This is a genomic window from bacterium, assembly GCA_036504735.1.
Taxonomy (GTDB): domain Bacteria; phylum Electryoneota; class RPQS01; order RPQS01; family RPQS01; genus DASXUQ01.
Window position 1 is genome coordinate 230,686 of the sequence record DASXUQ010000017.1, and the last position, 183,811, is coordinate 414,496.

Here is a 183,811-nt window from a genome sequence, read left to right on the forward strand (position 1 = left end):
CAACCAGTGTCACGGCGAGATTCAGGACAAGCTTGCCACGTCGGCGTCGGGGCATGCTCCGGTGAAGGACGGCAAGTGCACCGCCTGCCACAGCCCGCATCAGTCACCGAATAAGGGTCTGCTGCTGGCCACGCAGGGCACGCTGTGCGTGACCTGCCACAAAGATGTGGACACCGCGATTCACTCATCTTCGCCGCATCCGCCGGCCGCGACGGGCGAATGCAATACCTGTCATACGCCGCACTCCAGCACGCAGAAGAACCTGCTGACGCAGGCAGAATCGGCTCTGTGCCTGACGTGCCACAACGGAACGGACGATAAGTTTTCCAAAGCGCATTTGGGGCAGGCGGCGGCCAACCTCAAGTGCGGTGAGTGCCATGACCCCCACGGGTCGTCGAGCAAAGGAATGTTTATGAGCACGGAACACGTGCCCTTTAAGGAAGGTCAGTGCGATGTCTGCCATGAACCGGCAGCCGTCGGAGGAGGCTCGAAATGAAAAGCCAAAAAGCCCAAAAGCCAACAGGCCAAAATCGTTTCGGAGCCATTTCTTTCATCCTTCATCCTTCATCCCTCATCCTGGGGGCGTTGCTTGCTGCCGCCGTAGCGTGGGGACAGAGCCCGATGCCGCCGGTGAATCAGAAGAAGGCGTGTTTGCAGTGCCACAGCGATATGGAAGCGACCATGGCCCTGCCGCACGTGCATAATCCGCTGGTGCAGGGCAAGTGCAGCGCGTGCCATAATCCGCATGCGTCCAAGCACATGAAACTGCTGGATGAAAATCAGGTGACGCTCTGCGCGAAGTGCCACAACGACGTTTCGGCGTGGGTAACCAAGGCCGACAAACATCCGCCGGTGGTGGAAGGCAAGTGCGTCTCCTGCCACGATCCTCACGGCTCGAAAAATGACAAGCTGCTGAAGAAGAGCGTCGAAGAGACCTGCGCCACCTGCCACCCTGCGGTGAACGAATGGCGCAAGCGGGCGCATGTGCATAGTCCGGTGCGCAACGGCCAGTGCGTGCGCTGCCATGCGGTACACGGGTCGGACGTGGATGGATTGTTGGTCGCCGATCAGAAGACCATCTGTCTCGGCTGCCACTCGGAAACTCCGGCTTTCGACGCCGCACACAAGGGATTCGATCCCAAGACCGCCAAGTGTTCGGCCTGTCACGATCCGCACTCCAGCGGCACGGAAACGCTGCTGATGGAGAATGTCCATCCGCCGTTCAAGGATGGCAGTTGCGACGTCTGTCATAAGCCGTCGAAGAACGGTCAGGGCTATCCGCTGAAGGGCGCCACGCTGACGGTGTGCGCGACCTGTCACGAAAAGAACGCGGAGACGGTGCAGAAGTATTCGGCGCATGGCTCCAACCAGAATGCCTCCTGCGAACTGTGCCACAATGCGCATGCCTCCCACGAGAGCAACCTGTTGGCCGCCTCGCAGAAGACGCTCTGCGTCAAGTGCCACGATCCGGCCAAGGGTGCCACCAACGCGGTGAAGAATCCGCACGCGGACATCGCCTGTACGTCCTGCCACGCAGCGCACGGCAGCGACAAGCCCTTCTACTTCAAGGATGAGCCGGCGCAGGTTTGCGGGCAGTGCCACTCCCACGAGCACCACGTCACGCACCCGATGGGCGCCAACGTGAAGGACCCCCGCAGCGGCGGTTCTTTAAGCTGCACCAGTTGCCACAAGCTGCATGGCGGAGAGTTCAGCAAGCTCCTCGTAGCCAACGGCGACCGCGATCTTTGCGTTCGATGTCACACGAATAAGTAAGGGCTAAGGGCTAAGGGATAAGGGATAAGTGAAGAGGGCATGGCGCGGGCTGTGCCCTCTTGCTTTGGGGGGGGGAGTCGAATTGTTCCGATGAGTGACGGCGCGAATTGCAGGTCATTCGATAGCCAAAATAGAAGCGCGGGGCTTCGGAATTTCCCCGACGCCCCGCGCTTGCGTTATTGCGGAAAGTAGATCAGTGGCTTTGGTGCGGGGTGTGGCAGTCAGCGCATGTTTGCCGGGTGCGGGAGCCGTTGCTGTGCTGTGGGATGGCCCGCGCCGTGGTACTGCTCATGTTGTGGCATTCGCAACCGGCATTGAAGTCCGTGCCCCAGTAGCCCCACTGCACCTGCCGCTGATCGAGATGGCAGGCCACGTTGCTGCACGTTTTTGTTTGCGGATCATAGGATGAACCCGTGGTCAGCGAGGCCTCATCGTGGGTGCCGTGGCGTGTCCAACCGAGCGGGGCTGTCGAAAGCTGCGCCGCGCTGCGGAAGGTCAGCGGCGAGAAGGAAATCTCCGGCGAGCCGGAAACGTGCCGTGCGTAATTGGTAATCGTACCGCGGTTGTTCATCGGCGGAATCGTGTTGGCCGTGTGGCACTGGCCGCAATCGGCCTGGCCTTCATTCAGACCCGTGTTGAGATTGGAGGTTGTGGTGCCGTAGTGGCAGGTGTTGCAGTTGATCACTGTGGCGCTGCTGTCGGCTTCGGTGGAGGCGTCATGGTACCAGTGAATGCCCTGCACATGGCCGATGTCCTCATAGCCCCAGTAAAGATTGAACTGATAATGGGAATTGGCGCCCGCGCCGCCGATACTGTGGCTGTCGTAGCGCGGCGGTTCGCCGTGGCAATCGTTGCAGCCGTAGTGCTCGGTGCGACCCCAGTTGGCCGTGGCATAGGTGCGGAACTGCGCCGCGCCGCCCGAAGAGTGGCAATACACATTGCTGCATGTGCCGTCGGTGTAGGTCATGCCGCGCGCGTCGGTGTATTGATGGGTGCCGCGAGTGTAGGCCGCGCCCGCAGGATTCTTCGCCTTAAGCGTCGTATCCGGTGCGGACGCGTTGTAGAGTTCGACATCCACCACGCCGTTGTTGTGGCGGGACATGTCTCCCGGGTGGCAGTTGCCGCAGCCGAAGTTGTAGGCAATGGCCGGATCGCCGAAGTCGGAGGTCTTGCGCAGATCGCCGTAGCCCACGCCCGCCCCTGCATTGCCCACGTGAGCAAGGTGAGCAGGAGTGGCAGGGGGGCTTTCATGACACGCGTTGCAGGACCCGCCGCCCGCCGGCATAAAGCCGCTCAGGTGCTTGTGGCAGTCAAGGCAGTTGGTGTTGGCATTGTGGCCGTGGTCGCCGCTGGAGTTGTTACGCCAGTGCGAGGTCGTGGTATGGCAGACTTCGCAGATGCCGTCATAATTGGGAGCGCCGTGCACAAAATCGGTCGCGTTGTTGAACGACATCGCGCGCGTACCGCTGTGGGGTGTAACAATTGCCGTGCGCAAGAAGCCGTGCGGGTACTGCGCCTGCTGGAAGTGCGGACTGTGGCAGGTGGTGCAGTACAGGGTGTCGGACGAACTGGCGTGATTTTGCTCAGGCTGGGCCTTGCCGGTCTCGACGTGGCAGGTCTTACAGAGCTGGTCGGCCAGCCATTCGGTGCTGACCGGATTCGGATACGCGAAATTCGAGAAATGGCAGCTCGTGCAGTTGACGCCGTAGTCAATCGTGTGCGGGCTATCGTGGTTCGTGTCGAGGGAACCGTTGCGCAATGCTTCGAGATCCGGCATGTCGCCACGGGATTGGTTGTCTGTGCCGTCCATCGGAATGACCTGATAGAAGCGCCGGTCCAGATGCGCCGGGCCGGATGCATCCACCATGAAGCTGTCCGCTGTGGAGCCAAGATTCTGCATCGCATCGGGAGAGAAGCCGGCGTCACTCGAGCAGATCACCTGATAGCGATTAACGCCGGGAACGCGGTTCCAGCGCAGCACGATGCCCTGCGGCGTGGCAGCGATGGTAAGGTTCAGCGGCAGCGCGCGCGCGAGCGTGACACTGGTCGTGGATTCGGAGATGCGATAGACCAGCACGCAATGAGAACTCTGTGCGGTCAGGTACAGCTTATCGCCCAGAATTTCGATATCCACGCCGGTGCGGATCAGGGCATTGGTGACGTGAATATTCGCCAGCGACGCGCCGTCCGGGCCGAAGACCTGCAAGGAACTCAGCACGTCGTCATACGCCCAGATGCGGTTCAGACTGTCCGCAGCCAGACCCCACAACCGCAGAAACCGCGAGGGCGCGCCGTTACCGTTGCCGAGCGCGCCCCACGCGCGCAGATAAGTGCCGTTTAAATTGAACACGCTGATGCGGCTGTTGTTCTGGTCGGCCACATACAGTTCGCCCAGACTGTTATTGATCAGCAGGGACACCGGATCATCCAGCCGTCCCGCAAAATAGCCATGCCCGCCAAAGGCCGAGAGGAAATTTCCCGCCGCATCGAAGACTTTGATGGAATCATTGACGTCCGCGACAAACAGCCGCCCGTCCCGTGCCACGGCGAGGTCGTGGGGATTCACCAGCCGGGCGGGAGTCTCGCCGATGCTGGAGAGCAGCGTACCGTCTGCCGATAGCTTGCGCACCGCGCCGTGGTCCGCCACGAACAGATGCCCGGCGCTGTCCACGGCAATGGCCGAAGGATGCGCCACGGTGTTGATGGTGTTCTGCAGCACGCCCGCTTCCGTAAACACGCTGATCGAGCCCGCGCGCGGATCGGAGACATACAGCAGATGCGTCGCGGGATGAGCCGCAATGCGGGTCGGGGAGTGCAGGTCGGCGCACCAGGAGTCCAGTGCGGTCAAGCCGGCTGCGAATGCGGGCAACGCAAGACAGAGCAGCCCCATCAGCAGAGCCCCGGCGGGCAAGATGCGGAGGAATTTCTTCGGTGTCATGTGATTCCAAACCCTCAGTATCGGATTAAGTTTGCGCATGTTAGATTGACAATAAGGTAGGCAGAGATAGCGCGAAAACCAAGCCGTAAATACTCTTGAATCAAAAGACCTGTATATCTATTTGTGCGGATAATCACAATTGAAATACGGCATTAGCAAGCGGCGGGTCAGCACATATGAAACGGCGGACAAGCGGAGGAGGCGTGAGCCTGACGCGGCACAAACAGCACGGGCTGCGGGAGGAATCCGCAGCCCGTGGTGTGGTCACACGAAAACGGCAATCTTCGGTGCTCGCCGGGAGCATCGCATCGACAAGGATTGTGTCCGTAACGGGATCCCAAGTGTTCCACCGCCTGAACGCATTCTAAATATAACAATCGCCATAGAAAGAGAATAGTGTTTCACCACTGTGCCACGACATTCTTCTGGTGCCAACCGCATCAACTTCCTTAAGAAGTTCCACGATCTGCACCGGGCTCGTTGCATTGGGAGGAATTTGTCCCTATATTCTTGACCTGAGGGAAGTATCTGCTTGCTCACACGGCCATTTGGTACCAACAAGAAGGGATAAGCTATGGCATGGACGAGAGTTATTCTTGCGACTTTGATGCTGGCATCGGTGATCTCCTGCAAGAACTTAGAGCAAAAGGTGGTCGGGCGCTGGCAGAGTGAAGACGAGGTGCAAGCGGTCACGTTCCACGACAACGGCACGGCCACGTTTGAATCCTATGGCCGCACCGTTGACGCCCAATACAAATTCACGGACCAGGCGCACGCCAAGTTCATCTTCGATTCGCCCCTCGGCGAGTTTGAGGGGACGCAGATTGCCCTGCTGACGCTGGACAAAGAGGAATTGACGCTGGAATTCGAAAGCGGGTTGACTCGGAGCTATCTGCGAGTGAAAGCGTGAGATGATGGGGCGACTTACCCGCGCGGAGTGGACGGCGCTGACTTGCATCCTGCTGGCGGTGGCCGTAACGCGCCTGATTTCGATCTACTGTTTTTACCTTTACGACGATGCCTTTATCACGTTCCGCTACACGGCCAATCTCGTGCAGGGGAACGGATTCGTCTACACTATCGGCCAGCGCGTGCAGGGCACAACATGTCCTCTGTGGGCGCTGGCTCTTGGTATTCCCCACAGCCTTGGACTCAGCCTCGAACTGTCTTCGCGGGTGCTCGGCCTGCTCTTCGAACTTGCCGTGGCGGCGACGGTCTATTTTGCGCTGATCCGCGAGAAGCTGCAGCGCGCGGCGCTGATCGGCGGCTTTCTGTTTGCCGTAGACCTTTACTTAGCCAAGGTGTCGGTCAGCGGGATGGAGAGTTCGCTGCTGCTGCTCGGCACCGCAGGAGCCACGGCGCTGGCGGTGCGGGGACGAAGCATGAGTGCGGCAGCCATTGCGGCGCTGTGCGTGTTTCTGCGGCCTGAGGCTCTGCTCTTTGCCGTGGCACTAACCGGCTATCTGTGGTATGAAGACCGGCGGCTGCCGGTCAAGCCGCTGCTGCTCGGCGCGGCAATTATCCTTGCCGGAGTCGCCGTGCAGACGTGGTACTTCGGAGACCTGATCCCGCAGTCGGTGCGGGGGAAGATGGCCCTGCCGCGCAGCGACAGCATGCTCTTTTCCGTGGCGCTGTTTCCTTACAAAAATCCGCTGCAGGCCCTGATGACGGTTACGGCGCTGCTCTCGGTGAGGGTTGCCTGGAGGGTCTCCCGTTTTGCGCGGATCTACATGCTTTGGGCTCTGTTGCTGGTGCTCTCGTGGGCATTGACCGGCGCGCACCTCTGGATGTGGTACTGCATTCCGGTGTTCTTTGCCAAGGCTCTGCTGACCGGAATCGGCGCGGCGGAATATTTCAAATCAACCGCCCTTTCCCGCATGCTGAATCCGCTGCTCCTGCTCGGTGTTACTGTGCTTTTGTGGTCGGGACTGGCTATGGCTGTTGGACCGGACCGCATGGAAAAGAATGTCTATTCCCGCATCCGCAGATGGAGTGCCGAGCAGGACTTCGGTCAGAACGGGGCACATCCCAAAGCTTACGGCATGGATTTCGGCGCGTTCGGTTTTTACACCGGACTGCCGGTCATCGATGAGCCCGGCTTAGTCTATCCGCCGTCGCTTAGCCGCTACCACACCGATCCGGTGGCTATGCTGTTGGGGGAACAGCCGGAGTGGGCCTTTGTGACCTGTTATGACGGCAACATTGCCATGATGCGCAGCGGGGAACTGGCGCGGATGTATGCGCCGCTGATCCGCTTTTCCATTGACGGTGACACCACCATCAGTCCCGATTTGAAGGATGTGTCCCCGATTTGGAAGCCGGATTTCATTTTGTACCGAAAACTCCCGGGCGGCTCATAACCGGCGAGATCATTCAGGCACCGAATCGCGACAGGCTCCCTATTGGGAGCCTGTTTTCTATTCCTCAGGAGGCCACAATTCATCTATATGTATCATGTGGTTGGGTCATATGGATCAGCGATTTGCGACAGATTCGGGAACAGTGTGGCCACTTTCGGAGAGGCATATCCCTACTTAATATAGTGTCAGTAGCATTGGTCGACGTCGTGGCTATTTGTGCCGAATGGTGCAAGGAAGTAAGCACATATAAATCAATCTGCTGATGAATTCTAACGACCAACCGTCACGGGAAATTCGATTTTCGACTATTTTGTCGAGCTTGAAAAATCCCTTGACCTTCACAAGCACTTACTATATTTTTTGATAGGCTTGCAGTATAAGCTGGACTGAACAAGACTATTTCGAACCTGCATAAGCGAATGGATGGGGAAGGACCTTAACCAGACGGAGGAAATTGGACATGCGAAAAGTACTAAGTGTGTTTATGGTGTGTTTAGTGGTGTGCGTGGCGATGGCGTTCGCCGACAATGATCCGGGACAGGAACAGAACATGAATCGCTTCAGCGGCACCGTGCGTCAGGCTCCGACGCATGCCGAGCGTTCCGGCTCGTGCCTGCTGTATTACGTTCCGGGCGATTCGTCGCGTTACTTCTTCGGTTGGGCTCCGACCGAAGCCTTTAAGACGTGGATTGATCCTGCGACCAACCCGTTCAACACCGGTTGCTCCGCGCCGTTTTATCCGTTCCATATCGACACCCTCTGGTTTGATTTCTATCTTCACGATGCCGCCAATCAGGTGGGCTACACGTTTGTGTTCAATGCAGACGTGGAATGCCCGTCCAACGTCGGCACCACCTATGCCGACAAGTGCAACGGTCCCGGCGCTGCGACGTACTCGATGCAGATCAGCCATCTGGTGACGGCCGATGACGCCACCGCCGGCGAGATCCTGATTCCGGTTGCGATCAATGCCTGCGTCAATGGCGGATTCTTCTACGGCGTAGAATTGGTCTCCTGGGATGGTATGCCCTACGTTCCGGGTGCCACAGTGACTCACGGTGCGCCCTCGATCCTCAGCGGCGCCACCCCGCAGCCGAGCGTTGCGGCCCAGACCTGCGCCATCTGGTATAAGTCCATCCGTAATATCGGCACGGCCCAGAATCCCATTTGGACACCGGCCTGCTGGCTGGATGTCGTGACCGGATTCACCGCCCCCTGGGGTCCGTGGATCATGTACGCGCAGGGCACCGCCGGCGCCGATTGCACGCCGACGACCTGTAATCCATGCCCGGCTACCCGCCTCGGCGACACCGCGGAAAACCCACTGCCCATCACCACGGCGAGCTGGACGCGGACGATTCCCCTTTGCGACTATTGCGGCAACTATGATGGCCGCGACTTTATCGGCAACTTCACCGCCAGCGGTCCGGATGTGGTCCTCGAACTGGCCTTCACGGATCCCAGCCAGGCATGCTTTAGCCTGACTATCGCCCCGGAATGCGCGGAGCCGACCTTCTTCCGCATCCGCTCGTGGATGATGGATGTCAGCGACCCGAGCGCCCCGTATCTGACCTACGTGGGTACCCCCAACTTCCCGGCGTTCGGCCAGTCCCAGACTTACAATTTCACCGCCGCCGGACCTAACGGCTGCTACCTTGGTGACGGCATCAACCCGATCCGCCTCCATCTTTACATCGACACCCGTGGCTGCTGCTGCCCGGTGACCGTTACCTATAACGGCGACACCCCGCTGCCCGTCGAAATGTCGGCCTTCAACGCCGTCGGTCTCGATGGACGCGTGAACCTCACGTGGCAGACCCGCTCCGAGAGCAGTGTGGATCACTATGTGGTGACCCGCAACGACAACGTGACCATGAATGTGCAGGGCCTGGGCGACAACCCCGCCGGACACATGTACAATCTGGTGGACAACAACGTCGTCAACGGCACGTCCTACACCTACCGCCTCGCCAGTGTAGACGTGAACGGCACGGTCAATCGCTTCCCCAACGTGGCCTCCGCGACCCCGATGGCCGACGTGGTGACCGAATACACGTTGAACCAGAACTACCCGAACCCCTTCAACCCGAGCACGATGATCAGCTATGCCGTCAAAGAAGCCGGCAATGTCACGCTGAAGGTCTACTCGGTGGATGGCCGTCTGGTCTCCACGCTGGTCAATGCAAAGCAGGAAGCGGGCAAGTACACGATCAGCTTCGATGGCAGCAAGCTGGCCAGCGGCGTGTATCTGTATCAGCTCGAAGCGAATGGCTTTACCGCCACGCATAAAATGGTGCTCATGAAGTAAACGGATCGGCAGGTGTGCCCTCAGCGCCGCTGCTCCGACGTCCGGGCGGCGTTGAAGATTCCGTTTTTTCGATCAGGGGATGTGGACCCGTGATCCTCTCCCCCCGAATATGAAGAGAAACGGGCACGAGACTACTCCATCGTGCCCGTTTCTCAGCTTCTCTCACATTTTGCTATAACACTTTATTCCTAACTGCACAGGAGGGCGTAATGAGAAAACTGCTTTCCCTTATGGTCCTGGTGGCACTGGCGGTTCCATGCCTGTTGCTGGCAAATAGTCCGGTCACGCAGCAGCACGCCGTGGCTGCCCCCGAAAACGCGATGTCGGTTTCGAGGTTCGAAATCAACGACGGTGTTGTAAGCAGCATGCCAGCGGCCCACCGCCGCGACGGCAGCCTCGATGCGTTCGACAGCACGATCTGGTTCGATGATTTCGAAGGTTCGCGTCCGGCGTGGACCCCGGAAGATTTGACCTTATCGCCGTTGTATTGGCATCTGGATTCCCGCCGCGCCTTGGGCGGAACGGGCTTTGCCTGGGCTTGCTGGGATTCGGCCACCAACCACTATGCCGATCACTGGCTCCAGTATCTCGTGACTCCGACGCTGGACCTGTCCGCCACCTCCAATCCGACGCTGGCCTTTAAGGCCCGCTGGAAGACAGAGCAGCCTGTCGGCGCGACGGCTCCTTATGATTCCTGGGACGGGTGGAATATGTGGGTCTCCACCGACAACGGCACCAACTGGAGCATTCTCCAGCCCACGAGCCCATCGTACACGGCCTTGCATGCGTTTTCATGGGGCGACATTTGGGGCATGGGTCCCGATATTCCGGTGTTCAGCTACACCGAAGGCTCGAACTGTGACACGGTCTATCAGCCGATGGTTTTCGACCTGTCGGCCTACCGCACCGCCAATGTGAAGATCCGCTGGGGATTTGCTTCTGATGATGGCTTCAGCGGCACCGATGATCCCACCTATTTTGGTTTGGCAGTGGACAGCATTCGTCTGGTAGACGGCGCGAATACCGTCTTCAGTAATGACGGCACGCTGGATTCCTTCACCCGTGATCACAACACTCCCATCGGTCAGAACTGGGTCTACGATCAAGTGAGCAATCACTCGCCGACCCACGAGTGGCGTTGCACACCGACGAACAATTTGCTGTGTGGTGTGACCTCTTCCGACATCGCCCTGCCGGCGCTCGGGGCTAACCAGACTTTGAGCCTTCGCTACTGGGTGTGGGCCGATCAACCCGGATTCCAGGGAGCGGGCAATACGCTGGCGGACTTCTACGATGTCTGGGTGGTGACGCCGGACTCGACGGTCCGCGTGGCGTATGACTATGCGTACAATGATGGCGCTCCGGCGCCGGGCGGCAACTCGCTGAACGGCTGGGTCTTCCGCACCCGCGGTCTGACCACCGGCGGCACGCAGCTCGCCACCATTGATCTGAGCGCCTATGCGGGCCGGACGATCAAACTCATGTATCGCGTCCGCTATGACGGACAGGACACGACGGGTGTGGGCACAGGTGTACATATCGATGACATCGCCGTGATTTTCACCCGGGCCTTCAGCAACGATCTTTCCTGCAACAGCGTGGTAGTCAAGTTCCCCACGACGGTCGGTCTGCCGCAGAAGTATCAGTTCACCGTCAAGAACGAAGGCCTGGCCAATCAGGGCCCCGCGATTCGCAGCCGCGTGAAATTCGTCAAACCGGACGGAACTATTCAGGGTATCGACTCTCTGGTGGTATTGACGGCTCCACTCATTCCGGGTCAGGACACGACCTCCACGCGCGTTTGGACTCCGGCCGTGACCGGCAGCTATCGCGTACGCGTGGCTTCGGCACAGACGGTGGATGAAGACCGTACCAATGACACAACGTACACGGCAATCAACGTGCCGCTCAATTCCGATTCCAACTTCGCCGTAACGGTGCGTCCGGCGGGACAGTATGAACTGGCCTATCACCTGCGTGATATGACCAGCGCTCTGTTGAATCCGCGGTATGTCCGCTACACTCCGCTGGCAGACGGAGTTCCGTCGGCCACGGTGAATGCTCATGACATCACCACCGTGCGGATCATGTGGCAGTTTGACGCCAACATTTTCACTCTGCCGGGGCATGTGGCCCATGCCTGGGTGGAATTCTGGCAACCGGGCGCGGACACGGCTCATCCGGGCGCGCTCATCAACCGCATCGAAGTGGCGATTGACACCAATGCCACCATCGGCGCGGCCAGCAAGCCTCACTGGTGGACGCTGAACACGGCAGGTGTGCCGGGATTGCAAAACCGCTCCGGAGATTTCTGGGTGTCGATCACTCCGAAGGACTCGATTGCCGGCGAAGCGCTGCCGCACATCATGGGCAAGTCGTCCTTGCCGGCTTCCTATGACGGCCACAATTACACGCTCCGCATCGACACGGTCGGTACGCCGCTCAATCCGTCGCCCAGCCGCTTCTGCGTGCAGACGACCATTGTGCCGACGACCACATCCACGCCGGCGGCGGTGAGTGACCTGACGGCTATCCGCGTCGGTTACACCGATGACGTGCAGCTCAACTGGGACCCGGCGGCCCGTGCCACCGGCTACCATGTTTACCGCATGACCTCCATCGGCCAGAATTACCTGACCGGCACGAGGCTCACGGCGCTTCCGACCACGGCCACATCCTTCATCGATACCGGGGTGCTGGCCAGCGGCCTCAAATTCTTCTACGTGGTGGTGGCCATCAACTGACCGCACCGCCCACGGCTTGCAGACAGCCCGCGGGGATCTTCTCCGCGGGCTGTCGCGTCTGTCACACCGGAATTTGACAAATCGCTTTTTTGGATTATATTGCACGCCGGATCGCTTGCCGTCTCCTCGTATACTGAAACCCGGTCTTGCCTATGATCTCCAAATATTTGGATGTGGTCACGCTCAGCGACATCTTTATCGCCCTCAGTTTTGTGCTGGGCGGGATCGCGCTGGGATGGATTGCCGAGCGGATTCTTTTGCGGCGGCTGTCCAAGCTGGCTGAGCGCACGCCGACGAAAATCGATGACGTGGTCATTGCCTCGCTGCGCGGCATGCCTCTGTTCTGGTTCATTCTTGCCGGCATTTACGGCGCGCTGCGTTATCTGGCCATCTCCGGGCCTGTTCTGGCCAATATCCATAAGGCTCTGCTGATTGTCGGACTGTTCTCGCTCACCGTGGTCGCGGCGCGCATTGCCGGCAGCTTCGCAGGCGCGTACAGCCGCAAGGCCATCGGCGCGGAACGCTCGGTCTCGATCTTTATCAATGCGGTGCGGTTGAGTGTCTACCTGCTGGGTCTCTTGATGATCCTGCAGTCTGTGGGCATCTCCATCGCTCCGATTCTCACCGCCTTGGGCGTCGGCGGCTTGGCCGTTGCTTTGGCCTTGCAAGACACGCTCTCCAATCTCTTCGCCGGGCTGCAAATTATTGCCGTCCGCAAGGTCAAAATCGGCGAGTACATCCGCCTGGATACCGGACAGGATGGCTACGTCACCGACATCACGTGGCGTTACACAGAAATCCTGTCTCCCGCGGGTAATACGATTCTGGTCCCCAATGCCAAGCTGGTGAACGCCATTGTCACCAACTACTATCAGCCCAAAAAAGACCTCGGCGCATCCCTTGAAGTGACGGTCAAATTCGGGTCGGACCTGCAAAAGGTCGAGCAGATCAGTCTTGACGTTGCCAAAGACGTGGCGGCCACCGTTCCCGGCATGGTCCCCGGGGCCCAGCCCGCTGTGATGTATGTGTCTTTCACCGACCTCGGTGTGCGCTACTCCATCGGCTTTCAGGTCAAGGAATTCAATGATCAAGGGGCAATCAAACACGCTCTGATCAAGCGTTTGCAGCAGCGATTCGAAAAGGAAGGCATCCAGTTTGCCTCGCCGGTTGCTCCGGCGGATATCCCCAAATCTGCCTGAACCGTTTTTTATTCCGAATCACAGCTTTGCCAGTGCCCGCGCACTGGCTTTCTTTTTGATTGGGAAAGAGCTGTTTATTAAAAGAATGCATGCGACGTTGCAGCAAACTCAGTTCGATCAACATCTTAGCTATTCGGCGAGCTTGGGCGGCGCGAGTCTTCTTCCGAATAAGGGACGACTTGGTCAGGAAAGGTTGACTGATACTATGCTGTTGCAGTATTCAGAATTGTTCCCTATATTCCTTGGTTACGAAAATGCCATACTATGTACGTTCCACCCCGATTACTTACCAACGGAGGTTGACTGTGGGACGCGGGATAACCGTTTTGATTTGTTTGCTGTGTGTAACGTTAAGCGCCATGGCCGCCGCTCCGGACAGCTTGTGGTCTGTGCGGCTGGGCCATTCCAGCCATGACGTGTGCAATGCCGTCGCGCCGACCACTGATGGAGGCACTGTCCTCGCGGGCTGGGCGCGGAGCACCGACACGTTTGGCGCCGGTTGGTATGATTTCTGGCTGGTGAAGACCGATGCGGCCGGCCAGGTCGTCTGGGATCGCCGTTACGGCGGCCCCGAAGGTGAAGGCTGCTTTGCCGTTCAGCCTACCCCCGATGGTGGCTTCATTCTCGCCGGCATGACCGGCTCCTTCGGTGAAGGCCATGATGGCCCGTCCGATGCCTGGGTCATCAAGACCAACGCGAATGGTGACAGCCTCTGGAGCCGCAAGTTCGGCGGTCCCCTGAGCGATGGCTTTTACGCCGTTCAGATCGCCGCGGATGGCGGCTACGTGTTTGCCGGGTTCACCGATTCCTACGGCATCGGTGGCCGCGATTTCTGGCTGGTGAAGACAACTGCCGATGGCGCGGACGTCTGGAGCCATACGTACGGCGGCGGCGGATTCGATGAATGCCGCGCCATGGCCAAGACCTCTACCGGGTTTGCCCTGGCGGGTGTTACGAATTCCTGGCGCGAGCGCGACCAGAATTTCTACCTGTTTAACGTGGACGAAGACGGTCAGTCGCTCTGGACCACCAGCACCGGCAACGGCAAGGTGTACGGCACAACCGTCGCCGATTATTGCAATGCCGTTGCTCAAACACTGGACGGTGGTTTTGTAATGGCCGGCTCGACCTACAATGTCAATGCCGACGCTGAAGACTTCTGGATGGTGCGGACCCGTGCCAACGGCGACAGCTTGCTGGCGCGTCCGTACGGCAACAGCGCGCTGGGCCGGGACATCTGCTACTCAATTCAGGCCACGCAGGACAGCAGCTACGTGCTGGCGGGAATCACCAACGGCGCGGGTTCGGGTCTGTGGGATGCCTTCATGCTGAAGGCCGATCCCCGCGGCAATGTAGTCTACCGGCGCACCTTCGGCGGTCCGGAACGGGACAACTGCTATGCCATGATGAAGACCACCGACGGCGGCTTTACCCTCGCCGGTTCCACCCGCTCCTTCGGTGCGGCGTATGAAGACTTCTGGCAGGTAAAGACGGGCACAGATGTGTTGATCACCCCTCCGGGCAACTTCACTCTGATCACTCCGTCCACCGACACGACATTCTCCTCTGCCGCGTACACCTTTCCTTTCCGCTGGCACACGGCGGCGAACCTCGATGCCTACGATACTCTGAACTACCGGCTTTTCATCAGCGAGACCCCGTCCTTTGACCCGAGCCGCACTGACACGACCGATCCGCTACGCTCTGGTCTGACGGACACCATGATGACCTTTGTGTGGTCGCGCACGGTAGTTGCCAATATTCCTCACTACTGGAAGGTTCAGGCGATGGATATGGGCGGCTGGTCGACGTGGTCAAGTGAAACCCGCACCTTCACGGTACAGGGTACGGCGCCCACCGCTTTCGATCTGGCCTATCCTGCCGACGGCGCGGTGATTGCTGATTCGTTCTCGGTCAAGCTGGGATGGTTCAAGGCGACCGATGTTGACCCATCGGACACGCGTCAGTATTGTGTGTTTGTTTCGGCGGATCCGGCGTTCGCCGGCGCCGACAGCATCTGCGGTCCCGACTCATCGGCGCTTTGGTCCGATCTTATTGTGGCCAATCAGCCGACATATTGGAAGGTTCGGGTGACGGACCGTCATGGTCTGGTGACCTGGTCTTCTCACACGTGGAGCTTCACGATCTCCGCACATGCGCCCGAGCCGTTCGAACTCGTCTCGCCCGCCGATAGTGCGCAGATCCCCGATAATTCCTCAGTTCTGTTGAAGTGGCGCGCGTCGCTGGATGCCGACTCGGTCACTGGCGACACCGTCAAATATATCGTCTGCGTTTCCCGACCGGATTCCTTCACCGTTCTTGACAGTGTCGATGTCGGTGTGGACACATCCAGGCTCTGGGTCAATACGCTCCCGGCCCCGCACCGCTACGCGTGGAAGGTTATCGCCTACGATATGCACGGCCTCACAACGGTCAGCAATACCTGGTACTTCGACCGCTATGTTCACGGAAGCACGGGACAGCCGCCGCAGATCCAGGCTCCTACGGTCTTCAAGGTCCACCAAAACTATCCCAATCCCTTTAATGCCAGCACGCAGATTTCGTATGATCTGCCGAACGCCGGCTGGGTAACGGTGAAAGTCTTCAACGTTCTGGGACGTGAAGTCGAAACCCTCGTGAATCAGAACATGCCCGCAGGGGCGTGGCGCACGACGTTCGACGCGACGGATCTCCCGTCCGGCATTTACATTCTGCGTGTCGAAGCCCCCGGCGTCTCCGACCTGAAGAAGATGATTCTGCTCAAGTAACGAGCGACTTTTAGTCTGCAATCTGAAGCCCCGGCGCGCACGTGCCGGGGCTTTTCTTTAGGCAGACGCGGGAACCAAAAAAATCGTTTGATGTTTAACGATATACCGACGGGTTAAGTCGGCGGTAGCGAAGATATCAACTGGGTTTTCAAACGTACCGCAAGGTAACGAACTTATAACATCCGGAAAGGATTAAAGATGAATCGTACTTTTTGGCTGGCAGCACTGATTTTGACCGCCTTTGCGAGCACCAATCTGTCGGCAGCTACCTGGTCTGTGGACCCGGCCCACACGAACGTTGGCTTCAGTGTCAAGCACATGATGGTATCCACGGTGCATGGAAGTTTCAACACCTTTTCCGGCACCGCGACCTTCGATGAGAAGGCTCCTGCCACAGTGGCTATGGAAGGCACCATTGACGCGACCTCGATCACCACCAACAATGAGCGTCGCGACGGACATTTGAAAAGTCCCGATTTCTTCGATGTCGCCAACTTCCCGACCATTACCTTTAAGTCCACCAAGAGCGAAATGTCGGCTCCCGGCAAGTACAAGGTGACCGGTGATCTGACCATGCATGGCATCACGAAGCCCATCGTGATGGATATGGAAGGCTTTACGGATTTTGTCGCCGGACCCAAGGGCGGATCGCGCACCGGAGCGTCGCTGACCGCTACGATCAACCGCCACGATTTCGGTTTGAACTGGAACAAAGCTTTGGAAGCCGGCGGTGTGATGGTGAGTGACTCGGTGAAGATCACCCTCGATCTCGAACTTGAAAAAGCGGGGGATGTGTCCACCAAGTAGGCCGCTGCGGCTGAACTGAATACGGAAGATGGAACAGGAGGCGATTATGGCTGACCATAAGAATGAACCTATTCTCGTGACCGGAGCGACCGGCCAGCAGGGTGGAGCGGTGGTGAGAGCGCTGCTCAAAGAAAAGTATCCGGTGGTGGCGCTGACCCGGCATCCGGACAAGGCCGCCGATTTGCGCAAACAGGGCGCCACGGTCGTTTTGGGAGATCTGACCAACCGCGATTCGCTGGACCGCGCGCTGCAAGGTATCCGCAGAGCGTTTCTGGTGACCACGCCCTTTGAGCACGGCGAGGCCTATGAGACCGAACAGGGCGTGAAGTTCGCCGACGCCTGCATGGTGGCGGGGGTGCAGCATCTGGTCTTCAGTTCCGTGGCCAGCGCGCAGCGCAACACGGGCATTCCGCATTTTGACAGCAAGTGGAAAGTGGAAGAGCACCTCCGCCGCAACGGCATTCCACACACCATCCTTCGCCCGGTGTTCTTTATGGAGAACTTCGGCGCGCCGTGGCTGTTGGGACAGGTGCGCGGCGGCCGCGTCTCCACTCCGGTGCGGGCCGACCGTCCGCTGCAGATGATTGCCGTGGAAGATATTCCCAAGTTCGTCGTGGCGGCCTTCGAGCATCCCGATATCTACCTCGGCAAGGAGATCGATATTGCCGGCGATGAACTACGCTTCTCCGAAGCCGTGCAGATGATTTCCAAGGAGGCGGACCGCACGGTGCTCTATGAGCCCATGCCGGAGAGCGAGGCCGAGAAGGCGTACGGCCATGACTTCGCCGTGATGTTCAGGTGGTTCAATGATGTCGGCTACAACGTGGACATCGACCGCCTTGAAAAGCTGTACAACATCAAGTTGATGCGCTTCAAGGACTGGATCAAAAAGGCCCCCTTCATCCGCGAACTGAAGGAAGAGACCGCCTACCACTGAGCGTCTCTCGCACCCACTGAAAAAGGCGAACCGCAAGGCTCGCCTTTTTGTTTTCTGCTTTCCGTTTTCGACTTTACTTGATGAGCACCATCTTCTTGGCGTCGGTGAAGTTTCCGGCCTTCAGTTGATAGATGTACATGCCCGCTGCCACGTCTTTGCCGTCCCACATCGCGGTGTAGGATCCTGCCGGACGGGTCTCGCTGACCAGCGTGGTCACCAACTGACCAAGGGTGTTAAACACCTTCAACTCCACCCGCGCCGCTTCAGGCAGATCGAAGCGGATTTCCGTCACAGGGTTAAAGGGATTCGGGTAGTTCTGGTAGAGAGTATAATCGGTTGGGATGTCGGAGACCCGCTGGCCAGTGTGCAGACCCAGCAACGATTCCATCGCGCGATTGACCATGCTTAACCCCTGTTCGCGGGATGTCACGGTCAGGCGGGGCGGGAGCGACCCTTGAACGGCATCCAGCCCGTTGCCGGAACCTTCTCCAGCCAGCAACTGCACATGGGCAATATCCATCACCGTTAGCAGCGAGTCCTCCGGTTCAAGGTTTCGTTCCAGCAGTGCCGCGTGGCCCTGAATCGCTTGTGCATACTCTGCCCGGTCTGTCAGGAAGCAGAGCCGGGTCCGTTCCAGCATCACGGAGTCTCTTAGCGAGGTTGCCCCCGCGAGAATCGCATCGGTCAAATTCGCCGTTTCCGCTTCGGTCATGCTCTGCGTCTTGCGGTCCATCATCACGGCTCGCGCTGCGGCTCGGGCACGGGCGGAAAACTCGGCGGATTCATCTGCGGCAATCGACAGATACGCGCTTTGCGCTTCGGTCCACGCCTCCGTCTGCTCCAAATACAATGCCGAATCCAGCGCAACCTCCTCGTCAAGCGGGCTTCCCTGCGGGCAGAGACCGGGGTCGGTTAAACGATAACTATTGAAGTTCCAGAAGCGGGGATCGGTGGGTTCGAAATTGCTCGTCTGCGGAACGACACCACCCCAATAGGTGACCTTAGCGCCATACTGCGTGCCGCTGACATAGTTTTCCCAAGCGATGAACTTTGTGCCGTTCGCGGTCTCAAGCTGCTCCAGCCGGTTCAACCGCCCGTCGATCACCGGACGCCCGCCAATGCCTGTGAAGCGAATCAGGAAAGCCGTCTTGTCCACGATCGTGTTGTTTACCGCCGTTGGAAGCGGAAGATCGCCAAACACCGGAGCGGCAGAAAGCATGCACCACACGGAAGCGCTGGGATAACCGGACGGACCGATATGGTCAATGGTGCTGCAGCGGAAGAGCATTCCCGTGGTCGCGCCGCTGAACGCCAGCCCATAGTTGGCCGCTGTTCCGTTGAAGAAACCGCGCGTGCACGTTCCGGTCGTGTTGACGATGTAGCCGGTGCGATAGCCGCAATTGGTCACCGTCAAATCGGTGGCGGTCACATTCGTGTTCAGGAAATACAGCCCGGCGTGACTGGCGAGGTTCGGCACGTCCTGCACGATGACCCGCTCCACCACATGGTTGCGGGTGGAACTGCCCCAGATGCGCAGGCCGGTTATGCCGCCGATAATCCGGCTGTCCCGCAGTTCCAGCGGCGTCGCCAGCCCCGCCGCGTTCTCGGAAAAGAACGGAACCGTGGCCCCCTTGATCACCGCGTAGGCCACATGCGCCTCCCCGCCGTTCACATGAATCCCCTGCCAGGGCTGCGCCGGATTCGCCGCTTCAAAGCGCACGGTATCCGTGGTGGTGCCAAGGACGCTCAATTTGCCCTGCACCTCGATATAGGCGTTTGGCCCAAATGTCAGCCGGGCACCCGGTTGCAGCGTCAAAGTTTTTCCCGCCGGGACAATCAAGCCGCCTTCCACGTAGTAGGGGCTATAAGCATCGTAGATGTGCTTGCGCACCGTCAAGCTCGACGTCAGCGTCTTCACTCCGGGTGCGCGCAGCAAGGCTTTGAAGGCGTTGACGCGGCCATAACCCACGGTATCATTCCGGACGCCTTGCAGCGTGTCCCCGTAAACGCGGTCCGCAGACTGTTGGATTATCTCCTTGACCTCCACTGCAGTGAGGGTTGAGTCGTAAGATTTCAACAGACCTGCAATACCGGCAACGGCAGGTGTTGCCATCGAGGTTCCGTTTTTATACCATACCGCCTCGGCAGGATTTTCGGTACACATCCATCTATCCATATCGTAGATAGGGTGGATGGGACGATCTGAGACGATGTCCATACAATCGTCAGGTCCAATCGCGTCTCCTAATCCCCCCGCAGGAGCCGCCACGGTAACGCTTTGCCCGCGAATAGACATCAAGCGAGTCGTATCGATGTCAAATGGACTGTACATCACGGTGTCTAACGATCTCCAGCGGCGATCATTCGGATTCGTCCCAGCTATGGCCATCACTTGGGGATGCGACCGCGACAGCTTAGCTGGATATAGGCAATCGGAATTTTGATCGGTACCATTTCCGGAAGGAAAAGTGAACAGGACGCCATGGCTGATTGCCTCTTCGATGGCCATTGTGCAATTCGGAATATCCGTCGAATTCCGCCCATAACTCATGCTGATAATCGGGGCATGAAAGGCCGAGTCAGCATGGTAGATGCCATCAATACAATTCTGAAAGGAGGGAAGGCTGGAATTCCAATGAACAATTTTCTCAATCACGCCGGTGCACTGTGGACAAACCCCCACCACTCCATAGTTGTTTTCCTCAGCCAGCGCAATACCCGCGACATGAGTTCCGTGTCCAAACACGTCGTCGAAATTCCAATCGTTTGAGTCGACACCAAGGGAATCCAGACAGAGTCTGCCGAGAAGGATTCGTGTCGAATCGTCGAGATCCGGGTGCGACAAACGATGGTTGGCGGTATCATACGGAACGCCGGAATCCAGAATAGCAATCTTTGCTGTACGGGAGCCTCGAGTGATAGCGAAGGCTTCCTCGATCATCATGTCCGCGCCAGCCCTTCCGGAATCCTGACCACTCCCCGTTTGGCCGGTGTTCTTGAAACTCCATTGCCACTGCCAGCAGGAGTCAGCGGTCTGCGGATATAAGATCAGATCTGGGTTGCAGTGATTCGTGTTTGGGTTGGCTTCAAAGGCTTCGCAAATTGGTACTACGGCCAGGGATTCGGGGAAGCTCAGGTAGTACATGCGCAAACTTGGATGCTGGCCATGGACGGTGATTGAATACTGTTTACACAGATCGCTCAAGGCCGCAAAACTGCCGTCAGCCTTCACTGTAAGGATTGCTCTTCCCTTGACTAACTCTACGTTCTGTCCGTCCCATTCTTCCGTAGTAATCGGCTGTGCCAAACTCGCGACCACAATCATAAGAACCAATCCGGCTGCACATAGGCATACCCCAAGGCGTTTGAAGAACTCATTACCGTTCACGCAACCTCCATGTTCATTTGATAAGAGTTATTTTCACAGCCGGACTACTTTTCCGGCTGTCTGTTGTGTTTGTCGCTTTCAGAAAGTAGATGCCGGATGACAGCCCCGGCAGATCCAGCCAGATTGAGCCGGGACGTTCGACGGTTTGCGAATAAACCTCCTGCCCAAGAATATCATAGACACGAAGCCACGCTGGACGATCATAGGAGACCACAAAACCGCCGTTGCTCGGGTTGGGGTAGACTGAAAGGGTTGGTGTCAGCAGGGACGGGCGCGGGGGAGATACCGCATTCGGAGAAGCGGATATGTAGATCCGCCCGGCAGCACTCGATAAACACCGATCCGGTGACGCGTAAAGGAATTGGGCGGGACCCGTGTTCAGCGAGTCGTCCAACAACTGCCAATCGGTTAGGTCATCGGATACGTGGTAGAGCCCTTGGTAGGTCCTCACCAGCAGGCCATCCTCGGCATAGGCGATCTTGTAGACATGGGTTACCCCAGAGGGCAAGTTAACCATCATCGTGTCGCCTGTGATTTCGTCATAGCGGCCGACGTGGTACGCACCGCCAATGTAGATCCACGGCTGCTGCGGATGACCTGCGAGTCCTACTACCTCTTGTGGGAACGGCAAGACCATGCTGGTGATAGTATCGGGAGTCATGTCGGCGCGGTAAAGACCGTAGTCTCGTTCATAATAAAAGGTGCGGTCAGACACGCTCGACCATTGCAGGTTACCGATGTCACCCGCTTCGACCACATAGATCCACCGATTTCCGCTATTGCGGGAAAGACGGAGATATCCGCCAAAATCGGTATCACGAAGAGAGTACAGCCACACCGACGTATCAAAGGGGCAGATCAGGAATTCTGAGCCATAGACCCAGGGAAAGCCACCACCGACCGGCAGTCTCGTCCATGTGGTATCTCCGATCCGCATATACAATCCGATATCCGTTCCCGCGAAGACATTGGGCCGGCAATAGGGGTAACAGGCAAGACTAAAAATGCGGCGTCCACGCAATCCTGCATATTGCCATACCGTGTCGCTGTCGGCGCACCAGTAAACACCACCACTGGTTGGGTCCTGCCAATTCGCATACGTTCCGGCGAGGATCTGCGTTTGGTCTACCGGATCCGGCAGCGCGCACACGATACTCGATGCTGGCCGCCCCAAGCACCGCCACGGACCTTCGCAAGCCTTGGCCTCTCCCAAGAAGAGGCATAAACCCATCAAAGCAAGCCAAATCAGAGTTTTCATAGCTTTATATCTCCAAAGCCCAACAAAAAAGCGAACTTGTTTGCTTTACAATAAGTTCGCTTCATCCGGTGTGTCACAGTCTGAATTCCCCCGCGCCATTTGCCCGCCGCCCATGCCGCTTTGAATAGAACATAGAAAAACCATTGCACATTGTCAAGGCTTCGGATCAAAATGCCGTGCTTGGTGAAGGCATCCAAGGTCCCTCTAATCTATTTTTACCACCCGCTCTCCTATTCTCTATCCTCCCTGATTATGCCGATTTACGGCTATGGATAATCGTGAATAAGTTATCATGAGCGCTTGACAGTTTTGACAAAGGATCGTATCTTTCTGTATAGGAGGAGGAAGTCCGTTTTGCCATCGGGACTTCCTCGTCATGTGAATTTCTTCCCACATTTTGTGAAAATCTTCCCATCCTGGCTCCCTAAACGAGGTAAGGGCATGAGTAACATCGGTTCCTATGAAACGCGCCTGGAGAACTTCGACTGGTCCATCGCCGAAGAAGAACTGGGCTTCCAGACCGGCGATTCGATCAATATCGGCTGGCATTGCAGCGACCGCATCTGCAACAACGGCTTTGCGGACAAGCTCGCCCTCATCTGGGAAGATCACTCCGGCACGGAAAAACGCTTCACCTATGACGACGTGCGGATCCTCTCCAACACCATCGCCACCTATCTGGGCAAGCTGGGGATTCACCCCGGCGAACGCGTCTGCCTGTTTATGGACCGCGTCCCGGAACTGTATATCGGCTTCTTAGGTGTGTTAAAAATGGGCGCCATCGTGCAGCCCCTGTTCTCGGCCTTCGGCGATGAATCGCTTTGGACGCGCCTCAACAACGCCGGCACCACCGCCATCATCACCCAGAAGAAGCATGTCACCAAGGTGCGCAAGATCCTCGGCACGCTGCCCAATTTGCGGCACATCATCGTTGTGGATGCCGCCGACATGCCCTTAAAAGAGCGCGAAGTGGCGATGGATATGGAAGGCATGGAGCGCGTCACGGATTATGACTGCTTCCCCTCCAGCGCGGAAACTCCCTCGGTGCTGCATTACACCTCCGGCACCACCGGCCAGCCCAAGGGCGCGCAGCATGTCCACTATTCCCTGATCTCCCAGTACCTCACCTCCAAGTGGGTGCTCGACCTTAAGCCCGATGACATCTACTGGTGCAATGCCGATCCGGGCTGGGTCACCGGCACCTCTTATGGAATCATCGGCCCGTGGTCCAACGGCATCACGCAGGTGGTGCTCGATTCCGGCTTCAACACTGAGCGCTGGTACCGCCTGATCGAGAAGCACAAGATTTCGGTCTGGTATTCCGCACCTACGGCTATCCGCCTGCTGATGCGTGAAGGCACCGACGTCGTCCGCAAGTTCGATCTTTCCTGCCTGCGCCATCTGGCCAGCGTCGGCGAGCCACTGAATGCCGAAGCCGTACTCTGGTCCATTGAAGCCTTCGGCAAGCCGTTCCATGACACCTTCTGGCAGACCGAGACCGGCAGCATCATGATCACCAATTTCCCCGGCATGAAGGTTAAGCCCGGCTCTATGGGCAAGCCGTTCCCCGGCATCACAGGCACGGTGCTCAATCCCCAGACCTATGAACCCTATGACCATCCCGGCAATGTGGGCCTCATCGCCCTCAAGCCCGGCTGGCCGTCCATGATTCGCGGCTACTACAACAATCCTACCGGTTATGCAGGCAAGTTCAAGAACGGCTGGTTCCTCTGCGGTGACCGCGCCAGCATCGATTCCGAAGGCTACTTCTGGTTTGTGGGACGCGATGACGATGTGATTAACACCGGCGGCCATTTGGTCGGCCCGTTTGAAATTGAATCGGCGCTGCTTGAGCATCCCGCCGTGGCCGAATCCGCCGCGGTGGCCAAGCCGGACAAGGTGAACATGGAAGTGGTCAAGGCCTTTGTGGCCCTGAAGCCCGGCTATGAAGCGGGGGACGATCTCGAACTGGAGATCATGAACCACATCCGCAAGCGCCTGTCCCCGCTGGCCATGCCGCAGGAAATCGAATTCGTCGAGTCGCTGCCCAAAACCCGCAGCGGCAAAATCATCCGCCGCATCCTCCGCTGCCAGGAGTTCGGCGAGCCCGTGGGAGATATTTCCACGCTGATGAATGAATAGATTGAGAAGAGTACCCCCCTTAGTCCCCCCTTATTCTAAGGGGGGAGACCCGACCCCCTTAGTCCCCCCGCTAAAGCGGGGGAGACTCGGAGCCTTCCCCCTTTGAAAAAGGGGGAATAAGAAGGGGGTTCTGCTTCTTAGGGAGATCAGTGCCATGCGGACTCTCAATCGTAATCCAGTGACCGAAGAAACTCGTGAGCGAGCCCGGGTCCTCCGCAAGGGCTCGACAAAGCCCGAGAAGATTCTTTGGAGAACGCTGCGGGCTTACCAGACAGGTGTTAAGTTTCGCAGGCAATACCCCATTGGATCGTACATTGCAGATTTCTATTCGCCAGATCTGGCCTTGGTCATTGAGGTGGATGGAGGCTCGCACGACACGGACGACGCTCGCTCGCATGACCTCGTGCGTGACGATTATCTGCGAACATGTGGGTTGACCGTAAGGCGATTCACGAATTATCAAGTGTGCCATAATCTCGAGGAGATCTGTTCCGAACTCGCCGCGATTATCGAGAGTCAACGTAAATAAGCAGTTCCCGATACCCCCTTTTATCCCCCCTTATTCTAAGGGGGGAGATCCGAGCCCCCTTGATCCCCCGTAACCGGGGGAGACTCTGATCCTTCCCCCTTTGAAAAAGGGGGAATAAGAAGGGGGTTCCTTCAAGTCATTGGAGTGACCAAGACCAATGCCCACATTACCTCAAAACGCCTTCCCCGATAAAACGAAGAAGCCCTCCGAAAAGGACTTGGCAGGTGCCCTCGGCCCCGCCGCGGCGCTGTGGACGGATTTCCTGAATCACATCCGCGAGCACTGTGCGCCGCTCTCTGAAGAGTGGAAACACGGCAAGACCGGCTGGATGATGGTGTCCAAGAAGAAGACGCGCACGGTCTGTTATCTCTTTCCGGGGAATGACCACTTCACCGTGGCCTTCGTGCTGGGGGAGAAGGCGGTGGAGGTGATGCGGCAGAGCAAACTTCCCAAACGTATTATGGATTCCATGGAAGCCGCGCGGCCTTATGCCGAAGGCCGCGGCTTCTATGTGGAATGTTCCAAGCCCGCCGATTTGAAACATTTGCTGACACTTGTCACGATCAAGATGGATTCCTAACCTTGGGGGACAGCCGATGAAGACTTCCCTGGCGGCTCTGACGCTCGCGCTGAGTATCTGCTTTGTACTGTCCGGTTGCGGCAAGAAAATTACCGATCAGAAATTCGCCGATGTGGCCGCTACGATCTATGAGAATGTACAGGCGAACTGGGATCATCAGTCCAATGAGACCTGGGCCACCTACTATGAACGCCGCATCGCCGAAGCCTGCGCCAAAAACGGCACCTCACTGGCCGAGTGGGACCAGAAGATGAAGGACGTCAAGGCTCACCCGGAACAGTTCGAGAAGGTGGTGGATAAAGATGTGCTTCATTCCCTCCTCGAGTGGGAAGCGCAGCGGGAAGCGGCGAAGAACGGGTAGCTGCTCTATGGGTCTGCTGCGGGTGGACGGGCACGACATGTCCGGCGAAGCCGAGATCTCGCTCTGCGGATCGTGCCCCTACGGCCGATTCCATGCCCACTTCAGGGACCGCGCGGTATTCCCGCGCTGTCCCTCCGCCGCAGGCGGCTTTGTGATCCAACGCACAGCGTTGGGGGTTTGGAGATGGTCTGTCAAATTGCTAAATTCAGGCAGTCTCCATACCTTCCTACAGGATTTTTGAATGATGATGACCGTAGTAACTCGCCGGGCTTTAGGGCAATTTGGCGAACCGGTGAGCCGTTTGATGGGTGCTCGCTGTTTGATTTTCGTATTCCTGCTGGCGTTGCTGCTGCCGTTGCTGGCGGTGGCCAAGCCGTGTGATTCCTGCAAAGTGGCTCCGGATTCGGTTCGCCGCGCGGCTATGATGGTCTACCATGTCAAGCCGGGTGTCGATTTTCTGTATGAGCAGCCTCCCAAGTCCCGCTACTATACCTTTCCGGTGAAGGATTTCGGCGGTTATTTCAAGACCACGTTCACCAAGCAGAATATTCCGTACATCGGCGCGATGGTCATCGCCACGGCGTTTTTGGTGGACCGTGACCAGCAGATTACCGATTATGCCAAGCATCTCGGTGACATGTGGGGCCTTAAGCACACCAACAAGCAGAAGCCGGTAATCAAGTGGAGTCTGAAGCTCGGCGGCAGGCCGGTGGATACTCCGCTGAACTTCCCGCAGGATCTTGAATCCGGGATGTATTTTTTGGGTGACGGCATCGTGCACAGCGGCATTGCCGTCGGCCTGTGGGGTTATGGCAAGATTGCCAAAGATGACCGCGCCCTTCAAACCGGAACCCAGTGCATCGAAGCGATTCTCTGCACGGGCGCGGCGATCCAGATTCTCAAGCACAGTTTTGGCCGGGAGAGCGCGCAGGTGGCGACGGCTCCCGGCGGCAAGTGGCGGCTGTTTCCCAGTCCCGCCAAGTATCAACGGCACGTTCCCAATTATGACGCCATGCCCAGCGGCCACATTGCCACGGCCATGGCCACGGTGACGGTGCTTGCCGACAACTATCCCGAAAAAAAATGGATTCGCCCCGTCGGCTACACCCTGATGAGCGCGCTGATGTACGCCATGCTGAATAATGGTGTGCACTGGGCCAGTGATTATCCGCTGGGAATTTCCGTCGGCTACACTCTGGCCAAGGTGATTGATGCCCGCTCCCGCACCGTGTTGGTTGACCCCAACGGCCAGCACCACGCCGCCTTTATCAAGTCCACCGATCTTGCCCCCTACACCGCCGAAAACGGCGCGGGGCTGAGTATGAATTTCCATTTCTGATTTCTCTGCCCCCCTTTCTCCATTCTATGGGGAAAGGGGCCGGGGATAGAGGTCTGCCCCTCAACAAATACCTGCCGGCACGCTTCGCGTGCTGAACACCCGGTGTCTTCTGCCCTCCGGGCTGACGGCCAGAGGCCGCCGCTAGGGATCAGAGTCCGGTCGTCGCAGCCCTTTCCTTTGCTATTTCAAAATTTCCAATTCTCACTTCCGCATTTTCAACCCCCTCAGGAGTCCCTTTCCATGGATGAAGTCAAGAAGATGATCCGCGAATACGTCACCCGTGAATACCTCGAAGATGGTGATGACCGGGTGATCACCGATACCACTCCGTTGATTACCGGCGGCATCGTGGATTCGTTCTCGATGGTCTCCCTCAAGCGCTTTCTCGAAAAGAAGTACAGCATTCAGATTCCCGACACCGATGCCAGCCCCGAAGCTTTCGACAGTGTGAACAGCATTGCCGTCGTCGTCGCCAAATTCCGCAAACCCGCCTAAGCCCCATGCGTAAGCACATTCTGATAGCCGCTGCGGCAACCCTGTCGCTTGCGGCTGCACTTCTGGCGGCGGATCCGGCCACCGTCACGCTGCCTAAACCCGTCACCGACGGCGGCAAGCCGCTCATGCAGGTGCTGAAAGAACGGCACACGGCGCGCGAATTCAAAAGTGATGCGCTGCCGCAGGCCGCCCTCTCCAATTTGCTCTGGGCCGCATGGGGTATTAGCCGTGCGGACAACGATCACCGCACCGCGCCCTCCGCGATGAACCAGCAGGAAATCGACATCTATGTGTTCACCGCCGAAGGCGTCTTTCTCTACGATGCCAAACCCCACGCGCTGAAACCGGTGCTGTCCGGTGATCATCGTGCTGCCGCCGGAAAACAGGACTTCGTGGCCACCGCGCCGCTAAGTCTTGTCTATGTGGCCGATCAATCCAAAATGGGCAAAACATCCTCCGACGCCGACAAGGCCTTCTACGCCGCGGCAGACTGCGGGTTTATTGCCGAAAATGTCTACCTGTTTTGCGCGTCCGAAGGTTTGAACTGCGTGGTTCGCGGTTATGTGGACCGCGATGCCATTGCCAAGACGCTGAATCTGCACCCGGAGCAGAAAGTGCTGCTCGGGCAAACTGTAGGTTATCCCAAGTAGGAGACTCCTCGCGGTCTCCAAGGTCATTGCAACAAGGAATTCTTCCTATGGCATACGCTGGTAACGTTCGCGAAACCTATCAAAAAGAACTGGCCGGGATGAAAGACGCCGGTCTGTTCAAAGAAGAACGCTTCATCCACGCGCCGCAGGGCGCCGAGATCGAAGTGGAATTCCCGTCCGGCGCGTCTCCCAAGCACGTCATCAATCTCTGCGCCAATAACTACCTCGGCCTGTCCAGTCATCCCGAGGTCATCAAGGCCGCCCACGCGGGCCTCGATTATCGCGGCTACGGCATGTCGTCCGTGCGCTTTATCTGCGGCACGCAGGACATTCACCGTCAGCTCGAAAACAAGATCACCGAATTTCTCGGCACCGAAGACACCATTCTGTTCCCGTCCTGCATGGATGCCAACGCCGGCGTGTTCGAAGCCGTGCTTACCGATCAGGACGTGATGATCTCCGACCGCCTTGTCCATGCGTCCATCGTCGACGGCATGCGTCTCTGCAAGGCCATGCAGGATACCTACAAGCATTCCGACATGGGCCACCTCGAAGAGAAGCTGCAGGAGCATCAGGACAAGCGCAATCGCCTGATCATCACCGACGGCGTGTTCTCCATGGACGGCGACCTTGCCAAGATGGATAAGATCGTCGAACTGGGTGAAAAGTACAATGCCATGGTGTTCACCGACGAATCGCATTCCTCGGGCTTCATCGGCAAGACCGGACGCGGCGTGCATGAGCACTGCGGTGTGTTCGGCAAAATCGACATCATCACCACCACCTTCGGCAAGGCGCTGGGCGGCGCATCCGGCGGCTGCGTTTCCGGCCGTAAAGAGATCGTGGCCATGTGCCGTCAGAAGGCGCGTCCCTATCTGTTCTCCAACACCGTCGCGCCGGTCATCGTCTCCGGCACGCTCAAGGTAATGGATCTGATCTTCACCGATACCGCCCGCCGCGACAAGCTGGAGTGGAACACCAACTACTGGCGCAAACTGCTCACCGATGCCGGTTTCGACATCAAGCAGGGTGAAAGCCCCATTGTCCCTGTGATGCTCTACAATGCCAAGCTGGCGCAGGATGTGGCCCGCGATCTGTTCGCCGAAGGCATCTACGTCGTCGGTTTCTTCTTCCCCGTGGTGGCCAAGGGCCAGGCGCGCATTCGCACTCAGCTCTCCGCCGCCCATGACAAGGCTCATCTGGACAAAGCCATCGCCGCCTTCACCAAGATCGGCGCCAAGTACGACATCCTCGGCAAAAACAAAAACCAGATCATCGAAAAGTACGGCCTGTAGCGAGCGCCTCGCCGCGCGGGGTGTCCTTACCCCGCGCGCTGCCTGCGGATGATGTTGTCGCTATCTCACTTCATGTGAAAGGTTTCCCATCATGGCCACCGCAAACACTATCGAAATCCCCTTGCCCGACGGGATGATGCCGACGGGCCTCGACCTCGAACTGATCAAGGCTACCTTTCAAGCCATCGCTTCGCTGCGCTGTGAGTGTGGCCGCGAATGGGAGAATATCGTTCACGATCTGGAGAGCAAAGGCTGGGATGTGAAGTGGAAACTGACATGGATCGCCGAAGCCAAACGCGGCGAACATTTCGAATGTGTCAGCGGTGCCACCCTCGATGAAGCCTTCGCCGAACTCCACGAGCACACCCACATGGCCACTATCCCTGTGTGCCCGTAGGTTACCCGCTCGAAAATCAACGACAAGAAAAGGGTCAGACATCCGTCCGACCCTTTTCGCTTTTTGGATTTTTGAGATTTTGGCTTTTAGACGAGCGCTTTCCTTGCCGCATCCACCGTCTTCTGCACCGCATGCTCATCGTGTGCCAGTGACACAAACCATGCTTCATAGCCGCTGGGCGGCAGGTGTACGCCGCTCTTCAGCATCCGCGTGAAGAACTGGGCGAACCGCGCGTGATCCGCGTCTGAAGCATCATCCGCATTCACCACCGGTTGTGGCGAGAAGAACAGCGTCAGCATCGAGCCGACTCGCTGAATCGCGGCGGGAATACCCGCCTCGCGGCAAACCCGGCGCAGTCCATCTTCGAGCAGGGCGGAGGTGCGCTCCAGCCGGACATAGGCGTCATCATCCAGCAGTTCCAGCGTTGCCAGTCCCGCCGCCATCGCCAGCGGATTTCCCGACAGTGTGCCCGCCTGATAGACGGGACCTTCCGGCGCAATCATGCTCATCAGGTCCGCGCGACCGCCGTACGCTCCCACCGGAAGCCCGCCTCCAATCACCTTGCCGAAGGTCGAGAGGTCGGGCCGAATGCCGTACAGCCCCTGTGCTCCCGCCTTGTGCACCCGAAATCCCGTCATCACCTCGTCGAACACCAGCAGCGCGCCGTGCGCATCGCACAGCGTGCGCAAGCCCTCAAGAAATCCTTTCGCCGGCGGCACGACGCCCATGTTTCCCGCCACCGGTTCCACAATCACCGCGGCTATCTTGCCCGGTTCAGCCTTGAAGATGGCTTCCACCGACGCCAGGTCATTGTAGCGCGCATTGCGCGTGTCCGCTGCCGCGCCCCTGGTCACGCCGGGACTGTTGGGCAAACCCAGCGTTGCCACGCCGCTTCCGGCCTTGATCAAAAAATAGTCCGCATGCCCGTGATAATCTCCGGCGAACTTGATAATCACATCCCGCTTCGTCGCCGCGCGCGCCAGCCGGATCGCACTCATCGTGGCCTCGGTGCCCGAGTTCACCATCCGCACCTTCTCCACGGACGGCACGCGGCGAATGATCTCTTCGGCCAGTTCCACTTCCGCCGGTGACGGAGTTCCGAAACTCGTTCCGCGCCGTGCGGCGCGCTCGATGGCTTTTGTCACGTGCGGATGCGCGTGACCGGCAATCATCGGTCCCCACGATCCGATGTAGTCGATATAATGCTCGCCGTCCGCGCCGGTCAGCGTACAGCCTTCGGCGGAGGTGATGAAGACCGGCGTGCCACCCACGCCCTTAAAGGCGCGTACCGGGGAATTGACACCGCCGGGAAGAACGCGCTTGGCGCGTTCGAAGAGGGATTCGGATTGGTTCATAGGAGAAAAAGTCTGTTGCGTGAGGGCAAGTTACGGATGAGTGCGCTGGCTGAGCAAAATGCTCGACCTGCTGCCGGCGAATTGGCCGAAAAAAAACGCGCCGATCATGATCGGAAAGGTGTACAACTGAAATCCCAGCCCGCTGTACATCCGCAGGGCAATGATCATCGGCACCGGCAGATGAATCGCCAGAATCCATTGCAGAGAGAACTTGCGGACCTTGGACCGCCACACGCCGAATGGAATATTCAGAAAGAAAACGATGGTTGCGACCAGCCAGAGCGGCATAAGTTATCCCTTAAGCCACGTCGCCACTTCGGACGCGTGATACGTCAATATGAAATCCGCGCCCGCGCGCTTGAATGACAAGAGTGTTTCCAGAATAATCCGCTGGCGGTCGATCCAACCCCGCTGCGCCGCGGCCTCGATCATCGCATATTCGCCCGATACCTGGTATGCCGCCGTCACACGGTTGAAGGTCTTCTTCACCAGCGACAGCACGTCGAGGTAGGCAATACCCGGCTTGACCATGATCATGTCCGCGCCCTCGGCCAGGTCCAGTTCCGCCTCGCGCAACGCTTCCAGCACATTGGCCGGATCCATCTGGTAGCCGCGCCGGTCGCCGAACTGCGGCGCGCTGTCCGCCGCCGCGCGGAACGGCCCGTAATACGCCGATGCATACTTTACGGCATATGAAAGAATCGCAATCTCGTCAAAGCCTTCCGAGTCCAGTGCCTCTCGAATGGCGCGCACCCGTCCATCCATCATGTCCGATGGAGCCACGATATCCGCGCCCGCGCGCGCATGACTGAGCGCCGTTTTGCCCAGCAAATCCAGTGTCGGGTCATTGGCTACGGTCTGGTGCGAAATCACTCCGCAGTGTCCGTGGCTCGTATATTCGCACAGGCAGACGTCCGTCATCACCAGCAAATCCGGCGCGGCGTGCTTGATGGCGCGCACGGCCCGCTGCACTTCGCCGTTGTCGTCGTAGGCCGTGCTGCCGATCTCATCCTTGTACTGCGGCAGACCGAACAGAATAATCCCCGGCACTCCGGCATCGCGAATCCGCAGCGCCTCTTCCGCGGCCTGATCCACCGACAGATGGTACTGCCCCGGCATGCTGCTGATTTCGGTCTTGACTTTCTCGCCGGGAACAACAAACAACGGCTGCACCAGGTCGTCCGCATGTAAATGCGTCTCCTGCACAAGCCGCCTCAGGGTTTCGGTGCGCCGCAATCTGCGTGGGCGGTCAGTGGGAAAGCTCATGGTCCAGTTTCTCTAAAACGTCGTTCACATCACTCTTCGGCGAGGCAAAGGCCTGCGCCACGGCCCGGGCCAGGCTCAAATCATTCTTGTCCATGCTGGCCCGTTTCATATTCGCGATAATCAGGCTCGTTACCTTGCGCATCAGGCTCTTGGAAAACTCGTCTACCTGCGCGTGATTCTCCGGCGTGAAGCGCTTCACACTGTTCTGCACTTCGCTGCTGCGGATGCTCTCCAGCACCTCCTGAAGCTGCTGAATCGTCGGCGCCACGCGGTTCTCGCGGTACCATTCGACGAAGCGCTCCACTTCTTTCTCCACCAGCTTCTCCGCCCGCTGCGCTTCCTTTTCACGCGCCTTCAGGTTCGCCGCTACGATTTCTTTGAAATCGTCTACCGTATACAGGTAAACGTTGTCAAGATTCTTCAGGCTCGCCTCGATGTCGCACGGCATGGCCAGATCCAGGAGCAGCGAAGGATCACGCCGCTGTTCCAGCGCCTTCTTCGCCGTGGCCGCCGTCACCACCGGTACCGGAGAACTGGTCGCCGAGACCACCACATCCGCCCAGGCAATATCATCCGCGCTCGGCGGAAAATCCACCACCTGCGCGCCCACTTCATCGGCCAGAACCTTTGCGTTCGCTTTGGTCCGGTTGCTGATCCGCCATTGCACAGCGCCGCCGTCGGCAAGGTATTTCGACGCCAGCCGGATTGTATCTCCCGCGCCCACCAGCAAAATCTTGTGCTTCGTCAGATTGCCGAACACCCGCTGCGCCACATCCACCGCCGCGTACGCCACCGATACCGCGCCCTGCGAAATCGCCGTGCGATGCCGCACCAGTTTACCGCATTCAATCGCGCGCAGAAACAGCGTATTCAGCACCGAGTTGGTACAGGCCAGTTCCAGCGCGTCGTGATAGGACGTCTTCACCTGCCCCAGAATCTGCACTTCCCCCAGCATCTGCGAATCCAATCCCGACGCCACGCGAAACAGATGCATCACCGCCGCATGGTCGCGGTGGTAATAGGTTGCCGCCGCCTCTTCCGCCGTCAGATTGCATATTCGCTGGAAAACATCCCGCAGTGCCGAGGGCGGAGTGTGCACTTGCGGTGAAAGGTAAAGCTCGACGCGATTGCAGGTGGACACGATCACCACGCCTTCCATGTGGTCCATTGCCAGCAACTCCTCGGCCACGCGGGCGATCCGCTCCGGACCGATCGCCGCCCGCTGCCGTGTCTCCACCGTCGACGTCTTATGACTGAGGCCGATCATTTCCAGTTTCATGACGCGGCCCTCGTATACATGGCAATCATAGTCCAGATAATCAGGATAAACGCCACCGTCGCAAATCCTACGGTCGTCATCGCCAATTTACGTTGACTGAGCAGCCGCCGCTTCTCCAGAATTGCCAGCGCCGACACCACCAGCCACAGAAACGTCATTTCCGCGAGGTGCGAGCGGATGATCCCCTGCGGCGTGCGATTGAGCGCCATCCAGATCGCGGAGGATGCGAGACTCGCCGTAATCAGCATCCATCCCAGGTACACAGCCATCGAGCGCAGCCGGTTGATCTCTTCCATCGAAGGCAGCCGCGAGAACACGTGCCCGAACTGCCGCTGCTTCATCTGCTTGTGCAGAATCAAATATCCCGCGCCGTACACTCCGCTTCCCAGCAGCATCGCCACTCCGGCCAGCGACAGCGTCACATGAAAGGCCATCCACGGCCCCAGCGCCACCTTCGGCATCACCTGCGGACGCACGCCCGAGACAATCGCCACCAGAATCAACCCTGCTACCGCGGCAATCGGCAGCAGTGTGAGCATGCGCTGCCGGATGCGAATCTGCACGTAGGTCTGATCCGCCCAAATCAAAAAGCCCAGAAACGCCGCCATCTGCCCGCCGTTGGCAATCGGAAGCTGCCTCTGGTCAATCGTAATCAGCGCCATCCACGCCGCATACACCGCAAGTGCCGCCATCCCCGTGTGCGATGCTCCGGTCTCGATCTTGCGGTCGGGCGCGTAGGCCATGTGAATATAGGTGGAGAGCAGCCCGCCGTATACCAGCAGCATCAGCGCCGGAAGCAGGGCATAGGCCAGCAAGATCATGCTTGGGGTCTCCAGTTGTCCCAGAAGTTCCGCGCCACACGGAAGGCATCTTTCACACAGCCGTTAATCGACACGCCGCGATAAGACGCGCCGGTAAAATACAATCCGCGCGTCTCGCGCTCCAAGGCATCAATCGCCGCCACCCGCGCCGGATGTCCAATCGTATACTGCGCGATTCCCTTTTCGTGGCGGATCACCTTGCGGAATACCGGCGGATTCTTCACGTGGTACAGCGTCTGATGATCCTGCTCCGCCGTGCGCTCGATCTCTGATGTGGACATTTGGGTCACGCCCGGGTCATGCGCGCCGCCGATCAAGGTCCGCAGCAGCTTGACACCTTTGGGCGCCTGACCGGGAAAGATCGAATCGCTCCACAGTGTCCCCAGTGACCGCACGCCTTCCGAGCGCGGAATCAGCACGCCGAATCCATGCAGCGAGTGCCCCAGATCTTCTGCGCGATGTCCGTGGCAAACCACCTCCACCGGCGCAAACGGAATCTGCCCAATTGCATCGGCGGCCTTCGGCGACAGACCGCGAATCATGTCCGCCGCCGCATAGGAAGGGCAGGCCATAATCACCGCATCGGCTTCCAGAACCTCGCCGCTAACCTTCACGGTCCACACGTTATTCTTGAGTTCGATGGCCTCAGCGGGTGTGGATGTTCGAATCGTCGCGTTCAGCGCTCGCAACAGCGTCTCCGTCAATTCGCCCATTCCCCGTTTGAACGTATGCAGCACCGCATTTGCTCCCGCCGGGCCACCGGACACTTTGCCGGTTTTCTTTGCTTCACGCCCCTTGGCAATCATCGCGCGGAACAGGCCGCCATAGTCGCGTTCCATCTCCACCATCTTGGGAAACACCGCCGGAAGCGACAGCTCTTTGGTGTTCCCCGCAAAAATGCCCGACACCATGGGGTCGAGCAGAAAATCCGCAAATGTCCGCCCCAGGCGGCGCACGCCGAAGGAATGCACCGTCTCCTCGTGCCCGTTGCGCTTGGCGGGAACAAACAGCTCCATCGCAATCCGCAGCTTCGCGCCGAAGGGCAGAATGTTCGACGTTAGAAACGCGGGCGGCTTGACCGGCACTTCGCGCATCTTACCGCCGTAATAGATGAAGCGCTTGCTCGCGCTCTCATCGGCGCGCACCAGATCATCGGTCAGGTTCAGCCTCTTCACCAGCTCCAGCGTTGCCGGTTCGTTGTCCAGAAATCCGTTCGGGCCCCATTCGCACGTAAAACCGGAATCAAGATCGGTGCGTGTCGAGCCGCCGGCAACATCCAGCGCCTCCAGCACCGTAATCTGCACGCTCTTGCCGTTTTCGCGTCCCAGTTCCTGCAGCAGATAGGCCGTCGCCAGTCCGGCAATCCCTCCGCCGATCACAATAATCCGTGGTGCCGATTTCGCGTCAGCCGACATGGTACTCCTCCGTCACCAGCTTCGCCAGAATGCGCGCAAAAGAAGGATCGTCATTGAAGACACGCACCCTGACCACACTCTCCACTCCCGCTGCCCGCGCCCGCTCCATGGCAATATGATCCAGATCATACAGCGTCTCGAGGCAGTCCGCCGCAAAGCTGAGCGGCATCAGCACCAGCGGCGCGGGAGACGCTGCCAGCCGTTCAATCTCATGCTCGATATACGGTCCCGTCCATTCCACGGGGCCGACTTTGCTCTGATAGGCCAGCGACCATTCCGTGCCGTCCGGCAGCGTGGCCGCCAGTTTCTTCGCCGTCTCCGCCACGTGATCGGGATATTCGTCACCGCGCCGCACGCTGCGCAGCGGAATTCCGTGCGCCACAAACAGCACCCTCGCGCCGTCCCCCGCAATGTCCAGTGACCGTGCCAGATACCGCGCCCACAAATCCAAGACGTCGTCCTGCAGGCCCCACGCGTCCACCGCGTTCCATGTCATCGAGTACTTTTCCGCCGCGCGTTTGGCTTCCGTCAAAACGGAACCGCTCATCGCTCCCGTATAATGGGGGAACAACGGCAGCACGGTGACATGTTCCACCCCGTCACGCTTGAGTGCCGCAAACGCCTCACCAATCAGCGGCGCGGCATAGCGGAAGGCATAGGCCACGGCGGGACGCGACCCGTTGCCCGGCAACACCGACGCGATCTCCGTACGCAGTCTCTCCGTCCAGTGGAGCAGGGGAGAGTGGCCGCCGATCAGCCGGTAGCGCTCTTCCACCGCGCCCGTTCGCCGCGAGGAAATCAGCGACGCCAGCGGCGCGCGCAGCAGTGAAGGCACGGGCAGAATCGCCGGATCGCGGAAGATCGCCCGCAAATACCCGCGCACCTGATCGAGGCTGTTCGGTCCACCCATGTTGACCAGTAAGAGCGCCGCTTTCACTATCTACACCGTCCGTGAGAATTTGACATCGGTCTGGCCTTCCAGATAGCGGTCGAAGGGCATCGCCAGATTGCGCACAAAAAGCTGACCCAGATCCGTAATCGTAAATCCGCCGTTGCGGCTCACCAGCAGCCCGTCTGCCTCGTACTGTTTGAGAGACTCCAGCGCGCCTTCCAGCGACTGCACCAGTCCGTTGCCCGTCGCATGTGCTTCGTCCGGAACGTCAATCTCGAGGTTGCACATCAGATGATTGATAATCTGCTTGCGCAGCCGGTCCTCTTCATCCAGCTTGTGCCCGCGCTGCACCGCCCACGTGCCGATGGCAATCGCGTCGGCGTACGCTTCGGGCTGCGACAGGTTCTGCACAAACAGATCGCGGAATTCACTGATGGCTGAGCACCCAAACCCCAGCAATTCCATGCCGCGGCTTGTGGTGTAGCCCATGAAGTTTCTCCACAGCCGCGACCCGCGCCGCGCCATGGCCAGTTCGTCGCCGGGCAGCGCGAAGTGGTCCATCCCCACCGCTTCATAGCCATGATCGGTGAAGAAATGATTGGCATCGAGCAGCATCCCGAGGCGGTCACGCGCCGGCGGCAGATCTTCATCCTTAATCGCCCGCTGGTGCTTAATCTTCTCCGGAAGATGCGCATACCCGAAGGACGCAATGCGGTCGGGCCGCAGCTTCACCACCTCTTCGAGGGTCTTGATCCAGCTCGCGCGCGTTTGCAGCGGCAGGCCGTAAATCAGATCGATGTTGACGCTGGTGAAGCCCGCCCTGCGCGAGCGCGCGATAAACTCCTTGAGCTGATCGAGCGTATACTCGCGCCGGATGGCAAACTGCACGTCGGCATTCAGATCCTGCAAGCCCACCGAGATTCTGCGGAAGCCGCGCTCGGCCAGGAGGTCCAGATGCTCATCCGTGGTCACGCGTGGATCCACCTCCACCGAATGCTCCGCATGGGCCGTCGCCGGAATCCGTTCAATCAAATAGTCCAGCACCCAGGCCAGCAGGGTGGGAGGGATGTGCGTCGGCGTCCCACCGCCCAGATGCAGTTGCCCGTGCTTGACCTTTCCCTGAAAGAAACCGCTCACGCGCTCGATCTCGGTGGTCAGCGCGGTTACGTAGCGGCGGATGCGCGGTTCATCGCTCGAGATGCACGAGTTACAGCCGCAGTACAGGCAGCGGCTTTTGCAGAACGGCAGATGCACATACACGGCAATCGGGTCCTTCTCCGCCGCCATGCGCCGCAGCGATTCCACAAACGGCTTTACCGGGAAATCGCTCTTCCACACCGGCACCGTGGGATAGGACGTATAGCGCGGTCCGCGCACGTCCAGCCGTTCCACCAGTTCGAATATTTTCTCTTCGGGAAGTTCCCGCAGCAGTCGTTTCGTATCCATATCAGGCTTTGCGCAGTTCATCCAGCATGATCTCCACGGAAGCAATCGGGGTGATCGGCAAAATGCCGTGCCCGAGATTGAAAATGTGCCCGCCCGTGCTGCCTTCCTGCTTCACGCGGCGTGTCTCGCGGCGGATCGTCGCCTCATCGGCCAGCAGAACCGTCGCATCCAGGTTTCCCTGCAAGGCGATCTTGTCTCCCAGAATCCGCCGCGCCTCAGGCAGTGAGACTCTCCAGTCGAGGCTCGCCACCGTGCAGCCGGTGTCCTTCATTGCTCCCACCAAATGCGCGCCGCCGTGAACGAAATAGGTCAGCGGCACATTCAGCGGCTTCAATGCGGAAAATATCTTTTGCAGCACCGGCAGGTTCACGGCGCGGAATTCCCACTGGGGCAGAATGCCCGACCACGTATCGAAGAGCTGAATCGCATCCGCGCCCGCTTCCACCATCGCCGTCAGATAAGATGCTACCATCGTCGCCAGCTTGTCCAGCAGCAGATCGAAACTCGAACGGTCGGCGTACATCATCCGTTTCAGATTGGCGAATGGATCCGGCTTGCCGCCTTCAATCATATAGGCGCTGAGCGTGAACGGCGCGCCGCAGAAGCCGATCAGCGCAACCTCTTTGGGCAGCGCCGCGCGGATCATCCGAATCGCCTCCAGCACATTGTCGAGACTCTCCTGCGGTTCGATCTCCCGCAGCTTCAGGATATCGTCTCGCGAGCGCATCGGGTTGGCAATCTGCGGCCCATGCCCTTTGCCGAAGGAAAGATCCACACCCATCGGCACCAGCGGCACCAGAATATCGCTGAACAGAATCGCCGCATCGAAATGGAATCTGCGAATCGGCTGCAGCGTGGCTTCGGCGGCCAGCTCGGGCACATTGCACACCTCAAGGAACTCGTGCTTGGCCCGCAGTTCAAGGTACTCCGGCAAATAGCGGCCGGCCTGGCGCATCAGCCACACAGGCGGCACCGCCAATTTCTCTCCCCGGGCCGCGCGCAGGTAAGACGATGCAGTCAAGGAGGAATTCTGCATAGACGAGGGATTCACGGGGGAAGAGAAGGTCTGCGCGCGGTCGGGGGTCGAACTCATGATGGCTATCTCAAGTTAATGGATTCTAAAATCGCATCGCGCAAGTCAGCCGCCTGAGGAGTCGGACTGACGCGCACATTCTTTGCGCCGGCTTTGTGCAGCGCCTTGGCAGTCACCTGTCCAATGGCCACGCAGGGAAAATCCCACGGCGTCGGCCAGGCACTCGCAAACGCGGCCACGGCGCTGGGTGCGGCAAACACCGCCACCGCCCACGGCCACAGCCGGATCAACCGTTCCAGCAATTCTTCCTGCGGCACCGGCTCGGTCACATACACCGGCCACGGCACCACATTCGCGCCCGCGTCTTTCAAACGCAGCGCCAGTTCAAAACCCGCATGAGCCGCGCACGGCCAGAGCACCGCGTGCTGCGCCATTTCCGTATCTTCTTCCAGCAGTTCCGCTGCCAGGCTTACCGCGTCATTCTGCTTCGCCACAAAATCGGGCTCGCGGAAGAGTTTCGCCACCATCTGCGCCGTTCCCGGTCCCACCACCGCGGTCTTCAGCGTCGCCGGCAGCGCGTTGAAGGTAAAACAATTGTTGAAACCCTTCACCCCGTTGGCGCTGGTGAATACCAGCCAGTCGAAGCTCTCCAGTGCGGGCAGCTCCTCATCGTCGTGCGGCAGAAACACCGTGCGCGTCACCGGCTCGACATGGGCGTCCATTCCCGCTTCTTCCAGCAGGCGCACCAATTCCGCCGCGCGTTCGGCTTCGCGGGTGATAAGGGCTCGGGGCTTCATTTTAACCTGTTGTAAAGTTGCTCGGCCAGACCCGCCGGATATTCTCCGCTGACGTCCGCTGCCAGAGCTTCGTGGTTTTCTTTTTCCCAGAATCCCGAGGCCTGCCAGAAACCGTCTTCCATCCGCGCAAACACTCCCAGCGGCAGACTGCATCCGCCGCCGAACATCCGCTGCACGTCGCGTTCAATCGTCGTGGCAATCTCGGTCATCTTCTCGTTCAGCGCCTTGTGCACGGCGGGCAAATGCGCATCGTTCACGCGCATCTGAATCGCCAGTGCGCCCTGTCCCGGTGACGGCACAAACCGTCCCGGATCCAGCCGGCACACCACAAACTTGGTAAGGTCGAGGCCGAGTCTGCGCACGCCCGCCGACGCCAGGAAAATCGCGTCGTATTGCCCATTCTCGAGTTTCAAAACGCGCGTCGGCACATTGCCGCGCAAATCCTTGTTGGAAACATCGGGACGCAGCGCGCGCAATTGCGCTGCGCGCCGCACTGCGCTGGTGCCCACCACCGCGTCTGTACGCAGCGGAATCTCTCCCGCGTGTTCATCGTATGCGTCGCGGCGCATAATCAGCAGATCCGCCGGATCTTCGCGCTCCGTCACCGCCGCCACCGCCAGCCCGTCCGGCGCTTTCGACGGCATATCCTTAAAGGAGTGCACCGCCACGTCCACCGCACGGCTTAAGAGCGCTTCTTCGATCTCCTTGGTGAAATAGCCACGGCCTTCCAGTTCCCGCAAGGGCCGGTCGGTCACGCGGTCGCCCTGCGTGGAAATAATCCGCACTTCCGGCGTGATCCCCAGCTTCTCTTTGATCTGTCCGGCAACCCAATTGGCCTGAAATCTGGCCAGGTCGCTGCCGCGCGTTCCGATAACCATGTTCTGCATCCCTTTGTCAACTTGGACTAAAGTATACGCAAGTCAATAGACTCGATTGTCATGAAATTGTGAAGCGCTGCCCACCAAGAGGTTATATAATATGATATGCCTTGTCAACATCTAAATTCATGCCGCATTTAGGCTTTGATCCGATAACAGAAATAGACATCAATCGGTGCAATTAGCTCTCAACAGCCGCAATCCCCCAGCATCCCTATCCGGTGCCTCTGTCCGGCCACCCAACACCCGCCCAAGAATGACCGCCGCACAACCCGCCCGCAACCCCGCCCCCAATGATTTGTCATTCTGGACCCCGCAGGGTGTCCAGAATCCCCAACCTCATCGGCCCTGAGGCGCTTGCCGAGTCGGGTTGAGCCGAATCACAAACTAACCTGCACCGAGCCCACAACCCGACCGACACCCACCCCCATCGGCACGTCTTCTTCTCCCTTTCCCTACTTTAGTGGGGAAAGGGCCGGGGATAGGGGTGGCTTTTTACCCTTTTGGCATTTAGCCTTGACTTTCTCTTCCCCCCGCCTATATTACCAGCATCCCCATCTGCTGAACCGTCTGCCCACAAGCCGAGGTCCCCATGTTTCAGCGCACACATCACCACTCCCATCACCTCCGAGCCTCGCGACCCTTCCTGCCGCTGGCTCTTTTTGTTGTCTTGCTGTTGCTGATGGTCAGCACGGCCTTTGCGCAGGAATGGCAGTCTTTTCAATTGACACATTTTCTACCGACAGGTGAGGTTCGCCAGTGTGGCTCCGTCGCCGATTCTCTGGGGAACCTACATCACTATGTCATCGGTTGCTTTGGGAACAACGGCGAATATTGTCCTCTGTATTATCTGCGCACCGATTTCTACGGCCACATTCTGACGGACACGGTGCGGGTGAACAGCTTTGCCGGACCGGGTGCCTTTCCGATTTACACCAGTGTGCTGGGGGACGGCGCGCACTCATGGTGCGTGTTCGGTGATTGGATCTACGCTCATGCCCCCAATAGGGCTTTGTATTTGACCGAGCGGGGCACGCAAGGGGAGGAGATTCTTCCTCCGGCAATGCTTGGACCCGACGGCGGCTATGCAGGCGTACCCAGTTGGGACATGGATGCGGCCCTGCGGATGCAGGACAGCACGATCCACGTGGTCGGCAATGTGCTTCCATTCTACTACTATCGCTTCACCACCGATGCGGAAACCCTGCAATGGCATCGTCCGATAGACGGCCGTACACTGGGAGTAGACCCCAAAGTTGCCGTCGGCCCCGACGGCGCGATGTGGGCGGCGATGCGCAACGGGTATAGCAGCGTCTCCACGGAAATTCTGCTGGTACGGTTCGGCGAGGACACCTCCCAGACCGTGTTTCACCCCTTCGCGGGTACCGTTAACCACTGGGGCATGGGCGGCATGTCAATTGATAGCCATTACAATTTTCACTTCCTGGTGGCATGTGACACGGCAACTCTGGCCTATGCGCGCTTGGACTCGAATCTCGTGCTTCAGGAGTGGCGCACGTTGGAGCACACTTCCGGTAACTATCCGATCCTGAAAGCGGATTCGGCAGGAAATTGCCTCATGGTGTGGGATCGAGACCCGGGACTGTATTGGGCATACATAAACGCTGATGGCTCGTGGAGACAAGAGCCCACATGCATTGACCCAAACCTCGGCGGATCTAGCTTCTCCATAGTTCATATGGACAGCAATCGTTTCGCCTTTACGTTTCAGGGTGCCGAACGAGGCGAAGCCTTCATGCAACTCCGCCTCTACACCTACGGCTTCCCACCCTACAACGCCACACCTGAACCCCATGCCACCGCACGCACCGCAACGTCTCTTTCCATTTCTCCCAACCCCTTTAACAGCACCACCCGCATTTCCTTTTCGCTTTCCCATGCCGCCGAGGTGCGCCTGTGCGTTTTTGACCTCACCGGGCGTCTCGTCACCACCCTTGCCGAACATCGCTTTGATGCCGGAGAGCATGCTGTCACCTTCGATGGCAAGTCTTTGGCTTCCGGTGTCTACTTTGTCCGTGCCCAGACCGCTGGCACCTCTACCATCCGCAAACTGGTGCTGTTGAAATAGGTCCCGGTAGATGCGCGATTCATCGCGCGGTTTTGTCTTCCCGAGGCTCAGCCTCCCGCCCACACCATTTCCCCCCAAATCTCACATCCTCTCCCATCCGCAAAATCAACAATTCCGCCCATCCCGATCCGGATCCAAGACCCCATGTCTGCGGGAATTGCGCATTAGTTCAAATATCTCTTGTAAACCCCTACCACCCCGGTGTATATTAGGGCGAGCGGACAGAACCCTGCTTCTGCCCCCCCCCCACACCCACTCGGCACCACGCTCCCGCGTGGTGCGGGTACGAAATCCAGCACGCGGGAGGGTGCTGGCTAGTGGGCGTGGGAGCAGAAAAGCGCCCCGCATCCTCCTGCCGTAGCCGGGCATGCGAACTCCCCAGACGCATGCCGCGGCGACGCATAGGTCCGCCGAGACGCACAACTCTTCTGCTCCCCTTTCCCTATTTCATGGGGAAAGGTCCCGGACCTCGACGAAGGCGGGGGCCGGGGGATAGAGGTCTGCCACGCTACCAAGAACAAAATGCTTAGGAAATCACCCTGTTTTCCCCCACTTTTTCACCCTTCCATCCTTTCAGATTTTCAGCATTTTCCTAAGGTAACGGGGTTCGTTTGGTACAAAAACATTTTCCTGTTAAGACAATCCCTAAATACAAAAGCGAGCCGCAGTTGACTCGCTTTTGAAAGGCCTTTCACTGGCAAAAACGCTACACTTCTTCCTTCCGCAGTTCTCGTTTGAAGCGTTCTTCGAAGGTGGTATACAGCGCCGGCACAAAGAACAGCGTCAGCACCGTGGATACGCTCAAGCCGCCAATCACCGCAATCGCCAACGGCTGTTGGTTGGCTTCACCGCCTAAGGCCAAGGCCATCGGCAGCAAGCCGAACACCGTAGCAAGCGACGTCATCAGAATCGGTTTCAACCGTGTGCGGCCTGCCTGAGTGACCGCGTCGCGCAGAGCAATATCCGGATTGCGTAATCGCAGATGGTTGGTATAGTCCACCAGCAGAATGCCGTTGGAGACCACAATGCCCACCATCACGATGATCCCCTGAAAAGATGTGACCGAGAGCGTCGTGTGTGTCAGGAACAACATCCACAGCACTCCCACAAGTCCCAGCGGCACGGTGAACATGATAATGAATGGGTCGATCAGCGACTGGAATTGTGAGGCCATCACCACATACACCAGCAGAATCGCCAGCGCGAAGGCCATCGTCAGCGCCTTGAAGGTGCTCTTCTGCTGCTCTACATTCCCGGTCTGCACCACTTGAAATCCCGGCGGCAGATCCAGCTTGTCAATCTTTGCCTGAATGTCTTTCGCCACGCTTCCCAAGTCGCGCCCCGACACATTGGCGGTCACTTCCACCAGCCGCTGCTGATACTTGCGGTCGATCTGCACCGGCGACGACGCCAACTCTACAACGGCCACATTTCCCAGCCGCACGGGCTGCCCGCTGGTCGTGCTGAGCACGATGTTCTCCAGATCCGCGACGTGCGAGCGGAAATCTTCACCGAAGCGCACCAGAATATTATATTGATTACCCGTTACCGGATCCGTGTAAAGCGATGCCACCGCGCCCGCAATGCTGGTGTTGACCGTGTTGGCGATTTGCGAGGCATTAATGCCCAGAATGCCCGCCTTGTCGCGGTCGATCCGCACGCGCAGTTCCGGAAGATTGTCCTCACGGGAAATCTGCACGTCCGTCGCGCCGGGCACCGATCGCACAAGGTCCTGAATCTGCTTTGCCAGCCGCGAGCCTGTGGCCAGATCGAAGCCGCGGACTTCGACGTCAATCGGGGCACTCGACCCGAAGTTCATCAGGAATTTGAGAAATCCGCCCGTTGCAATGTAAATGCTTGCACCGGGAATGGTGCTGATCTTGGGACGTACGACATTGACGATCTGCCACACCGAACGCTTGCGCTTGTTTTCGGGAATCAGCCCCACGCGGATGTTCGCGGCATGGGTTCCGGAATTGCGGCTGAAGAGACTGCCGCTCCGCGCCTGCGGCACGCCAATGTCCGAAATGACCGATTGCACTTCCGGGATATTGTCCTGCAAAATCTTCTCGATCTGCTGCACGGTTTGAATGGTCACATCCGACCGCGTGCCGACCGGAAGCTTGACCGTAACCGTAAACTGGCCCTCATCCTGCTCGGGGAAGAACTCGGTTCCGATGAACGGCGCCAGTCCGAACGAGAGCGCTCCCAGAATCGCGACCGCCAGAATGACGAATCCCTTATGCCGCAGCACGCCCTGGAGCTGACGCTCATAGAACGAGTCGATCCCTTCCAGAGCATCATGCGCTCGGACTCGAATCCGGTCGGAAAGACGCCGCGACTCCCGGTTCAACTCCTTCTCGGGCCGGAGAAATTGCAGGCACATGAGGGGCGTCACGGTTCGTGAGACAAAGAACGATCCGAACAACGCCACGGCAATCGTCATCGTGAGCGGCACAAACAACATTTTGGCGATGCCGGTCAGGAAGACAATCGGCAGAAAGACGATCACCGTCGTCAGCGTCGAGACAAAGATCGGCGAAGCCACTTCCTGCGCGGCTCCCAGCGTCGCCTGCAATCGCGTCTCGTTGGGACGGCGCAGATTGTAGTGCCGGGTGATCGCTTCCAGTTCCACAATCGAGTCATCCACCAAACGCCCTACAGCCAGCGCCAGCCCGCCGAAGGTCATGATGTTCAGCGTCACATTGCTGAAGCGGAAGAAGATGAACGTCACAAGGATCGACAGCGGAATCGCCACCAGAATGATCGTCGTGGCGCGAATGTTCCGCAGGAAAAGCAGGATCAGAATAATCGCCAGCGCCGCCCCCATCATCGCCTCGCGCTGCAAACCGGAAATGGTCTGGCGGATGTACTGGGACTGATCGAAGGAAATCGTCATCTTCACCTGCTGCGGCACGTCGGCCAGATGCGGCAGCGCCTTCATCACATTGTCCACCACATTCACGGTGTTCGCATTGGCCAGCTTCTGCACACTGAGCGTCAGCCCCGGAGTGCCGTTGATGCGGATCAGCTCGGTCTGCTCCTGATAGCTGTCTTCGACCCTGGCGACGTCCTTGATGCGGATCGGAACGTTGTTCACGTTCTTGATGATGATTTCGCTCATCGGCGCAACCACATTGAAGCGGCTCTCCGTCTTCAGCGAATAGTCGAACGGTCCGGTCTTCAAATCTCCCGACGGAATGGTCACATTGGCATTCGCCACCGCCGTCAGCACATCCGCCACCGGAAGCTGCAGGGCTTCGAGACGGTCGCGATCGAGGGTGATGTGGATCTCGCGGATACGGCCGCCTGTGACCGACGCCGATGCCACGCCGGAAAGATGCTCGATCTGCGGTTCGATGGTGTTGAAGGCCAGATCATACAGGTCCCGCTCATCCATCCCGCCGCCGGACACCGCAATAACGCATACCGGCACGCTCGTGATGTCAAACCGCAGAGCAATCGGCGTGGAGACGCCCGCCGGGAGCTGATTGAAGATCCGGTTCACCCGCTGAATCACATCCACCAGAGCCACATCAAGATTCGCTCCCCAGTCGAAGTTGATGCGAACTTGCGAGATTCCTTCCTTGGTGGATGACTGGACATAGGTGACGTTGTTGGTCGAACTGACGCCACGCTCGATGAACGTGGTAACCGTCTGCTCCATATCCAGCGGACCGGCGCCGGTATAAAACGTAATAACCGACACCACCGGTATGGTAATGTCGGGTAGAAGATCAATCCGCAACTGTGTGAACGACACCAAACCGAGCACCATTATCGTGCAGGCGAGCAGAAAGGTAGTGATCGGGTAGCGGAGGGCGAGCCTTGTTAGCCACATATCGAATTACGATTGAACGTTGACCGGAGCGCCATCTTTGACATACTGCTGCCCGACCACAATAATTCTTTCCTGACCGGTCAACCCGGTCGTAATCTCCGTGCGATTGTTCTGCTCGATGCCGGTCTGGACCGGAATCCGCCGCGCGACATTGTTCTCGGCGACCGTGAACACCCAGTGCCCGGATGAATCGCCCAGCACGGCCTGAGTCGGAACGGTCAAAGCATTCGGGCGCTCGCCGATTACCAGGATCACCCGGGAAAACATTCCCGCTTTCAATGTGTGGTCCCGGTTCGGCACGTCAATTTCCACCATCATCGTCCGCGTGGATGGGTCAAGGGCCTGACTGCTGCGCGTAACCACGCCGTCGAACGGCTTGCCCGGATAAGCGTCCACCGTGGTGGAAGCCTTCCTTCCCGGCGTGACCGCGGGAATATCTCTCTCCAATACATTGATGAACACTCGCATGGAATCGAGGTCCATCAAGGTAAACAGCGTGGCGTTGTTAGCGGTCACTACAGCGCCCGGATCGAGAAATCTCTGCGTGATGATGCCTGTGAAAGGCGCTGTGACGCGGGCATAGCTCAGTTGTGTGGCGGCGCTGTTGGCGTTTGCCTGGGCTACGGACATGGCAGCCTGTGCATTATCCACATCCTGCTTGGGGCCAAGGTCTTTCGAGAACAGATCCTGTACGCGCTGGAACTGAAGCCTGGTATTCTGATACGTCGCGGATGCCTGAGCATATTGTTGTGCCAGCAGAGTGGTGTCGATCATGGCGAGCAATTGCCCCTGCCGCACGGTCTGGCCAATATTGACATACACGGCTTCGAGATTGCCGGTCACTTTGGAGTACACGCCTGCCTGCTGAATCGCCATCATGTTTCCTGTATACTCCAATGTGCTTGTCAGCGTGGTTATGGACGGCGTTGCTGTTCGGACGGCAGGCACAGGCTGCTGCCTCTTTGCACTGGCCGGGTCGTCACGATGCATCATGCGAAATCCAATGATCCCCAGGATGATCACTACGACGAGCCCGAACGATGTGAATCTTAGGCTTTTCTTCATGTGTGGAAAGTTGTGTGCTAATGCCCTTTTATCCCATTGGGGCATGGAAAGTTCCCAATGAATTTGGGCCGGGTTGAGCTTCTCTCGGTCAAGTCATGTGCAAAAGCACGCTTGGATGCAAGTTTTAACCTGCCCATGCAGGATTTGACAGTGTATTGCTGAATCAAATCGGCGATTCAAGGGGCATTTCAACAGAAAGCGGGCACCTGATTGGGTGCCCGCTTTGTCACGAGATGCTCTAAACATATCTTTACTTGAGAAGCACGACTTTGCGGACGGCTCCTGCACCGGAGGCTTCGAGGCGGATCCAGTACGGACCGCTGGGCAGGCCGTGCGCGTCCCAGACGATCTGATGCTCGCCGGACCCTTGGCGACCTTCAAACAGCGTGGCTGCCTCTCGCCCCAATGCGTCAAAGGCGCGCAGGGCAACCGATGCATCCTTGGGCAGGGTATAACGAACCGTCACTGCGGGATTGAAGGGATTCGGATATGCGGCGCTGATGGCGAAACTCAATGCGGGAGATATGGTGCGTGCATGTGCCGCATTCGGCGTGCCGTAATCGACCAGTGTGACAAAATCCGGCCCGGGCATGGCTACGGCGGCCAGTTGTCCGGTGGTTCCCAAGGTAAAGGAGGCAGGAGTCGCGGGCAATTCCGTATGATCGATGCCACGGTGAAGCTGCGAGGCAACGTTGCCGCTTCCTGCCGTGAGCACGACTTCGTTGCCGAGAGCATCGTAGGCGACGCCCGCGACGTTGCCGTATTGCGCGAAGTTGTGCGTTGCCATCGTCGCGCCGGTGTGCGGGTTGATCTTCTTCACCTGCATCGCCGTATAGAGCCCGATGCCTACCTGATCGGTTGCCGGGTCGTAGGCAAGGCGCAGCGGACCGTTGCCCACCGCATAGGTGCCGGTGACTGAAGAAGCTGCGCCGTCAATATGGAGACACGAAACGGAATTGCCGAAGTAGTTGGTCACCACAGCAAGGCTGTCATCGCCGCAGAAGGCGATATTCAGCGGGAAGTCACCGACGGCCAGCAGCGCGACTTCGGAATTGGTCTCGGTGTCGATCACGTGCACGAAGTCGTCGAAGGACGCCGCAACGAGTACCCAGCGTCCGCTGGGGCTGACTTCCACGTCGCTGCTCACGCCATAGGAGGCCCACACCGCGCCGATTTCGCCGCAGGGAATTTGGGTGACTTCCGCGCTGCTGGCGCCATCGAGGGCAATCACCGATACCGTGTTGCCGAGCACATTGCCCACATAGGCAAAATCGCCATTGGGCGAGATGCTGACCACTGCGGGGCGTCCGCCGGCGGGAACATCCGCAACCACGCTATCGGAGGCGAGATCGACGATCTGCACCGAGTTGGTGTTGAAACCGCAGAGCACGGCATAACGCGAATCCGGAGTGATAGCCACTTCCCACGGAGTATCACCGGCATCCACCACGGCTTCGGTCTGCTGAGTGGACAGGTTCATGATGGACAGATTGTTCGAGAGGAAGTTGCTGCAGACGGCCTTCGAACCGTCGGGTGCAATCGCGGCGAAGCGGGGAGCGTCACCTTCGGGAAAAAGTCCGGACGGAGTCTTGCCCAGATACTGCGCGTTGGACGGCGTGGTGACGTCGTAGAAATACGGCCCTTCATAATTAAAGGGGTCATAGGCCACCACGCGATTACCGGAAGGCGCAACCACGCCGTGATACTGGCCGTGCCCGGTCAGATGGGAGACGACGGACTCCGTCTCGAAATCCACCATGCAGAAGTTGAACTGGCCGCTGATGGCATACCGGTGATCCGGCGTGGTGCCGATCCAGAAGGCGGTGTAGCAGGCATTCAATGTAACGAAATCATGCGTGGCGAAGCGGACAATGGCGCTCTGATTGTCGCTGATACCCAGATAGCACTTGGAGCCGTCCTGATTGACGCCGACCTGATAGGTCATCAGCATCGTCGTACCGCTGAAGGACACACTGTCGAGAATTGTGCGCGTGGCCATGTCGATCTGATAGGCCACCGGTGGAGTGATGGGACTGACGGCGATGAGCTTGGTGCTGTCACCCGAAAGTCCGAGTACCGCGCAATGGCGGATGCCGAGGATGGAATCATCGACTTCGCCGGTTGCGGAGTTGATGAAGAGCAGCACACTGTCGCACCGGCTGGCAATGAGATGAGCGCCATCGGGCGTGATGACGAAATCCGTAAAGACTGCGTCACTGCGTCCGCTGGCGCTGTTAAAGGAAAAGGTGGTCAGCGAGATGGGAAAGTTCTGAATGGAACGCACGTGCTGCCGCGTGGTCAAATCATACACTTCGCAGACATTGGGAATGTCACAGGCCACGTAGACATAGTGGCTGTCGGGGCTGATGTGCACGACCCACGGCTGCTCGGCGGCATCGAGGGAATCCAGCACCGAGTAGTCGTTCAGATCAATGAAGTAGACCTTGTTGCCGAAGGCGCAGGCGACCACGGCGATGTTGTTGGTAGCCGCGACGGCTGCCGGATAGCGTCCGACGGAGACATTGGCCAGCGGCTGCATGCTCTGCCAGTCGAAGATCGTGATATTGTCCGTCATCCGGTTGCAGAGCAGCATGCGGCTGCCATCGGGGGTGAAGGCGGAGCCGCCGATATAGTCCCCTTCCGGCGCAACACCCGGGTCCATGTGTGCCCAGGTTTCATCCAGTGATCCGGCGGCGCGCGGCGTGACAACCTGCATGTCACGCGCGTGGTCGATGATCAGGTCTCCAGTGCGATCCACGGCCTGGGCAAAGGCCAGAACGGGGAGGGACACCAGCAACGCGCAAAGCACTGTCCATTTGCTCATGGCAGAACTCCTCTTGAAGTGGCGCAACGTCTTACTGGTCTACCTTGATCAGCATATTCGGATCCCGCACGGTGCGGTTAAATTCGAGCGCAATCTTTGTCTGTTTTCCGGCGGCCATATCGAACCAGCGGAAGGTAACCGGAGCGGAGCCGTCTTTGCTGCGGACACCGGAACTCAGACAGTAAAGCCCGGCGGGCAGGTCCTGCGGCCATTGGAGTTTATTAAACGGCTCATGATAGCCGAAATCCTGCTCGGCCAGATGATCGGTTTCCCACTTGCCGACGCCCCAATCCTTGAAGTATTGGGCGTTCTGCACGGTGGTATCCGCCGCCGCTTCGATGACAAGCGAGCCGGTGCTGACGGGTTTGGATTTGCCTTTGGCTTTGAGCTTGAGGTCGACCACAGTCCATGCGTTGTTCTCCCAGCGCTCGAGGCGGCCTGTGACCGAATTGAAGCGGGCGGGAATGCCACGCACGCGGCATAAACCGATGTAGAGCCGCTCGATGTCGCCTTGCGAACCGCGCAGCACCTCAAGGGTCTGCCACGGCGTAAGCGGCGGGCCGAGACGGTCCTTCTCATTGTCGAGCACGATACTCTGCTTGATCCAGCCGATGAGCTTTTCATCGTGACGGGCGGAAGGCAGCAGGTCGAGATGCGTCTTGAAGAAGCGGTAGACCGCGCCGCGCCACGGAACGGCAGGCTCCTGATCGATGCGGGGGGCCATGACGTATTCTTCGTACCGCTGACGGTCGGCACTATCCAGAGATGAGATGGTCTCCCAGACTCCCGGGCCGGAAAGCGGCATCTCGACGGAATTGCGCTCGTAATGATCGCTGAGTACGTCGAGATTGAAATCGCGAAGGTCTTTTTCGGTCAGATTGTCAAGCAGGGCAAGGCGCGCATCCATGTCCGGCAGCTCCGTGCCGGTGTGCAGACTGATGTCTGTCATGGGATACTGGCCGATGAGGAAACGGAAGAGCACGCCCCAGTTGCCGCGCGCGTTGCGGAAAATGTCGAGCAACTTTTTTGCATCGATCTTATGCGCTGTGGCAAATTCGGTGACCCATGCGGAGTCGGGCTTGAGCTGCAAGGGAGCCGTCTGATTGGCATGCCCCATGATGTTGCCCAGTTCGAGGGACCAGACGCGCCAGAAGCTCTCGCGTAGACTGTCTTCGGTGGTCAGGCGGCACTTGAACAGGCTGTCCTGTTGGGCAAGATTCTTGGCGGGCATTTCGGGCGGAGGAGTGTACAGCGCCTGGGTGAGGGTACGCAGATTTTCGAGCTTGTCGAGCTTCAGCGTGACATGGGATTCGGAGCCCTTGACATGCAGCAGCGCGGCAACGTCATCTTTTCCCGCGCTGACAAACCAGTCACCGAGACCGCAGGCAAGGGTGACGGTGCCATCGGCGCCGGTTTCAAGAGCCATGGCGGGCATCAGGCTGCCGTAGTTGTAGAGATTGAAAATGACTTTAGCGCCGGACACGGGCTTGCCGGTTTGGTCGAGCACGGTGACCAGCAGGTCACGCGTCGTGCCGTAAACGGCGGTGGAGTTGATGAGCGTGGAGCGGCCATAGCGGCGGAGTACGGGCTCGGTGCCGCGATAATCGCCGTAAGACGTGCTAACCACCAGCATCGCGCGGGCGGCGGCGTCACTGAACCAGCCTTTGTCGAGCACGGGTTCAGGTTCACAGGCGCCGAAGTAGTGCCATTTGCCGTCGGCCCAGACTTCAGTCCACGCATGATTGTCATCGGTGTGCGCCCAGAAGGGAGTATAGCACTGGCGCGCGGGGATTCCCACCGAGCGCAACGCATCGATGGCGAAGATCATCTCTTCTTCACAGCGGCCAAGGCCGGCACGGATGGTGGTCAGAGGATCCTGATCACGGGAATCGGAGGGCTTGTAGGTGACCTTTTCATGGCACCAGTGATTGACTTCCAGCGCAGCCTGCGTCATGCTCATGTTCTTCAGCCGGGGCTGGAGTTCATAGAGGAACTGATCGCGCCATCCGGTGACGTAGGGTTCCTGCGAGACGCGGTGGGGGAGCACGAAACTGCGGAACAGATTATCGTCAATCTGCGAGCCCCAGGGAAATTCCCGGCGGGCCTGGCGGGCGAGGCGCACGTTATCGAGCAGCGCCTGCCCATCCATCGCGGCCAGATCGGCCAGCGGCAGATAGGCAATCAGAAAACGCAGATCAGCCTTTTCTTCAGCAGTGATACCGCTCTCGGGCTGGTCGAGCAGATTGAAGATGAGCGGCCCGCGCGCGCCGGCGCGAATGCGCTGCACATTGAGCAGGGAATCCAGGCCGTCAGTGGCAAAAGCCGCGGCGGCAAGGAGCAGGATACAAAACGCTGTAAGAGTCTTCATAAAAAGTGCCTGTATGAAACGAGGAACGATGAACGAGGAACGATGACGAGACGGGCACGGCATGGCCTTTGGGCCATCCACATCCACAGGAAGACGGGCACGACATGTCGTGCCCCTACGGCAGATTCGGATCATGGTTTGTTTGTGGCGGCAGACCTCTATTCCCCGGCCCCCCGCCTTCGTCGAGGTCTAAGGACTTTTCCCATAGAATGGAGAAAGGGGAGCCGAAGGAAAAGATTGTTACCACTGCAGAGAGCGCCACGAGGGATCCCAGACGGGGAGGGGGGTGGGCTTCTGCTGGGTCAGGGCGACGATGTCGGCGGGGAGATAGCGCTTGGGGACGACGACGTTCAGGACGTACTCATCGAACCACTCATCGGACATGGTGAAGAAACCGCCGTCGCCGCGATCTTTGCCCCAACTGTTTTCGACACGCCATTTGCGCGGCTTGCCATTGACCACATCGACGCCCACGAGCACCATCGCGTGATTGTTGGAACTGATGCGATAGTCAAGGCGCTCTGCCTTCGGCAGATCCAGTTTCACGCCGAGAAGTTCTTCATAGTTGTAGAGGCCCTTGATCATCAGACCCTTCTTGCCGCTGACATCCGGTCCCATATCACAGCCGAACCAGACGCGATTGCTGTCGGTCAGAGCTTTGAGGGCAAGGCTCTTCATCTGATCATTGGGGATGTTGATGAAGGTGATGTCCGATTTGTCGGCCATGGAGCGCGTGAGATTGATCGAGTAGTTTTTGCCGTAGGGATGATCGGGATAGTTGCCGAGGCAGACATAGTCGGAAAGATCGACGCCGATGACCTGCTTGTAGAACTCCTGCGGAGTGTACGTGACGGGATCGCTGACCACGTGGGTGCTGTCATCGGTGGTGCGCCATTCGAACTTTGTGGGCGGCACGCCGTAATTGATGACGAGGATGCGGGTGACATCCTTGAGCATGTTCATCTTTTCTTCACGTAAATCGGCAACAGACTTACCCTGCGCGCTCATCTTGCGCAGCGTGGATGCATCGCGCACCATCAGCTTGGTAATCAGGCCACTCAGGCGGTCGGTATTGGCGGAACTGTGGGACTCGGACATAAACTGCTTGGGAACCACGCCGTATTTCTGGACAAGGTTAATGACATAGCCCCAATAGCCGCCGTCGCCCACGGGCTCTTCGAGCATCTTGTCCACTTCGCGGTCCAAGAGATCGCGCTGGCGGGTGTCGATGATAAATTCGAGGAAGACGTTGGCCTTTTCGAGTTTATCCCAGAAGGCAAGATAGCTCTGGGAGAGTTCGAATTCATCGAGTTTGAATTTTTTGGCGACGTTCTGGCGCATCAGGTTCAGACCGGCGAACATCCAGCAGCGGCCGGAACTCTCCTGATCGGTCATGCCTTTGGTGGGAAGCTTAAACGAGAAAATGTCGTCATTGGTCATAAGAACATCGCGGTTCATCACCAGATCGCGCATGTCATTATTGGTGACGGCATTGGTGGCGGCGCGGGTGGCCGCGTCCATTTGCACGGACTTGATCAACTCCTGAAGCTGATCCTGAGAAAGGCCAGTGGCCGGCTCCGCGCAAAAGGCCGTGACGGCAAGCAGACCGGCAAACATAAGGGAAACGCCAAAACGGAACATCGGAACTCCAAAACAACTGAAGAAGAACATGCAGGGAATGAAGGCGGGCAAAAGTCCAACTGTATTCATATAATGTATTAAACTCCTCCCGAATAGTCCACTCCGCGCCGCAGACCCCCGGATTCGGGGCGGAGTGCTGTAAGATCAATATTAATATAGTTCAAGCAGGATAATTCGACGGGTAATCCGGTGCAGATCAGGTTAGGGGTCCGGGAAGGAACAGAAGTTTGCGACGGCTCCTCTTGGGATGGAGTATAAGAGAGACGGAAGAGGGATTTGCCGAGAAGGAGAATTCTGTATGAATAGACTACTCAATTCAGCGAAGATCGGGCGCCATTTGGCCATTGGGGTGGGAATTCTGGCTGTGGTGTTGGCGATGAGCTGCAAGGAGAACAAGTCAAACCCCGCACAGGCACCGGGAGGAGATGGCACACCGCCGGCCAATGAAATCTGGATGCAGAATATGGCGTTCACCCCGGCCAGCCTGACGGTGAATGCCGGGACAACGGTGAGGTGGGTGAACAAGGACGGCATCACGCACACGGTGACGAGCGGGATTCCGGGTAACCCGGATGGAGCGTTCAACAGTGGGAACGTTGCCGCCGGAGACACGTTTCGTTTCACGTTCACCTCGTCGCGGACAACGTACCACTATTTCTGCCAGATACATCCGGTGCAGATGCAGGGGACGGTGGCGGTGCAGTAGAAAAGGCTGGAGATACCCTTTGCGAGAAGGTGGGCACGGATGGCCCTTCGGCCACCCCGTATCACAGAAGACGGGCACGACATGTCGTGCCCCTACGGCAGAGGCCATACTCTTGCTCTGACCGGTGTAGGGGAGGGTTAAGGTCTTCCGCAACCCTCCCGTGTTAGCGATTGCAGGATGTGGCACGGGCGGGTTGCGCGTGAGGCATCCTCTGATGAGTTGCTTCCTTCTGCTTAACCCGCCCCTACACGGGAATGGGTTTGTGGGCGGGCAGACCTCTATCCTCCCGGCCCCCCGCCTTCGTCGGGTCTAAGGACATTCCCCATGAAATAGGGAAAGGAGGAGCAGAAGAGCCATCCTTAGCATCTTCCTTTTTGTTGCATCGCAGACCTCTATCCCCCGGCTTGTGCGTTACCCCCATCTAACTTCCCCCACCCCCGTCCCGGCCTTCCCCCACCGAAGTAGGGGAAGGGGACCAGTGCAGAACCCCCTTCTGATTCCCCCTTTTTCAAAGGGGGAAAAGGGCAGAGTAAGGCGCACGGCCGTGCGCGGCTACAGTGCGGGGTAGGTTAGGGTGGTGCCGTGGGCGTGGGCGAAGGAGGTCAGGAAGTGGAGTTTGTGGCTGGTTTGGCTCATGATGTGCTCGACGGGGATGCCGCGCACCGTCAGCGCATCGGCAAGCAGGGAACGGTGGCAGCGCCAGGGGAGGGCTTCGGCGCACATGAGTACAATGCGCTCCTGGCCGGCCAAGTTGATCAGCGGCTGGAGAGCGGCTTCGAACTTGGGAGTCAGCATGTAATCGGCATAGCCGCGGAAACCGGCGTGCCGCCAGCCCTGGTTAATCGAATCCGGACGCGGTTTGCGCAGGCCGCCGAGCTGCGGCATGTGGATGTAGGCGATGCTGGCTTCAGCGAGAGGTTCAGGCAGCACGTCCTTGTTGTAGAGGGGATTGTACTCGGAGCGCGGCATGGTGCGCACATCCACGAGGCAGGTAATTTCATTCATCCAGAGCATGGGAATGAACTCTTCCAAGCTGCGGTTGGAATGGCCGATGGAAAAAATCACTTAGTCCCTCGCATAGTATAAAAGAAGTAGCCGGTGGTAACACCGGCTACTCTGTTTCTTATCTTTGAATGACGCTTACTTTATGTGAGCGCCTGTCGACTTGGTCGCGATGACCTGACCGTCGAGGTTTCTGCCGCCTTCTTCAGCCATCGTAACCGCGGCTGGCAAAGCATGGTTGTTGGCAAAGTCATCAATCCAGAAACGCTGGTTGCCGGTGGCCGTGCCCTTGTCGAACTGCCATTCCTGATAGACCTGATAGTTGCCGTCGAGCACGTTGGGGATGTCGCCATTCCAAACGCGTGTGCCGTCGATATAAAAGTCCCAGTGACCGGCGCTGTGGAAGAAGCGAACCGTATGCCACGCGTTGTCCGACAGAAGCGGGAGAGTGGGATTCGTGGCCAAGCGGCGAAGCGTATCGGACGTGACCGTATACGCGAGGACGGTGCTGTCCGCGCTGAAGAAAACGCCCACGACGCCCTGCGTCGGATCGTTCGGGTTGCGCTCGATAAAGAAGCTGGCGTAGCTGGCGTCCGCGCCCGTGCCGTGCCACTGCTCGACCTTAATCTTCGACTCAAGCCAGCCGTCGTGCGGCATCAGGTTGCTGCTAGTCGTGACGATGCGGGCGAGACGCTGCGTATCCTGCGGCGACGTAAAGGTAAACAGACCGGCGCCGTTGGTGCCTTCATTTTGATCCCACGTCCACGTCGAATACGTCGAGCCGCCGTTCAGCTCTTCAAGATTGAAGTTGCTGAGCTGGCTGCTGCTGGAAAAATCCCAGACACCGGGCAGCGTCCAAAGGCTGGTGTATGAGTAATCGCTCGTGCCGTTGGCGTTCGAGCCTTTCACGCGGTAATACAACCGGCGGTTGGCCGCATTGGTCGAGTCATTGTAAGAGGTTGTGGATGTCGAGGCCAAGGCTGCCCATGACGTGCTGTCCGGCGAGCGTTGAATCTGGAATGAATCTGCGCCGGCAGCGCCCCATGTTAGGTTCACCGCACGACGCGATGCCTGAGATGCGGTGAAATTAGTCGGGCTGGTGGGAGGATTATTGTTGTTCGTGCTGGTGCTGTCCTTGGAACAGCCGGCGAGAATGGCGACTGCCAGAAGCAAAAGAAATAGCGAAACCGGGAAAAGGGCTTTCTTCATTTTGTCCTCATAAGTTATGTGGATGCAGACACTTGAAGGGTATGTACCGCGAATCAGGAATGCAGGCAACACCGAGGTGTGCCGCAAGCACAGATTCGAATGTAGCGGTTTTTATCGTGGAAATCAAATGGAGTCGGCGAGATCTCAGGATGTCCAGATTTGTCTTACCCAGACTCATCTGAGACCGCAGTGAATTCAAAAAGTTCCGGCAAAGCCGCTCAAACTATGCCACGCTCAGGATCGGTTAAGAAAGAACAATGCCTTAGCGGATTGAGAACCGGCCTTGGGCGGGCAGGTCCTCTTCTCAGACAGACATCGCAGGTGCTCACCAACACCCCGGTGTTGGTGAGCAAATCGGAAGGTCTGGCTATCGAATCAGCATAGCCTTTTGAACATAGCGTGTTCCATTGGCAGACAGCACAAACAGGTAGATACCGCTGCCACAGGACGGACAAGACCATTGCAGGCTATGGTGTCCTGGGTTCATTGTACCGTTCAGCGGAGTGTCGATGGCCTGACCGAGAATGTCATAGACGGTGAGCGTGACACGCGCACTGCGCGGGACGTCAAACGTCATGACCGTAGAAGGATTAAAGGGATTGGGAAAGGCTTGCGACAGGGCAAACTGCGTAGGCATGGCCGAGGGCAGATCGATGACGCCGAGAGTTGTTCCGGTTCCGCTGAGGGAAAGAAGGCCCATGCCTTCGATGGCGTTGCTGGTGACGCGCAGCGTATCCCGATAGAGCAGGGCACTGTCTGGCGTAAAACTGATCCGCACGGGAGTCCAGTGGGCGGGGAGAATGGTTACGGGACCGGAAAAGTCGGAAACGAAAGGCGGATTGATAGAGATAGACGTTACCCGCAGATCGGCCGTCCCGTTGTTGCGAATGACGACCGTGCGATTGACCGTGCTGTCAACCCTGACCGAACCGAAAGAGATGACGCCCGGCTGAAAGAGAATGTGGGCCGCTGTAGCCGTGAGGGAACCGCTGACAGGGTCAGGCGACGGAGATCCCTGATTGAATAGGAGGCGGGTGAATTGCAGCGCTCCGGCAGTGCCTTCGGCAACATCGGAGTCCACACGGAATGTCAGCGAGAGCAGGGGGCCGGGACCAACGATGGGAGTTGCGCCCGAGGCGACCAGAGAAAGCAATCCTGCGGAGTGCGTCTCGGTGACGGTCCAGTCGGCGGGGATCAGAGCGCCGGTACGGTCAAAGTAAGGGGCGACAGGGGCGGACATGGAGGAGTCACAGGCTACGGTCAACTCGACGGAGGTGATGCTCCAGCCGGTGGTGCTGTCGAGGACCACCGGCACAGACGCGGTATCGCCCGCAGGGGTCTGGGCATCGGGCAACTGCGCGACCAGTACATTGCCGGGACCACTGTGTATGGCGAGGTCGGCGGTCATGGTATCGGCGGAGGCGCTGATGTTACGAATGGCAACGCGGGTGAGGTCTCCGGTATAGCGGCGGCTGCTGGGTAGGGTGCTGCTGGTGAAGGAGGCGCTGTCCCAACTGGGGTAAGGATCACCGGAGTCTCCCTGGCCCTGATTGCGATCCAGTTCGAACAGACCGTCGGCTTGCTGAAGAGCCACTTCATAATGGCCACTGCCGGTGTGACCGGGGTACCACGGATTATCATTGCCGTTGGCGGTCTCGTCGATATGATAGATGAGCAGACCATTGCCGGGAAGCCGCAAATCATAGCCGCGCTGCTGGCGATTTTCAACAAGAAAGTACTCGTTGGTCTGTGCACTGGTGGGCCAGAGGCGGTAGATGACCGGGGACGTCTCGATATTGGGAATGGATGCGTTGATCAAATTGCCGGTGACGACGGAGGGACTTACAAAGCCCATGCGGATTCTGCACCATGCATCGGGCGCGGCAGGAGAATTGCCGTTGGTGCCGTTCCACGAGCCGCCTGCCATCAGGCTCCATCTGCCAAGTCCGGCGGAATGATACCCCGTATCATACAGATCGGGCAGGCCGAAGACGGCATGGCCCATTTCATGAGCAAAGACACCGCACGTCATGTCGTTGGCGCGCTGCCAATACTCGGGTTCCATGGAATAGCGCTGGGCAATAACACCGTCCACGTGCTGCGCGGTTGGAGTTGCCCAGGCGTGCGACCAGATGTCCGTATTGTGTCCGGTGAACTCCGCGCCGGGGCCGGAATGCAGAATGAAGAGCGCATCCACATAGCCGTCGCCATCATTGTCATACTGCGAGAAATCGACGAATGAATCAACGAGCTGGATGCAGTCTTCGGTGAGGCGCTGGGCGTTCTGCGGATAGGAGCCCTGACCATTCTGATTGTCTACGTAATAGGCATAGGTCTGCGGAGCCCGCTGCCAGCCAAGGGCACTGGGCATATTGACGGTGACCAGAGAGAGATTGCCGTAGGAGACCTGCTGATAGTAGTTGTCCAGAGTTCCCGTATGATTGCCGTAGATCAGGCTGTCGAAATAGACGGGCTGCACCTGAGCGACATGATCGCTGAAATCCACGAGGATGACGAGGATGTTGATATTCTCATCAAGGGCACGGCGCCGGAGCAGATCGATGGTGCGCACGGGGGATGCGGCGTCCACGCCCGCACTGTGCAGCTCATCGAAGTGCTGTAAATAATAGGGCGCGGCGATCTCCCGGCGTTCGATGCGCGCCAGAAGGTCCGGATGCGGAGGCATAGCCAAAAGCGAGGACGAGGAGAGCACGAGCAGCAGCGCGCACAGCGAGGCGGCGGAGAATTTCATAGCGGGGACCCGAAACGAAACGGAAAGTTTGCGAGAAGGAGGCCGTCAGAGGTGGGGAGAAGTGCAAGGGAAGCAGCACCATTAAATATACGGCTTTTGGTTGTGCAGATCAAGGACAGAGAGACATGAAGAAAAATAAGATGGAGTGAAAAGCCGCGTCAGCTTATATCAATAGGCGATGTATGTTCCTGTTTTTACATGACAGCAAAAGGGACGGGCGCTTTGGTTAGGGCTTGCTTTGATGATTGCGGAAGGGGCAGGGGGCAAGCATGGCTCTGGGGGCAGAGCCATATCCATAGAAGTCGGGCACGGCATGGCCCTTCGGCCACCCCCCTGAATCCCACCACAAAAGTGGGGGGAACAAAGAACCCCTATCCCCTACGGCGGAGGCGATACCCTTGCAATTGCCGTGTAGGGGAGGGTTAAGGTCGTCCGCAACCCTCCCATCTTAGTGATTGCAGGATGTGGCACGGGCGGGTTGCGCGTGGTGCATCCTCTGATGAGTTGCTTCCTTCTGCTTAACCCGCCCCTACACGGGATGTACACGCCGGGATCACAGTCGGCAGACCCCCATCCCTCCGGCCCCCTTTCTCCATAAAATGGAGAAAGGAGAAAGACCAAGACGCATGCCGCGGCGACGGGGTGGGTGACCTTCTGGTCAAGGGTTTGTCAGAGGGGGGTAAGTTCGGCGATGGTGGCGCCCCAACTGCTGGCATCTCCCGCGAGGTAGAAGGTTTTTACCTCGGGCAGCTTTCTCAAAATAGAATGGACGGTCTCGCGGAGAGCGCCGGTGCCTTTGCCGTGGATAATGCGGACGAGATAGATCCCGCGAGTGCGGCACTCGGTGAGGTACTCGGGCACGAGAGATCCAACATCACGCGGCGAAAAGGTGTGCAGATCGAGGGTACCGTCTATCGGCAATTCAACAGGGTCTGGTTCATCGGTCATCGGGCAGACAACGCTCCTCGCTGGGGAAATTTCGCAATAGGATTTTTCTAATTTACACCGTAAACAGGCGGAATGCAAGATTGAGCCGATACCGGTGTCTTATGCCGTCAGGGAGGCGGATCGGTGGATGTTAGCTGGAGTGCACCTGAGCGAATCATCGGTATGAATGGACGCTCTTAACATGCAAAGCGGACTCCTGTCACAGGAGCCCGCTTTGCCGAAAATCGATCACGGCAGAACTATTTGGGTGGACTGATGCGATTGCTGTGGATCAGGCTGTTGGCGGTTTGGTAGAAGGCGTGGAGTTCACGGCGCAAGCTGTCCGCCATGAGGGGCTCGGTTTGGAGCAGGTTGGCTTCGCCGTCACGGGGATCCTGGGGATCGTAGAGGGTGATGTCTTTGCGCAGGTCATTGACCAGTGTGCGGTCGGGACGGCGCCAATGCAGGAGGCTGCCCTGCACAGAGACGTTGTAGCGGCTGGCGGTATCGGCATCCACAGCGCTCCGGCCGAAGGCCGCATGCGGAGCATCCACTCCGGCAAGATCAAGAATGGTGGGCAATACATCCAACTGACTGGTGAGGCGCGTGTCCACCGCGGGTGCGATGCGGCCGGGGGCATAGTAGATGTTGGCGATGCGGTAGAGTTCCTGCTCGGAAAGCGCGTGGCTGGTGTGGTCACCGATAATCACATACAGCGTGCGCTTGAAGCGATCCTTTTGGGATTCGCGGGCGAAGAAATCGCGGAAGGACGCATCGAGGTAGGCGAAGGAATTGAGAATCTCCGCATTGGGTACCGTGGGAGCGAAGGACGGTTTGAAGCCGTCGGGAAGTTTCCACGGTGCATGGGTGCAGAGGGTGAACATGCCGTAGTGATAGGGCTCGGGGGTGGTGTCCAGCTCTTCGGAGATGCGCTCGAGGGCCAGATGATCCCACACGCCCCACGAGCCGTTTTGCGCGCTGGAGGGAAAGTCGGCGGAACTCTCGAAGTGTTCATAGCCGGCCATATGCGCGATGGCTTCAATGCCCATCGACCCCGGAGAGGCTCCATGGAGGAAGCTTACGTGGTAGTTCTGGTCATGCAGAATCTCGCCGAGGCCGCGCAGTTTAGGCAGGGCGAAGGTGATACCGAGGGCATCATCGCCCAGATCGGGAACGGACGTCAGACAGGCACAGACACCGCGAAAGCTGCGGGTGGCGACGGAATTGCAGTTGGTAAAGATCAGGCTCTGGTGGGCCAGCGAATCGAGAAACGGCATCACCGGCAGAGGCCCGCCGAACGATGGCAGGTAGGTGGCGTTGAGGGACTCGACGATGATCAGCACGACATTTAGCTGAGCGTCCTTGCCTGCAATCGACGCCGTGGGATAGGTGCGGCGAAGCAGCGGGTAGCGCGGCGACTCGAAGTGATCGCGGGGGCCGGCGATGATCTTCTGAGTGAGGGCGACGGCCTTGTCATCGGGTACAGCCAGAGGACGGTCCCGGTGATCGGCAATCATGGTGGCCGTGAAGCTGTACCAGCCATTCAGCGCCAGATTGGCGGCGGTATAGTATTGTGAGATGATGGCATCGGTAACCTTCAGCGGTTCCTTTTGCAGGCCACCGCGCACACCGATCAACGTCACGGCAGCAACAAGGACCAGGCGCAGCGGATAGCCCCACCAGCGGGTTGGCGCGTCAGAAGCGTGCCGGAACTGCTTACGGATGGCCCATACAAAGCCCCAGCACAGCAGGCAGAGCCCAATGAGCTGCAACGGGTATTCAGTGAAGGCGGTATTCACCATCGGCCACACGGCATGAGTGGTATCGGCGGGCTCGCTGGTGAGGTGATGGCCATTCTCTTCGAAGAAGAGCAGGTCTCCCCACATGAAACCGACCGATACAATCACAAAGGCACAGGTGAGCCAGAGTGAGACGCGGTTTACCCAGCGCCGCCACACGCGCGGCCAAGGGAGCCAGAGAAGGAGCATCGGCGCGGCGATGGTGCCGAGCGCCGTCGCCAGATCGAAGCGGAGCCCGACCAGATAGACCATCCACAGGTCTTTTCCGGGCACCGCGGCGAAGTACGAAGGATAGACGAAGCGATAGAGCGCACGCCAGAAGAGGAGAAAAACCATCATCACGAGGAGCGTCCGCACCCATACCTGGAGAGAGGATGCGGTCAATTCTCCGGTGAGGGCGGCGATCCAGTTCTGGGTGGCGGCGGTTCTACGGCGATTGAATGCGGTTTTGTCGGCGTGTTCAGGCAACGGAGCGAAAATCCATCAGAAAATTCTGGAGGGAAAGCGATTCAAGGGCTCGAAGCGGTGGCGCTTCGAGCAAGAAAACAGGAGGCAAGAGGCTAATTTACTAATAAGATGAAAACTACGGCCAGAAGCAATGAGTAGGTAAAGCTAAGGCGCAGACGGCACTTTCTGTTTAACATTAATATGTACATCTATTTAGAAGCCCCGAGCGGGATTTGACCGTTCGGGGCTTCGATAGGGAGAGGGCAGATGGCCCAGGTGGAATGCAGCGGAAGTTACGCCGCCACGTGTTGCTGGACTTCCCGGCCGTTTGATTCGATAGCTACCGCTTCGGCTGAGGTGCCGTGGCGGTGCTTGCGGCTGAAGCGGTCGAGGAAGGTGTACATCACCGGGACCAGAATCAGCGTCAGGAACAGGGATGAAAGCAGACCGCCGACGATGACCGCACCCATACCGGCGCGCATTTCCGAACCTTCACCGAGCGCCAGTGCGAGCGGCATCATGCCGACGACCATGGTGGCGGTAGTCATGAGAATCGGACGCAGACGCAACGGCCCGGCGGTCAGCAGGGCTTCGCGGCGGTCCATACCACGGGACCGCAGCAGATTTGTGAAGTCCACCAGCAGAATACCGTTTTTGGTGACCAGTCCGACGAGGATCAGAATGCCGATCATCGAGAACATGGACAGCGAGTTGCCGGTGATGGCGAGACTAAGAAACGCACCGACAATGGCCACAGGCACGGAGAACATGACCACGAAGGGGTGGATGTAGCTCTCGTAGAGCGAGACCAGAATCATGTAGACGAAGAGAATCGACAGGAAGATGGCCTTGACCATGTCCGACATCATGTCGCGCATGTTCTGGACGTCGCCCGCCGCGCTGAAGGTGACACCCGTGGGAGGCGTGTATTTCTTCATTTCCTTGTCCAGCGCACCCTGCACTTCACCGAGGGAGCGGCCTTCGATGTTGGCCGTGACGGTGATGACACGCTCGCGGTCTTTGTGGCTGATGGTGGAGGGGCCGCTGGTGCGTTCGACTCGCGCTACATCGGCCAGTTTCACCATCTGGCCGACATGGTTCCTGATTTCGATTTGCGTGACCAGAGAGGGATCGGTGCGATAGCGCGGCGTGAGGATGGAGCGGACGTCCACGTCCACGTCGCCGGCGCTGAAGCGCGTCACGACATTGCCGTTGACCGCATTGCGCAGCGCCATGGCAATTTCGCCGGGAGTCAGGTTACTGTTGGCGGCCTTTTCGCGGTCAATGATGACCTGCAGTTCGGGCGAACCCAGCTCATAGCTGGTCTGCACATCGCGGGCGCCGGGGGTACTGCGCAAAATGTCCACCGCATGGTTGGCGGCGACGTTGACCGAGTCCAGATTCTGCCCACGGACTTCATACTGGATCGGCGCTTCATTGGCCGAGCCGAACATGCCGATGTCGCTGATGACCAGATCCAGACCGGGAATCGTGCGGGCAAAGCGGGCGATGTCGTTCTCCGTCTTGCGAAGCGGCTGCACCCGGTCCTTGCGGGGGCGGAGCTTGACCTGCACGCTGGCCAGACGCGGGTTGTCTTCGATACCCATGCCGGTCTCCTGCTGGCCGACGGTGGTGAAGACGCGCTCCACATCCTTCAGTCCCAGACAGTAGCCTTCGATCTTCTCGACGGCATTGTTGGTCTCGTCAAGGGTTGTCCCGAGGGGCATTTTGGCGGAGACCTGAAACTGGCCGCTATCAGTCTGGGGGATGAAATCGGTGCCGATGAAGCCGAGCGGAATCAGGGCAATGGAACCGATCATCAACAAGCTGGCTACGAGGACTACGCGCCAGCGATGACTAAGAGCCCAGTTCAGAAGGTGGCGGTACTGCTCTTCGAGGGAGTGGAACCAGCGTTCGAAACGGCGGGCAAAACCGCGCATCCACTTTTCGCCTTCAAGGTGATCCTTGTCATTCAGGCGGCTGGCGAGCAGCGGCGTGACCGTGAAAGACACGAGCAGCGACATCAGCACGGCGGTGACGAAGGCGATGGAAAACTCGCGGAAGATGTTTCCCACGATGCCAGTGAGCAGCGCCACGGGAAGGAAGATCACGACGTCCACCAGGGAGATGGAGATCGCGGCGAGGCCGATTTCATTTCGTCCCTGAATGGCGGCGGTAGTGGGATCGGCTCCCTTTTTCAGCCAGCGATGAATATTTTCAAGGACGACGACCGAGTCGTCGACGAGTACACCGACCACGAGGCCCAGCGCCATCATCGTCATGAGGTTCACCGAGAAGCCGAAGAGGGCCATGGTGATGAAAGTAGAGATCAGCGAGATCGGAATGGCGATGAGCACGATCAGCGAGTTGCGCAGGGAGTGGAGGAACACCAGCAGCACGAGCGCCACCGTGATGAGCGCCTCGAGCACGTTGCGCTGCACCTCGGAAATCGAATCCTTGGTGAAGGTGGTGATGTCCTGCGCCACATCGATTTTGATGAGGCCCTGATACTGCTTTTCGAGACCGGCAAGTTCGGCACGGACCAGCGCGGCCGTTTTGACGCTGTTGGCCTGCGACTGTTTGACGATCTGGATACCGAGGGCTCGCTCCGTGTTCAAGCGGTCCATGGAGCGGTCGGCCTTGATGGTATCTGTGACCGTGGCGATGTCGCGGAGGAAGATGGCCGAGCCGTTGGGAAGCGGAATACGGGTGCGCTCGATTTCGCCCAGCGTGGCGTACTTGCCCGCCATTCGCACGGTGAAGTCCTGGGAACGCCCGTAAATCTTGCCGGCGGGCAGGTCGAGGTTATCGCTGGCCAGCACGCGGTTAATGTCGTCCAGAGAAAGGCCGTGTGTCTTGAGCTTGTCCGGATCGATGGCGATCTGGATTTCACGTTCCTCGGCACCGGAGATGTTGATCTGCCCGACGCCGTCAATCTGTTCGAGGCGCGGGCGGATTTTCTGATCCACGAGAGTAAACAGCTCGGGGCCGGGCAACTGGCTGCTGACGGCGACACGCAGAATCGGGAGCGCGGCAAGGTCGGCTTTAAAGAGCAGCGGCTCTTTGATGTCTTCGGGGAGCTGCGAACGGGCCGCGTTGACGATCCGCTGAGTCTCCTGCAGTACGACATCGGGATCCGCCGACATGTCGAACTCGAGGATGATAACGGAGACATTTTCGCGGTTATAGGTGCGGATATGCTTGAGCTTGTTCAGGGAGATCAGACCGTCTTCGAGGGGCTTGGAGACCATGGTCTCGACTTCCCGGGGACCGGCGCCCGGCCAAGTGGTGATGACGCCTGCCATCGGCCAGTCCATGGCCGGCAGGAGATTCACCGCCAGCCGCTGGTAGAGGATGATGCCCATCACGACGACGGCGAGGAAGAACATCGCCAGCGCCGCCGGGCGTTTGATGGAGAGTTCGGTCAATGTCATTGCAGGCTACTCCGGCTGTCGAGGGTCGGGGCGATCAGGGTGCCCTGCGAGAGGGTCTGATTTCCGGTGGTGACGATGGTGTCACCGCGGGTGATGCCGTCGACGGCGACGCGGTCACCCTGCGTACCGATGACGCGCACCGAGACCTTTTCGGCAGCGCCCTGACGGGCGCGGAAAATGATGGTGCGTCCCGCGTCGGGAAGCAGTGCGGCGCGGGGGAGGAGCAGACCGTCTTCGCTTTGGCGGGAGGCGATGATCGCGCGGGCGAACATGCCGCTGCGCAGCGCCTTATCGCCGGGCAGACGGATTTCCACGGGGAAGGTGCGGGATCCGGTGTTGGCGCGGCTGCCGATGGCCGCCACCTTGCCCTGAATGGTGTCGCCGACGGCGTCCACAATGATAGTGGCGGGAGCGCCGATGGATACGGATTCAAGATCACCTTCGGAGACCTGCACGGTCAATTTGAGGGCGCTGACATCCACAAGCTGGGCGATAGCCATGCCGCGCTCTACCATCTGTCCGACCTCGGTCATTTTGGCGGCGACGGTGCCGTTAAAGGGCGCGCGGATGGTGGCGTTATTATAGGTCTTGAGAGCCATGCGGTACTGCACTTCGGCGCTTTTGGCGCCGAGGCGGGCGTTTTCAATATCAGCGTCGGAGATACTTTTCTCCGTATACAGTTTTTCGGCGCGGTCGAGATCGAGTTTCGCCTTGTCATAGGCGATTTTGGCGCGGTCGGAGTCGAGCTTGTACAGTTCGTCGTCGAGGCGCACCAGCGGCTGGCCTTCGCGGACGACATCGCCGACATCGACTTTGACTTCGAGTACGCGGCCACCGGTTTCTGCGGCGACGGTAGCTTCCTTGTTGCCGGTGAGCACGCCGGTCTCTTCGATGCGGCGGACGAACGGTTCGGGTTGGGCGACCATGGCACTCACGGAGACCACATTGGAATGAGCATCGGTGAGATTGGCGTTCTTGGCTTGCCGTTGGATGCGGCCCACGACCATGATGACGATGATCAGCAGAATGCCGCCGTAGAGAAAGAGTCTGGGTTTATTCATGAGGAGGATTCCTTATTTCGCGTACGGGGGAAGTCCAGCCGCCACGCGGGCCTGCGCCGCGGCTACGAGCCGGTCGTATTTGGCCTGCGCCAGCGATACCCGGGCGACGAGTTCGTCGAGTTGCGCAGCATTCATTTCAAGGGTGGTAATCTGGCCCTGGGCCAGTTTGGTCTGGGCGATGCGGCGGGCCTGCTCGGCCTGCTGCACGGCCAATTCGGCGGCGCTTTCACTGGCATTGGCCGCCTGATAGGAGGTCACGGCATTTTGAAATTGCAGCAGCGCGCCGCGTTCCGCTTTGGAGAGAGTAAGTTCGGCTCCTTCCCAATCGGCATGAGCCTGCTGAGCCAGTCCGAGCGATTTGCCGCTGGGAATGGGAATGGTGAGGGCGAGACCGCCGTACAGCGAAACGGGAGTATTGGTGGAGTTCATCTTCCAGTTGCTGCCGGCGAACTGGCGGGCATACTGAATTTGGCCGCCGAGGATCGGCATCCAGGAATTGCGGTTAATGATGTACAGGTTGCGGTACATGGTTGCGAGGTCGCGCAGGGCTTCGATATCGTCGCGCTGCAAGACCTTGGCGGAATCTTCGGCGGCGATGGGAATGGTGTAGCCGGTGAGATCTCCCTCGACCGTGAGGGTTGTGTCCATGGGCACACCGAGAAGTTCCTTGAGAGAAAGTTCAGACAGATGAAGGGCGTTTTCGGCCTGACGCAGGGCGGGGATCTGGTTACCGGCCTGAACTTCGGCCCGCAGGACATCGTAATCGCTCATGAGGCCGACGGCGCGCATCTGTTGAATGCGTTTGAGGGCACTGTCGCTGACGGCAAGGCTGGTCTGACGGGCGTTGACGACCTCGCGCATGAGGAGCACGGTCCAGAAGCGCTGCATGACATCGAGTGAGACCGAGCGGTCGGTGCTGCTGATGAGATGGGCGTTGGAACGGCGCGCGGCGTAGGCGGCTTTCAGCCCGGACGAGACGCGCCCGAAGGTGTAGAGTGGCTGATTGAGCGTGGCCGAGGCGAGGGCATTGTCTTTCTGGTTCAGTTGGAGCAGGACGGTTTGTCCGCCGAACTTGACGGGAACCGTGGGGATTCTCCAATACTGCTGGGCGGCAACCTGAGCGGAAACGTCGGGCAGAGCGTTGGCCCACGCTTCTTTGATGCGGCCACCGATGCGTTCGCGGTCAATTTGCGGATCCTGCATCTGCAGGGACCGCTGGTGGCCAAGTTCGATGGCCTGTTCGAGAGTCAGGGCCGATGCGCCGCCTGCGAAGAGCAGAGTGAGAAGCAGGGCGGCGACGGCAAAGCGAAGGTCCTTCATCCTTTGTCCTCGACGGAGGCTGTTTCGTCCTGGGTGACGATCAGAGCGTCGTAAAAAAGTTTAGTAGCAGTTTCGAGAACGGCGATCATATCAATTTCGGGATCAATCTGTTTACGGATATGCAGCCCGTTGTAGAGCGCGGAAATGGCCTGGCCGAGCCGCATGGCGTCTACGGGCCGGAACTGACCTTTGTTTACCGCATCCTCAAAGAGCCGGGTGGTGGTGGCGTCCCAGCGGCGGTGATATTCCTTGAGACGTTCATTGATTTCGGGGTAGCGCGGCGCGAGGGCGTATAATTGACTGTAAAGCATCTCGCGGTCGGGATACTGCAGATCGAGCTGATAGAGATCGCGATGCGACTTATAGAGGGCTTCGAGCCCGTATTTGTCGATGGAGGCGAGGCGCACGATTTCGCGCTGACTCTCTTCGACGCAGCGGTCGGTCAGTTCAAAGAGAATTTCCAGTTTGCTGCGGAAGTACCAGTAGATTGAACCCTTGGAAAGTCCGGCAAGTTTGGCGATGTCATCGACGGAGCTGTTTTCGTAGCCCTGTGCGATAAACATCTTGGAGGCCGCATCGAGGATCTGTTCGCGGCGGGTGTCGCGGTCTAAATGTTCTGTCATTTTAGCTCCAAACTGACTGGTCAGTACGTAAGCCCACACTTTTCAGCGCCTTACCAAGTTCTATGAGCCCACTTGATGACAGCGCAAACTGACTACGAAATTGACTGACCGGTTGGTTTAAATATAAAATGGCTGATCGGAAAAGTCAAGCCAAAAACTGACCATTTGGAATGTTTTCCCGAAAATGCGGTCAGGTAGGCCTCTCCGCGATATTGGAGACGAATAGGTGGGGGGAATACTTTAGGGACTAAGGCAACTCCCGCGATGTGGAGCGGTGACTGGGTGGGACGGGGTTTAAGCGAGGCGGGCCGATGCAATCGGCCCCTACCCCGAGGGCATGAGACAGGGCGATCCGTGCGGGTCGCCCTGTTCTGTATCGCACTTGATCAGCGGGCGGATCTAAGATCCGCCCCTCCGACAAATGCCGAAGCTACTCCCAGTTTTGGCAATATTGTAGACCTAACCGGGAATAGTGTGCAAGGCGCAAAGGAAGCCTCTTGGCGAAACCGTCCCAATTCCGTTGAACTTGGGGCGACCAGACCACTTCAGCCAAGGCAGCGATGCGGGGGAGGACCATGTACTGGCCGTGAGCAGTGGTGGGAACGTACTCGGTCCAGAGATTGGCCTGGGCACCGAGGATATGCTGAGCCTCGGACGCGGACAGTTCTGCGGGGATGGGTTCGAAGGCATAGACTTTGGAGAGGGGTGAGAAGCCGCCGAAGGCTTTGGGCTGGGTAGCGGGGTCGGCCTGATAGTGGTCGAAATAGAGATGGGAGGCGGGGCACATGACGACATCATGGCCTTGACGGGCCGCAGCAATACCGCCTTCGGTGCCGCGCCATGACATGACGGCAGCACTCGCGGGCAGACCGCCTTCGAGGATTTCATCCCAGCCGATGAGCCGCTTGTTCAGTTTCTGGAGAATGCGGCCCACGCGAGTAATGAAGTAGCTCTGCAAACCGGCGAGGCTCTCGATGCCCTGCTCGCGCATGCGCTGCCGGCATTTGGGGCACTTTTCCCACTCGCGCTTGTCAGCTTCATCGCCGCCGATGTGGATGAACTCGCCCGGAAAGAGCGCGGCGACTTCGGTGAGGATGTTCTCGAGGAAGACAAAGGTCTCATCGTTGCCAGCGCAGAAGAGATCGGTGTCGGGCCAGTATTGACCGGACGCGACGGTAAAGGGGCCGCCGGTGCAGGAGAATTCGGAATAGGCCGCGAGAGCGGCAAGCGCATGGGCGGGCATCTCGATTTCGGGCACGACGGTGATTGAGCGATCCGCCGCATAGGTGACGATGTCGGCGATCTGCTCTTGGGTATAGAAGCCACCGTAATCGGCTATCTCGTTGGGATCTTGCGGAGGGCGCTCATTCCACGGCATGTCTTCGCGATTGACACGCCACGCGCCGATGCCGGTGAGACGGGGATAGCGCTTGATTTCGATGCGCCAGCCCTGATCATCGGTGAGGTGCCAGTGGAAGGTGTTGAGCTTGTGAAGGGCGAGGATGTCGAGGTAGCGCTTGATGAATTCGACGGGGAAGAAATGGCGGCTGACATCGAGGTGCATGCCGCGCCACGAAAAGCGCGGGTAGTCGCGGATGGTGAGGCACGGAATGTGGGATTCTTCATTTACCAGTTGCCGCAGAGTCTGCTCGGCATAAAAATGCCCGGCAGGCGTGGGTGCATGGATGTGCACGGCCTCCGGGCTGACCACCAGTTCATAGCCTTCTGCGCCGAGTTCCGTATCGTGGACCATGTGCAGGGTGGCGATGGCTTCAATGCCGTCACTCTGCCAGCGTTCCAGCATGTGCGGGGAGAGCGCGAAACTACCGGGCTGCGGTTGAATGCTGACGGGCTGGGGGATGATAGAGATCATCAGGCCATCCGCGCGTCGGAGAGCAGTTCTTCGATAGTGGTTACAGCCAGCCCCACGGCTGTGTCCGCCGCGCCGTAGTAGACGAGGACTTCGCTCGAAGGATCAGCGAAACCTTCAGTGTCTGCGTGTTTGACGATGGCACCGGAAGGGAAGACGACATTGGGAACCTGGCCGGTGAGTTCATAAGGTTCGCGTGGCTCGAGGATGTTGTAACGGCTGCGCGCCAGCAGCTTGGAAGGGTCGTGCAGGTCGAGCAGGAAGACTCCGGCCTGATAGATGTTGGAACTGGCAAAATGAGTAGCGACACCGTGATAGATGCAGAGCCAGCCCTCGCGGGTCTTGATGGGCGGAGGGCCCGCGCCGATGAGTTCATCCCAGTAATGAAAGCGACCATCGAGCAGCGGTGCGACGGGTTTCCAGTGGAGCAGATCATCGGACTCGGAAAGACAGATGGCGCTGCCGGAGACCGGGCCGCCGGCAAGTTGTACGCGGTTGGGGCGGTCGAGACGCAAAAATCTGCCGCCGATTTGCTCCGGGAAGAGCACGCCATTGCGGTTGTCATTTTCGGAGCAGATACCAAGGAAATCGAAACTCTCGAAGTCCACCGTTTTGGCAAGACCGAGGCGGCAGCCGTCCTCCATATCCATGGCGAAGAGGATGAAGTAATCGTCACCGAGGCGCGTGATGCGGGCATCGTAGCAGTGGAAGATAGTCTCTTTGACCTGTTCAAGTCCGCGAAAATGAACCATGCGCGGCGAGACGGTGAAGTCATGGCCATTGGTGCTGCGGGCGGTGAGGAAGAAGGTCTCACGCCCCCGGTTCTGCACACGGAGCATGAGCAGCACCTGTCCATTGAAAAGTACCGCGCCGGGATTGAAGACCGAACTGACATCCACGAGGTGCGGCGAAAGGGAAGGGATGCTATTTCGGGTTAAGATCGGATTCTTGGGCCAGCGTCGCATGGGCCGGAGCTTCCTTTGCTGAAGTGCGTTCGACAAAGCCGTCGTCGTGATGATCGCGGACCATGGTTTTGAGGCGGTGGAGCATGTCCTTGAGGTCACGCAGACCGCCGATGGAAAACCAGATAATGACCGCGATGGAGGCCACGACATTGATGAGAATAAAGACGCGCCAGAAGCTCATCCACGCGGAATCGGCGACAGTGGCGGAGAGATTGTAGAAGGTGCCGACGAGGAAGACGATGCTCCAGACGAGGGTCCATGCATAGGCGACGACGTAAGTGATTTTGTCGCCGCGGGTGAACTCCTTGCCCATGCCGAGCATCCGCAGGCCGCGCACGGGAACCTCGTCAACGATCTGGTTTTCCCCGCGAATGGCATAGGCGCCGCGATGCAGCATCTTGTCCATGTCAAAGGCGTGGCGCTTGTCGAGCAACGACACCACAATGTAGATGATGGAGGAACCCGCCATGGCGATGCCCCAGAACATCTGGCCATTGATGGGAAAGTCAGGGTTGATCTGGTGAATGATGATGCCGCCGACGGCGATCACCGAGCCGGTAATCAATGCGCTCCAGGCCGCGGCGGTGGTGCCGCGCTTCCAATAGAGACCGCCGATGATGACCGCGCCGCTGCCGCCGGTGAAAATGGCCCCGGTGATGGCAAAGAAGAGGAAGATGTATTCACTCTGCTGGAAGATCATGCTGAAGAGGAAGATGAAAATGCAGACACCGAGAATCGAGAGTCTGAGCACTTTCAGATGCTGTTCCGGCGCGAAGGGCTTGCGGCGGAAGGGCATGATCACATCCTGAATGAAGATGCTGCCCCAGGAATGCAGATAGCTGTCGTGCGTGCCGATGGTGGCCATGAGCATCACGGTGGTGAGCGCGCCCATCAGACCCAAGGGCAGAAGCTTGCTGAGGACGAGCGGCACGGTAAGCTGGCTCTTGAGGGCTTTGGAGGCTACGCCGCTGAGGATGTTGTTCACGCCGTCGGCATGGACCGAGAAGCCGGGGTGATGCATGACCGTGTAGGCGATGATGGGGACAAAGATCAGCATCAGCCACTTGGGGATGTCGCGCAGATTGCCGAGGACTTCACCCATCTTGGCCTCATGGGCGCTCTTGGCCGACGAATTGTAGCCTTGAGTGCCCTGCCAGGACATCTTGCCATAGATGACGCCGGCGACGCCGATCAGGAAATACCACAGGTTGAAGTCCTTGACATTGCTGGTGTGGTAAGGATTGATGAGCGAGGCGTCGGCGGGAGCGGTGATGAGCGCGGCGAAAATCTGCTGCCAGTCCACGGTCAGCAGAAAATAGATGACGATGACGATGAAGACGCTGTTGACGAAGATGCCCTGCACGAACTCGGTGATGATGACGGCAATCTGCCCGCCGGCGAAGAGGAAGTAAAGGGCAATGGAGAGAAACAGCGCCATGACCAGCGGAAACATGGGAATGTAGAGCCCGGCGATTTCAAGCTCGGACGGCAAACCGCAGAAGTAGATGAAGAAGCGCGCACCGACGGCGGGAAAGATACCGAAGTTAACGATGCCCGAGGTGAAGGCGAGCAGCCCCGCGAAGATGCGGAAGCGGCGGCTGTAGCGGATCTCGAAGAACTGCGCGACGGTGAGGGCGCGCGTCTGACGGAAGCGGTAGATGACCCAACCGGAGACGGTGATGGCCAGCAGCACCACACCCATAGTGAATTCCCACCAGCGCAGAGAGAAGCCCGCGATGTAATTCATCTCCCACATGCCGACAATGGTAATGGATCCCAGCGCGGACATGCCCTGCGAGACGCTGATCATGTAGCGTCCGGCGGTGCGCCCCGCGCTGAGGAAGTCGGCGACGCTCTGCATGTAGCGCTTGCTGAGACGCACAAGGGCGATCAGGCCGGAGATGCAGACGATAACAATCAGCCAATCAAGAAACTTCAGATTCAAGGCTATTTCTCCGCTTCCCGTTCCGTGCCCCAGCTCTTGTTGGGCACCGGGCCCATGATGAAGGCCAGCGTACCGCCGCTGATAATGTCGTTGTGCGTGATGAAAGTTGAGGTCAGCGGCTTGCCGTTGAGCGATACCGACTGCACATAGATGTTCTTGTCGGAGACGTTCTTTGCGGTAACGGTAAAGGTTTTGTCTTTGCCTACGTGGATGGAGACCTTGTCGAGCAATGGCGTTCCGAGCTGGTAGGTGCCGTCGGCGGGATTGACCGGATAGAAGCCCATGGCGCTGAGGACATACCACGCGCTCATCTGGCCGCAGTCTTCATTGCCGCAGAGGCCGTCGGGTTTGTCGGTGTAGTAGTCGCGGCAGATGCGGTGCACGATTTCCTGCGTCTTCCACGGCTGCCCGGCGAAATTATAAAGATAGGCGATGTGGTGGCTGGGCTCATTGCCCTGAGCGTAGAGGCCGACGAGGCCGGTGACATCCGGCGGCGCGCCTTCGTCTTCGGCGACCGGACTCTGGTGGAACAGCGAATCGAGTTTTTGCGAGAACTTCTGTTTGCCGCCCATGAGGGAGATCAGTCCGGGAACATCCTGTGGCACATACCAACTGTACTGCCAGGCATTGCCTTCGGTGTACTGCGGCTGCTTTTCGGTGCCGAAGCGGGGATTGAAGGGGGAAACCCAACTGCCGTCGGAATTGCGGCCACGCATGAAGCCGCTGGTGGAATCGTAGAGGTTGCGGTAGTAGAGGGCGCGCTTGGAAAAGAGGTCGTAGTCGCCGGTCTTGCCGAGAGACTTGGCCATTTGGGCGATGCACCAGTCATCATAGGCATATTCGAGAGCCTTGGAGACGGACTCGCGCTCTTTGTCGGCGGGGATGTAGCCGTAGGGCTTGACGGGGGGTACGGTCACGTCCTTCTCGACGATATTCCCCGCCGCGTTCACCGCCACCTTCATTTGGGTGGATGATGCGACGGCTTCAATGGGCAGTTCGAAGGTGTTGAGGCCGGTTTTCAGGTTGACTTGCTGCATGCTCTTGCCGTTCAGAGAGACGGTTGCCGCGACAGGTGGAGCGGAATGCTCGACCATCACCTTGAGAAACTGGTATGGCTTACCGCTCTCTTCTGCGAGCGCGTACTCCGGCTCAACCCGGACTTCTTGGGTGACCGAATGCTCGAACGTCATGTACCAGTCGGGACTGTTTCCCTTTTCGCCGACTACAACCAGCGTCACAGGCTTGCCGGGAGTGAAACTTCGGGAATTGGCGGTCAGGAACATGTTGCCAAAGAGGTCATCGTACCGATCCCGGCGTTGCGGCACAAACGTTAGCTCGGCGCCATTATCACCACGCACCGTCCATTGAGTTCGGGAAGTGTCTTGTGCCGTGCCGAAGCTCAGCCAGTACTTGTTGTTGACGTATACCCGGAACTCGTGCCCGCCCTTTCCGGTTGCCACCCCGGCAGCCCACATGAAGGTGACGGGTGTGGCTTGCTTGAATACGGGCACGGGTTCCGTTTCCCACTTCACCTCCATCCCGCCGGTGGTGGCGCGGGAAATGCGAGCCTGTGTAACGTAAGGATAGGAGGAATGATAGGAGATCTCCTCACCGGATAGGGTCTTTGCCCAGCCCTTGAGGATGTGAGTGCCTGCGGGCAGGGAGCTTTCCCCGGCGGCGAGAGTGTTGACCTGCTCGCGCTGAAGCTGCGTCAATTTCTCGCTCAGCGATGCCGGGGTGACGAGGTTATAATATTCCAATCCGCGCTTGTTTTGCGTGGCGCTCTTCTTCATGGCGTCGAAGGCCTCCTTGGGATCGAAACCCTTGAAGCCTTTGAAAAAAGCATCGGCGATAACGGGGATGGAATGGTAGCCGATCATGCACCAGGTTTCATTGCCGGTGAGGGGCCAGACGGGAAGCAGGCCGCCGTCCCGGTAGAAGGCGAGCATGGAGTTGACGAAATCGGCGACGCGGTCCGGTTGGAAGATAGTGTAGAGCGGGTGCGCGGCGCGATAGGTGTCCCACAAGGAGAATGTGCAGTAATTATCGAAGCCTTTAGCCTGATGGACCTTGCCGTCGCCGCCGCGATATTGGCCGTCCACGTCATCGAAGAGCGTAGGGGCGAGCATGGTGTGGTAGAGGGCGGTATAGAAGGTCGCCTTGTCCGCCTGACTCTTGCTCTCGACATCGAGGGTGCCGAGTTCCTTCTGCCAGGCGTCATTTGCTGCCAGTTTCACGCCGTCAAAGTCCCAGTTCGGAATTTCCGCCGCAAGATTCTTGCGCGCACCTTCCACCGACACGGCGGAAATGCCCACCTTCACCAAAAGGGGAGCGCCGTCGCGTGTGGAGAAGTAGAGGGCCTCGCGAGTCGGCCTGCTGGGCTCTCCCTTCCCCGGAGCGAACCTACCCAACATCCATGAGCCGAAGAACGGCTTGGAGAACTTCGCCACAAAATAGACGTGCTGTTCCCGCGCCCAGCCTGCAGAAGTGCGGTAGCCCGAAACTGTGACCGAATCCTCGAGAGTGATGCCGCGTTCCAGCGGGGTGTCATCATTGCCGTAGTTCACGTCCACCACCACGCAGGCGGAATCACTTTTGGGGAAGGTGTAACGATGAAAGCCCGCGCGCTTGGTAGCCGTCAGATCAACATCAATGTTGTGATCAAGCAGCTTCACCGCATAGAAACCCGGCTTGGCATGCTCCTGGTCATGGGAGAACCTGCAGCGGATCAGCGAATCCATGCGGGGCTCGCCAAGGGTAGGCGTGAGGAGAATGTCCCCCAGATCGGCGCAACCTGTGCCGCTGAGGTGTGTGTGGCTGAAGCCGACGAGGGTGGTGTCGGAATAGTGATAGCCGCTGCACCAGTCCCAGCCGAAGGTGCCACCGTCGGGACTGAGTTGCACCATGCCGAAGGGCAAGGACGCGCCGGGGTAGGTGTGACCGTGGCCATTGGTGCCGATCATGGGATTGACATAATCTACGGGCCGCAGATCATCTCGGGCTGCGGCCATGAAGGCGCAGCAGCAAACAAGGAAAAGAAGGGTAATGAGTTTCATGGGCGAAGTTATCCTCGTTCAGGCGGCCACAGTTTCGGAGACGGTAGCGGGTTCCGTGGCGGAACGTTGCACATGCCGGGAACCTTTGACCGCATAGTAGATGATGTACAGGTAGCAGAGGGCGGGAAGAATGAAGGCATGATGGATGCCGATACTGTCCGCGAGAGCGCCCTGCAACACGGGAATGATGGCGCCGCCGACAATGGCCATGACCAGAATGCTCGAACCCTGGCTGGTAAGGTTGCCGAGGTCCTCAATGCCCAAGGTGAAGATGATGGGGAACATCACGGAATTGAAGAAGCCCACAGCCAGAATGGTGAACATGGCCGCGGAGCCGGAGATGAAAATAGTGGTGAACACCAAAAGCGAAGCAACCGTAGCAGCAACGGCAAGGACTTGACGGGGCTTCAGTTTTTGCAGGAGGGCCGAACCGATGAAGCGACCCACCATGGCGCTGCCCCAATAGTAGGAGACAAAACCGGCGGCGGTGGCTTCGACGAGACCGGCAATCTCCGGCTGACCGAAGAAGTTCACCAGAAAGCTGCCGATGGAGACTTCCGCGCCGACATAGAGGAAGATACCGAGGGCGGCGAGGCGCAGATGGCGATATTTGAGGGCGTCGCGCAGTTTGGCGCTCTTGGTGTTGTGATTCTCGACCGCGTCAATGACGGGAAGCTTGATCAGACCCATCACCACGGCGAGCAGGAAGAGGGCGCCGGCAAGCCAGAGATAGGGCATCTGCACCGAAGCGGCCTTGGCCAGTTTGGCGGCGTGCTGCTCGGCGGCGGGAAGCGCGGCGACCTGTGCGGCGGTGAGCGTAGTGCCGAGGATCAGCAACCCGCCGATCAGGGGCGCAGTGGTGTGCCCCAAGGAATTAACAGCTTGTGCCAGATTCAGACGGCTGGAGGCGGTTTCGGGCTTTCCCAGCACCGCCGCATAGGGATTGGCAGCGACCTGCAGAACCGTGATTCCCGTAGCCAGCACGAAGAGCGCGGTCAAAAAGAGCGGATAAGACATCATTCCGGCGGCGGGATAGAACATAAGCGCGCCGATACCGCCCGTGGCCAGTCCGACCACCACGCCCTTCTGATAGCCGAGGCGGGCAATGACCTTGCCCGCAGGGATGGACATGATGAAATACGCGGCGAAGAAGGTGAACTGAATCAGCATCACCCGCGTGTAGTTCAGATCGAAGACCGCTTTCAGATGCGGCACGAGAATATCATTCAGGCATGTGAGAAAGCCCCACATGAAAAACAGTGTCGTAACAATCCCGAATGCGGATTTATAGCCTTTCTTTTCCATGCGATGTCCTGTAGTGTGGCGGGAATGGAATTAGCGGGACTTGGTGGAGTCGATCCAGAAATAGGAGTCCTGACGGATGTGGGCCTGGGCGCTGCCGACGTCGAGGGTAATGGTGAAACCACTGTCGGTAGCCGCGACGCGGGGAAGCGGGGATCCTGCGGGGACGGGTGACTGCGTGGCCCAGACCTGATGCCGGTCATAGTACTCTTTCTCGACATAGTAGAGTTCGTGCAGTACGCGGCGCGCGTCGGCGAAGGGATCGGCACGCAGGGAATCGGCGCCGGGAGCGCGAGTGGAAAATTGGACAAGGCCCCACATTTCCGGACGGTGCATGTTGATGACGGCTTGCGGCGACCAGACCCAGTTGTCTTCCGGCTTGCCTTCCACCTTTTTGCAGGCGCCGTTGACGATGGTGGTCAGCCATTCCACGCGGGAGAAATTGATGCGCCACTGCTCGGCAGGCTGGGGAGGCTTGGCGGTGTGGCTGATCCTCTGAAGCGATGCCCACGGCATGGCGATTTCCACACTCCAGCCGCTGTCGGTGTCTGCGGGATTGTTCAGGGTGCCGTTTACGAAAACTGCGGTTTTGATGCCGTCGATGTTCCACGAATCGTCGGCGTGACCGTTATCCTTATAGGGTTTGTTCAGAAAAAGATCCCAGCCGGTGTTCAAGGCATTGATCTCGAATTCACCGTATTCGAAATTGTCGCCGTTGGGGTCCATAAAGACTTCGAAATCATTATCATGAAAGATAACATCGTCGCGCTTGGCAATCGTGGCCCAGACCTGCGGTTCCTCAAGGGTCGCGGCAATGTAGAAATTCTGATCATCCCACAGCATCTTTGCATGAGTCTGGAAGCGCGGCGCAGGTTTCTTGCTGCCTTCAATGTCTACAAAGTTGTCGGTCCAAGGAGCGCTCTTCCAGGCGGCGTCATCAAGCTTGCCGTCGATGGTCACCGGGTTTGTTGCGCGGTAGCAGATGTAGCCTTTGGGCGCTTGGGCGCAGGCGGAGAGGGCCAGGCCGAGCACTACAGCCAGTAACAGGAATGTTCTCATGCCTTGTTCAGTTCCTTGTAGATGAGCGCGGCGGCTCCAAGAATGGCGACGTTGCCATGAGTGAGACCCGAAGGCAGCAGTTTGACCTTGTTCTTGAAGATCGCCAGCATGTTCTCTTCCATGTACCTGTGAGTGGGCTTGAAGATGAGGTCGCCTGCCTTGGCCAGTCCGCCGAAGAGGAAGATGGCTTCAGGGCTCAGGTGCGCCACGGAATCGGCGAGCTTGAGGCCGAGAATGTAGCCGGTGCGGTCGAAGGCCTGGAGCGCGATGGTATCTCCGCGCTGCGCGGCCTCGGCGACCATCTTGGAAGTCATGGTATCGAAGGGAATATCGCGCAGCTCGGACGCTTCGCGCGAATTAGCGAGCAGTTCGAAGACAGTGCGTACAATGCCGCCTGCGGAGGCGTAGGTTTCGAGGCAGCCGTGGCGGCCGCAGCCACAATCGCGGCCTTGCGGATCGAAGATGGTGTGGCCGATCTCTCCGGCAAAACCATCATGACCGTACAGCAGTTCGCCGTTGACGACGATGCCGCTGCCGACACCCGTGCCGAGCGTGATGACGATGAAGTTGCGCATGTCCTTCGCGCCGCCGAAGAGCATCTCGCCGATGGCCGCCGCGTTGGCGTCATTGGTCAGAGCAACCGGAACCGGGTAGAACGTGCGGAACATATCGGCGAGGGGCACAATCCCTTTCCACACCAGATTGGGCGCATGCTCGATGGTGCCGTGATAGTAGTTGCCGTTAGGCGCGCCAATGCCGATGCCGGTGAGGGCAACGGGCGTTTTGCTTGCGGAGATCATACGGTCGATCTCGGTGCGCACAGCCGCTACATACTTATTGACATCCGGATAATCGGTGGTGGACAGATCGGCCTGGGCAAGACACTGGCCATCATGGGCGACGAGACCGATCTTGGTATTGGTCCCGCCGATGTCCATTCCAACAACGACGTCAGTCATAGGGTGCATCCTCAGAGTTAGGGGAGAGCGATTTCGGCGATGACGGGGAGATGATCCGACGGGAAGCGTTCATCGCTTTTGAAATCGGCCAGCGTAGCATGGCGGATGACGCGCACGCCATCGCTGACAAAGACGAAATCAATGCGGTCACCGATCAGACCCTTGTGAACGTCAAACCCGCTGAAGGTCTTCAGCGGGCCGTGATGCGGGGACTCACAGATGGTCAAGGCATCGGCCAGATGAATGGCTTTGCTGCTGTCTTTTGCGGTAAGCGCAGCATAGGGAGCCTCCGTATCGGTGGAATTGAAGTCCCCGGTAACGACGGCGGGCTTGTCCTTGGCAATGTGGCGGATTTGCCGCAAAAGCAGTTTCGCGCTTTCTTCCCGGGCTGTAACGCCCATGTGGTCGAAATGGGTATTGAAGACAAAAAAGACGCGGCGCGTCTGCTTGTCCTGCAATTTGGCCCAGGTGACGATGCGATTCAGCGCGGCATCCCAGCCTTTGGAAGGCTTATCGGGAGTGGGAGAGAGCCAGAAGGTGCTGTCCTTCAGCAAGACAAAGCGAGTGGCATCGTAGAAGATGGCGGAGAATTCACCGGCTTCGGCACCGTCATCGCGCCCCTTGCCGCACCAGCGGAAGCCACGGAGCGCGGCGGATAGATCGTGCACCTGACTGATCAGGCCTTCCTGAATTCCGAAAACGTCCGGCGCATGATAGCGGACAGTGGAGACCACGAAGTTTTTGCGGTATTTCCAGTTGTCGAGGCTGTCCGCGGGGTTGTCGTAGCGGATGTTGTAGGTCATGACGCGCACGGCGGAATCCCGCGCGGAAGCATCAAGCACGATCAGAAAGCAGAGCGCAACCACGGCGTAAAGGGGGAAGCGGCGCAGGTTCATGGCAAGGCCTTTCGAAGGCGGCAATCGAGGTGCGGGGAGGGGAAAACGAAAGCTGCAATATACGGCGCATTCTCAGCAATGGCAAGGCAAAATGCCCCTCGCCGGAGGAACTCGAGCGGCTTCCACTCTGACAGGCAGGATGTTGGAGTCGGAGCGGGAAAGGTCCTATCGCTCGAAGGGACAATGGACAGCATCTTGTTTTAGATTGATTATGTTACAGTTAACTAATCAAAAATGCCGTTTGCCAAGCTCATGAGCAGCGAATCCTCCCTTCGCGGGGAGGATTCGCGCACAGAACGAGTTAAGTAAGGCCTCACCGGCGCGCAATAGAGACCGGTTTGGCCACGGTTGCCGCCGAAGAGAACAGGCCTGCCGGGGCAATGGTGGCTTCCACCCGATAGAACTTTAGCGCGGCTGAGGTGTCGGGGTCGACCCAGAGGGTATCGGCAGTCGAAGCGAACTGAGAAGGCCACATGTGGAAATCAGTCGACGAGTAAATGCGGTAGGATTGGGCTCCCGGCGCGGGCGTCCAGTTCAGGCGCACAGAACTGCTGTCGGTGGAAATCACGACCACGGGTGCGGGAAGCGAATCGACGATTTCATTGAGCAGCCACCAGAAGTTCTGCGGTGTAATGGTCACATGGTCCTGATTCTCCGTGGGAAAATAGAGGGAATCGAAGGGTGTGAGGCTGTAGAGGTCTTGCGCGGTGGAGACGTTGAAGAACGGATCCTGCACATTGACATCGAGCGCGCTGATGGTGGGGATGAAGCAGTGCGACGAATGCAGGGCTACGATGTCGCCATAGGGTGCCGCGGTGGTGTCCATCTGGTACATGGTATTGCGCTGTCCGCCGGGCGCGTTGTCCCACGGCCAGGTGGGCTGAACGGTGACGGATTCGGTGGTGTTCATGATGGGGAAGACTCGAATACGGCCGTTGAAGACCTGCTGCGAGGCGGCGTTGTTCAGCGCCCAGACATTGCCGGTAAGAGTAATAAACAGGCTATTGTATTCATAGCGGATGATCTGTGCACCGGGGCTGAAATCTGTGCCCAGAGCATTGCCGCTGCCGTTACAGATGGCGACCTTGCGGGGCTGAGTGGGGTAGTTGCCGACCGATGCAAAATCGCTCAGCAGAGTGGCGCGAAGGGGATCGCTTCCGGCCACATTGGAGGGCGGGCTGGTGAAATGGGCGATGAGCATTTCGCGGGCGGCAGGGGAATTCAGCGCGTCGCGCAAAAAGGCGGCGCTGGAAGACTGGCCGGCGAAAAAATCCACCCAGTATTGAACGCCCAACGGAATATTGGCGCCACGATTGGGGGAATCGAAATTGATTAAGGTGCGGACACGATGGGGCCGGGAGTTGGTTTCCATGTCATCCAGCGCAAAGCGGGTGGTAAGCCCGCCCATGCTGGGACCGATCAGCGGGTACGTGCGGGAAGGATCAATGGCCTGCTGCACCTGCTCAAGCAGGGCTTCGAGCAGATAGGCATTGCCTTCGATGTAGGTGGTGGCATCGGTGTAGTTCAGCACCACGGCATCGTAACCCATCGTGCGCATGGTCTCGAGGAGGTTTTGCTGGTTCAGCAGGGCATAGAGTTCATCCCAGTTCATGTTGTTGGACAGATCGAAACCTTCCGAAACGACCACGGGGCGGATCAGGGAATCATGTCCCGCAGCAAGGTAGAGATAGGCTTCACCGGTGGTGTAGTGGCTGTTGTAAGGGATTGCCGCCTGTAAGGTCCACGTGGCCGACGGAGAGGGAGCGGTGAGGGTGATCACCTGAAAATTGAACTGGGCTTGCAGCGGCAGATTATCAGTTTGCAGGGCGCGGAGGCGGATGGTCTTGGCGCCCGTAGTGGAGTAATGGACAAGGACGTCGCCGGAGCGCGGGACAGCGCGGAAGCCCGCGCCATCGTCGAAATCTATCTGCACGGACTTGAGAGGATGAGGATCATTGGAAAAATAGAGGGTGTTCAGGTCCATGCGAAAGCGGACCGCAGAGCCACGGTAGGTTTCCGTGTGCAGAGCCGTAGCCGCAAAGGCACGCTGCTCGGTGAAGGCGGCTTCCTCAATGGAGATGACGCCCTGCTTATCCATATGCAAGGCGCTGTCGGCAGGAATGCCGTCCTTGATGCGATTGTAACGGAAGTTCAGAATGGCGAGCGGATAGACGTGATCGCGGTTGGCCTGTCGGCCCATGTCGCGGAAGACCGTATGCTCCGGCAGAGTGCTTTCGGTCAGCGAGGCATGACGCAATTCGAAGGCTGCCTGGAGCCATTGTTCGAGAGTGACCGCGCGCGACGTGCTTCTGCCGTTCAAGGATTCGATTTTTGAGAGCGGCAAAGCAAGATCGTAGAGAATGCCGGTGGGAATCGGACTGCGCTCGATGGAGCCGTAGTGCGCGCGCAGATAGCTGTTCAGGCTGGCGGGGAGTTCTTCAGTAGGCAGGGCCAGCGCAGGGATAGAGCAGGCCGATAAGAGAACGGCAAATACCGCTAACTTTGTTACAATCTTCACGGATAGGGTCCTTTATGAATTTGAATCGATAGTGGACGTAATAAAGGCAGAGCCAGCGGCAGAATCAAGCCTTGCGCTAAGATAAAAGATTGCGGTGACGGGCGTGAGTGGCTCTTAGTATATCAACACGCGGATGCTGCGAGAGGCACGTGATGCGGTGGCGGTAATGTAGAAAGCGGGCTCCCGAATAAGGAGCCCGCTCTTGTCAGCGTGATACAGGTGAAGTCAGAGGTTTGTGGCGCGCGAGGTAAGGACACCCCGCGCGGCGGCGGTGTTGAGGGCGCGGCGCTATTTCATCAGGAGCATCTTGCGTGTTTCGACGAAATTGCCGGCCTTGATCTGGTAGAGATACAGGCCGGTGGAGACGTTGCGCGCATCCCATGTAATGGTGTATGAACCCGCATCGCGAGTCTCATCTACAAGAGTTGCGACGAGCTGTCCCAAGGCGTTAAAGATGCGGAGTCGCACGTGCTGAGCCTGCGGCAGATCGAAGCGGATTTGCGTCGTGGGGTTGAAGGGATTGGGATAGTTTTGCTGAAGCGCGAACTGCGTGGGGATGCTCTGCGGCGGCTGCGGTTTGACATCCGTGGGCGTATGGCGAACCACGAAGGTGATCGGCAACCGCATCAGCGTATCACAAACCGTGCTGCTGATGTGCGCCATTACAGTGTAATTGGCGGTGCGCAAAATGGTGGGATTCAGGTTGACGGTCATCTGCTGTGACTGGCCGCCGCCGACCGTACCCGTAGCCGGAGACAGCGAGATCCACGAACTGTTGAAGGCGGTTTCGTAGATGCCGATGCGGTCGCCGGCAGAACCGTTGTGGAGAAGCGCGCCGAACACGACCAGCGAATTGTTCCAGTTCGACGTCACCGTGCAGCCACCGGCTTGATCGCCGGGGAGTCCGGCCAGATCGGTTGCCGTCTCCCGCGTGAAGGGCTGAACAGGCAACATGCGGGTGACGCGGATTCGCGTGGGGGCCTGGTTGGGATCACGGCTGAAGATGTAGAGCTTGTAGCCGTTGGGATCGTCGGCGTTCCACGCAAGCCCGGTGATGGACAGGGCACTCGCGCCGTTGTTGGGAACGCGGGCGATCTGCGTGCCGGAGCGGTCGATAGCGTAGATGTCAGAGGAGTAGTCGGCTACCCAGAACAGATCAAGGCGCGGATCGTAGGCGATGGCGCGGGACGGATTGAGCGGGCTGGGGATGGTGTCCATCACCTCACCCTGGGCATTGATGCCGTAAATTGCGCGGCTGTCCGAACCATAGAGCAAGTTCCCGTCCGTGGCCATGTCAAACCAGCCGAGCGGCGTGGTGGACGGCTGGGGGATCGATCCTGCCGGAGAGCCATCGCGATTGAAGCGATAGAGCATGCCGTGGCCGTCCATCGCAGCGGCGCCGCTTGCCCACCACTGGTCACGCCAGAATTCACACCCCCACAGCAAATGGTCATTCGTGCCGGTAGTCACATCGACCGAGCCCACGGAATCCCACGGGGTGGTGTTCTCGTCTCCGGCGTAGAACAGGCGGGTCGTGTAGTCAAGCAGACCGTTGCCGTTGTTCACGATGTTGAACGTTGCCTGTATGGCGTCGTCTACGGCGGTGTCCACGACGGCTTCCGTCGAGAGTGTTATTTCGGGATGGTGCAGGGAATAGTCTACCACCGTGGTGCTGTCCAGGGAGACCAGCACGTTGGCGACGGTATCGGTGTTGAAGCGGTACTTGCTGGCAATAAGGCGATAGTTGCCGATCATCACGTTGGTGAGATGATAATGGCCCGTGGCGTCGGTGACTCCCTGGAAGCCATACCGGTCGGTGGCGACGTGGACACCCGCGAGAGGTTGATTGGTGGCGGCATCGAGCACGTGGCCATCCACCTGGCCGAACAGTACGCGGGCGTCGGTGGTAAACAGGATGGCGCGGCCATCCTGAATGGTGGCCATGCTCGGGTTGGTCCAGTCACAATAGGCGATGGGGAGGCCGACCATGCCGCGGGGAGCCTGAATGCCGATGGTGCAGCCGGGCCGCTCATTGTCCTGAGTGATGTTCAGACTCATGGCGGCGTGATTGTACTGCACGAGAATATGGTTGTTGCCATCCATCGTGGGCCGCGCGACAGAATCGTAGAGAACGACTTCAAAGTCCAACCCGACCGCAGGCGAACCGGCGTTGGTGGCCTTCCACTGGATCACATAGCGGCCACTGTCCGGGTCATGGCGCACCCACACACCGAGGCTCGAACCGGAGGTTACCAGATCATCCCAGTACGGAGCGATCATGGCCTCGGGAGCCTGCATGGCAGGAATCGGATAGTTGCGGGCGATGTCGTACCACGCCTGATTGCCAAAGGCGCACCAGCCATTGGAACAGATCGTGAGCGTATCGTAAGTGCGGCCATAGAATTTGACCGGGAAGGGCAGCAGCCGGTAAGTAGACCAGACCTGACTGGTACTGGTCTTTTCGCCGGAATCATCGATGTTCAGATTGATGCCCTGATGGCTCGCGAGATCGACGTAGCTGAAAGTCGGGTGCAGCTCGTAGGAGACATCCGTGTTGTCATAGGCGAAGTAACCTCCGGCATCCGGTCCGCTGGGATCGGTGGTGGTGGCCGTGCCGACGCTGATGACGAACTGCGTGCTGTCCACAAAACCGTTGTCTCCGGTCAACACCAGCAGCATGGGAGCCTGATGTCCACGGAAAGCCATGGGATTGGCGGAGACCACGAACGGGCTGGTGAGGTTGGAATCGCGTGCCCCGGCACCGATGGCCCCGTAAGCGGCATCGACGGTGTTCAGCGTGACGAAGGGGCTGAAGGACTGCAGGTGGCCCGTTACGCCGGTGAGCGGAACCAGACTGTTATTCTTGACCGTAATCGACAGGTTGCGCGTCGCGCCGGGTCCGAACGCGCCGTCGACAAACTGGCTGCGCTGGAATTCGAGGTCTCCGGCAACGCAGCTAAGTTCGAGCACACCCGAACTCTGCGCGGCGTTGCTGGTAATGGTCAACGTCAACTGCACCACGTCGTGATTCGGAGTAGTGGGTGCCATGTGAATCCGGAACGGCTGCGCGCCGACAACCGAATCACCGGGGGCGATGTCGGCGTAGGTCGTGGTGCCGTTGACCACGGTGACATGGGGATTGGTGCTGGTCATCGTGGCTGAGATGCCGGTGGCCGTGGCCGTTGTGCCGAAGTTGCGAATGTGAATCGGAAGATCGATGGTCTCGCCCGCGTTCACCACGCCGTCGTTATTTCCCTGCGTGCCGCCGGTGTTATCATCGTCCACCGTGTAGTGGCTGAGCATGGGCATGCAGTCTACGTTGTTGCAGGGAATGGTAAACAGGTAGGGTTTGTGATTCTGCTTGGTTACGGTCAGGTACATGCTGCCGGATGCATTTACGGACACGGGCAACACGATGTGGCCGGCAGCGTCGGTATTGCCGACCACCCACGTAGAATCCGAGCCGCGTTTCCACAGGCAGACCAGCGCATTCTGCACGGGCTGATCATCGCCTTGGCGCTGAACCGTAATTTCCACGCGGCGCGCACCGACATTCAGAGACGTAGGGTGCGTGACATTGAGGATTTTCGGCACGTCGGTCCACATGGACAGGCCAGGATCGCCGAACAGGTTGTTGTAGCGGGTGAAAAGGTACCATTCGGACTGGAAGTCGCCGAAAGTGAGAGCGAGCCAGGTTTTGGCGCCGACATAGGCGTCGCCGAGATGCTCCATTCCGGCATTGACGGCGCCGTACATGAAGCCGCCGGACATGGTGACGTTCTCGGGATGATGCGTGCCGCCGGTGGAGGGGCCGATGCCGCAGATGCCGCCCTTGGGATTCGATGTGGTTCCCGCGGTCAGCAGAGCTTCAGCCATGCCGTTGGACCCTTGGTAATTGCCTGCACTGCAGGTGACGGTCATCGTTATGGGCAACCGCCAGCCGGATTGCGTAGCCTCACCCAGACCGGGGTCGACTTCCTGCATCGAGCCGCGCCAGAAGAAGAAGGAGATGCCCTGATTGAAGCGCGTGACGGCTGCGCTGCGGTCGAAGCCGCTAACCTGTTGCACCACGGAGCTGTCCACGCCGGTGTAGAGGCGGAATTGTCCGGCCGCCCACTGCATCAGGGTATAGTTACTGGCGCATTGGAAGGCGGTGCTGGCCTGAAAATAGGCCTTGTGGAACCACATGGTATCGGCCACGCCGGGGGAGCTTTCCATGTGCGGATTGCGCTCGTACCCCAAAATCTTGGCGTGAATGGTGGCCATGGCGGATGTGCTGCCGCCGCTCAGACGGCCCACGGCAACTTCTTCAAGATCATCGCCGGTCAGGTCGGCATAGAAGTGGTCGAAGTTGCTGAAGTCTCCGGGAATGCCAACGCCCGACCAGTCGGGATCACCCATCAGCGCCACATATTCGAGCGGGCCGGCGGTATTATCATTATAGGCTGCCAGGATGGCGTTCTTCACCGTCTGTGGCGAGGAGACGTCCGACAGAGCGGCGATCTGAACTTTGAACCCTTTGCGGGTCTTCCACTCGGCGAGGCTGTCGGCAAAGTTGCGAATCTGCGAACTGGTGCTGGTGACGATCAGATACCTACCGGGAGTCGTGGTGGCGTCATCTAAGGCACTGTCATCGAGATTGGAGATTGCGTTGCGGTAGATCGGCACCCAGGAGCCGGAGATGCGGTGCGGGTGCGTCAATTCACGGATGCCGGGCTGGTTATTGGCGACCACGTCCACGCTGATGTTGCGATAGATGCGCGCCTGATGCGTGACCGGATTGACCTGCACGGGATGCAAGGTCACCTGCACGACGCGGAAGTCGCGCATGATCATGGGATCGGTCATGATCGCTACATTGGCCGGGTACCAGCCGTCCTTGGTGTAAATGTCCGGATCCCGCACCAGACGGGATACATCCCCTTCAACGCCTTGATACGGCAGGGAATTGATATTGTCCACAACGTCATACTCGGCGTCGCTGATGACCAGATCCACGCCACCCGTGTTGGGGATCTGGTAGAATCGGCTGACCTGCGGAACGGTGGGATGGCCTTCCGCGGGAATGAACGGTTCTCCCTGAAGGGAGAACGCTTGAAAATTCTCATACCCCACTACTTGGTTTTCGGTCACCACGGCGGGGGACCGAAGCGAGATCGACGTGTGAGCCGGGGACATTTTGGTAATGTCCAGCGCCACACCGGTGCCGGGAGTGTGTGCCCGATCGAAGGCGAAGGGCACGGCAGGAGCGGCCAAGGCAGAAAGGGAGATCATGCACAGGGCGCAGAGCGACAACCTTATGAGCCGGACCATGAGAATCCTCCAACAGATGTGAGACAGTTACGTTTCTGGCGGCGAAAGCAAACGGAAACGGCTTGGGCTGCTCTGCTGAGGCAGGGCCAACAAAGCCGTCTGCGATCTCGGAGTGGATTCGGAAGCGGGTAGGTACGGTCGGCCAAAACCGTGCAGGAATTTCCGAAGCAATCAAAGATACGGGATCATCGCCAGCATGTCAAGATGTTATGTCACGGAATTGAAAATTCATGGCTGTCAAGGCAACGGGTACTTTTTTGAGGTCGAGATGATCAGGAGGGGCAGGGTGCAATGCGGGCTCTATCCTGCCGCGCGACGGTGCTTTGGCAAGGAGCGAGGCGGCCTCCGTACGTTTGTTCATGGCCGGTTCTGAAGCCAACCTATGCAAAAATAACATCGTTTTCGAGGCATTTGCGCAGTGTAGACTGCGTCGAGCGTGATCATATGCTCACTGTCATATTATAAAGTATTGAAATTTAAAGTCGATTCTAAAGTGGAGTGGATCATCTCCATTGGATAATAATTTGCATTTCTCTTGACTTTGCAATGGAAGATGCTGATTTTGGTGGATGATGCGGTCCAACCTCATAAGCCACGTACTCGTCTACTTTGGATGTTTCCCGCGATGAAAACCAACCTATTGGTCCTGATTCTCATGGGTCTTGCCTGCGGTCTGTTAATCAGTTGCGGCTCGACTCAATATGCGGCAGTGAAGCGGTACATCAGCCACGAGGACTTCACACGGGCTCAGACGGAGTTGGAAGCCACCGGCCCTTCGGATGCCCAAGGCTGGGCTTTGCTGGCGGAGTGCCGGCTCCTGCAGCAGGATTATCTCGGATTGGCCGATGCCGCGCACCGCTCTTTGGCGCTCTCGGACGAATTCCGCGGGGAGATCAACCACTTTCTGCAACTGGCGTTTATCGAACAATTGAATAGCGGGATTCTGGCTTTCAATGATGGCAACGATCCCGAAGCGTCGCGGCTGTTCAACCAGCTCCTGGTGTACAGTCAGGCGATCCGCGAGTACATGACGCCACAGATGGTCAAGACCAGCCAGCGGGTGGCCGGACTGGCCGGCGCAGTGTCCATCCGGCTGAAGAACTTCCCCAGCGCCCGGGCGTATCTCGAAGGGCTGCGTTCCCAGTGGAAGAGCAATCCAGCGCTTTTGGAGCGCGTGGCGTTCATCTATTTCCAGATGGGCGAACCCCAGCTTTGCGTAGCGACCTGCGAGAGCCTGCTGGTGCGCGAGCCGAAGAACACGACGGTCCTTGAACTGCGGACTCAGGCCTGCCAGCAGCTCGGCCATGCCGACGCGACGGTAAATGCCTACCGCGACGCCCTTGAACTATCGCCGGATTCCATCATTATCCATCGCAACATCGGCATCATACTTTTCCAGCTCGAAGAGTGGAAAGAGGCGCGATCGCATCTGGCGATTGCCTTCCACAATAAGCCGGCGGACTCGTTGAGCCTGCTGGTCATGATGTCGGAGTGCCTCTATAATGAAGGGGATTATGAAGGGGCCTTGCAGGGCTTCAAGCGCGCGGCGGAAGGGGAGGGGGGCAGCCCCGACCTTTACAAAGCGATGGGGGCCTGCTACCGCTGTCTGGGAGACCGCAAGCAGGCGGACGTCGCTTTCCGCGAAGCCACGCGCGTCGCGGGGCGCAACCGGACCAGTGCGGCGCTCGATTCGGCAGGCATTTCACCGGGAGATTTGCAGAGGATAGGGAGAGACGGCAAATGAAAAGGCTGCTGTGTACGCTGCTGCTGTGTCTGAGCTTCGGTCCCGGTGCCTGGGCTCTGGATGTGGTGGGGACCTTTCCCCCTGCGAATTCCGAAAATTTTGTGACGGGCGATACCCTGCGCGTCTGGTTCGATGCCGTGCCGGGAGCGACTGTCGCGGTCTCTATTCAAGGGGCCAATGCAGGCTATCCGGTAGGATGGCGCGGCGTCCACGGGGATACATTGCTGGTGGTGCCGCAGCATTACTGGATGGTGGGAGAGCGCGTGACGGTCTCGGTGTTCGGCACGAACGTGATTCACCCCTACACCTTTACGTTCAGTGTGGCGGTGCCGATGGCGACCAGCCTTTCCAGCCCCAACACGCGAAACCTGCAATATGGCTATTATCCCCGCTCCATGGCGGCCTCGGATTTCGACGGGGACGGACTGGTGGATCTGGCCATTCTGTTTACCGACCGGCTGGGCGTGGTTCGCAACAGCGGCGTGGCGCCGTATTTTGACGGCACAACCTTGACGTGGACGGATGGCGGGCACGCCGCGTGCGATGCTCCGCGGATTCTGCGCGCGGCCGATCTGAACGGCGACGGTCTGCCGGACCTTGTCGCCAGCGACCCCATTCGGAATACACTCCGCATCTATCCGAATACGTCCGGCGGCGGAGTGCTGCAGTTCGGCGCGCCCATCGTGCTCACCTTTCAGATGGTTGGCCCCAGCGATTTCAAGCTTGCGGATATGAACGCCGACGGTCTGCCGGATATCGTGGCCATTGGACGGCTTTTCGACCCCGACTTCAGCCGCATGGCGGTGCGGCGGAACCACGGCAGCTTCCTGTTCGATAACGCGAGCGAAGAATCCAACTGGTATATCGGCCTCGATCCTTCGATGCTGGACATCGCCGATTTCGATCAGGATGGAAAGCTGGATGTGATCGTGAGCTGCCGTGGCGACAAGACGGTGCAGTTGCTGCGAAACTGGTCCATCAATCCGTTGAACTTCAATGTGCAGACGGCCATCGATTCGCTGCCTGCCGGACCGGATGGGGTGATCGCCGACAATTTGTATCCGTGCTGGAACAGTCCGGACGACCGGCAGCGGCCCGACATAGTAGTATGGAGCCGCGGTGTGCACTCGATTGCGCCGCACGGCGGGCGGAACGTGCTGGACGATGAGCCGTTCATCAACCGCTATTGCGGAAACGGCGGGGCGAGTTTCTCCGAGCCGAACAGCGTCACCATTCCCGGGTATCCGCTGCAAATTACGCTCGGGTCCTTTGACAATCTGTACGACTTTCCGGATAAGGACTGGATCATCATCCGGCAGGATCCCGCGGTGGGACTCGTTGCGCAAGCCTACGATGACCAGCTCAATCCCCTCGAACAGATTGGATCGCTGCAAAATCCGGTATCCAGCCTGATGTTCGATCTGGACCTCGACGGCGATCTGGATCTGTTCTTCATGGATAACGGCGACAACTCCGTGGGCGATGAGAAGATCGTCTACCTCTATACTCCGGTTACGGTTGAACATCCTACGGTGGATTTCGGACTGACGCCGATTACCGGCGCCACTCGCACGTTTGGCTACTCGTATGTGAATATGCGGCCTTATCCGGAGATCATCACGGGGGTAGACATTCCGTTTCCGGACAGCGTCTTCAGTTTCATCTCTCCCGCGTTTCCCGACACCTTGCTGCCCGGCACAAGTGTGGGCTTGACCTTTGGCTTTACGCCGCGGGATTCGATTTTCTACGGCCCGCAGGAAGCTCAAATCTTTTTTGCTGGCGGCAGCGGAGCATCGGGCGATACGCTGATGTTGACGGGTGTGGGCGGACGCTCTGTGCTGGAGACTGTTCCGCCCAGCGGGCAGGCCCACAGCTTTGACATCGATTTCGGCACGCTGGAACCTACGGGCATCACCACGGTCACTTTCCCGCTGGCGAACAGCGGCAATTACCCGCTGCATGTCGCCTACAACACGGCGCTGCTTGACCGCTTCTCGCTGATCGGTCCGCCGGTGGATTCGGTGCAGGCGCACAGTGTCAGCACCACGACGACGGCAGTACGATTTACCGCGCCTTCGGTGGAAGGGTCGGTGCGGGAATGCATCACCATTTACGACAGCACCTTTTATCAGTCGGACTGGTTCGGTCCGCGCAACCGGCTGGTGCGCGATACGGTGTCCTGCTGTTTCCGCGCGCGAGTGATCCGAAATTCCCTGCCGCAGTTCGTCTTTCCGAATATCTCACCCTTTGAAGGTGACCGGGACACTGTCCGCATCCGGATATCCGACCCCAACAGCTTGCCGGGACAGGATTCGGTTCGCGTCCAGTATCTCGGAGTCACGCCCGAAAGAAGCCATTTTGTGACCGATCCCGCCACCTTTGCGGAGGGCTGGGTCGGCGGCGCTTTCGATCTGATTTACCACGTGAATCATGGGCTGCCGCTTTCCGGGGAAAATTGCACGCTTTTCTTCCGCGCGTGGGACTTCCAGTTCCCGGGCCGTACGATAGATACCTCCTGGTCCGTTCATGTGAATGACGTGGACGACGCGCCGGTCTGTATTCCGGGAGACACGACGATTAACGTGAACGAAGGCGAGTTTGTGTCGGCCTCCGTACGGGTCTGGGACGAAGAGAACGAAGCCTTCGACGTGTATTCCGTGGGCAGGCCCGCTTCGGCGCAGGACACCTTTGGCGTGGTGCCGGGTTTGTATTCGCTCACGTGGCGTCCGGATTTCGATGCGGCGGGGACGTATGTGGTGCAGGTGATTGCCCATGAGCGCGATCATCCGTGGCTGGGAGACACGGCGCGGGTAGTGATCATCGTGCATGATCGTTTCCCCAATTTGCAGGTTACGGACCTGCGATCGACGCCGGCGTCCGTGGAACGCAACAACCCGGTGCTGATCAGCTACTCGTTTCGGGAGCAGTTAGGCGTCCCGGTGCCGACGCCGTTTACGGTGATCCTCAAGGATTCCATGCCGGGGGCGGTGCGGATCCTGCTCTCGCGTGATTATGAATCTCTGGCCGCCGGCGCGGTGGTTACTGAATCCTATACGTACTTCCTGAATGTGTGCGGGGCGCATATCGTCAGTGTCCAGGTTATTTGCTGGGGTCCCGATCTGGATTCTACCGACAACTGGCGCGCGGTGTCTATCCCGGTGCGTTGTCCCGACCTTGCCGCCGGCAATATTGTCGTGCCTCCGCGGGTGCACAAGAACGATGACATGCCGATTGAAGTCACGGTGGAGGAGCGCAACGGCGTGTCGATGGATACGACGTTCATCGCGGTGCTGAAGGTGCATGCGGCGGGGCTGACGCGCACCGTGGCGGCGCTGCCGTTCCACGGCTTGGGTGCGCATGCCTCCGCCACGCAATCCTTCTCCTGGGCGCCGGACACGTGCAACACGCACGAGTTCGAACTGCAGGTGGTCGCACCGCCGGGGTGGGACGCGAACCCGGCCAATGACATCACGCGGCGTTCGATGGAGGTAGAGTGTGAACCGTTCCACGTCTATCCGTTGCCCTTCACGCCGAACGGCGACGGATACAATGATACGCTGCACTTCGCCTTCGGGGACAACACGTACAAGTGGCCCGTGGTGACCATCTTCTCGCTGGATGGCCGCCTGGTATCCACGGAGCGCAGTTTCCGGTCCAACTCCATTGTCTGGCTGGGGCGCGACCGGTACGGCAAGGAGTGTCCGCCCGGCGCATATCTGTACACCTTCCAGAACGGCGACAAGAAAATTACATCCGGCATTATCTACGTCGCAAGGTGACCATGAAAACATATCCGTTCATCTTGCTCTGCCTGGCCATCGGCCTGCTTGCGTCCAGCGGCTTCGCGCAGAATATGTACTCGGGCAATCCGGCGGATCCGGCGATGCTGGAGTCCGGCTTTGCAAATCCGGCGCTCAACGCGTACATCAAGGACCGGCTTGTGCTGGCCATGACCTCGCATCACGTGGGAGTGGCCGGCGGATTGTTTTCGATCCGCAGCGGACTGATCAGCTATCATTTGCCGTGGCAAATCCGCGGCGCGGCGGTGGCGGCACAGTTCATGAAGGTCGGCCTCTATACGCAGAATGACTTCCGTGTGTCCTATGGGCGGCGGGTGTATGGCCCGATTTCCGCCGGGGCCAACATCGATGTATTCACGCGGGGCTTCGACCGCTCCGCGTTTGTGATGTTCGATGAGCGCGATCCGGTGTTCGCCGGCGGCACCAACAAGACGAGCATGTCTCTGGGCCTCGGCATGACCGTGGAGCCGTACCGGGGGATGATTTTGGGTTTCTCTATCGAGCATCTCAATCAGCCGGATTTGGCTTTGGGCAGTGAGCTGTTTCGCCAGTCGATGATGGCATCATTGGGCCTGAAATGGCATCTGCGCGGTTTCAATGCCACGTCGGCCGTCACTTCCCTGCCGCTGGCGCATTACTCGCTCCCGGCGTCGGGAGACGCCGCCAACCGCCTGTTCAAATACACGGGCGGCGGAATCGATATTCCCGTCGGGCGGGCATCGCTGCGCGCGGCATCCGACGCCAGCGCGGCGCAGATCGAGGCGGAAATTCCGCTGTATGAAGCCCTGTATGTGAACTACCGCTATTCCTACCCGACAACCACGATTAACGTCGCGTCGCTGGGGACGCACCGCTTCGGCTTTGTATTCGATTTCAACCGCCTGCCGCCGCTGCCCGCCATGCCGTTTATTCCCGCGCTGCCGGCGATTCATACGGAGGTGCGGCCGCTCGGTGCGCCGCCCTCGGCGATGTATTATGTCTATGCCAACACGGACTCGGCGAACGTGATGAAACTGCATGTGCGCCGCAATGTGGAGAACGGGATTTCGAACCGGAGTCTGGCGCTGGTGTTCCCCGAAGATTTGGGGAGTTTGAAGGCCGCGCAGAATCCGACGCCACTGAAGGAACTCAATCCGCTGAAGGTGCGTGATCCGCTGGTGCGTCCGCGCGGCTATTACTCGACCAACTATCGCAGCGCTCTGGAAGACATTGGGCAGCAATTGCGCGGCGGCAAGTCCCGGGCGCGGCAGGAGGTCATCAGCTTCCCCGGCACGGAGAAGCGGGCCAACGCGCTGGTCAATGCGCTGACAGGCGATCATCTTGCCGTACAGACGTCGGTGCCGATTTTCACCACCAGCTCCGCGCCGCTCAGCGCCGACAGCGTGGAAAAGGTGATTGCCGCCAGTGAGGACGTGCAGCGCATCGTGCAGCCGGAGCAGGCCATCTTCCATCTGGTGCCGATGTTTCAGGGACCGGCGGTGGACCGCTGGAGTCTGGAAATCCGCAGTGCGCGGGAGGCGGCGGTGTGCGGCTTCTCCGGCACAGGTTCCCCGCCCGATTCCGTGGCGTGGAACTGGCAAGATTCCAAGGGTCAGATCGTGTCGCCGGGCCTGTACTACTATTTGCTGAAGGCGGTGGATGGAGATGGCCGGGTGACCTACAGCGACCGTGGCAAGTTTGAAGTGATCCATCGCTCCCGCTCCCTCTCGATTGACGTCACGCGCCGCTCGCGCGTGGGCGACGTGGACGCGGACAAGTATATCCTCATCGTGGGTTCGGAACGCGTGCCCTTCGAAACACCCAAGTCCGATACAACCCGGGTCGTCCCGCAGTGAGCCGTCAGATGTCAAACGTGTTGCATTGCATAGCAGCCAATCCGGAAGCAGCAACGGAACGATGGTAGATTTCTACGAACAACTCCAGCAAGGGCGCTACGGCTCTATTGAACTGAAGCGGGACGTTGGGCCGAACCTGATGCGGGGACTGGTCATCAGTGTACTGGTCCACATCGTCTGCATCGGGATTCCGTGGCTTGTTTTTCTGTTGCAGGCCGATAACACTCCCGACCGGAATATCCGTGTGGTGCCAAGGGCGGATTATACCTTCCGCTCGGAGATGGAGCAGGCCGCGCCGGAATCGCGCGAGAAGAAGAAAGAATCCGGTTTGGACGGCGGGGAGAGTGGCGGCCGGGGCGCCGCAGAGGAAACGCCTGCCGGACGAGGTTTGCGCCGCTCCTATTCGCGGGCGGAGCGTTTTGCTTACCTGTCGCCGAGCAGCGACGATGGTTCCACTTTTGAAGTGATGGACCCGCATATGCGTACGGCGCGGCCCGGCGAAGTGGAGACGCCCGTGGCGAGTTCTACGCGCTCTTCGCGTGCGGCAGGCCGGCGCGGTGCCGGAAGCAATGGACGTCCGAGTCTGGGTAATGATGACGCCGGCGCGGGCGGACTCGATGATTTCGGCGAGGGCGCGGGAATCGGCACCGGGATTGGCGGAGTGGATGGCCCGGGTGCAGGGATCGGGGCGGGGATCGGAAGCGGGCGTGGGCGCGGTTCGGGGCGTGGAAGCGGGACAGGCGGTGGCTCTGGTGATGGGGACGGAGGAGATGGCGGCGGCAATGGATTGCTGGCCCTTGCTCCGGCGCCGGCGGCTCCCGGTGCGACGACGGCTCCCAAGCAGGAATTCGACGTCGTCAGCATTCGTCCGAATCGAGGCGCGATTATCACGAAGGCGGATCGCAGCCCCATCGTGGATTGGATCGAGCATCACCGCAAGTCCATTCCGGTGACGATGCAGAAGCCTGAACTTCTCAATCAGCGCTCCGGAGATGTGGTGACATGGACGGAGTTCGACGATGAGCAGGGGCGGCATTACACGCTGTATCTGCTGGGGCGCAATAGCCGCCCGCCGCAGCTCAACATCTTCCTGATTAGTGGCGGCAAAGGAACCCTTCTGCAGGATGAAGGCGCCAAAGGCGAATCCGAAGTCTACAAATACGGAACGGCGAGCGGCGATCCCCGCAATCCAACGGTACAACTTGAGCAGTTGCCTCCGGGTAGACCGGAAGCCAAACAGATGATGGCGGTGTTCACGGCTTGGTGGAATCACGTCAAGAGCACGGGTACATGAAAAGTCATAGCTTCGCAATGCACCGGATCGCCTCCGGCGCAGCCATCGCGCGCATCGCGCTGTTCGGACTGGCGCTGGCCGTTCTCACTGGCTGCGCGTCCTCGCGGTCCATGCCCCGCAAATCTCCCGCATCGTCCTCCCGTAAAGCCGCGGTGCTGAAGGAGGTCACGATCCCTGCCGGAGTGGACAGCGGCGTGGCCGTTGCCGCCACGTATGCCGCGCGGGAAGTGCTGGTGGGATGGCAGGAGGACTCTCTGGCGCAGCGGCTCTACGAAGACGGACGCAAGCTGCGGTTGGAAGGCAAGCCGCTGCGGGACGCGATTCTGAAGAGCAAGCAGTCGCCGCAGCCGGTCTCCGCCACAGATACCGCCCGCAGCGCGCAGCTTACGCGCGAGGCCGACGATGCTGCCGTGAAGGGCGACAAGGCGCTGGGCAATAAGCGCGTGAAGGACTTTACACCCGAGGCCCTCTCCAAGTTTCCTGAAGTAGAACGGCAGGTGGCGGCGGCCTACTATGAGAAAGCTCGCGATCTGTTCGAGCAGGCGCTGGAACTCAATCCGTGGGATCAGGTCACACGCGACGCATTGCTGACCACCTATGAAGATTTGATTGACCTGCACCGCTCGCTGAATGCGGTGGACGCCGAAATCAGTGCCCGCCAGAAGTATATGGATCTGTACGGCGAACGTTACGGCGGATTGACGCGTATTGCCCGCCTGATGGCCGAGAAGGGCGACACGCTGCAGGCGCTGCTCACCTACCGCCGCGCCGAAGACGCGCTGCTGACGTGGGCTCCGCTGACGCCGGGTGATTCCTCCTCGGTAGAACCCACCGGGCTTGCTCCCAAGGATTACGGCAACTGGCTGAAGATGATACAGGCGGAGTGCTTCTTCGAGATGTCACTGGGCCTGGCTCAGTCCGCGCTGGTGGATCTGCGGCGGCTGCGGCTGGCGTGCCGTCCCGGAGAGGACTCGCTGTTAGAGCGGTACGCCGAAGGGCAATTGGAATGGCTGGGCTGGGATGACGGCAACATTGCGGCGTCCAAGCTCTGGGTGGAGTTCGATGCACACCGCAAGAATAATGAGTGGGACCAGGCGCGCAAGGTGATCAATGATCTGCTGCCGATTCTGAGCAATCCTACGGCGCTCTTTCAGATGGAACGCTGGGCGGCGACCATTGACTTCGCCTATTTGAATCAATACGAATCCGGCCTGTCGCGGATGCGCAAGCTTTTGGTGCAGAACGGCTTTCAGGAGATGAACTCGAACCTCGATTCCCTGTTGAAGAATGAGGGACGCGAGTCTTTTGTGTCCCGCATGTCCGCGCAGCGCAAGACCGCATCCACCAAGGTGCTGGAGTTGCTGGACGATTACGGCGGTGGCTGTCTGACCTATGGCTGGGAAATCGAAAGCCAGACCAAGGACCGCGAACGGGCGTACATCTACTACTATCAGGCGGCGCTGGTGCCGAGTCAGAAGCAGGCGCAGGCGCTCAGCTATCTGGCCGACATGAGCAAGAATCAGCCGGACCGGGCGATTCTGTACGGCGAGACCGCATTGCAACCGGATCTGGAGAAGACGCTGGATCCGCAGACCCGGGGCAGCCTCTATCAGACGTTGCGCGAGGCCTACCGGCGCAAGAATGATCGCGCCCATACGGAATACTATTTCCAGGCTTTACAGGCTGCGGTGCGAAACGGAGGGGCCAAGCCATGAGGCGTGCGGTACGGCTTCTGCCGTTTCTGGCATTGCTGGCGCTGGCGGCCTGGTGCGCGGCGGAGGATGTTCACGTCCGCCCGACGATGGCCTACAGCGCGACCATCACCGATCCGGCGCTGATCAAACAGCTTCTACAGCAGCAGTCCATCACTCAGGATGGCTCGACCGACTCGGTGGAAATCATCGACGCCATGGCCAACGGCTTCGGGGAGAATGATTTGCTGGTGCTCTATCCATCCAAGCAGGTGTTCTCGCTGATGACCGTGGAAGAGCCGCTGAAGACGATGATGGAAAACTGGCATTACAATCTCCAGCAGCGCACCACGCCCTTTACGCGTTCGGCGGACTTATCCCAGCAGGCGCGCACGGAGCACAGCCCCTTTGCCGGACTGCTGAGCTTCATCGTACGTGGTTTGGAGGCCTACTACAACGGCACCGTGATTGAAGGGACCTTCCGCCGCGACGAAAATACGGCGTACATTGCGCTGTGGAACTTCGCGCCGGATTCTTTCAAGTACCGGGATCTTTCCGGAACCGGCATGGCGGATACGCTGCACTACTACGACCTGCTGCAGATCGTCAAGCAGGACACGGCGTTCGTGACCGATTCGACCATGTACGATGTGATTTACGTGTACAAAACCTACCGCGACACCGTGTTCATTCCGATGGATTCCGCGGGAGCGGCAAAGAATGCCCAATAGTCTGTTCGCCTTGCTCTGTGCGCTGCTGCTTGTAGCCCACGGCGCTCGCTGTGAAGGCGAGCCGCGTGGCCTGCTGCGCGCGCCGGCCATTGCCGGCGTAGAGGCGCTCAGCGGGGAAAGCGCACTGGTGTGGTGGACGAGTGTGGACGGGGCGATTACGCGCGTGCAGGTGCTGGTGAATGAGCATTCCTGGGGCGGATACGAACCCCGAACCGAATGTAGTGCGGATCGCGGCTGGATCGTGGTCAATGGCTTGCAGCCGCACCGGCATTACCGGCTGGCCCTTTCCTCGACCGATGCCGCCGACTCGAGCCTGCCCGGTCCGGCGTTCGATTACACGCACAATCCGCCGCTGGTCAACTGGGTGTTTGTGCCCGGCGGTGACTTTGAGATGGGAGACTCGCTGGATACGGAAGCGGGCCGCCATCCGGTGAATTTGCCGTCCTACATGTTGTCCGCAGCGGAGGTCACCAATCGCGAGTATTTAGCGTATTGCATGCTGGATTCGGTACCGCCGCCCGAAGATCCGGGGTTTACGCATCTTCGAGAATACGTGCGCCATTACCCGGAATATCCGGTGCTGAATGTCACGTGGGGGAACGCCGCGGGCTACTGCAATTTTCTCTCGCGGCGCATGGGGCTGCGGCCCTGCTATGACAGTAGCGGGGCGTTGCTCCCGGAGAACGGAGTGCGGTTGCCCACCGAGGCGGAGTGGGAGCGTGCGGCGGGGCTGGCAGGGGTTTATCCGTGGGGAGACACTGCGCCGACCGCCGACCGCGCCGCCTTCGCCCCGGGCAAGGAAGACACGTTCCGCACGCTTGCGGGTCCACGCCCGGTGGAAAGCTATCCGGCATCGCCGAGCGGCTTCTACGATCTGGCGGGCAACGTGTGGGAGTGGTGCAATGACTGGTATGCGCCGTACTTCGAGCACGCAATGGCCGATACCAATCCGCGCGGCCCGACTTCCGGAATCTATAAAGTGCTGCGCGGAGGATCGTGGGCCGATTCCGCCGCCACCATGCGTGCCGCCAATCGCGCGCGGCTCACGCCGGATGTCACGATGAGCACTGTCGGCTTTCGTGTGGCCCGGTCCTTTTCCGTTTCGTCACCCACCGTGCTGAACGCAACCCATGCTGAGGAACACAATGCGCTGGCGAAGTAGCTTCCTCCTTTTCCCTTTGCTGCTGATCTCCATATCGGCTGCCATTGCCGATTCTCCGGATTCCGGAACATCCCCCAAAGCCGGCGAGGCCATTCCGCCGCTCGTGAACCCCAACGCTCCGGCGGCTTTCGACGCGCGGGCGAACATGGCATGGATTGAAGGCCGCGACATTACGTGGTCGCTTCCCGATCCGGCGGGGCGCAAGCGGCAGAAGGAAGGCCCCAAGCGCACTACGGCGGGGTTTTACATGGACCGGACGGAAGTGAGCAACCAGGAATACGCGCAATTCCTCTCCGCGTCGGACTCCAATAGCGTCTTCTTCGATCCGCGTATGGACATCGTGCTGCTCGCGCGCAGCCAGTACCGCGCCAAGTCAGGCCGCGAGAGTTTTCCCGTGGCGTGGGTGGACTGGATGGCGGCCTATGCCTTTGCCAAATGGGCGGGGAAGAGCCTGCCGACCGAAGATGAATGGATGATCGCGGCGCTCGATGGACGCGCGTTGCGCACGGACACCACGCTGTACGTGTGGAAAGACAGCACGCAGTGCAACCGTCTTAATGTGACCGGATTTCCCGGGCGCATGGCGGCGGGATCCTTTCCACAGGGCATCACGACGTCCGGACTTTCCGATCTGGCGGGCAACGTGGCGGAGTGGACCTTGAGTGAGGAGACCTCATCGGCCCAGAACAGCAAGCCGCAGACGTGGGTGGTGGTGAAAGGCGGCAGTTTCCTCGATACTGCGCAGAACATGACCGTCTACAGCCGCGCGCTGCGGGATCGCGCCGAGCGCCTGTCTTCTGTCGGTTTCCGCTGTATCCTTCGTGAGTCGCATACCCGGTGAACCGCGCCGTTATTATAGCCGTGCTGCTGCTGGTGTTGACCGGGCAGGCCATTTCCGCCGGGACCGCTTACGCTCGCCGCCGGGCGGTGCGGCGCGGTCCGGTGTTGAAGACCGAGATCCGTTCCGATTGCGCGGTGGGGCTTTCGTGGCGCAGTTATCCGGATACGCTGTATCTTGAACGCCGCGCAGATGGGGACGATCTGTTTTCCATCGTCGTTGTATTGGCACCGCACCAGACGCGCTTCACGGACAGCACACTGGTGCCCAACAGCCCCGCGTGGTACCGATTGCGTCCTGCCGCCGCGCGCTACATTTCGGAATTCGGTCCCGAGGCGGGCGTTACCATTTCCCTCTCCGCGCCGCCACGGCCCAAGCTGGTGCGGATTGCGGTGGATTCGGTGGAAGTCAAAATGGATACCGCCAATGTGCTCGCCGTGCGTGTACTGGTGGAACGGAAGATCGGCGGCATGTATACCGTGGTCGGGCACATGCCACGCGGCAGCCATGCCTTCAGCGACGGCGGCGTGGGCACCGGCAGTCAGTTCTACCGGCTGCGCTATGAGGGCGTGCGCTACACCAGCCCGCCTTCGCCCGCAGACAGCATTCTGATGGATATTTCCGTGCCCGCAAACGTCACACTGACCTACGAGAGCGACCATGCGGTCATCGTAAGCTGGCTGCCAACCTTGCCGTGGGCCTGCATGTACGATATCGAGAAGCGATCCACCGAAGGCATTCATGTGTACCGTACAGACCTTGGCGCGCAGCAATGGACCGACAACAGTTTGCGCTATGCCCAGCGGTCCTACTACCGCGTGCGCGCGGTGAGCGGCGTGGACACGAGCATGTACTCTCCGCCGGTGTCGGCGTACTACGTTCTGCGCCCTGCGATGGATCTGCATACCGATCCGGTGCATGATCCGGTGGTGAATCTGATCTGGAGCGACGCCGATTCTCTGACCGCGACATATGTTGTCGAACGCTCCGCCGACAGTGTGCATTTCGATGCCATCGCCACGCTCACAGGCCACGAGTTTACCTACGCCGATTCATTGAACACACGCGGTCAGCGCCGCTACTACCGCGTGCGGAGCGTCGCCACCAATGGCGTCACGGCCATCTCGGATGTGGTATCCGAGTACATTCCGCGCCTGAATGAAGGCATGGTGTTCATTCCCGACACGTCTCTCGGCTCCAGTTTTTACTGTGACGCGCTGGAAACAAGCGCAGCGTCCTTCGCGGAGTACTGCCGCGCTACGGGCCGCGAACTGCCGGAAGATCCTGCCTTCCCCGGTCATCCGGATTACTGGTCGCCGAGCAATCCGTTGCCTGCGGTGAATGTTTCCTGGAATGATGCCGTGGCCTTTTGCAACTGGCGCAGCCTGTCGACGGGACTTCAGCCGGCATACGATGCCTTTGGCCGCATTCTTCCCGGCGGAAACGGGTACCGGCTGATGGACCGCAGCCACTTTACTCTGGTGCTGCACACGGCGGCGGATACCAGCGCCAACGTGCAGGACACGCACAGTGGCCATGGCGAACCCACAGTGCCGATTTCGACCTACGGCCCTCACCCCTTGGCCTACAACCTGATCGGCAACGTGTGGGAGTGGGTGAATGATTCGATTGCCGATGGCGGGCGGTTGATTCTCGGCGGCGCCTACTGCACATCGCGCCGCTTCGCCGGAGAGCTTCCGGAATTCTGTTACCGCGCCGACTATATGTCTCCCACTATCGGCTTCCGTTGCATTTTGCCCGCACGGCTCCCGTAGCAAAGATTCCTACCCTGCTTGATCTCACAGGCTCTTCAGACGAAGAGCCTTTTCTTTTGGCGTGCTGACGTTTCAACCCGGTTTCTCATGGTCTCACTTGCGCCGAGCACGTGAGCGGAACATGGCACTTGAGCATTCGGTAAACAGATACAGGAGGCAGCGCGGCGTAAGCAACGGTACTTGACGAGTATCATTCCTCTCCATCCGCAGTGGCATGAACGGACGCGCTACAGGCCCTGCTCTTCACGCGATCTCACTTCGCTCCACTTGATCAATGCGAACTCCGCACAGTGATTCAGAGAATCCTATCCTGCCCGGATTCTGCTTGACAACCTCTGCCAAAACTATTTCATTATTTCATAGCCCGTACCCGCCGCGCAAAGCATAGAAAACGCGTGTGCGGAACGAACGATAGAAAGGACAACTGTCATGGCCACAACCGCCAGCGATTACTTAGTCCATCGCCTGTATCAATGGGGGGTGCGGCTTATTTATGGCTATCCCGGCGACGGGATCAACGGTTTAATGGGCGCACTGAATCGGGCCAAAAATAAGGTCCGTTTTATTCAGTCGCGTCATGAGGAGTTGGCGGCCTTCCAAGCCTGTGCTCATGCCAAGTTCACCGGACGCGTGGGCGTCTGCATGGCCACGTCGGGTCCCGGAGCCATTCACCTGCTCAACGGCCTGTATGATGCCAAGATGGATCATCAGCCCGTAGTGGCCATTGTCGGCCAGCAGTCGACTACCGCCATGGGCGCGGATTATCAGCAGGAAGTGGATCTACTCTCGCTCTTTAAAGATGTGGCGCACCACTATGTTCAGATGGCGAGTTCGCCGGTGCAGATCCGACAGCTCGTGGATCGCGCCATGCGAATCGCGCGCGCCGAGCGTACGGTGACCTGCATTATCATTCCCAATGACGTGCAGGAGATGGAGGCGGTAGAGTCTCCCGAACGCAAGCACGGCAATGTCTACACAGGTATCGGCTACCGGGAGCCGTTGGAGATCCCCAAGGAGCAGGATTTGAAGGACGCCGCCGAGGTGCTCAATGCCGGCAAGAAGGTGGCCTTGCTGGTGGGTGCAGGCGCATTGCAGGCGACCGATGAGGTGATGGAAGTGGCGGATCTGCTCGGTGCGGGAGTCGCCAAAGCGCTGCTGGGCAAAGCCGTACTGCCGGATGGCCTGCCGTATGTCACAGGGTCTATTGGGCTGCTGGGTACCAAGCCAAGCTGGGAGATGATGAACACCTGCGATACGCTGTTCATGATCGGCAGCGGCTTTCCCTATTCGGAATTTTTGCCCAAGGAAGGCCAGGCCAAGGGTGTGCAGATCGACATCAAGGCGCGGCAGCTCAGTTCGCGGTTTGCGATGACGGTAAATCTGCAAGGCGACAGTGCGCGGACTTTGCGGGCGCTGATTCCTTTCCTGCATCGTAAAGTGGACCGAAGCTGGCGGAATCACATCGAGCAGACGGTGGCGGAGTGGTGGAAGGTGATGGAGGCCCGCGCGCACCACAGCGCCAATCCCATCAACCCGCAGCGCCTCTTCTGGGAACTCTCTTCGCGTCTTCCCGACAACTGCATTCTCACCTGTGACAGCGGCACCTCCGCCAGTTGGTTTGCGCGGGACTTGAAGATTCGGCGCGGCATGATGGCCTCGCTTTCGGGTAATCTGGCCACGATGTGCCCCGGTGTCCCGTATGCTATGGCCGCCAAGTTCGCCTATCCGGACCGCGTGGCCATTGCCTTGGTGGGCGACGGCGCCATGCAGATGCTAGGCATCAACTGCCTGATATCGATTGCCAAATACTGGAAAGAGTGGAAGGACCCGCGCCTCGTTGTGCTTGTGCTGAACAACCACGATCTGAATATGGTGACGTGGGAGCAGCGGATCATGAGCGGCGATCCGAAATTCCCGGCGTCGCAGGATATTATGCCGATTCCATATGCTCAGTTCGCGAATCTCCTCGGACTCGGCGGGATCATGCTGGACAATCCGGAGAAGATCGGTCACGCATGGGATGACGCGCTCAGCGCCGACCGTCCGGTGCTGATAGACGCGCACTGTGATCCGGACGTGCCGCCGATCCCGCCGCATATCTCTTTCGAGCAGGCCAAGGGCTTTATGTCCGCCATGTACAAGGGCGATCCCAACGCCAGAGGAGTGCTGACACAGACGGCCAAGGAATTGATCGATACCGAATTCACACGTTAGACGTAGAACCGGCCCCGATGATAACAGGCGGAACCACACGCTGCGGCATCACGGCTTCTCTGGAAGCCGTAGCGCTGTGCTCCGCCTGATGTGTTCTCATGCGCGTCGATCATGAACCCAGCGGAGGCGAATCCTTCTATGACCATTACCGCGATTCGTAAGGCCGTCCGACCCAGTGTGGTGGATGTGAATGTTGAGGCGCTCGAGAAGGAGTTGCGCTCGACTGTGGACGGTGAAGTCCGCTTCGACCTGGCCAGCAAAGCCGTCTACAGCACCGATGCCTCCAACTACCGGCAGATTCCCATCGGCGTGGTGATTCCCCGCAGTAAGGAAGCCGTGGAAGCCGCCGTCGCCGCCTGCCGGCACCACGGTGCGCCCATCGTGTCTCGCGGCGGCGGAACCGGACTCTGCGGACAGACCTGTAACACGGCCATCGTGATCGACTTTTCCAAGTATCTGAACCGTATTCTGGAAATCGCGCCGGAGGCACGCTATGCGCGCGTGGAGCCGGGGACGATTCTCGATGACCTGCGCGAGTTGGCCGAGAATCCCTATCATTTGACGTACGGCCCGGATCCGGCTACGCACACCCATTGCACCTTTGGCGGGATGATCGGCAATGACTCCTGCGGCGTACATTCGGTGATGGCAGGCCGCACAGCGGACAACGTGATTGAATTGGAGATTCTAACCTATGATGGCCTGCGCACCCGTGTTGGCGTGACCGGTGACGCGGAATATTCGCGGATCCTCGCTGAAGGTGGGCGCAAGGCGGACATCTATCGCAAGCTGAACAATCTGCGGTCGCGCTATGCTCCGTTGATCCGCGAGCGCTATCCGAAGATTCCCCGCCGGGTTTCCGGTTACAATCTCGATAATCTTTTGCCGGAAAACGGCTTTCACGTGGCTCAAGCTTTGGTGGGAAGCGAGAGCACCTGCGTGATGATTCTCGAGGCCACGGTGAGGCTGGTGTACAGCCCTCCGGGCCGAGCGTTGCTGGTGCTGGGCTATCCGGATGTCTACACCGCCGGCGATCATGTGATGGAAATTCTTCAGTACCGCCCCATTGGTCTGGAAGGGATGGACGACGTTCTCATTGAGTACATGCGCAAGAAGGGCATGCACCCCGGCGACATCAAGCTGCTGCCCGAAGGCAAAGGCTGGCTGTTGGTGGAATTCGGCGGCGAGACCCGGCAGCAGGCGAGGGAGGCGGCGCAGAATGCCATGCGGATGCTTAGCCATGTGCCCCATCCGCCCCAGATGCGAATGTTTGACGACCCCGCGCAGGAGACCAAGCTCTGGAAAGTGCGCGAGTCCGGCCTCGGCGCCACGGCCAATGTGCCCGACATGCCGCTGGCGTGGGAAGGCTGGGAAGATGCCGCGGTGCCGCCGGATCGCATCGGCGATTATCTGAGGGATTTCCGCGCGCTGCTGAATAAGTACAACTATTCTTCGTCACTCTATGGACATTTCGGCGGCGGCTGCATTCATTGCCGGATTTCGTTTGACCTTTTCACGCAGGAAGGTATCCGTAAGTGGACGGGGTTTCTCGATGAGGCCTCAAGTCTTGTCGTCCGCTACGGTGGATCTTTCAGCGCGGAGCACGGCGACGGCCAGTCCAAAGCGATCTTCCTGCCCAAGATGTACGGCCCGGAGTTAATGGATGCTTTCCGGGAATACAAATCCATCTGGGATCCGGAGTGGAAGATGAATCCGGGCAAGGTCATCGATGCCTACCGTCCCGACCAGAATCTGCGGCTCGGTCCGCAGTTTAATCCCAAGGTGGGCGATACCCACTTCCAGTATCCCGATGATCAGGGCAGCTTTGCCCGGGCCGTGCTGCGCTGCGTGGGTGTGGGAGACTGCCGCCGCACGCATGATGCCTTCATGTGTCCCAGTTTTGTGGCCACGCGGGAGGAAGAGCATACCACACGTGGCCGTGCGCGGGCGCTCTTCGAAATGATGCGCGGCGAGGAGATTACGGACGGTTGGAAGAGCGACGACGTGCTAAAGACTCTTGATCTATGCCTTGCCTGCATGGGCTGCAAGAAGGAGTGCCCGGTCAATGTGGACATGGCCACGTATAAGGCCGAATTCCTGTCTCACTACTATGAAGGACGGCTGCGCCCGCGCGAACACTATTCCATGGGGCTTATCGGCTATTGGGCGCACCTCGGAGCCATCGTTCCCGAACTGGCCAATTTTCTCACCCAGACGCCGGCGTTGCAGCCGATTGCAAAGGCCTTAGCGGGAATTTCGCCGCATCGTCCCATTCCGAAATTCGCGCGCGAGACCTTCAGCCACTGGCATCGCGCCCATCGCTCGCCGGTGATGAATGGCCGCGCGGTGGTGCTTTATCCCGATGTGTTTAACGACTGCTTTACGCCCAACAGCCTGAAGGCGGCGCAGCGTGTACTCGAGCGCTGGGGATACCGCGTGCTGGTGCCGAGCGAACCCGTCGGCGCGATTCGCCCGCTGATTCACTACGGCATGTTGAATCTCGCCAAGAAGAAGATCCGCCAGACTCTGAACATTCTGCATCCGTTCATTGCTCACGGCCTGCCGATGATTGTGCTCGAGCCCAGCACGGCCACGGTCTTCCGCGATGACGTTCGCAATCTGCTGCCGCAAAACGAAGACGGACGCCGCTTGAAGGACAGCACCTTTCTGCTCAGCGAGTTCGTGGAGCAGAAGGGCCTGCGGGTGCCGCAGCTTGGAGGCAAAGCAATCTTTCATGGCCATTGCCATCAGAAGGCCTCCTTGAACGTGGACGACGCACGGCACATGTTGCGCAAAATGGGGCTCGAGATCGAAGAGCCGCAGCCCGGCTGCTGCGGCATGGCGGGTTCCTTCGGATTGGAGACCCGCCACTATGACCTGTCGATGAAGATCGCCAAGGAGCATCTGCTTCCCGCCATAGAGGAGGCGCCGCGCACCACCTATCTGGTGGCGGACGGATTCAGTTGCCGCAGCCAGATTCAGGAAGGGACGGGCCGCCGGGGCTGCATACGGCGGAGCTGCTCTACCGGGCATTTGTAAAACAGGAGCGCCTCGCCAAGACCGAGGCCGCGCACTGAAGTTCATATCCGTGTAACGGAAAGGAATCTGTTATGGCCAGTCCCGCCAGTATTGCCAAGCACCCTTTGCACCCGATGCTGATCGCTTTTCCCATCGGTCTGTGGGTTTTCTCCTTCGTGTCGGATATTGTCTTTCTCGCGTCGGGAAATGACGCCTGGAGTCTTGTCGCCTATTACACGATGGGCGGCGGCATTATCGGCGCGCTCGTCGCCGCCATGCCCGGCTTCATCGATTATCTTTCACTGTCGCAGCCCCGCGTGAAGAATCTGGCCACCTGGCACATGGTCATCAATCTGACTATCGTGGTGATCTTCATCATTGATTTTTCCCTGCGCATGAGAAACCCGCTGACGCACGGGCTGCCTTTCATCCTCAGCATTCTCGGAGTGCTGCTGCTGGGGCTCTCCGGATGGCTGGGCGGGGAACTGGTGTACGTGCACGGCGTGGCTGTGGAACAGCAGAAGTAGGGGAGGCTGCTTATGGAACACCGCGCTTTGGGACACAAGGTGTGGGCAATTGCCGACGGCTACATTCCGGGCTGGAGCAATGGCCCCACTCCGCAGATGCTCAGTCATGAGGCCGTGTGTATTCTGAATACCTCGGAACGCGACGCGCATGTCACGCTCACGCTCTATTTCAAAGACCGCAATCCGGCGGGGCCCTACAGGCTTACGGTCTCCGGGAAGCGCACGCTCCACACACGCTTCAATAACCTCACCGACCCCGAACCCGTGCCCACCGACACCGATTACGCGTGCCTGATCGAATCCGATATTCCGATCATCGTACAGCATACCCGTCTGGATTCCCGCCAGGCGGAAAACGGACTGTTCAGCACCATGGCCTGTCCACTGGATTAGAAGATGGACTATCGAAATAAGAACGGGTCAGCCCAATGGCTGACCCGTTTTGTATGGAATCTCATTTGCAATTTACCGGTCCAGCGGCTCAAGCAGTTTCCGCCAGGCGCTGATGGCGGAGGGAAAGCTGTGCTCCGCTTCAATCAGTCGCGCCGAATTCTCAGAATACTTCTTCCACAACGTTTCGTCATTCAGGAAGCGCAGCGCCGCATCGGCAAAGGCTTGGGATGGCGAATCCACCGCAACGGGTTGTCCCGTTTCCTCCGGCCTCACCACCTCGCGCATATCTCCTACGTCTGACGTCACCGGCACCACACCGCAGCCCATGGCCTCCATGCAGCCGAGAGACAATCCTTCACTCATCGAACACAGCATGAACACCTTGGAGCGGCGGTAATACGGCGCGACATCGTTGGTGATCGTCCACGTCAGGGAATCCTTCAGCCCCAATCGCTCCACTGCGGCGGCGAATTCATCATGCATGGGCCCGTCGCCCAGCCAGCAGAAGTTTGCCTCCGGCCGCTGCCGCTTGATTTCTGCCAGAGCTTCCAGCGTGTAGATCGGACGCTTGTTCTCGAGAATCTGCGCCACCACGGTCACATCGAGATCGCGCTGCTCCTGTCCATAGTAGTAGATGGCCGGATCTACGGTGCTGTGCAGAAACTCAATCTGCGATGCGGGAAAACTGTGCTGCAGCAGAAAATCTGCGGTCATGTGTCCCGGCACGAAGATCTTATCCACCTTGTGCGCCGTGCGGTTGGCCCAGCGTTCGATGCGCTCCGGATGCTTGCTGCGAAAGATGATGCGGTTGTGGCTGATCTTCGGGTTGTGCGCAAAGTGAACCTCAGCTGCACCTGCGATGAAGTGCAGAAACACAGGCCGCCGCCGCAACTTCGCCAGTGCCGTGGCAAACATGCCGTGAGGCACCAGATTGTAGGCCATCACCAGCCGCGTGCGGGGATGGAAGATCTCTTTGATCAGCAGCAGCAACCGTCCGCCCAGCCGCCCGAACTTCGCTACCATCCCTTGCGGCCAGACCCAGCGCACGCCTTCGTAGGCAGGCCCCTGCCGGTCCGTGACGACAATCAGTTCAATATCCGGCCGGGAACGCAGAAGCGGCACCAGCTTGGCGTAGAACAGGTTGTCGTTGAGGGTCGTGGTAATGACTATCCGCAAAACTGTCTGAACTTTCTGCTATGGTGTTGCGATGGGCCGCGTCACCGGATGCCCGCCGCGCACACAGCCTTTCATCAGCCTTCCGAAATAGGTGGGAAAACCCACCACCTGACAGGCCAGCACACTCACCGACGCGTCGTCCGACACTCCGGTCATCTTCAAGCGGTACGGATCCGTGTCCGGCCCGTTCCATCCCAAATCCACTGTGCGTGCCGACACATATCCAGCTTCGCGGGCAAAATTCGCCTCGCGCACGGTGTAATCCCCGTTGGGATAACTGAAGTGCCGGCACTCACTGCCGAGCATGGCTTCAATTTCCTGTTTGGAGAGCGCGATCTCTTCACGACTCTCGGCGTCACTGCACGTGGTCAGGATTGGGTGGAAGCGTGTATGCGAACCAAAATCCACGTGCGGCTGCAACTGCTTCAGCTCATCCAGGCTCAACGCGTGGCGCTGACCGGCATTCACCGTCAGCGGATCCCAATCGAAGCGGCGCTTCAGTTCCGCCAGGCGCTTCGCGTTGGGCAGCGGCTTCGATTCGCCGGCACGCACTCCCGGAAGCCGGAACCAGAATTGCCGCTCCGTGCCTACAATCTGGCTGCACAGATAAATCGTAGGCCGCACCCCGTACCGGGCAAACAGTTCGCCCAGGCGCGCATTGCCCCGGTGCCCGTCATCAATCGTCACCACCAGCGAGTGCCGCCGGATTCCTGTCCAATCCTTGCGCCGGATAGCATCCACCACACGGTCCAGCGTCTCAAAGCGGTAGTGCTTTGCCAGATATTGCAAATGCCGCTCCACGACCTCCGGCTGGGGGTCGTGGTAGAAGATAATCGTCGCCCGGTCCCGCACCAGCAGTGCGCGGATCAGCGACGGCAATCCGCTATAGCGGAACAACGTGGCAACGGTTTCTCGGAGGACAGACACTCGGCGAATAATCCTCGGGTATGAACTCGGTGGATAAACGGCAACGAATCAATAAAAGGAATCCATGCTTGAAAAGCAAGACACTGCCCGCAAGAGCGTTCCGGGGCTTCGGCATATCCTTCTACTCTCTATAGACTTATACGTATTTGCCGACGTCAAGGTTTAGAAACCGATACTATACTGGTGACCACCCTGTGGCTGGAGGCATATCCCAGTTGACCCGGAAAATTATCGAGTGTCCCGCACATTCCGCCATAATGCTGCCGATCTCAAACATGGGCTTGGCAGCGGTATCCAACCGCAGTACCCGCAGTTAGAAGTTCGAAAGCACCGCATGTCCACAGAACAGAGTCTATGACATGTCCCCACAGCCGGATGGGTGGCGAGAAGGGGTAATCTCACCGTATATTAGGCCCGGAAGACGAACAACCTATCCATACACTCAAGGATGAACGACTTATGAAGACAACCCTACGCTTCTTTTCTCTCATGATCATTCTGGCCATTGCTGGCTTTCAGGTTCAGACCGCTCACGCGTGGTGCACGCCGCGAATTCTGCAATGCGGAGACGTCATAGATTCGAGCACCGTGCGCGGACATGACGACATCTACCGCTATTCCTGCACGGGCAGTACGAATTGGAATGGCAAGGCCCACGTTTACCGGATCAACCACGGCGGAGATTCCCTCTGGATCCGCCTCAACTGGCAGGGTGACTCCCAGCATGCTCTCGGCGTCTTTGTGCTGACCAGTTGCAATCAGAATGCCTGCATCGCCTACAATGCCCATAATCTGAATTTGCGCCTGCCCTCCGGGCAATACTGGATCATCGTGGACAGCCGGACTGACGCGGGAACCTCCTATGAACTCTCCGTCTTCTGCGGCGACGACCGTCTGCCGGTGGAACTGCTCTCCTTTACCGGCGCCGACGCGTCGGATGGCGTTCACCTTGCGTGGAGCACCGCCTCGGAGACAGACAACAGCCGCTTCCGCGTGGAACGTCAGATTCAGGACAGCGAAGAGTGGGACTTTATCGGTCAGGTCAGCGGCCAGGGACAGAGCACATCCGAAACCAGCTATTCGTTTGTCGACCAGACCGCGCAGGATGGTATGATGTATGCCTACCGCCTGATTTCTGAAGATATCAATGGCGGCACGCATGAACTGCAACTGATCACCGTGGCGCATGGCACGCCTGCGGCCCAGGTCCCCGCCGGGTTCCGTCTGCTGGGCAACTATCCCAATCCCTTCAACCCCAGCACGCGCATTGCGTTTGACCTGTCCGAGCAGAGCCACATTACGCTGAACGTATTTGACGTCTCCGGACGGACCGTTGCCACGCTGGCTTCCGGCGTGTTCGATGCAGGCGCACACGAAGTGAACTTCGACGGCACCGGCCTGCCTTCGGGAGTTTATTTTGCGCAGCTTGTCGGAGCCCAGCAGCCTCAATTGATTAAGATGGTGCTTCTGAAATAGCGCACGCCTCATTCAATATGGAGGACCATTGACAGCTTGTCCGAAGGGCGCACAACCGTGCGCCCTTCTCTTTTGCGACCCCGGAAGCCGTGGCGCTTTGGTCAACCTGTCGGATGAAATCGCCCAAACACAGCAGGGGCGGCCAACTTGGCCGCCCCTGCATGCATTCATCGAGGTTTAAAGCGTCAGGATTCGGTTTGCCCCTCATCCTTCCGCCTTCATCCTTCATCCTTACTTCAGCAGCATCATCTTGTTCATGGCCGTGTAGTTTCCGGCGGTCATCTTCACAAGGTAAAGACCCGAGGGAAGATTTTCGGCATTGAACGTAGCCTGATAGCGGCCCGCGGCATACTTGCCGTTGACCAGCGTGACTACTTCCTGACCCATGACGTTGTAGACGACGATGTTCACCTGACTGTTCTGCGGCACATCGAAGGGCAGCAGGGTGGTCGGGTTGAAGGGATTCGGATAGTTGGCATGCAAGGCAAATACCGTCGGCAGCAGGCCGGGGATTGCCTCAACGTTCAGAACGGTCATGTCAACGTTGATCAGGAACGGGCTGCCCGGTGCGCTGGCAACCACACGCATTGTGGTGTGGCGGTCGCCCGGTGCAATAGTGCCCGGAGCCGCCGTGACAGTGATCGTCACAGTCTGTCCCGGATCTACCGTGCCGGTTGCCGGATTGCTGCTGAGCCAGGTCACACTGTCGAGGACCTGGAAGGTCATCGGGCAAGCGCCTGTGCCGGCGTTCGTGATCGTGAAGGTCTGCGGAACGGTCTCATTCTGATGAGCCACGAAGGTCAACGAGGTGGCGCTGACAGAGCCAACGGCGGAACGCATCGACATGTTGAGGGTCGTATTGACGTTCTGCTCGACCACGATATTGGCGCGGGCAGTGTCACAATGTGTCGCGTGACGGAAGGACACGGTATAGGTGCCGGGGGCCACGGGCAGGTTGTAAGCGCCCTGACCATCGGTCTGTGTCGAGTCATTACCCGCACGCACCCATGCGCCGGCAAGCGCGGTGGGAGGAGTGCCGGCGTGACGAACGACACCCTGAATGGCCTGACGCGGACCGCCCCAGAACTGAACGGCGCCGCCATCGGTCGGGCAGATCGGACCCGTGCCGTTGTAGCAGAGTTCGAAGCCAGCGGTATTGTCGCCGTTTTCCAGACCCACGGTCACGGAAGCATCACCGGCAGTCGTCTGCCACTGATACATCACACCACCGCTGGGATCCAGCACGAGTTCAAAGGTCACGAGAGCGCCGCCGGAATACATGGGAACGCCCAGCCATGCGATAACAAAACGCTGGTTGCTGGCATCCGAGTAGTACAGGCACTGGCCGGCCGAGGACAGGTTGAGGTCGTCCCAGAACGGATACAGGCCCAGCGTCGGGTTGCCGGCTTGCGGAACATGCTGGTTGGTAAAGGTTGTCGACGTGCTGTTGAACGACGCGAAGCCGTTCGAGCAGACGTTGATCGTGTTGTAGGTCTGTCCGAAGTACGGGAAGTTGAAGCCCAGATCGAACGGGCCGGCACTTATGTCATCACCGGCAATGCCGGTGTTGGTGCCAACGGTCGAAATGTCGATCCAGTTGTATTCCACCGTACGGTACGGGGAGTTCACAAAACCGGCCGTATCTGCACCGGCGCTCTCGTTCGGCACTTCGTCAATGGCTTTCACCGACCACGTGTACATCTGGCGCGGATCCGGCGGAGTGTCCGTGTACGAATGCACGCCCGGGGCAACCGGAGTCGCCGTGATCAGCGTGCCGTCGCGATAAACGCGGATGCCGGCCAGGTCAACGCAAGGAGTGCCGTCCGCATTGGTCGTCGGATCGGCCCACGTAATGCTCATCTGCGTCTCACCAAGCACCGCCAGGCCAACATTGCCCGGGGTTGCCGGAGCCATGTTGCAGCGGGCGTTGGTCACCACGTTGGACTGAGCGGACAGAACGCCATCATCCCAACGGGCGGCGACGGCATAGCTGTACGGATGGTTCTCATTCGCCGAGCCAACGATATCGTCGTACGTCAGAATCGTGCCTGCAACCGAGTCGCGGGCCGTGCCATCGCGGAAGATGACATAGCGAATCACGTCATCCAGCGAATGACCGTGACGTCCGGCGGAGCCGGAAGCGTAGACGATCGGGCTGTGCGGGGCCACGCTGGCCAAACGGTGCTGCGCGATTGCCCAGGGGCTCATCGGGCGGGCACTGGTCGGCATGGCAGCGCGAACGTCAACCTTGCCACTCTTGTTGGCGGCCAAGGCTACGGAAGCGGTGCCCTTAAGGGCCTTTACCGTCTTGGATTCGAGAACGGCTGAGAAAGCCGAGGTCGTCGGGGTCGTAACCGCCGGCGACGGGGAAAGTTCTGCCAGGCCGCCGAATGCGCCGGAAGCATAGCAACGGATCATCGGAATGTAAAGCAGCGGGATGCTTTCCCACGTATTCCACGCGGTACCGTCCGTCGTGTAATAGAAGGTGTTGTTGATATACGGCGTCGTATTGTCGCCGCCGATCTCAACGCGGGTCGCTGTCATCTGACGAACGCCGACAAAGAACGAGCCGCTCGGTACCGTGACCGGCGACGCCAGCGTGTAACTGGTGAAAACGTCGAACGGAGCGGTCTGAGTCGCATCCGTCAAGCCCAGCGGGGTCGTGGACGGCGTGCCGTTGCCGGCGTCCGCAAAGACGGCGAGCTGGATGGCGTTGCCATCAACGGCGATACCGGTGAAGAACGCGTCAATCCGCGAAATCGTCGCCGGGCCACTCGTGGTCTGGAAATGCGACACAAACCATGCGGCCGGGAAACCTTGGTTGAAACCAATACCGCCGCCTTCATCGGTGCCGTCGTCATACAGCAGTTCGGATTCCGGCGGGGAACCCGGAGCGCGCCACGCAAGCTGAATCTTGTTGTCGAAATTGCCATTGGCCGACAGCATGATCGGAGGAAGATGGCCAAATGGATTCGTCACCATGTTGGAATAGTCGGACTCGACCGGCGGATTGGTGACGCCGTTGTCAATGGCCGTGATCACGAACTGGTACACGCCGTCGGTTTCCAGCGTATCACGCACCCACTGAGTTGTGCGGCCGGTAACGGTCTGACGGAGGTTCCACGTCGTTTCGCCCTGCAGTCTGCGGTACACTTTGTACGCATCTACCAGAAGATCCGTCGAGACGTCCCAATGGAGGCTGTCCTTGCGGGCAACCGTCAGGACGCTGCTGGTCAAGTTGGTCGGAGCCGGCGGATTGGTGCGGCGCAGCGTCAGGTTGGCGCCGGTATGGCCGCTCTCGTCGAGGTTGAACACCGTCGATCCGTCAATGTAACCGGCGAGGGTCGCCGTGACGCGGCGGTTGTTGCCGATCTGCACATTCGACAGCGTATAATCACCGTTCGCGGCCGGGTGAACGGACGGGGTGCCCGCGCCGTTGGCACGAACCGCGACAGCCGTCACGTCGCCATTGCCGCCATCCAGCGTCACATGTCCCGTGACCGTCGCATATACCAGCGGGCCGCCCCAGAACTGAACGGCATTGTTGCCGCCGGGCGTGAACTCACCGGTGGTGCTGCACCACAGGCCAAAACCGTCGCTGCCGTCCAGATTCTCCAGACCCACGACGCCCGAGGTGTTGCCCATCGCGCCGTAGTTCATGGTGATGCTGCCGCTGCTCGTCAGGATGATCTGGAAATTGTAGAAGGGGCTGCCGCCGAAAGCCGGGCAATTGTCCCAGCTCACGATGAAGCGCTGATTGGCGGCATCTGCGTAATACTTGCACTGGCCTGCAGTGGGAAAGAGGTCTCTGGCAAAGCCGTAGACCACGCCGTTCGGCACACCGGCGTTTGGCGGGCAGGGCGGGCTAAGGGTAACGGTCGCATCACCGAAGGTGATGTAGCCGTTGGAGCAGACGCGGATCTGCGTGAAAGGCGTATCGTAATAGTTGAAGGTGAAGCCGAGATCATAGGGGCCGGTGTTGATGTCGTCAGCCTGTGCGGCGATGGTGCCGACCGTGGTGATGTCCACCCAGTCGTAACCGGTCTCACGCCACGGGGTCTCGCCCACCGCCACAGCAACGCTCGCCGGGGCGCTCATATAGGTGCCGGCCTTCGCGCGGACAAAATAGGTGATATGGCCATCCGGCTGAGCGGTGGCCGTAAAGGTCTGAACGCCGGGGCCCACATGGCCGATCTGCTGCGCAGGCAGAACACCGTTGCGGAAAATCAGAATGCTGTCCGGAGTCAAGGGGTTGCCGTTGGTGTCATGGTTCGGATCAACCCACGTCAGCGTTACGTCGCTGCCGGCGACGGAACCCTGCAAATTGGTGACAGGATTCGGAACGCCTGTGGGCAGTGCAAACCAGATAACGCGACCGGCCGCAGGAACGAAGCCGAGGTCCGAATTGTCGACGTTATTGTGGAACCAGTAGCGCGCGCCGTCCGTGGCACCGAGGCCGTCCAAACCACAAGCCCAGTTGCGGCCGGCAAGGGTCGGCATGACCCAATCGGTCGCGTGATACTGAACCTTGATCTTGCCACTGGGATAGAGAATCGCTTCAAAGCTGAACAGGTTAGCCGTGCCGTTATATTCCGGCATCCGGCGCCATTCCACCACAAAGTGCTGATCAGCACCCGTGCCCACAGTCTTCCAGCGGATCCAGGGAGCCGTGCCGTCGCTGTTGCAACCACCGCCCGTGCCCTGCGCGTCACCGGTATTCATGTCTGCCCAGAACGGCGCTATATACGGATAGGTCGCTGTTGTCGTTGCCGGATCTGAAGCGGAGAAAGCGGTGTTGGTGCCACCGAACGTGATCAGACCGTTCGTGGTGACATTGCACGTCGTGTAGTTCGTTCCGTAAAACGAAAAGGTGAAACCAATGGTAGCGGGGGCCGTGGCGTCATCGCCCGTAGGACCGTCTGTGGCATTGGGGTCGCCGCACAGTTCGATCCAGTTGTACGTGGCGGTATCCGGTGCTACGTTGTCGTTAAAAGCGTAACCGAATCCATCCGGGCCGCCCTGATTGTCGAGCGGGTTGTGCATCAGACGCGAACTCGGGTTCAGCGCCTGTTCGAGATCAATGCGACTGTCGGTCGTCGCGTTGATTTGCTTGGCCAGGGCGATGTCCGCATTGGTGAACGTCTGTCCTGACACTGCCTTGGCTTTGATCCGTGCAATATCTGCTTCGCTTACGCCGCTGGCAAAAGCGGACGCCAAACAGACCAGCAGCAGTATCGCCGCGACCCAAAGAAAAGACCGTTTTCTGACTCTCATAGCTGTTTCCTATTGCTTGGTTTAGCATGGGGGTTGGTACGTTCGAAAGTAACGTTGTTTTAGGTAAAAGTCAAGGAATGCTCGAACTATTAGGCAAAATCTGCCCGCCCTTTGCCACCTGCGGCACATACCGGTTAAGCCGGTTTTGGGACCGTAAACTGTGCGTATTCAAGGGGTGATTAACTTAGCTTCAGATCGGGCTGGCGGTAGCAGGAATTTGGACCAGCAAATCAAGATGCTGTGCTCATGCGCAAACAAATGCTTATAGAGTATCGAGTTAAAAATCGCTCACCGGCGCAGAACGCCTGCTCCGCAGTCATTTCCAGTCTCTTGGATCTCTATGTGATGAAAGACAACTCTTTACACTTGCCGGTTGGAAATGCAATCCCCTTGCCAAAGAAAAAGGCCAGTGAAAACACACTGACCTTGTCCTATTATAAATTGATGAGGCATTTGCGCTATGAATGCCTCTCGCCGGGAGGTAAAACCCCTGCGGCAAGCAACGCGTTCCTCGTCACTTCGGCATCCGCTTGTGCTCGCTAATGATCTGATCGACCACCGCCGGATCCTGCAATGTCGTGATGTTACCAAGATCCTTGTACTCACCGGCAGCAATCTTGCCAAGAATCCGCCGCATAATCTTCCCGGAACGGGTTTTGGGCAAGGCATTCACCGTCAATACCTGCTCCGGTACCGCAATCGGGCTGATATCGTTGCGCACCTGCTCTTTCAACGCGCCCGTGATTTCGTCGCGCTGCATGTCTTCGGCTTCCTTTTGAGTCACGACAAACGCAAAAATCGCCGTCCCCTTGATCTCATGCGGGATGCCGACCACCGCCGCTTCGGCGACCAGATGGTTTCCCACCAGCGAGTTCTCGATCTCCGCCGTGCCCAGACGGTGTCCGGCCACGTTGATCACGTCGTCGACGCGTCCGGTAATCCAGTAATAGCCGTCTTCGTCGCGGCGGCAGCCGTCTCCCGTGAAATACTTTCCTTTATAGCTCACAAAATACGTGTCGCGGAAACGCTTGTGGTCATGGTTGATCGTGCGCGCCATACCCGGCCAGGGGCGGTCAATGCACAGGTGTCCGGTGACGCCGTTGCCTTCCATGCATTTGCCGTCTTCGTCCGCCACGCACAGCGAAACTCCGAAGAAGGGCAGGGTGGCGCTGCCGGGTTTAAGCGCCGTCACTCCCGGCAGCGGCGTAATCATAATGCCGCCGGTTTCCGTCTGCCACCATGTATCGACAATCGGGCATTTGCCCTCCCCCACTACCTCATAATACCACCGCCACGCTTCGGGATTGATCGGCTCGCCCACCGTGCCGAGAATCCGCAGGCTGGAGCGGTCGTACTTCTTCACCCAGTCTTTGCCTTCACGCACCAGTGAACGAATTGCCGTCGGCGAAGTATAGAAGCTGTTCACGCGATGCCGCTCTACAATATCCCAGTACCGGCCCGGATCGGGATACATCGGTGTCGACTCGAACATCACCGTGGTCGCACCATTGCACAGCGGACCGTAAATAATATAGCTGTGGCCCGTGATCCAGCCCGCGTCCGCCACACAGCAGTAAATATCTCCGGGATGGTAATCGAAGACGATCTTGTGTGTCAGCGACGCATACAGCAGATAGCCCGCCTGTGTGTGCATCAAGCCTTTGGGTTTGCCTGTAGATCCCGACGTGTACAAAATGAACAGCGGATCTTCAGCAGACATCCATTCGCACGGACACGTGCCGCGCTCACTCAGCATCGCCTCTTCCAGCCAAATATCGCGGCCCCACTGCATCGGCACGTCTTTCGGCGTACGCTTGGCTACCAGCACGCTCGACACCGCATCTACTCCCGCCACGGCATCATCCACGATGGACTTGAGAGGAATGCTCTTGCCGCCGCGCCGGCCTTCGTTGGCGGTAATCACCACGGACGTGCCCGAATCGAGAATCCGGTCCCGCAGCGCCGTGGCCGAGAATCCGGCAAACACCACCGAATGCACCGCTCCGATTCTCGCGCACGCCAGCATTGCAAACGCCAGTTCGGGGATCATCGGCAGGTAGATCACCACACGGTCGCCCTTGCGAACGCCCAGATTCTTCAGCACATTCCCCAGGCGCGCCGTTTCCCACTTCAGCTCCCGGTAGGTAATACTCCGGCTTTCTCCCGGATCATCGGCTTCCCAGATAATCGCCGTGTCTTCCGCCTTCTCCGGCAGGTGGCGGTCCAGACAGTTAAAGGCCACATTCAGCATCGCGCCCTGAAACCACGTCACCTCGCCGTCGTGAAATTCCGCTTCGAGGACTTTCGTCCACGGATGATACCAGTACAAGGACTTGGCCTGTTCGGCCCAGAACTGCTCCGGCTCGCGGATCGAGCGCTCATAGAGCCGGCGGTATTCATCGAAATCACGAATGTGCGGCCGGACAGGCGCGCGATACGGGCTGGTAAACACCTCGCCATGTTCAGGATGGGGATTCATAAGCGATCCTTGGCTTAACCATGTGGGAAAGGGATGAAATTGCGGCCAACAAGGTAGCAGACCTTTCTTAACACTCCTGTTTGTGCTATGAAGTTTCCATGTCTGTGGATAGCACATCATATTTGCCACGGGCTCGCGTCCCTAACCCCGACTCTTCATGATTGTGAATGTGATGAAGAATTTGGTGATATTTAGATGGACAAGTCATTTCGGAAGATGTTTAGGTCCATAAGAAAGGAGGCGCATCACCATGCGCCTCCTTTAAAAGCATCTTCCTAAGAGATGAATTACGACAAATCGATTTCCACACCGCGATGCACATTGAGATCGAGGACCCTCGGCGATGTCAGCTTGTTGCCCTTTTTGTCCCAGAGGACGAGGATTTCGGGCCGCTGCAACCGCTGTCCCGTGCTGCGCCGGACTACGCCGCGCATGCCCCGGTCGAACATCAGATTGCCCATAGTGATTTCTACAATCGCGCCCACCGGATAGACATTGATCAGCTCCAGCGCCTTCGACACCACCGCACGGTTGTAGAGCGATCCTGCTCCCCGCACCAGAGTTTCCAGCGCCCTCGCCGGAGACATGGCCTCGACAATTAAGTCACCGTTGATCAGGTTGTCGAAGGTATTGGCCACCGAGAGGATCTCGGCAAAGCGGAATATCTGGTCACCGCGCGCCATGCGCAGCCGCGTAGGCGGCTCATTGGTCCCGGAGAGTTTGAGCGGATAGCCGCGACCATCCTGCTGCTCGTGGTGCTGCCGAATCGTCGCCTGCTCCAACACCGTGTTGGTCGAACTGCGCTCGAGGATCTTTGCTCCTGCCGCCGGATGCAGTTTCAACAGCCGGGCCTCTTCGTGGGTCAGATCCCGCACCGGCTTGTTCACCAAGTCCTGCATGACCAGCTTGCCCACATCATGCAGCATGGCCGCCGATCCCAGCACCAGCAGTTCTTCCTGCGCATATCCGAAGGCCCGTCCCAGCATGATTGACAGCACCGAGGTATTCAGAGCATGTTCGTAGGTGCGGTTCAGGTAGGTCTTCACCACCGGAGTCTCGAAAATCTCCACGTGATGCGAGAACAGATCCTCGACTGTCCGATGCACGACTTCGTGAAATTCCGACACATTGACAGCGTTTGCATAGCGATCGTCATACTGTAGAATCGTGATCACGTCCTCGTTGGCGATCTCCCGCAGTTCGGCAAGGCCTACGATGTCATCGAAGGTCCGCTTGAGCAGCTTATGAGTACGCCGCCGGGTCTTGTCGGAGATCATTTCCGGTTCGGGTTCGATGTCCTCCGTACCGGCCTCTTCCACATAGACGTCTTCAACTTCCAGTTCCACAAGCCGGTCGATGACGCGTTCTGTCAGCAGGAAGCCCGAGGCAATGAGCAATTCGAGGCGCTCATCGCACACATCCCGCGCAATCTTCATTCCCGGTTCGAGTTCAGTCACACCGCATAGTCGCATTCCGTCAACACCTCAAAGTTTACCTCCCAATCCGGTTGCAAATTCGATGCCGCCACAAGAAAACGCTGAAACGCTGAAAATCTGAAAGGCTGAAAGGAAGATGGACCCGGCACACCTTGCCCCAAGCCTTCGCCGTGCCCCCACGCTTCGCCGCGGCATGCGTCTTAGGATTTCGCATGCCCGGCCATAGAAGGATTGTGCCCGGCTTTTATTCCCTTCCCCTACGGTAGGTCCCCGATTTATCGAGGGACGGGAAGGGTTAGGGATGGGGGTTCTGCTCCCATTTCCCTATTTCATGGGGAAAGGGGGCCGAGGGCCTGCCGACACAATCCAAGGGAAATAACGATGTTTTTGCCATTCTTTCAGCGTTTCAGATTTTCAGCGTTTCAGCGTTTTCTTTCCTGCCCCTTCTTGTCCTCACGTGGCCGATACAGCGTGATCTACAGATTAACTCTAACTTAATAAGAAACTTGCCCGACCCAACCGCGTATTATGAGAACGCACACGCGTATCCCTCGACAGGTCACCCGCTTACCTTCCGCACATCGAGTTACTCAACACTTCCAGTATCAAAACCTCCTGACTGAACTACCCGCAAGGAGAGCCATACATGAAGACCGTTATCTTTCACGGAAAAGGTGCTCACACAAGTGGCGCCCATCACCTCGGCCATTGACGCCTACTTGAACTTCGACGCCCGCAAGGTCGGATGGGTCAAGACGGAATTGCTGCCGGCGGAACAACGCGCAGACGGGCAGCGGGAGTCGGTTCCGGCGGAAATGGAACACTGAAAAACCAAGGAGACGCGACCATGGCAGACCAGATTACTCAGACCATCATCGTCGAGCGCAACATCAACGACGTATTCCAACTGTGGGCCAATTTCGAAAATTTTCCGCAGTTCATGAAGAACATCAAATCGGTCCGGAAGATGGGCGACCGCAAGAGCCATTGGGTGATGGACGGCCCGCTGGGCAAGAACGTCGAATGGGATGCCGATACCACCGTGCTCGAGCCTAACAAGCGTATCGCGTGGCAAAGCTCAGGCGGAACCATCGATACGAAGGGCGAAGTGCTGTTCCGCAGCATCAATCCCGATGAAACCGAAGTCACCGCTACGATCCAGTACAAGGCGCCGACCGGCGCCGAGACCATTGCCAAGCTCTTCGACAATCCTGAGAAGAAGCTCAAGGAAGACTTGGAGAACTTCAAGCAGTTCGCCGAGAGTACTGTCAGTTCCCACACCGATAGGTTGTGAGCGCATACTACTCTTCCGAGCGCTCGCAAAGAGACCGGAGCCTGTTCATTCAGACTCCGGTCTTCTCTATACCAGCAAACACATTCAAAACCCCTTCTGCTTCCTCCTTTTTCAAAGGGGAAGGGCCAGAGCTTCGCGGCGGCAGGCCTCTTGAGACTTGGGCCTGCCCCGCTTGGCCCACCCGTCGCATCGGTCATCGGGTCTCCCCCCTTAGCATAAGGGGGGTATCGGGACAATCCTTTGCAATCCATTCGCTCCACGATCCCGGATACAGTCTTGCCCCATGCAATCCTGCAATCTCGAGAGCCAGCAGATCATGGCACGCCGTCACACCTGAGCCGCAGGAACAAACCACTCTCCTGCCGTCGCGGACGCCAAGCGATTCAAAGTGCGAGCGCAGCATCGATGGAGTCTTGAAATGCGGAACGCCCTCGGCCTTCACGTTATCGGCCCACGGTGCATTGATCGCTCCCGGAATATGCCCCGCGCGGGTGTCAATTGTCTCGCCTTCGCCACGATACCGCTCCGCGGAACGGGCATCCAGCAGGAGCATCTTGTCACCCTGCGTTTTGACCTCGGGATAATTGGCAACCATCGTCACGTTCGCATGAGCAGCGAGCGGCTGCGGGTGGGGGAGAGGGGATTTGCCGGGACCGGTTTCAACAGGCCGCTCTTCGGCAACCCACGCCGCGAAACCGCCGTCCAGCACCAGTGCTTCCGCTCCGCCCACCCAGCGCATCATCCACCAGAGCCGCGCCGCCAGCGATCCCGCCTTGTCGTCATAAACCACCAGCGTCGTTCCTTCGCCGATACCTAACCGCGCCAGTGTGCGTACAAACTGCTCCGGATCCGGCAGCGGATGCCGGCCTTTGCTCAAGTCCGAGCGGTCGGAAAGTTCGGTATCCACATCCACATAAATTGCCCCGGGAATATGCCCCGTGCGGAATGCGTCGCGTCCTGCATCGGGCTGGCTCGCATCCCAGCGCATATCGGCAATCACCAGCCCCGGCTCACCGAGCCTGCGGGCAAGTTCCTCAGTTGAAATCAGCATAATCCTCACGGTGTTCTTCACCTATGGCAGGCTCAAATCCTTCCCCCACTTCGTGGGGGAAGTTAGATGGGGGTAAACATTACTTCATCAGCAGCATCTTCTGCATCGCCACGAAACTCCCCGCCTGCATCCGGCAGAGATAGAGCCCGCTGGCCACGTCCTGTCCATTCCATGACACCGCGTAGCGTCCCGCCGGCTGCATCCCATTCACCAGCCTGCCAACTTCCTGCCCCAGCGCATTGTAGATTCTCAATTCAACATGCTCGGTCTTCGGCACGTCATAGCGAATCTCTGTGGTCGGGTTGAAGGGATTCGGATAAGCCGCATGCAAGGCAAACACCGTGGGCAGATGGTCGTCCCGATCCGCTGCCCCGACATCACCAACATCTACCTGAATTGGCAAAGGGCTACCGGATGCGTTGTGGTACACATACATTGTGGTGTGGTCAAGCGGATGAGTCAATGCAGGTACAATCGTAGACGTGATCGTTATGCTGTTACCGGGTTCAACGATCCCGGCCGCCGGGCTGGAACTCAGCCAATCCACACTGTCCACAATACTGTATAGCAGCCGGCAACTACCACCTGTATTCGCTATCGTAAAGGTCTGCGGTGTGCTCTGCCCTTGGTGAATGTAGAAGGTCAAGGATGAGACGCTGGACGTAAAGGCCGGCGAGCGCAGAGCCACGTTCAGCGTGGTATTCACGTTGGCCTCCACCACGACGTTCTGACGGGTAGAATCGCAATGAGCTGTGTAGGCAAAATGCACCGTATAGGTTCCGGGATTCAAAGGCAGCAGATAGTTGCCCAAAACGTCGGTCAGCACTGTGTCCGCACCGCCCGTAACCCACACCTGCGCTCCATTCAACGGCGGGTTAGCGCCTCCCAAATGCCGCACGGTTCCTTGAATGGCCTGCTGCGGTCCGCCCCAGAATTGAAGCGCGCTGCTATCTGTCGGACACCAATGTCCGCTGCCGTTGTAGCACACCTCAAAGGCATCCGTGTTGGTGCAGTTGACCACTCCCACCGTTGCCGGAATGTCTGCGCCAACCGTTTGATACTGGTACGTCACACCGCCATTGGCGTCCAGAATCAACTCAAAAGCCGGGCCACCGACAACCACCCACGCAAGAACGAACCGTTGGTTCGCCGCATCGTGATAGTACTTTACCGTGCTCCCCGGAGTGAACGTTATGTCCTCCCACAGGGGCATCAACGCACACGCGGGGCCGGAAGGGCTGGGAAGGTGCTAATTGAGGGAGGCCGTGCTCGTGCTGTCCGTGAACGACGCCCAGCCGTTGGAGCAGACAAAGATGCGATTGTGCGTGTTGCCGTAAAACGGAAATTGAATACCGAGCGCAAACGGTCCCAAGGTCTCATCGCCACCTGTCAGCCCCGTATTGGTCCCGATGGTGGAGATGTCTACCCAGTCATATTCCACAGGTTCACACATGCACACCAGTATGCGCCCCCGCACGCTGTCGCCCGGCCCGGCATTCGGCACTTCGTCAAATCCCTGCACCGTCCACGTATGCCAGATCGCCGGGTTCGCCGGTGTGTCCGTAAATTGCTGCACTCCCGGCAGAATATGGGTCGCAATCACCTCGTTGTCGCGCAGCACCTGCACACCTGCAAGATCCACGCAGGTCGTTCCATCCGCGTTGAGGGCCGGATCAACCCACGTCAGGCGCATCTGTGTTTCGCTGATGGGTGTCGCCTGCACATTGGTCGGCGCTCCCGGTGCCATGTTGCAGCGGACGGTCACGGAGTTCGACAGGGGCGACGACTCGTTGTCATCATAACGCGCCGCCACTTCATATGTATGGGGCACATTTTCCGGCAGACCATTATCATCCCATGTGGTCGATGCCGCCAGCACCGAATCCAGCAGAGTGCCGTCTCGGTATATCAGGTACCTCGGCTCATCGAGGGTGCTGTGCCCGTGGCCGCGTGGCGGACGCACGTAGTTCGGGCCGGGAATTCCCGGAGCATTCCACGCCAGATGAACGTGGCTGTCAAAATTCCCATCCGCCGTCAGGTTGGTCGGCGCCAGATGCAGGTAGATTTGCCGCGCCGTGTTGGAGTATGCAGACTCCGCCCAAGGGCGCGACATGTTGGTGTCCACCGCGGTCACCGCATAGTCCCAATCGCCTTCCGCATCCAGATCATCCATAGTTGTATTGTTATCGCGTCCCCAGATAGCCTGGCGGAGAATAAACACGTCGGCGCTGTGCTGCTTACGATAGAGCTTGTAGCCATCCACCAGCAGATCCGGCGAAACATCCCAGTGCAGGCTGTCCAGCCGGAAGGACCACAAAATGGTCCCCGTCAGGTTCAACGGCGCGGGCGGATTATCACGGCGCAGAGACATATCGGCTTCGCTGTACCCGCCTTCGGTCAGAAAGACGTGCAGCGTATCGGTTACAAACCCCTCAAGGCTGGCCGTCAGCCTCCGTAAGCCAATTTCCACATTGGTCAGAGTGTAGTAGCCATTGGCGTTCGGATGGGTCGTGGGAGTCCCTTGACCATCCGCCTGAACCGTGGCTTGGGTAATGTCTCCTATGCCGCCATCGAGAGCCACCGTTCCACTCACGGTTGTCTGTGCGGAAACCGATGCCGCACTCAAGATCAGCGCACTTACGGTCGCCAGCAAAATCAAGCATTTCCGAAGTTCCATCGCTTCCTCCCGTCGTGCCGAGTTGTCCGTTCCTTGCCAAGACTCCGGAGAGGCTGGTCGCCTATGCCAGAATCCCGCGAGCTTTCCTGTCCTGCTAAAAGATACGCTGCAAACCTTAGTAAGTCAAGCCGTCCAAAGGAAATGTTGCAAAAGTCATGGCTCTCTGTTGGATGCCGCGTGCTCCCGCTGTCTTTGAAGATTCTTTTTGGCATGGTCGCAAAGTCTTGCCAAACGAGAGCTAACGGCCTATATTGATAAGTGATATGCCGTCACCGTGTCGCTATGGGAGATCGAGAAACATGATCTTGAAACCGATTTTGTCCGCAGGCATTGGACTGTTTATGGCGGCTGCGTCTTTCGCGGCGTGGCTTCCGGTAGAATCCGGCAACCCTGTAACCGAACCTCAGCTCTCCATCCGCAGTCTGTCGTCGGACACCTGGCAGGTAGATATTCAGGTCCCCGGCGTGGAGACAGATTTGCAGCGCGTCATGCTGCCCGGAGAACCCGCGCTCGAAAGCGACGATGCGCCGCCCTTGCCGGTCTACTCGCGCTTCATTGCCCTGCGCTCGCAGGGTAACCCTTTGGTAGAGATCGTCTCGGAAGAGTGGATTGATCTTCCCGGTTCGGAATCCCTGTCCTCCGAGCAATTCGATACCCATGCTCTCACCGCAGACATAAGCCCGCGCCAGATCATGGGCGGCGTCTCCCTCGCGCTGCTGCGCGTCTTTCCGGTCAAACAGGATCCGCAAGCTCACACGCTGCGGGTCCTGCGCCATGCGACTCTGCGCCTGACCGAATCCGGCGCATCCCTGCCACGGCCACGAGCCATTACCGAAACCGTTGCCAACACTCTAAGGCCGCTTGTTCCCAATTGGGACGACATGGCACTGGATAATCTGGTGGAGCGCGGTACCTATCTGTTCATTGTGGCGGACAACGGCATGGTGCAGAGCGGCATTCAGAACCTCGCCACATGGCGCACGCGGCGCGGCTACAAGGTAGAAATCGCCGGACCCAATGAGATTGCCAACTGGAGCACGTCAGGCATCAAAGCCTTCATCCAGAGCCGCTACAATGGGGCGAATCCTCCGCTGGAATTCGTCTGCATCGCGGGTGACGCTAACGGAACCTACACCGTTCCCTGTTACACCTATGGCGGCGGCGCGGGGGATTGGGATTACACCCGGCTCGACGGCACGGATCTGCTGCCGGATATTGCCATTGGCCGCCTCTGTTTCGCTTCCGGCGCAGAGCTGGCAGTTATTACCAACAAGGTGCTGAACTATGAACGTGATCCCGTGGCCATCGGCGGTGGCACTAAGCCCAATTGGTACGCGGGTGCAGGCCTGTTTGCTGGTGGGTCGGGCACCTCTGCGGTTCATACCATGCGCTGGGTGCGTGAGCGCCTGCTGGAGACAGGATACCCGTCCAGCAGCATCGACACGGTGTATTACACCAACGAATCCGTTGACGGCTCTAAGATAACCAACAGCATAAATTCGGGAGTTTCCATCTGGTGCTACCGCGGCTATCTCGGCATGAACGGCTTCGAAGGCAATGACTTGAGTGGCCTGAGTAACGGGCGGCGTCTGCCATTCCTGCTCGCGCTCACCTGCGGCACCAATGACTTCAGCACCGATGATATTACCGAGCGCTTTGTCCGCGTGGGCAACGGTGGAGCCGTAGCGGCGGTCGGCATGTCCACCTCTTCGACGCATACGCGCTTCAATAACATTCTCATGACCGGCGCCATGCAGGGAATGCTGCGCGAAGGCAACCGGACGACCGGCGGCTCTCTTATGCGTGCCAAACTGGAACTCTACCGAGGCTATCCGACAGACTCGAGCAACGTCGCCTTCTTCAGCGGCATTACGACACTCATCGGTGAGCCGGCCATTGATATTTTCACCGGCACGCCGGATACGCTGCATGTCAACAATCCCGCCACAGCTCCCGTGGGAACAAACCACTTCGATGTGAGCGTGACGAACCGTCTCGGTCAGCCGGTGGCCGATGCCTGGGTGAATCTGGTCAAAGGCACCGAGATTTTCGTGGCGGGACGCTCCGATGCTGCCGGATCTGTCAGCTTTAATTTCTCCACCACCACCGCCGAAACGCTATTCGTCACCGCCACCAAACACAACTGCCGCCCGGCGATTTCCTACACGCTGATCACAGCGGGGGATCCCTATGTTTCCTTAGCCTCGCAGGCGCTGATCTTCGATGATGACAACAATGGCAACAGTTCCGGCAATGGTGACGGCAAGCCCAATCCCGGCGAGACCATCGAACTCCCGCTGCGGTTGCGCAACTGGGGACCTCTCACCGCCACCGGCATCACAGCCACGCTGACCGTCAACGATCCGTATGTCACCGCGCTCAATGTCAACACGGCAAGCTATGGCTCCATCGCCGCCGGAGACTCGGTTGCGCCCGCTGCGCCGTTCGTGTTCAGCCTTGCAAGCTATTTCCCCAGCGGTCACGTGGTGCCGTTCTCCCTTACCGTCACCGATGACGCCTCACACGTCTGGACCACTGCTGTTTCCGTGACACTCTCGAACAGCAAGTACCAGTTCTCAAGCTCAGTGCTGACCGGAGCAGGCAACGGTATTCTCGATCCCGGTGAAGGTGCAGGCCTCTATTTCTGGTTGCAGAATGTCGGCACGCGCACGTCGCCCGCCAACATGACCGGCTATCTGCGTTCGTCCGATCCCGCAGTAGTCATTACGGACAGCATCGGAGTCTTCGGCTCCGCCGGACCCACCGCTCAGTGCCGGAACTCCAGCAATCTGTGGGGCATCAGCGCCACCCTCCAGGCTTATCCCGGTGAGCGCGTGCCCCTCACGGTAACGTTTCCGCTGGCCAACGGCTTCACGGATACGGTAAGGACCTTTCTCACTATCGGCAGCATCGCGTCCAATGCGCCCACGCCTGCCGACCAGTACGGATATTGGGCCTTCGATAACACCGATGCGGCGTATCCGCGTCATCCGACTTACAACTGGGTGGAAATTGACCGGCGGCAAGGTGGATCCGGCACCGTGATCGGCCTGTTAGACAACGCCGATGAGCAGGACGCGACTACCGTCGTGGATCTGCCCTTCACGTTCCGCTATTACGGACAGGACTACACGCAAATTTCTGTCTGCTCCAATGGCTGGCTGGCGATGGGAGCTTCACAAGCCGCTTACACCGATTTCCGCAACTACACGATCCCTTCGGCGATGGGGCCCAATGCCATGATTGCGCCGTTCTGGGATGATTTGCGCGTGGCCGGCCAATCATCGATGACGTCGCATCCGGAAGGCCGGAGTTCTCTGGATCAGGGAAGCCCCACCTGTCCGGGAACCATCATCACTTCTACACCCTATGCCGATTCCGGAACAACTGTCAATCAGGGCAATGACTACTCCGGCTCAACCTGTGCGGTGTCCAACAGCGCCGATGTCTTTTACCAGCTCACGCCGGACGTCACCACCACCTACACCATCTCCCTCTGTGGCAGCAACTACGACACCGGCCTGATGATTCGCAGCGGCGGCCCCTGTCCGGGCATCACCGAAGTTGCTTGCAACGATGATTACGGCCCCTGCGGCACTGGCTCACAGATTGCCCGGACCCTCGGCGCCGGAACCACCTATTACATCATCGTGGATGGCTACGGTACCTCTCAGGGCAACTACGTTCTGAACGTGACGCGCCTCGGCAACCCGGATGGCGTCTACGTCTACCATGATCAGGCCAACCACCGCTTCATCATCGAGTGGAGCGGACTCAGCGTGTCCAAGTGGACCGGATCGAATCTGGAACCCGAATCCTTTGAATGCATTCTCTATGAGCCCGGCTATCCTCCGACCCAGAGCGGCGACGGCGAGATTCTCTTCCAGTATCAAATCTGCGCCAATACCACCGACGTCACATCCTCCAACGATTACGCCACGGTCGGTATCGAGAATCTTGACCAGACAGACGGCGTGCTCTACAGCTACTACAATCGCGTCAGCCCCGCCATCCCCGGCGCGGCGCCCATGATCAGTGGCCGCGCCATTCTCTTTACCACGCAGAAGCTTCCCATCGATACTCCCGCCACGCCCCGCAATGTAACCGCGCTGCGTGTCGGCGATGACGTCCGGCTGCTGTGGAATCGCGTGACCACTGACGTCCATGGTGACCCCGTTCCGCCGATGCAATACAACGTCTACCGCAGTTCCAGCGTCCAGTTCATACCGGACGGCAGCACCTTTGTAGCAACAGTCAGTGATACGTCCTATCTTGACGTCAATCCCTCAGCGGCGCGCGCCTTTTACGTCGTGCGCGCCTATGCTCCCAATGCTGCCGGCGCGATGGGCAACGCCTCTGCTGTCAAGCGCGCCCGCCGCAACGAATAGCCCGGGGACGCCGGACACGGTCCTATGAGACGCCGCAGGCTCTCCGGTTTGGAGAGCCTGCGGCGTCTGGAGACCTCTTGTGCTTATCCGTATTGCCGGCGCAGCCGGTAATGCGCCAGCACAAAGGGCAGTTCCAGCGCGACCCAGCCCCACACCAGGACATGCGCCGAAATCGTGTACTTGGCATCCCACCACGGCCCGGGCAGCAGCGGCTGGAGGTGATCGGAAAGCGCAAGGATCAACGCCCAGCAGCCAATGGGCAGCACAAACCGCCGCTTGGGATTCGTCAGCAGATCTACCGGCCTCCCCCGCAACCGGGGAAGAGCCAGACTCTTCACGACCACCGAACAGACAATCACAGAAATGGAAACCATCCACACGTTGTAGATCCGCATGCTGGTGGCATCCCAAAACTGCCCGCCGCTCCCCACAGCCTGAAGCTGCGGCGCAATCCCGTTCAATACCGCAAAGACATCGGCCAAAAGTACGGCCACGTATGCCGAGCGGCCGGGCACTCCCGATAAGGCCAGCACCCATACAAAGATCGCGAAACCGTAGGCCACGCTGAGCCAGCGCACATCCCATCCTGCCAGTAGTCCGCTATCCACCGCAACATTAAACCCCATGTCCAACGACATGGGGATCCAGAACAGACCACCGAGATTCCGGCAAAGGAAAATCGCCAGCGAAAAGCCAACGTAATAAACGATGGTTTCCCAGGGCACGGTGGGACCTACAGGTATGACTAAAGTGAGAAAATAAAAGTTACTTGTTGGGCGGCCAGCCATGCAGATTGGTCGTCCGTCCGCTCTGAACTTCGTACATCAGAGAGCCGTTCGGAAAATCCGTGGCCCCTACAGTCCATTCCGCTTCGACAAAATCCCAGTCTCCGTCCATCGCGTCATCAAACACCATCCCGAGATCATGCGGACTGAGTTCTACGGATGCGACTCCGCCTTCGATTTTCAACACGAATTCCTTGCGGGTTGTCTGACCATTCTTCTGCGTAATCAGGGTGACCTTGTTCGACTCGCCGGCAGAGACATTGGTCAGCCGCAGTTGCACCGCCGCGTTTCTTTCCCACAACGCCTTAACCGTGGTATCCCCGGTCTGCAAGCTGTCACCGTTCAGGGGCATGGCAAAGTGCTTGGTTGCCATTATCGGTTTGTCCTTCGCTGAAAGATTTGCGTGGGAAACACCTCACCCGGCTCCGTGCGGCTTACCCGGAGCGCAACCGCGCGTGAATGCCGCTGTGTCGAATCGCTTCCAATCTCTGCACCGGATAGTGCTCAGACACGCCTATTTGCACCAAAGGTAGCAAATTAATCCATAGATGGCAATAGAAAGATCACACTACATTCACATTCTCTTTATAAGACTATCCTTAATCTAATATCGAGGAACAGTCACGGGACCTATTCATATTACTTCAACACCTACAAAGGTTTGTCTTTATGGAGTGGATAAATGCGACATGCAATTTCGCAACGGAGCAGGTAGAATAAACTTATAGAATAACTGTAGTTAGTATAATAGACCCGCCTCGAATGTCAGGGGTAGGGCAGGTGAACACCAGAGTAGAGTTCTGAGCACACCTCTTGTCCGTGAACAAATTGGCGAGTGCTGCGTAAACAAAGTAGACCATTGAATCTATAAGGAGATCATTGTCATGACTTCTTCATCGTCTCCAGAAACCGGAACTGCCGCCGCGCCCAGTCTCGAAGACATCCGCCGGATTTTAAAGGAGAACAAGACCATTGCCGTCGTTGGGCTGTCCACCAAGCCGGATCGCCCCAGCAATTCCATACCGGCTTACATGCAGGAGCAAGGCTACCATATTATTCCCGTGAACCCAACCTTGCAGCAAGCCCTGGGCGAGACGGCTTATGCCAGTCTGCGGGATGTGCCCGGTCCCATCGACATTGTCAACATCTTTCGCAAGTCGGATGACGTGCCGCCGGTTGTAGATGATGCCATTGCCAAAGGCGCCAAGGTGATCTGGATGCAACTGGGAATCGCCAACGAAGCCGCGGCTGCCAAAGCCCGTGCCGCGGGAATCACGGTAATCATGGACCTCTGCATCGGCGCCACTCACCGCAAACTGCGCAAAGAGGGACTGGTTTGACGAGCGCGGTTACTATCGCCAGTCCTGATACAGAACAGGCTCCCGGATAGGAGCCTGTTCTGTTGATACGTCTTTATGTGGCTTCAACGCCGCGCGAGGCTGGCTTCAAATCCTGCGATGTCTTCCGAGTAGCGGCGCACCATCTCCGGTGACGCCGGGTTGGTATAAACCTCAGGCCGGGGATTATCCATTACTTCGGCGATGACTGCCGCTACCTCCTCTGCGGTCTGCGCTCCCTGTGCCGTAGTGCCCTGCCAGTTGGGGGTTCCACCCAGCGCATTTTCGAAGAACTGTGTCCTGACCACTCCCGGAAGCACCAGCGACACATGGATCTGCGGATAGGCCGCAAGGCTCATACGCAGATTGGCGGTCAGAATGTTCAGACCCGCCTTGGCCGCGCTGTAGGCCGCACGCAAGGGCACAAACGGCACTTTAGAGAGCACCGTCGACACATTGATCAGATGCCCTGCGCCGCGTTCGACAAAGTGCGGAATGATCGCCTGCATACCGTACAGATCGGACTTCAGATTGATCGCAACCATCTGGTCCACCTCATCATCGGTGAGTTCTAACACGGGCTTGCTGATCCCTCTCCCCGCATTGTTCACCCACACATCCACGTGACCGAACCTCTCCAGCGCCATCACCTTCAATCGCTCCACATCGGCTCGGCGGGTAACATCCGTCACCACCACCAGGGCATTGTCCCCCACCTCAGAGGCCACAGTGCGGAGTTTCGCTTCCGTCCGCGCCGCCAGCACCACCTTGTTTCCCTGACCTCCCGCAAGCTTCGCCAGTGCCGCGCCAATTCCTTCGCTGGCCCCGGTGATCACGATTACGCCGTTGTTCATCGGATACTTCCTCTATGTGCTTCATGCCTTGGTTACCGTTTCACTTTCCCCTGAAACTCCCCTGTGCCCCATTTTGTTCGCATCGTCACGCCGCCGACGGAAAACTCCCATAAGAAAAGGCAGCCTCGCCGAGACTGCCTTTGATACCTTGTACATGCTCCAGCCTTAGGCCAGAGAACTCGGCTCCTCATGAGATGGCATGCCGGCGGTTCCGTCGCCCATCAGCCGGACGTCCATTTCGCGTGCCGACACTTCCAATCCAAAGAAGGCCGATCCCCCGTGCTCACCGCTGTTCAACACCGGCACTCCGCTCTCGAGATAATAGGCATGGAGCGTGTGATAGTGCCCGTGCAGGATCATTTCGATGCGGTGCGCCCGCAGCATATCCACCAGCGCCGAACGGTTGACGAGCTGCATCTCCTTGGCGCAGGACTCCGAATGGGTTTTCAGCAAAAAGCTGAAGGGATGCATACAGTGATGCAGCGAGAGGATCTTGCGCCGCCGCCGGATCTCCGGAATGTTGAGCAGCGATTCCAAAGCCCGTAAATCCACCCAGCCCGTCGACCCGCTCAGATTTTCCCCCAGCAGTGTCACATCCTTCGTCCGCATCACCTGCATGCCGTGCCGCAGCAGATTCATCAGGCTGTAAACCTTGGGCAGATAGAAACAGGTGTCCACGCCGATGATCGCCAGATTATTCGGCAGCAATTTGGCAAAGGGAAAGCCGCTGCGGCTGCGATAGGTGGCAATGCAGCCGTCGAATGCCCGCTCATAGTAGGAGCGGAAGCGGCCCAGTTCCCGGTCATAATCCCGTTCCCGGTAAGACGACAGACGGCGATGCAAATCCCGCAAGCGCGCGACGGTATCCTTCACCGTGCGCAGGCTGCGCATTCCCGCCAGCAGGCCGTCTGCCTTGGAGAACGTGCGGTAGATGAAGCCGTACATGTCATGATTCCCCGGCACCACCGTCAGCCGTTCGCAAGAGTCAAACCCGTACTGTGTCAGCAGTGACCTGAGCCCCCGAGCATACACCGCCCGCCCGTCATCGGTCAGATCCCCGCTGATGATCAGATGATCCGGCTCGGAGGCCGCCACGGCAGCCAGCATGCTGCGCGCCTTCTCCCGGCTCGCGGTGGAGTAGTGCAAATCAGACAGGTGAACAATTCGATACATGGCCATCCATCACTTCAACTTTAACATCTATTAGAATATAGCATCTATTCCTGATATTCGGGTATAGAAATCTCCACGAAAATACAAAATTGCAGCAAAAGGAGGCATGTCTGAAGCACTCCGATCCGCAAAGACTAATCTCCACAACAAAAAGCAGGCTCCCCAAACGTGAGGAGCCTGCGTGTAAGTCTACCTTTCAGACGAATACCGCAACAGGTAGAAGCTTCTTTAGCCGCTTATCGTCCTATTTCAGCAAAAGCAATTTTTGAGTTCGCGTCAGTGCCGGACTTTCCAGCCGCGCAAAGTACAATCCCGAAGCCAAGCCCGAGCCATCAAAGACCAGAGAATGTGATCCCGGCTCCATCATTCCATGGACCAGAGTCCGCACCACCCGGCCTGTCACGTCGCAGACATAAAGGTTCACGGGCGTTGCGGTGGGAAGTTCAAGCTTCATCGTGGTCAGTGCATTGAAAGGATTGGGATACGGTGCGTCGAAGGAGAAGTCTCGGGGCAAAAGATCGGGATCGGCATCCAGCGCGTCCGTAATGGTGAAATCCGCGGCGCTCTCGCCATATGTTAAACGATCCCGGACCGCTATCACCCGGATGCGGCAGTGGGTGCTGTTGACATTGGGAATGGTCCACGCCACACGGCCATCGTTGGGCCGGTTAGGTCCCACCGTCATCCACGTTCCACTGGGGTAATTGCTGTTCAGCAGCACCGCCACGTTGCCGTCGAGACGCGGTGCGTCCCACATCACGACGCGATGCTGCCCCACATGGAATACCTCGCCGCCGCTCGGCGTGCTCACGGTGATCGGTGTGGGCATAATCACAAAGTCGCCGTTGGTTTCGGCCATAATCTCCGGGCGGGTTGCCGAGGTCAGTCGTATCCGGCAATGGTTGGAAGCCGGCTGTGTGACCGACCACGGAATCCAGTCCAGCGACGATGTGACAATCAGCGTATCCCACGGCCCAGTCGGGTAATCGTGATTCACCTCAATGTGCAGATCGTCGGGAATGAAATACCTGTCCACGAACACTGTATCCAGATTGCCGCTCCACACCGTATCGCCTGCCTGCGGTGAACGTATCGCCAGCCGTGGATGGGTAATGATTATGTCGGCAGTTACGGTATCCGCCTGCGTGGTATCCTGATCATGGCGGACCCGGAACCGTCCGTGCTCTGTCTCGGGAACAGTCACGTTCCACGTGAACTCGCCATCATTTGCCGTCGCTGCCGCCACCGGTTCCCACGTGCCGGAAGGGAAGTCCCGGTCCAGTTCGATGGTCACCGTGCCGCCACGGGGCAGCGCGTCCCACTGGAGGGCATAGACGGAATCTACCAGCAGGACATCGTGGCCCGCTGGATGGCGCAGCATCAGTCGCTCGTGGGCCATCCGTGCCAGCCACATCCGGTTGCCGCCTGTACTCGGCCAAAACGTTCCGGCCAGAGCATAACTGCTGTCCGGCATCACCGAAATCCCGTAAAACTGGGCAGTGCCAACACCCGCGGTATAGGTCTCCGCCAGCACCAGGTCGCCCTGCGCCGAGTAGCGCAGCAGAAGTCCACAGGGGTAGTCCGGGTACATGGATTCATAGTAACCGCTCACCACGCAGCCGCTGTCCGGAGTCAGGGCCACGGAATAGCCATACGATGTCTGAGGATGCGGGGCACGCCAGACACGCATCCACAAGAGTTCGCCGTGACTGTCCAACCGTGCAACCAGAGTGCCTTGCTGGGTGTAGTTCACGTCATTGGACGTGCCCGTCACATAGAACCCGCCGTCCGCTGTCTGCACAATACCGTAGCCACCTTCCGGCCCTTCATACCCAATGGCGCGCGTCCACATCAGACGCCCGTCGCGCTCAAACCGGATGACCAGCAACTGGGATTGCATACGATCCGCGTATGCCGCCGTGCCCACGATGGCATAACCGCCGTCGCGCGTCTGAATCACGGCAGCAAGACTCTGATAGTCCGCTTCGAAGTAGAGCTGACGCCATGTGATCGATCCGACGCTGTCCACCTTCATTAGGATGATGCCGGATGAATCCCAGTCCTCAGCGGTGCCCCCGAGAACCAGTCCGCCGTCGGCTGTGGCCGCGAGATCATGACTCGTGAGATCGCCGGCAGGATCTCGATATACCCGGGAATTCAGGATGGCACCCGTCGTGTCCACCTCGTCCACCCGGATTCCCCGTCCCGAGTCGGAGAACGCGCTGTTCCCGCAGAAATAGTAGCGGCCACTCTGCCCGGCGGCAAATCCGCTGAAGGACTGTGTGCCGTCGCCGTAGTCATGGGACCAGAGCAGAATGCCCTGCGCATCCAGCCGGGCCATGTACCCATACAATCTGTTGTCGCTTTCCCATTTCTTCCCGCCCATCAGAAAACCGCCATCCGCCCGCCCGTGCAGCGAAAAGAATTCAGCGCCGCCCGCGCCCGCGGTCCATGTCCGTGTCCAGAGGGTATCCGGATTATACTGGCCCCAACCAAGGGAAACCAGCATCGCCAATCCGCCGATGCAGCCCAGCAGGTTTTTCATAGCAATCCCTCCCGGAAGATGTGGAAGATCCACTGATGTTGTCATTGCCAATTCCGGCGCGGCCCATATGCCCCGGCGCGCAACGGATGCCGATTGAATCAGCTATAATGTGGGATATTGCCATGAAATAATCAAGAGAAAAGCAAAATTTCTTAACATATTCTATCCGGATGTGTTCGTCCTGAATGTGATCTGCAAGAGCAAGACAGAATGGAAGTAATAAGCAACGGGTCAGGCTTTCGCCTGACCCGCACAGTAGATTCGGTTTGCTTTGCCGCTGCTTACGCCAGCATCTCGGCGTGGACCTTGGGTTTGATATTCTGGTTGATGCAGAACAAATTGTCCGGATCCCAGCGGTTCTTTACCGTGATCAGCCGCTCCATCACCGCCGGAGTGTAAGCGATCTTCAACTCGCTCTCGCTTAAGTCGCTCTGGAAATTCACATAGGCTCCCTGAGCAAACTCGGCGGTGGCCGCGTGGAAATCCCGCGCCCACGCCTTGCAACGCTCGTCATCCTTCGGCTCGCGCCACCTCGTGTGGATGTTGAGATTGAACGGCACCTTGCGGTGCGCAAACGCCGTTTCCGTTTCTCCGACGCGGCTCATCGCGCCTTCAAGATGCGGAATAAAGGCCTCGCATTCGTCCGTCGGCATCTTCATCGCAAACTCGGCGATGCGATCGATAAACGCATCCGGCAGCTCTTTTACCTGATGGGACTTCCAGTAATTGCGCGCCCCGTGCGATACCAACGGATCGAACGCGCTCTGCCATCCGGTCCACGGATTCATCCCCACCGCTTCGCCAATGGTTTCGGTGGCGTCCCGGACCGGCTTAATCAGCTTTTCGCCTTCCGCCGGATCTCCGACATAGGCAAAAGGCACCACGATCACCAGCTTGCCATGGTATTCGGGAGGGATAAATGGCAGCGGCGGAGCGTGGCGCACCACCGTCCACACCGTCAGATTGTCCGGCATGCGCCGCACAAACTCGCGGTGAAACTGGTAGTACTTTTTCAAGTTCTCGAATTTTTTGATAATCAGACCGGAGTACACCTGCTTGCCCACCTCAGCACAGCGGAACACAAACGAGGTCACCACGCCGAAGTTGCCGCCTCCGCCGCGCAGCCCCCAAAACAGGTCTTCATTCTCCTTCGCGCTGGCCGTGACCACGTCGCCGTTTGCAGTGACCACTTCCGCCGAAAGCAGATTGTCAATCGACATTCCGAACTTGCGGGTGGTCCAGCCAAAGCCGCCGCCCAGCGTCAGCCCGCCTACACCGGTATGCGAGATAATGCCCGATGGAACAACCATTCCATAGAGCTGTGTCTCCGCATCCACATCGCCCAGCAGTGCGCCGCCGTCCACCCGCGCGGTCTTTGTGTGCCGGTCCACGTTCACGCGCCGCATTAGCGACAGGTCTATCATCATCCCCGCATCGCACGTCCCGGTGCCCGCCGAGTTGTGGCCGCCGCCGCGAATCGCCAGCGGCAGTTTGTGTTCCCGCGCAAACCGGATCGCGTTCACCACGTCCGGCGTACTCACGCAGCGCGCAATGACTTCGGGCTTACGGTCGAAAATTCCGTTCCAGATCTTGCGCACGTCGTTGTAGCTGGGGTTACTCTCGACCACCACCTCGCCCCGCATCCCCTGCCGCAGGCTTTCCAGGTCATCTTGCCGCAGAAAGGCCATAATCTCCTCCTGAATCCTTGATAAGGTCTTGAATGGGTATCGCACACTAAGAGGTCTCGATCCGTCGGCAGGCAAGCCTTCGAGAGGCATCACCTGTTTGGATGTGCGCGCTACTCCCGCTCAAAAATCTATACTCTGATTCACAGAGACAAGGAAGGCGTAACTTGGATGCCTTGCCCTTTTCATCGGGTCGTGCTTTGCATAGTATACGGCCATTCCGAGGCGCTGTCAAGCGCCGTCCGCTTCTCTGCAAATAAAAAAGCGGGCCGCCGGAAGGCAGCCCGCTTTCGAGGAACCCGCTGATCCCCAAGCTTACTGGCAGATATGCCGCACAACATACCGCCGGAACGGCACCAGTGCGGAAGGATCACGCCAGGCGTTTGCTCCCGCGGGAACGGTTACCGTGGCGTCGAGGTTCCACGGCAGCCCCGGAGTGAACGCGCTGTTCTTGTCAATCGTACTCCAGATCTGGTACTGCCCGGCCAACGGCGCGGTGAAACGCACGTCCATGCAGGAATCGGCACGGGTGGCGTCCACACGGTACACGGTAACGTTGGTCGCCGAATCGCACGTCTCGATGCACCACGGGCCTTCGTCGTAAATTGTCAAGGCAAAGGGCCCGTAGCCTGTGGAGTAACGTCCGACGCGGATCAGGTACGTGCCCGTGGCAAACGAGTCGGCCAGCCATGAGGTCAGGGAGTAGGTCGCATGGTTGTGCGCCCACGTCAGGCCGGTCGAATCGAAATGTCCCCAGTCATCATTGCAGAGCAGTGCCGGATGTGTGCAGCACTCGCCCGGAGCATACAGGGCAAGATGCATATCGCCGCTGGTCGCGCCCACCGACTGTTCAAGTTTCATCTCGATCAGGCGGCATCCGGTGACATTCAGCGCATAGAAGACATCCCGGCTGTCGGACGTATAGTCACAGGTATCGCTGCACGTGACGTCAGCCAGTGAGGTTGACCCCAGCACCAGCAGAGTGTCATTGTGCGCCACCGTTACAGGCGTCGGACTTGTACAGGCATCGTTTGCCGGCGGCACGGGCGGACTGCACGGGAAGCAACTCAGCGCCATGCGATAGTCGCGCGGCACCGGAATTCCCGACGTCACCGAAGGTATGACGACCAGGGCATAGAACCCGGGCGTACGGCATTCGGGCGAACTGATGACGTGATGCGTGCAGGAGTCGGATGTTGTCAAACTGGTGATCCACAGCAGCGCCGAATCACAGGGAGCCGTCCGGCCATACTTCACGATGCCGAAGCGCACCGGCACTTCAGAGTACAGGTCCACCGAAAGACTTTCCGGTGTGGATTCGGTGATCGCGTACCAGTCCGAATCCGCGCGGCTGACGCCCGTCGGTCCCATGTACGTAAACACACTGCCGCACACCGTCTGCCCGCAGGAGATCGTGCCAAACGCGGGCGGGGCACTGTTGCAGCCGCCGTCCGGATCGGTGCGGTAGAAGGTCGTATCCGCCGGGTTTTCCGTCAGCTCGTGAATGTCATTCGGATCACAGGTGATATTGCAGGGGACGCACGGCGTAACATCCAACACCCACGCGCCCGTCGCGCTCGAATAGGGCTCGATGTCCACATAGTACGTTCCCGCCGTCAATTGCTGGCAGGTAATGCGGGAGAAGCTCACGCTGCCGCACCCATCATCATTGGTGGCGATGGTGGTGCCGCCGCAGCAGGACGACGTCAGGTACATATACGAGTCCCATGTCGGCGTTCCGGCGCACATCGAGAAGGTCCATCCGCCGTCGAAGGGAATATTCACCTGAATCACCTGATCCAGGCCCGGGCGAAGGCTGCAATCATCGCCGGCACCGGTTGTGTTGCCTGCGGTCTGTCCCGGCGCATTGATCGTAAAGTCCACGCAGTTGCGCACGTGCACCAGGACATGGCACGAGTCGTTGCTGCGATCCATGTCGGTGCCCAGATCAGTCCACACATCCAGCATATAGTCGCCGACAGTATTCGGCAGAGTGATTTGCGCGGCAAAGGTATGGACCTCCGAGCCGTACTGCAGCAAGGATGCCGTCGTCTCCGTCACTACGCCGCCGCCGTTGAAGCGGTATTTCACCGGGCTGGCTTCCGTGGCAAATCCAAAATTCGTTGCCGTAAAGGTCACCGGAACCGTCGAGCCGGGCTGGTAGTTGCCGGTGGTGGGGCTGGCGACTCCGCCGCAGGCGAAGTTGTGCTGCACGCCAGCCGGCGGATAGAACCAGATCGCCCGGCCATTCGCCGGCTGGATGCCCACGAGGTTGCAGACATAGGTCAAGGCCGCACTGCCGGCCGCGCCATTGGCCTGAATGCCGATGGTCTGCGTGCTGTCATAAGCCGCCAACATGACCAGATTGTTGTACTGCATCTTGATCCGGCCATCGGCGAACGCGATCACTTCGAACTTCAGGCTGGCATTACCGGCCGTGCAGCAATGTCCGACCGAGTCATATTCAATGACCGTGTAGCTGCCGAAATTCTTGTAACCGACCACATTCGTTCCGCCCGTCACGCCGCCGTAATCCAGATGCAGGTCATCCCAATACGGGAAGATCGCCGGACCGGCTACGTTTGTGCTGGGCAGGCATACGTTGGACAGCGACGTCGATATCGTCGTGAACTGCATGACGCCATTGGTCGAAACGCGGAAGGAATCGTACGATACGCCGTAGAACGGGAAACTGAAACCAAAGGGGTGCTTGGATGCCGAGTAGCTGTCGTCATGCGTCCCCGACCAGGTGTTGATGTAGGTTGTGCCCGGATCTCCCCGCAGTTCGATCCACTCATAGGTCGCCGTATCCGGCGCCATATTGTCCAGCCAACGGTAGCCGAAGGCATCCGGACCGCCTTGCGAATCCAGCGGACCAAAGCCGCCGTCTCTGCCTTGGCGCGAGAAGATGTACACGTCCATCAACTCCTTCTCGCTCGCGCTGACCTCTGCACCGGCCTGCCAGCGTTCATACACCTGCTGGGCCAGCCGCTCGTTGTCCGCCTTTTGTGCATCCCACCGTCCGGCATCCTGCACCGTCGCCGCAGGCGGCAGCGGCGCGTAGGGATTCGCCTGCTGCGCTTCCGGCGGCTTATCCGTAAACCGTTTTACCGCAGGCCGCGCCTGAACCATCACCGCAAATGCACCAAAACAAACCAACAACAGACAAACAAACACTTTTGATCGTGCTTTCATGCTCTCTCCTTACATGATTGCGCTCAGTTTTCCCATGCTTCATGACTGGATCTCGAAACGGTTCGTGAGAATCGAGCCCCGTCCTATGTATGAGTAAATAGTACAAACAACAGCCTCAGTTGTCAACAAGTGTTCCATCGGAAAAAAAATTGTTTAAGCGGCCCGTTAACTTGGACTGCAAAAAGTTGAGAATTCTGGAACCGGCTGAACATGATCATTCCTTAATCCTAAAGTATTATCACGGTCATGTTTAGGTTTAACTGCCGCCTCGGTACGGCCAGCGAATAGCGGAATTCCAAAATATTCAAACCCGGCTCGCGCTTCCCGGAAGGATATCTTTCCTCTTCGCGGCTCGCGCTCGCTTTGATGTGCGGATGGGCAACAGAAAGGGCCAGCCCCGTAAGGTCTGGCCCAGCAACCATAGCATATGCTATGCGATGAAATTGTGCTCAGGGAATCGTTGCGGCTTCCCCGTTTTCAAGCACTAAAAACCTTGGCTTCGGGTCCGGTGCCTCAGATAGAAGCTCCTTTATGCGGTTCGGCGGCTGATCCTGCCCGTCATCGGCCAGTGAAAAGGTGCCGAAGTGGATCGCGATTGAGGTCTCAACGGACAGATCCTTGTGTATCAGCAAGGCCTCATCGGGTGATTCATGGATAGGCTTCATGAACCACCGTGGCAAGTATGCCCCGATGGGCAGACAGGCCAGGCGGAACCCCCGGTAGTGCGCCTTGATCTGCTCGAGAAATGGCCCGTAGCCTGTGTCTCCGGCAAAATAGATATTGCCGTGCGGAGTTTCGATCACAAAGCCGCACCATAGCGTTTCGCTGCGATCCCCGAATCCGCGCCCGGAAAAATGCTGCCCGGGCACACAGGTCACCCATACCGAATCGGCGATCTGCTTCCGGTCCCACCAATCCATGTCTTCCGCGCCGCCCACGCCTTCCTTTTTCAGATAAGCTGCATTTCGCAGCCCGACAAAGATCGGCGGCTTCCACGCCTTCCGCAACCGCTTCAAGGTCGGCAGATCCATATGGTCGTAGTGGTTATGCGAAACCAGAATCAGATCTATCGGCGGCAGATCATCAAACCGGATCCCCGGCGGACGATAGCGCTTTGGCCCGGCAAAGGATACCGGACTCACCCGCTCCGACCAGACCGGATCCGTCAGGATGTTCAGCCCTTCGGTTTGAATCAGCACCGTGGCATGGTTGACAAATGTCACCACCAGTTCTTTGCCGTAGACCCGTTCGTGCGGCTTGGCTTCGACAGGATTGTTCCGCCATTTCCACGGAGTCGCATGGCGTGTTAACATCCATTTCATCACGCCGAAAAAGCCGTTGCGGTGCGGACTGGAACTCCACGGCTCAAACCCGATGTTGTAGAACCGTGTGCCGTCAAAGTGGTCGGACTTCTTCGGCGTGCGGCGCTGACCTGCGGTCAGACTGTCCTGATGGTTGGAGGACGCCGCTACGCCCCCCGCCATCAGCAGCAAGGCCGCGCCCGCCACAATCCCCAATGTTCTCAGCTTGCTCACGTGTCCCTTATTTCTACCGTCTTTGAACCGCCCTCAGCAATCATTCAATGCGTATACCGCACTTAGGTTTCACCGCCGCTCCAAAGTGATGTCATGTGCTCCCGGTTGCAGTCCGGTCAACCTATCTAACCGGATGTTTTCTATCCACCTTGCCTGAAATAGCAACGGGTCAGCTCTTCGCCAACCCGCTTGCACGTTCTTATGCTGCCTCGGAATCAGACCGCAGGCTTGTTGACTACTTTCACTAAGGCATCCCTGACGGTTGCCGCCCGGCGCATCGTGGGCTGCATGCTAAGCGCCTTCTCCGCCGCGTCCAGTGCTTCGCGGTACAGGCCCGCTTCAGTAGCCGTCTCGGCCAGATCCGCCCACGCTTCCGCCTCGCCGGGGACGATTCGCAGCGATTCATGCAGATAATCCAACGCGCGTTCCGGCTCGTCGACTGACCTGTAATAGGCCGCCACATTCCGCAGCAAAACCGCTCGCTCCGGGCTGGGTCTCGTCTGGCCTGCCAATCCGGACATGGCTCTCAAACGCGCCGCCTGCCTCGGAATAAAATCCATATCCGTGCGAACCTTGGCCGCCTGCTCCCACAACTCCGCGGCATGGTCGAGGTCGTTCAGAGCTTCGTAAATCGTCGCCGCATCAATGTAAGCATGCAAATCAGACGGCTTGATCCGGGCTGACCTCTCATACAATTCCGCCGCCTTCCGCAGCTTGGCAGGATCCGCCGATCCGTCCGGATCGGCGTCATTCCACATTGCCAAAGCCTGATCGCATGTCGGCGGATGTTCGCTGGCTTCCCGCTTGGACTCCTCCACGGCCTCGGAAATCTCAATCCGTCCGTTCTCCCACTTCCGAAGCTGGGAAGGATCATGACTGAGCAATGCAAACTGCGTGTTCTTCTCCGAGACCGGCTGATAGTCGGGTTTGATCGCTGCCAGCTTCTGATACAGCTCCGCCGCTTCGGACACCAGTTCGTGGTTCTCGCAGATCTGCGCAAGATTGTAGAGCACTTCGGGCTTGTTGCCGCTGAGTTCCGCCGCTTTACGGTACGCCTTCACCGCATCGAGAATTTTGCCTTCGCTGTAGTAGGCAATGCCCAACTCGTGCATCAACTCGGCGGATTCCGGCTGATACTTCAGCTTCCGCAGAATCCTTACCTTGTTCAACTGTACATCCACCGACCGCAGAATCTGTTTGGTGGGACTCTGCTTGCTCACCGCCATGAATCCCGCTACCGCGCTGTCGAGATTGCCCGTCGCCAGATCCGTCATCGCCAGATTCATCCGTGCAAAGGCATGGTCCGGTTTCAGCTTCAGCGTCGTGTTGAATTCCTTCCTCGCCTGTTCGTACTTTCCTGAAAGCAGGAAGATATTCCCCAGCCAGTTGTGCGCCGTCACATCATCCGGATGGGTGAGCAGCCGCTGCTGAAAATGCCGCTGCTTTTCGGGGCAGTGATTGAGGAGATGATCCACATTGGCATCATCGAACCCCGCATCGTCCGCCACCACTGCCGCCTCTTCATACTTCAAATCGTTATTCGTCAGGAAACCGACGTTCAGCCGCCGCGCTATGTCCTCATAAGCGGTCATGTCTTTCGAGAAGGAGGGAGGCGGCGTGCTCTTTGGGCTCATATAGGACCGGATGGACTCCTGATAGCGCACGAGGTCCATGCACTGGTCCGCGCCCTCCACGTCCTGCTTGATGTGGAACTGCGCGTACGGCAGATCGTCGGTGCTGATCTTGTCGAAGCCCTTCAGCATCTTTGCCACGCCGTCCTCGCCCAGCAAAAAGAAACTCAAAAATTTTTCCGGAGTGTTGATCCCGAACTCAGCCAGCCCCGCCTTGTCATACAGCGGCTCCAGCCGCTTCTGCAAATCGGCGTAATCAATCTCCAGCCGTTCGGGAGTGCCCAGCATCAGCACCTGTGATGATCCGTAAATCGCCCAGAAGCTCATGTGCGGGAACACGCTGCGAAAGGTATTCAGAATCACCTTGATCGCATCTCCCGGCAGCGGGATCACCACCCACTGGCAGAACACCCCGTCCGGCTTCAGCCGCTCTTTCACCAGCTTGTAAAATTCCTGAGAATACAGCGTCCATGAGTCGAACATCTTCGGGTTCGTCGCATCGGAAATAATCAGCGAGTACTTGCGTGGACTCACCAGCAGCGCGTTGCGCCCGTCATTCACCACCTGATGGAAATTGGGTTGATGAATGACGTCCAGATTCTCCCGCGTGTATGCCGCGGCAATTCCCTGAATATCCGGGTTAAGATCCACCACGTCCAGCGATTTCACATTGGTCGCACATGCTCCCGCCGACATCCCCGCCCCGAACGCAATCATCAGCGCGTCATCGGGATTAGGATGCACCAGCGTCGGCAGCAGCCCCAGCAGTTTGAAAAGCTGCACGTGCCACAACCGCGAGGAGGCCTCATTGACCGCGTTCAGATGAAAATCCTTGTACCCCAGCTTCTTGAAATCGTACACCAGAACATTGGCCACCTTGCCTTCCTTGTAGTGGATAATGTCCGCCGTCGGATTGGCTGCCTGAAACAGGCTGCGGAAGAGATCTGAAGGCGCCGCCAGCGCCATCGCGGCGACGATCAGCACAAAGCCCACCGCCCATGCCGGTCGCAGCGCCGGGCGCAAGGTGGAAATCCACGGCAGAAATCCCGCCAGAATATTCAGCGCGGCTACAATAATCACCCCCCGGTGCAGGCCTACTCCCGGCAGCAGCACAAAGCCCGCCATAAACGCGCCCAGAATCGCCCCCACCGTGTTCACCGCATACACCGACCCCACACTGGTGCCTTCGTGCTGCGCTCCCCGGCGGCAAATCTGAATCGCCAGCGGCACCGCAATCCCCATCATCACCGTCGGGCCAATCATAATCACAGCCGTCTTGGCCAGCGTCAGCGTTTCACTGAAGTTGTTGAACAGCCCACTATGGAAAATCCGGAACAGAAACGGCGTGGCATAGGAGACAACACCGATGCCCAGTTGCAGCCACACAAACAGCCGCACCGGGTTTTCCGATTTGGTCAGATACCGCGCATACAGCAGACTGCCGGTGGCAATTCCAATCAGAAAGGTCCCCAGAATCGCCGTAAACGAGTAGATATTGTTGTGCAGGAACAGATTCAGCATCCGTGTCCAGAACACCTCATACGCCAGTCCGCAGAATCCGGAAATGCCGATGCCGATGAGGATCATTCGGATCGTCGCCCGGCTATAGCTTCCTTCTGCCTCATAGGTGTGCGCCTCTGCGGGCTCCTTAACCGGCGGCGCCACCGGAGCCTCTGCCGACTGTTTTCCCAGATACCATGCCGCCGCCGCAACGCTGAGGTTGATCGCCACACCCACCCACGTGGTCTTCTGCATGCCCAGCAGTCTCAGCAGAAAATAGCCGCAGGCAAAAGTCCCCACCACCGCGCCCACCGTGTTCAGACCGTACAGAAATCCCGTCTGATGCCCGATGGAATCCTCGTCTCCTGTAAACCGTTTGATCAGCACCGGCAGCGTGCCACCCATCAAAAAGGTGGGCAGCGCGATAATCGCAAAGCACACCGCAAACCGCACGAGGTTCAAGAGCACAATATTGGCCGCCACCCCGTTGTACAGGCTGGCATACAATGGCGTCACCGCGTGAATCAAAAATGGAAAGATCAGCGCGAACAGCCCAATGCCCGCTTCCAGGCACGCATATACCTGCAAGAGGGGCCTTGGCTTGCGGTCAATGTACCGCCCCAGGGTATAGCTGCCTGCGGCCAATCCGCCCATGAAGGCGCTGAGTACCGTGCTCGTCGCCAGCATCGTGTTGCCGAATACCACCACCAGCAGCCGCGTCCATACGATCTGGTAAATCAGACCGGAAATCCCGGACAGCAGGAAGAGCGAATAGATCAAATAGCGGTAATTTCTTTGGTCATTCAAAATCAGATCCTCGGATTTCTTGCCACAAACCGGCTTTCAGGCCTCAGTGGGCCGAATACAACACGAGCGAACCGTGCCATTCAGACCGTGGCGGATTCGCTCGCTAACCATTGCCCCGATGCGTCAATCTCAGCCCAACAGGTCTTGTGCATATATTAACAAAACAAGACCCCAGAATCAAGAAGTCCAGAAATATCTCCTAAATCTATGCAGAATCCTATCTTACCAATTAATCAAGCCCTTATCTTAACTGGACTCTCCAAGTCTACTCCGTTAGACAAGCCTCCGGGGAGGCAGCCTCGCCCCAAGACGGAGTCACCAACTCAGCCAGTAGGTTGCCTTTGCCAGCAGGATGTTGTCCGACCGGGCTTCGAACAAGGCGTCTATCGAACGGCGGAAACTGAACTGCCCGCGGCTGTCGTCCTTGCTGCGCCCGTGAGTCCACACCAGATAGAAGGTGGACCCCGGCAGGTATTCCCACCGCAGAATCAGGTTGCCTTGCAGCGACCGCACATCAAAGTCCGGCTGGCTGAAACTGAAGGCGTCAGCAGGTCCTCCGCCGTCCGGATCCACCGTGTAGTTGCCGTCGTCGAGGTGCACCTGACTCGCGTCATAGGTGCGGTAATCATTGCTCCCCGGACGCGATAACTCTTTAAACCTGAAATAGTCCCCCGCTGAAATCAACGGCTGTGCATAGAACTGCAAACTGAGCCGCGGATTGAAGGTCCAGCTCATGCGGATCGACGACGATAACTCCGTCTGGTTGAGCCGCGCAAACAGATACCGCGTCCCATAGGTGTTGGTCGCCGTAGGATCCGGGAACTGCCCCACATAAGCCAGAAAATTGTGGTTCCAGTTCAGTGTGGGCGAAACACTGACACTGAAATTCGTCACGGGTTTCCACTCTGCGCTGCACCATATGTCGCGGTTCCAGTCCTGCGGCGAGGCGGTGTACCCGTCAGTTCCCAAGCCAAACACCCACGGCTCGCGGCTATCCGTATAGCTCTGAAAATCGAGCTGCCAGCCCGCCTTGTTCACCGTGCGCGGTCCGCCGCGTGACCGGAAATCGCTCAGGGTGTTCGGATTCAACCCCGCTGTCAACTGCAGAGTATAGTAGTTCAGAAGCTGCACGTATCCGCGTCCCCAAACTCCCGCCGACGTGGTTGCCCCGCCGAAATCCAGGCTGCGAAAGCCTGCACCCAGCACCTGAGCATATCGCGTCCAGTGGGTGGTCTTGGTCCACCGGTAGCCGATACCGTAATGTGCGTTAATCACATCCGCCCGGTACAGAAAGCCGACGTCGTTGATGTCAAAGCCGGGACTGATCACTCCCACGGCGGTGTTCATAAACAAATTGCCCTGTTCCTTGTTCACGGTCACCCGGCCGGCATAGCCATCGAGGAACGTGGCGGCGCTGTCCACATGCGCATAGGAAATATCAGGCCGTTGATAGTAATGCCGGCTTGACCGCTGCAGATCGGTGATGCGCTGCGAAGAGCCAGTGATATAGGATCCCGCGCCCCAGGCGGTGAGCACGTAGGTTTTGTTCTTGTCAAGAAAGGTCCAGCCATCCGCTCCCGCCGTGTAAGCATTGCTGTTGATGTCCGCGCGCAGCGAGTCGGTTTTGAACATCCGGTTGACCGAGTTGAACATGAACCCCAATCCCTGCTGTCCGCCATTGAACTCCTTCTGTGCCCGGTTCACCGAGTAGTAGGTGGCGGGTTCGGACTCGAAATGTGTCCGCTGACCGAGGTAGGACACATCATCGTACTCCCGCTGCGTCAGCGCGTGCAGCGTGCCGATGTTCCAGTTGCCGCTGAGTTTGCCGGAAACTTTGGCCGCCCCCAGAATATGCGCGCCTTCCGGCACATAGGAATAGTCATAATTGTCCGGTAAATTCCCCTGCGGAGCATGTCCAATGCGTCGGCTGTAGAACAGGCTCGGAGTCGACCAGTTGAATCCCCAGTAATCCGTCGCTCCTCCCGAGCCGAATTCAAAATTGCGCGAACCTTCCACGAAGAACGGCCGTCGCTCATCGAATGCCGTCTCCACGTCCGAGAGATTGACCACCGCCGGGTCCACTTCCACCTGTCCGAAATCCGGATTCACCGTAGCATTCAGTACGAGGTTGGAACCCAATCCGATTTTCACATCCGCGCCCCCCGTTTCCCTGTATTCGGACGGTGGCACAAACGGGTTTCCCGGCTCGCGTAGACGGTAGCGGGCCCTCGTGCGTGCGTAGGGCAGCAACTCCACATAACGCGGCGCCGTGATCGACTCCAGCCCCACCAGATTCCAGAAGCGCGACACAAAGCCGCTGCCGTTCTTGGGGGTGAACACCAGATAGTCATCTTCGTGCCGGCGGCCAATGCTGCGATGGAAGTTGATCCCCCACACATACTGGTCCTGCGGCAAAAACCGAAGCTGCGAGAACGGGATGCGGAATTCCGCTGTCCATCCCTGAACATCGGCGCTGACGGCTCCTTCCCACACGCCATCCCAGGAGTCGTCCGACCAGGTATCATTGTACCGCACCGCATCGTAGCGCGACCCCGCCGCATTCAGGCCGAAATGATAGCCGCTGCGGCGGTCATGAAACGGGTCAAGGTAGACCGTAAATAAGTCGGCTTCGGTCAGCACATCCCGCCGCACCAGCCGCCTCAAAATCGAATCCGGCGCCGAATCATACATCCGCGCGCCAATGTACAGCGCGTGGTCATCGTACAGCACCGTCACCTCGGTCTTCTCCGAGGGGAGTGAGTATTCTACCGGATCCTGCTGGGCAAAGCGGTTTACAGCTTCGCCGGCCCGCCACACCTCCTCATCCAGCCGCCCGTCAATCACCGGCGTCTTGGAGATACGTGTGGCCCTGACTGTGGTGGAATCTTGAGCCCAAGCGGCATCATCAAGGGCCATGCATAACAAAACTAAGAAACAGAGTAAGAATTGGCGCATAGGAGAGAGGTTATGGCGGTTTCTTTTGAAGACACTAATCCCCATAAGCATTAGATGGACTTCCCCCCAGGATGTTTCAGCCGATTGGAAAGGACGCCCCGTGTGCCCGATCACCCACCCGCACAAACAAAGCAGGCTCCCTTTTACAATGGAGCCTGCTTGTCTAACCTTCAAGACTAAAGCGTCAGGATTCGGTTTTCCCTTCATCCTTCCGCCTTCATCCTTCATCCTTACTTCAAGAGCATCATCTTGTTCATGGCCGTGTAGTTTCCGGCCGTCATCTTCACAAGGTAAAGACCCGAGGGAAGGTTTCCAGCGTCGAAGCTGACCTGATACCGGCCCGCCGCATACTTGCCGTTGACCAGCATCGCCACTTCCTGGCCCATTACATTGTAGACGATAATGGCCACCTGACTGTTCTGCGGCACGTCGAAGGGCAGCAGCGTCGTCGGGTTGAAGGGGTTCGGATAGTTGGCGTGCAGGGCAAACTCCGTCGGCAGCAGGCCGGGAAGCTGGTCCACCGACAGCACGTTCATATCCACCTGAAGGATGAACGGACTGCCCGGCGCGTTGCACAGCACTCGCATCGTGCTGTGGTACTCATTCGGCTGCATGGTACCGGGGGCTGCCGTTACGGTGATCGTCGCACTCTGGTTCGGATCCACCGTGCCGCTGGCCGGTTCGCTGCTGAGCCAGTTCACGCTGTCCAGCACCTGATAGCTCAACGGGCAGTTCCCGCCCGGGTTGGTGATCGTGAAGGTTTGCGGCACCGTCTGGAAGCGGCGCACCACAAAGGTCAGCGAACTGACCGACAGCGTGGCATTGGGCGAACGCAGCAGCACATTCTCCGTCACGTTCTGTCCCGCAGCGACGACGACACCGGTGAGCACCGAATCGCAATGCGTAGCGTGCCGGAAGTGAACCGCGTAGGTTCCCGGCTCTACCGACAGGCGGTAGTTTCCACCGGCATCCGTAACCGCCGTATCGATGCCGCCTGTGGCCCACACCTGCGCGCCGATCAGCGCCGGGTTGGTACCGCCCATATGCCGCAGTGTTCCCTGAATCGCCTGGCGCGGAGCCAGCCCCCAAATGGTCATGTCGTCAATGAAGAATCCCGGGTAACCGCTCAAATACGTCCCGAATGTGAAGCGGAACATCGGGGTCTGATTGAGAAAGTCTCCGAGAGGCAGCACTACGTTACGCCAGCCGCCACTGGTCATGCTCCAGGCGCTGTCGGTAGGAATGCAGGTATTGAACGGATACATGAAACTGCCATAGCCGTCCCGCGGCAGCAGTGGCTGCCACGTCAGACCGCTGTCGACGCTGACCTTGACATTGCATCCGTCATAAGAACCGAAGGGGTACATGGACCACCATGCCGCGAATTCCAGCGTGGCGCTGGTCGTGGAAACACGCTGCCCGGGGCTCAGGTCAAGATGGCCGCAAACGTTGCTCTGATAGTTGCCGTCAAGTCCTGTTCCCCAGACATTCGCGCCGCTGTGCGGCTGTGGAGCGGCGGCATTGGTCGGAGCGCCCCATGTCCAGACTCCGTCTGCAATCCATCCGCCGTCGGTCGTGTCAAAACTGCAGGCATAGGATGGATTACCCACCACCACCGGCGCGTTGACCGGTGTGCTGAGCCGTGTGCCCGCTTTGGCGCGGACATAATAGCGCTGATTGCCCTGTGGCTCACCCGCCAGTGCGACCGTCTGTGCGCCGTGCGCCACATGCCCGATCTGCGACGCTGGCTGGGAGTTATTGCGGTAAATCAAAATGCTGTCGGATATCAGCGGGTTGCCGTTGGTATCCTGCGTCGGATCGGTCCAGTTCAGAGTCACCGTGGTTGTACCGTTGGCCGTGCCATGCAGTCCGGTTACCGGTCGCGGCGTGCCATCCGGGCGCGGCCCCATTCCCCAAATGGTCATGTCATCGAAGAAGAAGCCGGGGTACTGATTCCCGCTGAAGGGGCTCGATGAGAAGGAGATCCGGAAAATCGGAGTCTGATTGATGTACGCGCCAATAGGCACGATCACATATCGCCAGCCGTTGCCGGCCATACTCCAGCCATTCTCGCCGGTCAGGCACGCGCTCGGCGACTGAATGACGTTGCCGTAGCCGGTCGACGGGGTCAGCAGGTCCCACGTGTCGCCGCCGTCGACGCTGACCTTGATATTGCATCCATCGTACGGAGACCAGATATACATGCTCCACCAGGCCCAGAATTCAATGGTCGCATTGGCGCTCGCCACCTGCATGCCGGGGTCCAAATCCACGTAGCTGCACACGCCCGCCGGATAGTTGGCGGCCAAGCCTGTTCCCCAGCAATTGGCTCCGCTGTGCGGTGCGGGAACGGCGGGGTTGCTCGGCGCTCCCCACGTCCAGATTCCATTCGACGTCCAGCCGCCATCGTTCACGTCGAAGAAGTTCACGTATGACGGCGTGCCTACGATAACTCCCACCCCGGTGGCGGCGCTGCGGTACGCCCCTGCCTTGGCGCGGACATAGTAGGCGATGTTTCCCTGGCGCTCATTGGCTATCGAAAACGTCTGTGTCCCATGCGCCACGTGACCGATTTGCGAATCGGGAACCGCGCCGCCGCGGTAAATCAGAATGCTGTCGGGCGTCAGCGGATTGCCGTTGGTATCCTCGGCCGGATCGGTCCAGTTCAGAGTCACCGTCGTTCCGTTCGCGGAACCCGTCAACGCAGTCGCCGGCTCCGGCACGCCGTCGGGCATCGCAAACCAGATCGCCCGCCCGTTGGCCGGTTCCTGATTCCCCGGAGTACCGTTGTTCACATATTGCAGGAAGCCTGAACCTGCCGTTCCGTTCTGCTGAATACCGATGGTGGAACTGTTGGTGCTGGCTCCGAAGACCAGATTATTATACTGCAGCTTGATATTGCCGCTGGCATAAAGGATCACCTCAAACTTGAGAGAGGTGCCGTCACTGCAGCAGTGCCCTATCGAATCGTATTCGATCACCGTGTAGTCACCGAAATTCAGGCAGGCAATCGTGGCATCGCCGTTGGCACCGTTGCCGCCGAAATCGAGGTGCAAGTCATCCCAGTACAGGAAGATCGTCGGACCCATCTGGCCCGATCCCGCATTGGGCAGCGAATTGTTGGTGTAGTTGGGGTCAGAGGAGGCAAACTGCACCGTGCCGTTCGAACTCACGGTGACGCTTGTGTAATTTGTGCCATAAAACGGGAAGGTCAAGCCCAGCGGGACATTGGTGACCACCGCATCGTCATGGCTCCCCGTGAAGTTCACCCACGTGGCGTTATCGTCACCCCGCAGTTCCACCCAGTCATAGGCGGTGGTATCGCCTCCCTGATTGTCCACGTAAATGTAGCCGAAGTCATCCGGACCGCCCTGATTGTCCAGCGGGTTGTGCGGATGCCGCGCGTCCCGAAGTGCCGTCCGCCACTCAATCTCCCGCTTCTCCTGCTCGGTCAAAAGGGCTCCGCTGCGTAGCTTTTGAAGAAGCGCCTCAAAGGACTCAGCCTCCTGCCGGGAAAAGACCCGGTCCGCCACCGGCGTGAGCGTTTCCCCCGCTATCGGCTTCGCTGTCAGGCGACCGTTCCCCGTCTGATGGACCGCCGCCGCGAACACTACCGTCAAGCCGAAGAGCAGTACGAGGGCCGCCGCCGTCAGAAATAATTTCTTCCGAAGGTTCATGGTGAAGTCCTTAAGCTGAGTTTAGCACGCATTTACACGTTAGTAGAAGTATAGCACTTTTTCCGTATGAGTCAAGAATGAGTCATGTTGCCCAGCAATTTTTCCGGTTTCGTAGCAATAATGCTCTTCCGTAGCTCTGTGAACCCCGAATCTCCCGCAAACGCCCCAAAATGCAAAAATCAAGATATTGATTATCTTGTTGTTAGGCTATATGGCGAGGACGGGAAGCGGCACCCAATCCATGCCCGCCGCGCCTCGGGCTCAAAAACTGTCCAAACGCAGCAGGCTCCCCTTTGCCGGGGAGCCTGCTGCATTTTCCAATCACAACGTGTTTCCGCTACTTCATCAACAACATCTTCCGCGTCTGAACAAAGCTCCCGGACCGAATCTGATATAGGTAGACGCCTGTAGATGCCCCGTGGGCGTCCCATGTTACCGCATGCACTCCGGCCTGTTGGGTTTCATCTAACAGGGTGGTGACAAGCTGCCCCAGAGTGTTGTAGATGCGCAGTTGAACGTGCGTAGCCTTGGGCAAACTGAAACTGATCTGTGTTGTCGGGTTGAACGGATTCGGGAAATTCTGGTGCAGAGCAAACTCCACCGGGACCCCCGCCTCGCGATGCGATATGGCCGTTGGCGTGCGGTGGACATTGAAAGTGATCGGCAGCACCAGCGTGCTGTCGTAAACGGCGCTGGCAAAGTGGGCGTTCACGTGATAACTGTCCGTGCGCAAAATGGCGGGATTGAGCGTCACCGTAATCTGTTGCGATTGGCCGCCCCCCACCGTCGCCGTGGCGGGACTGACGGTGATCCACGAACTGTTGAAGGACATTTCGAAAATTCCCATCCGGCTGCCGCTCTGCGGATTGTGCATCATCGCGGCGAACACCACCAAGGTGCTGTTCCACGACGGCGTGATAGTGCAGCCGTTCGCCACGTCGCCCGGAAGGCCGCTAAGATCCGTGACGGTCTCGCGGTTGTAAGGCGCCGAGGGTTGGAATCGTGTGACACGAATCCGCGTGGGGTTCTGGACGGGATCACGGCTGAAGACGTAGAGCTTGTAGCCGTTGGGATCATTGGCGCTCCAGGCCAGCCCGGAGATCTGCAATGCGCTGGCGCCGTCGTTTAATATCTGGCCGCGAATCCCGCCCGCCCGGTCGATTTCGTAAATATCGGTGGTGTAGTCCGACACCCAGAAATGATCGGTCACCGGATCATAGGCAATCGCGCGGCTCGGATTGAACGGACTGGGGATCGTGTCCTGAACGTGCCCCGCAGCATCGATTCCGTAGATCACATGGCTGTCCGATCCATAGAGATACTGGCCGTCCGTCGCCAGGTCGAACCAGCCTAACGGCGTGGTGCAGGGCTGTGGGATGTTGCCAAGCGGATTCCCCGCCAGATCGAACCGGTAGAGCATGGCCTGGCCGTCCATCGCCGCGGGGCCGGATACCCACCACTCATTGTTGAATAACTCGCAGCCCCACGCCTGCCGGTCGGTCGTCAACCCGGTGACGTCAATCGATCCGACCGAATCCCACGGCGCAGGATTGTTGTCTCCCGCAAAGAAGACCCGGCTGGAATAGTCCACAGGACCGTTGCCGTTGTTGACGATGTTGAAGGTCGCCTGCACGGTGCTGTCCTGTGCGCTGTCCACCAGCGAGGTGACCGACAGAACCATTTCCGGGTGGCGCACGTGGAAATCCAGCGTGTCCGTGCTGTCCAGCGCCACCATCACATTGAAAGCGGTATCGAGATTGAAGCGATGCTTGGAGGCGATGATGTTGTAGGTGCCGATCATCACGTTGGTCAGATGATAATGCCCCTGCGCATCCGTCGTGTCGTGGAAACCGTAACGGTCTGTGGAAACCACGGCGCCGGCCAGCGGCAGATTTGTGGCGGCGTCATACACATGGCCGTCCACCTGTCCGAACAGCACGCGCGCATCGGTCGTAAATAGAATCGCGCTTCCATTTTGAATCGTCGCCGCGCCCGGCGCGTACGACGTGATAAACGCGTACGGCAAACCCACCTGCCCGCTCCGCCCCTGAATTCCCACGGTGCAGCCGTTGGGCTCGTGATCCTGATTATTTCCCAGGTTCATCGTCACCGCGTTGTACTGTAGAACGATGTGGTTATTCCCGTCGAAGGACGGTCTCGACACGGAGTCGTAAAGAATCACCTCGAAGTCGAGGTTGGAGGCCGGCGCGCCGGTGTTTGTCGCCTTCCACTGAATGATGTACCGCCCGCTGTCGGGTTGATGATACACCCAGACTCCAAGATTGCTGCCGGCTGTGACCAGATCGTCCCAGTAGGGCGCGATCATCGCGTCGGGAGCCTGCTGGGCCGGAATGGGGTAGTTGCGGGGATTGTCGAAATACGCCTGATTGCCGAAAGCGCACCAGCCGTTCGAACACACGGTCAGCGTGTCGTAGGTCCGGCCATAGAAGGTGACCGGGAACGGCAGCAATCGCCAGGTGGACCAGATCTGCGAGACCGACGTCTTTTCCCCGACGTCCTCCAGATTCAGGTCCGTTCCCAGCCCGCCGGATATATCGATGTAATGGAATGCCGGATGAATATCGTAGGCGGTGTCCGTGTTGTCATAGGCATAATATCCGTAGCCATCGGGGCCGGTGGGATCCGTGGAGGCCTTGATGCCTACGGCGACCGTAAATTGTGTGGTGTCCGTGAAACCGTTATCACCAGAGAGGATCAACTGCATCGGTGCCTGGTGACCACGGAAGGTCAGTGGGTTCGCCGCAATCACAAACGGGCTGGCAAGATTTGAATCCAATGCGCCCGCCGGGACCGCGCCGAAGACCGCGTCCGCCGTATTCACAGTGACAAACGGGCTGAGGGATCGCAGATGCCCGTTGACGCCGGTAAGCGACACAAGCCCCATGTTCTTGAAGGTCACGGAAAGGCTGCGCGTCAAACCCGGCCCAAAGGTTCCGTCGGTAAACTGCTGCCGCAAATAGAGCATATGGCCCGATACACAGGTCAGCGTGATGACGCCCGCGGTCTGGCCGCTGCTGCTGGTGATCGTCAGCGTCAATTGAACCGTCTCCTGATCCTGCATGGCCTGCGAGACCTGAATGCGGAACGCTTGCGCCCCCAGAGCCGAATCGCCCGGTGCGATGTCCGCATAACTGGCCGTGCCATTTACCACCGTTACCCGGGGATTGCTGCTGGTGAGCGTCGCACTCACGCCCGTGGCTGTAACCACAGTGCCGAAGTTCTTTACATAGATCGGCAGATCGATGGTCTCCCCCGGATTCATCGCGCCGTCCGTGTTGCCGTGCGTTCCGCCGCTGTTGTCGTCGTCGATCGTATAGGAACTGGACATCGGCATGCAGTCCACGGTGTTGCAGGGGATATCGATCAGGTAAGGCTTGTGGTTGCGCTTGGTGACGGTCAGCGACATCGTGCCGGGAGCATTTACCGCCACCGGCAGCACCACGTGGCCGGTGGCGTCCGTCGTACCCACGGCCCACGTCGAATCGGAGCCGCGCTTCCACAGACAGACCGTCGCGTCGGCCACGGGAGCGTCATCACCCGCCCGGTTTACCTGAACCTCAACCCGCCGCGCACCCACATTCAACGCCGTCGGGCAGGTGACGCTCAAAACCTTCGGCACGTCCGTCCAGATGGACAAGGCCGGATCCCCGAACAGATTGTTCCACTCCGTGAATCCCGCGGCGTCCAGTTGCGAGGACAAATACAGTTGCGCCTTGGCTCCGGCGCAGACGTCTCCAATATGCTCGACGCCGAGACTGGCGATGTTAAACAGCCATCCCCCGGCCACCGTAATATTCTGCGGGTAGTGCGTCTGAATTCCCATCGTCCCGAAAGCTGTTACACATCCCTTCGGATTGGTGGGCGTTGAACTGTTGGGGCAAATGAGCGCCTGCGAACTGGTGGCCGCATCGCACGTAATGTTCATGCTGATCGGAAACCGCCAGTTGGGAACCGCCTGCCCCGCCTGCCCGATGTCTTCTTCCAGTGTGCCGCGCCAGGCAAAGATTCCGGTTCCCTGCTGGATCCTGTTCACGCAGGTCGCGACGTCCGGACACCCGGAAAGCTGGTAAGCTTCCGGATTGGTGATGCCGGTGTTCTGCCGGAACTGGCTGGCGGCCCATTGCATCAGCGTGTAATTTGTCGCACTGCTGTTGATCGTACAGGCGGCCAGAAAAGCCTTGTGGAACCAGAGTGTGTCGGCCTGGCCCTGTCCGTCTACCATGCGCGGATTGCGCTCATAGCTCATGATCTTCGCGTTGAGCTGGGCCATATCTACGCTGCTGTTGCCGGACAGACGCCCGACGCCGATGTCCTCAAGCTGGTCGTTGCCCGACAGGCAGGCATAGGCATGGTCGCTGTTGTAATCCCGGGTGTAAGGACCCGTCGGCACAACGCCCGCGTTCCAACTGCCGATCAACGCCACGTACTCCAGTGGCGGATTGGAACTGCTCTGGTAGACAGATTGGATGGCGTTCATAACCTGCGTGGCCGTCCAGCTTGCCTGTGCCTGCAACGACACCTTGTAGCCGCAGCGGGTCTTCCACTCGGCCAGACTGTCCGCCCACGGGCGATAGGTGGCATTGTTGTTGGTGAAAATCATATAGGTGCCCGGTGCCGTCGTCACGTCATCGAGCGCAGTCTCATCGAGATTGGAAATATAGGTCCGGTACATCGACGCCCATGCACCCGATGGCCGCCGTGGATTGGTCAATTCGTTGATCCCCGGCTGATCATTGGCTACAACATCCACGCTGATGTTCCGGTATATCCGCGCCTGACGCGTCACAGGGTTGACCTGCACGGGATAAATCGCCACGGTGACCACGCGGAAATCGCGCATAATCATCGGCTCGCTCATCGTGGCCACATGGGCCGGATACCAGCCATCCTCCGTGTACAGCGCGCCATCCCGCACCAGATGCGTGGACGCTTCCGGATCCACCGCATAGGCGACGGGGTCGATGTTGTCCAGCACATCGAAATCCGCTTCGCTGATCACAAGGTCCGCGCCGCCGGTATTCGGAATGCGATAGAATCGGGAAATCTGCGGTACCGCCGGAGCCCCTTCCACCGGGAGATAGGTTTCTCCTTCAATGGAGAAGACTTGGTGATTGGCGCCGTTCACGGCAACCGTGGTGACCGCCACATTAGGCGAGCGCATCGAGATCGACGTGTGCGCCGGGGAGGTTCGGGAAATATCCAGGGCCACGCCCTGACCGGGCAGATGCGAGGCCTCAAATCGGACAGGAGTAGCCGGGCTGGCAAAGGCACGCAGAGAGATCATGCACAAGAGGCAGAACAAAGACCTCAAAAGCCGAACCATGAGAATCCTCCTGAAGGATTTGGAGCGTTAACCCATCTGACTGCCAGCAATTCAGGCACGACCGTTTCTTAGCTGTTTGGCCGTGACTGCTGAGAACTCAACAAAAAGCTATCAAGCGGTCTAAGATAAGCTATCGTGCCGAGCAAGTCAAGATGAAGAGCCATAGAAACTAAATATTTCCGTCTAAATCGTACACCAGCATAATGCAATATACTACAGAATCATAAGTCGCGTAATTGTTCACGTACCGCACCCAAGGCACCTTCCCGAGTACTACCTGCGCCCTGACGTTTGCAAACTCCGCTGACTGTCCTCGGCTACTCCAGCCGTTTCTAACCAGCCGCCCGCCTACGATCGCGTTTTGCTGGAGAGGCTTACGCTCCTTGAGACGCTTCGTGACCATGACCGCAAAAGCTCCGGCAAATGACACAATGAAAAAGGTAAGCAGCCGATTCTGCTTACCCTTAGATATACCGCTTTGAGGTTTCGAATTCCGTTATCGGTGTGTGGTGTTAATGAGTAATCCCATGTAAACTATGTGATTGCCACGGCGGAAGGTTCGGTCGCCATTCCCGTTGCTTGCCATGCGTCCTTACTTCAGCAACACCAGTTTGCGAGTCTGTGACCAGTCCCGAGCTTCAGCGCGCGCAAAGTAGACTCCGCTGGGCAAGCGCGCTCCATCGAAAAGAACCATGTGTCGCCCTGCTTCCATCGACTGGTCCGCCAGCACCGTGACCAGTCGCCCCTGCACGTCAAACACGGATAACCTGATCTTCGACAGACGGGGCAAGTCAAATTCAAGCCGGCATGCAGGATTGAAGGGATTGGGGAAAGCTTCGTGCAATGCGAACACGCGAGGCAGCAGGTCCGTGTCCGAAATGCCGCTTGGACCGGCCAGTCGAAAGCTCAATGTGTCGCTGAAAGTGCTTTCATGAGGAATCCGCGACTGCGCTTCAACCCACCACCTTGCTGCGTGCCCATCGGGGAAAGGAAGATCGGCGATCTCAATTGTCCACGAAGTATCCATCGTGATCGGGAACACAAGGGATGTGTCCGCTGAACTCATAAACAGGCGATAAGTCAGCGTGTCGCCGACGTCCGGGTCTGCGCTGCTGTGCCAGATGAAAACCACGGAACTGTCCCTCGTCATCGTGGAGTCGTTTTCCGGAGCGATGAGATAGAAGAGGGCCGGAGGATGAGTGGCGTGCGCGAAGGAGAAAGCTCCAATGTCGGCCAGCGTGCTGTCGGGGTCAGGCGGCAGACCCGCATCGCCCCCGTCGATGCAGCGTGACAGCTCCGTCAGATGATAATCGGCCGCCGCCGTATCTGCGAATAACGGATCGGTCGAAATATTGAAGAAACCGTCGCAGGAATCCCGCCGGAGGTTGACACCGCTGAGCACACCGAGACCGGAGGGCATGTCATCCATCGTGTAGGTCGAGGCAAAGCCGCCCAGCGTGTTGCCGTACACATCACAGTTCCGGATAATCGCATCCGGGCTGTGCTCGAACCGGATTCCGCTGCCAATACCGTAGCTCATGATGCAACTGGTGATCGTCGGCGACGAACGGACGCAGTGAATCTCCCCATTGCCATACATGGATGTGTCCGCCACCAGGGTGCAGCGCACAATCCGCGCCTGACTGTTCTCCAAGCCGATGGCTCCGCCCCGGTACGAATTGTTGTGCGTGAACATACAGCGATCAAACAGCGGGTGAGTTCCCCTGCAGTAAACCGCGCCGCCATACTGAGCGCCGTTGTGAAGGAACACACAGTCCGTAAATGTCCCGGTAGACGTGTTCGTCATGCCGATGGCGCCGCCACCTCCACCGATATTTTCCTGGAAGGTGCACCGGCTCACCTCTGCCGAACTCGCCTGCAGGCATATGCCCGCTCCATCATACGGAGTTGCGTTGCTGCGATTGCCGAAGAAAGTGCATTCCTCCGCGACAATATGTGACGACAAGGCATAGATGCCTCCACTGTACGTTCCGAAGTTATGACGAAACAGGCATTGGCGGAATCGCGGCTGGGCGGAGGTGCAGAGCACGGCGCCCGCCGTACTCCTCCAGTCCGCCGATCCTTCGATCGTACAGTACTCTATCACCGGATCACAATGGCTAATCCGCAGTCCTGTAGGAATCCCGTGGGTGAACCGGCAATACTCCAGGCTGCAGCCTGTCGCAGCGCTGCTGAGAATGAGCCCGCCCCAACTGTAAGCATAATCGTGAGACGTGTCCGAGGCAAAGACGACGGAATCCTGCGCTGTCCCGATGGCGCGCAGCAGACCATTGATCGTGATGGTGCATTCGGTTATAAACATCAGCCGGGTCCCCGGCAGCAGCGTCAGCGTGTCTTGCGATGCAACTCGGATGTCCGCTCCGATGTAGAACACTCCTGGGCCGAAGGTCCCGCGGACGTTTCCGTTCAGCAAAACCACCGGGCTGTTACTGCGGCTTTCGTAGGCGCCGATGTCCGGCCGGGACGTCGCGGGCCATGGGCGCGAAAGGCTGTCCAGATCCTCATCCGTATTCACGTCATACCATGCCCCCGCTGCCGCCAGACAATGGCTGGAATCGCTTAAGCGGTAGTTGCCGTTCGCCATGTTCACAAACCGGGGATCTATCAGGAGATTGAAGTTTGCATCACAGGAGTCCCGCCAGATATTCACCCGGGTTAACCGTCCGATATCTGAAGGAACATGCCCTGCAAAGTTGGCGGCCTCATTGCCGAAGAAATCACAGCCCCTGATCCCCACACTATAGGGACTCAAGAGTTGAATGCCGGCGCCCTCTTCGGTGAATGCCACGATGGACGTCGCGCAGTCCGTCGTGTCCGTATAGCCGAAAACGGCGGCGGTTTGCGAGCGGTTATGGGCCAGCGTACAATAATCCAGGCTGACCTGCCCTTCAACGTCGAACACCGCTCCCCCTGAATCCGCTTCATTGCTGTGCCAAAGACAATTCACTGCCACGGAGCGCGCTCGAGTTCCGTAGAGACCGCCGCCCACATTGGCCGTGTTGGAATCTATCTGGCACCGGTCAAACCGAACGACTCCACTGGTGTCGAACACGCCTCCGCCGCGCTGCGCCGAATTGCCGCGAATCAGGGATCCTTGAACGGCAGTGGGGGCGCGGCGACCCTGCAGAAACAGGCCGCCGCCCGTTCCGGCGCTGTTGCTCTCGATCAGACAATGCGTCACCTTCACCGTATCGGGTGCAACGATGACACCTATGCCCCCACCGTTGTTCGGTGTGCGGTTGCCGCGGACGGTGCACTGCGTCAGGCGCGGGCTGGCCATTCGGCTGAACAGTCCCCCACCATCTCCGAACCGGCTGTAACAGTCACTGATTTCGCAGCGGTCGAATATTGGTGCCCCTCCGTCGCGGCAGTAGACTCCTCCGCCATCCAGAATCGCGTTGCAACGCCGGATTGAACAATTCTCGAAATGTGGCGAACAGTTTTGACATTCGATTCCGCCACCGTAGCGGTCGTCGCCGGGAGCGGCGCCATACCCGTTCTCGACAACGCAGTATTGCATGAGACAGCCGTTCGGAGCCGCCAGAAATCTGATACCGCGCCAGCGCGCCGTATTGGTCAGCGTGTCCGTCGTGAAGCGGATGGAGTCTTCCTGTGTTCCCTGCGCGAGCAGCAGCCCGCGGATTTCAAACCGGTACGGGCCGCCGAAATACACTGTTACTCCCGGTCCGATGATCAGCGTGTCGGCCGCTCGGACGCGTATCGTCCTTTGAGTAATCATATAGGGGCTGTGCCCCGCGGTCCAGCGGCCTGAGACCAGGGAGTCCGATACCCATGTAGTGTCGGCGAAAGCGGTGGAAGCAAAGATCAGCAACCACAGTGCCGCGGACCATCGAGAATGTGTCATGGCATGTTTCCGGATTTGGAATTGCATCTCATCCCCCAGTTACTTCAGCAGCATCAGTTTCTGCACACGCTGCTCTCCGCCTGCGCGCAACACGGCCCAGTAGATACCGGATGACTTGCCGCCTGCGTCCCACGGAATTGTGTGGGTGCCGCTTTGCATGGCGGTGTTCACCAGTGTGGCCGCTTCCCGCCCTAACAGGTCGTACACCGTCAACGTCACCTGACCGTGACGGACCAGGCTGTAGTGCAGTGTTGTTGTAGAATTGAAGGGATTCGGAAATGCGGACAGTGAGTAATCCGCCGGTAGACGGGATGGACCGCTTGCCGGCGCCGCCAGCGTATTATCCGTGTACCGCAACAGAGTACCATCGTATCCGGCTGCCCAGGCATGGCGGGCATCCGGAGAGGATAGACTGTACACGGCATTGGCGACACGCAGACTGTCTGCTCTCCATGTCCATCCTCCATCCGTAGTGTGCAGCATTCGGCCGCTGCCTGTCATCCAGCCGTTCAGAGAATCACCAAAGGCCAATCGGCCCGCATCTCCCTGATACGGATTCCTCCATGTGGTTCCGCCGTCGGTGGTCAGCATCAGGCCGTCATAATCGGTGGCAACCCAAATTCGCAGGCTGTCCATCGCCGCCAGATCAAAGATATCCAGAACGGGAAGATTGAATGTTTGCCAGTTCGTTCCGCCATTCGTCGTATAAAGGAGCGTGCCGTCGTGGGACCCGAGCGCCCAGCCCATTCGCGCATTAATGAATACGAATTCGGAGAATGTCCAGCCATAACTGCCCGTTGTCGTGTACTGCTCCGTCCAGTTTGCACCACCGTCCTGTGTGTGGTATATGCTGATGTACGTGTCGTAGTGCCCCTCACTGTAGCGACTGGTCCAACCGTGAGTGGCATCCGCAAACAGGAACCCTCCGATTCCCTCCCCGAAGACGTGGCCCGCTTCCGACCAGATCGTGCCGCCATTCGTGGTGCGGAATACTTGGCCTGTGGAACTCATCGCCCAGCCGTGCACGCTGTCCGGAAAAGAGACTTTCGAAATCGGCAGCGTATCGCTCACGAATTCCCTGCTCCACGTCGTGCCGCCGTCAGTCGTATGTAAAAGATGCGAATACGAGCCCAAATTGTCCCAGCCGGACTGGATCATCCACCCGTTCCGCGGGTTCGCAAACTGAACATCATCATAGTGCACATTGCTCGCGCCCGCGATCTGGATCCACTGTGTTCCACCATCCGTCGAATGGAGCACAACACCGCCCCTTCCCACGGCAAAGGTGCTCAACGCGTCTCGTGCCCACAGGCCTTCGATGCCAAGGTTGAGTGGATTGGGCCACACCGTCCACGTAAAGCCACCGTCCGTAGTATGCTGAATCCCCCCACCGAAACTCCACCCGTTCAATGAATCCACGAATCGCAGCGGAGAGTGGGCGCGGATGGCCTCTGGCATCCGCTGCCACGTTATGCCCCCATTGTCAGTGTTCAACAATCTGCCGTAGGTCGTGCATGCCCATCCGTGAAGGGTATCCGCGAAAGTCACATCGTCCGTGTATTCCATATCGCGCAGATTCAAGGTGTCCAGACTCCAACTTACTCCGCCGTCAGCTGTGTGCAGAATCCCGTTCGTGACCATCACCGCCCCGTGCAGGCTATCGGCAAAACTGATGGTATTCCCCCCATTGCGGGCCGTGTCCAGTATCAGTGGCTCCCAAGTGACGCCGCCGTCCGCTGTCTTCAGGACGATCAGTTCATGCGCGCCGCCCCAGTTATTTCCTGCGGCGAATCCATGCCTCGGATCCGGGAATGTCATCCCCCAGATGTAATCAAACAGCGGTGACGGCATTCTCCGCCAGCTCTGGCCGCCATCCTCGGTCCGCAGTACCACGGATTGCGTAAGCGAGTTTGACCAATCGTATCCCTGAATCCATCCATGCTCTGCATCCGGGAAAAGCACATGGCGTAAGTCATAGCTTCCCGCATCAGGAATCGAACAAATCTCCCATGTCGTCCCGCCATCCGTTGTGCGGATAACCGTACCACCGGCACCCACCGCCCAGCCGGTTTGCGCATCGGAGAACGTCGCGTCGTACAACGTGTTGCCCTGTGGCAATGGACTGAGCCATTCCCAGCCTTGCGCCTTCACCTGTTGACTTCCTGTCCCGATGAGTGCGATCACTACAAGCCAGTGGAGGATTCGATTCACAGTGCACCTCTTTCGGACGAGCGCCTGCCATAAAGTCTCGCCGCACAATGGAGTTTCTCGATTTCGTTCCGACAAACCGCTATGTTCAACAGGGCTGCGCCTGCGCACAAGTCCTGTTCATCTACAAGATAGCAGAAAAATCCTGAATAGTCAATCGCTGGCATGGGATGGCTCGATTCTAATGTGGACCCACTTCTTAAGCTTTTGCGGTTGCAACTGAGTGCGCCATGTCCGATTCGGTGGAGAATACCATCTCTGCCTCAATGTCCTTCCGCATTCGCCCGATCATTTTCGGTGAAACAAGCGGGCGTAGAGGTAATTGAACGGATAGTTGCCGCTCTGCGGCGTTTGAGTCGCTTTGCAAATGCGAAAAAAGGCCCCCGATCACGAGGAACCTTAAACCTGCTGTGGCCACTCAGCAGCGTATGTGAAATTATGGTGTATTTTGTCGACGCTGCAACCTGCAACAAACAGTGGTTCAGTCAGAATGACTGAACCACTGTTGTGTACCGCCTAGGGGATTCGAACCCCTGTTACCGGCGTGAGAGATCGGTAAGTAAAAGGCTGTAAACCCTTGTGTTAGCTTGTCTCCAGTTTCATCTGCCAGCAAGTGCCACCGTCCCATCCGCGTGCATGTGACCCCGACTTCATGCAAGCGACAGCCAACATCGTGACCTATGTTACTGGCCTTCAAATCCCGAGAAGGGCAGGAGGGAGGGGAACGGCCCGGCCGTACCATCCAGCAGAAAGCCTGAGCACTCGCTCAAGCTTTCCTTTAGCTAAAGAAACAGGCTCCCCGTCGCCGAAGAGCCTACTTCTTCTGTCGTGTGCGTTGATGCTATTTGAGCAGCAGCATCTTCTGTGTAACGGTGTGGCTTGCGGCTTCCAAGCGGTAGATGTATACGCCCGATGCCATGCATGTTCCGTTCCAACTGATGGAATGGTAGCCCGCCGCCTGCGGGGCATCGACTAAGGTCGCCACCTGTTGTCCCATCACATTATAAAGCGTCAGGCGGACTTGGCCTGATGCAGGCACGGCGTAACGGATCGTCGTCGTGGCATTGAAGGGATTCGGATAGTTCTGCTCGAGGATGCAGGTTTCCGGAGCCTTCAGGTAGTTCTCGTGATGCGCCTCCGGAGCCGCAGGAATTACCCGCTCCACGGCACGCCGCAGCGATTGAATGGTCTGGGCGGAGACGACGGGGGCTTCTGAATCCAGGCCGCTACGCAGGCTGTCATATTGCAGGCGCAGCACTGTGATGGCATAGTCAAGAGCCGCACAGGCCGAATCCACGTCGCTGGGCGGATTAGCCATAATTTGCTGGTAGATGTTCATCGCGGACGCGTACTGATGATCCTCCACCAGTGCGCGCGTCGCCAGATCCTGCGCGGTTTCCACGAGACAGGTGTCGCTTGCATGCGTCGTCACTACGGTGCCGTAGTAGGTCAGCAAATCGCTGTAGCCGCTGTTCACCTGCATTTGATTGTTCAGCAGGCGCGAAGCGGCGACCTGGGCCCAACTGCTGTCCGGATACTGGCTGATAGTCTGTGTATAGGCGGTAGAGGCATCGGCCGTATTCCCCGCCATCTCAGCGGCGTAACCCTGTTCAAACGAGGTCTGTGCCGCATTGGTGCTGAGGCTCTTGGGGGCCTCGCAGCCGCCAAAGGAGGCGGTCGGGGAGTAGCTCCACAACGTCAGGTCCGACGGCCAAAAGGCCCCGGCCGTGGGCGGGGTGGGATACCAAGAATTGCCATGGACGTCGTGCTTAGGAGCGGATTTGGAGACGTCCTCCATAAAGAAGCCCTTGGTGCCGTAGATGGTGAACTGATTGGCGCCTCCGGCGCAGACCGGGTAGCTGTCCTCCATCGTGATCAAGGTCAGATCGGTGGCAGTGAAGCTATTGGAGCCACCGTCCACACCGTTAGTGTTCCAGAGCACCGGGTAGCTGCCGTTGGCCAAGAGCATTTCGCCGGACTTGTCATCCTCGAACGTATTGCAGTAAAGTGTGGGGGAACTCGCGTAGCCGTTCAGGCCGAAGTCCGCGTTAGCGTACACATGGCAGCGGCTGATTTTCGGCGAGGAGCTGGTCAGCAAAATACCGTCGTCGAAATTGTCGTGGATCTGGCAGGTGCTGATCGTGGCCAGCGGGGTAGACATCATCGAAATGCCCTCGGCGCTGTTTACCGAAATCTCGCAGTTGCTGATCGTCGGTGCGCCCGAACCTGCAGGACTGTAGATGTGGATGCCCTGGCCGTTATTCTGAATCGTGCAGTGATCTGCCAAAAGTGCCGTCGCCGCGGTCGTACTCAGGCCGACGCTCGCGCCCGTGATTGTGCAGTAAGACAGATTAGCCGTGCCGCGAACGTCGATCCCGTTCCATGGTGACGTCTGATCGTCGCCGACGCGGCTGAAGGTAATTTCCTGTCCGCTGGCACCTGCGGCAAGCAACGTGCCCTTGACGGTCAGCTTGGCATCCGGGGCAAACATCAGGTGCGCGCCTGCCGATACCGTGACTGTTGCACCAATCGGAAGCGTGACATCGCCGACCACGATCCAATCGCCGCTGACCGTCGTGGGCAACGGATGTAATGCATCCGCCACGTTGAACTCCCAGCGCTTGATCACGGTGTGATCGACATTGTCGTCGTTGGAATCGGGAGTGCGCAGCGTCATCGTCAATACGCGGTGCTGGAGATCAGTGGCCTCGATCTGCACATCCACAATACCATATTCGGACGCATGAGAATAGTCAGATGCTTCCCACCATGTCTGCGCGTGGAACGAGTAGGGGGGCATAGTTCCGCCGTAAGTGACCATGAACAGCGCGGCGGGGCTGTTAGCACTGTCCGTGGCGACCCAGCAGACTTGGGAGACGAGAGGATCAGCCACAACCTTAACGATGCCATTGTTTGCAACCTCTCCGGCTGTCCATGATCCTGTGTTGGGATCATAGCGCAGCAGGCGGCCATGATGGTTGGACTGGATGTCCCCACCGATGTAAGCGGGCATGCCGTCGTATTGGCCAACTGACACTGAACGATAATGCACGCCAAAATCAGGATAGGTGTTGCCGTTGATCAGAGTGAAGTTCTGCCCACGGTCTCCTGACATCCAGATGGAAGAGACAAAGGCGCTGGCATCACACAAATAGTACAACTGATTGTTGGCCGGAGCAATGTACCCCCAGCTTGCTTGGGTGGGTAATCCCACACAGCTTGCAGGGTGCCATCCCTGATCGTCAAGCCATAGGCGGGGTTGACCGTCAGTTGTCCGACCGTCAAATGATATGTAATTTCCTGACGGCGAGGATGCAACATCATAAACGTTGGCTCGTGTGTTACCGGACTCTGTGAATAGAGTGACCGAATCCCATGTCATGTAGTCAGGCTCGATCAGCGTTTTGACCGTTGGGCCAGTTTCGCCTATTGGGTTGTAGACGATCCATGGGGCACCTGCTCCTCCTTCCGGACGCATAAAAGGCTTTGTTCCCTCTTCTTGCGTTCCCAACGAAATTGTATGAGCGATCCCAGTTGATGACTTTACTTGAATAATCAGCGACTTGTCGTCTGGATAAATGGGATCAGCGGCATGATTGATCAGGGCAACATCCGTGTACGGTCCGAACGAGGCGTGACTCAAACCGCTCCAGGCATGATCCCAGTGCTGAAAGAGACTCGGAGTGTAGGTAATCTCGTGCCATGTAATGCTGGGATGTGTCAAGTCCGCGAATGTAATTTGGCCCACATAGGATGCGTCCCAGCCCATAACCGCGATTTTGTCGTGAAGCCAGCCATTGCGATCGCTCACGATTTTGTGCACATCCAGTGCGCGAATGGCATCACCGCCATTGACTGCTGCGTTGGCCGATTGCCAATGTGCTCCCTGATCACCGGAAATGAATACGCCGTGGTTTGTCGCTGTTGCCAATACAAGCGCTTCCGCACCGTTTACGTTGCAGCGAATTGCTTTTACATCGTATGGCACTGTGTTGACCGGGAACGGTGGATTCTGTTCAGGATCAACTCGTTGCCAGTTTTGAATACCTTCACCATTTGGATGAATAGGCAAGTCGCCAACAAACGTCTCAAATTCCCCTTCATTTCCCATTGCGACACCATAAATCTTCTTGAGCACCGGATACGTGTCCACCGAGATTTGCAAATTCACGAGCGGACGCATGTTTGCAGGTACGGCCAGTGCGGGGTCAACTTCATTCCACACAGGCAATAAGCGCTCGTTAGAGGTCCAGTACATCCGGTCGGTCGTTACCGGATCATGTTGAAGTGAAGGATCGCCTTGGGGAAGTGTGGTTGTGGTTACGATAATCGGCTCGACTTGGAGGCTGTGGGCAGAGTTCTCCTGCTCAATTCCGTCCAGATCATATACCCAGCGCCCTGCCGGAACATTGCCGTCGTTCACCGCAGGAGTCCAGGGAGTGTCGTAATATGTGTATGTGCCCGTTGACCACCAATGGTAATCATAGCATGCGTCAGTCGTCGTCAGACCGCCTGCCATGCAATTCCGGTCAGGAATATCGTCCGCATAGTGGCACTCGCCGAGGCTGGTAATCGTAGTGATCGGGATACTCCGGACCAACCAACTTGTCTGGTCACACACGGCATGACAATAGCTGTATCCATCAGGGCTGGCCATGACAATGGTTGAACCCACACCCTGCTGAAACGACATGTCCGCCACGCCCGACTCGCAAAACGCCGGATAGGCGCCGACCGCATTGGTCCAATTCGAACCATAAATGAGGTGATCGAGTGTTCCGGCGGCATTGCCATTTGGGAATCGCAAAAAACCCCATTGTGGATTAGCGTTTGCATCGAATCCTGGTAGAGGTTGATGGCGGGAATCAAGCACATAGAGGTCACTGCTGGCATCACACTCCTGATGCTCGTATGCACCGCCAGTACCCGTATGTGAAACAGGGATAGCCAAGGGAGTCGGCGCTGGTTGCGCCCAGCAGACAGACAACGAAATCACGATCCAAACGAACACGCCAGCGCGTGCGAGTCGGCAAAACATGATGCTCTCCTAAGAAAATACGTTGAGTACATTACTCACCGCCCAAAGGGGCAGGACTTATTTCAGGATCAAGAGTTTCTGTCTGGCGGTTCTGCTGCCGCTGGCGACCTCCAGCACGAAAAGTCCTGAGGCAGACGGGGCATCGGGAGCAAGGGATGTGCGACTGTTGGCAAGCCGCCGTTGCAGCAGTCGTTGTCCCAGCAGATTGTAGACGCTGACGGTGACCGGCCCCTGCGCAAACCACTCCGGTGCAAGCTGAAGCGATGGCCAGCCGTTGCTTGGGTTGGGAAACACCGACACCGCGAAGGAGGACGGCGGAAGGATGAAGGATGAAGTTGCGGACGGCCCCTGAGCCACGAAGGAGAGCCAACCGGTGTCGGGGACGCTGGTAATGTTCTCCCAGAAGTCCTCGGCTTGGCCCCGATAATCGAACCGGCCTTCATGCGGCACCACAAACGTGGTACTGTAGCGCGAGCCCGATGTCCGTTCCATGCTCACGGTGCTGACCTGACCGCTGTCGGAAATCAGCACGCGCACTTCCGAGAGTGTGTCGTTGTCGGCGGCGGTCGCTTCCAAACGCAGGGTGTCGCCTTGCCGGATCGTATCCTGTCCCCATAGATCCAGTGTCAGCGCCGGCGGCAGCGTGTCCGGGGTAAGGGTTCCATTGACGGTGCGGTAGTCCTCGGTCGTCCAGCTGTCATGGAATCCCTGCCAGTAGAGCCGCACCTCGTTGCCGACAAACTGGCCGGTGCCGTACCAGCTGTAAAATGCCACGCCATCCACATACTGCTGCGGGTACCAGTCCTTGCCGTGGTTAGCCGACAACCGAAAATAGATACCCCAGCGGGTCGAATCGGCGCTGCCGTAGTCCTGCCAGGCCACGCCCCACAGTTTGCCGTGGCAAAAGGCTTCCGGTTCGGCCATGTAGGACGAGAGCGTCGCCCCTTGGGAGAGCGTGCGCGGCAGACTCCAGCTCACACCGGCATCGGTGGTGCGCTGGTAGTACAAGGTTTCCATCACGAAGCCGTCGGTGTGGGTACAGACGCTGAGTTGGATTGCGGTCTCGGAGGAACTATCGGCCGTCAGCAGGCTGTTGATAATGTAGGCGGCCATCGGTTGGCCGGGCAAATCCTGATACGGACTCCAACTCTGGCTGCTGCGGTCGCCGACCGACACACCCACACGCGAGGAACGTCCAACATGTCGGGCCTCATCGAGCAAGATGTTCGTCCGCGTCAGCCCCGCTCCGATGACGAAAGTCGAATCGCCCGCGAGGGGTATCAGGAGCCGCCAGTGATCCCCACCATCATCGCTGATCGAAATGCGCTTGTCAAAATGGCCTTGGGTGTCTATATTGACGACAACCACTTGCCTGCCGACAGCCGTTCCCGCAGAAAGCCATCGATTACTTATAGGCGGCAAACAGGTAGCCCATGTAGCTCCGCCGTCCAGCGACCGCATGGTTTGGCTGGTCACGTGGAAGGTGGAATCTTCAGTATCGTAAAACGCAAAGATGCGTCCGTCTGCCCCGCTGAGGATGAGCCGGACATTATCATAGAAGTTGCTATCCAGCCGTTGCCAAGCGCTCCAGGTTTGCCCGTTGTCGAAGGAATGGGCCACGACCGGCGTGTAGTTGGGGTTCTGGCTGCCATCGGACAACGTTCCACCGGCCAGTAGCGTGTCCCCCATCATGATGAAGCTATGGTAGCTTTCCAGACTGCACCCGCTGTTCAGCCACCTCGCTTGTCCCCAAGTCACCGGCACCTGTGGCTGGGCGAAAAGGCTGGTATGCATGATGAGCAACATCAGCAGGCTCAAACTTATGTGCCATAGGGGGTGGTGTCTCTTCATCTTGGTCTCTGCTTTTTTGCGTGGATCATCCGCTCGGGTCGCGCACCGCTACGTTTTTGTTGGTCAGCAATATGAAGAACCGCTCGCAGAATGTCAAGTGCGATAGGGCATTGTGTATAAAATGGTTTGCATTACCGTGAATATGACCAAGAAAGGAAAGAGTGCAAGAAATTGCGCACACCGCATTCTATTGGCTATAGTAGGCTTCCAGCAAACGTCTCGAACGTTCACAACCTGATTTCGGATTTACAAATCGCCAAATCTGCATCAGCAACGAAATCTTCTGCTGGTAGTGACGGCTACGATTGAAGACCTCAACGATGACGGCCGGGGGGGGCTGGTGCATCTGGTGCTGTGAACTCGCAGATGCGGTAACCCGACGCCGTAGAACAACTTGCCCAGTAGGTGCGTCTTTCTTTGTGCTCTGTATCGAAGGCTGGCACAAGCAATTTCGCGGATTACCGTTTCAGTCAGCCAAGGCTCCGCCAGGAAATCATAACCCGATAGTCATTCCTGTTGCACACCCCAAAGGAAACAGGCTCCCCATCGCGGAGGAGCCTGTTTCCTTTGGTCAAGCCGTAACACCTCTACCGGACGAGCATCATCTTCTTCGCGTCTACGAAGTTTCCGGCCTTGATACGATAGATATACAGACCGGAGGCAACGGATGCTCCGGATGTGGTCCTGCTGTCCCACGTCAGACGGTAGGCACCGGCGGGCCGGACTTCATCGATCAGCTTAGCCACTTCCTGTCCGAGGATGTTGAACACCTTCATTTCCACTCGCACCGCCTCCGGCACATCGAACCGGATTTCCGTATTGGGGTTAAAGGGATTCGGGTAGTTCTGGTAAAGAGCATACTGCGTGGGGATCATCGGACCGTGGCCCTTGGCACTCATTGCAGGGTTATCCAACAGGCGCGCACATTCGATGACCCGGCGTTGCAGTTCTTTGACATTCGCACAGCGAATCTGCGGACTACGCGGGTGAACGCTCTTGTTGTGCCGGTTGAAGAAACCGATACCCATTGCGTCCACCAAGGCTTCAAGAGAGTCCTTGAGCGTCGGAGCCGTCTCCATCATCTCCTCCAATCCCGCCAAGGCCTCGGAGGGGTTCCCTTCCCGTGCTTTGGCAACATAGGAGAATCGCTTGGCCTGAATGCGCTGCGCCGGATCCGTCAGGGTGTTGGACTGTTCGGCAAGGAACTTGCTTACCGTCCCGTTCAAATCACCCTTCTGGGCCAAGCCTGCCAGGTTCGCCAACGCGGCAGGCACCAGCTTCGATCCCGGATGATCGGCCAGGAACGTCATTGTGCGCTGGAGCGACGCCTGCTTGTCACCGGCATTGCGGAGCGCCTTGGCCGTGCGCCACTGGGACAGCTCCTCGCGATAGTGATTCAGCATCATCGCCTGGTTAGAGCGCTTCTCGTTGACGGCCGATAGTCCCTTCTGTGCTGATCGCACTGGCCCCTTCGCTAACGCACCGCCCGCCACTGTCGTAGTCGCGGTCAAACCGATGGTCGGTTGGAGGGCACTGATGGTCGTTGCCGGGTTGCCTGAGCCGGGCGTCCATGTATCCGTCTGGTGTTTGTCCGAGGTGCCGGGAAGCATACCGGACAGGCCGTCGCCGATGGACTGCGTGCTCGCCTCGCACGATGCGAAGGTTGCAAGAGACGTGTCAACGGACCAGAAAGACGGCGAAGCCGGGCACAGGTGAGCATAGAAGGCCGTATCGCCCGGCGTGTAGGGAGCCCACGTATTCATCCCGATGCTCCAGCTTCCGCTGGTCGCGCCGGACGCCAAGTAGCGCCCGTTGCCCGTCCAGAGGTCAAAGGAGTTTTCGCCGTCCCCGACGTCCACATAAGACGGATCGGAGCTGTAGATCAGCGTTCCGGAACTGTCGGCAAGCTGCGTATGCGCACCTACCAGATCCACGGTCCCGCCGTTGACCCAGATTTCCGCCAGGGTATCGCCGTTGTCTGTAACCTGGCTGCACTCCAAGGTCAGATTGCCGCCTTCCCAATTCAATATGCCGTTTCCGTCACTGCCGGTAATCGTCGTGCCGATGACGTTCAGATCGGCGTTGCTGTAGTAGTTCAGCAAACCGGCTTCCCGGCTGCCTTCAATGTGGCAGTTTTCAATGCGCAGATGAGCATCGCCGAACAGCGCCAGGGCGCTGCTGCTCCCGGCGCCAAACATGTCCACGCCACCCATCCTCTGTAAAGTAGAATTAGTTAGGTAGCTGCTGCTGTCCGTGCCGTAGCAGATGATCCCGTCGGCGAATATTTTAAAGGTGCAGGAATCCGCCTGGAAAATCGGCATCCGGGTTGTGGTTTCCAAGGGGTTTTCGTTGCTGTTGACCCAGCCACTTCCTTGAAGCACCGCATGTTTCATCTCCACGTAACCGCATGTAGACGCGATATTCGGGCCTCCGGTGCTGACCGTGTCCCAGTTCATGATCACCTGGCTTTGTGCTGTGCCGAGCACGTAGAGCTTACCGCGTGGCTGGGACTCACTGAAACCGTCCACGGTAATTGAACCATGCGGTCCGAAGTTCACTACCGCTTCTTCCGTTCCCGGATGGGGCAGGATGACCAGCGTTCCACCCTGGGCAATCTCGATCATCGTATCCACCTGGCAGGGGGCATACATGATCACGCTGTCGGTGATCACGGTCTGCGTCCAGAGATTCATGCGCTCCATAAACATCCGCGCCGAATCCGTATGCTGTATGACCGACAGGGCCGTGAAGCCTGCCGTATCCGAAGACAACTTGTGCACCGCCACCATCTGCTTCTGGGCGCTGGCACTGGCCCGATCCAGCCGGGTCGCTCCGTAAGTTGCCAGCGAGTCATACAGGCTGTTGGCCTTGGCGATGCTGTCCTTTTCGGCCCAGCACCAACCAATCGTATTTTTCAGCCAACGCTTAAGCGCCGCATTGGTGGTGGTATCGGCGATGGAAGACAGATACAGCCGCGTGCTGTCCACCGAGTAGTGGGCTGCCCGGTCTACATCCAGCAGCCGGTCGGCGGCGGCAAAGGCGTAGTCCGATTTCGGCGAGAGCTTCACCAGATTGCGATACGCGGTGCGGGCACTGCTCCAGTCCGGCACCGCTTCGCTGTTGTGCGGGGCCAGGAAGTCGGTAATCAGGGAATCCGGTTCCGTGGCATCGCCCCGGAATGCCGGACAGTTGCTCCACGAAGAATCCACGCGGGAGAGCAGCACACTGCTGGGCAGACGGTTCAGGATGTTGGCCGTATCCGTCCGGCCCCAGTAGACGTCGCGCCACCAGTCGCGGGTGGGATGATCTTCCCAGCGAACCAGTGTGGATGTGCCTGCCGAGTCGGCGATCTGGTTGTGGCCGTTGTAAAGGCCCAAGCCGATGCGGCCCATCAGCGTCAGTTGCCCTTCCCTGCCGACCGTGTGGTTGGCCCGGATGCTGTTGCCGCGCCAGTTGACGTTGGGCGCTGCGACCGTATCGACCGAACTCATCATCACCGCGCCACCATAGGCCGTGATGCCCGGTCCGGTGTTGCCTTCCACGTTCGTGCATTTCAGGAAGGCTTGTGAGCCGGTGTAGAGCCCAAGGCCGCCTGCTGTGCCGTCGCCGCTGTTGCTGTCCACCACACAGTTTTCGAGGTAGTAAGTGGACCGGGAAAGGCCCACAAGACCCGGGCCGCTGTTGCGGGAGACCGCACAGTTCGACAGATGGCCTGTGGCAAGGTTGGCAATGACCACGCCGTCCTGGTTGGAGGTCAGGGTGCAGCTATCGGCCAGCACGGTGCCGCCGTTGATGGCCATCACACCAGTGTGGTTACCGGCAAATGAGCAGTGCTTAAGACTGACTACTCCGTTGTCAGCCAGCAATCCGGCTTGGGAATTTACGAACTGGCAGTACGCAAAGGATGAAGTGTCCGCCGCATGCTTGCTGATCTGCACGCCCAGCCACTTCAGGCTGTCCGCTGTGGATGTGAACACGATGGGCAGCGAATCCGTACCGATGCAATGCAGCTTGCCATACGGGCTGACCAGCAATCGTGCTGTATCCGCAAAAGAAACGACCGTGCCCGGTTGCAGTTCAAGGGTTGCGCCGCTGTCCACGATCAGGCTACTGAAGGTGGGAGAACCTTCCACCTTGACGGAACCACCGGAGACATGCACAATGTCCTCAAAGGTTGTCTTTTGCATCGAGTGAGATTGGATACCGCTGGCCGGGCTGATACTCAGACCGTCTGTGCCTCTGAGGAATTTCACATTGTGCGTAGAGATCAAGCCATGTCTGCTATCAATGCCATCCCAGTGACTTGACCCTTGTTGCAACTCAAACGCAATCGTCGCTGTATCGCCTGCCGAAATGTCCAGTTGGGGCACCACAGTTTCCAAGCCTTCTTCGAAACTAATGGAAGCATTGTCGGATACGGCCATTGTTGAGTAAACGTAATCCGGTAAAGGCCGAATCGCCAGCGTAGCACCCGGTTTGATCACGTATGGCTGAGTCATTACGCCCGGCGTGTGGAATGTCATTGAGTGATCGATCACACCGTCTTTCCGACGTTCAAATGTGAAATACAACCGGTCGCCAACATCGGGATCCTTTAACTTCGTTCCGCTGGCGGGATAAGAATGGTAGCGCCCGAAATCATCGAATGCCCAGACCCGGTATTCTACAACTCCTCCGCTATCGGGGAGCGAAATGTCGAATGAGTACACGCTGTCGCTCTTGCTCTGGTATTTGTTGCCCAGCTGCTTGATGCGAAGCCAGTCACCACTGAGTCCGAATCGATATTGCAGCACGACACTATCGATGTCGGATGCAATCTCCGCTGGACCCGGCTCCTGGGGGTAGATCTTAAAATCTGCATGGGCAGTGTTCTGGGTGTGGTCATAATAATCCGCGAAATCGCGAATTCCAATTGTGACCGTACCGCAATTCCACAACCACTGAAGCCACTGTTGAGTGCGCCCGCTGTTTGCGCCATAGTACTCCGTTGTGGCGTAATCGCCATGCTTGAATTCACCTGGCCAGAAAAACCGCATGCCGCCCGGAATTCTCGCGCCACTTTCCCGCGCGGCATATGCGCCGTTCACTACATGCTTGTAATAGGCTCGGTTATTGTCGTTTGGCCAGGGTACAGGCGTCCCATCTCGTGTCATAATCAGGTGGCCACCAAGCAATTCACTCCATTTGTTGTCAGGTCGGCTGACAACGCCATTCCACCACTCCTGGCGCGCATCGATTTCAGCTTGATTCATGCTGACATAGTCGATGTCTTCATTGATGAACCAGATCGTCGCGTCCGGATCCAGCCCAGGGATGTTGCTCGAACTCATGCAATTGTCTCGATCTCCGTGATACAATCCACCAACAATTCCTAAGGGATTGTTGGTGCGACAAAAGCGTTTTGCTTCGAGGTGCGGACTGAACATGTCCGAAAACAGAATGAGGGGTTTGTTAGGGGAGAGTGTACCGGCAACATCGCTCATGAACTCACCGTAGGTCTGGGCAAAACTCTGATTCATATCCCCGTAATCGCCATCGCGCCATCCAGCGCCATGAATCTCGTTTTCAGCGGAATAGTAACCGCGTACATTGCCGGAGAAGTTACTTTCAAACCAATCCCGCTGATCTTCCAAGGCAGCATCACCACCAAATGATGTGAGATGATCCGTCCGTGCCAGGTAACGCGGGCTTCCACCGTCAATAATGGGATAGACTTCGCCGGTGACATTGCCTGTTTCGACAATCGGACCTGCGGCGCGGCGTGCAAAACTTCGATACGTCACCACTACTTTGTCGTTCGCATTGAAACCGTCGTGTCCGTTCCACGCCGCCGTGGGAACACTGACCGCCGCGTGGTGAACCTTCCACGCCTTGGTTGAATTACTCAGTTCCTGAAGATCATATCCGGTGTTGAAGGTGAACTGCGAGATGCCATCACGCAGGACTTCAAACGACATATTCTGGTGCTCAGGCGCGTAGAGTTGATAGAAGTCCGAGTCGACTATTTTGAAATCGTCGAAGTCGACGGTTGCGTTATCGGAAACCCCGGTTGGCGTGACTTCTACCGTGATGTACTTAGCACCGTACGTCGTAAACACCTGCTTCAGTGTTACCCAGCCATCTGTAGGCGCTACTCGGCCAAGGGACTGACCCGACTGGACTAAGTCGAAATTTGTGTGATAACCGGTACACGGGTTTGTCGGGAGATAACCACCATCATCCGTAGGCGGATAATCACCTGCCAATCGGCCGTCAGGTACGCCGGGCATATTCACCTTGATAGTCGCGATGTCGTTTTCCAACATACTATTTACGCGAACCTTGAAAGAAAGGATCATTTGTCGCGATGGATAGGCGGTCCACACATGCTGCGCATCTTCCTCAAGACCCCAATGATTCTGTAACTTCTGCTTCGCAGCGGTGAACGTTGCACCACCCCCGGACGATTGAATATCCTTCACCCTGAGGAAGATGTTTTGGTTGGCTTCAACAACCTTTTCAAACGAAGCCGGGGGATCCCATCCAGGTGGATTCGGTTGAGTGCCCCATCCCTGGAAATCTCCGCCAGTGAATGCTGTTGTCCCCGAGGAGACATGCAGCCGCACCCAACCGCCATCCTGCTCCACTGAGCATGTATCTACGATTTGGATGCTCCGGTAGTAGTTATCCTGGTTGGCATTCTGATCCAGCCAATTTACACCTTCGTACCAGTCAATGCCGAATTCTTTCCATTTCTTGTGGCTGTCTGTGCCCCAGAGTCCAGTGCCAAACCGCGTCAGGAAAGTACTCTCTGCGGGCCTGTGCGAGTTGTTGTTGCCATAGTACCATGGGCTTCCATTATGTACTAAGCTGTTGGCTTTGTTTTCAAGCATAGCATAGTACGCAATCTTGGTCACAGAGTCCGCAAAAGCTTCGGGACGGTTTATGCCTGGGTGGTTACTATCTGCTTTGGGAACCAATGTTGGATCTGGATCTCCGAGGTCTGAGAACACGGACAGTCCCCGGAACTCAAAGGTGGGAAAGTCCTCTATACGAGCAACACCCAATTCAAACTCAGTACCCGCCACGTCCACAGCCTTCCACAGCGACGTGACACCGTAGCGTAAACCTTGTGTGGTGGATGCTGTAAGATAAACGGGACTGATGACATCCGGCACAAGAATGTAGTATCCTTCGGGATGGTACTTATCCATCGGCGAGTGATGCCAGGGCTCCCAGCTATCGGTATCGAAAACCGGGCGCATGTAGGGGTTCCAAAGGCCCAGAACAATATCATTTTCCTCAGGTGGAGGCAGGCACCCCCACCGCTCCACCGTCACCGCTAAGGGAACCTGATGGTCTTCGGCGACCTTCCGCAAACGCGTGGCCAGCTCTTCTGCACACCAAGCGATTTCTAAGTCTTCCGCCGAAGTGCCGCCTCCGCTTAAGTAACGAATCTTAAGCGGATTGGAAAGGTGAAGTGGCTCGGCGTCTGGATCAAGACCCTTGATAGTTTGTATCTCAGGCTTAACGTTGGTCCACCAGCCGTAACCGGGTTGCGTGAACACAATTCCGAACACAATTAGTAGAAAAAGTAATTTGCTCCCGTTCACAGGGCGCCTCCAAGGTAAAAGTACGCGTGCAGTAACAACTGCTGCTCTAAGGTGAGCAACTATTCTATCAGCGAAGCAACATGAGTTTACACTGGGCAGACTGGCCGACGATTTCGAGGCGAGCAAAGTAGATCCCAGATGCCAGGGATCCTCCATCAACGCTAAGGCGGTGCTCACCCGCGCTCAATGTGCCCGCATTCCGCGAAATCACCAGCCGGCCTTCAATATTATATATGGACAACTTGACGCTGGCCGTTGCCGGCAGGGTGAAGGAAAGCGTCGTGCTGGAGTTGAAGGGATTGGGAAAGGCGGAAAGGGTGAAGGATTGTGGTATGGGTAAAGGCTTTGGCGCAGTGTCCGTACTGTCTTCAGGCAGGTCGTAGCATAGATAGAAGCCGTAGCCGTGTTCCACGCCATGATCGTCTGGTACCAGAGCGTTGGGGGTTACGGGCAAATCATGTGAGTCTGAGGTCCCCGCCAGCCAGACGGTATGCTGATCGCTGTCCCAGAGTATCCCGTTCGGAAATTCGCGATCACTGCCACCAAGGAAGGTGCTGTATTCCAAACGGCGC

General features: G+C 58.5%; 103 protein-coding genes (1 of these 103 cut by a window edge). 39 read left to right on the top strand and 64 right to left on the bottom strand.

Features of this window, described 5'->3' with window-relative positions; translation table 11 throughout:
* Nucleotides 1–496, top strand: partial view of a cytochrome c3 family protein gene (locus VGL38_13605; GenBank protein ID HEY3296459.1) — the end only. 1,481 nt of this gene lie to the left of the window's left edge; 496 of the gene's 1,977 nt are visible here — the last part of the coding sequence; its start codon lies off the left edge, out of view; it ends in the stop codon at nucleotides 494–496.
* A complete protein-coding gene (locus VGL38_13610; protein HEY3296460.1) occupies nucleotides 493–1,773 on the top strand; it encodes a cytochrome c3 family protein in 1,281 nt (426 codons plus the stop codon). Before VGL38_13605 ends, VGL38_13610 begins: the two co-directional genes overlap by 4 nt.
* Nucleotides 1,774–1,966: 193 nt before the next feature.
* Here VGL38_13610 and VGL38_13615 read toward each other — a convergent pair whose 3' ends face one another.
* A complete protein-coding gene (locus VGL38_13615; protein HEY3296461.1) occupies nucleotides 1,967–4,711 on the bottom strand; it encodes a CxxxxCH/CxxCH domain-containing protein in 2,745 nt (914 codons plus the stop codon).
* 574 nt (nucleotides 4,712–5,285) lie between these two features.
* Here VGL38_13615 and VGL38_13620 point away from each other — a divergent pair.
* The 8 genes from VGL38_13620 to VGL38_13655 all read left to right on the top strand — a co-directional run bounded on the left by VGL38_13620 (nucleotide 5,286) and on the right by VGL38_13655 (nucleotide 17,834).
* Complete coding sequence (locus VGL38_13620) at nucleotides 5,286–5,621, top strand: hypothetical protein (GenBank protein HEY3296462.1); 336 nt, start codon at nucleotides 5,286–5,288, stop codon at nucleotides 5,619–5,621.
* 1 nt (nucleotide 5,622) lies between these two features.
* Complete coding sequence (locus VGL38_13625; GenBank protein ID HEY3296463.1) at nucleotides 5,623–7,071, top strand: hypothetical protein; 1,449 nt, start codon at nucleotides 5,623–5,625, stop codon at nucleotides 7,069–7,071.
* 460 nt (nucleotides 7,072–7,531) lie between these two features.
* Nucleotides 7,532–9,379, top strand: a complete 1,848-nt coding sequence (locus VGL38_13630; protein HEY3296464.1) for a T9SS type A sorting domain-containing protein — start codon at nucleotides 7,532–7,534, stop codon at nucleotides 9,377–9,379.
* Between the two features lie 209 nt (nucleotides 9,380–9,588).
* Nucleotides 9,589–12,123 carry a hypothetical protein gene (locus VGL38_13635; protein HEY3296465.1) on the top strand — a complete coding sequence of 845 codons (2,535 nt, stop codon included), beginning with the start codon at nucleotides 9,589–9,591 and terminating at the stop codon, nucleotides 12,121–12,123.
* A gap of 152 nt (nucleotides 12,124–12,275) precedes the next feature.
* Entirely contained in the window at nucleotides 12,276–13,322 is a 1,047-nt protein-coding gene (locus VGL38_13640; protein HEY3296466.1) for a mechanosensitive ion channel family protein, read from the top strand.
* Nucleotides 13,323–13,627: 305 nt separating this feature from the next.
* The gene (locus VGL38_13645; GenBank protein ID HEY3296467.1) at nucleotides 13,628–16,090 is read left to right on the top strand and encodes a T9SS type A sorting domain-containing protein; all 2,463 of its coding nucleotides are present in this window, start codon (nucleotides 13,628–13,630) and stop codon (nucleotides 16,088–16,090) included.
* Nucleotides 16,091–16,288: 198 nt separating this feature from the next.
* Nucleotides 16,289–16,897 (top strand): YceI family protein, encoded by a 609-nt coding sequence (locus VGL38_13650; protein HEY3296468.1) that lies wholly within the window; start codon nucleotides 16,289–16,291, stop codon nucleotides 16,895–16,897.
* 46 nt (nucleotides 16,898–16,943) lie between these two features.
* A complete protein-coding gene (locus VGL38_13655; GenBank protein ID HEY3296469.1) occupies nucleotides 16,944–17,834 on the top strand; it encodes an NmrA/HSCARG family protein in 891 nt (296 codons plus the stop codon).
* 73 nt (nucleotides 17,835–17,907) lie between these two features.
* Here VGL38_13655 and VGL38_13660 read toward each other — a convergent pair whose 3' ends face one another.
* Nucleotides 17,908–21,159: a S8 family serine peptidase gene (locus VGL38_13660; protein ID HEY3296470.1), complete on the bottom strand. Its 3,252-nt coding sequence runs from the start codon at nucleotides 21,157–21,159 to the stop codon at nucleotides 17,908–17,910.
* Nucleotides 21,160–21,235: 76 nt separating this feature from the next.
* Entirely contained in the window at nucleotides 21,236–22,480 is a 1,245-nt protein-coding gene (locus VGL38_13665) for a T9SS type A sorting domain-containing protein (protein HEY3296471.1), read from the bottom strand.
* Nucleotides 22,481–22,921: 441 nt separating this feature from the next.
* Between VGL38_13665 and acsA the strand changes: the two genes are divergently transcribed.
* The 9 genes from acsA (at nucleotide 22,922) to VGL38_13710 (ending at nucleotide 30,268) form a co-directional block, all read left to right on the top strand.
* Nucleotides 22,922–24,622 (top strand): acetate--CoA ligase, encoded by a 1,701-nt coding sequence (acsA, locus tag VGL38_13670; protein ID HEY3296472.1) that lies wholly within the window; start codon nucleotides 22,922–22,924, stop codon nucleotides 24,620–24,622.
* Between the two features lie 154 nt (nucleotides 24,623–24,776).
* Nucleotides 24,777–25,151, top strand: a complete 375-nt coding sequence (locus tag VGL38_13675; GenBank protein HEY3296473.1) for an endonuclease domain-containing protein — start codon at nucleotides 24,777–24,779, stop codon at nucleotides 25,149–25,151.
* A gap of 157 nt (nucleotides 25,152–25,308) precedes the next feature.
* Nucleotides 25,309–25,731: a DUF3788 family protein gene (locus VGL38_13680; protein HEY3296474.1), complete on the top strand. Its 423-nt coding sequence runs from the start codon at nucleotides 25,309–25,311 to the stop codon at nucleotides 25,729–25,731.
* 16 nt (nucleotides 25,732–25,747) lie between these two features.
* Nucleotides 25,748–26,092: a hypothetical protein gene (locus VGL38_13685; protein HEY3296475.1), complete on the top strand. Its 345-nt coding sequence runs from the start codon at nucleotides 25,748–25,750 to the stop codon at nucleotides 26,090–26,092.
* Between the two features lie 241 nt (nucleotides 26,093–26,333).
* On the top strand, nucleotides 26,334–27,431 hold the full coding sequence (locus VGL38_13690; protein ID HEY3296476.1) for a phosphatase PAP2 family protein: 1,098 nt from the start codon (nucleotides 26,334–26,336) through the stop codon (nucleotides 27,429–27,431).
* Between the two features lie 240 nt (nucleotides 27,432–27,671).
* Nucleotides 27,672–27,926, top strand: coding sequence for an acyl carrier protein (locus VGL38_13695; protein ID HEY3296477.1), 255 nt, complete (start codon nucleotides 27,672–27,674; stop codon nucleotides 27,924–27,926).
* A 5-nt stretch (nucleotides 27,927–27,931) separates the two neighbouring features.
* On the top strand, nucleotides 27,932–28,576 hold the full coding sequence (locus VGL38_13700; protein ID HEY3296478.1) for a nitroreductase family protein: 645 nt from the start codon (nucleotides 27,932–27,934) through the stop codon (nucleotides 28,574–28,576).
* A 47-nt stretch (nucleotides 28,577–28,623) separates the two neighbouring features.
* Entirely contained in the window at nucleotides 28,624–29,871 is a 1,248-nt protein-coding gene (gene kbl, locus VGL38_13705; protein ID HEY3296479.1) for a glycine C-acetyltransferase, read from the top strand.
* Nucleotides 29,872–29,962: 91 nt separating this feature from the next.
* A complete protein-coding gene (locus VGL38_13710; protein ID HEY3296480.1) occupies nucleotides 29,963–30,268 on the top strand; it encodes a hypothetical protein in 306 nt (101 codons plus the stop codon).
* 86 nt (nucleotides 30,269–30,354) lie between these two features.
* Here the strand turns inward: VGL38_13710 and hemL are convergent, their stop codons facing one another.
* Genes hemL through hemC form a run of 11 tightly spaced genes read right to left on the bottom strand, consistent with a single transcriptional unit; the run spans nucleotide 30,355 to nucleotide 41,450 of the window.
* On the bottom strand, nucleotides 30,355–31,623 hold the full coding sequence (gene hemL / locus VGL38_13715) for a glutamate-1-semialdehyde 2,1-aminomutase (protein HEY3296481.1): 1,269 nt from the start codon (nucleotides 31,621–31,623) through the stop codon (nucleotides 30,355–30,357).
* A 30-nt stretch (nucleotides 31,624–31,653) separates the two neighbouring features.
* Complete coding sequence (locus VGL38_13720; protein HEY3296482.1) at nucleotides 31,654–31,911, bottom strand: hypothetical protein; 258 nt, start codon at nucleotides 31,909–31,911, stop codon at nucleotides 31,654–31,656.
* Between the two features lie 3 nt (nucleotides 31,912–31,914).
* Nucleotides 31,915–32,889, bottom strand: a complete 975-nt coding sequence (hemB, locus tag VGL38_13725) for a porphobilinogen synthase (protein HEY3296483.1) — start codon at nucleotides 32,887–32,889, stop codon at nucleotides 31,915–31,917.
* Nucleotides 32,873–34,168, bottom strand: coding sequence for a glutamyl-tRNA reductase (gene hemA / locus VGL38_13730; protein HEY3296484.1), 1,296 nt, complete (start codon nucleotides 34,166–34,168; stop codon nucleotides 32,873–32,875). The genes hemB and hemA overlap by 17 nt, the downstream gene beginning before the upstream one ends.
* Complete coding sequence (locus VGL38_13735; protein HEY3296485.1) at nucleotides 34,165–34,989, bottom strand: hypothetical protein; 825 nt, start codon at nucleotides 34,987–34,989, stop codon at nucleotides 34,165–34,167. The genes hemA and VGL38_13735 overlap by 4 nt, the downstream gene beginning before the upstream one ends.
* A complete protein-coding gene (hemG, locus tag VGL38_13740) occupies nucleotides 34,986–36,404 on the bottom strand; it encodes a protoporphyrinogen oxidase (GenBank protein ID HEY3296486.1) in 1,419 nt (472 codons plus the stop codon). Before hemG ends, VGL38_13735 begins: the two co-directional genes overlap by 4 nt.
* Nucleotides 36,394–37,341, bottom strand: a complete 948-nt coding sequence (hemH, locus tag VGL38_13745; GenBank protein HEY3296487.1) for a ferrochelatase — start codon at nucleotides 37,339–37,341, stop codon at nucleotides 36,394–36,396. The genes hemG and hemH overlap by 11 nt, the downstream gene beginning before the upstream one ends.
* Before the next feature lie 3 nt (nucleotides 37,342–37,344).
* Nucleotides 37,345–38,742: an oxygen-independent coproporphyrinogen III oxidase gene (gene hemN / locus VGL38_13750; protein HEY3296488.1), complete on the bottom strand. Its 1,398-nt coding sequence runs from the start codon at nucleotides 38,740–38,742 to the stop codon at nucleotides 37,345–37,347.
* Nucleotide 38,743: 1 nt separating this feature from the next.
* Nucleotides 38,744–39,835: a uroporphyrinogen decarboxylase gene (hemE, locus tag VGL38_13755; GenBank protein ID HEY3296489.1), complete on the bottom strand. Its 1,092-nt coding sequence runs from the start codon at nucleotides 39,833–39,835 to the stop codon at nucleotides 38,744–38,746.
* A 5-nt stretch (nucleotides 39,836–39,840) separates the two neighbouring features.
* A complete protein-coding gene (locus tag VGL38_13760) occupies nucleotides 39,841–40,572 on the bottom strand; it encodes a uroporphyrinogen-III synthase (GenBank protein ID HEY3296490.1) in 732 nt (243 codons plus the stop codon).
* Entirely contained in the window at nucleotides 40,569–41,450 is an 882-nt protein-coding gene (hemC, locus tag VGL38_13765) for a hydroxymethylbilane synthase (protein HEY3296491.1), read from the bottom strand. The genes VGL38_13760 and hemC overlap by 4 nt, the downstream gene beginning before the upstream one ends.
* A 592-nt stretch (nucleotides 41,451–42,042) precedes the next feature.
* Here hemC and VGL38_13770 point away from each other — a divergent pair.
* Nucleotides 42,043–43,539, top strand: a complete 1,497-nt coding sequence (locus VGL38_13770; protein HEY3296492.1) for a T9SS type A sorting domain-containing protein — start codon at nucleotides 42,043–42,045, stop codon at nucleotides 43,537–43,539.
* Between the two features lie 706 nt (nucleotides 43,540–44,245).
* On the opposite strand, the gene VGL38_13775 is transcribed toward VGL38_13770, so the two are convergent.
* From VGL38_13775 to VGL38_13795, 5 genes are all read right to left on the bottom strand, one after another.
* Complete coding sequence (locus tag VGL38_13775; GenBank protein HEY3296493.1) at nucleotides 44,246–47,380, bottom strand: efflux RND transporter permease subunit; 3,135 nt, start codon at nucleotides 47,378–47,380, stop codon at nucleotides 44,246–44,248.
* A gap of 6 nt (nucleotides 47,381–47,386) precedes the next feature.
* A complete protein-coding gene (locus VGL38_13780; GenBank protein ID HEY3296494.1) occupies nucleotides 47,387–48,490 on the bottom strand; it encodes an efflux RND transporter periplasmic adaptor subunit in 1,104 nt (367 codons plus the stop codon).
* A gap of 205 nt (nucleotides 48,491–48,695) precedes the next feature.
* On the bottom strand, nucleotides 48,696–51,269 hold the full coding sequence (locus VGL38_13785) for a beta-propeller fold lactonase family protein (GenBank protein HEY3296495.1): 2,574 nt from the start codon (nucleotides 51,267–51,269) through the stop codon (nucleotides 48,696–48,698).
* Between the two features lie 31 nt (nucleotides 51,270–51,300).
* Nucleotides 51,301–53,637 (bottom strand): transglutaminase domain-containing protein, encoded by a 2,337-nt coding sequence (locus VGL38_13790; protein ID HEY3296496.1) that lies wholly within the window; start codon nucleotides 53,635–53,637, stop codon nucleotides 51,301–51,303.
* A gap of 240 nt (nucleotides 53,638–53,877) precedes the next feature.
* Nucleotides 53,878–55,278: a C1 family peptidase gene (locus tag VGL38_13795; protein HEY3296497.1), complete on the bottom strand. Its 1,401-nt coding sequence runs from the start codon at nucleotides 55,276–55,278 to the stop codon at nucleotides 53,878–53,880.
* Between the two features lie 298 nt (nucleotides 55,279–55,576).
* Between VGL38_13795 and VGL38_13800 the strand changes: the two genes are divergently transcribed.
* On the top strand, nucleotides 55,577–55,984 hold the full coding sequence (locus VGL38_13800) for a plastocyanin/azurin family copper-binding protein (protein ID HEY3296498.1): 408 nt from the start codon (nucleotides 55,577–55,579) through the stop codon (nucleotides 55,982–55,984).
* A 552-nt stretch (nucleotides 55,985–56,536) separates the two neighbouring features.
* Here VGL38_13800 and VGL38_13805 read toward each other — a convergent pair.
* From VGL38_13805 to VGL38_13895, 19 genes are all read right to left on the bottom strand, one after another.
* On the bottom strand, nucleotides 56,537–57,049 hold the full coding sequence (locus tag VGL38_13805; protein HEY3296499.1) for a DUF488 domain-containing protein: 513 nt from the start codon (nucleotides 57,047–57,049) through the stop codon (nucleotides 56,537–56,539).
* Nucleotides 57,050–57,124: 75 nt separating this feature from the next.
* Nucleotides 57,125–58,195, bottom strand: coding sequence for a hypothetical protein (locus tag VGL38_13810; protein ID HEY3296500.1), 1,071 nt, complete (start codon nucleotides 58,193–58,195; stop codon nucleotides 57,125–57,127).
* Nucleotides 58,196–58,562: 367 nt separating this feature from the next.
* Nucleotides 58,563–60,947, bottom strand: a complete 2,385-nt coding sequence (locus tag VGL38_13815; protein HEY3296501.1) for a M6 family metalloprotease domain-containing protein — start codon at nucleotides 60,945–60,947, stop codon at nucleotides 58,563–58,565.
* 669 nt (nucleotides 60,948–61,616) lie between these two features.
* A complete protein-coding gene (locus VGL38_13820) occupies nucleotides 61,617–61,895 on the bottom strand; it encodes a Smr/MutS family protein (protein ID HEY3296502.1) in 279 nt (92 codons plus the stop codon).
* Between the two features lie 239 nt (nucleotides 61,896–62,134).
* Complete coding sequence (locus VGL38_13825) at nucleotides 62,135–64,141, bottom strand: sulfatase-like hydrolase/transferase (protein HEY3296503.1); 2,007 nt, start codon at nucleotides 64,139–64,141, stop codon at nucleotides 62,135–62,137.
* A 272-nt stretch (nucleotides 64,142–64,413) separates the two neighbouring features.
* The gene (locus VGL38_13830; protein ID HEY3296504.1) at nucleotides 64,414–67,554 is read right to left on the bottom strand and encodes an efflux RND transporter permease subunit; all 3,141 of its coding nucleotides are present in this window, start codon (nucleotides 67,552–67,554) and stop codon (nucleotides 64,414–64,416) included.
* A complete protein-coding gene (locus VGL38_13835) occupies nucleotides 67,551–68,615 on the bottom strand; it encodes an efflux RND transporter periplasmic adaptor subunit (protein ID HEY3296505.1) in 1,065 nt (354 codons plus the stop codon). Before VGL38_13835 ends, VGL38_13830 begins: the two co-directional genes overlap by 4 nt.
* 12 nt (nucleotides 68,616–68,627) lie before the next feature.
* A complete protein-coding gene (locus VGL38_13840; GenBank protein ID HEY3296506.1) occupies nucleotides 68,628–69,935 on the bottom strand; it encodes a TolC family protein in 1,308 nt (435 codons plus the stop codon).
* Complete coding sequence (locus VGL38_13845; protein HEY3296507.1) at nucleotides 69,932–70,558, bottom strand: TetR/AcrR family transcriptional regulator; 627 nt, start codon at nucleotides 70,556–70,558, stop codon at nucleotides 69,932–69,934. Before VGL38_13845 ends, VGL38_13840 begins: the two co-directional genes overlap by 4 nt.
* 430 nt (nucleotides 70,559–70,988) lie before the next feature.
* The gene (locus VGL38_13850; GenBank protein HEY3296508.1) at nucleotides 70,989–72,431 is read right to left on the bottom strand and encodes a beta-N-acetylhexosaminidase; all 1,443 of its coding nucleotides are present in this window, start codon (nucleotides 72,429–72,431) and stop codon (nucleotides 70,989–70,991) included.
* Entirely contained in the window at nucleotides 72,431–73,393 is a 963-nt protein-coding gene (locus tag VGL38_13855; GenBank protein HEY3296509.1) for a glycoside hydrolase family 130 protein, read from the bottom strand. The genes VGL38_13850 and VGL38_13855 overlap by 1 nt, the downstream gene beginning before the upstream one ends.
* Entirely contained in the window at nucleotides 73,353–75,338 is a 1,986-nt protein-coding gene (locus VGL38_13860; protein HEY3296510.1) for a sodium:solute symporter, read from the bottom strand. Before VGL38_13860 ends, VGL38_13855 begins: the two co-directional genes overlap by 41 nt.
* A gap of 2 nt (nucleotides 75,339–75,340) precedes the next feature.
* Nucleotides 75,341–78,394 carry a GH92 family glycosyl hydrolase gene (locus VGL38_13865; GenBank protein ID HEY3296511.1) on the bottom strand — a complete coding sequence of 1,018 codons (3,054 nt, stop codon included), beginning with the start codon at nucleotides 78,392–78,394 and terminating at the stop codon, nucleotides 75,341–75,343.
* Between the two features lie 18 nt (nucleotides 78,395–78,412).
* Nucleotides 78,413–79,699 carry a sugar MFS transporter gene (locus tag VGL38_13870; protein HEY3296512.1) on the bottom strand — a complete coding sequence of 429 codons (1,287 nt, stop codon included), beginning with the start codon at nucleotides 79,697–79,699 and terminating at the stop codon, nucleotides 78,413–78,415.
* Nucleotides 79,700–79,729: 30 nt separating this feature from the next.
* Nucleotides 79,730–80,755 carry a carbohydrate-binding family 9-like protein gene (locus VGL38_13875; GenBank protein ID HEY3296513.1) on the bottom strand — a complete coding sequence of 342 codons (1,026 nt, stop codon included), beginning with the start codon at nucleotides 80,753–80,755 and terminating at the stop codon, nucleotides 79,730–79,732.
* Nucleotides 80,752–81,714: an ROK family protein gene (locus VGL38_13880; protein ID HEY3296514.1), complete on the bottom strand. Its 963-nt coding sequence runs from the start codon at nucleotides 81,712–81,714 to the stop codon at nucleotides 80,752–80,754. The genes VGL38_13875 and VGL38_13880 overlap by 4 nt, the downstream gene beginning before the upstream one ends.
* 17 nt (nucleotides 81,715–81,731) lie before the next feature.
* Nucleotides 81,732–82,610: an endonuclease/exonuclease/phosphatase family protein gene (locus VGL38_13885; protein HEY3296515.1), complete on the bottom strand. Its 879-nt coding sequence runs from the start codon at nucleotides 82,608–82,610 to the stop codon at nucleotides 81,732–81,734.
* A 313-nt stretch (nucleotides 82,611–82,923) separates the two neighbouring features.
* Nucleotides 82,924–85,128, bottom strand: coding sequence for a hypothetical protein (locus tag VGL38_13890; protein HEY3296516.1), 2,205 nt, complete (start codon nucleotides 85,126–85,128; stop codon nucleotides 82,924–82,926).
* A 288-nt stretch (nucleotides 85,129–85,416) separates the two neighbouring features.
* Nucleotides 85,417–90,441 carry a C25 family cysteine peptidase gene (locus VGL38_13895; GenBank protein HEY3296517.1) on the bottom strand — a complete coding sequence of 1,675 codons (5,025 nt, stop codon included), beginning with the start codon at nucleotides 90,439–90,441 and terminating at the stop codon, nucleotides 85,417–85,419.
* 625 nt (nucleotides 90,442–91,066) lie between these two features.
* On the opposite strand from VGL38_13895, the gene VGL38_13900 reads away from it, so the two are divergent.
* The 13 genes from VGL38_13900 (at nucleotide 91,067) to VGL38_13960 (ending at nucleotide 111,463) form a co-directional block, all read left to right on the top strand.
* On the top strand, nucleotides 91,067–92,185 hold the full coding sequence (locus VGL38_13900) for a tetratricopeptide repeat protein (protein HEY3296518.1): 1,119 nt from the start codon (nucleotides 91,067–91,069) through the stop codon (nucleotides 92,183–92,185).
* The gene (locus tag VGL38_13905; protein HEY3296519.1) at nucleotides 92,182–95,964 is read left to right on the top strand and encodes an FG-GAP-like repeat-containing protein; all 3,783 of its coding nucleotides are present in this window, start codon (nucleotides 92,182–92,184) and stop codon (nucleotides 95,962–95,964) included. The genes VGL38_13900 and VGL38_13905 overlap by 4 nt, the downstream gene beginning before the upstream one ends.
* Nucleotides 95,965–95,966: 2 nt before the next feature.
* Nucleotides 95,967–97,820, top strand: coding sequence for a hypothetical protein (locus VGL38_13910; protein HEY3296520.1), 1,854 nt, complete (start codon nucleotides 95,967–95,969; stop codon nucleotides 97,818–97,820).
* Between the two features lie 61 nt (nucleotides 97,821–97,881).
* Entirely contained in the window at nucleotides 97,882–99,114 is a 1,233-nt protein-coding gene (locus tag VGL38_13915) for a hypothetical protein (protein HEY3296521.1), read from the top strand.
* Entirely contained in the window at nucleotides 99,111–100,829 is a 1,719-nt protein-coding gene (locus VGL38_13920) for a hypothetical protein (GenBank protein ID HEY3296522.1), read from the top strand. Before VGL38_13915 ends, VGL38_13920 begins: the two co-directional genes overlap by 4 nt.
* On the top strand, nucleotides 100,826–101,536 hold the full coding sequence (locus tag VGL38_13925) for a hypothetical protein (protein HEY3296523.1): 711 nt from the start codon (nucleotides 100,826–100,828) through the stop codon (nucleotides 101,534–101,536). The genes VGL38_13920 and VGL38_13925 overlap by 4 nt, the downstream gene beginning before the upstream one ends.
* Nucleotides 101,526–102,698 carry an SUMF1/EgtB/PvdO family nonheme iron enzyme gene (locus VGL38_13930; GenBank protein ID HEY3296524.1) on the top strand — a complete coding sequence of 391 codons (1,173 nt, stop codon included), beginning with the start codon at nucleotides 101,526–101,528 and terminating at the stop codon, nucleotides 102,696–102,698. The genes VGL38_13925 and VGL38_13930 overlap by 11 nt, the downstream gene beginning before the upstream one ends.
* Complete coding sequence (locus tag VGL38_13935) at nucleotides 102,682–103,539, top strand: formylglycine-generating enzyme family protein (GenBank protein ID HEY3296525.1); 858 nt, start codon at nucleotides 102,682–102,684, stop codon at nucleotides 103,537–103,539. Before VGL38_13930 ends, VGL38_13935 begins: the two co-directional genes overlap by 17 nt.
* The gene (locus VGL38_13940) at nucleotides 103,536–105,311 is read left to right on the top strand and encodes an SUMF1/EgtB/PvdO family nonheme iron enzyme (GenBank protein HEY3296526.1); all 1,776 of its coding nucleotides are present in this window, start codon (nucleotides 103,536–103,538) and stop codon (nucleotides 105,309–105,311) included. The genes VGL38_13935 and VGL38_13940 overlap by 4 nt, the downstream gene beginning before the upstream one ends.
* Nucleotides 105,312–105,740: 429 nt before the next feature.
* Nucleotides 105,741–107,525 carry a thiamine pyrophosphate-requiring protein gene (locus VGL38_13945; GenBank protein ID HEY3296527.1) on the top strand — a complete coding sequence of 595 codons (1,785 nt, stop codon included), beginning with the start codon at nucleotides 105,741–105,743 and terminating at the stop codon, nucleotides 107,523–107,525.
* 138 nt (nucleotides 107,526–107,663) lie between these two features.
* On the top strand, nucleotides 107,664–110,564 hold the full coding sequence (locus VGL38_13950) for an FAD-binding and (Fe-S)-binding domain-containing protein (protein HEY3296528.1): 2,901 nt from the start codon (nucleotides 107,664–107,666) through the stop codon (nucleotides 110,562–110,564).
* A 71-nt stretch (nucleotides 110,565–110,635) separates the two neighbouring features.
* Entirely contained in the window at nucleotides 110,636–111,070 is a 435-nt protein-coding gene (locus tag VGL38_13955; protein ID HEY3296529.1) for a DUF2231 domain-containing protein, read from the top strand.
* 12 nt (nucleotides 111,071–111,082) lie between these two features.
* Nucleotides 111,083–111,463 carry a sensory rhodopsin transducer gene (locus VGL38_13960; protein HEY3296530.1) on the top strand — a complete coding sequence of 127 codons (381 nt, stop codon included), beginning with the start codon at nucleotides 111,083–111,085 and terminating at the stop codon, nucleotides 111,461–111,463.
* 72 nt (nucleotides 111,464–111,535) lie between these two features.
* Here VGL38_13960 and VGL38_13965 read toward each other — a convergent pair whose 3' ends face one another.
* Nucleotides 111,536–112,639: a glycosyltransferase gene (locus VGL38_13965; GenBank protein ID HEY3296531.1), complete on the bottom strand. Its 1,104-nt coding sequence runs from the start codon at nucleotides 112,637–112,639 to the stop codon at nucleotides 111,536–111,538.
* 18 nt (nucleotides 112,640–112,657) lie between these two features.
* Nucleotides 112,658–113,566 (bottom strand): polysaccharide deacetylase family protein, encoded by a 909-nt coding sequence (locus VGL38_13970; protein ID HEY3296532.1) that lies wholly within the window; start codon nucleotides 113,564–113,566, stop codon nucleotides 112,658–112,660.
* A gap of 459 nt (nucleotides 113,567–114,025) precedes the next feature.
* Between VGL38_13970 and VGL38_13975 the strand changes: the two genes are divergently transcribed.
* Nucleotides 114,026–115,042, top strand: coding sequence for a T9SS type A sorting domain-containing protein (locus tag VGL38_13975; GenBank protein HEY3296533.1), 1,017 nt, complete (start codon nucleotides 114,026–114,028; stop codon nucleotides 115,040–115,042).
* Nucleotides 115,043–115,273: 231 nt separating this feature from the next.
* On the opposite strand, the gene VGL38_13980 is transcribed toward VGL38_13975, so the two are convergent.
* The 3 genes from VGL38_13980 to VGL38_13990 all read right to left on the bottom strand — a co-directional run bounded on the left by VGL38_13980 (nucleotide 115,274) and on the right by VGL38_13990 (nucleotide 124,267).
* Complete coding sequence (locus VGL38_13980; protein HEY3296534.1) at nucleotides 115,274–120,316, bottom strand: T9SS type A sorting domain-containing protein; 5,043 nt, start codon at nucleotides 120,314–120,316, stop codon at nucleotides 115,274–115,276.
* A 514-nt stretch (nucleotides 120,317–120,830) separates the two neighbouring features.
* Nucleotides 120,831–122,795: an acetate--CoA ligase gene (acs, locus tag VGL38_13985; GenBank protein HEY3296535.1), complete on the bottom strand. Its 1,965-nt coding sequence runs from the start codon at nucleotides 122,793–122,795 to the stop codon at nucleotides 120,831–120,833.
* Nucleotides 122,796–123,082: 287 nt separating this feature from the next.
* On the bottom strand, nucleotides 123,083–124,267 hold the full coding sequence (locus VGL38_13990; GenBank protein ID HEY3296536.1) for an HD domain-containing phosphohydrolase: 1,185 nt from the start codon (nucleotides 124,265–124,267) through the stop codon (nucleotides 123,083–123,085).
* A gap of 638 nt (nucleotides 124,268–124,905) precedes the next feature.
* Here VGL38_13990 and VGL38_13995 point away from each other — a divergent pair.
* Nucleotides 124,906–125,058: a hypothetical protein gene (locus tag VGL38_13995; GenBank protein HEY3296537.1), complete on the top strand. Its 153-nt coding sequence runs from the start codon at nucleotides 124,906–124,908 to the stop codon at nucleotides 125,056–125,058.
* Nucleotides 125,059–125,078: 20 nt separating this feature from the next.
* On the top strand, nucleotides 125,079–125,525 hold the full coding sequence (locus tag VGL38_14000) for an SRPBCC family protein (GenBank protein HEY3296538.1): 447 nt from the start codon (nucleotides 125,079–125,081) through the stop codon (nucleotides 125,523–125,525).
* Nucleotides 125,526–125,718: 193 nt separating this feature from the next.
* Here VGL38_14000 and VGL38_14005 read toward each other — a convergent pair whose 3' ends face one another.
* The 3 genes from VGL38_14005 to VGL38_14015 all read right to left on the bottom strand — a co-directional run bounded on the left by VGL38_14005 (nucleotide 125,719) and on the right by VGL38_14015 (nucleotide 129,253).
* Nucleotides 125,719–126,576, bottom strand: a complete 858-nt coding sequence (locus VGL38_14005) for a sulfurtransferase (GenBank protein HEY3296539.1) — start codon at nucleotides 126,574–126,576, stop codon at nucleotides 125,719–125,721.
* Nucleotides 126,577–126,655: 79 nt separating this feature from the next.
* Nucleotides 126,656–127,789 carry a carboxypeptidase regulatory-like domain-containing protein gene (locus VGL38_14010; GenBank protein ID HEY3296540.1) on the bottom strand — a complete coding sequence of 378 codons (1,134 nt, stop codon included), beginning with the start codon at nucleotides 127,787–127,789 and terminating at the stop codon, nucleotides 126,656–126,658.
* 36 nt (nucleotides 127,790–127,825) lie between these two features.
* Nucleotides 127,826–129,253 (bottom strand): hypothetical protein, encoded by a 1,428-nt coding sequence (locus tag VGL38_14015; protein HEY3296541.1) that lies wholly within the window; start codon nucleotides 129,251–129,253, stop codon nucleotides 127,826–127,828.
* 299 nt (nucleotides 129,254–129,552) lie between these two features.
* Here VGL38_14015 and VGL38_14020 point away from each other — a divergent pair, with 299 nt between their 5' ends.
* Nucleotides 129,553–133,641: a C25 family cysteine peptidase gene (locus VGL38_14020; GenBank protein ID HEY3296542.1), complete on the top strand. Its 4,089-nt coding sequence runs from the start codon at nucleotides 129,553–129,555 to the stop codon at nucleotides 133,639–133,641.
* Nucleotides 133,642–133,724: 83 nt separating this feature from the next.
* On the opposite strand, the gene VGL38_14025 is transcribed toward VGL38_14020, so the two are convergent.
* Together VGL38_14025 and VGL38_14030 are read right to left on the bottom strand one after the other, a co-directional pair.
* Nucleotides 133,725–134,366 (bottom strand): hypothetical protein, encoded by a 642-nt coding sequence (locus VGL38_14025; GenBank protein ID HEY3296543.1) that lies wholly within the window; start codon nucleotides 134,364–134,366, stop codon nucleotides 133,725–133,727.
* Nucleotides 134,367–134,406: 40 nt separating this feature from the next.
* The gene (locus VGL38_14030; protein ID HEY3296544.1) at nucleotides 134,407–134,799 is read right to left on the bottom strand and encodes a hypothetical protein; all 393 of its coding nucleotides are present in this window, start codon (nucleotides 134,797–134,799) and stop codon (nucleotides 134,407–134,409) included.
* Between the two features lie 511 nt (nucleotides 134,800–135,310).
* Here VGL38_14030 and VGL38_14035 point away from each other — a divergent pair.
* Nucleotides 135,311–135,766 (top strand): CoA-binding protein, encoded by a 456-nt coding sequence (locus VGL38_14035; protein ID HEY3296545.1) that lies wholly within the window; start codon nucleotides 135,311–135,313, stop codon nucleotides 135,764–135,766.
* 83 nt (nucleotides 135,767–135,849) lie between these two features.
* Here VGL38_14035 and VGL38_14040 read toward each other — a convergent pair whose 3' ends face one another.
* The 16 genes from VGL38_14040 to VGL38_14115 form a co-directional block, all read right to left on the bottom strand.
* On the bottom strand, nucleotides 135,850–136,617 hold the full coding sequence (locus VGL38_14040; protein ID HEY3296546.1) for an SDR family NAD(P)-dependent oxidoreductase: 768 nt from the start codon (nucleotides 136,615–136,617) through the stop codon (nucleotides 135,850–135,852).
* A 165-nt stretch (nucleotides 136,618–136,782) separates the two neighbouring features.
* Nucleotides 136,783–137,790, bottom strand: a complete 1,008-nt coding sequence (locus VGL38_14045) for a metallophosphoesterase (GenBank protein ID HEY3296547.1) — start codon at nucleotides 137,788–137,790, stop codon at nucleotides 136,783–136,785.
* A gap of 244 nt (nucleotides 137,791–138,034) precedes the next feature.
* On the bottom strand, nucleotides 138,035–140,335 hold the full coding sequence (locus VGL38_14050; GenBank protein HEY3296548.1) for a T9SS type A sorting domain-containing protein: 2,301 nt from the start codon (nucleotides 140,333–140,335) through the stop codon (nucleotides 138,035–138,037).
* 281 nt (nucleotides 140,336–140,616) lie between these two features.
* Nucleotides 140,617–142,023: an FAD-binding oxidoreductase gene (locus tag VGL38_14055; GenBank protein ID HEY3296549.1), complete on the bottom strand. Its 1,407-nt coding sequence runs from the start codon at nucleotides 142,021–142,023 to the stop codon at nucleotides 140,617–140,619.
* Between the two features lie 312 nt (nucleotides 142,024–142,335).
* Nucleotides 142,336–145,215 carry a hypothetical protein gene (locus VGL38_14060; GenBank protein HEY3296550.1) on the bottom strand — a complete coding sequence of 960 codons (2,880 nt, stop codon included), beginning with the start codon at nucleotides 145,213–145,215 and terminating at the stop codon, nucleotides 142,336–142,338.
* Between the two features lie 449 nt (nucleotides 145,216–145,664).
* A complete protein-coding gene (locus VGL38_14065; protein HEY3296551.1) occupies nucleotides 145,665–146,750 on the bottom strand; it encodes an MBL fold metallo-hydrolase in 1,086 nt (361 codons plus the stop codon).
* 215 nt (nucleotides 146,751–146,965) lie between these two features.
* The gene (locus VGL38_14070; GenBank protein ID HEY3296552.1) at nucleotides 146,966–150,688 is read right to left on the bottom strand and encodes a fused MFS/spermidine synthase; all 3,723 of its coding nucleotides are present in this window, start codon (nucleotides 150,686–150,688) and stop codon (nucleotides 146,966–146,968) included.
* A gap of 315 nt (nucleotides 150,689–151,003) precedes the next feature.
* The gene (locus tag VGL38_14075; GenBank protein ID HEY3296553.1) at nucleotides 151,004–153,604 is read right to left on the bottom strand and encodes a DUF5916 domain-containing protein; all 2,601 of its coding nucleotides are present in this window, start codon (nucleotides 153,602–153,604) and stop codon (nucleotides 151,004–151,006) included.
* A 269-nt stretch (nucleotides 153,605–153,873) separates the two neighbouring features.
* Entirely contained in the window at nucleotides 153,874–157,320 is a 3,447-nt protein-coding gene (locus VGL38_14080; GenBank protein ID HEY3296554.1) for a carboxypeptidase regulatory-like domain-containing protein, read from the bottom strand.
* Nucleotides 157,321–157,657: 337 nt separating this feature from the next.
* Nucleotides 157,658–162,625 carry a C25 family cysteine peptidase gene (locus VGL38_14085; GenBank protein HEY3296555.1) on the bottom strand — a complete coding sequence of 1,656 codons (4,968 nt, stop codon included), beginning with the start codon at nucleotides 162,623–162,625 and terminating at the stop codon, nucleotides 157,658–157,660.
* 631 nt (nucleotides 162,626–163,256) lie between these two features.
* Complete coding sequence (locus VGL38_14090; protein HEY3296556.1) at nucleotides 163,257–166,550, bottom strand: right-handed parallel beta-helix repeat-containing protein; 3,294 nt, start codon at nucleotides 166,548–166,550, stop codon at nucleotides 163,257–163,259.
* 39 nt (nucleotides 166,551–166,589) lie between these two features.
* The gene (locus tag VGL38_14095; GenBank protein ID HEY3296557.1) at nucleotides 166,590–168,761 is read right to left on the bottom strand and encodes a YCF48-related protein; all 2,172 of its coding nucleotides are present in this window, start codon (nucleotides 168,759–168,761) and stop codon (nucleotides 166,590–166,592) included.
* A gap of 838 nt (nucleotides 168,762–169,599) precedes the next feature.
* Nucleotides 169,600–173,565 (bottom strand): right-handed parallel beta-helix repeat-containing protein, encoded by a 3,966-nt coding sequence (locus VGL38_14100; GenBank protein ID HEY3296558.1) that lies wholly within the window; start codon nucleotides 173,563–173,565, stop codon nucleotides 169,600–169,602.
* Nucleotides 173,566–173,853: 288 nt separating this feature from the next.
* The gene (locus VGL38_14105; GenBank protein HEY3296559.1) at nucleotides 173,854–175,647 is read right to left on the bottom strand and encodes a T9SS type A sorting domain-containing protein; all 1,794 of its coding nucleotides are present in this window, start codon (nucleotides 175,645–175,647) and stop codon (nucleotides 173,854–173,856) included.
* Nucleotides 175,648–176,234: 587 nt separating this feature from the next.
* Nucleotides 176,235–183,239, bottom strand: a complete 7,005-nt coding sequence (locus VGL38_14110) for a right-handed parallel beta-helix repeat-containing protein (protein HEY3296560.1) — start codon at nucleotides 183,237–183,239, stop codon at nucleotides 176,235–176,237.
* A 67-nt stretch (nucleotides 183,240–183,306) separates the two neighbouring features.
* The coding region (locus VGL38_14115; GenBank protein ID HEY3296561.1) for a T9SS type A sorting domain-containing protein at nucleotides 183,307–183,811 on the bottom strand (505 nt) is incomplete at its 5' end.

Coding starts and splice junctions, on each gene's coding strand:
- VGL38_13610 (HEY3296460.1), top strand. CDS start 493: ATGAAAAGCCAAAAAGCCCAAAAGCCAACAGGCCAAAATCGTTTCGGA.
- VGL38_13615 (HEY3296461.1), bottom strand. CDS start 4,711: ATGACACCGAAGAAATTCCTCCGCATCTTGCCCGCCGGGGCTCTGCTG.
- VGL38_13620 (HEY3296462.1), top strand. CDS start 5,286: ATGGCATGGACGAGAGTTATTCTTGCGACTTTGATGCTGGCATCGGTG.
- VGL38_13625 (HEY3296463.1), top strand. CDS start 5,623: ATGATGGGGCGACTTACCCGCGCGGAGTGGACGGCGCTGACTTGCATC.
- VGL38_13630 (HEY3296464.1), top strand. CDS start 7,532: ATGCGAAAAGTACTAAGTGTGTTTATGGTGTGTTTAGTGGTGTGCGTG.
- VGL38_13635 (HEY3296465.1), top strand. CDS start 9,589: ATGAGAAAACTGCTTTCCCTTATGGTCCTGGTGGCACTGGCGGTTCCA.
- VGL38_13640 (HEY3296466.1), top strand. CDS start 12,276: ATGATCTCCAAATATTTGGATGTGGTCACGCTCAGCGACATCTTTATC.
- VGL38_13650 (HEY3296468.1), top strand. CDS start 16,289: ATGAATCGTACTTTTTGGCTGGCAGCACTGATTTTGACCGCCTTTGCG.
- VGL38_13655 (HEY3296469.1), top strand. CDS start 16,944: ATGGCTGACCATAAGAATGAACCTATTCTCGTGACCGGAGCGACCGGC.
- VGL38_13660 (HEY3296470.1), bottom strand. CDS start 21,159: ATGATTGTGGTCGCGAGTTTGGCACAGCCGATTACTACGGAAGAATGG.
- VGL38_13665 (HEY3296471.1), bottom strand. CDS start 22,480: ATGAAAACTCTGATTTGGCTTGCTTTGATGGGTTTATGCCTCTTCTTG.
- acsA (HEY3296472.1), top strand. CDS start 22,922: ATGAGTAACATCGGTTCCTATGAAACGCGCCTGGAGAACTTCGACTGG.
- VGL38_13675 (HEY3296473.1), top strand. CDS start 24,777: ATGCGGACTCTCAATCGTAATCCAGTGACCGAAGAAACTCGTGAGCGA.
- VGL38_13680 (HEY3296474.1), top strand. CDS start 25,309: ATGCCCACATTACCTCAAAACGCCTTCCCCGATAAAACGAAGAAGCCC.
- VGL38_13685 (HEY3296475.1), top strand. CDS start 25,748: ATGAAGACTTCCCTGGCGGCTCTGACGCTCGCGCTGAGTATCTGCTTT.
- VGL38_13690 (HEY3296476.1), top strand. CDS start 26,334: ATGATGATGACCGTAGTAACTCGCCGGGCTTTAGGGCAATTTGGCGAA.
- VGL38_13695 (HEY3296477.1), top strand. CDS start 27,672: ATGGATGAAGTCAAGAAGATGATCCGCGAATACGTCACCCGTGAATAC.
- VGL38_13700 (HEY3296478.1), top strand. CDS start 27,932: ATGCGTAAGCACATTCTGATAGCCGCTGCGGCAACCCTGTCGCTTGCG.
- kbl (HEY3296479.1), top strand. CDS start 28,624: ATGGCATACGCTGGTAACGTTCGCGAAACCTATCAAAAAGAACTGGCC.
- VGL38_13710 (HEY3296480.1), top strand. CDS start 29,963: ATGGCCACCGCAAACACTATCGAAATCCCCTTGCCCGACGGGATGATG.
- hemL (HEY3296481.1), bottom strand. CDS start 31,623: ATGAACCAATCCGAATCCCTCTTCGAACGCGCCAAGCGCGTTCTTCCC.
- VGL38_13720 (HEY3296482.1), bottom strand. CDS start 31,911: ATGCCGCTCTGGCTGGTCGCAACCATCGTTTTCTTTCTGAATATTCCA.
- hemB (HEY3296483.1), bottom strand. CDS start 32,889: ATGAGCTTTCCCACTGACCGCCCACGCAGATTGCGGCGCACCGAAACC.
- hemA (HEY3296484.1), bottom strand. CDS start 34,168: ATGAAACTGGAAATGATCGGCCTCAGTCATAAGACGTCGACGGTGGAG.
- VGL38_13735 (HEY3296485.1), bottom strand. CDS start 34,989: ATGATCTTGCTGGCCTATGCCCTGCTTCCGGCGCTGATGCTGCTGGTA.
- hemG (HEY3296486.1), bottom strand. CDS start 36,404: ATGTCGGCTGACGCGAAATCGGCACCACGGATTATTGTGATCGGCGGA.
- hemN (HEY3296488.1), bottom strand. CDS start 38,742: ATGGATACGAAACGACTGCTGCGGGAACTTCCCGAAGAGAAAATATTC.
- hemE (HEY3296489.1), bottom strand. CDS start 39,835: ATGAGTTCGACCCCCGACCGCGCGCAGACCTTCTCTTCCCCCGTGAAT.
- VGL38_13760 (HEY3296490.1), bottom strand. CDS start 40,572: ATGAAGCCCCGAGCCCTTATCACCCGCGAAGCCGAACGCGCGGCGGAA.
- hemC (HEY3296491.1), bottom strand. CDS start 41,450: ATGGTTATCGGAACGCGCGGCAGCGACCTGGCCAGATTTCAGGCCAAT.
- VGL38_13770 (HEY3296492.1), top strand. CDS start 42,043: ATGTTTCAGCGCACACATCACCACTCCCATCACCTCCGAGCCTCGCGA.
- VGL38_13775 (HEY3296493.1), bottom strand. CDS start 47,380: ATGTGGCTAACAAGGCTCGCCCTCCGCTACCCGATCACTACCTTTCTG.
- VGL38_13780 (HEY3296494.1), bottom strand. CDS start 48,490: ATGCCCCAATGGGATAAAAGGGCATTAGCACACAACTTTCCACACATG.
- VGL38_13785 (HEY3296495.1), bottom strand. CDS start 51,269: ATGAGCAAATGGACAGTGCTTTGCGCGTTGCTGGTGTCCCTCCCCGTT.
- VGL38_13790 (HEY3296496.1), bottom strand. CDS start 53,637: ATGAAGACTCTTACAGCGTTTTGTATCCTGCTCCTTGCCGCCGCGGCT.
- VGL38_13795 (HEY3296497.1), bottom strand. CDS start 55,278: ATGTTCCGTTTTGGCGTTTCCCTTATGTTTGCCGGTCTGCTTGCCGTC.
- VGL38_13800 (HEY3296498.1), top strand. CDS start 55,577: ATGAATAGACTACTCAATTCAGCGAAGATCGGGCGCCATTTGGCCATT.
- VGL38_13810 (HEY3296500.1), bottom strand. CDS start 58,195: ATGAAGAAAGCCCTTTTCCCGGTTTCGCTATTTCTTTTGCTTCTGGCA.
- VGL38_13815 (HEY3296501.1), bottom strand. CDS start 60,947: ATGAAATTCTCCGCCGCCTCGCTGTGCGCGCTGCTGCTCGTGCTCTCC.
- VGL38_13820 (HEY3296502.1), bottom strand. CDS start 61,895: ATGACCGATGAACCAGACCCTGTTGAATTGCCGATAGACGGTACCCTC.
- VGL38_13830 (HEY3296504.1), bottom strand. CDS start 67,554: ATGACATTGACCGAACTCTCCATCAAACGCCCGGCGGCGCTGGCGATG.
- VGL38_13835 (HEY3296505.1), bottom strand. CDS start 68,615: ATGAATAAACCCAGACTCTTTCTCTACGGCGGCATTCTGCTGATCATC.
- VGL38_13840 (HEY3296506.1), bottom strand. CDS start 69,935: ATGAAGGACCTTCGCTTTGCCGTCGCCGCCCTGCTTCTCACTCTGCTC.
- VGL38_13845 (HEY3296507.1), bottom strand. CDS start 70,558: ATGACAGAACATTTAGACCGCGACACCCGCCGCGAACAGATCCTCGAT.
- VGL38_13850 (HEY3296508.1), bottom strand. CDS start 72,431: ATGATCTCTATCATCCCCCAGCCCGTCAGCATTCAACCGCAGCCCGGT.
- VGL38_13855 (HEY3296509.1), bottom strand. CDS start 73,393: ATGCGACGCTGGCCCAAGAATCCGATCTTAACCCGAAATAGCATCCCT.
- VGL38_13865 (HEY3296511.1), bottom strand. CDS start 78,394: ATGAAACTCATTACCCTTCTTTTCCTTGTTTGCTGCTGCGCCTTCATG.
- VGL38_13870 (HEY3296512.1), bottom strand. CDS start 79,699: ATGGAAAAGAAAGGCTATAAATCCGCATTCGGGATTGTTACGACACTG.
- VGL38_13875 (HEY3296513.1), bottom strand. CDS start 80,755: ATGAGAACATTCCTGTTACTGGCTGTAGTGCTCGGCCTGGCCCTCTCC.
- VGL38_13880 (HEY3296514.1), bottom strand. CDS start 81,714: ATGACTGACGTCGTTGTTGGAATGGACATCGGCGGGACCAATACCAAG.
- VGL38_13885 (HEY3296515.1), bottom strand. CDS start 82,610: ATGAACCTGCGCCGCTTCCCCCTTTACGCCGTGGTTGCGCTCTGCTTT.
- VGL38_13895 (HEY3296517.1), bottom strand. CDS start 90,441: ATGGTCCGGCTCATAAGGTTGTCGCTCTGCGCCCTGTGCATGATCTCC.
- VGL38_13900 (HEY3296518.1), top strand. CDS start 91,067: ATGAAAACCAACCTATTGGTCCTGATTCTCATGGGTCTTGCCTGCGGT.
- VGL38_13905 (HEY3296519.1), top strand. CDS start 92,182: ATGAAAAGGCTGCTGTGTACGCTGCTGCTGTGTCTGAGCTTCGGTCCC.
- VGL38_13910 (HEY3296520.1), top strand. CDS start 95,967: ATGAAAACATATCCGTTCATCTTGCTCTGCCTGGCCATCGGCCTGCTT.
- VGL38_13915 (HEY3296521.1), top strand. CDS start 97,882: ATGGTAGATTTCTACGAACAACTCCAGCAAGGGCGCTACGGCTCTATT.
- VGL38_13920 (HEY3296522.1), top strand. CDS start 99,111: ATGAAAAGTCATAGCTTCGCAATGCACCGGATCGCCTCCGGCGCAGCC.
- VGL38_13925 (HEY3296523.1), top strand. CDS start 100,826: ATGAGGCGTGCGGTACGGCTTCTGCCGTTTCTGGCATTGCTGGCGCTG.
- VGL38_13930 (HEY3296524.1), top strand. CDS start 101,526: ATGCCCAATAGTCTGTTCGCCTTGCTCTGTGCGCTGCTGCTTGTAGCC.
- VGL38_13935 (HEY3296525.1), top strand. CDS start 102,682: ATGCGCTGGCGAAGTAGCTTCCTCCTTTTCCCTTTGCTGCTGATCTCC.
- VGL38_13945 (HEY3296527.1), top strand. CDS start 105,741: ATGGCCACAACCGCCAGCGATTACTTAGTCCATCGCCTGTATCAATGG.
- VGL38_13950 (HEY3296528.1), top strand. CDS start 107,664: ATGACCATTACCGCGATTCGTAAGGCCGTCCGACCCAGTGTGGTGGAT.
- VGL38_13955 (HEY3296529.1), top strand. CDS start 110,636: ATGGCCAGTCCCGCCAGTATTGCCAAGCACCCTTTGCACCCGATGCTG.
- VGL38_13960 (HEY3296530.1), top strand. CDS start 111,083: ATGGAACACCGCGCTTTGGGACACAAGGTGTGGGCAATTGCCGACGGC.
- VGL38_13975 (HEY3296533.1), top strand. CDS start 114,026: ATGAAGACAACCCTACGCTTCTTTTCTCTCATGATCATTCTGGCCATT.
- VGL38_13980 (HEY3296534.1), bottom strand. CDS start 120,316: ATGAGAGTCAGAAAACGGTCTTTTCTTTGGGTCGCGGCGATACTGCTG.
- acs (HEY3296535.1), bottom strand. CDS start 122,795: ATGAATCCCCATCCTGAACATGGCGAGGTGTTTACCAGCCCGTATCGC.
- VGL38_13990 (HEY3296536.1), bottom strand. CDS start 124,267: ATGCGACTATGCGGTGTGACTGAACTCGAACCGGGAATGAAGATTGCG.
- VGL38_14000 (HEY3296538.1), top strand. CDS start 125,079: ATGGCAGACCAGATTACTCAGACCATCATCGTCGAGCGCAACATCAAC.
- VGL38_14005 (HEY3296539.1), bottom strand. CDS start 126,576: ATGCTGATTTCAACTGAGGAACTTGCCCGCAGGCTCGGTGAGCCGGGG.
- VGL38_14010 (HEY3296540.1), bottom strand. CDS start 127,789: ATGCCCCTGTGGGAGGACATAACGTTCACTCCGGGGAGCACGGTAAAG.
- VGL38_14015 (HEY3296541.1), bottom strand. CDS start 129,253: ATGGAACTTCGGAAATGCTTGATTTTGCTGGCGACCGTAAGTGCGCTG.
- VGL38_14020 (HEY3296542.1), top strand. CDS start 129,553: ATGATCTTGAAACCGATTTTGTCCGCAGGCATTGGACTGTTTATGGCG.
- VGL38_14030 (HEY3296544.1), bottom strand. CDS start 134,799: ATGGCAACCAAGCACTTTGCCATGCCCCTGAACGGTGACAGCTTGCAG.
- VGL38_14035 (HEY3296545.1), top strand. CDS start 135,311: ATGACTTCTTCATCGTCTCCAGAAACCGGAACTGCCGCCGCGCCCAGT.
- VGL38_14040 (HEY3296546.1), bottom strand. CDS start 136,617: ATGAACAACGGCGTAATCGTGATCACCGGGGCCAGCGAAGGAATTGGC.
- VGL38_14045 (HEY3296547.1), bottom strand. CDS start 137,790: ATGTATCGAATTGTTCACCTGTCTGATTTGCACTACTCCACCGCGAGC.
- VGL38_14050 (HEY3296548.1), bottom strand. CDS start 140,335: ATGAAAAACCTGCTGGGCTGCATCGGCGGATTGGCGATGCTGGTTTCC.
- VGL38_14055 (HEY3296549.1), bottom strand. CDS start 142,023: ATGGCCTTTCTGCGGCAAGATGACCTGGAAAGCCTGCGGCAGGGGATG.
- VGL38_14060 (HEY3296550.1), bottom strand. CDS start 145,215: ATGAAAGCACGATCAAAAGTGTTTGTTTGTCTGTTGTTGGTTTGTTTT.
- VGL38_14075 (HEY3296553.1), bottom strand. CDS start 153,604: ATGGCCCTTGATGATGCCGCTTGGGCTCAAGATTCCACCACAGTCAGG.
- VGL38_14080 (HEY3296554.1), bottom strand. CDS start 157,320: ATGAACCTTCGGAAGAAATTATTTCTGACGGCGGCGGCCCTCGTACTG.
- VGL38_14085 (HEY3296555.1), bottom strand. CDS start 162,625: ATGATCTCTCTGCGTGCCTTTGCCAGCCCGGCTACTCCTGTCCGATTT.
- VGL38_14090 (HEY3296556.1), bottom strand. CDS start 166,550: ATGACACATTCTCGATGGTCCGCGGCACTGTGGTTGCTGATCTTTGCT.
- VGL38_14105 (HEY3296559.1), bottom strand. CDS start 175,647: ATGAAGAGACACCACCCCCTATGGCACATAAGTTTGAGCCTGCTGATG.